This is a genomic window from Mesorhizobium sp. B2-6-4, from assembly GCF_006441495.1.
Taxonomy (GTDB): domain Bacteria; phylum Pseudomonadota; class Alphaproteobacteria; order Rhizobiales; family Rhizobiaceae; genus Mesorhizobium.
Genome location: NZ_VFUE01000006.1, coordinates 1 through 224,227, shown reverse-complemented (window position 1 = coordinate 224,227; position 224,227 = coordinate 1). Strand labels below are relative to the sequence as shown.

Below are 224,227 nucleotides of genomic sequence, written 5' to 3'. Positions count from 1 at the left end.
GCGACGAGCTGGTCGGTCAGCGGCACTTCCGCCACGCAGCGGTCGGGGAAGCAGACCACATATTCAAGCTTCTGCGTTTTGCCGGTATCGATCTGGAGGCCAATGCCGGCACCAACCAGACGACCGGTCGGAACCGTCACCTGGAAGACCTTGCGGTTCACCTTGCCTTTCAGCTCGATCAGGCTCACGCCGGTGACCAACTGGCCGTTGCCGGCGGTGGTGATGTTCTGCACGTTGCAGATGTCGACGTCTTCCTGCTTTGTGCAAGCCTTGAACCAGCCCTGCGGGATCTGTTGTTGCTGCTGTGCGGAAGCAACGGGAATTGCCGCGCCCAGAAAGCCGATCACGCCAGCGGCCATGACCGACAGGCGGTACGCATTGCTGTTCAGGCTCGTCATGTCGTGCACTTCCTCTCAAATGATCCCGGGGACCCGCTTCTTCGCGCCGTGTGGTCCAGCTACCTGTTGCCGAAATGAGGCAACAGAATGACTTCGGACGGCGTGTTACACTGCAAGCGGTGCCGAATCCAGCCCGCAATCTGCGATTCTTGGCAACGAACATTGGCGGTGCCCCATGCTAGTGTGCGCACCGAATCATCAAGCCGACCCGGTAAGGAGACGGTCATGGGCCGCGTTCTCGTTTGGCTGATCACCGCGACATCATTTTTCGCCCTTTCGCCCCTGCCGGCGGCGTCGGAACCCAGATATGCAATTGCCATGCAGGGTGAGCCGGCCCTGCCGCCCGACTATGCGCATTTCGACTACGTCAATCCCGACGCGCCGAAGGGCGGCAGCATTACCTATTGCGTCGTCGGCAGTTTCGACAATCTCAACCCCTTCATCCTGAAGAGCCTGCGCACCACGGCGCGCGGCATGATGGACACGATCTTCGGCAATCTGGTCTTCGAGCCGCTGATGCAGCGCAATGCCGACGAGGCCTTCACGCTCTATGGCTTGCTTGCCGAGTCGGCCGACATGGATTCCGAGCGCAAGAGCATCGAATTCCATCTCAACCCGAATGCCAAATGGTCGGACGGCCAGCCGGTGACGCCGGAGGACGTGCTGTTCACCTACGATGCCTATACGCAGAAAGGCCGTCCGCCCTACAGCGACCGCATGGCCAGGATTGCCAAGCTTGAGAAGACCGGCGACCACAGCGTGCGGTTCACCTTCAACGACAAGGCCGATCGCGAATTTCCGCTGATCATCGCGCTGACGCCGATCATCCCCAAGCACGCCTTCGACATCGAGACTTTCGACAGGACGACGCTGAAGCCGTTGATCGGCAGCGGCCCCTACAGGATCGCACAGGTGACGCCCGGCCAGCGCATCGTTTTCAAGCGCAACCCGGACTATTGGGGCAAGGATATTCCGGCCAAGCGCGGCTTCGACAATTACGACCAGATCACCATCGAATATTTCCTCAACGCCAATGCCAAGCTCGAGGCGTTCAAGAAAGGCCTTTGCGCCATCGACGACGACAGCGATCCGGTGAAGCGCGAACGCGATCTGGATTTTCCCGCTTTCCATAGGGGAGAGGTGGTTGCCGAAACTTTCGACACCGGTATTCCACCCGTCGTGACCGGTTTCCTGTTCAACACGAGGCTGCCGAAATTCTCGAACCCCGTGGTGCGTCAGGCGCTCGGCATGCTCTACGACTTCGAATGGGCCAACAAGAACCTGTTTGGCGGCAAATACGCGCGAACGATGAGCTACTGGCAGAATTCCGAGCTTTCGGCGCTCGGCCATCCGGCCGACGACAGGGAAAAAGCGTTGCTGGCGCCCTACCCCGGCCGCGTGCCGGCCGACGTCATGGACGGAACCTGGCGGCCGCCGGTGACCGATGGCTCGGGCCAGGACCGAAAGGTGCTGAAAGCGGCTTTCGATCTCCTGAAAAGCATCGGCTACCACCTGCAGGGCGGCACGATGCTCGACCCCGAGGGCAAGCCCTTCGGCTTCGAGATCCTGACCGCCTCGCAGGACGAGGAGCGTCTCGCCGGCATCTACCAGCGCACGCTGGAAAAGATCGGCATCGATGTCTCCATCCGCAGCCTCGACGGCGACCAGATACAGTCGCGCAAGCAGCGTTTCGATTTCGAGGTGCTGATCGGCTCGAGCGGCTTCAACAATTCGCTCTCGCCCGGCATCGAGCAGATCGGGCGTTGGTCATCCTCCGCCGCCAAGGCTGAAGGTTCGTTCAACCTCGCCGGCGTCGCCGATCCCGCGGTGGACGCTGCGATCGAGGCCATGTTGCGCGCCCGCACCAAGGAGGATTACGTCGCCGCCGTGCGCGTTCTCGACCGGTTGCTGATCTCCGGCAACTACATGGTGCCGATGCAGCACAACACGCAGCAATGGATTGCTTACTGGAATTATCTGGACCATCCGCAAAAGACGCCCATATTCGGTTACCAGTTGCCGACCTGGTGGCGAAAGCCGAACTGAGCATAGGCCCAGGAGTGGAAGCCCGGTAAGTGCACGGCGCCCGAACGTTCAGGAGATCGAGATGAGCCAAGCGAATACGATCACCATAGACGTGGTGTCCGACGTCGTGTGCCCATGGTGCTTCATCGGCCAGAAGCGGCTGGATAAGGCGGTCGCCGCCGCCGGCGAGGTGGATGTGCATATACGCTGGCGGCCGTTCCAGCTCGATCCGACCATTCCGCCGGAAGGCAAGGATCGCCGCGAGTATATGCTGGCCAAGTTCGGCAGCGACGAACACATTCGCCAGATCCACGCCCGTATCGAGCCGCTCGGTGAAGCCGAAGGCATTTCCTTCGCTTTCGGCGCCATCAAGGTCGCGCCCAACACGCTTGACGCCCATCGCGTCATTCGCTGGGCCGGTGCGGCTGGCGAAGACGTGCAGAACCGGCTGGTGCGCCGCCTGTTCCAGCTGAACTTCGAAGAAGGCGCCAACATCGGCGATCACGCCGTGCTGGTCGAGGCGGCGCGCGAGACCGGAATGGACGCATCCGTTGTCGAGACGCTCTTGCCGACCGATGCCGATGTCGAGGCGGTTCGCACCGAGATCGCCACCGCGTCGCGCATGGGCATATCAGGCGTGCCATGCTTCCTGGTGGAGGGCAAATATGCGGTGATGGGCGCGCAGGACGTCGACACGCTCGCCGACGCCATCCGCCAGGTAGCCGCCGCCAAGGCGCGTGGCGAACTGGAAAAAGTCGACTGAACCCGATCTTAAACGCAGGATTTTCAAGCAGCCCTCCCCGGGCGTGAGGCAACGCCTGGCCCCCGTGGGTTCCGCGATCATTGGCTTTGCCGACGTCGCGGCCTGCCTTGATGCCGCCGGTCCGGTCGATCGCTGGCTTGCACAGCGTCTCAGGTCATTTCCGGACTTCCGGCGGGGACATGCCGGCGAGGAATCAGGCGTCCAGGGCGACGTGTTTTCCGGAATTTTGATTAGCCTGCAATGAAAAGCCGGCTTGCCGGGCAGCCCAAGCGGGTCACAAATTCGTGCGAACGCCTTCCCTAGGGGAAGGTAGAAACGTCGCGCTCTGATGCCGCGTAATTACCTGACATCACTAGCTTAAACCGGCTTTTCGTCGGCTTTGGCGCGACGCTCGGGAAGCCGAACCTGTTGCCCTGCAGCCACGGCATCCACCTCAATCCCGCTGCCCCCCTATAAAAAATAATGGAAAATGATCAATTGGTGTTACCATCCGTAACAATACAAAAAAGGTTTGGGCGGGATTGTGATTCGGGTCGACAGACCACCGCAACTGTCAGGAACAGATGGACTACACAGCGATGCCGCAAGGCGGTCGCTTCTGACCCCGGTTTCCTCGATGCGCAGCTTCTGGGGCCTGATGCGCGCCTACTGGGTCTCGGACCGGTGGAAGGAGGCCTGGACGCTGACGCTGGTGATCGCGCTGCTCACCGCTCTGTCCAGCAAGGCCGGCGTCTGGTTCGCAGAAGCGTCCGGAGAACTGGTCAACTCGATCGCCTTCTTCCACGACGCCGCCAACACCACCCCTCTCCAGACGCTTTTGGCCAATGCCGGTATTTTGGTGCTGCTGGTCGTGCTCAAGGACGCCGGCTTCACGGGCATCCGCAATCTTGTCTCGGCAACCTTGCACCGCAAATGGCGCGGTTGGCTCGACAGCCGTTTCAACGAGGCGCTGCTGGACGGCAACCACACCCATTTCCACGCCCAGCATGCCTCGACCGGCAATGGCGCGCCGGCCCCCGACAACATCGATCAGCGCGTCCAGGAATCGATCAAGGACATGACCGGTGGCGCCATCGGCCTAGCCATGGGCGTGCTGGGTGTCGCCACCTCGCTTTATTTCGTCGGCCAGAAGCTGCTCGAGACCTCCGTCGAGGTAAAGGGGCTCGAATTCCTCGGCAGCTATGGCAGCGCCATCCTCGCCCTCCTTGCCGTCGCCATCTATGTGCCGCTCAACACTTGGATCGCGGTAAAGCTCGGTGGCATGCTCGAGCGTCTCAATGTCAGGATGCAGCAGGCCGAAGGCAGTTACCGTGGCGAGCTGACGACATTCCTGCGCCGCAGCTTCCATGTCGCGGCCTCGCGGGGCGAAAGCGTTCAGAGGACCATGCATGGCCGCCTCTATGGCGATATTGACGGCACATGGACGCGGCTCAACATCGTCAACACCGTCTACATGTCGTTCGAGCTGATCTACAATTTCATCGGCGCCCGCATTGTCGCCTATGGACCGGGCCTTGTGCCGTTCATCCACAACGGCTTCGACCTGAAGGGCTACATAACCGGCTCCGAACTGGTCAATTCGCTGATCGGCCAATGTTCGTGGTTCATCCATGTCATGCCCGCCATCGCCACCCTGCGCGCCAACAGCCAGCGTGTCACCGAGTTGGCCAATGCGATCGAGAACGTTCAGCACCCCCAGGAATTCTACAGCCAGAGCGGCCGTTCCGACTTCCGCTACGCCAGCCAGAACCCGGTTTTTGGCTTGACCATCCAGAAGCTCGAACTGGCGCATCAGGGTGAGGACGCAACGCCTTTCCTCGTAGCGGCGAACCTGCGCTTCCGGCGCGGCGAATGGACCTTCCTGAAAGGCGAATCCGGCTGCGGCAAGACCTCGCTGATCAAGGCCATCAACGGCCTGTGGCCCTACGGCCGCGGCACCATCGTCTTCCCCGAAGGGGTGAAGAGTTTCTATGCAGCCCAGGAGGTCAAGCTGCAGCAGGTGACCCTGAAGCAGCTGGTCTGCCTGCCGGGCTCCGAGCACGACCATGGCGACGCGCAGGTCGCGTCCGCGCTGCACAAGGCGGGTCTGGGCGACTTCATCGAGAATATGGGCGACGAAAGCCGCGAAGGCAAAAGCTGGGATCAGGTCCTGTCCGGCGGTCAGAAACAGAAGCTGGTGGTGGCCCGCATCGTGCTCCATCAACCCGGGCTGCTATTCCTGGACGAGGCGACCGGCGCACTCGATCCGGAGGGCAAGGTTGCCTTCCACCAGGCGATCAAGGACAACTGCCCGGATGTAACGGTGATCAGCGTCATGCATGAAGCGGTGGCGCCGCGATCGGTCACCGGCGCCGAGTTCTACCACTCGATCGTCGCGATCGCGGACGGCGTCGCCACCAAGAAGCCGCTGGTGCCGAGCCTGCCTCCCGAGCTCACCACCATTCTCGCACAGCCAGGGCCGGTGCCAAGGCCGGTCGACGACAAATGGCTGCGTTTTCCGCGCCGGCTGAAGCAGAAGTAGCCGGACTCGCCGCGGCATAGGCCGTCCAGCCATTTTACCGTTTCGGCGCGATACGCTTCAGCGATCACAGTCTCGCGACTGGGGCATGTTGCCCGCATTTTCCTCGATCACTTCGATTGACAGGGCAAGGCGAGCTCCTATGTTGCGCCCGCTCGCAGACATCAAACTCGAACCCGCGAGCGGAAAGGTCACCGCGCCATGCCTGGCGACAGTCACAGTCGAACGCAACCGCCGTCCGCCCTGACGTGACCTCGACGGTTCACGTCTTGCCGGACGGCAAGGAGTGAACCATGAACGATTTTTCCCCCGTAGCGGACGACGAGGCCGTCGCCATCGCCCGCATCCTTGCAAACGACCATGTCGCAGACGTGGTCGAAGCGCTCAACCGCGAGTCGCGCGAAACGGCGACCGAGCTGCTTTGCGAAGTGCCGTTCGAACGGCTGGTCGATATCTTCGACCAGCCGGAGCTCGAGGGCGCGCCAGAGCTGGCGGAGGCCTTGCCTCGCGCCAAGGCGGGCAAGCTGCTTACCGCCATGTCGGTCGATCGCGCTGCCGACATCCTGCGCGATCTTGACGAACCCGCCCGTTCCGAGCTGCTCGGCGTGCTGGCGCCCCCGCTGCGCGCAACCCTGCTCTCGATTCTCGGTTACCCCGAAGGCAGTGCCGCTTCGATCATGACGACGGAGTTCGTCAGCGTGCCCTCGGACTGGACCGTCGGCCGCACGCTCGACTACATCCGAAAGGTCGAGCGGACGCGCGAAACCGTCTACGCCATCTACATCGTCGATCCCGAGACGCATCTGCTCATGCGCTCGACCGGTCTGCGCCGGCTCATCACCGGCGAGCCTGACGATTCGATCCTGTCGGTGGCGCCGGACCGCGTGCCGGTGACCGTCACGCCTTTGACCGATCGCGAAACCCTGGCGCAGACGATCTCCAAATACGATTTGCTCGCCGTTCCCGTCGTCGATCACGGCAAGATCCTCGGCATCGTCACCATCGACGACATCATCGACACGATGATCGAGGAGACGACGGAGGACGTGCATCGCTTCGGCGGCATGGAGGCTCTGGACGAGCCCTACATGAAGATGAGCTTCCTCGCCATGATCCAGAAGCGTGCCGGCTGGCTGTGCGCGCTGTTCATCAGCGAGATGCTGACGGCCAACGCGATGCAAAGCTACGAGAGCGAGCTGGAAAAAGCGATCGTGCTGACGCTCTTCATTCCGCTGATCATGAGTTCCGGCGGCAATTCCGGCTCGCAGGCGACCTCGCTGGTCATACGCGCGCTGGCATTGCGCGAGATCGGCCTGCGCGACTGGTGGCGGGTGGCGTTGCGCGAATTGCCCACCGGCCTCCTGCTCGGGGCGATACTCGGCGTCGTCGGCATCTGCCGCATCGCGCTCTGGCAGTATTTCGACTTCTACGACTACGGCCCGCACTGGCCGTTGATCGCCGCGACGGTCGGAGCGGCATTGGTCGGCATCGTCACCTTCGGCTCGCTGTCGGGTTCGATGTTGCCGTTCGCCTTGAAACGCGTCGGCTTCGACCCGGCCAGCGCGTCGGCGCCGTTTGTCGCCACGCTGGTCGATGTCACCGGGCTTGTCATCTATTTCTCGGTGGCGCAGGTGATCCTGCGCGGCACGTTGCTGTAGCAGCTCTCCTAGCTGCGTCGCGGCAAGTACCTTGCCGCGGCGCGTTTGTCCGTCAGTCTACGCGCTCGCCATCCTTCACTCGGTAAGTCGGCTTGTACATGGTCACAAGCTCTTCCGCGGCCGTCGGATGCACGGCCATGGTGCGGTCGAAATCATCCTTGACCAGCCCGGCCTTCAGCGGAATGGCGAGAAGCTGCGCCATCTCGCCGGCATCCGGCCCCAATATGTGCGCGCCGAGTACCTTCTTAGACGCGCCATCGACCACCAGCTTCATCAGCATCTTTTCGTCGCGGCCGGACAAGGTGTGCCGCATCGGACGGAATGCCGCGCGATAGATCTCGATGTCGGGGAAGCGCTTGACCGCCTCGTCTTCCGACAGGCCGACCGTGCCGATCTCCGGCTGCGAGAACACGGCGGTGGCGATCGTGTCGTGGTCGGGCGCGGTCGGGTTGCCCTTGAAGGCGGTCTCGACGAAGCACATCGCCTCGTGGATCGCCACCGGCGTCAGTTGCACGCGATTGGTGACGTCGCCGATCGCCCAGATGTTTTCGACGTTGGTGCGGGAGTACGCGTCGACCTGGATCGCGCCGGTCGCGGTCATCTCGATGCCGATGCCTTCCAGTCCCATATTCTCGGTGTTGGGGATGCGGCCGATGGCGAGCATCACCTGGTCGACCGTCAGCGTCTGGCCGCCGGTGAGCAACGCGTCGAGCCGGCCGTCCGGCCGTTTGCGGATCCATTCCGAGACGGCATGGCAAAGGATCTTGATCCCCTTCTTCTCCATCGTTTCGTGCAGCATGCGCCGCAGGTCCATATCGAAGCGGCTGAGGATCTCCTTGCCGCGATAGACCAGCGTGGTGTCGACGCCCAGGCCATGGAAGATGTTGGCGAATTCGACCGCGATATAGCCGCCGCCTTCGATCATGATCGACTTGGGCAACTGCTTGAGGTCGAAGGCCTCGTTGGAGAAGATGCAGTGTTCGTGGCCGGGCAATGCCGGGTGCGGCGCCGGACGGCCGCCGGTGGCGATCAGGATCTGGTCGGCGGTGACGGTACGGTCCTGGTCCAGAAGATGCACCACATGCGGGTCGACGATCATGGCGCGCGTGTGAAAGGCCTCGCCGCCGGCGCCCTCGACGTTCCTCTTGTAGATCGCCTCCAGACGGCTGATCTCGCGGTCCTTGTTGGCGACCAGCGTGGGCCAGTCGAAACTGGCTTCCGGCACCGTCCAGCCATAGCCGGCGGCATCGGCGAAATGCTCGGGAAATTGCGAAGCATAGACATAGAGCTTCTTCGGTACGCAGCCTCTGATGACGCAGGTGCCGCCGAAGCGATATTCCTCGGCGATGCCGACGCGCTTGCCGAGCGCTGCGGCGACGCGCGCCGCCCTCACCCCGCCCGAACCGCCGCCGATAACGAAAAGATCGTAGTCGTAACCGGCCATTGCGCGGCTCCTTGAGCTTCGGAAAATGTGAGTGACAGGTAGGCCGCAAACCATCAAAAGAAAAGCCCGGACGAGCCGGGCTTCACAGATGGCCGCAGGGCCGTTTGGAATGGCAGGATCAGTTCTGCGTGTCGTCGGCAGGGGCCGATCCATCGGCAGGCGCGGCGCCATCGGCGGGCGCGGCCGCATTAGCAGGCGCTGCCGGCGCTTTCGCCTTGGCCGCCGCGGCCAGCGTTTCACCGACCTGCTGGGCGAGGTCACGAGCAAGCCCGTTCTGCCAGATATCGGCGGCCTTCACCAGGTCGCGCGTCACGGCCGGGCCGCTCTCGAGGAGCTTCTTGCCGGAGTCCGAATTGTAGAAGGTCGCGATGTCGTTGAGTTCCTGTTCGGAAAACACCTTCGCATAGGCAAGGGCCGCTTCCTTCTCCAGGTCGGCCCGGCGCGAGGCAAGCGCCAGCGCCTTCTCGCTGATCGTCTTGGCGATCAGCTCCTGCATGTCGGGGTTCTTTTGGATGAGCTGCGATTCGAGGGCGGCGGCGGCCTGCGGCAGGATGTTGTCGAACGGGTCGGTCGCATGGATCGCGGTGACCGCGGCGCGCGCCGCCTTCAGGTGTGCTTCCGTGACGTCCTGCGAGAACGCCGGCGAAGAGAAGGCGAAGACGGCCGATGCCGCCAGAAGGACGGACAAGCGGCGAACCCGGTTATGCAACATCATGGTCGATAGAACTCCCTGTTTTTCAGGCGGCATGGACGGTTTGGATGCCATCGCCCCCGGCGATGATGGCCGCTGACGCCAGCCCGATGAAAAGACCGTGCTCGACCACGCCGGGAATGGCGTGGAGAGCATTCGATAGCGCTCTTGTATCCGGAATGCGGCCAAAAGATGCATCGAGGATAAAGTGGCCGCCGTCTGTAACAAAAGCCTGGCCGCCCGTCATCCTCAATGTAACCGGACCGGAAAGGCCGAGCCTTGCAGCCGCCTTCCCGATCGCGATTTCGGTTGCGCGCAGGCCGAACGGGTTGACCTCGATGGGCAATGGAAAACGGCCGAGCGTCTCGACCATCTTGGAGCGATCGGCGATGACGATCATGCGAGCGGAAGCCGCCGCGACGATCTTCTCGCGCAGCAATGCGCCGCCGCCGCCCTTGATCAGCGTTAGTGCGGGGTCGACTTCGTCGGCGCCGTCCACGGTGAGATCGAGTTCCGGCGTGTCCTCCAGTGTCGACAGCGGCACCCCAAGCTCGCGGCACAGCGAGGCGGTGCGCTCGGACGTCGGCACGCCGATGATGGTCAGGCCGGTGGCCACCTTGTCGGCAAGCAGCCGCACGAACTCGTCGGCGGTGGTGCCGGTGCCGATGCCGAGCCGCATGCCGTCGGTGACATGGGCAAGGGCCGCCCGCGCGGCTTCGACCTTCAACTGTCTTGCATCCATGCCGCTTTTACCGCCCCGGAACCTGGTGTTTGCGGCTCCTACCATTTTTGCCGGTCCGGTCAAAGCCCTTGCAGCGGCGTAGGTTGATGACGGTCGGCCTCCCGTCAATGGTGTGCCCGCGCGGTCAGCGAGCGATGCGCGGGCAACGTTAATAGGAATTTTTTCTTATATGCCATTGACTGGGTGAAGGCAGTTATGCTACATATTTGCCTATGGTGCAGATTTGCGCCGGGACCCGCCGCACTGGCGGGTTTTTTCATGGCTGGCGGTTCGTCGCGAATGCCCGGTCCGGGGAGCTTGCTTGCCTGAACGAGCCTGCCCGGCGCTTGCCTTGACGCGCCGCAGCCTTTATCGCCTGCCCATTGCATAAACTACCCAGGATGGATCATGACCCGCCCGATCATCGTGTTTGACCTCGACGGTACGCTGATCGACACAGCGCCGGACCTGCTCGACAGCCTTAACCACAGCCTTGCCGCCAGCGCGCTCGCGGCCGTCGACGAAGCCGGCTTCAGGCGCTTCGTCGGCCATGGCGGCCGCGTCATGATCGAGCGGGCGCACGCCGCGCAGCAGCGGTCGCTCGATGTCGCCGAACACGACCGGCTGCTGAAACTGTTCCTCGACCACTACACCCTCAACATTCCCGGCAAGTCCCGCCCCTACCCCGGCGTCCTCGAGGCGATCGCCCGCTTCGAGAAGGCAGGCTATCTCCTGGCCGTCTGCACCAACAAATACGAGGCCAACTCGCTGGCGCTGATCGAGGCGCTCGGCCTGACCAAACACTTCGCGGCGATTGCCGGACAGGATACCTTCGCCTTCCGCAAACCCGACCCGCGTCACCTCACCGAAACCATCAAGCGCGCCGGCGGCGACCCGCACCGAGCTTTGATGGTCGGCGATTCGCAGACCGACATCGACACCGCGAAAGCCGCCGGCATCCCAGTGGTGGCCGTCGACTTCGGCTACACCGACCGCCACGTGCGCGAATTCGAGCCCTCGGCGGTAATCTCGCATTTCGACGCGCTGACGCTGGACCTGGCTGAGCGGCTGATCGCCGCGGCGCAACATTGAACGGATAGCGGGCGGCCGGGACAGGTTCAATGACAGTTTCCTGTTTGCGGCGGATGCCTCTAATGATCGAAGTCGGCGCCGCCCCTCATCGCCCTGCCGGGCATTTCTCCCCGCACAGAGACGGGGAGAAGGGTCTGGCCGGAACGCTGGCGCCTCCATTGCAACGTTAAAAATTGGCGAAAACGGCGACACAGCCCCCTCTCCCCGTCTATACGGGGAGAGGATGCCGGCAGGCAGGTGAGGGGCGGCGCCGGCGCTTGAAAGAGTATGACGAAACCTGAAGCGATTGCCCCTGTGAGAACGCCGGACACCGCCTTGACTTCCCGCACCGCCCTCCCTTATATCGCGGCTCGCTTGGCCTTCGGGCAACGAGCGGGCGATTAGCTCAGCGGGAGAGCACACCCTTCACACGGGTGGGGTCGCAGGTTCAATCCCTGCATCGCCCACCATCCAACTAAACTGATTTGTTGGATGACTAGGCCCCTCCACTTTGTCCAAAAAAGCTACTGGCGCGTAGGCCAAACAGCTTGGCGCCTCGCCCTTATTGATTTTGGGTTTCCGTCACCATCTGTCGGTTTGTTTGTATGCAAATCAGTTGGGCGACGCTATGGTAGCTTCCTCAACGTCAGATTCTCGGGGGAGAACATGGCAGAACACGCCGTTGAAATCGTCAGGGAAAAGTCGTGGTCGGTTCGCGTGACCGTCAATGGCGTCACCACCACCGTCCCATTCTCAGCCGAAAGTTATGCGCGCTCATACGCCGACGGTCAGGCGTTCCGGCTGGGTGTGCAGGTGGCAGAGCTTAAGCGGTCAGCCTGACGCGTGGGGGTTGAGAAGCCCTCCGAAAGATTGCAGGTAGGCGACGAAAGCCGGATCATGTGGGGCGACGGCGAGCGGGCTCGGCCCGTGCGGGCGAGCAGGTATTCGAGAATCGCGATCGATTCGACCATGATCATTCGCCGTCTTGTAGCGCCGGGACAAAGCCGGCGGGGTTGATTGCAAGAAAATCGGGAATTGCTCGAGGGCAGTCACAAAGCCGATGCATAGCCTGGCCATCCATCCCGCCTGGGGAACAAACCTCCCCATCACTGAGTTTCCCCCTGTCGAAACTTGAGGGAAAACCATGACCAGATTTCTCGTGGCGACAAGCGTCGCCGTTCTTCTCGGCTCCGGCCCGGTTCTGGCGGCCGACGAAAAACCGCTGCCGCCGCCCAATGCCAAGAAATTGTCGGACATCATCGCCAAGGTCGAGCAGCGCGATGGCTTCCGCTATGTCAAGGAGGTCGACTGGGATGATGGCGCCTATACCGTCACCTACTACACCGCCGACAAGGCGAAGGTCGAAATCACCTATGATCCGGTGACAGCCGAACCCAGATAGCTTCGTCAGGGGAAACCTGCGGGACGGGCAACCCGTTCTACGATCCCTCCCGGCAATGATCACCGGTCCCATCTGAAAATGCCGAGCCTGCGGCGTGAGATGTGCCCGCCCTTGCGCCAATGCACCTTTGATGGCTGATTACAGCGGAGCTTCACGGGGGGTATGCATGGCGACGGCCAGGCATGTGTTGAAACGTATCTTGATGGTGCTTGCCGGCTATCTCGTCGCCGTGCTGGTCGGACTGATTGCCATCGTCGCGATTTACGCTGCGCTGAGCTCCCTGCCCAATGCGCCCCGGTATTTCGACCTCATGGGCGTCTCGCCGATCGCGGCGCTGGTGGTGCCGCCGCTCGGCATGTTCATCTATTTCCTGACGATCGTGCTGACCGGGGCGCAGACCCTGATCTTCGCATTGATCGCCGAATTCTTCTCGTTGCGCGGCTTGCGGCTCCACATGCTCTTCGGCGGTGCGGCGGCGGTCGGCGGCTTTGCCCTGATCTGGCCGAGCGCGCTCGAGGACATGGCCTCGGAGCGCTGGGCCGACATCGGCATCATCGCCGCTGCAGGCCTGGTCGCCGGGCTTGTCTACTGGCTGATCGCAGGGCGCGACGCCGGTTTCCGGCGACCGCTCTCGGCCCGCTGAATTCTCAGCTCGACGGGGAGCGTGCCGCTTCGGTGGCGTCCAGGGCCTGCTTCAACCGCGTGTCCCGGTCGTAGACGTCGTTGAAGTATTCGACCTTGCCGGACATGTCTGGCCATGCGGTGAAATAGGCCACATAGACCGGGATTGTGCGCGTCACATTCTCGGTCGCGTGCCCGTGCTTCAGCTTCTCGGCGATGTAGTCGACCGACGTGCCCAGCACCGCAGCCGCCATGCCGCGCGGGTCCTGCAACCGCACGCAGCCGTGGCTGAGCGCACGCATATCGCGCTGGAAGAACGACTTCTGCGGCGTGTCGTGCATGTAGATGGCGTGCTTGTTGGGGAACAGGATCTTCAATTCGCCCAGCGCATTGGCCTCGCTCGGGAGTTGGCGCACGCTGTAGGGGATGTTCGCGCCATAGCCGCCCCAGTTGACCGCCGAGGACGGAATGCGCTTGCCGCGCGAATCGGTCACCTCATAGCCGGCGCGGTCGAGATAACCCGGATCGCCGCGCAATCTCGGCAGCATTTCGTTGACGATGATCGACTGCGGCACCCCCCAATAGGGATGGAAGTCGACCTGCTTGATCTGGTCGTAGAAGAAGGCGGTCTGGTTGGTGGTCCTGCCGATGACCGCACGGGTTTTCAGCTTTTCCTCGCCATTGTCGATGTAGCTCGCCGTGAAGGCTGGCTGGTTGATGAACACACGCGGGCTGCCGAGGTCGGATGGCAGCCAGCGCAGTTCTTCCAGCGCCACCTGTACCTTGAGCAACCGGTCGGCCTTGGACGTTCCGGCCAGCGACGCGACGGTGCGCGGTCCGATGACGCCGTCGCCCTTCATGCCTGCTTTTTGCTGCACCGCCTTGATGACCGGGACCAGCTCAGGGAGGTAGACGTCGCTGGTGGCGAGCCGCGACAGCACTTCGCCGTAGGCGCCGCCCATCTCGTCGTCGAGATCGCGCGCGATCAGGCTCAGCAGCTTGGGAAGCTCGGGACTGGTTTCGCCCGGCTTCAGCAACAGGTTGGGATCGACGACGATCTCGTTTTCGGCGCTCGCTTGCAGCGACTCCAGCTCGACGCGCAGCGCCTGGTACTCCGGGTTCTGCGGATGCCGCGATTCGAGATAGGTGCGCACTTCCTGGGTGTGCGCCAGCGTCTTCAAAACGCCTTCCATGTCGAGCGGCTTGGCGGGGAAATCATAGTAGCCGGTCATGCGGTTGGGTTCGACGCGGCCGCTTTGGGCATCATGGACATAGCGAAGCACGCGAGCCGACAGCGCCATTTCGAAGCGCACGAACTCCTTCAAACGTGCAGCGGCGTCACCAGTCGACGCAGCGGCGGTCGGCACGTCGACCGTGTAGTCGGACGGTGCCAGGCCGTAGCTCGCCGCCTCGCCAAGCACCCGCACCGCGTCCTGTGCGCGGCTGTTGGCGTTGGCTCCGGTCACCCAGATGAAATCCGGATTGGCCGAATAATAGGCGATCAGCGCCTTGGCGATATCCGGCTCCGCATAGAGCTCGTAGTCGCTCAGTCCGGCGATTGCCTCGCGAAAGGCGTTGCCGGTGGCTGAGGGCACGAAGGCGGCGTCCTGCGGCGTCGCCGGCTGCGGCGCTGCCGTAAGCGCCGAGAAGTCGACGCGCACGAGCTTGTCGGCTTTGTAGGTGTAGTAGGAAGGGCTGCTGATCTTCACGCTGCCGCCACCACCGCCGGCGGATACGTTGGGGTTCGGCTTGCGCCTTGGTGGCGGAGGAGGAAACTCACCTCGCGGCTCGTGCCTTACGCCGCCGCCGAAAAGCATGTCGAAAAGCCCCTGCGCGCCTGCTTGCGGCGTTCCCAGGGCCAGCGTCGCCACGAGCGCTGCAAGCGGCAACGCGGTAGCTTTGTTTCCCGGCAATTTCATGGTCACCCGCTCCAGCCGCAACCGGCTCCGTTCCGCACGCTCGTGCGTCTTGCCCACCGCATGGCGGATGTAAGACGCGACTATACCGATTCATACCGATTTCGTTAAGCTTTCATAAATTTTGGGGCGGCTGTGGCAGAACGGTTTCACAACATCGTGACGGCCGGAGCGGACACAATCCGCTCCGGCCGTCGAAGCAGGCGGGCGACGTCAGGCGTTGGCGCCGCCATCGATGGTCAGCGCGGCGCCGGTCACGAAGCGCCCCTCGGGACCGGCGAGCCAGGCGACCATGCCGGCGACCTCATCGGCGTCGCCGAAACGCGGTGTGGCCATTTTTTCCCGCTGATGCTCGGCATGCGGACCGCTTGCCGGATTCATGTCGGTGTCCGTCGAGCCCGGATGGACGATATTGGCGGTAATGCCGCGCGCACCGAGGTCGCGTGCCAGGGCTTTGGTTAGTCCGACCAGCGCCGCCTTGCTCGCGGAATAGGCACTGAGGCTTGTGTCGGTCACACGCTCCGCCAGATTGCTGCCGATGGAGATGATCCTGCCGCCCTCGCCCATATGTGCCACCGCGGCCTTGGAGGCGACGAACGGCGCTCTCAGGTTGACCTCCATGGTTTCATCGAAGTCGGCGAGCGACAGGGTGTCGATGGGCGCGGCGCGCCAGATGCCCGCGCTGTTGACCAATATGTCGAGCCGTCCGAAGGCAGAAGCAACATCGTCGACCGCCCTCGCGACCGCCGCGGCGTCGCGGTTGTCGGCCTTGATGGCGATGGCGCGTCCGCCATTGGCCTCGATCTCGCCGACCACCGCACGGGCCTGCTCCTCGCCATTGACATAGGTCAGTGCCACGCTGGCGCCGTCTGCCGCCAGCTTGCGAGCGATCGCTGCGCCGATGCCGCGGCTGCCGCCGGTGACGAGCGCGGCCTTGCCGCTCAGACGGTTCGATGACATTGCATTCTCCTTTTTGTAACGATCGATACATAAATAGATGTCAGGCTTGTCCGGCCCCGTCAACTGAATTATGTATCGATCAGCACAGAAAGAGCATGATGCCGGAACGAGGCCGCCCCCGCACCTTCGACAGAACCGCCGCCCTGCGGCGCGCGATGGAGGTGTTCTGGGTCAAGGGCTATGAAGGCACGTCGATAAGCGACCTGACCGGGGCGATGGGCATCAATTCGCCAAGTCTCTACGCCGCCTTCGGCAGCAAGGAAGCGCTCTTCCTCGAGGCGACCGAGTTTTACACGCAGGCCGAAGGCACGGACATCTGGACCGCGCTGGACGAGGCGCCAACGGCACGTGAGGCGATCGAGGCTTTCCTGCGTCAGACCGCCAAGGCCTATTCGCAGACCGACCGCCCGCAAGGATGCCTGGTCACGCTCGGCGCGTTGCATCAGGACAGCTCGCGCGGCGCCATCTGCAACGACCTGCGCCGTCGGCGCGCCGAAAACCACGCAGCCTTGCAGAGGCGGTTGGAGCGTGGCGTGGCCGAGGGCGAATTGCCGAGGAGTTTCGACTGCGAAGCCGCCGCGACCTTTTTCGCGACGGTTCAACACGGCATGTCGATCCAGGCGCGCGACGGTGCTTCGCATGCGGCCCTGCTGGCAACCGTGGAGGGGGCAATGGCCGCCTGGAAGATGATAGCCGGTACCGACGCGGGATGACAAACGCCGGGCGTTGTGCTCGAAATCCGAACGGACGGAGCGCCAGTCTAAACGGGCCGGGAGGATCGGACGGTGAAAAAGGGTTATCGCGAACTGCTGGATGAGGCGAATGCCGAGATCGAAGTGCTTTCGCCCGAGGAAGCGGCAGCCCTGATCGAGGACGAAGGCACCATCTTTGTCGACCTGCGAGATCCTCGCGAGATTGAACGCGACGGCAGGATTCCCGGCGCCAAACATGTCACCCGTGGCATGCTGGAATTCTGGATCGATCCCGAGAGCCCTTACCACAAGCCGTTCTTCGCTTCGGGAAAGAGCTTCGTCTTCTTCTGCGCCGGCGGCTGGCGTTCGGCGCTCGCCACCAAGACCGCGCAGGACATGGGGCTGTCGCCGGTCAAGCATATCCTTGGCGGCTACACCGCCTGGAAGGCGGCCGGACTGCCGGTGGAACCCGGCGAGAAGAAGAAACAGCCCTGATTGCGGTTCAATGGAGCAGCGACGGCTCCCGGTGCGCGGCCACGAAGCTGACGGCGCGTTCCACCACGCCCTTGTCCGCCAGGATGCGGCGATGGCCGAGCCCTTCGGCCCAGTGGAGCAACACATGGTCACCGGCGCCGGCATAACGCCAGGCATGATCGGCCGAGACTTCGCGATCGTCGGGTGCGTGGATGACCAACGTCGGCACCGGCGCCTGGGCAAGCTGCCGATCGCCGGTGAATTCGTGCAGCGGCCGGCCGGAAAGATATTCGACACGGTCCGCCATGGCGGCCTGCGAGCGCGGACCGACATTGAGCATGCGGCTGAAGTCGGCGAAGATGGCCGGCAATGAACTGGGCGCGGCGATCAGCACCAGGCGCCCGGCCGCCAGCGGCGCAATGTTCCTGATCGATCCGGCGATTGCATTGGCGGCGACGGCGCCGCCGAAGGAATGACCGACCACCGCCGCGAACGGGCCGAACCATTCGCCCGCGATTCGCACCGCATCCACGGCATTGACCATGTTCAACCGCCGGCCATGCGATTGACCGTGGCCGGGAAGGTCGAGCGAGACGACCCTGTAGCCGGCGGCGCGGTAGCCCTCGATCAGCATGCGCATATATTCGGTGCGCGAGCGCCACCCATGAACGACGAGAACCGTTCCGGCGGACGCCCTGCCCGGCTCCGGACGGAATTCATGCACCATGACGCAGCCGGATCCGGCTTTCAGCCGGTGATGCCGCGCTTCAGCCATGAAATCTGCCGCGCGGTCGACGGCACGGCGTTCGCCCTCGCTCAGCACCCTGGCGTTCGGCGTACGGCAGAACAGCTCGAATGCGGCGCGCCCAGTGAGGCGGGGGGCGACATGTTCGGCGACCCCGAATACACCCCGGATGACCTTCAGTCCGAATGATGCCATAGTGGGAATCCATCCATACGTTCAAGCATGAACATAATAGTTCAAAGATGAACAATAAACAAGAGCTGCCTTGGGACAACCCGCGGTTTCGCAACTGGGTCGCGGTTGCGCGCGCCTGCCATGTGCTGGAGCGCACGCTTGCCGTGAAGCTGGCGCCGCTCGATCTGAAGCCCGCGCAGCTCGATGTGTTGATGAATCTCTACCGCCATCCCGGCATGTCGCAGCACGATCTCGCTCGCAAGCTGCTCGTCGGCCGCTCCAACATCACCATGCTGTTGCCGCAGCTTGAGGCTCGCGGCCTGCTGCGCCGCGAAGGCGACGAGAAGGACAAGCGCATACTGCGGCTGGCCCTCACCGAAGCCGGCGAGGCGCTGCTGATGCAGGCGCTGAAGGTGCACATGGCGCTGATCGAGAAAGCGATGAGCCAGTCGACGCCGGAGCAGTGCGACATGATCGGCGAGCAGATGCGCAAGATCTACGAGGTGTTGAAGGACGCCTGACCGCCATTGCGGTCCGGCGGATCACCACATCGTCTTTTTTGCCCGCTCCGGCCATTCCTTGTCATAGGTTTCGCCGTCGATGTTCCTGCGGCTGGTGATCTCCAGGATCTTTCCTGGCGTCGGCAGGGATTTCGGATCGACATGCCTTTCCGGGTTCCACAGTTCCGACCGCACGATGGCGCGGGCGCATTGGAAATAGACCGTATCGACATCGATGACGCTCACCGAGCGTGCCGGCCTGCCGTCGACCGTGAACGACGCGCAGAGCGCGGCATCCGTGGTGATGCGCGCGCGGCCGTTGATGCGCAGCGTCGTTCCGGAGCCCGGCACCAGGAACAGCAGCCCGACGCGGGGATCGCGAATGATGTTTTTCAGCGAATCGGCGCGGTTGTTGCCGCGCCGGTCCGGCATCATCAGGGTTTTCGGATCGACGATGCGCACGAAGCCGGCGAGATCGCCGCGCGGCGAGCAATCCAGCCCTTCCGGCCCGCTGGTCGCCAGCGCGACGAAGGGCGAGGCCTCGATGAAGGCGGCGTATTCGGGAATGACGTGGTCGAGTTCCTTGACCACCGAGGCTTCGCCGGGCAGGCCATAGAGCGTTTCAAGCTGTTCGACTGTGGTTATGATGGACATTGTCTCGTCTTCCGATCCGCCGCCCCTACTCCCGCTCCATGACATCTTGACGACGCCCGCCGGCTAACGGTCGCGGCTGAGACCCTTTTGCGCAAGCTCGGCAAGGTAGGCGTTCCAGCGCGCGTCCTTCTCGTGGCCTAGCGTGTGCAGGTAATTCCAGGTGAAGATCCCGGTGTCGTGGAAATCGTCGAAGGTTATGCGGACCGCGTAGTTGCCGACCGGTTCAATTTTGAGGATGGCGACATCGCGTTTGCCGGGAACGGTCACCCGCTGGTCCGGCGAATGGCCCTGCACCTCGGCCGACGGCGAGGCGACGCGCAGCAGCTCGGCCGGCAGCTCGAATGGCTGGTGGCCGGGAAAGGTCACGGAGAGCAGTTTCCGGTCTTTGGAGACCCGCAGTTCCTTCGGCGCCGTCATGGTGTTTTTCCGTTTCGAACCGCCCTTCCCTACGCCGCTTCGCCGGATTGGAAAAGCCCGTACCAGGCAGCCGACATCCGGTGTCGGTCGGGGAATGTTACCAAAGATCGAGAGCGGCTATCTTGAACGACAGGCCGGATCGTATCACATAGCGATATATAACGCCGTCGTTCACAGCCACGGGAAACGCTTCACGCATGGACATGATCGATCCTTTCGGCCGCACGATCAGCTACCTGCGCGTGTCGGTCACCGACCGCTGCGATTTCCGCTGCACCTATTGCATGGCCGAGGACATGGCTTTCCTGCCCAAGAAGGACCTGCTGTCGCTCGAGGAACTCGACCGGCTGTGCAGCGTCTTCATCGCAAAAGGCGTGCGCAAATTGCGTCTCACCGGCGGCGAGCCGCTGGTGCGCAAGAACATCATGCACCTGGTCCGTCAGCTGTCGCGTCATCTCGAAAGCGGCGCGCTGGAAGAACTGACGCTGACCACCAACGGCTCGCAGCTTTCGCGTTTTGCTGCCGAGCTCGCCGATTGCGGCGTCAAGCGCATCAATGTTTCGCTCGACACGCTTGATGCCGACAAGTTCCACGCAATCACCCGCTGGGGCCATCTCGGCAAGGTCATGGCCGGCATCGATGCGGCGCAGGCGGCGGGGCTGAAGATAAAGCTCAACGCCGTGGCGCTGAAGGATTTCAACGACGCCGAATTGCCTGAGATGATGCGCTGGGCGCATGGCCGCGGCATGGACCTGACCGTCATCGAAACCATGCCGATGGGCGAGATCGACGCCGACCGCACCGACCAGTACCTGCCGCTGTCGCTGCTGCGCGCCTCGCTGGAGCGCCAGTTCACGCTGACTGACGTCCCGTTCAAGACCGGCGGTCCGGCCCGCTATGTCCATGTCGCGGAAACCGGTGGCCGGCTCGGCTTCATCACGCCGATGACCCATAATTTTTGCGAGAGCTGCAACCGCGTCCGGCTGACCTGCACCGGCACGCTCTTTATGTGCCTGGGCCAGGAGGATGCCGCCGATCTCAGGGAGCCGTTGCGTGCGTCCGAAGGCAACGATCTGGTCGGCGCGGCGATCGACGAGGCGATCGGGCGCAAGCCGAAAGGGCATGATTTCATCATCGACCGTCGCACCAGCCGCCCCTCCGTGTCGCGGCATATGAGCGTCACCGGCGGCTGATTTTCCCACGGATCTGGTGCAGGATCGCTTCCGGCTGACTGCTGGAGGAATGGAATGAAGTGCGCGCGCTCGGTACTGGCATTCGTTGCGGCGATCGCGGCAATCCCGTCGGCTGCCGCTCCTTTCACCTACACCAACGAGCGATTCGGCACGGTCTGCACCTTTCCCGATGATGTTTTCACCGACCGCCAGCCCGAACCGGACAATGGCGACGGCCAGCAATGGCTCGCGCCCGACGGCGCCAGCCTGATCTGTTCCGGCATCCTCAATATCGACAACGACACGCCGAAGAGCTTCGTTGCGGCCGAGAAGACAAGCACCCAGGCGGGTTACAAGGTCACCTACAGCAGGACGGGAAAGAACTGGGCCGTGCTTTCGGGGCTGAAGGCCGGGAACATCTTTTATGAGCGCCGCCTGTTCGGCAAGGACGGCGTCATCCGCACCGTCTGGATCGAATATCCGCCGGCCGTGAAGTCGAAATACGACCCGCTGGTCAGCGCCATCGCCGCCAGCCTCGAGGGACCGTGACTATTGCGGCCATGCCGCAATAAATCTCCGCCGGCGGATGCCCGCCTGATTTACCCCAGCCGTTTTCGCGCCTAGCCTTCCATCCGGTAGCGGCTTTCGCTCCGTGGGGAAAACATTATGCGCAAATTCATCTTTTCTGTTGCCTTGCTCGGCCTCGCCGCCATGCCGGCGGCGGCGCAATCCATCGGCGGCACTTACGATGTCGCCGGCACCAATTTCGATGGTTCGGCCTATGGCGGCGAAGCAACCATCACGCTGACAAGCGGCACGACCTGCACGATCCATTGGGAAACCGGCGGCTCGTCCTCGGACGGCATCTGCATGCGCAACGACAACGCCTTCTCGGCCGGCTATGTCCTGGGCAAGGAGATCGGCCTTGTCGTCTACAAGATGGATGACGACGGCTCGCTGCACGGCCTGTGGACGATCGCCGGCAAAGACGGCAGCGGCACCGAGGTGCTAACGCCGAAGAAGTAAGGCCGGTCATCCGCGGTTGAAATTCTGGGCCGCGATCAAGGCCGTGGCCCAGCCCTTTGTCGTTGCTGTTTCGGTCCCGGCTGCTACAGGCTTTTTTCAAAGCAGAACCGGTAGAGATCTTGCCCCTTTCTCCCAATCTTCGCGGTGCGTTGTTCATGGTGGTGGCGATGGCCGGCTTCACCCTCAATGACGCGATCACCAAATATTCGTCGCAGTCGATGAACATGGCGCAGGTCATGCTGATCAGAGGCGCATTTGCCTCGCTCTTCGTCGGCCTGCTTGCCTGGCAGCGCGGCGCGCTGGTCCGGCCGCGCTCGATGCTGCAGCCACTGGTGGCGCTGCGCGTCCTTGCCGAGGCCGGCGCGACGGTGACCTTCCTGGTCGCGCTTGCCCATTTGCCGATCGCCAGCGTCTCGGCCGTCCTGCAGGCACTGCCGCTGGCCGTGACAATGGGCGCGGCCCTTGTCTTCGGCGAGGCGGTCGGCTGGCGCCGCTGGCTGGCGATCGCCGTTGGATTTGCCGGCGTGCTGGTCGTGGTGCGCCCGGGCTTCGAGGGGTTCAGCATGTTTTCGCTCGTGGCGCTGGCCAGCGTCGCCTGCTGCGCAGTGCGCGACCTCGCCACCAAGCGGATTCCGCAGGCTATCCCCACGCTGCTGGTCTCCACCGCAACGGCATTGGCCATGACGGTGGTCGGCGCGCTGCTGCTGTCGCCGATGGGCGGCTGGACACCGATGACGGGAAAAGCCACTGCGCTGCTGGCGCTCGCAGCAGTGCTGGTGCTCATCGGCTATCAATTCATCATCATGGCGATGCGCTCGGGCGAGATTTCCTTCATAGCGCCGTTCCGCTATACGGCGCTGCTCTGGTCCATTGTGCTCGGCCTGCTGGTCTTCGGCGATGTCCCCGACATGACAATGATCATCGGCGCCAGCACAATCGTCGGCTCCGGCCTTTACGCGCTTTATCGTGAGCGCGTCGTCGGCCGGCGCAGGATCGTCGCGGAAAGCACTGGTCCTGCCATGGCCCCGGACGGCATATAAGAGGCTCGCGGGGAATTTTCGCGAAGGCGCACGGGCTCGATGATGGTGAGAGATATTGCGGGATTGATGCTGGCCGGCGTTCAATCCAGATGCAGGGGCGGCGGCGACAAGACCTTGCTGCGGCTCGAAAGCGGCTGGCCACGGCGGCCGATCAACATCAACATGCCCGACGATCTTGCCAAGGCGGCGCGGTTGCTGCAGAGCATCTGAGATGAACAAGCGCCTCTTCGGCATCACCGGCTGGAAGAACTCCGGCAAGACGACCCTGACTGAGAAACTGGTCGCGGAACTCGTTGGGCGCGGCTGGAGGGTTTCGACCGTCAAGCACGCCCATCATGATTTCGACATCGACAAGCCGGGCGCGGACAGCTTTCGCCACCGGCAGGCAGGAGCCATGGAAGTCGCCATCGTCTCCGCCAATCGCTGGGCGCTGATGCACGAATTGCGCGGCGAGGATGAGCCGGCGCTGGAAGCCATCCTGTCGCGGCTTGCGCCGTCCGACATCGTGCTGGTCGAAGGCTACAAGCGCGAAGCCCACCGCAAGATCGAAACCCGGCGCCTGGAGGCGAAGGACCGGACGCCGCTTTCGGCGGGTGACCCCGGGATCGTTGCCATTGCGGCCGACTTCGTCATCGAGGACAAAAGCCTGCCGGTGTTCGATCTCGACGACGTGAAATCGATAGCCGACTTCGTCGAGCGCGCGACCGGCCTCGTTCCTTGAGAAGTAACGTAACGGCAGAAGGACATTGCCGATTTTCGTGGTTTTGCAGTTGCTTTTTTCTTGGAAAGAGTGGGAGTATCGGGCCAGCGGGCGGTCAAAAGCACCGCCCCCACAGAGCCGTTTCGGAACGACGGCCGGGACCATAAAGAGAGGATCATTATGCGTATTGCACTGCGTATCGCGCTCGCCGCTTCGGCCGCGCTGCTGACGCTCGGCGTAGCCCAGGCCCAGGAAAAGACCCTGAGGATCGGCACCGAGGGCGCCTACCCGCCCTTCAACAACCTGACTTCCGATGGCAAGCTCGTCGGTTTCGACATCGACATCGCCCAGGCGCTCTGCGACGAGATGAAGGTCAAGTGCACCTTCGTTGCCCAGGATTGGGACGGCATCATCCCGGCGCTGCAGGCGGGCAAGTTCGACGCCATCGTGGCCTCGATGTCGATCACACCGGAGCGTGCCGAGAAGGTCGACTTCACTCACAAATACTACAACACGCCCTCGGCGCTCGCCGTGCCGAAGGATTCGACGCTGAAGGGCGTGACCAAGGAGGACCTCGCCGGCAAGAGTATCGGCGTGGCCACCACGACGACCCATTTCAACTATGCCTCGAAGACCTACACCGACAGCACGATCAAGGGTTATCCGAGCAGCCCCGAGGAACAGGCGGACCTGGCCAACGGCCGCCTCGACGCCATCGAGGATGATATCGTGGTGCTGCAGCAGTGGCTGGATTCGCCTGACGGTGCCTGCTGCAAGATCCTCGGCCAGCCCTCGCCGCAGCCGGTCGAGATTTTCGGACCTGGCGCCGGCATTGCCGTGCGCAAGGGCGAGACCGATCTGGTCAACAAGCTGAATTCCGCGATCGACGCCATCAGGGCCAACGGAAAATACAAGGAAATCAACGACAAGTACTTCAAGTTCGACGTCTACGGCGCCGAGTCCTGATAATCACCTCCAAGGGCGGCAGGGTCTCCCTGCCGCCTTACCCGATCTGGGAGCTCTGGAGATAACACCACTCGATGCCAGCCCAAAGCATATGGACACTTCTCAGTTGGGGACCCAATGGCTGGCTTGACGATATCGCCTATGGCGCGGTGGTCACCATCGCGCTGGCGCTCGCCACGCTTCCGATCGGCCTGACGATCGGCTTTTTCATTGCCTGGGCAAAGCAATCCGAAGAGCCTTCGCTGCGGCTGGCCGCGAACATTTACACCACCATGTTTCGCGGCCTTCCGGAGCTGGTGACGCTCTTCCTGTTCTTCTTCGGCATGCCCATCCTGCTGCAATACATAATCCGCTTCTTCAGGCCCGAGGCGACGATCGATGTCGACAGCTTCATCGCCGGCATGATCGTGCTCTCGCTGATCTTCTCTTCCTATGCCAGCGAGGTATTCCTTTCGGCCTTTCGCGCCATTCCGAAGGGCCAGTATGAGGGCGGCTATGCGATCGGTCTGTCGAAGTGGCTGACCATGCGCAAGGTGATCCTGCCTCAATTGCTGCGCATCGCCTTCCCCGGTCTCGAGAATTGCTGGCTCAGCCTGCTCAAGGACACAGCCCTGGTCTCGGTCGTCAACCTCGCCGAGACCTTGCGCAATGCGGGCGTCGCGGCGCGCGTCACCAAACATTCGTTCCTGTTCTACAGCGTCGCGGCGCTGGTCTTTCTCATCCTGGCAATCCTGTCTTCGATCGCCACCGGCTTCATCTTGCGGTCGCTCGGGCAGAAGGAAGCGCGATGAGCGTCACCGACACCATTGCCGTCGATCGGCCGCCGCCGCCGGCGCGCGGCTGGCCGCGTGCCCGTATCGTGGGATACGCACTCGTCGGCCTCTGGATCCTCTTCGGCTTCGGCATACTGGCCTATCTGGTCTCCGCGTGGAACGGCGAGTTCTTCGCACGATATGCGCCGGCCTATCTGCAGGGACTTGGAACCACCCTGTCGCTGGTGGCTGTGTCGATGGTGGCCGGCGCCATCCTGTCGCTGCCCGTCACCTATGGCCGCATGTCGAACAACCGGTTGCTGTCGTGGCCCGCCTATTGCTACGTCTATTTCTTCCGCGGCACGCCGCTGCTGGTCCAGGTCTATCTGGTCTATTACGGGGTCGGTTCTTTCCGCGTGCAGCTCGAATCGGTCGGGCTATGGTGGTTCTTCCGCGACGCCTTCAACTGCGGCGTGTTCGCCTTTGCGCTTAACACGGCCGCCTATCAGGCCGAAATCCTGCGCGGCGCCATTGAGAGCGTTCCAAGGGGCCAGTGGGAAGGCGCCGCTTCGCTCGGCCTGCACAAGCTGCAGACGCTGCGCAAGGTCATTCTGCCCCAGGCGATCATCGTGGCCTTGCGACCCTACGGCAATGAACTCGTTCTGATGATCAAGGCCTCCGCGATCGTCGCCATCATCACCGTCTACGACCTGATGGGCAATGCGAAACTCGCCTACGCCAAGTCCTTCGACTTCCAGGCCTATGTCTGGGTGGCGATCGTTTATCTGGTGATGGTCGAGATCCTGCGCCACGGCGTCGAATGGATCGAGCGCCGGATTACCATTCACCTGAAACGGTAAGCTTACCTGATCTGTGCCAGTCGATGGCTCGGCGCGCGCCTTGACGAATCCGCCGCATGGCCTAGACCTTCCGCAACTGCAATCTTTGCTCCCGTCGGAAGGAACAAGCCATGGCATCGGTGGCATTTCTCGGTCTTGGCGTCATGGGCTATCCCATGGCCGCGCATCTGAAGAACAAGGGCGGCCACGACGTCACCGTCTACAACCGCACCGGGGCAAAGGCCGAGCAATGGGTCGCCCAGCATGGCGGCGCTCTCGCCCTGACGCCGGCGCAGGCTGCCGAAGGCAAGGACTTTGTTTTCTCGTGCGTGGGCAATGATAACGATCTACGTTCGGTGACGACGGCAAAGGACGGTGCCTTTCAGGCCATGAAAAAGGGCGCCGTCTACATCGACAACACCACGGCATCGGCCGAGGTCGCGCGCGAATTGGCCGATGCCGCACAGGAGCGCGGCTTCTCGTTCCTCGACGCGCCGGTCTCCGGCGGCCAGGCCGGCGCCGAAAACGGCATTCTGACCGTCATGGTCGGCGGCGACCAGGCAGCCTTCGACAAAGCCAGGCCCGTCATCGACGCCTATGCCCGGATGGTCGGGCTTATGGGACCGGCAGGCGCCGGCCAGCTCACCAAGATGATCAACCAAATCTGCATCGCCGGGCTGGTGCAGGGACTGTCCGAAGGCATCCATTTCGGCAGGAAGGCCGGGCTCGACATCGAGAAGGTCATCGATGTGATCTCCAAGGGCGCAGCGGGCTCGTGGCAGATGGAGAACCGGCACAAGACGATGAATGCAGGCAAATACGACTTCGGCTTCGCGGTCGACTGGATGCGCAAGGATCTCGGCATCTGCCTTGATGAAGCCGACCGCAACGGGGCCAGACTGCCCGTGACGGCGCTCGTCGACCAGTTCTACAAGGACGTCCAGGCGATGGGCGGCAGGCGCTGGGACACATCCTCACTGCTGGCGAGGCTGGAAAAGTAGAACGCAGATGTCCCTGCCCTGCCCGAGCTGGAGCGCGGACGACATCGTCGCTCACCTGCGCTCGATCGGCACGCAGGAAAACCGCGCCGGCATGGCCCGGTTCGGCATCAACACCGCGACGGCGCTTGGTGTAGGCAATTCGGATTTGCGGCCGCTGGCGCGCAAGCTGAAGCGCAATCACGAGCGGGCGCTTGCCCTGTGGGACAGCGGTGTTCGCGAGGCGCGGCTGGTGGCGGCGTTCACCGGGGAGCCGAAAAGGATCACGGCCGAGCAGTGCCGCCGCTGGGCCGGCGATTTCGATTCATGGGAGATCGTAGACAGCGTTTCGGATCTCTTTGCTGAAACGCCGTTCCGGCGTGAGTTGATCGAGGAGTTTGCTGCCGACGAACGCGAGTTCGTGCGCCGGGCCGGCTTTGCCATGGTGGCGTGGAGCGCAGTGCATCTGAAGCAGGAGCCGGACGCGACGTTTCTCGCCTATCTGCCGTTGATCGAGGCGCATGCCGGCGATCCGCGCAATTTCGTCAGGAAGGCGGTCAGCTGGGCGCTGCGGCAGATTGGCAAACGCTCGGCGGCGCTGCATGCCCCTGCCCTTGCGCTCGCGCAAAAGTTGGCCGGATCATCCGACAAGACGGCGCGCTGGATCGGCCGGGACGCCGTGAAGGAGTTAACGGATGCCAAAAGGCTGGAACGGCTCACCTCCAGAAAAAGCTGATCTTGCCGATATCCGGTTCACGGAGGTGACGCCGGCAACACGCGGCGACTTCGAGATATTGTTCGAGCAGCCGGGTGCGCCAAAATATTGCTGGTGCATGGCGTGGCGGCAGTCCGTCCGCGAGCACATCCCGAATGATGAGAAAAAGCGCCAGATGATGGCACTTATCGATGCCGGCAGGCCGGTCGGCATCCTCGCCCAGATCGACGGCAAGACCGTTGCCTGGTGTTCGGTCGCGCCGCGCGAAACCTACCGAAGGCTTTCAAAGCGGCAGGACGACAGCGAGACAGGGGTATGGTCGATCGTCTGCTTTTATGTGCCAAGGGCTTTGCGCGGCCGCGGTTTTGCTTCCGCATTGCTCGATGCGGCCATTGACCACGCGTTCGCCAAGGGGGCGCATATCATTGAGGCCTATCCGGTGGGCGAGGCATCGCCGAGCTACCGTTTCATGGGGTTTCGCGACATGTTTGCGGCGCGCGGCTTTCACGACGCCGGCATGACCGGTTCTCGCCGGCATGTAATGCGGCTCGAGCGTTGACGTCGCCGGTGGCGGTGTCTTTACTCGAACGCAAAGGAAACGTCCCATGACCAAACGTCTGATAGCCATGGCAGCGTTCGCGGGCGCGATGTCGGCTTTTACAGCCGCCCTCGCTTCGGCCGAGACCACACACATATTCTGGAAGGATTTGCGCCCGGCGACCCAGGCGGTTGCCGAAGAAGCTGGCCTGCCGATGATCGCGGCAAAATTGCCCGATCGCGGCGAGACGTTATCCCTCGGCCTGCAGGACAAGACCATACAAATAGCCGGCTATGCGTTGCCGGTCGATCGCGAAGGCGATCTTGTCTATCAATTCCTACTGGTGCCGTGGACCGGCGCCTGCAGCCACATGCCGACACCACCACCCAACCAGATCGTCCTGGTCACCCCGGCTCAGCCCTACAAAATATCGCGGGCCTACCAGCCGGTTTCCGTAACCGGCGCGCTGAAACCAGGCATGGAGAAGAGCCAGCTTTTCATCCTGGACGGCGTCTCGGTCATCCAGTCGGGCTATACCGTGCGCAAGGCAGACGTGACCGGCGTCGACACCGTGCCGGACACAATAACCCTACCGGTCAACTCGCCTTGGACTTTCCTCAACAAAAAGAAGAACTAAGCAAGGCGAGCTTGCGTGACCTTGCATGCACCAAGGCCACGCGCGCTCAGGCCGCGTTCGCGCCCGATTCCTTGTCCAGCACCATGTAATCGAGCGGGATTTCGGTCGTGTACTTGATCTGCTCCATGGCGAAGGAGGACGAGACGTCGCGAATCTCGATCTTGGCGATCAGCCGCTTATAGAAGGCATCATAGGCTGCAATGTCGGGCACCACGACACGCAGGAGGTAGTCGACATCGCCGCTCATGCGGTAGAACTCGACCACCTCGGGGAATTCCTGGATGACTTCGGAAAAGCGCCGCAGCCATTCATGGCTGTGCGAATTGGTGCGGATCGAGACGAAGACGGTGACCCGCACATTGACCTTTTCATGATCGAGAATGGCGACACGCCGCTTGATGACGCCCTCTTCCTCGAGCTTCTGGATGCGCCGCCAGCAAGGGGTCGTCGACAGTCCCACTTTCTTGGCGACATCTGCGACCGCGAGCGTCGCGTCCTCCTGCAGGAGGCGGAGAATTTTTCGGTCAAGGCGGTCCATTGAAAGCTCCTGAAGGAATGGATTGGCTATAATCGGCGTTATTATAGCCTTTCACAAGAAAAAAATTCTGCTGATTGGCGGAAAAGCCGGTGGTTTCTTGCTGAATGTCTAACCGAGGCGATAGCGGATTTCCGACCTGAGGAAAGGCAGCAAATCCATTTCAAACCAGGGATTCCGCTTCAGCCAGCCGGTGTTGCGCCAGGACGGATGCGGCAGCGGCAGCACCTTCTGGCCAGCGGATTTCTCCCAGATGGAGCGCCAGTCCCTCACCGTTTCCGTCAGGGACGGGCGCCGCGCGGCACCCATGTGCCAGGACTGCGCGTAGATGCCGATCGTCAGCACCAAGTCGATCTGCGGCATGAGCCCCATCAACGGCGCGCGCCAGGCCGGCGCGCATTCACGCCTTGGCGGCAAGTCGCTGCCCTTGGCGTCCTGGCCGGGGAAACAGAAGCCCATCGGCACGATAGCGAACTTCTCGGTGTCGTAGAACTCCTCGCTGGTGACGCCGAGCCAGTCTCGCAGCCGGTCGCCCGAAGCATCGGTGAACGGCATGCCCGACAGATGCACCTTGGTTCCCGGCGCCTGGCTGGCAATCAGGATGCGGGCATTCGACGAGGGTCGCAGCACCGGGCGCGGTTCGTGCGGCAGTGGCCGGCCGATCGGATTGTCGACGCAGATGCGGCAGGCGCGAACCGTCGCGGCGAAGCTTTCGAGTTCCGCAGTCATCCTCAGGCCGCGGCACTCGGCCGGCTCGAAACCATCCGATACCAGCGCAACACATTGCTGCACTCGTCCGGCACCTTGATGCGCGCCGGTTTCATAAAATCGATGGCGATCATCCCGGTGATATCGGCGATCGAATAGGCGTCGCCGGCGGCGAATTCGCGGGTTCCCAGTTCGCCGTCGAGAAGTCGCAGGAATTCGATTGCCTTCGGTTTGTTGGCCTCGCCCCACTCGGGAATCTGCGGGATCTCCCATTCCTTCATGGCCGGATGGGTGTGGCGGAAAGCTTGCGCGACGCAGGTCAGCAGGTTGAATTCCATCCGCCTTTGCCACATCTCGACCTGCGCCTTGCCGAGCGCCCCGCGACCGAACAGTGCGGGCTCGGGATTGAGTTCCTCGAAATAGCGGCAGATGGCGACGGACTCGGTGATGACGGTGCCGTCGTCAAGCTCCAGCACCGGCAGTCGCCGCAGTGGATTGCGCGAGCTGACCGCCTGTTGCCTGTGTTCCAGCGCGCCCATGTCGACGGACACCAGCGGAACCGCGATTCCCTTCTCGGCCAGAAAAACGCGAACCCGTCTTGGGTTGGGCGCCCGGCCGCCGTCGAAAAGCTTCATTCGATCCTCCAGTTCTTGCCGGTGATGGCACGGTTCAGCTTCCGCCGGCTTACCAGAAGCGGAAAATCTCCCGCACGGCATCGCCGATCGAGGCGAGCGTGCCATGTTTTCTCTCGACGGACTCGCCATGGTGGCTGTCGCGCCAATCCTGCGGCTGGTCGAACGTACCTGCCCAGATGCCGGCCTTTGCCGCGCGCGCGATCGCTTCCTCGCTCTCGTAATCGCCGAAAGCGACCGCCCAGCCTGCCTCTACCTGTGCGCGGTTGAGATCGGTGTCCCCGGCCCTGCAATCGCCGAGCAGCCGGCCGTAACGATCGCGCTGCCAGCCGCTGCAGATGACGGGGCTGCCGGCGATCAGGCGCACCAGAGACTGGCGCGCAAGCGCGCCACAAGAATAGTCGGCGCCGTACTTGCGGCAGGTCTGGGTGTATTCCGGCGCGTCGATGCCGCGCATGCGGATGCGTTCGGCCCCGAGCGTGATCGAGTCGCCATCATTGATGATGGCGACGCCCTGTGTCTTTCGCGTCTCCACGCGATCGAGGCGCGCCGCAAGCACGATCAGCAACCCCAGAATAATGACGGTCAGCCCGTAGTCCAGCAATTTGCGCCACAGGCTCCGCGGACGCGGCGCAGCGTACCGCCGGCGCGGTCCTTGCGACCAGGAACGGCTCATATGGCAAACGGTTGGTTAATCATTCGAACGTAGCTTAACACCTTGAAATGCCGCCCGCATAATTGAAGTCTTCATGCCTTTGCAACGCTCGAACACAGCGGACAAATTCATTGTGGACCGCAGGAAACGCCATCGCAACAGCGATGTCGCGCGCGCGGTGCGCAAGACGCGCGACCGTCTTTCGCAACAGGCCGGCAATCCGGATTTCGATCGCGAACTATTGAAACTCCATGCGCGCGCGATGACCAGCGGGGCCATTGCCATTCCGCTGCTTGTCCTGGCGATCGCCGCGCTTGGCCGGCTGGCCGGCATCGGCAATGAGATCATTCTCTGGGCGCTGTTCACCCTGACCTGCTACACGATGTTGGCTTTCATGGCGCGCCGCGTCGAACGCGTGGAAGCGTCCGATCTTAACCCGTTGCAAACCCAGAGAGAATTCCTGTTCGCACATTTCCTGTGCGGCCTCGGCTGGGGCTGGTTCGTCTGGCTCGGCTGCGGTGCCTGCGCGGTCGACCAGTTTCAGGTGGTCAAGGCCGTGGTGCTGCTGCTTGCCATGGCCGGAACCGCTATCATGGCCTCATCCCTGCGCGGGGCGTTGCTGGCGACTTTCGCTGTTCCGGTGGCGCTTTACGCCTACGCCGAAATAAGGCTGCGGATGCCGGTCGGGGCGATCATGGCCGTACTGCTCGTCCTTTCGCTGCCTTTCTTTGCCTATATCGCGCGGAACCTCAACCGCTCCTCCCTGATGCTTTTGTCATTCCGCTCCGAAAAGGACGCGCTGATCGCCGAAGTCGAGACCGCGAAATCGATGTCGGACGAGGCGCGGCGGCGCGCGGAAGATGCCAATCTGGCCAAATCGCGCTTTCTTGCCTCGATGAGCCATGAATTGCGCACGCCGCTCAACGCAATTCTCGGTTTTTCCGAAGTGATGTCGAACGAAGTGCTGGGGCCGATGAGCAATCCCACTTATCGCGACTATGCCCATGACGTGCACGAATCCGGCCAGCATCTTCTCGACCTCATCAACGAGATCCTCGACCTGTCGCGCATCGAGGCCGGCCGGTACCAGCTCAATGAAGAGCCGGTGATGCTGCTCGGCATTGTCGAGGATTGCTGCCACATGATGGAGTTGAAGGCGCGCAACAAGGATATCCGCGTCATTCAGGATTTCGAACATGCCTTGCCGCGCCTGTTCGCCGACGAGCGCGCGGTGCGCCAGATCACCCTCAACCTCTTGTCCAACGCGATCAAGTTCACCGCTACCGGCGGCGAAATCCGCGTGCGCGTCGGCTGGACGGCCGGCGGCGGACAATACATCTCGGTCAGGGACAATGGCCCCGGCATACCGGAAGACGAGATCCCGGTGGTGCTTTCGGCCTTCGGCCAGGGTTCGATCGCCATCAAGAGCGCCGAACAGGGCACCGGACTTGGTCTGCCGATCGTGCAGGGCCTGCTCGCCATGCATGGCGGCGAATTCCAACTTCATTCCAAGCTGCGCGAAGGCACAGAGGCGATCGCCATCTTCCCGCTGAGCCGGGTGATGGAGGAACTGCCGGCCCTGCCGACCGCAGCAGTCGCGGCGCGTCGGCGTTGACGCGCCTCATGCGTGGAATGAGCGCGAATGCTCGGCCTAGCCGCGAACGGCCGCGGCCATGCCCGAACTGGTCAGTGCCGCTGCCTTGATTAGGCCGGCGGCAAGTGCCGCGCCTACTCCCTCGCCGTGGCCGACGCCGAGGTCAAGCAAGGGGCGAAGGCCAAGGCGCTCGGCGGCCTGCGCATGCGCGGGCTCCGGCGACAGGCCGGCGAGCAGGCAATGATCCAGTGTCGCAGGATTTGCGGCATGCAGCACCGCCGCCGCGGCCGTTGCCGCAACTCCGTCGAGCAGCACAGGGATTCTCTGCATCCGTGCCGCAAGGATGGCGCCGGCTATCGCCGCGAACTCACGGCCACCGAGCCGGCGCAGCACCTCCAACGGTTCATCGAGATGGCCGGCGTGGAAAGCCAGCGCCGCATCGACCACCTCCGCCTTGCGCGCCTGCATCGCCGCATCGGCGCCGGAGCCCGGGCCGACCCAATCGGTGCCCTTGCCGCCCAACACGGCCGCGAACAGGGCCGCGGCGACGGTGGAATTGCCGACGCCCAGATCGCCGAGGCAAAGCAGGTCGGCGCCGCCGGCGATCGCCTCCATGCCGAAGGCCATGGTCGCGGCGCAACCCCGCTCGTCGAGTGCGGCATCCTGCGTGATGTCGGCTGTCGGAATATGCAAGGCGAGATCGAAAACCTTCAGCCCGAGGTCGTTGGCGACGCAGACCTGGTTGATCGCTGCACCGCCGGCCGCACACAGTTCGACGGCGTTGGCGGTCGCCGCCACGACTCTCGGCGAAACGCCGTGCCTGACAACACCATGGTTGCCGGCAAAGACCGCGACCAGAGGCCGCGTCACTGCCGGCGGCGCACGGCCGCTCCATGCTGCCAGCCAGGCAGCGATATCCTCGATGCGACCAAGCGAGTTCCTTGGCTTGTCCGCCTTGGCGAACAGCGTTCGCACACGGGCCTCGGCTGTCGTGTCGGCCGCCGGCAGGTTGGCCAGCAGGTTACGGAAATCGTCGAAGGGCTGTGCTCTGGTCATGTCGTGGAAATCGTCCTTGCAGATGGCAGCGGCATAGCCGCCCTCGTGCGCCGGCACAACCTCCCGCGCCTGATGTAAAAGCGGCCGCGGGCGACGCATTCCCGAGGGCTTGCAAAGGCCATGCCGTTGCACCATGTGGAAGTCAGCCAAGGAAACATTCATGACGGCCATCGAATCCCCATGCATTCTGGTCTGTTCGATCGATATGAAGACCGGTTTCTGTTTCGGGTGCGGCCGCACCCGGGACGAGATCGGCGCCTGGATCGACATGACGGCGCAGGCGCGCCGTAACGTCATGGCCCAACTGCCTGCAAGGCTGGAGACGGTCGAGCGCCGGCCGCGCCGCGAAACCCGCCGCACCCGTATGGCACGGGAACGCGACGCGCTCTCGTGAACGGATTGCCGACATGAACCGCCTGTTCTGGATCCTGATGCTCGTCATCGGCGTCGGCGCGGTGCTGCTGATGTTCAACGATTCCGCCGGCAATACGCTCGGCGTCGAGAACGATGATTTCGGCCGGTTGATCTGGCTGGGCGCCTTCGGCGCGCTCATCGGCGCCGGCCTTCTAAGGTCGGGCCGCCCGCTCAGCGCCATGGCGCGCAATCTCGGCGCGTGGGCGGCGATCGCGCTCGCGCTGATCGCCGGCTATCAATATCGCTACGAATTGCAGGATTTCGCCAACCGGGTAACCGCTGGCCTTGTTCCCGGCAGCCCGCTGGCGCTGGGCATCGAGGACGGCCATGCCACCGTGACGCTCGACAAGGCCGACAATGGCCATTTCGAGGCGCGCATCTTGATCAACGGCGCGCCAGTGCGCACGGTGGTCGACACAGGAGCGACCAGCACCGTGTTGACGTCGCAGGACGCCCAGGCAGCCGGGATCAATCCCGCCGCTCTCGATTTCACCATACCGGTCTCGACCGCCAACGGCACGGCGCGCGCCGCGGCTGTGAAAACCAACGAACTGGCCATCGGCGGCATCGTGCGAAAGAATATGCCGGTGATGGTCGCGGCACCCGGTATGCTTGGCCAGAGCCTGCTCGGCATGAACTTCATCAGTTCGCTGTCCGGCTTCGACGTGCGCGGCGACCGGATGACCCTCCGGGATTGACGTTCGGCGAAAGCGGTTCAGGCGGCCTTGTCGACCGCCCCGCTGAGGTCGACCGCAGCGAACGCCGTCTTCAGCACCTGCGGCCCAGCGCCGGGGCGCGTTGCATCCGTGGAGAGGATCTGGCGGTAGCGGCGCGCACCGGGCAATCCATGGAACAACCCGACCATATGGCGGGTGACGTGGCCGAGCCGCCCGCCCTGTTCGACATGGCGTGCGGCGTAGCCGGCCATGACATCGATCAGCGCGGCGAAATCGAAGGGACCGGTCCGCTCTCCATAAAACATGGCATCGACGCCGGTCAGAATGCCTGGAGTATGGTAGGCGGCGCGGCCGAGCATGGCGCCGTCGAGGTGCTGGAGATGCGTCTGCGCCTCTTCAAGCGATTGAATACCGCCATTGATGCCGATGAATTCGCTCGTTTTTCTCGTCTTCAGCCGATAGACGCGACCGTAGTCGAGCGGCGGGATGTCGCGGTTTTCCTTGGGGCTCAGCCCCTCCAGCCATGCCTTGCGCGCATGCACCCAAAGGGCGTCGGCGCCGGCCGCGAAAACTCCGTCTGCAAGCGCATCCAGCGCCGGCTCGGGATCCTGCTCGTCGACGCCGATGCGGCATTTGACGGTTACGGGAATGGTCACGGCCGCCTTCATCGCCGCGACACAGTCGGCGACGAGGTCAGGCACCTTCATCAGGCAGGCGCCGAACGTACCGGACTGGACGCGGTCCGACGGGCAGCCGACATTGAGGTTGATTTCCTCATAGCCGAAAGCCTGGCCGATGCGCGCCGCCTCGGCCAGCTTCCCCGGATCGGAGCCGCCGAGCTGCAGCGCGACCGGATGTTCCGCCTCATCAAAACCAAGCAGGCGCTCGCGCGCGCCCTGGATGACCGCGTCCGCCACCACCATCTCGGTGTAGAGCAACGCACGGCGAGTCAGCTGGCGATGGAAGAACCGGCAATGGCGGTCCGTCCAATCCATCATCGGGGCGATTGCCACCTTATGCTCTTGGTATCTCGACATTTTTTGCGTCAATTGGTTGGTTGATGCGGGCGGTATGGCCACCAATCCTCATATCGGCGACATATGCGAAGTAGGCAAGCCCCTCGCTCGAGCAGTAAGTCTGAAGGCGGTCCTTCTGCGCCTGCCAAATCCTATGGCCTGAAGTGCTGTCTTCTCGTTTTTTCGAGTGCTGGGCGAAATCGCTCCAAGAAATCGGAAGCTTGCACCCCCTTGCTACACCGCAGGAGAGCGGCACGCCGTTTTGCGACCTGGTCGATAGTCTTTCAACTGCGGCGAACAAGACGGGGGACCGCCTTTCCAGGATTGGCTGCTTTCCGAAGTTGCCGACCACAAGCAGATGGTGGCCATCCTGGGCCGCGCCGCATTAGGCGTTCGCCGACGCCATGGCAAACGGACAAACAGTCGATCGGCGCCGGGGGTCGGCGCCGATTTTCGACTACAGCCGGTTCAGAACGTTACCGCCGCAGCGCGTACACGCGCCCAGCTGGCTCGCTGCCCACCGACAAGGCCATGTCGTCATCCAGAAGCCGCGTGATCCGGGCGAAGCCGGTGAACGCCTTCCTGGCTTCTTCAGCCGACATCTGCCCCGACAGGGCGGCCGCGCAGCAGTTCAGCGCGCATTGATAGACAGGGCCACGTCGCCCGGTCGGCCATTTACGCAAAAACATCATGGCCTCGGCAACACTGTCGATTTCCTCGATAGGGTGTCCCTGCCCGCGTGAAATCCGCACGGGCGAAAAAAAATGCAAATAGTCCATCATATCCTCCCGCTCGGTCGCGACGTGTTCGACCGAACCCCATCAAACGCGCCATCATCCACTTGGTTCCATAAAAAACGACGCTTGGCAAAAAAAGGGCAGGTTTGCCCGCCGCGGCTCCGATGTCGTCGCGCCGGCGCTTGAAAGCGCCACGAACCCGACTCGCCGATCAGAGGGCAAGCATCATGCCGCGCGACAATGGCGATCCCCATTGAATATCTTTAAGGCCAAAGCCGGCAAATCAGCCGATTGCCCCCTCCCTCGCGTCAGGCGTAACCTTGACGGTCAACGCGTGAGGGCGCGTGCTGCAAGAAGGGGACAATTGCAATGACGATACAAGGCGCATCGCCGGATCTATATAACGAAGATCTCGCACCGGCCAAGATACGAAACTGGGGACCATTCTCGATCTTCAACGTCTGGACGTCGGACGTGCACAGCCTCTGGGGTTACTATCTCGCCGCCAGCCTTTTCCTGTTCTGCGGCGGTTTCGTCAACTTCATCATCGCCATCGGCATCGGCTCGCTCGTCATCTACGCGCTGATGAACATGGTCGGTTATGCTGGCGTGAAGACCGGCGTGCCTTACCCAGTGCTCGCCCGCGCCTCGTTCGGCATATGGGGCGCCAACATACCGGCGCTGGTGCGCGCCATCGTCGCCTGCTTCTGGTACGGCGCACAGACGGCGGCCGCTTCCGGCGCCATTGTCGCGCTGCTGATCCGCTCGCAATGGTTCGCCGATTTCAACGCCAACACCCATTTCCTCGGCCACTCCGGGCTGGAAGTGATCTGCTTCGTGGTCATCTGGGCGCTGCAGCTGCTGATTATCCAGAACGGCATGGAGACGGTGCGCCGCTTCCAGGATTGGGCCGGGCCAGCCGTGTGGGTGATGATGCTGATCCTGGCCGTCTATCTCTGTGTCAAAGCCGGGACCTTCGCCTTCACCAGTGACATTCCGATGGAGGTGCTGCTCGAAAAGACCAAGGATGCGGGCGTGCCAGGTGCGCCGGGATCGTGGACGTCGCTGTTCGCCGTCGCCGCGATCTGGGTGACCTATTTTTCGGCCCTCTATCTCAACTTCTGCGATTTCGCCCGCTATGCACCGGACAAGGCATCGCTGCGCAAGGGCAATATCTGGGGCCTGCCGATCAATCTCATCCTGTTCTCGCTGGTCGCTGGCGTCACCACCATTGCCGCTTACGACGTCTATCACGAGGTGCTGCTGCACCCCGACCAGATATCGGCGAAATTCGGCAGCTGGTTCCTGGCCGCGCTCGCCGCCTTGACCTTCGCGGTGGCGACGCTCGGCATCAATGTCGTGGCCAACTTCGTCTCGCCGGCCTTCGACTTCTCTAACGTCTTCCCGCGCCAGATCGACTTCAAGAAGGGCGGCTACATCGCGGCACTGATCGCGCTCGTGCTCTATCCCTTCGCGCCTTGGGAAGGCAGCGCTGCGTCCTTCGTCAACATCATCGGTGCGACGATGGGGCCGATCTTCGGCGTCATGATGGTCGACTACTACCTGATCCGGAAGGGCGAGGTCGACGTCGAAGCGCTTTATCGCGAGGACGGCGAGTTCCGCTTCCAGGGCGGCTGGCATGTCAATGCCTTCATCGCTGCCGGCATTGGCGCCGTCTTCTCCTCGATCCTGCCGAACTTCACCAACTGGCTGCCATCCTGGTGGGGCGTCTATGGCTGGTTCTTCGGCGTCGGGATTGCCGGCATCATCTACTACGTGCTGCGCACCGCCGCCGTGGGTGCCGGCGCCAAGACGGCGAAGGCCTGAAATGGGGCAGTAGGCAGGAAAGGTAGGGAAAGCAGACGGCTTCCCCCTACTGCCTACTGCCTACTCCTACCATCTCGGCCAATCGGCGCACCGTGTTCCAGTTGCGCGACGTACCGACGCCCAGGCGTTTGTGATTGGCGGCCGCGAGCAGCCGTGAACTCGGTCGTGCCCGCGAAAAGACGACCCAGATGTCGCCGCCGCGTGACATCACCTTCTCATCGGCGGCGGCATAGGTCTCGAGCGCCGCCGCCGCATCATCGGGCACGGGCTTGCGCATTATCCGGACCGCCACCTGGTCACCGGTCTCGGCGGATTCAGCCGGAAACGGATTGCCGGCCGCGAGCCTCAGCCAATCTTCGGCAGCGCGCACGATGATATCGACATGGCGGCCGAAAGCTTTTTTGAAGGCGGCTTCCAGACGCTGCTCGAGACCGGCGACGTCCGTCGCCGGCGCCTCGAAGACAAGATTGCCCGTCGCCACGAGCGTACGGACATTCTTCAGCCCGAGGCCTTCCGCCATCGCCTTCAGGTCGGACATCACGACCCGGCGCCCTTCTCCCAGGACGATGCTGTAGAGAAGGGCGACGTAGGTCTGCATCGGATGCCGAACCCCGCCTGGCGCGCCTATACCAGGCGCGATTGTTCGACCGCCGCCTCGATGAAGCTGGCGAACAGCGGATGCGGGTCGAGCGGCCGGCTCTTCAGCTCGGGGTGGTATTGCACGCCGATGAACCAGGGATGGTCGGGGTATTCGACCGTTTCGGGCAGCACGCCGTCGGGCGACATGCCGGCAAACACCAGGCCGCAATCCTCCAGCCGCTGCTTATAGTCGATATTGACCTCGTAGCGGTGGCGGTGACGCTCGGAAATCTGCGTGTCGCCATAGATGTCGGCGATCTTGGAACCCTTGGCGAGCTCGGCCTGATAGGCGCCGAGCCGCATCGTGCCGCCGAGATCGCCGGTTGCCCGGCGCTTCTCCAGCATGTTGCCCTTCAGCCACTCCGTCATCAGGCCGACGACCGGCTCCTTGGTCGGGCCGAATTCGGTCGAGGAGGCCTCATCGACCCCGGCCAGCGACCGCGCCGCCTCGATACAGGCCATCTGCATGCCGAAGCAGATGCCGAAATACGGCACCTTGCGCTCACGCGCGAATTTCGCAGCCAGGATCTTGCCTTCCGAGCCGCGCTCGCCGAAACCGCCGGGCACCAGGATGCCATGCACCTTTTCCAGCCAGGGCGTCGGATCCTCCTTCTCGAAGATTTCCGATTCGATCCAGTCGAGCTTGACCTTGACGTGGTTGGCCAGACCGCCATGCGACAGCGCCTCGATCAGCGATTTGTAGGCGTCCTTGAGGCCGGTATATTTGCCGACGATGGCGATGGTCACCTCGCCTTCCGGATTGTGGATGCGGTTGGACACGGCCTGCCACGGCTCCATGCGCGGCTTCGGCGCGGGGTCGATGCCGAACGCGGCCAGCACTTCCGAATCGAGCCCTTCCTTGTGGTAAGCCATCGGCACGTCGTAGATGTGCGGCACGTCGAGCGCCTGGATGACCGCGCTTTCCCTGACATTGCAGAACAGCGACAGTTTTCTACGCTCTTCCTTGGGAATGGCCCGGTCGGCGCGGACGAGCAGGATGTCGGGCGCGATGCCGATGCCGCGCAGCTCCTTGACCGAATGCTGGGTCGGCTTGGTCTTCAATTCGCCCGCGGTCGGGATATAGGGCATCAGCGTCAGATGCACATAGACGGCGTTGTTGCGCGGCAGGTCGTTGCCGAGCTGGCGGATTGCCTCCAGGAACGGCATCGCCTCGATGTCGCCCACGGTGCCGCCGATTTCGCACAGCACGAAATCATAGTCGTCATTGCCGTCGAGGACGAAATTCTTGATCTCGTCGGTGACGTGCGGGATGACCTGCACGGTGGCGCCGAGGTAGTCGCCGCGCCGCTCGCGCTCGATGATGTTCTTGTAGATGCGGCCGGTGGTGATGTTGTCCTGCTGGTTGGCGGAACGGCCAGTGAACCGCTCGTAATGGCCAAGATCGAGATCGGTCTCCGCGCCGTCATCTGTGACGAACACCTCGCCATGCTGATACGGCGACATCGTGCCTGGATCGACATTGAGGTAGGGATCGAGTTTTTTTATGCGTGCGCGATAGCCCCGCGCCTGCAAGAGAGCCCCGAGGGCCGCTGCGGCAATGCCTTTTCCAAGTGAGGAAACCACGCCGCCTGTGATGAATACATATCGCGCCATGGGAGTCATCGCTTAACGCGGCCGGATTGATTCCGCCAGAGAAAAAACCGCCGCTAAGGCTTTTTCCCAACAAGGCGCTCGAACCGTGATCCGAAAATGGGATCCGGTTTTCGGATAGGCCCATGTCGAACGGGCTGGCCCGTTCCACTGGAACGCGACCGAGAGCGAGGCAAAACAAAAGGGCCGGCTGAACCGGCCCTTTTGGCAAGCTGCTGCAAACGTCAGATGATGACGACCTTGGTGCCGACCTTGACGCGGCTGTAGAGGTCCATGACGTGCTCGTTCATCATGCGGAAACAGCCATTGGAAGCGCTGGTTCCGATCGACTGCGGCGCGATGGTGCCGTGGATGCGCAGATGCGTGTCCTTCTTGCCGTCATAGAGGTAGATGGCGCGGGCGCCGAGCGGATTCTGGCCGCCGCCGGGCATGCCGTCCTTGTACTGGGCATAATGCTTGGGCTCGCGCTTCTGCATGTCCAGCGTCGGGATCCAGCGTGGCCACTCCTGCTTGTCGCCGACCGCCACGGTGCCCTTGAACTGCAATCCTTCGCGGCCGACCGCGATGGCGTAGCGGCGGGCGGTGGACGATGATTCCACCAGATAGAGCCGGCGGGCACTGGTATCGATGACGATCGTGCCGGCCTCGTAACCGGTGAATTCCACGTCCTGTGGCACGAACTCCGGCTTTACCTTGAACGGCTTCTTGGCGTTTTTCCTGGCGAGCGCCGAATCCAGCGCACGGGTCTCAGGCAGATAGTTGATCGAGGACGATGCCATCTGGCCGCCAAACAGTCCGGCGAACAGGCCGCCGCCGGTGCGCTGCTTCTGGCCAGGCAGCTCGCTGCGCAATTCGCCATTATTGCCGGTCAGCGCAACGTTCATCACCTCGGCCGATTCCGGTTCGGCCGAAGGAATCGGCTCGATCGGCGTCAACGGCTCGATGATCTTCGTGACATTCTTGGCGGGCTTGGCCGCGGCCACTTCGGTCGCCGGGGCAGTCTTGCCTCTCTTGGCCAGGAACGCCTGCCGTTCCGCCTCGGCCTTCGCTTTCGCCGCTTCGCGCATCGCCATCTTCCTGGCTTCCAGCGCCTTGGCCTTGGCGGCTTCCTTGTCGGCAACGATCTTGGCCTCGATCTTTTTGATCTGGGCGAGATCGTCCGGTGTCGGATTTTTCTTCTTCTTGAGAAGCCTCAACTGCGCCGCATCGCTCTTGGCTGCGACGTTGATGGCGTCGGTCTTGCCGACCGACTGATTGGCGGCCAAATTGGCTGGCACGCCGGCGAAAGCCGGGGAGCTCATGCCGAGTGCGGCGCAAAGTCCCAGGAAGATGAAGCTGCGAAGCTGCATGGCGAAGATCCGATCGTTCAATATTTGTTGCCCACGGCGTCGCCCGGCGTCCCCCAAGGACACCGAAAATGCCGCGCGCAATCTATAGTCGAATAAGCGCGGGCGCCTCAAGCGCGAGGCCGCTGCACTTCCCGTCGAATCTTCGTGATGCCGCCGCATTTGCCGCGACTGTGGTCAAACGACAACAGATCGGCTGAGTGTAAGAGATCAGAGCGGGCCGAGGGCCCGGCAGCGAGAGCCGGAACCGAGCGCAGTTCGGTTGTAACGACGCAGAATGCCGGCGTTCGCACGCCGGCGCTCCCTGTCAGATAGCCCTTGAACGAACCCGGATTACTGGTTCGGCACCTGCGGGGCCGCGGGCGCGGTGCTGACGCCGTTGGTCGCCGGCGACGTCGAGCCGGCGGCGGGCGGCGCGGCCGGAGCATTGGCTGGCGGCGTTGTCGCGGCTCCGTTGCCGGAAGGCGGCGTCGGCGCCGCGTTGCCTGAAGGCGGCGTCGGGGTGGTCGTGCCAGGCAATTGGTTGAGTACGCCCTTGCCGGCGCCGTCCGATGTTGCGGGAACGCGGTCGAGAATGTCGATCGGCTTCTCGCCGTAGCGGGCAATGATCGACAAGGTCAGCGACGTCACGAAGAAAGCGGCCGCCAGAATCGCCGTCGCCCGGGTCAGCGCATTGGCGGCGCCGCGCGCCGTCATGAAGCCGGATCCGCCACCAATGCCAAGGCCGCCGCCTTCGGAGCGCTGCAGCAGCACAACGCCGACAAGGGCCAGAACGACCATGAGATGGATGACGATCAGTACGGTTTGCATAGTTTATCCTGGCAATGCCCTGCCCGGCCGCGGACACGACCGGGGAATTGGAGGCGGCTCAATACAATGCTTTCACGGCATTTCCAAGCCCGTGGCCGGAATATGGGAAGCAAGGCGTCCTTTACAACGATTTCCCGTGCGCCGCGGCAGCTTCGGCGCCGCGCGAAGTCATCAGGAGATGCTGCGATAGGCGTCCGCGATACCCAGGAAGTCGGCCGCTTTCAGGCTGGCGCCGCCAACCAGCGCGCCGTCGACATTCCTGACCCCAAGCAGTTCCACTGCATTGGACGGCTTGACCGAACCGCCATAGAGAATGCGCATCTTGCCCGCGGCGGTGCCGAGCTTCTCCGACAGTTTTTCGCGAATATGCGCATGCGCTTCGGCTACATCGGCGACGGTCGGGGTCAGGCCGGTGCCGATCGCCCACACCGGCTCATAGGCAATGATCGTGTTGGACGCGGTAGCGCTTGCCGGCACCGAACCGGCAACCTGGCGTGACAACACGTCCAGCGTCGCCCCCGCTTCGCGCTCCTGCCGCGTCTCGCCGATGCAGACAATGGCTACAAGCCCGGCGCGCCAGGCTGCGGAGGCCTTGGCCTGAACTGTCGCATCATCCTCGCCGCGCTGTTCGCGGCATTCGGAATGGCCGACGATGACGTGGGTCGCGCCCGCATCCTTCAGCATCTCCGCGGAGATGCACCCGGTATAGGCGCCGCTCTCCTTGGCGTGGCAATCCTCACCGCCGGCATGAACCGGCGTACGCGACAGAATCTCGGCGGCATGGGCGAGTAAGGTCGCGGGAACGCAGACCAGCGCCTCGGTGTCTGCGTCGAGCCCGCTCATGAAACCGTTGCCGATCATCCTGAGTTCGTTGAGCGAGGCGCTGGTACCGTTCATTTTCCAGTTGCCTGCGACGAGCGGGCGAATTCCTGGCGTCATCGTTTGCTTCTCCGGGTGACATTCGGCTGGCGTTCTCACTACCAAAATCAAGCCACAAAGCAATCGACAGTGGACCGGAAGGGCGCTATTGCGCTTGTTTCAGACTCGGCGCATCCGAAAATGCGCATAAATCGGAAGTAACGATGCTTGGTATATTGAGAAGCGCGGCGGGCACCTGGGTCGCGAAGTTACTGCTTTCGCTGCTGGTGGTCAGTTTTGCGGTCTGGGGCGTATCGGGACGGCTGATGGGTGGCCTTGCCGGCCACGATTCCGTCATCACGGCCGGCGGCACCAAGGTGTCGATCAACGAATACCGCCTCGCCTATGACCGCCAGCTCGCCGTCATGTCGCAGCAGTTCGGTCAGCGCCTCACCCACGAACAGGCAAAGGCGCTCGGCGTCGACAACCAGGTGTTGGCGCAGCTTGTTTCGGGCGCGGTCCTCGACGAACAGGCTCGCAAGCTCGGCCTTGGCCTGTCCAAGGACCGGCTGGCGGAACTCACCCGCGAGGATCCGGCGTTCAAGGGCCCCGGCGGACAGTTCGACCGGAGAGCCTTCGAATACAGGCTGCGTGAGGTCGGCATGCGCCCGGAGGATTATTTGAAGAATCGTGCCCAGGTCGCGGTGCGCCAGCAGATCGTCGAGGCGGTTTCGGACGGCCTCAAGGCGCCTGACACCTTCTTCAAGGCGGTGGCCCTGTACCGTGGCGAGGATCGTACGGTCGACTATCTGACCTTGCCGAAGACGCTGGTCGAACCCATCGAGGCGCCGAGCGACAGCGCGCTGCAGGCCTATTTCGAGGCCAACAAGAAGACCTATGCCGCGCCCGAATACCGCAAGTTTTCCTATGTCAGGCTCGAGCCGCAGGACATCATGGACACGAGCTCGGTGACCGACGCCCAGGTCAGCGACGACTACAACAAGAACAAGGCGCGCTACACCACTCCCGAGATGCGCACCATAGAGCAGCTTGTGTTCAAGACGCCGGACGAGGCCAAGGCCGCGCTCGATTCGTTGAAGTCCGGCGCAACCTTCGACAAGCTCGTCACTGCGGAAGGCAAGACCCCGGCCGACACGCTGCTCGGAACGCTCGCCAAGGACAAGATCGCCGACAAGGCGGTCGCCGACGCTGCTTTTGCGCTCAACGTCAATGAGGTCAGCCCTGTCGTGCAGGGTGCCTTTGGTCCCGTGCTGCTGCGCGTCACCGAGATCAAGCCCGAAGTCGTGAAGCCGCTGGCCGAAGTGTCGGACCAGATCCGCAAGGACCTGGCGCTGGGCGAGGCAAACCGCATCCTTCTGGACGTGCATGATAATTACGAGGACAGTCGCGCCGCCGGCAGTTCGCTGGCCGACGCCGCCGCCAAGCTGAAGCTGAAGGTCGTCACTGTCGACGCGATCGATCGCAGTGGCCTGCGGCCCGATGGCTCCATCGTCAAGGATCTGCCGGAATCGCCGGCCCTGATCAAGGCTGCCTTCGATGCCGAACCGAATACTGAAAACGAGGCGCTGACCACGGCCGATAACGGCTTCATTTTCTATGAAGTGGCTTCGATCACGCCGGCCCGCGACCGCACGCTGGACGAAGTTCGCCAGAAGGTCGTTGCCGACTGGACCGCGGCCGAGACGGCCAAGCGGCTGACCGCCAAGGCGCAGGAGCTGGAAAAGCGGCTCAAGGCCGGCGCAACGCTCGACGTCATTGCCGGCGAGCTCAAGCTGGAAAAGCAGACCAAGCGTGGCCTGAAGCGCGAAGCCGACGACGCCGATTTCGGCAAGGAAGGTGCAGCGGTGATGTTCGGCGTCGGCGAAGGCGGCACCGGCTTGATCCCCTCTCCCACCAGCGACGCGCAAATCCTGTTCAAGGTCGCCGAGGTGTTCGAACCCGCCGGGGCCGATGCCAGTTCGGTGCCCGAGGACGCGCGCAAGTCCTTCACCTCCGGCATGTCGGACGATCTGCTCGACCAGTTGGTGGCGCAGTTGCAGACGCAGTACGGCGTCCGCGTCGACCAGGCTGCCGTTGCCCAAGCCTCGACAAGATGAGCGCGCTGAAAACCCATATCGCCAAGGTCGCGACCGGCACCGCCCTGTCCTTCGACGAGGCGCGCGAGGCCTTCGACATCATCATGTCGGGCGATGCTACGCCCGGCCAGATCGGCGGCTTTCTGATGGCGTTGCGTGTGCGCGGCGAGACGGTGGACGAGATTTCGGGCGCCGTCGCCACCATGCGCGCCAAGATGCTTCGCGTCGACGCACCTGTCGGCGCCATCGACATCGTTGGCACCGGCGGCGACAATTCGCACTCCGTCAACATCTCGACGGCATCCGCTTTCGTCATCGCCGCCAGCGGGGTTCCGGTCGCCAAGCATGGCAATCGCGGGTTGTCTTCGCTGACCGGTGCGGCCGACGTCCTGACCGCGCTCGGCGTCAAGATCGACCTCACGCCGCAGGCCATCGGCCGCTGCATCCACGAGGCTGGTGTCGGCTTCATGTTCGCGCCGGCACATCACCCGGCGATGAAGCATGTCGGCCCGACCCGCGTGGAGCTCGGCACCAGGACCATCTTCAACTTGCTCGGTCCGCTCTCCAACCCGGCCGACGTGCGCCGGCAAATGGTCGGCGTATTCATGCCGGAATGGATCATACCGGTGGCCCAGACGCTGAAGGCGCTGGGCACCGAGCATGCCTGGGTCGTTCATGGTGACGGCTACGACGAGATCACCACCACGGGTGAAACGCATGTCGCCGAACTGATCGGCGGCGAGATCCGCACCTTCACCTTGACGCCCGAAGCGGTTGGCCTGACCCGTCACACCAAGGAAGAACTGCGCGGCGGCGACGCTGCCTACAACGCCGAGGCGTTGCGCGCTATGCTGGGTGGCGCCGTGGGCGCTTTTCGCGACACCGTGCTGATGAACGCCGGCGGCGGCTTGGTGGTGGCGGGCAAGGCGACGACGCTCGCCGACGGCATGGCGACGGCAGTGCAAGCCATCGACAGCGGCCGGGCGCTGCAGGTGCTCGACCGGCTGGTCGAGATTTCGAACGGTTAGGCAGATGTCGGACATCCTGCGCAAGATCGAGGCCTACAAGCGCGACGAGATCGCGACGGCCAAGGCGCGCGTGCCGCTGGCCGAGATCAAGGCGCGGGCGAAAGACACTGACGCGCCGCGCGGCTTTCTCACAGCACTTGAGGCGAAGCGTAGATCCGGCGGCTTCGCTCTGATCGCCGAGATCAAGAAGGCAAGCCCGTCCAAGGGCTTGATCCGCGCCGACTTCGATCCGCCAGCGCTCGCGCGGGCCTATGCAAAAGGCGGCGCCGCCTGTCTTTCGGTGCTGACCGACGCACCGTCTTTCCAGGGCGCGCCGGAATTTCTCACCAAGGCAAGAGCCGCCGTCGCCCTGCCCGCGCTGCGCAAGGATTTTCTGTTCGATCCTTATCAGGTCCATGAAGCTCGCGCCTGGGGGGCGGACGCCATCCTGATCATCATGGCCAGCGTAGATGATGATTTGGCGAGCGAGCTTGAAGCGACGGCATTCGAACTCGGCATGGATGCGCTGATCGAGGTCCACGACGAGGCCGAGACGGAGCGCGCACTGAAGCTGTCGTCGCAATTAATCGGCATCAACAACCGTAATCTGCGGACATTCGAGACCCGTCTCGAAACCTCGGAACGACTGCGGGCGATGATTCCGGGCGGTTACTTGCTGGTCAGCGAAAGCGGCATCTTCTCTCATGACGACTGCCTCAGATTGCAAAAGAGCGACATCGGCACCTTCCTGGTCGGCGAAAGTTTGATGCGCCAGCAGGATGTGACCGCGGCAACGCGCGCGCTGCTCACCGGCAAGGCAGCGGCCGAGGCCGTCTGACGATGACGGCCGCCCTCACCCATCTCGGCCCGCAGGGCCAGGCCAACATGGTCGATGTCGGCGGCAAGGACGAAACGACGCGCACCGCTGTCGCCGAGGGTTTCGTCTCGATGCGGCCCGAGACGCTGAAGATGATCCTGGCCGGCAATGCCAAGAAAGGTGATGTGCTGGGCACCGCGCGCATAGCCGGTATCATGGCAGCGAAGAAGACGCATGAGCTGATCCCGCTCTGCCATCCCCTGCTCTTGACCAAGGTCTCCGTCGACATTGAGCCCGATCCTGCGCTGCCCGGACTGAAGATCATTGCGCTGGCGCGCGTCACCGGCAAGACCGGCGTCGAGATGGAAGCGCTCACCGCGGCTTCGGTTGCCTGCCTGACCATTTACGACATGGCCAAGGCGGTCGACCGTGCCATGATCATCACCGGCATCCGGTTGGTCGAAAAGACCGGCGGCAAGTCGGGCGACTACAAAGCCGCTGGCGAAGATGGGGCGGTCGCCTGATGGCGCTGCTTCCGGTCGCAGCAGCGCTCGAACGCCTGCTGGAGGGTGCTGCGCCGCTTGCGAGCGAAAGCGTTTCGCTCCTCGAGGCCGTGGATCGCGTTCTCGCGGAACCGGTGGTGGCGTTGCGCACCCAACCGCCCTTCAACGCCTCTGCCATGGACGGATACGCGGTCCGCGCTGTCGATGTCGCGTCCGTGCCGTCCCGGCTTTCGGTGATGGGCGTGGCGGCGGCCGGGCGCGGCTTTGACGGCGCCGTCGGCAAGGCGCAGGCCGTGCGCATCTTCACCGGTGCTCCGCTGCCGCAAGGCGCAGACACCATCGTCATCCAGGAAAACGTTCGTGACCTCGGCGGCGGCAGCATCGAGGTGGTCGAACCGACGGCCGAGGGGCGCAACATCCGCCGCTTCGGGCTCGATTTCTCCGAGGGCGACATCCTGCTGGAAAAAGGCCGCGTGCTCGATCCGGCAGCACTGTCGCTTGTCGCCTCGGCCAACCATCCCCGGGTGGGCGTCGTAAAGCGGCCGCTGGTTGCCATCATCGCCACCGGCGACGAGCTGCTGCCGCCCGGCAGCGAACTCGGCCCCGACCAGATCATTTCGTCAAACGCCTATGGCGTCGCCGCCGCCGCGCAATCGGTCGGCGCGCATGCGCTTGATCTCGGCATTGCCGCTGATCGCGAGGAAGCCATCGCGGCGCTGGTCAGGAAAGCGGTCGCGGCCGGCGCTGATGTCATCGTCACGCTTGGCGGCGCCTCGGTCGGCGACCACGATCTGATCCATGACGTGCTGACCGGCGAAGGCATGACGCTCGGTTTCTGGAAGATCGCCATGCGTCCCGGCAAGCCGCTGATGTTCGGCCGCCTCGGCGACATCAGGTGCATCGGCCTGCCCGGCAATCCGGTGGCGAGCCTCGTCTGCTCGCAACTGTTCCTGAAACCGCTCCTGGCACGCCTCGGCGGCCGCGATTTCCGGCAAGATATTCGTCAGGCAAGGCTGGGCGCCGCCATGCAGGCCAATGATCTGCGCCAGGACTATGTGCGGGCGGTGGTCAGGCAAGAGGCCGGCATGCTGGTGGCAACCCCTTTCAGCATCCAGGATTCCTCGATGCTGAGGATACTGGCCGACGCCAACGGACTGATCGTGCGCGAACCGTCTGCGTCCGCCGCGGCTGTAGGAAATGCCTGCAGCGTTATAATGCTGAGGTGAAGTTTCGCCGTTTTTCTACTCCGCAAGCAAAGTTCGTGTCAGCGGATGGACCGGATCAGCCAGGCCTTCGACAATGTCGTAATGATGTCGGTCCGGCTCGACCACCGCGCTCGTGACGGCACCAAGCCCTGTCCAGATATTGGCCAGCAAGGCGTTCTGGCGCAAGAACTCGGACCGCTCGCCGCCTCCGGCCCAGCACGTGACGCGAGCGCCATCCATGGGCCGCAGCAGCGCCGGGCTTTCCGTCAGCGCCTCGGCTTCATCGATTTTCAGCGCCGCGTTCATGCCGGTGCGCATAAGCGGACGCAGGTCATGCAGGCCCGCAATCGAAACGACGTGGCGTACGCGCCTTGCCACGCCGGCCGCCAGGGGCGTTGATGTCGTCGCCATGCGGCTGGCGAGATGGCCGCCGGCCGAATGCCCGGTCAGCATAAGCGGTCCCCCGACCATCGCTGCCGCCTTGCCGATCGCCGCGCCGATCTCGTGGGAGATGCCGGCGATGCGTATGGCGGGGCAGAGCGTATAGGACGGCATCGCCACGGCAAAGCCGCTGTCAACCGAGCCCTTGGCGAGATGCGACCAGCTATCCTTGTCGGACTCCAGCCAGTAGCCGCCATGGATGAACACGACGAGCCCTTTGGGCTTGGCGGCGGGAAGGAAGAGATCGAGCCGGTTGCGCGGCCTGTCGCCATAGGCGATGTCGAGCTGAGCCCTGCCCTTTGCCGCAAGCGCATCGCGAAATGCCTGCGCCGGTTCGACCCATGCAGCTGGCCAGCGATCGCTGCCGGCGATGTTGGCGCCGTTGGCGTAGGCATTGTCCCAATCGGCAATGCGATGTTCGAGCATCGGCACCCTCCCCCGGACGGCATCGTTTCAGCCGATAGCAATGGCGATCGACAGCGGCAACGTCAATGCTCCGGGGGCAAAACATTTTAGGCTTGAAACAAATTTCGACTGGTGCGATCCTGTGCCTTGTTCAGCGATAGGCGTGAGGCAGACAGGGGCAGCCGAAAATGCTTGGGCCATCAGCGCATATCGACACGTTCACGCGCGATAACCTGCCGCCGCCGGATCAATGGCCGGACTTCCTGCTCGACGGCTTCGACTATCCCGAACGGCTCAATGCCGGCGTCGAACTGACCGACAGGCTGGTCGAGAAAGGGTTGGGCGACCACACCGCGCTGATCGGCAACGGCCGCCGCCGTACCTACAAGGAATTATCCGACTGGACGAACAGGCTGGCGCATGCGCTGGTCGAGAATTACGGCGTCAAGCCAGGCAACCGGGTACTGATCCGGTCGGCCAACAACCCCGCAATGGTGGCCTGCTGGCTGGCCGCCACCAAGGTCGGCGCCGTCGTGGTCAACACGATGCCGATGCTGCGCGCCGGCGAACTCGCCAAGATCGTCGACAAGGCCGAAATCACGACAGCGCTGTGCGACACCAGGCTGATGGACGAGATGACCGCCTGCGCCAAGGACAGCGCGTTCCTCAAGCAGGTCATCGGTTTCGACGGCACCGCCAACCATGACGCCGAGCTCGATCGCGCCGCCCTCGACAAGCCCGTGACGTTTACCGCGGTGCAGACCGGGCGTGACGACGTCGCCCTGCTCGGCTTCACCTCAGGCACGACAGGCGTGCCGAAGGCGACGATGCATTTTCACCGCGACCTCCTGATCATCGCCGACGCCTACGCCCGCGAGATCCTGCAGGTGACGCCTGACGACATCTTCGTCGGCTCGCCGCCGCTGGCCTTCACCTTCGGCCTTGGCGGGCTCGCCATCTTTCCGCTGCGTTTCGGCGCCGCGGCGACGCTGCTGGAACAGGCCACGCCACCCAACATGGTCCACATCATCGAAACCTACAAAGCGACGATCTCCTTCACCGCGCCCACCGCCTATCGCGCAATGCTCAAGGCCATGGACGAAGGGGCCGATTTATCGTCGCTGCGCGTCGCCGTTTCGGCCGGCGAAACCTTGCCGGCGCCGGTGTTCGAGGAATGGACTGAGAAAACCGGAAAGCCGATCCTTGACGGCATCGGCGCCACGGAAATGCTGCATATTTTCATCTCCAACCGCTTCGATGACATGAAGCCTGCCTCCACCGGCAAGGCCGTTGGCGGCTATCAGGCGCGCGTCGTCGACGACGAAATGCGCGAAGTGCCGCGCGGCACCGCGGGCAGGCTCGCGGTGCGGGGACCGACCGGCTGCCGCTACATGGCCGATGCCAGGCAGAGCGACTATGTCCGCGACGGGTGGAACCTCACCGGCGACACGTTCTGGCAGGACGAGGACGGTTTTTTCCACTTCGCAGCGCGCTCCGACGACATGATCGTCAGTGCCGGCTACAACATCGCCGGCCCAGAGGTCGAAGCGGCGCTGCTGGCGCATGCCGATGTCGCCGAATGCGCGGTGGTCGGCGCCGAGGATGCCGAGCGCGGCCAGATCGTCGAGGCTCATGTGGTGCTCGTGCAAGGCGTGGCGCCAGACGCAATGACCGTCAAGCGTCTGCAGGATCACGTCAAGGCCACGATCGCGCCCTACAAATATCCGCGCTCGGTAAAATTCATCGCCGCTTTGCCCAAGACGCAGACCGGCAAGATCCAGCGCTTCCGGCTGCGCGCGGAGAAGATCAATTGAGCAAGCCCTACGACCCGTCCGCCGAGGGCGCGGAAATGTCGTTCAAGGAGCGCATGTCCTACAGCGACTATCTGCATCTGGAAAAGGTGCTCGAGGCGCAGGAGCCGCTTTCGTCAGCCCATGACGAGATGCTGTTCATCATCCAGCACCAGACATCGGAACTCTGGATGAAGCTCGCGCTGCACGAAATCGGCGCCGCAATCCGCTCCATCCGCGCCGACCGTCTCGAACCGAGCTTCAAGATGCTTTCGCGCGTCGCCCGCATCTTCGAGCAGCTCAACAATGCCTGGGACGTGCTGCGCACGATGACGCCCAGCGAATACACCGAGTTCCGCGACGCGCTTGGCCAGTCCTCGGGCTTCCAGTCGTGGCAGTACCGTGCCATCGAGTTCATGGCCGGCAACCGCAATCTCGCAATGCTCGGACCGCACAAGCACCGGCCGGACCTCAGCGAGAAACTGGAGGCGATCCTGGCGCAACCGTCGCTCTACGACGAGGCGCTGCTGCTGCTCGCCCGTAACGGCTTCGACATCGGTGCCGACGCAAGGCGTACGGACTGGCGCGAAACGCGGACCGAGAACGAAGAGGTCCTTGTCGCCTGGCAGATCATCTACCGCGACCCGCAGCGCTACTGGATGTTCTACGAACTCGCCGAGAAGCTGGTCGATTTCGAGGATTATTTCCGCCGTTGGCGCTTCAACCACGTCACCACGGTCGAGCGCATCATCGGTATGAAGCGCGGCACCGGCGGCACATCGGGCGCGTCCTACCTGAAGAAGATGCTGGAGGTGGAGTTGTTCCCGGAGCTGTGGAAGGTCCGCACCCGGCTCTGACGTAGCTTTGCCGACTGCATATCGTTATCCCGAACCCGCTGCGCTTTTCTGAGCGACAGGCTCTTAAGTCACCGCCGCCTTGACGGCGAAACGCGCCTCCTGCCACGCGTCCGTGCGCAAAATGTCTTCCAGCACCTCGACAGCCTGCCAGACATCGACATAGCCGACATAAAGCGGCGTAAAGCCGAAGCGAATCGTGGATGGCGCGCGGAAATCGCCGATCACGCCGCGCTCGATCAAGGCCCGCATCACCTGATAGCCATGCGGGTGGAGGAACGAAACCTGGCTGCCGCGCTCATTGCCATCGCGCGGGCTTTCGAGTTCGAGGCCGTAGGCGCCGCATTTTGCCTCGACCAGTTGGATGAACAGATCGGTCAACGCCATGCTCTTCCTGCGCACCTCTGCCATGTCGACGTCGTTCCAGACATCGAGCGCCCCTTTGAGCGCGCGCATCGACAGCACAGGCTGCGTGCCGCAGAGAAACCGGCGGATGCCTGTGCCGGCAGCAAAACCCTGTTCGAAGGCGAAAGGCCGCGCATGGCCCCACCAGCCGCTGAGCGGCTGGCGGACATCGCCATGGTGGCGCTCGGCCGCGTAGATGAAGGCCGGGGCACCTGGGCCTCCATTGAGATATTTGTAGGTGCAGCCGACGGCGAAATCGGCGTTCGAACGGTCGAGTTCGACCGGCAAGGCGCCGGCGGTATGGCAGAGATCCCAGACGATCAGCGCGCCGGCATCATGTGCCGTCCGCGTCAGCGCGGCCATGTCGCGCAACTGCCCGGATTTGTAGTTGACGTGGTTGACCAGGATGACCGCGACCCGCTCGTCGATCAGTTCTTCTATGGTCGGCGCATCGACACCCTCGAGCCGCAGCACCGTGCCCGGCCGCGTCGAGGCAACGCCTTCGGCCATATAGAGATCGGTCGGAAAGCTGTCCCCCTCGGCGACGATGACTGACCTGTCCGGCCGCATCCCGAGTGCCGCATGCAGCACCTTGTAGATGTTGATCGAGGTGGTATCGCAGACCACCGTCTGGCCGGCGGCGGCCCCGATCAGGCGCCCGAGTTGGTCGCCGAGTTCGACCGGCATGTCGAACCAGCCGGCGGTGTTCCAGGCGCGGATGAGATCCTGCGCCCACTCCTGCGTGGCGGCCTTCTGCAGCTCGCCGAACACGGCGGGCGAAGCGGCGCCCAGCGAATTGCCGTCGAGATAGATCACCCCCTGGGGCAAGGTGAAGCGGTCACGCATGGCACGCAGCGGATCCGCGGTGTCCATTGCCTTGATCGCTGCGAGATCGGGAATTTTGCTCATGGTCGCGATGTTCCTCGGTGAGAAGAGCGCCCTGGAAACGGGCCGGCTGTTTTGCCGCCCGGGCAAGGGCTGGCCGCATAGAGGCGCAAGAACAGGGTGAACGCCCGGTGCGATCTTTGCTCGATTTCCGCCCGAGGCAGTTCCTCGAGCACCCCAACGATCCGGCGAACCTGGAGATCGCCGATCAAAAGACTGATGTAGATGTCGGCGGCTTCGGCAGGATCGTCACAGGCGATCAGGCCGGCCCGACTTGCGGTTCGAAGCAGGTCGCCAACAAGCGGCATTATGGTATTGCGGCCGAATTGCGCGATCGATTGGCCAAGCGTGCCTGTATCGTTGACGTCGCCGGCCGCGGCGCGATTGAGCGCCACCGCCTTGTCGCCCGTCACGAGGGTCAGCAGGACTGGCCCGAGCAAGTTCAGGGTTTTGAGCGGATCGCGCGCCTGGTGAAGGGCGTCCTCCAGCAGCTTCCTTGCCTCTCCCGCATTGGCTTCGATCAAGGATCGAAACAGGGTCTGCTTGTTGCCGTACCAGTTGTAGAGGGTTTCGTTCGAGGCCGATGCCCGCTTGGCGATAGCAAGCAGGGAGGCGCTCTTGTAGCCGGTTTCCCGGAGCACCGCATAGGCGGCCTCCTCTATCCGTTCGCGTCGCGCGGCCTGCTTCGGCGTGGTCATTGGTGTTCCTCTTCGAAAACCGTACACTATTATACGGTTTCGTCAAGCGAACGAACGAACGTAGCCCGTCGCGACCAGTGGTGGTGTCTGGCCGTTTTCCGGCGGAAGTTGGCATTTTGGTTTCGTTTCGTTCACGAGCCGCAGGGGTTTCTAATCCGCCCAAACGCACCCCGCACCTGCCGGTCACCCAGCTTGCAGGCTTGTGCCAAGAGTGGAGACCGGTCGGGCCACAGGCCATTAACCAAAATAGTTTCAAAGGGCCCGGGAGCGCATTGACGACGGACCGCGCTGGCAGGATGCTGGCTGCGGGAGGGCATTTCGTTTCCGTCGCCTTAACAAATTCATTAAACTTTAAATGGTTGCGGAACACAACTGGAACAGATAGTGTTTGTTCTGGGTTTGTTTTCTGATTCTGGTTCCAGACCCTTCGTGCAATGCCTTTGGGGGCCGCCATGCTCACGCGCAAGCAACATGAACTCTTGATGTTCATCCATGAACGGCTGAAGGAAAGCGGCATTCCGCCGTCCTTCGACGAGATGAAGGAAGCGCTGGACCTCGCCTCCAAGTCGGGAATTCATCGGCTGATCACGGCGTTGGAGGAGCGCGGCTTCATTCGCCGCCTGCCCAACCGGGCGCGCGCGCTGGAGGTGCTGCGCCTGCCGGACTCGATCGCGCCGGGTCTTAACGCGGCAAAGAAGTTCTCCCCGAGCGTCATCCAGGGCAGCCTCGGACAGGGCAGCAGCCCTAGCCGGCAGATCAAACCGGCGACGTCTTCGCGTCTGCCCGCTGCCGGCAATGACGACGATGCGGTTTCAGCGGTGTCGATCCCGGTCATGGGTCGCATCGCAGCGGGTGTGCCGATCGACGCCATCCAGCATCAGACGCATTCCATTTCAGTGCCGCCTGACATGATCATGGGCGGCGAACACTATGCGCTGGAGGTCAAGGGCGATTCGATGATCGAGGCCGGCATTTTCGACGGCGACACGGTCATCATCCGCAATGCCGACACCGCAAGTCCCGGCGAGATCATCGTGGCCCTGGTGGACGAGGAGGAAGCAACGCTGAAGCGCTTCCGCCGAAAGGGTGCTTCGATTGCGCTCGAGGCTGCCAATCCGGCCTATGAAACACGTATTTTCGGACCGGACAGGGTCAAGGTGCAAGGCAAGCTGGTCGGCCTGATCAGGCGCTACTGAGCGGGGTCGGCGGTGGGCTTTTCGGGTTTACGGTAAGGCGGCAGTCCCCTTGCCTCGCGTGAGAATTTCCGCTGTTCGTGCCAAGGCCGATATGGCCTGTCGACGGCAAAACTGACCCGTGCCGGTGCCGTCGCCGATTGCTGGTCGAAGAAGACGGCGGCACTTCCCTTACGAGCGAGCTGCCGCTTGGTGATGACGAGAACCAGCGGATTGTGGCAGGGATCGTAGCCCGCGGGGTCGTTGATGACGATCAGATCCGCATAGGAGCAGGCCCTCCAGGCGTCCTTGCGATCCTCCACCTGCGCGATGATCGCCCCCGAGGTATGCCGGGCCATGCACAGGCCCGTGAAGCAATAGAAAGGCGCTCCCGCCGGAAGTTGCGCGGGATCGAAGATGTCGAACTGTCGGTCTCCGCTGTCGAACAGTTCCGGCGCAACGATGGTTTCGGACTTCAGCGCGCGTTTCCAATTATCGACGGTGAATTCGTTCGGGCGCGCCCGGTTGATCGCGAGCTCGCCGCCGCCGATCGGCAACGCCACCAGGCGGGCATCCTCCGAAATCAGCACGTCCGGCGTGCGCGTGTCCGAGACGGTCAACAGGCCGGCGAGCGCGAAGGGAAGTGCCGCCAGCCGCAGCCATGTCGTGGCCATCGTCGCGATGACCAGGGCGATCGCCACCAGAAGGACGGATTGCTGCGAAATCAACCCGACCGCGTCGACCGGCGAGCGTTGCGAGATCCATCCTGATATGGCGATCATCGCGGTCAGTCCCTTGCCCATCAGATAAAGGGATGGTCCATCGAACCCGAACGGCATCAGCAGCGCGCTGGCAACCGCAAGGAACATCACGACAGAAACGATCGGCATGACGGCAAGATTGGCGAACAGGCTGAGCGGCGACACGCGCTGGAAATGCCAGATGGCGAAAAGCGCCGTGGCGCTTCCCGCGATAATCGAGGTCATCGCCAGCCCACCTGTCGCCAGCAGCAATTTTCGCGTCAGCAGGCCAGGCAAGGTCCGTTGCGGCGGCGGGGTCCGCGCTTTGTCGGCTTTGCGATCCGACCAGCCGGCATAGGCGCCGACCAGGGCCGCGGTGGCGGCGAACGACATCTGGAAGCTCGGCCCTACCACCTCGTGCGGCGACACCACGATGACGGCGATCGCCGAAATAGCCAGATTGCGCATGGTGAGTGCCGCCCGATCGAACAGAACGGCGATCAGCATCACCGCCAGCATGATGAAGCTGCGTTCGGCGGCGACAACGACGCCCGAAATGACGAGGTAGGCGGCGATCGAGAAAAGTGCCGCCGCGGCCGCGTATTTCTTGACCGGCCGGCGGGAGGAAAAATTCGGGAACAGCGCGAAGCCGCCACGCAGCAGACCCATGACCGTGCCGGCGACCAGCGCCATGTGCAGCCCGGAAATTGAGATGATGTGGTAGATGCCGGTGCGTCGCATCGCTTCATTGATCTCGTCGGGAATCCCGGCGCGCACACCCACGATCAGCGCCGCGGCGATCTCGCCCTCGGCACCGCCGATGCTGCCCCTGATATGGTCGGCAATGCTTTCGCGAGCACTCTCGATGGCGGCTGAAAGGGCGGCCCACACCGGCCTGTCATCGGCTGAGACGATTTTGGGGTTGCCGAGAAAGAAGCCGCTGGCGCCTATGCCGGCGAAGTAGCTGTCGAAGGAAAAGTCGTAGCTGTCCGGCCGCACCGGTCCGGTCGGCGGCAACAGCCTGGCATAGCCGGTCACGAGCGAACCGGCCGTCACTTCAGCCGGCACCTTGCGTGCCGAAAGGCGAACGCGCTCCGGCGCGTAGAGTAGTTTCGGCCGCGCGGTCGATGTCACATCGATGGTCAGCCGGATGCGCCCGGTCTCCATCTGGTCGACCGAAACGACGCGGCCGGTGATTTGCGTGGAGATTTCCGAGCCCAGCATCCGCGTTCCCGCTCGCCACGTCTCGACTTTGCCGGCGAGCATGCCGAGCGCGCACAACAGCGCCGCCATGAAGCACAGATGCGTTTTCGGCCATGAGCGTGAAACGAGCGCGCACAGCGACATCAGGATCGCGACCGCGACAGGCTTGGCAAAGCCCGGCTCCGCCGCCAGCGAAAAATAGGCGATCGATCCGCATGCCAGGAACACCGGCACGAGCAGGAAGGCTATGCCCCGATCGAGTTCGAGCTCGGACGCTCTGGCCACGCCGTTGCGCAGACGAGGCCATGAAGCACGGCCGAACTCACGGCGCAGACGCACGGCCGCGCCGGCTGCGGGAATGCCGGGCGGCGTGGAAACATCCGCCGGCGGCGACTTGCCCGGCTGCTGTAGGGGCGGCAACGCCAGCGGCAATGAGGCGGGCGCGGGCATGGCAAAAAGAGCGCGTTCGCTGACGCCGGCAACGACGTCCTCGCCTTCCTCCGCGCCCCGGCCCGCTCCAGCCATCGGGTCTGCCCCTTGCGCCCTCGACACCCTATGCTACATGAACGCGCGACGCGCGAAAGTGCGTGTGATCCGCACCCCGCTCCAGACGTTTCCCGAGAGTTGTATGTCCGACAAGGTTGTCACCCGTTTTGCCCCCTCGCCCACCGGCTACCTGCACATCGGCGGCGCGCGTACGGCGCTCTTCAACTGGCTCTACGCCAAGCACACCGGCGGTACGATGCTGCTGCGCATCGAGGACACCGACCGCGAGCGCTCCACCGATGCGGCGACAGCAGCCATTCTCGAAGGACTGACTTGGCTCGGCCTCACCTGGGACGGCGACGCCGTCTCGCAGTTCGAGCGCGCGCCGCGCCATCGCGAGGTGGCCGAGGAGCTGGTGCGCATGGGCAAGGCTTACTACAGCTACGAGACCCCTGCCGAGCTTGAGGCAATGCGCGATGCGGCGCGGGTCAAGGGCCTGCCGCCGCGCTATGACGGAAGCTGGCGTGACCGCGACCCTTCGCAGGCGCCTCCTGGCGTCAAGGGCGCGATCCGCATCAAGGCGCCGACCAAAGGCGAGACGGTGGTGCATGACCATGTCCAGGGCGACGTGCGCTTTCCCAACAAGGATCTGGACGACTTCATCATCCTGCGCTCGGACGGCAATCCGACCTACATGCATGCCGTCGTCGTTGACGACCACGACATGGGCGTCACCCACATCATCCGTGGCGACGACCACCTGACCAATGCCGCCCGCCAGACCGTGATCTACAACGCCATGGGCTGGGATGTGCCTTCAATGTCGCACATACCGCTGATCCACGGCGCCGACGGCGCCAAGCTGTCGAAGCGGCACGGCGCGCTGGGCGTGGAGGCCTACCGCGCCATGGGCTACCTGCCCGAAGCGCTGTTGAACTATCTGGCTCGGCTCGGCTGGAGCCACGGCGACGACGAGATCATGTCGATCCAGGACATGATCGCCTGGTTCGATATCGGCGATGTGAACAAGGGCGCCGCCCGCTTCGATTTCGCCAAGCTGGAGGCGCTAAACGGCGTCCACATGCGCCGCATGGGCGATGCCGAGCTGTTCGACATCTTCATCGCCACCTTGCCCTATCTCGAGGGCGGCCCGGCAATGGCCGCACGCCTCGACGACCGGAACAGGGCACAGTTGCTGGCAGCGTTGCCGGGGCTGAAGGAGCGCGCCAAGACGCTGGTCGAGCTTGTCGATGGCGCCGCCTTCCTGTTTGCCGCGCGGCCACTGCCGATCGACGAGAAGGCAGCCCTGCTGCTCAATGACGATGCGCGCAAGGTCCTGCGTGGCGCTCACGACGCCCTCGAGGCGGTTTCAGGCGACTGGACGGCGGCCTCGGCTGAAGCCGCGATCCGCGACTATGCGACGGCCGGCGGCTACAAGCTCGGCGCCGTCGCCCAGCCCTTGCGCGCCGCCTTGACCGGCAAGAGCACCTCGCCCGGCGTCTTCGACGTTCTCGCCGTGCTTGGTCGCGAGGAGAGCTTGGCGCGCATCGCCGATCAAATCGATTAGGAGCAATCTGGCCCAAGAAGATTGGCATTGAAAGGCGCGTTTCGCAGTGCAACATTGAGCCTTGGCCCAATCTGGCACGCACTTCCTAAAATGCGGTCGCGAATACGCGCATTCGGTGACTTCGACGTGTCGCTTTGCAGAATTTGCCTTTGCCGGCATGAGGAAACAAGAAGGAGTTTGCAATGACCGAAGCTGCGACAAGACGGGAACTGGGCGGCAAGACCCAGGAAGCCACGGCAAAGCTGGAATTCGCCGGCAAGACGCACGAATTCAAGGTGCGAAGTGGTTCAGTCGGGCCTGACGTCATCGACATCGCCACGCTGTACAGCACCACCGGCGCCTTCACCTACGATCCCGGCTTCACCTCGACGGCAAGCTGCGAGTCCGAGATCACGTTCATCGATGGCGACGCCGGCATTCTCCTGCATCGCGGCTATCCGATCGACCAGTTGGCCGAACATGGCGACTTCCTGGAAGTCTGCTATCTCCTGCTCTACGGCGAACTGCCGACCAAGGCGCAGAAGGACGATTTCGATTACCGCGTGACGCGCCACACCATGGTGCATGAGCAGATGTCGCGCTTCTTCACCGGCTTCCGCCGCGACGCGCATCCGATGGCGGTGATGTGCGGCGTGGTCGGCGCGCTGTCGGCCTTCTATCACGACTCCACCGACATCTCGGATCCTTACCAGCGCATGGTGGCGTCGATGCGGTTGATCGCCAAGATGCCGACGATCGCGGCCATGGCCTACAAATACCATATCGGCCAGCCCTTCATTTACCCGAAGAACGAACTGAATTTCGCCGCCAACTTCCTACACATGTGCTTTGCCGTGCCGTGCGAGGAATACAAAATTAATCCGGTCCTGGCGCGCGCCATGGAGCGCATCTTCATCCTGCACGCCGACCACGAGCAGAACGCTTCGACCTCTACCGTGCGGCTCGCCGGCTCGTCTGGCGCCAATCCGTTCGCCTGCATCGCCGCCGGCATCGCCTGCCTGTGGGGCCCGGCGCATGGCGGCGCCAACGAAGCGGCGCTGAACATGCTGGGCGAGATCGGCCATGTCGATCACATTCCGGAATTCATCGCCCGCGCCAAGGACAAGGACGATCCGTTCCGGCTGATGGGCTTTGGCCACCGCGTCTACAAGAACTACGATCCGCGCGCCAAGATCATGCAGAAGACCGCGCATGAGGTGCTGGGCGAACTCGGCATCAAGGACGATCCGCTGCTCGACATCGCCATGGAACTGGAGAAGATCGCACTCACCGATCCCTATTTCATCGAGAAGAAGCTCTACCCCAATGTCGACTTCTATTCCGGCATCACGCTGAAGGCGCTGGGCTTCCCCACCACCATGTTCACCGTGCTGTTCGCCGTCGCCCGCACCGTCGGCTGGATCGCGCAGTGGAAGGAGATGATTGAGGATCCGCGCCAGAAGATCGGCCGCCCCCGCCAGCTCTACACCGGCGCGCCGGAGCGAGACTATGTGCCGATCGCGAAGCGGTAAAAAGGAAGAAGTGAATAAGTGAGTAGTCAGTAGTCAGTAGGGAAAGAGCGGTAATCCTACTCACTACTCACTACTCACTACTCACTACTCACTACTCACTCTCTTGATATACCCCATCACCACCTGCGCGGCGATGTCGCCTGACGGCTTGGCGGTTGTCATGCGCCGCGCGATCTCGGCGAACCCGTCCTTCTGCCATCTGCGCATGCCTGTGTCGGCGAACAGCGCTTCGAGTTGGCGGGCCAGATTGTTCGGCTTGACATACTCGTTGTAGAATTCCGGGATCAGCGCCCGATCCGATATCAGATTGGGTAGCAGCGCCGACCAGACCGAAACGAGATATGGCGCCACGATGCGCGCAACAGGGTCAAGCCGGTAGCAGGAGATCATCGGCACATCGGACAGCGCCAGTTCAAGCGAAACCGTGCCGGACGCGATCAGCGCCGCGTCAGCCTTGCCGAAGGCCTGCCACTTTCGCTCAGGGTCGAGGATGATCTCGGGCTTCTCGTCCCAGCGAGCGACCGCCGAGCGCACGACATCGGCGACATGCGGCACGGTCGGCAACATCAGCCGCAGGCGATGCCCGCGTGCCCGCAGCATCGAAACGGTCTCCCCAAACGGCTCGAGCAGCCGCCGCACTTCGCTGCGCCGCGAGCCGGGCAGCACAAGCAGCGTCTTCACGCGATCCGGCGAAAGATCCCGCGGCTGCGCCTGCGCCCTCGCCGCAGAGAGCACGCCCGCGTCATGGGTGAGGCGATGTCCGACATAGGTCCCTGGCGGTCCGCCGAGCCTGCCTAGCTCCTTCACCTCGAACGGCAGGATGCAGAGGATGTGGTCGACATAGGGCTTCATCGCCACCGCCCTGCCCGGCCGCCATGCCCAGACGCTGGGACAGACATAGTGGATAATCGGGATGGACGGGTTGGCCGCGCGCACTTTCCTGGCCACGCGCAGCGAAAAGTCGGGGCTGTCGATGGTGATGAGGCAGTCGGGCTTCGCATCCGCGACCGTGCTGGCCAGCTGGCCGATCCGCCGCATCAGCCGCGGCAGGTCACACAAGATGGCGCTGAAGCCCATGAGGGCGATCTCTCCGGCGTCGAACGGCGAAACCAGCCCGAGCGCCTGCAGATGGCGGCCGCCGAGACCGACGATCTGCACCTCGCGCCCCGTCGACTGCTTGATCGAGCGCACGATGTCGGCGCCAAGCAGGTCGCCGGATTCCTCGCCGGCCACGATTGCGATCTTCAGCGCCTTGTCAGCCATGCGCCGGCTCCGCCGCTGGCAGGCCGACGATGAACAGACCGAGCGCGTTCGCCCGCGACAGCGTTGCCGGCCCTTCCAGGATCAGCGAGCGCCCCGCTTCGACGGCAATGCCGGCAAGCCCCGCCGCATACGCTGCTTCCACCGTTTGCGGCCCTATCGACGGCAGGTCGGCCCGCAGCTCCTGGCCGGGTTTGGCGCATTTGACCAGCACTCCGCGGGTCTTTCCGGCAAGCCTGCCATGGCCGCGCAGCGCGCGCGCTCTTTCGAGCAGGCCGCTCGTGCCCTCAATGCCTTCCAGCGCGATGGCCCGGCCTCCGATCGCAATCGCCGCCTGCCCGATATCAAGCGCGCCGATGGCCTTGGCGGCCAGCCTGGCCGCCTCGATGTCGCGCCAGTCCGATTGCTTTGGTTTCGCAGCGGTCAGCGTGCCTTCGCCGGCGGCCAGTTCGGGAACGACCTCATGCGCGCCGACCACTTTGATGCCCCGCTTCTCCAGGCCGCGTGTCACCACCTTCAAAAGTCCATCATCGCCGCGCGCCAGCGCCATGATCACCGACGGCACGATCGCCAGCAAGCCAGGGCTCAGGCGGATGTCGGTCAGCCGGGGCCGGCGTCTGATTTCGCCGGCAAGGATCACATGAGTGATGCCGTGGCGCTTCAGCGTCGCCACCAGTGAACCGATCTGCTCGAGGGCAAGGCTGCCGTGCTCGTATCGCAGCAACTCCTGCCGGCGATCGGCCTCGCCTTCCATCAAGAGGATGAAGGGCGGGTAGCCATGCGCGGCCAGGCCTTGAGCGACTTCCACCGGCAGGCTGCCGCCACCGGCGATGATGCCGACCCTGGCCCCCGGCGAGAGAACGAAATCCGCTGCCGCCGCCTCAGTCTTCGTCATCGCCGTCATCGCCATCGCTCCCCTTGAGCGATGGCACAGCATAGTGCCGCTTGCCGCGACTGGAGATGAAATCGATGATCTTCATGGCGGTCGGTGACGTGGCGAATTCCGCCTTGGCGAATTCGATGTTCTCGCCAACGGTGCGCGAGCGGTCGAATATTGTCTTATAGACCCTGCGCAGCAGATAGATCTCGGATCTTGGCAGACCGGAGCGCTTGAGCCCGATGATGTTGAGGCCGCGCAGGCTGGCCCGATTTCCCGCCGCCATGGCATAGGGAATGACATCACCCACAAAAGCCGAGCACCCGCCAAGAAAAGCGTTGTCGCCTACCCGCACGAATTGATGAACGGCGCTGAGACCGCCGATATAGACGTTGTCGCCGATTTCGCAGTGTCCGCCCAGCGTCGCGCCGTTGGCGAAGGTGGCGTTCTTGCCGACGACGCAGTCATGGGCGATGTGGGCGTAGGCGAGAAAATTCCCATTGTCGCCGACCGTCGTTTCGCCGCGGCTGGTATCGGTGCCGACATGCATGGTGACGCCTTCGCGGATCGTGCAGTTCTCGCCGATGACGAGCGTGGTGCGGCCGCCCTTGTGCTTGGTGTTCTGCGGCGGCCCGCCCAGTATCGCCATCGGATAGACCTTGGTCGACGCGCCGATCGTCGTCGCGCCTATCACCGAGACATGGCTGACCAGTTCAACGCCGTCGCCAATCACGGCATCTGCGCCGACATAACAGAGCGGTCCTATGCGGACGCCTTGGCCGATTTGAGCGCCTTCCTCCACGACGGAGGAAGGATGGATGGATGTCTTGATTTTCATAAGCATTCGATTGTCAGTCGCCGGTGACCATCATGGCTGAGATCTCAGCCTCGGCGGCCTTGTTGCCGTCGACCAGGGCTTCACAGGCGAATTTGAGCAGGTTGCCGCGTTTCTTGATTTTCTTGACATGGATCTTCAACTGATCGCCGGGAACGACCGGTTTGCGGAACTTGGCGTTGTCGATGGTCAGGAAATAGACCAGCGACGGCTTTTCAGTGCGAAGACTGCGGATGCAGATGGCCCCGGCAGTCTGTGCCATCGCCTCGACGATGAGCACGCCCGGCATGACCGGCTGCTCGGGGAAGTGACCCTGAAAATGCGGCTCGTTTATGGTCACGTTCTTGATGCCGGTGGCGGATTCGTCGCCATCAATGTCGACGATGCGGTCGATCATCAGGAACGGATAGCGATGCGGCAGGAGCTTCATCAGCCCCAATATGTCGACTGCTTCCAGCGTCGTCCCGGTGATGTCAGCCATTGCTCCCCTCGCCCTGTTTGCGGGTCCTGGCGAGCTTGCGCAGCATGGCTATCTCGCGCATGGCTTCCGCCATCGGCTGTGCCGGATAGCCGCCCCAGATCTCGCCCGCGGGCACATTGCTCATGAATCCGCTTCTCGCGGCAAGCTTCGCGCCCGACCCTATGGTCAGGTGATCCGCAAGCCCGACGCCGCCGCCCATGGTGACATTGTCGCCCACGACGACGGAACCGGAGATACCCGAAAGTCCGGCCACGATGCAGTTGCGGCCGATGCGGACGTTATGCGCGATCTGCACGAGATTGTCGATCTTGGTGCCCTGGCCGATGATCGTATCGGACATGGCGCCGCGGTCGACCGTGGAATTGGAACCGATCTCGACGTCGTCCTGGATGATGACGCGGCCGATCTGCGGAACACGTTCCGGCCCCTTGGCGCCGGCAACGAAGCCAAAGCCGTCCTGGCCGATCCGGGCGCCGCCATGGATGATGACGCGGTTGCCGATCAAGGCATATTGGACGCTGGCGCCCGGGCCGATATAGCCGTCACGCCCGATCTGGCAGGAACGGCCGACGACGGCGTGAGGCGCGATGACGGTGCCGGCGCCTATGGACACCGCAGGACCGATCACCGCGCCGGCTTCGACGACGGCACCTTCCTCGACATGTGCGCTCGGATCGATATGGGCATGCGGCGAGATACCGGTTTCACCGGTCATTGGCCCCGGGGTCGCCGCCGTCGGAAACAGCAGTCGTCCGACCAGCGCGAATGCCTGTTGCGGACGGGGATGTACAAGGACGGCGATGGCGGCAGGCGCCTTGCCGGCGAACTCCGCCGGGCACAGCACAGCGGCAGCCCGCAGCGACGGCATCAGCACGGAATTGCGTTTGCCATCGACGAAAACGAGCGCATTCTCGCCGCCTTCGTTGGCAGGCGCCAGCGCGTCGATGAAAACGCCGGACTGGCCGGAATCGACAAGCACCGAGCCGGTCAGATTCGCGACTTCGCCCGCCGTATACCGGCGTGATGGCGCGAAGAACACCGGATCGGTCATTCCAGAAGCTATATCCAGCTAGATCGGAACATTTTCTCCCGGATCTCAACGACCCGGGAGCATCGTCATCCGCCGGTCAGAAGCGGGTCGATATGCCGAAGTTGAATTCCTGCACGTCGTCCCTCGCTTCCTTCTTGACCGGGATCGCATAGTCGATACGGATCGGACCGAACGGCGAAGCCCACATCAGGCCGACACCGACCGAGGCGCGCCATTTCATGCCCACGGATGATTGGTCAACCAAATCATTGGCAACCTTGCTGCCATAGAGTGTTGCCGCGTCTGCAAAGACCGCGCCGCGCAGACCGAAGCTTTCTGGAACGACCGGCAGCGGGAATTGAGCCTCTGCCGACGCGTTGAAATAAGTGGTGCCGCCAAGGTGGTCACCCGCACCGTCGCTGTCGACTGGGCCGATGCCGCCATAAGCGAAACCGCGGATCATGCGATCGGTGCTCTGGAAGTGATCGAAGATGCGCAGATCGCCGTCGCCGCCGTAGCCTTCGACATGGCCGGCGCCGCCCGAAATGAGGCCGACAAGATCGAACTGCTCGGACAGCGTCTGATAGACGCTGCCGCGTCCGGTGACCTTCACGAACTTGGCGTCGCCACCGAGGCCGGCCACTTCAACCGTGGAGGTGGCATAGATACCCTCATGCGGGTTCTTCATGTCGTCGATGGTGTTATAAACCAGTCCCAGACTGACCGACGACTTGATCCAAGGGCTTTGCTCGATGCCATCCAACACGGCTCTGGAAATGTCGCAGGTGCCGCTGGGATCTACATCGGTGGCATCGCAACCGTCGTCTACCTCATACTTCTCCCGGGAGATATTGTAGGCCAGCTGGGTCGAGATGCTGTCTGTGATCGGCAGGCCGAAGCGCACCGTCGCGCCCACAGTATCGCTGTCGTAGTCGTCGTATTCCCTGGTCCGCTTGTAGATGTCGAAGCCGGCGGCGATACGGCGCCCGAGGAAATAGGGCTCGGTGAACGAAAGGCTGTAATCGCGCGAGTTCTTGCCGCCACCCGCCGACACCTTGATGAACTGGCCGCGGCCGAGGAAGTTGCGCTCTGTGATCGATCCTTCGACGGACGGACCGGCGGTGTCGCCACCGGTCGAATAGCCGGCGCCGACAGAGAATTCACCGGTCGACTTTTCGACCACGTCGACCACCAGCACGACCTGGTCCGGCGCCGAACCGGGCACCGTCGAAACCTCGACTTTGTCAAAGTAATTGAGATCTTCCAGCCGCTTCTTCGCGCGCTGGATCAGCACTTGGTTGAACGCATCGCCTTCGCTGACGTCGAACTCGCGGCGGATGACATAGTCGCGCGTGCGGTCATTGCCGCGGATCTCGATGCGCTCGACATAGGCCTTGGTGCCCTGGTCGATGGTGTAGACCACCGAAATCGTATGATTCTCGAAATTGCGGTCGCCACGCGGCGTGACCTGCGCGAAGGCGTAGCCGGAGCCGGCCACCTTCTCAGTCAGGGCAATGATGGTGTCCTCGACGTTCTTGGCGTTGTAGACGTCGCCCTTGTGGGTCTCGACCACCGATTCCAGCGCCTTCGAGTCGACTTCCGGAATCGTGCTTTCGACGCTGATGTCGCCGAACGTATAACGCTCGCCTTCCTGGACGGTTATGGTGACCGTGTACTTGTTGGTCGCGTTGTCGAGTTCGCCGACAGCGGACACGACCTGGAAGTCGGCATAGCCGTGATTGTAGTAGAAGCGCCGCAGCAGCTCCTGGTCGGCGCGCAGCTTGTCGTCGTCATAGACGTCGTCGCGCAGGATGAACGAAACCCAGGACGAGCGCTTGGTCGTGATCACATCTGACAGGCGGCGGCTCGAATAAGCGCTGTTGCCGACGAAATTGATCGCCGCGATCTGCGTGCGATCACCTTCATTGACATGGAAGACCACGTTCACGCGGTTGTCGCCGAGCTGCATGACCTCGGTGGTCACGGCGGCATCGTCACGGCCGATACGCCTGTAGGCGGCCTTGACCGACTCTACATCGGCGTCGAGCGCCGCCTGCGAGAACGTGCCGCGCGGCTTCAACTGCACGGCAGCCGCAAGCGCGTTGTCCTTGAGCTTCTTGTTGCCCTGGAACAGCACCTGGTTGACGACCTGGTACTCGGAAACCTTGACCACCAACGTCGAACCGACCTGATTGATCTGCACATCCGAGAACAACCCGGTTCCGAAGAGCGCCTTGACCGCGCTGTCGATGTCGGAGCTGGAGAAGGATTTGCCCGGCTTGATGGTGATGTAATTGCGGATGGTATCGGCGTCGACACGTTGGTTGCCGCTCACCTCCACCCTGCTGACGACAGCGGCTTCGGCCGCCGATGTGGCAACGAACTGCACTGCGAGCGCACCTGGCACGACCAAAGCCGCGGACAGGGCTGCCGCGGAAGCGGCGCTCAAAAACTTGGATGCTGCCTTCATCGGGCTTAATAACCTTTTCTCGTAGTCCCCACGGCGAGAAAACCGGACGTGCGGTAATTTCTCGTACCGTATTAACCGGATTTTCCCTACACGCAAGGCTTCTGGTTAATTTGTATTTACTTAACCCTGGTGCGTGGCTTTCGCGTCACTCATATCCCCGTGCATGGTAAACGGCGTCTCAACATCGACCATCCCGAAGCCAAATTTCTTCATGATTTCAGCATCCAAACAGATCGTTCCAGAATACGAAACCCATGAAGCCCAAAACCAGAAGCAGACCGGCCCGATAGGCCATTTCCATCATCCGTTCCGACACCGGCCGGCGGATGACGGCCTCCACGCCGTAGAACAGGAGATGGCCGCCGTCGAGGGGGGGAATCGGCAAAAGATTGAGGATGCCGATGCCCACGGACAGCAGCGCAACGAGCTGCACGAGCCATTCGAAGCCGAGCTTCGCCGCCTTGCCGGCCATGTCCGCGATCTTCACCGGGCCGCCGAGCTGGCACTTGTCCTCGCGCCCGACGACGAAACGCTGCAGGAACTGGCCGGTGCGCTGGATGACGTGCCCGGTTTCCTCCACCGCCGCGGCCAACGCGCCGGCGGGGCTGTAGGTGATCAGCCTGGGCTGGCCGAGTTCCTGGTTGTTGACGACGCCGATCACGGCCACCTTGACCTTGTTGCCGAGCGCGTCCTGCTGCTCCATCAGCTGCGGCGTGGCGGTCACGGTCACTTCCTTGCCGTCGCGCAGCATGACGAAGGTGATGCTGTCGCCGGCCCGGCCCGAAACCAGGCGTTGGACGTCACCGAAGGTTTCGATCTTGCTGCCGTCGACGCTGACGAATCGGTCGCCGGGCAGGATGCCGGCTTTCGCCGCCGGGCTGCCGGCGGTCACCTCGGCCACCATGGGTTCCGCGACATAGCGGCCATAGGCTGAAAACAGCACCGAAAAGACGACGATCGTCAGCAGGAAATTGAACAGCGGCCCGGCCACCACCGTCGCCGCCCGCTTCCAGATCGGCTGGGTGTGAAAGGCGACCTTGCGTTCCTCGTCGGTCAGCGTTTCGATCTCTTCCGTCGACGGCTGGCTGGAGGTGGCGTTCATGTCGCCGACGAATTTGACATAGCCGCCAAGCGGTATGGCGCAGAGCTTCCAGCGCGTGCCGTGCCTGTCGTTGAAGCCGAAGAGTTCCGGGCCGAAACCGATCGAAAAGGCCCTGACGCCGATGCCGCACCAGCGGCCAACGAGATAGTGGCCCATCTCGTGGACGAACACGACCACGGTCAGCACGAACAGGAAGGGCACGAGCGTGCCGAGAAGGAAGCCTTCCATGCCGAAGATCGCGTGAAGAATCTCGTTCAACTCAAATCCTCAGTTCTTCCACGACACCGTTGCGCCGCGACTGTGACATCAATCCAGGCGAATCCAAGGCGCGCCCGCATCGATCGTGGAACGATGCCGTTCAAATGGGAAACAGCCCCTGTGCCGGCTGATCGGCGCCCGCCGAAATCCAGCCGATGACGTATAGGGCGAAAGCCGCCGCGACAAGCCCGTCGACACGGTCCATGACGCCGCCATGGCCCGGAATGAGCGCGCCCGAATCCTTGCGGCCGTGGCGGCGCTTGACCCAGGATTCCAGGAGGTCGCCAGCCTGGGAGACGATTGAAAGCGCGAGCGCGACGAGACCGAGCATTGGCAGGTTGCCCGCACCGGCGGCGACGGCCAGGATGAGCCCCGCAACGACCCCGCCCACGGCGCCGCCGAGCGCGCCACTTCGCGTCTTGCCGGGAGAGATGGACGGCGCCAGCCTCGGGCCACCGACGGCCCGGCCGACGAAATAGGCAAAGATGTCGGTCGCCCAGACCACCGCGAACAGGAACAGGATGGCGACGAGGCCGGAATGGTCGCCGTCACGCAGAAGCGCAAGGGAAAGACCCGAGACGGCTGCATAGGCAAGGCCGGAGGCATCCCACTGCCCGGCCCCGCGCAGTTGGGCGGCGATGGCCGTGACGGCGACCAGTGCAGCCACTAGAAGCAGCAGCCACAAGGCAGGCAGGCCGGTGATCAGGGCGCCGAGAAACACCAGCAGCAGCGCTTCCGGCAAAAAACCGAGCCCGGTCGTCCCGGAAGGGCGAGACATGCGCGTCCATTCGTAGAAGATCACCGCCGAAATCGCGGCTGAAAGCAGCCGGAACGGCAGGCCGCCGAACCAGGTCAGGCCAAGCGTCGCGATGGCAAGCACGACCGCCGAAAGAACGCGAAGCTGGAGATTGCTCATCCCGCGGCCGGCCGCGAAGCGGCATCTTGCGGATCCAGCCCGCCAAAACGGCGTTCGCGCCCGGCGAACTCGCGCAAGGCCTCGGCTAGATGCTCTCGGCTGAAATCGGGCCAATAGCAGGGCAGGAACACAAGCTCGCTATAGGCAGCCTGCCACAGAAGAAAATTGGAAAGGCGAAGCTCACCGCTGGTGCGTATGACCAGTTCGGGATCGGGAACGCCTTGCGTGTCGAGGCAGCCGGCAAAGGATTCGGCGGTGATCGCCTCGCTGTCGAGCTCGCCGCGCGCGACGGCCGAGGCAAGCTTGCGCGCCGTGCGCACGATCTCGTCGCGTCCGCCGTAGTTGAAGGCGATGATCAGCGTCAGCGCCTCGTTGGCCGACGTCAGCGCTTCGGCTTCTTCGAGCAGGAGCCTGATATCGGGCTGCAGCCCTGCCCTGTCGCCGATGATCCTGACGCGCACGCCGCTGCGGTGCAGTTCGGCGAGATCGCGGCGAATGAACAGCTTCAACAGGCCCATCAGGTCGCTGACTTCGGATTTCGGCCGCGACCAGTTTTCCGAAGAGAAGGCATAGACAGTCAGGTAGGAAATGCCGAGATCGGGCGCGGCGCGCACCGTCTTGCGCAGTGCTTCTACGCCCGCGCGATGGCCGGCGAGCCGCGGCATGCCGCGCGCCTTGGCCCAGCGTCCGTTTCCATCCATGATGATCGCGACATGCGCGGGCGTTGCCATGATCTCGCTTTCGGGCCAGCCGCCGGCCAGACCCTAAACCTGCATGATTTCAGCTTCCTTGTCGGAAAGCAGGTGGTCGATGGTGCTGATCGTTTCGTCGGTAAGCTTCTGGACTTGGTCGGAGCGCTTGCGCTGATCGTCCTCGCTGATAACGCCGTCCTTCTCCGCCTTCTTCAGGAAGTCCATGCCGTCGCGGCGCACATGGCGCGCGGCGACACGGGCGTTCTCGGCGTAGCCATGCGAGATCTTGACGAGTTCCTTGCGGCGCTGCTCGTTGAGTTCCGGAAGCGGAATCCTGAGATTGGTGCCGTCCACGATAGGGTTGAAGCCCAGATTGGATTCGCGGATGGCGCGATCGACCGCGCCCACCATCGACTTGTCCCAGACCGACACCGAAATCATGCGCGGCTCAGGCACCGTGACATTGGCCACCTGGTTGATCGGCATGCTGGTGCCATAGGCCTGCACCTGGATAGCGTCGAGCAGGTTGCTGGAAGCGCGACCGGTCCGCAGCGAAGCCAGGTCATGCTTGAACGCGGCGATTGCCCCATCCATGCGCCGCTTGAGATCGTCGTACTCACCACTCATCTTAGTCTCCTCGACCCGTCTGACGCGGGTTCACTGCTTTCGGGGCAAGGCCCCGTATTCGAGCCTGATTTCGAAACCGGTTTTCGCCTTTTCCGCGATCAGGCCCCGGATCAATCGTCCGCGACGACCGTGCAGCGGCCGCCGCCCCTTAGAATATCGCCGAAACCACCTTTTTCGTGGATCGAATAGACGATTATCGGAATGTTGTTTTCGCGCGCAAGTGCAATCGCTGCCGTATCCATGATGGAAAGGCCGCGATTTATCACTTCGGCATGGCTGATGCGCTCGAAACGCGTCGCGTTCGGGTCCTTCTTCGGGTCGGCAGAATAGACGCCGTCGACCTGTGTGCCCTTGAACAGCGCGTCGGCGCCGATTTCAGCGGCGCGAAGTGCCGCGGCCGAATCAGTGGTGAAGAACGGATTGCCGGTGCCGCCGGCAAAGATCACCACCTTGCCCTGGTTCATGTAGGCGGTTGCCTGGCGCTGCGAAAAGCTCTCGCAAAGCTCAGGCATGGCGATCGCGGAAAGAACCACCGCATCGACGCCGATCTTGTTCAGCGAGGTGCGCAGCGCCAGCGAATTGATGACGGTGGCGAGCATACCCATATGGTCGCCGGTGACGCGGTCGCCACCCTTGGAGGCAACCGCCACACCGCGAAAGATATTGCCGCCGCCGATGACGACGCCAACCTCGATGCCGAGCGCGCGGGCTTCGGCGATGTCGCCGGCGATGCGGTCGACGACCGAGACGTCGATGCCGAAATGCTGTTCGCCCATCAACGCTTCACCAGACGCTTTCAGCAAGACACGTCGGTAGAAGGGCTTCACCGTCATCTGGTCCTCGAAAATCTCGGCGCGGCAAATCAGGAGGCGAAACTGCCCCGCTTCGCCTGGCGGCGCTGGCATGATGGTTCGACCCGATACACGAAGGGCGCGGCGATGTCACGCCGCGCCCTTGCGCAAAATCCCAGGCTTTTTCGATCAGTTGCTGCTGATGCTGACCGCCTCGCCTTCCACCAGAACCTGCGGCGAATAGCCGGAGGGCTTGTCGCCGGTCACGACACCGCCGGCCACCCTGACCTGGATCTCGGGCCCGAAATAGGAATGCGGGAACGGCGCCGGCATGCTGCTCACCGAATCCAGCCGCTTGCGGAGTTCGGGGGCAATCGAAAAATCCAGCGCCGCGAGGTTGTCCTGCAGTTGCGCGAGCTTGGTCGCGCCCAGGATGACGGTTGCGACGCCGGGCTGCGTCGCCACCCAGTTGAGTGCCACCTGGGCCATGCTGCGGCCGAGTTCGGCGGCCACCTTTTCGAGCTCGGCCACGATCGCCCAATTGCGGTCGCTGAATTTCCGGAAGCTCGGATGCGTGGTGTTGCGGAAACCGTCGAGCCGGCCGGCATTGCCGGCTTGCGTCGGGCGATATTTGCCGCTGAGCAAGCCGCTGGCCAGCGGGCTCCAAACCATGACGCCGGCGCCATGATGCGTGGCGAAAGGCACGAACTCATGCTCGATCGAGCGTTCGGCCAGCGAATATTCGAGCTGCAGGGCCGAGATCGGCTCATAGCAGCGCAATTCTGCGATCGCCTGCGCCCGCCCCGCATACCAGGCCGGCACATCGGAAAGGCCGACGTGGCGCACCTTGCCCGCGCGCACCAGGTCGTCCAGCGTGCGCAGCACCTCCTCGGCCGGCGTCAGCCTGTCCCACACATGCATGAGATAGAGGTCGATATAGTCGGTTCCGAGCCGCTTCAGAGAGGCGTCCACGGCGCGCATTATGTTCTTGCGGCCATTGCCGCCGGCGTTCGGATTGCCCGGTTCTGAATTGAAGGTGAATTTAGTGGCGATCACCGCCTTGTCGCGCAATCCGCGCTCGGCGACGAATTCGCCGAGCCAGGTCTCGGCGGTGCCGCCGGTATAGAGATCGGCCGTGTCGAAGAAATTGCCGCCCGCCTCGACATATTCGTCGAAGATTGCGCGGGCTGTATCCCTATCAGTGCCCCAGCCTAATTCGGTGCCGAAGGTCATGGTGCCCAGCGCCAACCGGCTGACGCGCAAGCCGCTGTTGCCAAGCGTGTAGTAGTTCATGGTCATGATATTCTCCGATCGAGTTTGATGTTGGGTTATTGGCCGGGTGTCGTCTTGACCCAGGGATTGCCGCGCTCATGGGTCACGCGGAAGGTGAAGCCGTCGACCTTCCAACCCGCGCCGGAGCGGGTCAGGTGGTGCTCATATGTGCCCCAGACTTCCCAAAGCGGCTCGCCATTGCCTTCCATCCGGTTCCAGGCATAGCCGTTCGACAGGACGGTCGCCGTGTCCGCTTCGAGAACGACTTGGTGATTGGTGCGCAGATGCAGGCTGGTCTTGCCGCCCTTGAGGTTGCCGGCCCAGGCGCCGATCAGGTCGTCGGAGGCAATATTGGCCGCCGGCTGTCCGGACAGGCTGCTGAAATCAGCGGTAACCCGATCCGCGAAATAGCTGCGGACAAGCTTCCAGTCCTGCGCGTCGACGGCGCGGTCGATGGCATCGGCGATGCGGATGACCGCGCGCTCGTCGGCAAGCACCTGCCATCCGGCCGGTTCGGCGCCACCGGCATCGATCGGCGCCAGCGCCAATCCTGCGGCGAGGGTCATATGTCTCAAAGCACTCATGGTTCGTCTCCTGGAAGTCAGCCCGCCGCCGATGTATCGAGGACAATGTGGATCAATGCTCCGCCATCGATAAGATTGCATTGTTCGCAAAGACTATGCGATATCATTCATGAATGGACCGGGACCTGCTCACCCACCTGCCCGTCATCGTTGCCGTGGCGCGACGCGGCGGCTTCGCGCTTGCCGCGGCCGAGCTCGGCATGAGCCCGTCGGCGGTCAGCCATGCGGTGCGGCTGGTGGAAGAACGCATCGGCCAGCCGCTGTTTGCGCGCACGACACGTAGCGTCTCGCTGACAGAAGCCGGCAAGGCATTGGTGGAGACGGCGGGCCCTGCCCTTCAGGACATCGCGGAGCGGATGGACCGCATCCGCGGCGTCAAGGGACGGCCTTCCGGTCTGCTCAGGATCAATGCCTCCAACATCGCGATCCCTTTGGCGGTGACGCCTGTGATCGCAGCCATGGCCGATCGCTATCCGGATGTGACGGTCGAGGTTTTCGCCGATCAAGCCCTGGTCGATATCGTCGGGGAAGGTTTTGACGCCGGCATTAGGCTGGGCGAGATGATCGCGCAGGACATGACCGCCATACGGCTGACGCAGCCCTTCAAGGCCGCGCTCGTCGCCTCGCCGGACTATATCGGAAGGCACGGCCGTCCCTGCGACGTGGCCGACCTCGCGAACCATAATTGCATAGGCTACAGGCTTGTCCGCTCCGGCGCGTTCTATCGCTGGGATCTGAACGACAATGGCAAGGAGGTCGTCGTCGAGACGCGTGGCACGGCCGTCGTGACCGATTCGCTGGCGGCGATCGATCTTGCGCTTGCAGGGGTCGGGCTCGCCTATGTGTTCGAGCCGCTTGTACGCGCCGATCTTGCCGCAGGACGCCTCGTCCAGGTCCTGCCAAAGACGGCAATCGAGGAGCCCGGCCTTTTCCTTTACTTTCCGCGCCGGGCTTCGATGGCGCCGAAGCTGAGGGCCTTCATCGACGCCGCACAAGAAATCGGCCGGGCATCCATGCGGACACCCGGCCGAGTTGCCTGAGCCGTTTAGCCTTACTTGTTCTTCGGGCTATTTCTTGACCGCCGCCGCGACTTCCGCCGCGAAATCGGTCGCTTCCTTCTCGATGCCTTCGCCGAGCGCGAAACGCAGATAGGCCGAGATCTTGGCCGGAGCGCCGATCTCCTTCTCGGCATCCTTCAGCGCCTTCTCGACGGTAATGTCGGGATTGAGCACGAAGGCCTGCTTCAGAAGCACGACTTCCTCGTAGAACTTGCGCAGCCGACCCTCGACCATCTTCTCGATGATCGCCTCCGGCTTGCCGGACTGGCGCGCCTGGTCGGCGAAGATCGCCTTCTCGCGCTCGACTGCCGCGGGATCGAGTTCCTCGGTGGTCAGCGCCATCGGGTTGGTGGCGGCGACATGCATGGCGACCTGGCGGGCGAATGCATTGGCCGCGTGCTCGTTGCCCGTGGTCTCGATAGCGACCAGGACGCCCAGCTTGCCAAGGCCGTCGGCAACCGCGTTGTGAACATAGGTCGCGACGGCGCCGTGCGGAACGGTGAGCTTGGCCGAACGGCGGAAGCCCATGTTCTCGCCGATGGTACCGACGGCGTCCTTGATGGTGTCGGTGACCGACTTGTCCGAACCCGGGTACTTCGCGGCAGCCACGGCCTCGCTCGTGCCATAGGCCAGCGCCACCTTGGCGACGTTGGCGACGATCTCCTGGAAGGCGGCGTTGCGGGCTACGAAGTCGGTCTCGGAATTGACCTCGACGACCGCGGCCTCGCGCACGCCGGAATCGACGCCGATCAGGCCCTCGGCCGCGGTGCGGCCTGCCTTCTTGTCGGCCTTGGAGATACCCTTCTTGCGCAGCCAGTCGACGGCTTCTTCCATGTTGCCGTTGGTCTCGTTCAACGCCGCCTTGCAGTCCATCATGCCCGCGCCGGTCAAGTCGCGGAGTTCTTTGACCTGTGCAGCCGAAATGCTCATTGTCGCCTCTTTGTTCAAATGCGCCGACGCACCATCGAATCTCGACGGTGCGTCCGTTTAACGCGTCAAAATATTAGAAAGATGAAGGCCGTGACCGGCCCTCGCTATCACGCTTCCGGAGTTTCCGCCGCCGGAGTTTCGCCGAGCACCGGCTCGACCGGAGCTTCCACCGAAGCGCCGATGTCGACACCCAGCGCGCCCTGCTGGCGGGCGATGCCGTCGATGGCAGCCTTCGCGATGAGGTCGCAATAGAGCTGGATGGCGCGCGCGGCGTCGTCATTGCCGGGGATCGGGAAGTCGATCTTGTCCGGATCGCAGTTCGAGTCGATGATGGCGACGACCGGAATGCCAAGGCGCTTGGCCTCGAGGATGGCGATCGCTTCCTTGTTGGTGTCGATCACGAACATCAGGTCGGGCGTCGAGCCCATGTCCTTGATGCCGCCGAGAGCCTTGTCGAGCTTCTCGCGCTCGCGGTCGAGATTGAGACGCTCCTTCTTGGTCAACCCTTGCGCCTCGCCGGCCAGCATCTCGTCGAGCTTGCGCAGGCGCTGGATCGAGTTCGAGATCGTCTTCCAGTTGGTCAGCATGCCGCCCAGCCAACGCGAGTTGACATAGTACTGGGCCGAACGCTGCGCGGCATCGGCGACGATGTCGGACGCCTGGCGCTTGGTGCCGACGAACAGCACGCGGCCGCCCTTGGCGACGGTGTCGGAAACCTGCTTCAGCGCCTGGTGCAGCAACGGCACCGTTTGGCTGAGGTCGATGATGTGGATGTTGTTGCGGGCGCCGTAGATATAGGGCGCCATCTTCGGGTTCCAGCGGTGGGTCTGGTGGCCGAAGTGAATGCCAGCTTCCAAAAGCTGGCGCATGCTGAAATCAGGCAGAGCCATTCTCATTTTCCTTTCCGGTTAGCCTCCACGGACACAGGCATTTTCGGACGAAGTCCTCGATGCCACCGGAGGTTTCAGCCGGATTTCTCCCGGGCAGACACCAAAGTCCGTGTGTGGAATGAGCGCGCATATAGAGGGGAAGTGCTCCAAACGCAAGCGCAACGACGCATTGCGGCGCGCCTGCGGCGATCCGCGCGTGCCCTCAACGCTTTATCTTACCCTTTGGCACCCTCACCCGCCGGAAGATCGCGACGATCTCCTCGCGGCTGCACTCGACGGCGCCGAGCCGCACCGCGCGGTCGCGCTCGAAACCGGTTATGTCATAATGCGGCGCCGATGTCTTCGGCGGCCCCTGGTAGGATGAGCGCTTGATGCCGAGTTGCGCGGCGAAACGATGCAGTTCATCGGTGTCGTCGGCCATCAGATGGCACCAGCGATGGCCAACCCATTTCCAGATCGCCGCGTCGACATAGACCGCCATGAGGCTCGCCGCATTCCTTCTTCCGCCGACCGGTACCGGCGACGAGCGATGATAGAAGGGATTCGCACAGAAGATGAAGCGGCCGGCGGCCTCGAGAAGATGAGAAGCCGCCGCGACGCTTTCAAGCCGTGGACCGCGACGGCGCTGCGTCGAGGCAAATCGAAGTTTATTTCGTCGGGCAGGCCTTCGTCTGGTCGAAAAGCGACAGATTGACCAGCTTGCCGGTCATGGAGAAATCGCCATAGTCCATGGTTAGATCGCGGGTGATGCCGTTCTCGTGCAGCTTGAAGCTGATCCGGTATTCCGGCGTCTCTTCTCCGTTCTTGGCACTGTCGTCGAAATAGGCGATGTCGACCGGCCAGTATTTGTCGGTGGCAAGCTTGGCCAGCGCCGGCGCTTCCGGATCGGCCTTGTCGGCATCGGTCCTCTTGCCGACGACGACGGTGGTGGACATCACCTTGTTGGCGTCCTCGGAACCGTCGAACAGATTGGTTTGATAGAAGTTTTCACCCTTCTCGGCCTTGTCGATCAATTCGACCAGGTGCTGGGTCGGAAACTGGGTGGCGGCAAGTTCCAGGCTGTTCTTCTCGGGCTTGTCGATATCGACCTTCAGCCCTTTCGTTTCCTTCGTGGCGACGCCCTTGACCTCCTTGTCGAGGTTCTGATCGACGAAGGATTTGGTCACGAACGAGAAGGTCTTGCCTTCGGCGTCTTCGAAGGTCGTCGTCTGCTGATCGGTCAGCTTGGTGTTGTCGCTGGTGGCAATCTGAGTGACAAAGCGGAATTTCACCGTGTAGCCTTCGCAGGCCGAGCCGTTGAATTCATAGACCATGCGACCGGTAATGCCGGTGATGCCGGAGCGGTCGTCCGCCTTCTTGAGGGTAAGGTCGTAGACGGCGCGATGCGCCTGCAGCGCCGGCACGGCGAAAGCGGGACCTATCGAAAAGACCGCCGGCAACAGGACGGCATGGAATGCAAGGCGCGTTGCGCGCATGAGAGGCTCCGATCGTCGCGGCTGATGGCAGGCCGCAGGGAAAGATGGTCCAGCTTAAAAAAAGTCGTGGCGGAAGCGAGGCAAAAATAGCAATTTCGGCCCGGCTGACGCGGCGCCTTCCAGCAATAGGGAAAAGCAATGAGTGAAACAATCGAAAAGCGGCTAAACGACCTCGGGGTCACCATTCCCGCGGCCGCGGCGCCTGCCGCCAACTACGTGCCGCATTGCAGGACCGGAAACCTGCTTTTCACCGCCGGACAATTGCCGCTCAAGGACGGTAAGCTGCAGGCGAGCGGACTGCTTGGCCGCGACGTCGACACAGCAACCGGCAAGGAAGCGGCAAAATACTGCGCGATCAACATTCTGGCACAGGCCAAGGCGGCACTTGGCGATCTTGAGAAGATACGCCGGCTGGTCAAGATCACCGTCTTCGTCGCCTCGGCGCCGGATTTCGTCGAGCAGCATCTGGTCGCAAACGGCGCCTCCGATTTCCTGGTGGCGGCGCTCGGCGAGCGCGGCAAGCATGCCCGTTCCGCCGTCGGCACGGCTTCGCTGCCGCTTAATGCCGCGGTGGAAATCGAAGCGATCTTCGAAGTCGAGTGAGCGAGCCTGACATGACCGACCTTTCCTGGCTGATTGCCCGGCCTGTCGCCCATCGCGGCTTTCACGACATGAACAAGACGCGCTGGGAAAACACCCTCTCCGCCTTTGCCGCCGCGGCCGAACGCGGCTATGCCATCGAATGCGACGTGCACCTGTCGTCGGACGGAGTTCCCGTCATTATCCATGATGGCGACTTGCAGCGGCTGACTGGGCACGACGGTTTCGTCTGGCAGCGCACGGCGGCCGAACTGGCAGCGCTCAAGGTCGGCGGCACGTCTGATCATGTGCCGACGCTGCGCGAGGCGCTCGATCTGATCGACGGGCGGGTGCCGCTGGTGGTCGAACTGAAAGGCATGGCTGGATACGACAATGGCCTGGTGGCGAGCGTCGGTAGGCTGCTCAAGCGCTACAAGGGCAAGGTGGCGATCATGTCGTTCGACCACTGGCTGATCCGCGATTTCGCCAGGGATGCGCCGGGCATCCCGGCTGGATTGACCGCCTATGGCAAGGACGACAGGCTGATCGAAGCGCATTTCGCCATGCTGGCGCATCAGATCGCCTTCACCTCCTACGCAGCGGGCGACCTGCCGAATCCATTCGTCAGCTTTGTCCGTGAACGGCTCAAAATGCCGGTCATCACCTGGACGGTGCATGACCAGCCGGCGGTCGACCTTACATTCAAATATGCGGACCAGATGACGTTCGAAGGGTTCGAGCCCGATCTGGTCAAGGTCGCTTGATATGGGTGCCTAGAACGTGACTTGTAGCGGTCCGGATGGAGCTTAAATAAGCCTCATGGATCAGGGCGACGACGGCGACGGGCAAACGGTTGATGCGGAGTATGCGATCCGCATTGCGGCGGGCATCGGCGCCTTCACCTGCGAAGAGTGGGACGGTTTCGCCGGGACCACGCGCAGTGATGCCGAAAACGGTTATAACCCCCTCGTTTCATATGCTTTCCTGAGCGCACTCGAGGATTCCGGCTGCGCCGTGCGGCGCACTGGCTGGCAAGGTCATCATCTCAGGCTGGAGAATGGTCAAGGCACGCTGCTCGGCGCGGTCCCTTGCTATCTCAAGTCACACAGCCAGGGCGAATATGTGTTCGATCACGGCTGGTCGGATGCCTTCGAGCGCGCCGGCGGCCGTTATTATCCCAAGCTGCAATGCTCGGTACCGTTCACGCCGGTCACCGGCCCTCGCCTGCTGGTGAGCAGGGGCCAGCATTCCGGCACCGTCAAGGCCGGGCTCGCCGCGGGATTGAAGGCAGTGGCGGAAAAGCTCGGCGTCTCTTCCGCGCATGTCACCTTCGCGCAGGAGAGCGACGTGGACGTGCTGGAGGCGGCGGGCTTCCTGCATCGCACCGACCAGCAGTTCCACTTCGTCAACGAGGGCTTCTCGACCTATGACGATTTCCTCGCCACGCTCGCCTCCCGCAAGCGCAAGGCCATGAAGAAGGAGCGCCGCGAGGCGCTTGCCGACGGCATCTCCATCGACTGGCTTACCGGCAAGGACCTTACAGAACGGGCCTGGGACGATTTCTTCGCCTTCTACATGGACACCGGCAGCCGCAAATGGGGCCGGCCCTATCTGAACCGCGAATTCTTCTCGCTGATCGGCGAGCGCATGGCCGAGGACATCCTGCTGGTGATGGCCAGGCGCAACGGCCGCTACATTGCCGGCGCTATCAACTTCATCGGCTCGGATGCGCTCTACGGCCGCAACTGGGGCTGCATCGAGGATCATCCGTTCCTGCATTTCGAGGTCTGCTATCACCAGGCCATCGACTTCGCCATCGAACGCAAGCTGAAGGTGGTCGAGGCGGGCGCACAGGGCGAACACAAGCTGGCGCGAGGCTACCGGCCGGTGATCATGCATTCCGCGCATTACATCGCCCATCCCGGCCTGCGCAACGCCATCGCCGACTATCTCAGGCGCGAACGGCGCGAGGTGGAACGCATGAGCGAATATCTCGAAGAACACACGCCATTCCGCAAGGATCTGGAGGAGTAGGCCATCCTGCAGGGCAGGAGCATATGTCAGGTTCGGCATCCCTGGGTTGGCAGTGCACGCCTGTCGAGATCGGCTTCATCGATCTCGCCCGATCGTCTTGCCGCTCACGAGAGGCTTCGCTACACCAATTAGCGAGGCACAATCCGGAGCGTTCGCCATGGCCGAAACCGCCTATGACACCGACAACATCTTTGCCAAGATCCTGCGCGGTGAAATTCCCTCGCACCGCGTCTACGAGGACGAAGCGGTCGTTGCCTTCATGGATGTGATGCCACAGGGGCCAGGCCATACGCTGGTGGTGCCGAAGACGCCTTCGCGCAATCTGCTCGACGCCGATCCGGCAACGTTCGGCCCGCTTTTCACAGTCGTGCAGAAGGTGGCGCTCGCCGTCCGCGAGGCATTCAAGGCCGATGGCGTCACCGTGATGCAGTTCAACGAGCCGGCTTCCGGGCAGACCGTCTATCACCTTCACGTCCACGTCATTCCGCGCTTCGAAGGCATCGCGCTGAAGCCGCATACGGGCCAGATGGAGAAACCCGAGGTGCTGGCCGAGAATGCCGGCCGGATAAAGGCGGCCATGCCGCTATCCTGACGCCTGGCTTTCAGCTGCCCCCATTGCGGCCGTCTGGGGAAGTTGCGCATCGAAAACGATGAACCCGAGCCGCCAGCATATCAGCGTGATCGCCATTCCGCTGAACATCTACCAAATTGTGCCCGCCGTGGACGACGATCGCGCCGCGCGGCCGAGATTCCCCCATCGCCGGCTGAGAGCACGCGATCAGGATAGCTTTTCCCTGGAGAATGCCGACAGCCTCTCAAACGCCGTCGGAGGCTCTACATTTTGCCTGAGGCGCCCGCGGATCGCATCCGCACATTGTGCTGGCGTCAGCAGCGATGTGTCGACTTCCAGATCATACACGCCAGGCCGGTGTACCTCCTCCTGCCACAGGCGCAACGCCAACGGCACGGAGTCGTCGGGCGATCCCGTCACATATCCCCTCCCCGCCGGACTGTCGGCGCGCCTCTGCATGATGATTTCGATCGGGCAGCGGACACCGACAAACAGAACCGGCAGGCCTGCGAGGCGCTGGGCGCAATCGACAAGGCAATCAAGGGGTCGCGAATAGCTGTCGTGATGACCGAGATCGGCCACGACATTCAACCCCACTCGGCTGTGGGCGGCGATCGATTCGTAGAGCGCGGCGTAGAACCTCGGCACGAGACCCTCGATATCCGGGCGCTCGCCGCCGGGCCGCAAACCTATCCCCGGGCGACAGCGCAGCGGCGTGACCTGCTCATAGGTGTCGACCCCCAGGTTCATCCATGGGCCCTCGAAGCTCTCCTGAACTGCCTGGACGATGCTCGATTTCCCCGATCGCGGTGCGCCGTTGAGGATGATGATCTGGCCTGGTTCAGACATAAAATTCCCCATCTCATGGAGGCACTTGACCGGAACGGCATCCAACGCGCCGCCATGGTCTGGTCCCGCGGAGCGAACTCCTTCACCAACGAGGCCATGGTCTCCGAGATCGGCGATGCGTACAGTCTGGGCGCTACTTTCGGAAACGACTTTTCGCGCATGCTCGTTACCGGCAAGGCGCCGTCGGGATTGCATATCTCGATACCGTTGGGCCAACATATAAAATCGTTCCTCGGCGGTAAGCCGAAATACGCGGCCTGCGAGGCCTTCGGCCGGGCACCCGGCCTGTCCGGCATGGTCGGCGCCAAGGTGGGAGCACCGCCGTCCTGGACGGACAAATCAGCCAAAATCCGCCCGACGCCGCTTGCTGTCCAGGGGCCGCCGGCAACGCTTCAGTGATCGTCCCTTTGTGCCAACAAAAAAGCCCCGTTTCCGGGGCTTTTTCGAGGGAGTGACTATCAGCTCTTGCGCGGCAGTTGCGGCACCAGGCTGCGCTTGCCGCCGTCCTTGCCCTTGGGCTCGGGCTTCTGCGCGACGGCCTTCTTGACCGCCGGCTTCTTGGCCACTGCCTTGCGCTGCTTGGGGGTGTCTTCCGGTTCTTCCTTCTTGGGCTTCACCGGTGCCTCGTCGGCGAGCGATTCGAGCTTCAGGCCGGTCTCGCCGGTTTCCTTCTTCTCGACGCTGACGCGCACCGTGCCGCCCTTCTTGAGCTTGCCGAACAGCACTTCGTCTGCCAGCGGCTTCTTGATGTGCTCCTGGATGACGCGGCCGAGCGGACGCGCACCCATGCGCTCGTCATAGCCCTTGTCGGCGAGCCAGGCGATCGCATCCGGCGACAGGTCGAAGGTGACGCCACGCTCGGAGAGCTGGGCCTCTAGCTGCATGACGAACTTCTGCACCACCTGATGGATAACCGGCACCGGCAGCGAGCCGAACGGGATGATCGCATCGAGACGGTTGCGGAACTCCGGCGTGAACAGCCTGTTGATCGCCTCGACATCGTCGCCTTCGCGCTTGGTCGAACCGAAGCCGATCGCCGCGCGCTGGGCATCCGACGCGCCCGCATTGGTGGTCATGATTAGGATCACATTGCGGAAGTCGATTTGCTTGCCGTTGTGGTCGGTCAGCTTGCCATGGTCCATCACCTGCAACAGGATGTTGAACAGGTCCGGATGCGCCTTCTCGACCTCGTCCAGCAGCAGCACGCAATGCGGATGCTGGTCGACGCCATCGGTCAAAAGGCCGCCCTGATCGAAGCCGACATAGCCGGGAGGCGCGCCGATCAACCGAGAGACCGTGTGGCGTTCCATGTATTCCGACATGTCGAAACGGATCAGCTCGACGCCGAGCGACGCAGCCAATTGCTTGGCGACTTCGGTCTTGCCGACGCCGGTCGGACCCGAGAACAGATAGGAGCCGATCGGCTTCTCCGGTTCGCGCAGGCCGGCACGCGCCAGCTTGATCGCCGAGGTCAGCGCGGTGATCGCGGTGTCCTGGCCGTAGACGACGCGCTTCAGCTCGATGTCGAGACCCTGCAGCACCTTCTCGTCATCGGCCGAAACAGTCTTCGGCGGGATCCGCGCCATGGTGGCGATCGTCGCTTCGATCTCCTTGATGCCGATGGTCTTCTTGCGCTTGGCCTCCGGCACCAGCATCTGCGAGGCGCCGGTCTCGTCGATCACGTCGATCGCCTTGTCCGGCAGCTTGCGGTCGTTGATGTAGCGCGCCGACAGCTCAACCGAAGCCTTGATGGCTTCCGTCGTGTAGCGGACCTTGTGGAACTCCTCGAAATAGGGCTTCAGGCCCTTCATGATCTCGATGGCGTCCTCGATGGTCGGCTCGTTGACGTCGATCTTCTGGAAGCGACGTACGAGCGCGCGGTCCTTCTCAAAGAACTGGCGGAACTCCTTGTAGGTTGTCGAACCGATGCAGCGGATCGCACCCGAAGACAGTGCCGGCTTCAACAGGTTGGACGCATCCATGGCGCCGCCGGACGTCGCGCCGGCGCCAATGACGGTGTGGATCTCGTCGATGAACAGCACAGCGCCCGGATAATCCTCGAGCTCCTTGACGACCTGCTTCAGCCGCTCTTCGAAATCGCCGCGATAGCGCGTGCCGGCCAAAAGCGTGCCCATGTCGAGCGCGAAGATGGTGGCGTTGTGCAAGACTTCCGGAACATCACCCTCGACGATGCGCTTGGCGAGGCCCTCGGCGATCGCCGTCTTGCCGACGCCGGGATCGCCGACATAGAGCGGATTGTTCTTGGAACGGCGGCACAGTACCTGGATGGTGCGGTTGATCTCGGACTCGCGCCCGATCAACGGATCGATCTTGCCGGCCTTGGCCTTGTTGTTGAGATTGACGCAATAAGCGGTCAGCGCGTCCTGCTGCTGCTTCTTCTTGCCGCCTTCCTCTTGCGGCTCGGCGCCGTTCGCGCCACCCTGCTCGTCATCGGCGCCGCGCGGCGAACGCGTCTCCGACGCGCCCGGACGCTTGGCGATGCCGTGCGAGATGTAGTTGACCGCGTCGTAACGGGTCATCTGCTGTTCCTGCAGGAAATAGGCGGCATGGCTCTCGCGCTCGGCGAAGATGGCGACGAGCACGTTGGCGCCGGAGACCTCTTCGCGGCCGGACGACTGCACATGGATCACCGCACGCTGAATGACGCGCTGGAAGCCGGCGGTCGGCTTGGAATCCTCGTCATAGCCGGTAACCAGATTGTCGAGCTCGGTGTCGATATAGGTGAGAACAGTGTGCTTCAACTCGTCGAGATCGACATTGCAGGCGCGCATGACGGCGGCCGCCTCGGTGTCGTCGATCAGGGCGAGCAGCAGATGTTCAAGGGTTGCATATTCATGGTGCCGCTCGTTGGCGAGCGTCAGCGCTTGGTGAAGCGCCTTTTCCAGGCCTTGGGAGAAAGCCGGCATGTTACCTCACTTCTTCTCCATCACGCATTGCAGCGGATGCTGATTTTGTCGGGCGAAATCCATGACCTGGGACACTTTGGTCTCGGCCACCTCGAATGTATAGACCCCGCACTCGCCCACTCCATGATTGTGAACATGAAGCATGATGCGTGTGGCGGCTTCGCGGTCCTTCTGGAAAAAACGTTCCAGCACGTGAACCACGAACTCCATCGGTGTGTAGTCGTCGTTCAGGATGAGGACCCGATAGAGGCTGGGTTTCTTGGTCTTGGTCTTTGTGCGCGTGATGACCGCCGTGCCGCGGCCGGCCTCATTGCCGTCGCCGCTGCCGTTCTGCATCCGTGCCCTTGTGGCAGTCAAACCGATCGTCACGTAATCCTGCCTCTTTCGAATCCTCATGCGAGTTCGACATGTAGGTGTTCGATGGACGATTTTAAGCCCTTCTGGTTAGCTGACAATATGGCTAGGTGCCCAACTTGGCGGATTTTCGCAATCGTGAAGGCGAGCCAGGCCCCTGATCGGAAATTGACATGAAAAAACCCGGCCACGCTGGCGCGGCCGGGCTCTGTCTTGGCCCAATGGGCCCAGATCTCGTACTGCCGAACGAAATTACTTCGCCTTGGCAACGATCGATTCGAACGGCTTGTAGGCTTCCTTGGCGAGTTCGGCATAGAGGTCGCCGATCTTGGTGGCCTCGGCGACGAACGCCTCATAGGACTGCTTGGCATAGTCGGACTGGACCTCGATCGCCTTGTCGAGCGACTTGGCCGAAACAATCTTCTCGAAAGCGGCGCTGCCGGCTTCGAAGCTCTTCTTGGTGTATTCGCCGGCCTCGGCCGCAATTGCCTGCGCGCCCTTGGACAAAGAGGCGAAGCTCTTCAAGCCGGTGTCGGCGAACTCTTTGCCGTATTTGCTGAAGTCCTCATAGGTCTGCGTCATTTCAATTCTCCCTGGACGGTTGATGCGCCCTGCCCCGAGCGCCTTGTGCAATGCACTCGAATATATTGTGCGACGCACAAAAGTCAAGAAATCGCCAGCTTCCGTCCTAGCCGGTGTGGGCAATGGCTAAAATTCGAATAAACAGAGGCTCAAACCACCAGAAAATGGTGAACGCGGCGGTTACCATAAACGGATTGGTAACGCTGCCCCGATAGCTTGCCCGGAAGTGAGGCAGGATCCCTTTGCCGCCTCCAGCGCAACAAGAAATTCAAAGGAACTATCAGTGCGTCAGGCGTTGTCGGGCATCGTTTCCAAATCCGCGTCCCCTTTCAAAACGGTCATGATCATCGCCGTGGCGATGACCATCGTCGTTGCAAGTGCGGCCCCGTCGCTCGCCGCGAAGTCCGCGGCCATCGTGGTCGACGCCAAGACCGGCAAGGTGCTCTACTCCTCGGATGCCAACGCCCGGCGTTATCCCGCCTCGCTCACCAAGATGATGACGCTTTATTTGACTTTCGAGGCTCTGGCCAAGGGCAAGATCAGCCGGAACTCGCCGGTCGTCTTCTCGGCTCATGCCGCGGCAGAGCCGCCGACGAAGCTCGGCGTGAAGCCGGGCGGATCGGTGGCGGTCGAGACCGCCATCCTGTCGATGGTGACCAAATCGGCCAATGATTCGGCCACCGCGCTCGGCGAAATGCTCGGCGGCAACGAGACCAACTTCGCCCGCATGATGACTGCCAAGGCGCGGCAGCTCGGTATGAACGGCACCGTGTTCCGCAACGCCAACGGCTTGCCCGATCCCGGCCAGTTCACCACTGCGCGCGACATGGCAACGCTCGGCATCGCGCTGCGCGAACATTTCCCGCAATATTACGGCTATTTCTCGCAGCGCTCCTTCCTCTATGGCCGCCAGCGCATCAACGGCCACAACCGCCTGCTTGGACGCATCAAGGGCGTCGACGGCATCAAGACCGGCTACACCCGCGCTTCGGGCTTCAACCTGGTTTCGTCGGTTTCCGACGGCAACCGTCGCATTGTCGGCGTGGTCATGGGCGGCACCTCGGGCAGCAGCCGCGACAATCAGATGGCGGCCCTGATCAACACCTATCTGCCGCGGGCATCGACCCGAGGCGGCGGCGATCTGGTCGCCAAGGCCGATAGCGGCAACCCGGTGACGGCATTGGCCAAGGTGCTGTTGCCCAAGCACGACGCACCGACTCCGGATGAGAAGCCGATGGCGGTGGCCAGCGCCGATGACGCGGACGAGGCCGTTGCCGACGACGCGACGGTAGCCCAGGGCGACAGCGAGGACGCCGACGATAACGCAGCCGAAGAAACCAAAGTGGTTGTTCCGGCAAAGAAGGTGAAGACGGTTATCGTCTCCGCCCCCAAGGTCGCCACGGCACAGGTGGTGTCCGCTTATGCCGAGCCCGCGCCGGCCGTCGACCCGGTCAATACCGCGTCGGTGCCGTCGGGTTGGGCCATTCAGGTCGCCTCGTCGCCGAAACAGTCCGAAGCCCAGGCCTTCCTCGACAAGACCACCAAGCAGGCGCCCAAGGCGCTGGCAGATGCCTCCGGCTTCACCGTCGCCTTCGACAAGGACGGCGTCACGTACTACCGCGCCCGCTTCGGCGGCTTCGGTTCCAAGACCGCGGCCTGGAAGGCCTGCACCGCCCTCAAGAAGAAGAAAATCGAGTGCTACGCCGTCCAGCAGTAGGGACGGCGTAGAAGATATCTCCCGGAAAATTTCTGCGTCGAAGGAGACTAGTTGTGATTGGAGAGCAAGACGTCCTTGGCTTCGTTGATCCGCGCCGCCAGGAAAGACGTGCCGCCGATATCGGGGTGCAGGCGTTGCATCAGGCGGCGGTGCGCCTTGCGGACATCCGCCGCGGCGGCCCCCGCTTCAAGACCAAGGACCTTGTAGGCCTCCTCCTTAGTCATGGCGCCCGGACCTGGCGCAATACCCAGCCCTTCGCCACTGTGCGCCTCAGCGTTTTTGCGCCAGACGGGAAATCTGCCGTCAAGATACGTCTCTAGCAGTTGCCGGCTCTCCGGGTCACCGGAGAGTTCGCGAAACAGCTGCAGCAATTCGGCTTTGCCCATCGCACCAAGCATCTTGCCTTCATGGCGGCCTGCCAGGACAAGGCCTTCAAGGCCTCCTGTATCGTGATCGAGGTCCATTTCCAGCGCCGCTGTGCGTACGGTCGAGCGTCTCCGCGCCGGCATCACGGCTCGCCGGTTCAGCCGCATCGAGCCGTACCAGGCGATCGCTGCGAGCAGGATGATGCCGCCGAGACCGCCGCGCCCGACCAGCAGCACGGCGCCCCCGACCAACGCCAGCAAAACCGGCCCAACCTTCCTCATGTCGCCTGCAAGCCTGCTCGGGTCGGCCCGCACGAAAGCCGTTGCCAGGCCCATCAGCACCAGCAGCAATGCGACGACAGCGATGATCGCGCCTACCATATTCCACTGCCCCGTGAATGCCTGGCGATCGGCCGGTTTTCCAGACTATTCCTGAACACGAGCATGCCGCCACCGGGTGTTATTTCTGCGCCGCAATCATGACCTTGCGCGACACATGGTCCGCATCCCACCACGCCGCGGCGCGATGTGGTCGGCGCGAGTGCGTCAGATATCGAAACCGGATGGTTCCTATCGCTCATGATTTTCAAGATGTGGCGTTGTCGCGACGCTTGCAAGTCCAACGGACAGCAACATTGAGGGCCAGCAACCGCAGTCCGCCTATACGGGCCGACCATGCCGCCAGATTGCCCCGGAGCAAGCCAACTGGCTGCTCGGAGCAAGCCAATGGGCTGCTCGGAGCAAGCCGATAGTGATTTAGAGCAGGCCGAGATCGGCGAGCTCGCGCCGGAGTTTCGGCGGCATTTCGACCTGCCCCGGCTTGCCCTTGCCGAGATCGGCGGGTGCATCCGATGGCTTTAGATAGCGCCAGCCCTGAAAGGCGCGGCGCGGCTGCCAGTCGGTGCGCACCACTTGCGGATCCAGCATCAGATGGCAGCGGCCGATGCCCTCGTCATCGGTGAATGGCCGGATCTCGGTGATCAACTGCCGGCATTGCACACTTCCCTTGATCACCCAGTAGAGCGAGCCACCGTCGGTAACCTCATCGGCGCGCGTCGGCACCATGCGGGTGGTGTGCCAATGCTCGGCCGGTTCGCCGGCACGGCGCCGCTCGTCGAGGCGGAACGCGATCCATTCTTCGAGATCCTCGACGCTGTCGCAGCCGACGCAGAGCTTTAGGAGGTTGAGAGCCATTGCCCAAGATTTAATCCGTCGCACGGATGCGTCAACGGCCTGAGCAAGTTCTCCACAGTGCCAGCGGGCTGAAGCTGTGCCTGACGCTCCTGCCTATGGCCAGGATGGGAGTGAGTGTCATAGGCGCGCGGAGCTATTCAGCAGGGACGGATTGGGTCGCGTCTGTCACCAGTCGGATGAGGCCAAGCGTTTTCAGCCGATACTCCATCGCTAGCCGGGAAACATCAAAACGCAATGCTAAGTCGTGGATTGTCGTCACGCCTTCATTCAAAAGCCGTTCGATCGTAACCTTCGGCATGAGAAGGCTGGACGCAAACTGGTTGGCCTGAACCTCATGCTTGTAGTCGAGGGGGCGCTCTGGATTGCGGTTGGCCGCTTCGTCAAAAAGACGGTCCAGGTGCTTGTGCTTCTTGAGGAGATCTCGGTGCATCATGAAATGGCCGAGTTCGTGAGCGGCAGTGAAGCGCTTACGTTGTGGTCCGTCGTTGATGTTGACAGCAATCGTGCAATGCCACCCGTCATACTCGATGTAACCGGACTCGCCTGGCGGCATGTCGCGTTCAACGTAAGTAAGCCCGATCTCGCCGATTATGGCCTTTACATTCACCGGCGCCACTAGCGCGTATTTTTGAACGATCGCGTTAACATTTCCGTAATTGATCATGGCTCGTCTCCGTCGAGACTGTTCACAATAGCTTGAGCATCGTCAGTGACCCTACTTGTAGTTCCAAGAGAGTTTTTCAACGCCAACTGGTCTGCCATCTCGCGGCTTACCATTGCGGGCAGTTCCGATCTTACCAGATTCTCCGCGGTTTTGCGTGCAATTTCGCCGGACAACGAGTGGAGTGACTGATAGCCCCAAACGGCCAGCATAGCGATGAAAATGCCAAGCGCCGTCAGAAGCACACCCAAGGCGGCAAGGACGATCGTTACGACCTCAACCGACGTAAACCCCGACACTACATAATAGCCGCGCCCGATGAACAGGTACGCCAGACAAAAGAACATCGCGATGTTCATAACGAACATGATACCAAATATGAATCGGCGAGCGCCTCGCATACTTACCCCTCCCAGGCCATAAATCGGTGATGACACAGCGCGCTCTACCGAAAACATGCACCGCGAGGTGGTATATCATCAAAAGCAGATGCTGATGCCGAAGTTTGATCTAAGTTGCGGCGCCCAATGTGCGCCAGCCCTCAACACTCCACCACATTTACCGCCAGTCCGCCGAGGCTGGTCTCCTTGTACTTCTCGTTCATGTCGAGGCCGGTCTGGCGCATCGTCTCGATCGCCGCATCCAGCGGCACGAAATGGGTGCCGTCACCTTTGATGGCAAGCGAGGCGGCCGTCACCGCCTTGACCGCGCCCAGCGCGTTGCGCTCGATGCAAGGCACCTGCACCAGCCCGCCGACCGGATCGCAGGTCATGCCCAGATGGTGCTCCAGCGCGATCTCGGCGGCGTTCTCGACCTGTTCGGGCGTGCCGCCCATGACGGCGCACAGGCCGGCCGCTGCCATGGCCGAAGCCGAGCCGACTTCGCCCTGGCAGCCGACCTCGGCGCCGGAGATGGACGCATTGGACTTGATGATGCCGCCGACGGCGGCTGCCGTGAGCAGGAAATCGCGAATGCTGGGCTGGTCGGCCTCGGGATGGAAATGCAGCCAGTAGCGCAGCACCGCCGGCAAGGTGCCGGCCGCGCCGTTGGTCGGCGCGGTGACGACGCGCCCGCCGGCCGCATTCTCCTCGTTGACGGCCATGGCATAGATCGACAGCCAGTCATTGGCGAGCAGCGGATTGGGCCGGTTCTGCTGCCACTGCTCCTGCAGCTTGTCGTGCAATTGCCTGGCCCGGCGGCGCACCTTCAGCCCGCCCGGCATGATGCCGTCCTGCGACAGGCCGCGCTCGATGCAACTCTTCATGGCACCCCAGATGGCGTCGAGGCCGGCGTCGAGCTCATCGCGCGACATTTGTGTTTCCTCGTTGACCCGCTTCATCTCGGCAATGGAAAGGCCGCTCTTGCCAGCCATCTTCAGCATCTCGAGGGCGTTCTTGAAGGGATAAGGGACTTTTTTGCCTTCGGTCGTCACCGAACCCTTGGCTTTCATGCGCTGCAGCTCTTCTTCCGAAACCACGAAGCCGCCGCCGATCGAATAATAGATGCGCTTGAGCAGCAGGCGGTCGCCGGCATCATAGGCATAAAACGCCATGCCGTTGGCGTGGCCGGTGAGCGGCGTCTTGCGGTCGAGCACCAGGTCGCCGGCCGTATCGAAACGGTAGGAGGGGTGGCCGGGCGGTGAAACCAGCTTGTCGGCGGTGATACGAGCGACAATGCCGTCCGCCTGGTCAGGGTCGACCGTCTGCGGCGTCTGCCCGGCAAGGCCGAGAATGACGGCACGGTCACTGCCATGGCCGATGCCGGTATAGGCGAGCGAGCCGTGCAGGCTGGCGCCGATGCGAGCAACCTTGGCGCCGGCCGGACGCGGCCAGTCGTCTCCGGCGATCTCGTCGAGGAAACGGCGGGCGGCCGTCATCGGTCCCATCGTGTGCGAACTCGATGGTCCGATGCCGATCTTGAACAGGTCGAAAACCGAAAGGAACACGCGCCACAATCTCCCGAAGCCGCTCTGGGACTACATATAGGAACTCCTGCGATGTTTCCGCTGTTTTGAACGGCGCGGCGCAGCGCCTGCCGACCTTGTTTGCTCCGGCAGCGACATATCCGTCGCTGCCGCGGACGATCGAAGCAATCGCACTGGATGTGATAGGATTCGCCAATGGGCGATTCCCTCGATCTTTCGACAGCCGATCTCGCGGCGTTGGCGTTCTTCCTCATTGCGTGGGTTTTGCATACGCTCGCCTCGGACGGTGTGCTGGTCAGCCGCATGTCCCTGACAACGGCGATGAATGCGCAGCGGCAAGCCTGGATGCACCGGATGGCCGAGCGTGAGATCCGCATCGTCGACACAGCCATCATGGGTGGCCTGCAGCAAGGCACCGCCTTCTTCGCCTCCAGCTCCCTGATCGCGCTTGGCGGCTGCTTTGCCTTGCTCGGTGCCTCCGACCGCGTCCTCGAGGTGTTGAGCACCCTGCCTCTGGGCGGCGCCCCGTCGCGCCCGGCTTTTCAGATCAAGGTGCTGGGACTGGTGCTGATCCTGGCGTTTTCGTTCTTCAAGTTCGGCTGGGCCTACCGTCTGTTCAACTATTGCTCGATCCTGATCGGTGCTGTGCCGATCCCACATGGCGAAGCCTCGCGCAACCCGGTCACCGAAACGGCGGTGTGGAGGGCGGCGCAGATGAACATGCTGGCAGGCAAGCATTTCAACTCCGGCCTGCGCGGCGTGTTCTTTTCGATCGGCTATCTCGGCTGGTTCGTCGATCCGGTGGTGTTCGTGCTGTCGACGCTTCTGCTCCTGGCCGTTCTGGTGCGGCGCCAGTTCTTCTCGGCGGCGCGCCGCGCCGTGATCGGTCAGCCGCCAGGTGCGGAAAAAGGCCGATCGATGCGGCCGGACAGCCAATAGGCGAACAGCCCTATCCATTCGCGGATCGCCATGGTGGCCGCCTGCAGCGCATCGGCCGGATTGTCGCGGAACAGGCCAATGCCTTCGTCTCCCGACGTTCGATAGTCGACCGGCCAGGGGACGGTCGCGAAGCCGGCCTTGTCGAACAGCGCCTTGGCGCGCGGCATATGGTAGGCAGAGGTGACCAGCAGCCAGGTTTCGCCCGGCTTCGGCGCTATCAAGGCCTTGGTGAAGACGGCATTCTCATAGGTGTTGCGCGATTTGCCCTCGAGGATCAGGCGCTCCGGCGTCACGCCAAGCGCGCCAAGCAGGCGCGGCGCGGTGGCGGCATCGCCCTCGCCGTCGAGGAACAATTCGCCATTGCCGCCGGAGACGACCACCTTGGCGTCGGGAAAGCGCCGCGCCAGCACGGCCGTCTCGACCATCCGGTCGCCGCCGCTGTTCAGCTCATAACCGCCGCGCACCAGATTGATGCCGCCCTCGAAGCCGCCGCCGAGCACGACGATGCCATCGACTTTTTGCGGCAGCGGCGGGCGCGGAAAGCGTTCCTCCAGCGGGTTGAGCAGCAATGCGCCGAGCGAGGTCCAGGCCGAAAGCGCCAGAACCAAAAACGCCAGCACGCCGCCGGTGGCTGCCAGCCGCGGGCGGCCGAAAAATGCCGAGACCAGCCCCGCCAGCAGCAGGAAGATCGTCAGGTTGAGCGGCTGGATAAAGAACCAGAAGATTTTCGAAAGATAAAAGAACATCCCTCACCCCTTAGATGAGAAACGATCCTACCACCACTTCTCCGGCTGGAACGTTCCGGCCGCCTGCTCGATGACGGCAGCGGTCTGGAACAGCGTCTCTTCTTCGAACGGCCTGCCGATCAGTTGCAGGCCGAGCGGCAAGCCCTTGGGGTCTAGGCCGGCGGGCACCGCAATGCCCGGCAGGCCCGCCATGTTCACGGTGACGGTGAAGATGTCGTTCAGGTACATCTTCACCGGATCGGAAGCCATGTCCTCGTCTGCAATGCCGAAGGCGGCAGATGGCGTCGCCGGTGTCAGGATGACATCAACGCCGGCGGCAAAGACGTTCTCGAAGTCCCGCTTGATCAGATTGCGCACCTTCTGCGCCTGCAGATAGTAGGCGTCGTAATAGCCCGCCGACAGCACATAGGTGCCGATCATGATCCGGCGCTTGACCTCGCGGCCAAAGCCGGCGGCGCGGGTCTTCTCATACATCTCGACGATGTCCTTGCCCGGCACGCGAAGGCCGTAGCGGACGCCGTCATAGCGCGCAAGGTTGGACGAGGCTTCGGCGGGCGCCACGATGTAATAGGCCGGTAGCGCGTATTTGGTGTGCGGCAAGGAGATGTCGACGATCTCGGCGCCAGCATCCCTGAGCCAGGCAATGCCCTTCTGCCAAAGGGCCTCGATCTCCTCCGGCATGCCGTCGACGCGGTATTCCCGGGGAATCCCAACCTTCATGCCCTTGATCGGCTTGCCGATCGCCGCCTCGTAGTCCGGCACCGGCCGGTCCACCGAGGTCGTATCCTTCGGATCGACGGAGGCCATCGATCTGAGCAGGATCGCGGCATCGCGCACGTCGCGCGCGATCGGCCCGGCCTGGTCGAGCGACGAGGCGAAGGCGACGATACCCCAGCGCGAGCAGCGGCCATAGGTCGGCTTGATGCCGACCGTGCCGGTGAACGCGGCCGGCTGGCGGATCGAGCCGCCAGTGTCGGTGGCCGTGGCGCCCGCGCACAGGAAAGCCGAGACGGCGGAGGCCGAGCCGCCCGACGAGCCACCCGGCACCAGCTGCGCATTGTCCAGGGTGCGCGCGGTCCTGGTGCCGCCGGCCGAAACGAAGCCGCCATCGCCCTGATGCGTGGTCGGCATCACCATCGTATCGACGCGCGAACGCCGCCACGGGTTGACCACCGGCCCGTAATAGGACGTCTCGTTGGACGAGCCCATGGCGAACTCGTCCATGTTGAGCTTGCCCAGCATGACCGCCCCGTCAGCCCACAGATTGGAGGTGACGGTCGATTCGTAATGCGGCTTGAAACCGTCGAGCACATGGCTGCAGGCCTGGGTGTGCACGCCCTCGGTGCCGAACAGGTCCTTAATGCCGAGCGGAATGCCTTCCAGCGCACCGCCCTCGCCTTTGACCAGCCTGGCGTCGGAGGCCTTGGCCATGTCGCGCGCCTTGTCGCCGGTCACCACGACGTAGGCGTTGAGCGCCGGATTGGCGCGCTCGATCGCAGCAAGATAGGCGTCGGCGATCTCGGTCGCGGTGATTTCCTTGGCGCGCAGCTTGGCGCGGGCCTGCGAAATCGTCAGTCGGGTCAGGTCGCTCATCAGGCAAGGCTCTTTTCGTAAAACACCGACCACTCGGAATCGGGATAATCCAGCACCGGACCGCAACGCGAGAAGCCGGAACGTTCATAGACAGCCCAGGCGGCAGGATGGCGATCGCCCGTCTCCAGCACCAGACGCTTCAATCCTTCCTCGCGCGCCAGCGCTTCGACACGCTCCACGATCCTGGCGCCGATTTTCTGGCCGCGATGCGTGGGCCGCGTGTACATGCGCTTGACCTCGCCGACGGCGCCGTCATGGCGCTTCAGCGCCCCGCAACCGATTGCAAAACCGTCGTCGCGGACGACGAAGACCGTGGTGTCCGGGCCGGCCATCTGCTCGACGGTCAGGTGATAGCAGTGTTCCGGCGGCGTCAGTTCGAGCAGCGTCTCGTTGAGCTCCGCGACCAAGCCGCGCACATCGTCCTGCAGCGGCGTCTCGATGGCGATTTCGATGGCCATCGGCCTGTTACTCCACGACCTTCGGCACGAGGAAGAAGTTCTCTTCCGTGGCAGGCGCGTTGGCGACGATGTCGGCAGCCTTGTTGCCGTCGGTGACGACGTCCTGGCGCTTCTTCATCCCCATCGGAGTTACCGAAGTCATCGGCTCGACCCCGGAAACATCGACCTCGTTCAGCTGTTCGACGAAGCCCAGTATGGCATTCAGCTCGCCGGTCATGCGTTCGGCATCTTCCTCGCTCACCGCAATGCGGGCGAGACGCGCGACGCGCTTCACTGTCTTGACGTCAACGGACATGTTTGTGCCTCGGGAAAACCAGCCCCGGCCTATAGCGGCGCCGCGCGCGGCGCGCAACATGTGCATGCCCACAATCGGGCAAATGGCCTCACGGCGGGGCCATGCCCTCGCACAGATAGTAGCTGCCGCTGTTGCCGCTCGCCTCGCTCTCGTCTTCGATGGGCCGGACGGAGACGAGATCGATCTGCGTCGGGCTCATCTGCGTCACCGAGAGCACGTCGGGAAAGACGTAGCCCGGCTCCTGGCAAATGGCCGTCACCGCCCAGCTCGGCGAGCGTGTCGCCTTGCTGATCTGCAAGAACTCGCAATTGTATTCGACCCCCTGGAGGCCATGGGCCGACAGCACGATGTTGCCGGCATCGATCAGCGTCTGCAGCGTGTCTTTCCTGGCTTGTGCGCAGAGCTCCTCGGACTTGAGGTAGACCCCTTCGATGAAATCGTCCGCGGCAAACGCCGGCGAGGCAGCAAACAGCATCGAAACGCAAAGAGAGTTTCTCAAGCTCATGTTCTAATTCCGTTTTCAATTTATAGCGTGACCGCCTCGCCGATCCCAGGCACGACGACATTCACGCCCGAACCCTCCATTCCGGCGACGAATTTGTCGGGCGTCTGGTCGAGCAGGCCGAAAGTCGCATAGTGGCATGGCACGGCGACGTCGAACTTGAAATAGCGGCGGCAGGCGAGAGCCGCGACAGCGCCTCCCATGGTAAAGCGGTCGCCAACCGGCACCAGGCCGATCTTCGGCTCGTGCAGCTCGTTGACCAGCGCCATGTCCGAGAAGATGTCGGTATCGCCCATGTGATAGAGCGTCTTGTCGTCCTGGAAATGCAGGACCAGCCCGCACGGATTGCCCATGTAGATGCCGTCGCCATAGGACGAGGAATGCAATGCCTGGACAAAAGTGGTCGTGAACGGGCCGCAGTCCACCGTGCCACCGGTGTTGCCCTGGTTGATATTGTTCTGGTCGACGCCCTGGCCGCCGAGATAGCCGCAGACCTCGGGGTTGGCGACCAGCATCGCTCCGGTCTTCTTGAGGATCTCGAGCGCATCGCCGACATGGTCTCCGTGACCATGCGTCAAAAGCACGTGGGTGACACCCTCGGCTGGGCCTTCCCAACTTTTCTTCCAAAGCGGATTGCCGCTCAGGAACGGGTCCATCAGGATGCTTGCGCCCGCCACCTCGATCTTGAAGGCGGATTGTCCGTACCAAGTGAGTTTCATCAGCGAGTTCCTCGATTTTTGTTCCGTCGGAGGATAGAACGGCGTCAGCTCAAGAGCAAAGTGTTACGGCGTCCTCGCGTCTTCAAAACGCCGCGACGGCGCTGTCGGGTCAAAGGAAAACCGTTGGCTATCATTACCATCGAGGAATTGCCGGCACGGCTGGCCGGCGGCAGGACGCTTGCCGGGCTCGATCTCGGCGACAAGACCATCGGCGTCGCCGTTTCGGACCGTGGCTTTTCCTTCGCGCATCCGCGCCCGGTCATCATCCGACGGAAATTCTCGCTCGACGCGGCCGTGCTGCTGGATCTGCTGCAAAAGGAGAATGCCGGCGCGGTGGTGATTGGACTGCCGGTCAACATGGACGGCTCGGAAGGTCCGCGCGCGCAGAAATCGCGCGCCTTCGTACGCAACATGGCCGCCTTGAGCGACCTTCCCTTCCTGCCATGGGACGAGAGGCTGTCGACGGTAGCCGCCGAACGGACGCTGATCGAGATGGATTTTTCGCGCGCCAAGCGCGCCGGCAAGATCGATTCGGCCGCAGCCGCCTTTATTCTGCAGGGAGTTTTGGACCGGCTTCGCTCGCTCGGTGCAGCCGCTCGAACTGCACCGGAACCGCCGCCCGCCCCCTGATCCCGCCGATGATTTCACGCCGGCGGCGAAACGCCCAGATCGCCAGCAGCAGCAGGCCGTCGAATATGCAGGCTCTTCCCACCATGCCGGGAATGATTGTCGGGTCGATGCCGAGCATCTGGCCGTAGAGTTGGAAGACGAAATCATGCAACTGCCGGCTCAGCATCACGTAGCCGAAATTCATGTCGTTGAGCGACAGGTAGAACCAGCCCCAGAAAAGCGCCATCGGAGCCGCCCACAATGCGAAGATGTAACGCATCAGCGGCCTCCCTTCCGGGTCGGCTGGGGTCGGCCCGATATCAGCGAAAGCAGCGAATTGTGGGCTGCGGCCCTGGCCATGCTGTGCGCCGTGGCGTGGATTTCAACCTCATCCGATGCGGCCAGGGTGCGGCGCTCGGCAAGCATGGCGACATAGGAGGCCAGAAGTGCGGCCAATTGCACGGCGACGACCAGGAACAGCCCGTTGATGCCTTGCGCCGCGCCTCCGACCAGGATCAGCGACAGCACGCCGGAAGCGCTGATGAAGGCGATGCGGGCAACGCTGTCGGCGCCCGGATTGCTGGCATTGTTGATCAGCGCCTCGACAAAAGCCCAGAAGAACAGCACCGCCACGACAAGCAGGGCCGTTGCCAGAGGCGCAACCACGACGACATTTTCGAGATCGACGAAGCGGGCGCTCTCGATCGTCACGCCCAGCACCCCAAGCGCCCCGGCCACGCCGCGGTTTCCATCGATGCAGATGATCGCCAGCAGGGCGAAAACGATCGTCCAGTGCAAGGCGAGAAAAGAGGTCAATACCTGTCGCATCGTGATTCCTGCTTCGACAGGAATGACAGTGGGCTTTGCCGCCAGCCCTCGCAACGGAAACCATTTGTTAAGGTTAACGGCGCGGGGGAATGACCAAGGCGTGGTCCATGGCTGCTGCTCAGGTGGTTGGCGGATAGAGCGTGTCGATGATCATGCGCGCATCATGGCGCGAATCGAGCATGCCGTAGGTGTTGCGCCACTGGCCCGCCAGCCGCGTCTCGACGAAGGCATCGGCGATCCGCCCCGCCCCCAACCGGCGCAATTCCGCCGCCGCCGCCGACAGCGCCAGTTGCTCCGTCAGCAGGCGGGCCGAGCCTTCGTCGGTCGCGGCGACCTGCATCGCCGCCTTCAGCACACCGATGGTGCCGCGTCCGCCCGCGCCCAGGTCGCGATCGATGCCGGCAAGCACCTCCTCGAACAGGCCCGGCGCGCGGCCAAGCACGCGCAGCACATCCAGCGCCATGACATTGCCCGACCCTTCCCAGATAGCGTTGACCGGAGCTTCGCGATAGTATCGGGCGAGCGGCGCCTCCTCGACATAGCCGTTGCCGCCGAGGCATTCCATCGCCTCGTAGAGCAGCGGCGGCGCAATTTTGCAGACCCAATATTTGACGACCGGCGTCATGGCACGGGCAAAGGCCGCCTCGCCGCGATCGCTCGCCGCCTCGTCGAAGGAACGCGCCAGACGGAACGACAGCGCCGTGGCAGCGGCGACGTCGAGCGCCATGTCCGCCAGCACGCGCTGCATCAGCGGCTGCTCGATCAGGTTGGTGCCGAACACCTGGCGATGGCGGGCGTGATGAACGGCTTCGGCCAGACCCGCCCGCATGATCGCCGAAGACGCCACGGCGCAGTCGAGCCGGGTCAAAGTCACCATGTCCATGATCGTCTTCACGCCGGCGCCCGGCTCGCCGACCATCTCGCCGATCGCGTTGACGAACTCCACCTCGGAAGACGCATTCGACCGGTTGCCGAGCTTGTCCTTCAGGCGCTGGAAACGGAAGCCGTTGCCCGAGCCGTCGCCAAGGACGCGCGGCACGAGGAAGCACGACAATCCCTCCGGCGCCTGCGCCAGCACAAGGAAGGCATCCGACATCGGCGCCGACATGAACCATTTATGGCCGGTCAGGCGATAGAAGCCGCTGCCGACGCGCTCGGCCTTCGTCACATTGGCGCGCACATCCGTGCCGCCCTGTTTCTCGGTCATGCCCATGCCAAGCGTAAGCCCGGTCTTCTCGACCGGCGGCTTTTGGCTCTGGTCATATTTGCGCGTCGTCACGCGCGGCGCCCACTCGCGGAACAGTTTCGGGCTCGCCATCAGCGCCGCCAGCGAAGCGCTGGTCATGGTGATGGGACACAGATGTCCGGTCTCGAGTTCGGCCGTCAGGTAGAACCGGGCCGTGCGCACCTGATGGCGGCGGCCGATCTCGGCATCGCCGTTCTCCCAGACCGAGGAGTGCAGCCCGTTGGCTACGGAACGGCGCATCAAAGCGTGATAGGCGGGGTGAAACTCGACCAGATCGATGCGCCGGCCCTGGCGATCATGCGTCCTGAGCCTCGGCGATTCGACATTGGCGAGGCGGGCCAGTTCCTGGGCCTCCTGCGTCAGCACGAAGCGGCCGAGCCCGTCGAGATCCTTGCGCACCGGATCGGAAAAGCGCTCGGCAAGCTGGATCAGCAACGGATCGCCCCGCCAGGCGTTGCCGCCTGTCAGCGGCGGCGGCTGGTTCGTCACGTCGTCGGTCACGCTTCATCCTTACTGCCAGGCGGCTACGAATCCGGAGCCATCGGCTAGATATAGCCCATGGCGCGCGACGAAAATACCGGGGAGAACAGCCGCAATCCAAAGCTGGCGCTTGCAGCCATGGAACGTCCACCCTATAGCAGCCCCTTGAGATGACCGACGCTTCGTCCCTGCCACTCTATCCCCACCGCCATCTTCTGGGCATCCGCGATCTTTCCCCCGCCGACATCGAGCTTCTGCTCGACAGGGCGGACCGGGCTGTCGCGATCTCGCGGCAATCCGAGAAGAAAACCTCGACACTGCGCGGCCGCACCCAGATCAACCTGTTCTACGAGGCTTCCACGCGGACGCAGTCGTCGTTCGAGCTAGCCGGAAAGCGTCTCGGCGCCGACGTCATGAACATGTCGGTGGCGAGTTCCTCGGTGAAGAAGGGCGAGACGCTCATCGACACGGCCATGACGCTGAACGCCATGCGGCCCGACATATTGATCATCCGCCACCAGTCGGCGGGTGCGGCCGCCCTTCTGGCCCAGAAGGTCGGCTGCTCCGTGGTCAATGCCGGCGACGGCGCGCATGAGCACCCGACACAGGCACTGCTCGACGCGCTGACCATCCGCCGCGCCAAGGGTCCCCTGTCGAAACTGATCGTGGCGATCTGCGGCGACATCCTGCATTCGCGTGTCGCCCGTTCCAACATCATGCTGCTCAACGCGCTCGGCGCGCAGGTGCGCGTCGTCGCGCCCTCGACATTGCTTCCCTCGGGAATCGACAGGATGGGCGTGATCGTCACCGGCTCAATGGCCGAGGGCCTGAAAGATGCCGACGTGGTGATGATGCTGCGCCTGCAGCGCGAGCGAATGGAAGGCGCCTTCGTGCCTTCGGTGCGCGAATATTTCCGCTATTTCGGCCTTGACGCCGAGAAGCTGAAAGCGGCCAAGGACGACGCTCTGGTAATGCATCCGGGACCGATGAACCGTGGCGTCGAGATCGCCTCGGAGATCGCGGATGGGCCGCAGAGCGTCATCCAGGAACAGGTCGAGATGGGCGTTGCCGTGCGCATGGCGGTGATGGAAGCGCTGCTCGATCCGCGCCGCAACCATGAGGGCCGCGGCGCATGACCATCACGGTGTTCGAGCGCGCCCGCATCATCGACCCCTCGCGCGGCGTAGACGAGACCGGGACGGTCATCGTCGACGGGAAGAAGATAGCCGCCGCCGGCAAGGCTGCGCTGAACCAGGGGGCGCCCGAGGGCGCCACCATCGTCGACTGCGCCGGCAAGGCGGTGATTCCCGGCCTGATCGACGGCCGCGTCTTCATCGGCGAACCGGGCGGCGAACATCGCGAAACGATCGCGTCGGCAAGTGTCGCCGCGGCTGCCGGCGGCGTCACCTCGATCGTCATGATGCCTGATACCGATCCGGTCATCGACAATGTGGCCCTGGTCGAATTCGTGCTGCGCACCGCCAAGGACACGGCCATCGTGAATATTTTCCCGGCCGCCGCCATCACCAAGGGCCTCGACGGCCGCGAGATGACCGAATTCGGCCTGCTGCGAGAGGCCGGGGCTGCCGCCTTCACCGACGGCCGCCACACCATATCCAGCGCGCTGGTGATGCGCCGGGCGCTGACCTATGCCCGCGATTTCGGCGCAACCATCGTGCACGAAACCCAGGATGCCGACCTCGCGTCGTCGGGCGTGATGAACGAGGGACTCTACGCCAGCTGGCTAGGACTTTCCGGCATTCCGCGTGAAGCCGAAACCATCCCGCTGGAGCGCGACCTTGCCTTGGCGCGCCTGACGCGCGGCTCCTACCACGCGGCAAAGATATCGACGGCGATGGCGGCGGCATCGGTGGCGCGCGCGAAGGCCGACGGCGCGACCGTCACATCGGGCGTATCGATCCACAATCTGTCACTCAATGAAAACGACGTCGGCGAATATCGCACCTTCTTCCGGTTGACCCCGCCGCTGCGCGCCGAGGAAGACCGCCTGGCGATGATCGAAGCGATCAGGGACGGCACGATCGACATCATCGTCTCCTCGCACGATCCGCAGGACGTCGACACCAAGCGCCTGCCCTTCGCCGACGCGGCCGCCGGCGCCATCGGGCTCGAAACGTTGCTGGGCGCCGCCTTGCGGCTCTACCACAATGGCGACGTGCCGCTGCCGCGGCTGATCGAGACCTTGTCCACGGCGCCGGCACGGCTGTTCGGCCTGCCTGGCGGCACGCTCAAGCCCGGCGCTCTCGCGGACCTTGCGCTTGTCGATCTGGATGAACCCTGGATCGTCAGCGAAAGCGGCATCCGCTCGCGCTCGAAGAACACCTGTTTCGAAGGCGCGCGCCTGCAAGGCAAGGTCTTGCAAACGCTGGTGGCGGGCCGCACAGTGTTCTCGGTCTGAGCGGGCGGCGGCGCATCGCGCCGGATTCAGCCCGTCAGGGGGAAATGCGGGGGGAACAATGACTTACAACCTGATCCCGGCGCTGGTGCTCGGCTATTTCTTGGGCTCGATTCCGTTCGGGCTTCTGCTGACCCGTGCGGCAGGGCTTGGCGACGTGCGCCAGATCGGCTCCGGCAACATCGGCGCGACAAATGTGCTACGCACAGGCAACAAGGGCCTTGCCGCGGCCACGCTGCTGCTCGACGCGCTGAAGGGCACGGCCGCGGTGCTGATCGCGGGCCATTTCGCGCCCGAACTCGGCGCTTGGGCCGGCCTTGGCGCCTTCCTCGGCCATCTCTTCCCGATCTGGCTCGGATTCAAGGGAGGCAAGGGCGTGGCCACCTATCTCGGTGTGCTGATCGGCCTTGCCTGGCAGGTGGCGCTGATCTTCGCCATCGTCTGGCTGGCCATGGCATTCCTGTTCCGCTACTCCTCGCTTGCAGCGCTGACGGCCGCGGTCGCCGTGCCGATCGCCCTCTATTTCCTGAGCACACCGCAGATTGCCGCATTGTTCGTCGTGATGAGCCTGATCGTCTTCATCAAGCACCGGGCCAACATTTCACGCCTGCTTGCCGGCATCGAGGGCAAAATCGGGGCGAAGGAGTGAGCAAGCCGCTCGCCGGACCGCGCCTCAGCGACCGGCAGCGGTTGAGCTGGCTGCGGCTGATCCGCAGCCAGAATGTAGGTCCCGCCTCCTTTCGCGACCTGATCAACCGGTTCGGTTCGGCCGAGGTCGCGCTGGAAATGCTGCCGGAGCTGATGATTTCGGGCGGCGCCAGCAGGATCGCCCGCATTCCCTCGATCGCCGAGGCTGAAGCGGAACTGGAGGCCGCACGGCGGGCAGGCGCCCGTTTTGTCGGTATCGGCGAGCCGGACTATCCCGCCCTGTTGAAAAACATGGACCATCCGCCGCCGCTGCTGGCGGTGAAAGGCGAAGGCGCGGTGTTCCGGCTGCCCGCGGTAGCTATCGTCGGCGCCCGCAACGCCTCGCTCGCCGGCATCAAGATGGCGCGCATGCTGGCGACCGACCTTGGCCGCGACGGTTACGCCATCATCTCCGGCCTCGCGCGCGGCATCGACACTTCAGCACATCAGGGCAGCCTCTCGACCGGCACGATCGGCGTGCTGGCCGGAGGCCTCGATCTGCCCTACCCGCCTGAGAATGCCGGCCTATGCGACGAGATCGTCGAGCGCGGCGGCGCCATCATTTCGGAGATGCCGTTCGGCTGGCAGCCGCGTGCCCAGGATTTTCCGCGCCGCAACCGCCTCGTCGCGGGCGCGGCAGTCGGTCTGGTGGTGGTCGAGGCGGCGCAGCGTTCCGGGTCCCTGATCAGCGCCAGGCTCGCGGGCGAAATGGGCCGGCTGGTCTTCGCCGTACCCGGCTCGCCGCTTGATCCACGCGCCGCCGGCACCAATGGCCTGCTCAAGGACGGTGCCACCTTGGTCACCGAAGCCGCCGACATTCACAGGGCAATCGCGCCGCTGACCGGTTTGCGGGCCCCCGAACTGCCGCCCTTTGAAGATCCCCCCGATTTCTCGGCCACGCCGCCACCCGGCGAAAACGACCGCGCCAGGGTGACCGAAGCGCTCGGCCCGACGCCGGTGGCGATCGACGAGATCATCCGCCACACCGGCCTGCATCCGGCGCAGGTGTTCATGGTGCTCCTGGAGCTCGACCTCGCCGGCCGGCTCGAACGGCATGCCGGCGGCAATGTCTCGCTGGTCTTCGCGGAAGGCTGACAGCCTCCGTCAGTGGTGATCGCGCTTCTTCTGTTCGGTCTCGGTATAGTCGGGCGTGTTTGCGCCGAACAGGTCCCTCTCGACGGCCTTTCGCCAGACGGCATCGGCGTCTTCAGGACGCGAGGGATCGAAAGTTGTCTCGGTGTCCTGCATGCGCCGGCGCGAACGCCGCCGGAGCCACGCGGGCATGATCTCGTGGATGAGGCTGGTGAATTGGATCATTGATCAACTCCTGAAACCCGTTCTTCAAAGGCGCAAAATGCGTTTTGCGGCCTCAACTCTGCCGGACAGTGGGCTGGGCCGCCTCCTCAAACCGGCCAGTGCCCGATTGGTCGTGACATAGGGATTCAAGCCAGGCCAGGGTCTCGCCGACATCGGCCAGCGCGTGGCGCGCCACGGTTTTCCCTTGCGGTTTGATGCGGACCGAAATGCCATCCATTTCATTGACGGCTTCGAAGCCGTTCTCATCCGACGTGTCGTCTCCGAGGAATACGGGAATCCGCCCCCGGAAAGCCGGCAACTCGCAGAAACGCCTGATTGCCGCTCCCTTGGCCGCCTCGAGCGGCATCAGTTCCACCCCGGCATTGCCGGCAAGCACCCGATATCCCCGCGGAAGCCGCTCCAGTGCCTGTTCGACCAGTTGCGTCGCCCGTTGCAGCAACTGCGGCGCCGCACGCGTATGAATGGCCAGGATCGGGCCCTTGCGCTCGATATAGACATCCACATTGTCCAGTTCCGCCTCGATTTCCTCGGCAAGCGCGGCAATGTCGGCGGGCTCGTCGGCCGCCTCGACGGGCCCGTCACGGACAAGCCGGTGCTCCAGGCCGTATAGACCCGCAGCCGGCAGGCGCAACGGCTGGAAGAGCTGGTCGACGGCGGAAACGGATCTTCCTGTAATGAAAGCCAGAGCGCCAGCCAGACGCCCGTCCAGCCTTGTCAGCATGCTTCGCAACGCATCGCCGACGACCACGGCGTCGGGATGCGCGGCATGTTCCAGAAGCGTACCGTCAATGTCCAGGAAGAGTGCCCATCGGCCTTGCGGGACGGTCGGCACGGACAGATTTGCCGATCCCGACATCACAGCGCCGCGACCCGTTTGCGATCAAGCAGCGATATCACATTGGCCGCGGCAACAGAGCCCGGCCCGGCGGGGTCGATCGCGATTCGCTTGCGCAAGCGGGCGGCGTCGAGAAGCATGCTGCCCGCCCAGCGATAGACATTGTTGTCGCGGACGATCTCGCGCATGCGCTGCATGCGCTGGCGCTGCTCGGCGGGCACCATGGTCAATGCCTGCAGCAACGCCTCGGCCATCATCGTCGCGTCGTAAGGATTGACGATCAGCGCCTCGAGAAGCTCCTTGGAAGCGCCGGCAAACATGCTGAGCATCAGCACGCCCTGCTCGTCGTCGCGTGCGGCGACAAATTCCTTGGCGACCAGGTTCATTCCGTCGTGCAGGCTGGTCACCATGCAGACATCGGCGGCTCGGTAGATTTCGTAGACCTGCTCCTGGGAATGGTGTTCAGCCACCATCAAGACAGGCGTGTAGCCGTCCCGGCCATAACGCTCGTTGAGCTCCGCCGCGCAACGCAGGCATTCCTCGTGCAGTTGCTGGTAGGCCGGCAAGGTTCCACGGCTTGGCGCCGCGATCTGCAGGAAAGCCACCTTGCCGATCCACTCCGGGTGTTGCTTGAACAGTTCGTCCAATGCGTGAAACCGGTCAAGAATGCCTTTCGTATAATCGAGGCGCTCGACGCCGACACAGAGGCTGACATTGTCCGCCAGCCCGAATTTTTCGCGAATTCGCGCGCGGCACTGCGCGATAGCGGGCAATTTCCCGAGTTGAGCCGGCGGCCACTCTATCGAGATCGGATAGGCGTGGACCAGGCTCGTCTGGCCGCCATAGGAGATGGCCGAATCCTCGCGCTCGATCCTGCTTTCCAGGAAGCGGTCGACGCTCTCGATGAAGTTGTTGCAGTGGAACTGCGTATGAAAGCCGATGATCGAGCTCCCCAGCAGGCCGTCCAGGATTTTTTCCCGCCAGGGGCAGATGCTGAAGACTTCCGAATTCGGCCACGGAATGTGCCAGAAGGTGATGACGATCGCATCGGGCAGGCGTTCCCGGATCATTCGCGGCAGCAGCGCGAAATGATAATCCTGGACGAGGACGATCGGGCGTTCGTTCCGGGCTTCGGCAACGACGGTATCGGCGAATTTGCGATTGACGGCTTCGTATGTTTCCCAGTCGGACGTGCGGAAGACGGGCCGTGTAAAGGCTATGTGGCACAGCGGCCAGAGACCCTCATTGGCAAAACCCAGATAATAGCCTTGCTGTTCCTCTTCGGTCAGCCAGACACGGCGCAACGTGTAGGACGGGTTCTCAGGTGGGACCTCGATGCGGTCGTTCTGGTCGACGACGAGATGATCCGCCGAGCCGCCGCCATAGGCTATCCAGGTTCCCGCGCAGGCACGGGTGATCGGCTCCAGCGCCGAGACAAGTCCACTGGCCGGCACAACCAGGTCGACATTGTCATCCCTGAGATTGTGAATGTAGGGCTCGCGGTTGGAGACGACGATCACTTGCGCATCCGGCAGTTCCTTCGCCAGGATTTCGCGCAGTGTCGAGGGCGACCAGTTGACGAGCGCCGCGTCGGCGGAATGGCCATTCTTTTCGAACTCCCGCAATACGACACGAGCCGGTGGAGGCTCGACATTCGCCGGTTCCGGCGGGGTCCGGCGGGATCGCAGCGCGGAAATCACCAAGGCAACAAGGGAAACGCAGAGGCTGGCAAGAATGACGAACCATAGAGCGGAGGCAGAGTGGAGGAAGTCAAAATTGTTGTCTGGCATCGATGTGAATTGCTCCGGCCTAGGTCGCGCCTCTCCGCGGGGGAGATGGTGCAACGCACGTCGCCGATGATGGTTCCGGTTTTTAGCTGCGCACGATCAAAGGCGCCAACCCTTCATGGCGGTCGGCCAGGAACGCGCCCACACGGTCTCCTACCCGCTGGAACGTCAGGTCGACTGCCGTGCCCGCCACCGCGAGATGGCGGATCACCAGGCTGTCGATGCCGATTGGCAGGCGCGGCCTTGTGACATGGATTTCGCCGGCCCAGCCGTCGATATGGAGGCCCAGACAGGCCTGCATCAGCATGAAGGCGGAACCTGCCGACCAGGCCTGCGGCAGGCAAGCGACCGGATACGCGATCGGCGCCTCGCCCGGTGCGCGGGTGAAGCCGCAGAAGAGTTCGGGCAGGCGCATGTTGAAATGGACGGCGGATTCGAACGTCCCGCTCATCAGCCGCACCACATTGTCGCGAATGCCGTACCGCGCAAGGCCTGCCGCGCATATCGCCGTGTCGTGCGGCCAGATGGAGCCATTGTGATACGACATGGGATTGAAGAATATTGCGTCGTCGGCGAGCGTCCTCAATCCCCAGCCGGAGTGAAAAGAAGCCGACAGCAACTGATCGGCGACGATCCGCGCCCGATCAGGATTCGGAAGTCCGACATAGAGCAGATGTCCGGCATTGGATGTGCGCACCTCGCATGGCCGGCCGTCGCCATCGAGCGCCAGCGCGTAATAACCCAGCTCTTCGATCCAGAAATGACTTTCAACCCGCCGGCGGATCTCTTCGGCCCGCCTTTCCCAGCCTTCCGCCTTTTCTGTCTCGCCTCGCCGGCGAGCCAGTCTCGCCAGCCCCTGGAACGCCGCGAAGACGTAGCCCTGCACCTCGACCAGCGCGATCGGCCCCTTCGGGATACGACCGTCTGCATGAAAGACCGAATCAAAGCTGTCCTTCCATCCCTGGTTGGCGAGGCCTGACTCCGCCGCACGCCGGTAGGTGACGAATCCGGTCGAAGCGCTTGCCGCCTCGATCCATTCGGCGGCTGCACATAGCGACTGCCACAGGCCGTCGATAAAGACCATGTCGCCGGTGCGGTCCGCGTAAGCGCAGGCGAGATGAACGTAGAGCGGGGTGGTGTCGACCCCGCCATAGTAGCGGCCGAACGGCAACTCGCTCAGCGCCGTCATTTCACCCTTGCGCGTTTCATGCATGATCTTGCCGGGCTGAGAGTCGCTGAAGGGCGAGGTTTCGGTCGCCTGATGTTGCGCGAGAAAGGCAAGCACGCCGCGCGCCAAGCCGGGATTGAGCCAGAGCATCTGCAACGCCGAGATCACGCCGTCTCTGCCGAAGGCCGTCGAGAACCACGGAATGCCGGCATAGGGATAAGGGCCGGTCGCAAGTTCGGTGGTGAGCAGCGCCACATCGGCACGGGCGCGCTCCATCCAGTCGTTGAACACCCTGCCCGAACTGTGCAGCGTCGCGCCATGGCGGCGCTTGGCGCGCATGCCGAAACGCGCGCGCGCCGCCGCGGCGCGAAACCGGTCGCGGTCGGGCACATCGGCCATCTCGCTGCCGACCTCGACATACAGTGTCTTGCGGCTGCGTTTGGTGACTGCAATGAAGAAATCCGCCCGGTCGGAGGTCAATTCGTCCGGTTTCTGCGAAAACGATATCGTCGACGTACGCACCACCTTGTCCAGGCCTTCATAGCGAAGCAGAACCGAGTTCTGGTCCATCTCGGCGGTATGGGCGGTGCCTCGTTTGGCGCGTGTCGAGCCACGAACTTCGAACATGTCGCGGAAATCGGCGGCGAAGCGCAGCGAAAGCAGGACGGTCGAATGTTCCTGGCTGTAGTTGGAAAGGGTCAGGCGCTCATACAGGCGGTCCTCCCACAGCAGCCTGACACGCTCGATGTGGATCGCTCCTTGCGGGATGGGACGGCCGCCGGCACTCTCTATAGGCAGATTGGTCAGGTTGGAGGTGAACAGGACATTGTCCTGGCTCAGCGATGCGCCCAGCAACGACGTCGAACGACCGCCCACCGCGAGACGGAATTCGGAAAGCACGCGCGTGTCGTCGCGGAAGAAGCCGTCGCCCACACCGCGTATGTCGCCATAGGAATCGGCGACGGCGAAGCAGTCGCCATGCTTGAGTGCGAAGAGCCGGTGCGGTTCCCTCGGCGCGGTTTCGTCCAGGGAGGCCAGGGCTATTGCGGGATCAAGCTTGCGCTCGTCAAGTTGGGTGATGGTCAAGAAGACTGTCCCGTGCTTGTTTTTGAACGGGGCACTGTACTAGGAAGCCCTGATTTGTTGAGTGTCGATCGCCTGTGAATAGATGGCGACATAGTCGCGCGCCATGCGGTCGGCCGAGAACCGTCCTTCGAAAACGGCCCTTATCCGGCGCCTGTCGAGCTGAAGCAGGGCCGGCATGGTGGCGACGGCGTCCTCGATGGTTTCGACGACGAAGCCGGTCACACCGTGATCGATGATCTCGGGCATGGCGCCGCAGCTCCAAGCCATGACAGGGGTTCCGCAGGCCATGGCCTCGATTACCGCCAGGCCAAAAGGCTCGGGCCAGTCGATGGGAAACAGCAAGGCAGCGGCGTTGCCGAGAAACCTGCTCTTCTGGTCCTCGCTGATCTCGCCGACATATTCGACGCGATCGCCATCGATCAGCGGCTGGACGACCTCCTCGAAATAGGCCCGGTCACCGTCGCCCACCTTGGCCGCGAGCTTGAGCCTCAGGCCCGTGCGCCTGGCAATCTCGATCGCCCGGTCCGGCCGCTTGTCGCGCGACATCCTGCCGAGGAACGCCAGATATGTACCGTCGGAGCCGGCTTCAAAATCCGGCCCATAGAGATCGAGCGGCAGCCCATGATGGATGGTCGCCAACCAGTTGGCGGACGCGAGCCTCGTCCTCTGGCTGCGTGAAATGGAAATCATCGGAAAACGCGGGAACCGCTCATAGGCCTGTGCCAGATCCACATAGTCCAGCCTGCCATGCGGCGTCGTCACCGTGCGCTCCGGCATATGGCGGAAAAACGGGAAATGCAGGAAGTGGCTGAGATGGAAGTGAAGAATGTCGAAATCGTCGGCCTGTCTCCTGACTTCCTCGAGCATCGACAGATGCGCCGCGATCTCCGACTTCAACGGCCGGGGATCGAGGCGCAGCGCCCGTTCCCGGCACGCGACCAGCCGGGCGGAGGTCCTGGTATCGCCGCTGGCAAACAACGTTACATCGTGGCCGAGCCCGACCAGAGCTTCGGTGAGATAGGAGATGATGCGTTCGGTGCCTCCATAGAGCCTTGGCGGCACGGATTCATACAGCGGCGCGATATGGGCGATCTTCATTGGCCTGCGTTCCCTCAATAAGCTGGTCAAAGGCAAAAATGCATCAGCGGCGCGATCGTTCCTCCGGTATCGGCAGATGCGTCATTTCTCATGTTTGATGTTCTTCCGGGCGGCCCTATCTCTTTAGGTGCTGCTCCTGCGCGCCATGACGACCCGAGGAGGTTCCGATGCAGCAATCAAAGGACATTGCAGCCCGCCGGCTTGACATGATCATCGAACAATATGTCGAAGCTAGAAAACAGCGCTTCGGCTATGTTTCGACGGACCAGGCCGCCAGGGTGATTCACAGAATCCTGAAACCCACGCCTTCCGACCCCAGCTTTTCGGACCACGAACTCGACGACATGGTCGCGGCCCTCGCCGTCAAGAACGGGTTGGCCGTCGTCTTTGACCGCGGCATCAGAGGATCGGTCGGCGGCACCGAGGCGGAGCTGGACAGAAAGGATCCGACCATGAGAGCACCAGCGGAAGGCCCCGACGTTGCCGGCGCGGTGGACGCGATCCTGATTCAGCAAAAAACCGCCCCGCTTTCGATGAGCGCGATGATCTCCCTGCTGCGCCAACGCACCGGCACCACCCGATCGGACGCGGATCTGGAAGGACTGATCGCCAAAAAAGCCGCTGTCCTGAACGTGCATTTGTCACGGGACTGAGTGGTGAGCGCGTCGGGGTTCGAACCCGAGACCTACTGATTAAAAGTCAGTTGCTCTACCGGCTGAGCTACGCGCTCCCGTGGGCTGGAAACGGCGCCCTCGAAATTGCGCGGAACATAGGGAGAGTGCCTCGACCGGTCAACCGGAAAAAACGGGGCCACCAAGCCATGCGTTCCCGCCGTGCCGGCTCTCCCGGCCGGCCGTTTCGGCAAGGACATGCCGAACCTTTGCCAGCCAGGCGAAGACCCTGTGGCCTCCATCGATCCCAAACCGGAGAAACATTACAAATCAGCAACTTGCCTTTTTTTCCAGGAACAATTCGCGAGCGTGTCCGTTTCCTCCGCCACAAGGGACGTCAACCTCTCAAGGAGAAGATCATGAACAAAGTCCTGTCGGGTTTGCTGGCGACCACACTGTCAGCTTCGTTCGCAGTGGCGGCGGCCATGCCGGTCGAAGCCGCACCGGCCTATGTGCCGCAGCCTGCATCGGTCTCGTCCGATGTCCAGACCGTGCAGTACAGGCCCTGGGAGCGGCGCCGTAACTTCCGCGGCGAGTTTCGCGGCAACCGCAACTTCTACCGCGACAACCGCGGAGCCTACTGGAACGGCCATCGCGGCTACCGTGAATATCGCCCGGGCTATCGCCGTCACGGCGATTTCTGGTTCCCGCTTGCTGCTTTCGCCACTGGCGCACTGATAACCGGCGCGATCGCCAACAACCGGAACCGCGTCTATGAAGGCAATTCGCATGTGCAGTGGTGCTATGACCGTTACCGTTCGTACCGCGCATCCGACAACACGTTCCAGCCGTATAACGGCCCGCGCCAGCAGTGCATTTCACCCTACTGATGGGCGACAGTGTTCGTCAGAGGGATAGAAAGTCAAAGCCCGTGCCGGAAATGGCGCGGGCTTTCTGTCGTGCGAGGACGGTCCCCGGGCAGGCTGTGATCAGCTGGCCCAATTAATGGTCTTGAAGATATAATAAAGCGCGCCACCTTCACCACGGGGTGATCGGTACGCTCCGACGGCATCGCAAATTCGAACCGTGACCGCCGCCAATTCCCAACCCAGCACTTCCAGCTGATCCCCATCTATCACGTAAGCCTGAGCCAGTTCGTCAATGCCGTTCTTCTCGCCGAAGGACCGAACCAGCTTTGCGTCTCTGAGAAGACTATCGGGCAAATTTGAATTTCCCCACGCCCAGAGCCAGTTCTGTGCCTTGGCATTCGTGGAACCGGCGATCTGGATTTCGGTGATCACCTCGATCGCCCCGTCCTTGGAAAACAAGAGCTTTCCGTTGCTCAAGTCATAGCGCGACCAGTGGCCGATGCGGAATTCTTCCTCCAAGCGCTTATTCTTGGCCTTCAGTTGTTTGATAGCCTCGGCGCGCCAAGCAGAGTACCAGTTTGGCTTCATTTCCCCCTCGCCCGATCTGACTGTTGGTTATGGCACGCTCAGCGTCCTGCGAACAGCATCGCGCCACCCCGCCAGCTTGGCCGAGCGTACCGCTGGTTCCATGTCCGGTCTGAAGCGCCGGTCGAGCGCCCATGTCTTGGCGAATTCCCGCGCCTTCGGCCACACGCCCGCCTTCGAGCCGGCGAGCCAGGCGGCACCGAGCGCGGTCGTCTCCAGAATGGTCGGACGGTCGACCGGCGCGTCAAGAATGTCGGCCAGCCGTTGCATGGTCCAGTCGGATGCCACCATGCCGCCGTCGACCCGAAGCACCGTCTTGGCCGCCGTACCCTTCCAATCCTTGCGCATGGCATCGAGCAGGTCGCGCGTCTGGTAGGCGACGGATTCGAGCGCGGCGCGGGCAAACTCCGGCGGCCCCGAATTGCGGGTCAGGCCAAAGATCGCTCCCCGCGCCTCGGCATCCCAGTGGGGCGCGCCGAGCCCGACAAAGGCCGGCACCAGATACACGTCCTGGGTCGGATCGGCCTCGGCCGCCAGCTTGCCGCTCTGTTCGGCCTTGCCGATCACCTTGATGCCGTCGCGCAACCACTGCACGGCGGCGCCGGCGATGAAGATCGATCCTTCCAGCGCATAGGTGGTCTTGCCGTTCAGCCGATAGGCAATCGTGGTCAACAGCCGGTTCTTCGAGCGCACCAGATCGGCACCGGTGTTGAGCAGCGCGAAACAGCCGGTGCCGTAGGTCGATTTCATCATGCCGGGCTCGAAACAGGCCTGGCCGATGGTCGCGGCATGCTGATCGCCGGCAACGCCGAGGATCCTTATCTCGGCGCCAAAGAGATTTTTCTGCGTGATTCCAAAATCATCGGCGCAGTCCTTCACCTCGGGGAGCATCCTTGCCGGAATGTTCAGGATGGCCAGCAGCTCGTCGTCCCAGGCATTCTTCTCGATGTTGTAGACCAGCGTGCGGGAGGCGTTTGTGGCGTCGGTGGCATGCACCCTGCCGCCGGTCAGGCGCCAGATCAGGAAACTGTCGATGGTGCCGGCCAGCAATTCGCCTTTCTCGGCGCGTCTCCTGGCGCCTTTCACCTTGTCCAGCATCCAGGCTATCTTCGTGCCGGAGAAATACGGATCGAGCAGCAGGCCGGTCTTCCTGGTGAAGGTCTTTTCCAATCCCTGCTTCTTCAGCTTCCGGCATAGCGGCGCGGTGCGCCGGTCCTGCCAGACGATGGCGTTGTGGATCGGCTTGCCGGTCGTCCTGTCCCAGATAACGACCGTCTCGCGCTGGTTGGTGATGCCGAGCGCGGCGACGTCCGATGCCTCCCGCCCGGCATTCTTCAATGCGCCCTTCACGGTCGCCACGACGCTGGCCCAGATATCTTCCGGATCATGCTCGACCCAGCCGGAAGCAGGATAGTGCTGGGTGAATTCTTGCTGGCTGCTGCCGACGACCTTCATGTCGCCGTCGAACAGAATCGACCGGCTCGACGTCGTGCCTTGGTCGATTGCCAGGACAAAGCCATTCATTCGCACTTCCTCCGTCACGACACAAAGAAGGGAGACGGCAACGTGCCGCCTCCCTGAATTTTACACGGGCGCGAACGCCCGCATAGGTCAGTCCTACTTCTGCCAGCTCTTGACCAGTTCGTCATAGTTGATGGTCTGGGGCTTCTCCTTCTCGTTCTCGATCTTGAGCTGAGGAGCGAGATTGCCGGCCTTGACCGCGTCGGCATTCCAGTAGGCGAGATCATGTTCCTCGGCGAGCTTCGGCCCGATATCGCCCTGGACGCCGGACCTCTCGATGCGGCCCATGACCTTCTCCTGCTCGGCGCAAAGCGAATCCATCGCTTCCTGCGCACTCTTTGCGCCCGACGAGGCATCGCCGATCGCCTGCCACCACAGCTGTGCCAGCTTCGGATAGTCCGGCACGTTGGTGCCGGTCGGCGACCATTGCACGCGGGCCGGCGAGCGATAGAACTCGATCAGGCCGCCGAGCTTCGGCGCGCGCTCCGTGAAGCTCTTGTCGTGAATGGTGGAGTCGCGGATGAAGGTGAGGCCGACATGGCTCTTCTTCACGTCCACCGTCTTCGAGGTGACGAACTGGGCGTAGAGCCAGGCGGCCTTGGCACGGTCGGTCGGGGTCGACTTCATCAGCGTCCACGAACCGACATCCTGGTAGCCGAGCTTCATGCCGTCCTTCCAGTAGACACCGTGCGGCGACGGAGCCATGCGCCATTTCGGCGTGCCGTCGTCGTTCATGACGGGCAGGCCGGGCTTGACCATGTCGGCGGTGAAGGCCGTGTACCAGAAGATCTGCTGGGCAACATTGCCCTGCGCGGGAACCGGACCCGATTCCGAGAAGGTCATGCCCTGCGCTTCCTGCGGTGCGTAGGCCTTCAGCCAATCGAGATATTTCTGGATCGAGTAGACAGCGGCCGGGCCGTTGGTGTCGCCGCCCCGCGCCGTGCAGGAGCCGACCGGCTGCGATTTCTCGTTGACCTTGATGCCCCATTCGTCGACCGGCAGGCCGTTCGGGATACCCTTGTCGCCATTGCCGGCCATCGACAGCCAGGCATCGGTAAAGCGCCAGCCGAGCGACGGGTCCTTCTTGCCATAGTCCATATGGCCGTAGACCTTCTTGCCGTCGACGTCGCGGCCGGTGAAGAACTCGGCAATGTCCTCATAGGCCGACCAATTGACGGGAACGCCGAGATCGTAGCCGTACTTGGCCTTGAAGTCGGCCTTGTTCTTCTCGTCGTTGAACCAGTCGTAGCGGAACCAGTAGAGGTTGGCGAACTGCTGGTCGGGAAGCTGATAGAGCTTCTTGTCCGGAGCGGTGGTGAAGGAGGTGCCGATGAAATCCTTCACATCGAGGTTCGGATTGGTGACATCCTTGCCTTCGCCCGCCATCCAGTCGGTCAGGTTGCGCACCTGCTGGTAACGCCAGTGGGTGCCGATCAGGTCGGAATCGTTGACCCAGCCGTCATAGAGGTTCTGGCCAGTCTGCATCTGGGTCTGGATCTTTTCAACGACGTCGCCTTCCTGGATGACGTCGTGCGTGACCTTGATGCCGGTGATGGCGGTGAAGGCCGGAGCCAGAACCTGCGACTCGTATTGATGCGTCGTCAGCGTTTCCGACACGACCTTGATATCCATGCCGGCGAACGGCTTGGCGGCGTCGACGAACCACTGCATTTCCTTTTCCTGATCGGCGCGCGAAAGCGTCGACAGATCGCCTATCTCCTTGTCAAGAAAGGCTTTTGCCTCGTCCATGCCGGCATAGGCGTTGCCCACGCCGAGCAAGAGGACAAGGGCGGTCGTAGATGTCAATAATTGCCGTCGCATTGTGTTTCCTCCACGTTTGAAAAGACTTCAAGTGCGATCTGGAGAGGCCGCCAACAAGCGGCCGCTCCAACAGTTTCCCCCTCTATACGTAGCGGAAGACGCCGATGGCGTAGACCACGGAGAGAGCGAGAGCCCACCACAGGCTGGGTCCGACAAGACCCAGCCAAGCGAGATGGATGAAGGCGCTGCCAAGCAGCGAAACGAAGAGACGATCGCCGCGCGTCGTCTTGAAACGCAGCACGCCGATGCGCGGATCGCCGCCGGGCGAGGCATATTCCCAGACACCCATGCCGACCAGCAGCAGCGCTATGACGGCGAAGAAGGCGGCCGTCGGCCAGGTCCACGCCATCCAGGAGAAGTCGAGGTTCATGGTCACACCCTCCCCAGGGCGAAGCCCTTGGCGATGTAGTTGCGAACGAACCAGATGACGAGCGCCCCGGGGATCAGCGTCAGCACCCCGGCGGCTGCCAGCAGCCCCCAGTCCATTCCCGACGCCGACACGGTGCGGGTCATGGTAGCGGCGATCGGCTTGGCATCGGTGGTGGTCAGCGTGCGGGCGATGAGCAGTTCCACCCATGAGAACATGAAGCAGAAGAAGCAGGCGACGCCGATGCCGCTGGCGATCAGCGGCATGAATATCTTCACGAAGAAACGCGGAAACGAATAGCCGTCTATGTAGGCCGTTTCGTCGATCTCCTTCGGCACTCCGGACATGAAGCCCTCAAGGATCCACACCGCCAGCGGCACGTTGAACAGGCAGTGCGCCAGCGCCACCGCGATATGCGTATCGATGAGGCCGAATGCCGAATAAAGCTGGAAGAACGGCAGCGCGAACACCGCCGGCGGTGCCATGCGGTTGGTCAAAAGCCAGAAGAACAGATGCTTGTCGCCGAGGAACCGGTAGCGCGAAAAGGCGTAAGCCGCCGGAAGCGCCACGGCGACCGAGATCACCATGTTCATCACCACATAGGTGATCGAATTGATGTAGCCCGAATACCAGGACGCATCGGTGAAGATGATGGTGTAGTTGCGCAGCGTCGGCGCATGCGGATAGAGCGTCAGCGAATTGACGATCTCCGCATTGGTCTTGAAGCTCATATTGATGAGCCAGTAGATCGGCAGCAGCAGGACGATGATGTAGAGCGTCGGCACGATCCACCACCAGCGCGATTCCTCGCCACGGCGGCGCATGCGCCTGTCCAGCTCGCTCTGCGACAGCGAACTGGCGAGTCTTTCCGAAGCGGCGGTCCCGTTCACCAGGTTGCGCTCGGTACGTTCGTTGGCGCCGGCCATATCAGCGTTCCGCGTCGTAGTTGGTCATCACGGTGTAGAACACCCACGACAACAACAGGATGATCAGGAAGTAGACCAGCGACATCGCCGCCGCCGGACCGAGGTCGAACTGTCCGAGCGCGGTCTTGACGAGGTCGATCGACAGGAAGGTCGTCGAATTGCCCGGACCGCCGCCGGTGACGACGAAGGGCTCGGTGTAGATCATGAAACTGTCCATGAAACGCAGCAGCACCGCGATCAGAAGCACGCGCTTCATCTTCGGCAACTGGATGTAGCGGAACACCGCCCAGCGCGAGGCGCCATCGATCTTGGCCGCCTGGTAGAAGGCGTCGGGGATCGAGACCAGGCCGGCATAGCAGAGCAGCACGACGAGGCTGGTCCAGTGCCAGACGTCCATGATGATGACGGTGACCCAGGCGTCGAACGGATCCTGCACGTAATTGTAGTCGATGCCGAGCGCGTTGACGTAATAGCCGAGCAGGCCGATATCGTTGCGGCCGAACACCTGCCAGATCGTGCCGACGACATTCCACGGGATCAAGAGCGGCAGCGCCATCAGCACCAGGCAGACCGGCACGCCCCAGCCCTTTTTGGGCATGTTGAGGGCAATGAAGATGCCGAGCGGCACTTCGATCGCCAGGATGATGAAGGAGAAGATCAGGTTGCGCACCATGGCTTCCCAGAAGCGATCGGAATGCAGCAACTCTTCGAACCATTCGGTCCCCGCCCAGAAGAAGACGTTATTGCCGAACGTGTCCTGTACCGAGTAGTTGACGACGGTCATCAGCGGGATAACGGCCGAGAACGCCACCAGCACGAGCATCGGCAGCACGAGGAACCAGGCCTTGTTGTTCCAGGGCTTTTCCATTTACGCCCCCATCTCGACACGCCAGGAATCGGCATAGATGTTGATGCCGGCTGGGTCGAACCGCACTTTTGGATCGGCGGGAACGGTTTCGTCCTCGCCGATGACGGCCGCGATCTCGCGGCCTTCCAGACTGGCGCGCACGACCTTGTGGCGGCCCACATCCTCGACCTTGCTGACGTGGACGGCCATGCCATCGCGGCCGAGCCTGACATATTCGGGACGGATGCCGAGTTCGACGACGCCGCTTCCGGCCTTCGGCGCGCCTGGCAATTGGATGCGCTGGGAACCAAGCGTCGCTGTCTTGCCATCGATCGCTACTGGCATGACGTTCATGCCGGGCGAGCCGATGAAGTAGCCGACGAAGGTGTGGCGCGGCCGCTCGAACAGCTCGGCCGGCGTGCCGATCTGCACGATGCCGCCATCATACATGACCACCACCTGGTCGGCGAAGGTCAGCGCCTCTGTCTGGTCATGCGTAACATAGACCATGGTGTAGCCGAAGCGGCGGTGAAGCTGCTTCAACTGCGAGCGCAGCACCCACTTCATGTGCGGGTCGATGACGGTCAGCGGCTCGTCGAACAGGATCGCATTGACATCCGAGCGCACCAGTCCGCGGCCGAGCGAGATCTTCTGCTTCTGGTCGGCGGTCAGGCCCCTCGCCTTCTTCCTGGCCCAGTCTGCCAGGTCGATCATGTCGAGCGTCTCGCGCACCTTGCGGTCGACGTCGGCCTCCGGAACGCCGCGGTTGCGCAGCGGGAAAGCCAGGTTGTCGTAGACGGTCATCGTGTCGTAGATGACAGGGAACTGGAACACCTGCGCGATGTTGCGCTCCTGCGTCGACAGTCTCGTGACATCCCTGCCGTTGAACAGCAATTGGCCGTGCGAGGGGTGGAGCAGGCCGGAAATGATGTTGAGCAGCGTGGTCTTGCCGCAGCCGGATGGGCCTAGCAGCGCATAGGCGCCACCGTCCTCGAAAGTGTGGTGCACCTCCCGCAGCGCGAAATCCGCATCGGTACGCGGGTTCGGCAGATATGAGTGCCTGACATGGTTGACGTCGATGCGCGCCATCGTTTTCTCCTCAGGCCGCCAGCTTTGCCGCGGCCACGGCGACGCCGTGTTGGTCGAAAACCATGATGTGACGCGGGTCGATGAACACTTCGACCACTTCGTCGGTCTCGAAATCGCGGATGCCATGGGTCAGCATCACCCAGCGCGCGTCGGCGAAATCAAGATGGATGAAACTTTCCGAGCCGGTGATCTCGGTGATGGTGACCTTTGCCCGCACCGGCACGGCACTCGCATCCGGCCGCTCGAGCGACAGATGGTGCGGCTGGAAGCCGATCGTGTAATTGCCGTCGGCAATGCCGACAAGTTCCGGCGGCACCGGCAGCTTGACGCCGCCCTCCAGCAGGAAATCGGGTCCGTTCTTGGCCAGCACGATCGTGTTGAGCGGCGGATCGGCGAAGGTCCTGGCCGTCACCAGGTCGACCGGTTTGCGGAACACCTCGATGGTCGGGCCGAACTGGGTGATGCGGCCTTGCGACAGCGTCGCCGTATTGCCACCGAGCAGCAGCGCCTCGTGCGGTTCGGTCGTGGCATAGACGAAGATGGTGCCGGCGGCGGCGAAAATCCTCGGCAGTTCGGCGCGCAGTTCCTCGCGCAGCTTGTAGTCGAGATTGGCGAGCGGCTCGTCGAGCAGCACCAGGCTTGCGTTCTTGACGATGGCGCGCGCCAGTGCGGTGCGCTGTTGCTGGCCACCGGACAGGCTGAGCGGCGTGCGGTCGAGATAGGGCGTCAGCTTGAGCAGGGCAGCGGCTTCACGTACCTGGCTGTCGATCTTGGCCTTCTCGACTCCCGCCACCCGCAGTGGCGAAGCGATGTTTTCGTAGACGCTCATCGCGGGGTAGTTGATGAACTGCTGGTAGACCATGGCGATCTTGCGCTTTTGAACAGGCTGGCCGGTGACGTCCTTGCCGTCGAACCAGACCGAGCCGGAAGTCGGCGCGTCGAGGCCGGCCATCAGCCGCATCAGGCTGGTCTTGCCGGACAGCGTCGGCCCGAGCAGCACGTTCAGCGAGCCATGCTGGAGCGTCAGCGACACGTCGCGGATATGCTCCACCGCGCCGACCGTCTTGGTGACGTTTCTCAGTTCCAGCATGATGCCTCCTCCCAGGCCGTGTGCATCAGCAGCCCTTCATTCCGCGGCCGCGACGTGGCGGCGGCTTATGCCGCGCATGAATTCATCCAACGCCGCCGTCTGCTCGCGGCTGAAATGCAGGCCGCGCTTGGTCCGGCGCCACAGCACATCTTGCGATGTGACGGCCCATTCGTTCTCGACGAGGTAGCGCACCTCGGCCTCGTAAAGGTCGGCGCCGAAATTGCGGCCGAGATCGGCATTCGATTTGGCAAGGCCAAGCAACATCTGCGCGCGCGTGCCGTAGAGCCGCGTGAGCCGACGTGCCAAACGCTGGTCGAGAAAGGGATAGGCGCTCTTCAGCCTCGCCACTTGCGCATCAAAACCGGTCGCCGCGAAATCGCCGCCCGGCAGCGGCGCATTTGCCGTCCACGGCTTGCCGCGCCTGCCGAGAAAGCCTTCGATCTTCTCCAGCATAGATTCCGACAGCCGGCGATAAGTGGTGATCTTGCCGCCGAACGTGTTGACGATCGGGGCTGTGCCCTCGCCGCCATCGGCCTTCAGCACATAGTCGCGTGTCGCCTCCTGCGCCTTGGAAGCGCCATCGTCATAGAGCGGACGCACGGCCGAATAGGTCCAGACGATATCCGAGCGCTTGACGGGTTGGGCGAAATACTCGCTTGCCGCCGCGCAGAGATAGTCGATCTCGGTGTCGCTGATCTTCACGTCGTGCGGATCGCCGGGGTAGTCCTGGTCGGTGGTGCCGATCAGCGTGAACTCGTCCTCGTAAGGAATGGCGAAGATGATGCGGCCATCCTTGTTCTGGAAGAAATAGGCGCGTGGATCGTCGAATTTCTTCGCGATGACGATGTGACTGCCCTGCACGAGACGGACATTGTGCACATCGTTGAGGCCGACGACGCCGGAAAGCACATGATCGACCCAGGGGCCGGCGGCATTGACCAGCAGCCGCGCCTTGACCTCTTCGGTCTCGCCGGTCCGCAGATTTTCGATCCTGATCGTCCACAGCCCGCCTTCGCGGCGCGCCCCGACCACCTTGGTGCGGGTGCGGATGGTCGCGCCCCGGTCGGCGGCGTCACGCGCGTTCAGCGTCACCAGCCGCGCATCGTTGACCCAGCCGTCGGAATATTCGAAGGCCTTCTTGAACAATGGTTTCAATGGCTTGCCGGCAGGATCGGTGGCCATGTCCAGGGTCCTGGTCGCCGGCAGCAATTTGCGCCCGCCAATATGATCGTAAAGGAAAAGGCCGAGCCTGATCAGCCAGGCCGGACGCAGGCCCTTGGCATAGGGCAGCACGAAGCGCATCGGCCAGATGATGTGCGGCGCGTTCTTCCACAGTACCTCCCGTTCCATCAGCGCTTCGCGCACCAGGCGGAATTCGTAGAATTCGAGATAACGCAGGCCACCATGGATCAGCTTGGTCGAGCCTGAGGAGGTTCCGCTGGCGAGATCGTCCATCTCGGCCAGAAATACCGAAAACCCGCGGCCGGCGGCATCACGGGCAATGCCGCAGCCATTGATGCCACCGCCTATGACGAAAATGTCACGGATCGAAGATGCGTCCACCAATTCCTCCAGCGATTTCGCATTGCACCATTTGGCTCTTTTGCGAAACCGTGGCGGAATTATTTCGAACTCATAACGAATGTCAAACGAAATATCACAAGCTCGTGAAAGCGCTGCAACGTCCTCAATCGAGCGAGGTTTCGATCAGTTGAACCTCGGCCTCCTGGCAGATCTTGCGCACCGAGGGGATATCGCAGCGGTCGGTGATGAAGGTGTTGACCTGCGACAGATGGCCGATGCGAACCGGCGCCGTGCGCTCGAATTTGGTCCGGTCGGACACTAGGATGACGTGCCTGGCATTGGCGATAATGGCTTGCGCGACCTTGACCTCGCGGAAATCGAAATCGAGCAAGGCGCCGTCATGGTCGATCGCCGAGGCGCCGATGACGGCGTAGTCGACTTTGAACTGCCTGATGAAATCCACCGCCGCCTCGCCGACGACGCCGCCATCCGAGCCGCGAACCACCCCGCCCGCGATCACCACCTCGATCGAAGGATAGATGCGCATCCTGTTGGCAACATTGATGTTATTGGTGATGACCATGAGGCCGCTGTGATCCAGCAGCGCCTTGCTGACCGACTCCGTCGTGGTGCCGATATTGATGAACAACGAGGCGTTGTCCGGAATCAGCCTGGCGGCCGCGCTGCCGATCGCCTCCTTCTCCTCGGCGGCGATCTTGCGCCTGGCTTCGTATTCCATGTTCTCGATGCCGGAAGGAAACAAGGCGCCGCCATGGATGCGCGACAGCAACCGCTGGTCGCAAAGATCGTTGAGGTCCTTGCGGATGGTCTGCGGCGTGACGTTGAAGTGGGTGGCCAGATCGTCGACCAGAACGCGGCCGTGATCCTTGGCCATTTGGACGATTTCGGCATGGCGCGGCGACAGATACATCTGAAGACCTTTTGCTTTCGTTTTTCTTGATCATAGACGAAAACGAAAGCAATGAAAAGGCGTAAGCCGGCTAATGGAAACCGCATGATAGCAAAGGCAAACTTGGACGCAGTTCCGACTCAGCAGCCTCAGGTTAATCCGCGCGCGATTTCGGTGATGGCGGCAAAAGCCGAATCGACATCCGCCGCGGTCGCCTCGAACTGGCCGACATGGAAGCGGATGGCGACGCGCCCGTTCACCCTGGTCTGTGTCAGGTAGATGCGTCCGTCATCATTGATCGCATTGACAAGCCGGAGATTGTGCTCGTCGGCATCGGCTCCCTCCGCCTTGTGCCGGAACGAAAACAGCGACAGCATCGGCTCGGTGACGATCTCGAAATCCGACTCGTCGGCCAGGCGCGCTGCCAGGCCTTCGCTCCAGGCGACATGGTTGCGGATCATCGTGCGCAGGCCTTCCAGTCCATAGGCACGCAGCAGGAACCACAGTTTCAGCGCGCGGAAGCGGCGGCCGAGCGGCACCGACCATTCGGAATAGTTGATGATGCCGTCATGACCGTGCGTCTTCAGATAATCCGGCTTGATGGCAAGCGTCCTGACATGGCTTTCGGGGTCGCGCAGGAACTGGATCGAGCAGTCGAACTGCGCGCCCAGCCATTTATGCGGGTTGAAGACGATAGAATCCGCCTGCTCCACACCGGCCCAGAAATGCCGGTATTCCGGGCAGATCATCGCCGATCCCGCCCAGGCGGCATCCACGTGAAGATAGACCCCGTGGCGTTTGGCGATCGCGGCGACGCCGGCGATATCGTCAGTGCCACCGGTGCTGGTGCCGCCGACGCAGGCGACGATACCCGCCGACAGCAAGCCTGCCTTCTTGTCGGCGACGATCGCCGCCTCGAGGGCCGCTATGTCCATGGCGCGAAAGCGGCCGGCGACCGGAATGCGCACGAGATTGTCCTCACCGACACCGGCCACCCAGATCGCCCGGTCGATCGAAGTATGCACCTGATCCGACGAGTAGATGCGCAACCGCGCCTGCCCCGCCAGGCCCTTTTTGTTGCCCTGCCAGTCGAGCGCGCGTTCGCGCATCGTCAGTACCGCCGCCAGCGTCGCGGAGGAGGCAGAATCCTGGATGACCCCGGAAAAGCCTTCCGGCAGGCCGAGCGCCTGGCGCATCCAATCGACAGTCCGCGTTTCGAGCTCCGTCGCCGCCGGCGAGGTCTGCCACAGCATGCACTGCGCGGCCATTGCCGAGACCAGATACTCAGCCACCACAGAAACTGGTGCCGCGTTGGCCGGAAAATAGGCGAAGAAGCGAGGATGCTGCCAATGCGTCATGCCCGGCACGATCTTCTCCTCGAAGTCGGCGAAGATCCTGTCCATCGGCTCCGCGTCTTCGGGCGGCGACGCTTCTATGCTCCTGAATATGTCGCCGGACTCGATCCGCGGCCGTACCGGGCGCTGGCGCAGCGTTTCGCGGTAGTCGGCGCCCCAGTCAGCGGCCCGCCGCGACCATTGCCGGAAATCGTCACTGTTCATCCTGTCCTCCCGACATGATCGCTTCACCGGCGCCCTTCGCCCGGTTTTCAAAAACGACTGTTAAACATTTGCAACCACCGGAGAAATCCGGCGCGTCCTTATCCCGGAAAATCCGGCAGACTGGCAAACGCCGTCTTCAAGGCGCTCGACCATCCCTCGGAGATCGTGCGGTAGTACGGGTCGTCATGACCGATCCGTTTCTTCAACCCGACCTGGAAGGCATCCTTTTCCAGGAAAAGCAGATCCAGCGGCAGCCCGACCGACAGGTTCGACTTCAGCGTGGAATCGAACGATACCAGAAGCAGCTTCACGGTCTCCGCGAGACTCATCGACCGGTCATAAGCGCGAATGATGATCGGCTTGCCGTATTTGGTCTCGCCGATCTGGAAAAAGGGCGTGTCATCGGTCGATTCGATGAAATTGCCCTCGGGATAGATCATGAACAGGCGCGGGGCGCTGCCCTTTATCTGGCCGCCCAGGATGAAGGAGGCGTTGAAGTAGGAATCGGCCTTGTCGCCGGCGGGCGAGGAATGGGCGATGACGTCCTTGACGGTTTCGCCGACCAGTCGCACCGTCTGGTACATCGACGGCGTTTCGAGCACTGCCGCGTGCCGGTCGCCAACCGCCTTGGTGCGCTCGTCAAGCACGCTGATCACGGCTTGCGTCGTCGCCAGATTGCCGGCCGACATCAGCACGATGACGCGCTCACCGGGGTCTTCCCAGACATGCATCTTCTTGAAGATGGAGATCGAGTCCATGCCGGCATTGGTGCGCGTGTCCGACATGAACACGAGCCCGCGATCGATCTTGAGGCCGACGCAATAGGTCATGGTTTACTCTTCCGGCAGCGTCGCGTCGGAACGGATTCATTTGACGCGCTTAGTCTTTGTTTTCATGCATATCGTCACCCCAAACCAAGGTGGCGTTTTGGACGACATACATCGGGTGATTACTGCTCCACCGTGACGGTGACGGCAAGCCGCTCTTGCGCCTGTCCCAGCAAAATCCCCGAAACCGGCGACGCATCGCGATAGTCGCGCCCCGTCGCCACTCTCACATAGCGCTCATCAGGAGAGATACCGTTGGAGGGGTCGAAGGCAACCCAGCCGAGGCCCTGAACATGTGCTTCGGCCCAGGCATGGCTTGCCGCCTGCTCGATGGCCGCGTCCATCATCAGATAGCCGCTGACATAGCGTGCCGGGAAACCCATGGCGCGGGCGGTGGCGGCAAAGATATGGCTATGATCCTGGCAGACCCCGGTTTTCAGCGCGAGAGCCTCTTCAGCCGGGGTCGTCGCATTGGTGGTGCCCGGCGCATAGGCGACCCGCTCGGAGATGATAGTCATCAGACGGTGCAGTCTTTCGATATCGGTGCCCTTGCCGGCTGTCTCGGCGAGTGCGCGAATGCCATCGCCGATCATGGTCAAAGGCGTCTCCTGTGCGAACAGCCAGAGCGGCGCGAATCCCTGATGCGGCCCACAAACCCCCGATGTATCGCGCGTCACCACCTCGCCTGACGCCTCGACCGTAATGAAATCATGGTCACCCTCGACGCTCAACAATCGGGTGTCATTGCCGTAGTGGTCGGCAAATCGCACTTCCTCGCGCGCGCCTTCTACCTTCAGGGCCCAGGACAGCACGGTCTGCGTGCGCCCGCTCACCGGAAGCAGCCGCAGCCGCTGCAGCAGGTACTGCACCGGTGCGTCGTAACGGTATTCGGTCCGATGGGTGATCTTGAGCCGCATGGCCTCCTCAATAGAACCTGTAATCCTGCGCGATCTCGTCGCCGAGCCTGGTGTTGTCGCGAATGAAGCCGGCAAGGAATTCATGCAGGCCGGCGTCGAAAATATCCTTGATCGAGCCTGCCTGCAGCATGGCCTGGGTCTTTTCCGCCGTCGCATGGCAGGGATGGCGCCCGCCATAGTCGTCGCCGAGGAACTTCAGGTGCTCGGCCAGGAAGCGATAGCAGAAGGTCAGCGATCGCGGCATGCGCACATTGAGGATCAGATAGTCGGCGATGTTGGTCGGCTTGTAGTCGGCGTCGTAGACCCAGCGGTAGGAGCGGTGCGCCGATACCGAGCGCAGGATCGATTCCCACTGGTAATTGTCGAGCGTCGAGCCGACCCAGGAGATCGACGGCAAGAGCACGTAGTACTTCACGTCGAGGATGCGCGCCGTATTGTCGGCGCGCTCGACATAGGTGCCGAGCTGCGAGAAATCGAAGATCTCGTTGCGCAGCATGGTGCCGTAGAACGAGCCGCGGATCAGCGCCGTTTCGCGCTTGATCGCATCGAGCACGTTTGGCAGGTCACGCTCGTCGATCGGCCTTGCCAGCATGCGTTTCAGCGCCATCCAAGCCTCGTTGATGCTTTCCCAGGTCTCGCGCGTCAGCGCGGTGCGCACCATGCGGGCATTGTGGCGTGCCGTCTCGATCGACGACATCGTGCTCGACGGGTTCGACGTGTCGCGCAACAAGAAGTCGGCTACATCGGCCGCCGTATAGTCCTGATACTTCTGCGTGTAGGCGACGTCGGAGCCGGCGCTGAGCAGCACCGAATTCCACTCTTCCGACGCGCTCTGCGTGCGCGTCAGCGCCATGCGCAGGCCCGCATCGACCAGACGCGCCATGTTTTCCGCCCGCTCGATATAGCGGTTCATCCAGTAGAGCCCGTTGGCGGTGCGGCCGAGAAGCATGGAGTGGCCCTTCGGGCTAGTGAGCAGGGAATAGTGAGTAGCGAGTAGGGAATGTTCGAATTTCGATTGGATACGGCATCGTTCTGTCCCCTCTGATACCAATTACTGCCTACTGCCTACTGACTACTCATCTCAATCATCCAGCACCCAGGTATCCTTCGTGCCGCCGCCTTGCGAGGAATTGACCACCAGAGAGCCCTCCTTAAGCGCGACACGCGTGAGCCCGCCCGGCACGATCTGGATGCGGTCGGAGACCAGCACATAGGGTCTCAGATCGACATGGCGCGGCGACAGGCCCTTTTCGGTCAGGATCGGACAGGTCGAGAGCGCCAACGTCGGCTGGGCGATGTAATTGGACGGCTTGGCCTGCAGCTTCTTGGCGAAATCCTGGCATTCGTTCTTGGTCGCCGCCGGTCCGACCAGCATGCCATAGCCGCCTGAACCGTGCACTTCCTTGATCACCAGCTCATCGATGTGTTCGAGTACATATTTCAGGCTGTCCGGCTCCGAACAGCGCCAGGTCGGAATATTGCCGAGGATCGCCTTGCGGCCGGTGTAGAATTCGACGATCTCGGGCATGTAGGAATAGATCGCCTTGTCGTCGGCGATACCGGTTCCCGGCGCATTGGCGATCGTGATGTTGCCGGCCCGGTAGACATCCATGATGCCAGGCACGCCGAGCGCGGAGTCCGGCCGGAAAGTCAGCGGATCGAGGAAGGCATCGTCCACCCGGCGATAGAGCACGTCGATCTGCTTGTAGCCTTCGGTCGTGCGCATCGCGACATGACCGTCCACCACGCGCAAATCCTGCCCCTCGACCAGTTGCACCCCCATCTGATCGGCCAGGAAGGCATGTTCGAAATAGGCGGAGTTGTAGCTGCCGGGCGTCAGCACGGCGATGGTCGGCGTGCCCTTGGCGTTCTGCGGCCGCACCGCCGCCAGCGACTGGCGCAAAAGCTGCGGATAGTTCTCCACCGGCCGCACCTTGATTTGTTGGAACAACTCGGGGAAGAGCTGCATCATCGTCTCGCGGTTTTCCAGCATGTAGGAAACGCCCGATGGGGTGCGCGCATTGTCCTCCAGCACGTAGAACTCGTTTTCGCTGATGCGCACGATGTCGACGCCGATGATGTGGGTGTAGACGCCGGCGGGTGGCCTGACCCCGATCATCTCGGGCAGGAAGGCTTCGTTCCTGGCGATCAGGTCGCGGGGAACGCGTCCGGCCCGCAGGATTTCCTGGCGGTGATAGATGTCGTCGAGAAAGGCGTTCAGTGCCTGCACGCGCTGCTCGATGCCTTGCGTGAGGCGGCGCCACTCATTGCCAGAAATGATGCGCGGAACGATGTCGAAGGGGATAAGCCGCTCGGAGGCTTCCTGCTCGCCATAGACGGCGAAGGTGATGCCGGTTTTGCGGAAGACGCGTTCGGCGTCCTGCATTTTCTCGGTAAGCCTGGCCGGGTCCTGCTCTTTCAGCCAGCGATCGTAAACCGAATACGGTCTTCTAAGTCCGGAGACCTCCGGAAGCATTTCATCGAACGCTGCCAATCGCATACTCCCCTGTGACGCCATTTCACTGGCGCCGCTGGAGAAAATCAAGCGTAATCGGTGATTTGAGGGATGCGGACGATCAGTATGTCGCCCCTGCCTAAAATTGAGGCAGCTGAAATATGAGCTTGGTCAGGCTTTGCCTCATGCTCGGGCAATGGGTTCCGACGCTAGAAGGCGCGAAAAGTGACGACGGTGAACGTGTCCTTGATGCCGGGAAGAATCTGCACCTTCTCGTTGACGAAGTGGCCGACATCCTCCTCGTCGTCGACATAGAACTTGGCGAGCAGGTCGTAATTGCCGGCAGTGGAGTAGATTTCCGAGGCGATCTCGGCGTCGGCGAGCGCGCTGGCAACCTCATACGACTTGCCCAGCTCGCATTTGATCTGCACGAAAAACGCCTTCATGGCTCCGCCCTGCTAAACGTCCAATCCAAGCGGCCCTTCTGGCAGACTGGAGGCGGGCTTTCAAGCGCTGGAACGGTACTTAGCCAGTTCGGGCGTTGGCTGCGCCTCCCGCAATTCCGCCAAGGCTGCCTGGACTTCGTCGCGCGACAACACTGAATATTCGCCGCCGGTGAAACCCTGAAGCGCCACCAAACGTATGTTAGAATGCCTGCACGGGCAGGATCTTTCGAAAGGCAAGTTCTCGAAAGACAAGGGAAACAGGCTATGCGCCGCACGCTTTTCGCATTCGCATTCCTTCATCTCCTCCTGCCCTTGTCGGCGTTTGCCGGCGAAGCCGAGATCAAGGCGGCGCAAGCGGCCATTGACGGCCAGCTGAGAGCGTTCCTGGCCGATGACGGCGTCACGGCCTACAGCTTCGCCGCACCGAACGTGAAGCGGATCTTCCCGACCGTCGACACCTTCATGAACATGGTGACCAACGGCTACGCGCCGGTGCGCAACCCAAGGAGCTACTCGTTCGGCAAGGTCGAGGAGACGGGTCCGACCTCGATCATCCAGCAGGTGCTGATCGTCGGCCCTGACGGCAAGGACTACGAAGCTGTCTACACGGTGGAGCGACAGCCCGACGGCACGTTCCAAATCACCGGCTGCAGCCTGCGCGCGTCGAATTCGCTGAGCACCTGAACCGTCACAGCGCCGGGATATCGCCCCTCGCCCAGCCCTCGGTAATTTCGGCAGCGCGTGCCTCGAAAGTGCCGGTCTCTATCGCGGCGCGTATGTCCTGCATCAGCTTCTGATAATAGGACAGATTGTTCCAGGTCAGAAGCATCGCACCGAGTGCCTCTTGCGAGCGCACGAGATGGTGCAGATAGGCGCGGGAATAATCGCGTCCCGCCGGGCAGTCGCTTTCCTCATCGAGGGGTCGCGGATCGTCGGCATGGCGGGCATTGCGCAGATTGACCTTGCCGCGCCTTGTATAGGCAAGCCCATGCCGGCCGGCCCGCGTCGGCATCACGCAGTCGAACATGTCGATGCCGCGCGCCACCGATTTCAAGATATCGTCCGGCGTGCCGACCCCCATAAGATAGCGGGGTTTGTCATCAGGCAGTTCCGGGCAGGTGATGTCGAGCATGTCGAGCATGACCGCCTGCGGTTCACCGACGGCAAGACCGCCAACCGCATAGCCTTTCAGATCCATCGCGCTCAGCGCTTGCGCCGAACGCACGCGCAAATCCGCATTGTCGCCGCCTTGCACGATGCCGAACATCGCCTTGCCGGGCTGGTCGCCGAACGCCGTCTTGCAGCGCTCAGCCCAGCGCAGCGACAATTCCATGGCGCGCTCGATCTCCTTGAGCGCGGCCGGTAGTGCCGTGCATTCGTCGAGTTGCATCTGGATGTCTGAATCGAGCAGGCCCTGGATCTCGATCGAACGTTCCGGCGACATTTCGTATGCAGCGCCATCGATATGGGAGCGAAATGTGACGCCCTTCTCGGTCAATTTCCGAAGCTTTGACAGCGACATCACCTGGAAGCCACCGCTGTCGGTCAGGATCGGATGCGGCCAGCGGGCGAATTCGTGCAGGCCGCCAAGCTTCGCCACGCGTTCGGCGCCGGGCCGCAGCATCAAATGGTAGGTATTGCCCAGGATGATATCGGCGCCGACGCCGCGCACCTGATCCATGTACATCGTCTTGACCGTGCCGCCGGTGCCGACCGGCATGAAGGCCGGCGTGCGGATTTCGCCGCGCGGCATGCTGATCAAACCGCGCCGCGCCTTACCTTCGGTCGCCAGCACCTTGAAGGTGAACGTCTCAGCCATTGAATTCCTTGTCGTGTGCCGGTGCGCCCGGAGCCTGTTCGTCCAGCGACTGGCGATAATGGATGCATCCGCGCATGAATTTTGGCCAGGGCGGCACGGCGATTGCCGGATCGATCTTCTCGGGCAGCAGGTCCCACAAATCGGGATGATGCCAGCAAAGATCGTGCCCCGATGCATCGCGATGCTGGCGAATGCCGGCGCGCAATTTTTTGACTTCGGCGATCAAACTGCTCCGGTCCAGCCTGTCGAGGTCATCGTCCATCGCTCATCTCCGCTCGATACAGCAGGCTTGCATCTCCGTAGGAGTAAAATCTGTAATCGTGCTCAATGGCGTGTGCATAGGCGGCGCGCATCGTATCGAGGCCGCTGAAGGCCGAAACCAGCATGAACAGCGTCGAACGCGGCAGATGGAAATTGGTCATCAGCATGTCGGCGGTGCGAAAACGGTAGCCGGGCGTGATAAAGATGTCGGTCGGGCCGGACCATGCAGCCAGCACGCCATCCTCTCGCGCGGCGCTTTCCAGCAGGCGCAGCGAGGTCGTACCGACGGCAATGACGCGCCCGCCCCTCGCCTTTGCCGCATTCAACGCGTCGGCTGTTGCCTCGCTGACTGAGCCGATCTCCGCATGCATCTTGTGGTCGGCGGTGTCGTCCACCTTCACTGGCAGGAACGTGCCGGCGCCGACATGGAGCGTGACGAAGCGGCGTTCGATCCCCTTTGCGTCGAGTGCGGCAAACAGCTCCGGCGTGAAATGCAGACCGGCCGTCGGCGCCGCTACGGCACCTTCCTCCCGGGCATAGATGGTCTGATAATCGGCCCGATCGCGCTCGTCGTCATCCCGCTTCGAGGCGATGTAGGGCGGCAGTGGGATGTGGCCGACCGCATGCAGCGCCTCATCGAGGAAAGCGCCCGACAGGTCGAAGCCGAGCAGCGCCTCGCCCGCCTCGCCCTTTTCGATCACCGTGGCGTCAAGCTGGCCGAGGAAGCAGGAATTGCCGTCATGGCCGAAATGGATGCGGTCGCCGACGGCAACGCGCTTGCCCGGCCGCATGAAGGCCAGCCAACGGTCCGGCGCCATCCGCATGTGCAATGTGGCTTCGACCTGCGCCGCCGCCTCGCCGCGCCGCCTGATACCTTTGAGTTGCGCCGGGATAACCTTGGTGTCGTTGAAGACCAGCACGTCGCCGGCCTGGAGCAGGGAAGGCAGGTCGCTGACCGCCCGGTTCGAAACCCCCTCGCCGGGCCTGACCACCAGCATCTTTGCGCTGTCGCGCGGCTCTGCCGGGCGAAGCGCGATACGCTCTTCCGGCAGGTCGAAATCGAACAGATCGACACGCATCAGAAGAGCCTGATAAGCAGCGCCCCGGCCAGAAGCAGCACCGCGCCGGCCACGCGGCCGAGCGAGATTTCACGAACCGCGACGCCGAGGAACCCGACGCGGTCGATCAGCATGCCCGCCAGCAACTGGCCCGCCACCAGGAACGCCATCAGCGCGGCGGCGCCGATGCGTGGCGTCAGGATGGTGGACAGTGTGACGTAGAAGCCGCCCAGCATGCCGCCGGCGATGAACAGCCAGGGCGCGGGCGCCTTCCAGTCGAGCGAGATGCCTTGCAGCCTCACCACCGCGACGGCAATGATGCCGAGCACGATGGCGCCCGACAGGAACGAAAACGCAGCCACCGCGACCGGGAGCCCCAGGCCGCGCGCCAACTGCGAATTGATCGGCGCCTGAATGGCAATGAAGGCGCCGGACAGGATGCCGAGAAGCGACCAGACGACGCCCATCATTGTCCTGTCGCCTTACTTGACGTCGGCCGCGACCTTCAGCGACACGATCTTATCGGGATCCTGCACCGGCTCGCCGCGCTTGATCTTGTCGACATTGTCCATGCCTTCGATGACCTGGCCCCAGACCGTGTACTGGCGATTGAGGAAGGCTGCATCGTCGAAGCAGATGAAGAACTGCGAATTGGCGGAGTTCGGATTCTGCGAGCGCGCCATCGAGCAGGTGCCGCGGCTGTGGTTGGCATTGGAGAATTCGGCCTTGAGATCCGGCTTGTCGGAACCGCCCATGCCAGCGCGGGAAGGCGCGAAAGAGGGCTTGCTCGAATTGCCGAACTTGACGTCGCCGGTCTGCGCCATGAAGCCCTCGATGACGCGGTGGAAGACCACGCCGTCATAAGCGCCTTCGCGGGCCAGTTCCTTGATGCGGGCGACATGGCCGGGCGCCAGGTCGGGAAGCATTTCGATGACGACCTTGCCCTTGGTCGTTTCCATGATGAGCGCGTTTTCGCGATCCTTGATGTCGGCCATGTCTGATATCCTTTTCAAAAAACAGAACTATTTGTCGGCGGCGATGCGCACCTTGATCATCCGGTCGGGATCGGTGACCGTGCCGTTGTCGGCCTCGTCGCCCTTCTTGATGTGGTCCACCAGTTCCATGCCGCTGACGACATTGCCCACGATCGTGTACTGGCCGTCGAGCGGCGGCGCCGGCGCGAACATGATAAAGAACTGCGAGTTTGCCGAATTCGGATCCTGCGAGCGTGCCATGCCGACCACGCCGCGCTTGTAGTGCTCGGTCTGCGAGAATTCCGCTGGCAGGTCCGGCAGGTCGGAGCCGCCGGTACCGACAGCCTGGGCGTTGAAGCCCTTGTTCATGTTGCCGAATTTGACGTCGCCTGTCTGCGCCATGAAGCCGTCGATGACGCGGTGGAAGGCGACGTTGTCATAGGCATGCTCACGCACCAGCTTCTTGATCTGCGCGACATGCTTGGGCGCGAGATCGGGACGCAGCGCAATGGTCACGTCGCCGTCCTTCAACGTTATGATCATGGTGTTTTCCGGGTCGGCGGCATAGGCCGAGGCCGATGCTGTCACGAGACCGGCAAGCACGACGAGGAACGAGGCGAGCTTTTTCAGCTGCATGGTCTTCTCCGAGAAACCTATTTTGCGAATTTAGCGGTGAGCGCACCGGCAACGGCGGCCGGCACGAAAGGGCGGATGTCGCCGCCCATCGAGGCAATCTGGCGGACAAGTGTGGCGGTAATGGTTCTGACCGAGGGGCTGGCGGGCAGAAAAACCGTTTGCAGCTCAGGCGCCATCGTTTCGTTCATGCCGGCCATCTGCATCTCGTAGTCGAGATCGGTGCCGTCGCGCAGGCCGCGGATCATGATTGAGGCCCCCTGTTTCCTGGCCGCATCGATGACCAGCCCGTCGAAGGCGACCACCTTGATGCGTGTGCCGTCGCGGCCGAATTCGGCCTTGGTCGCGGCCTCGATCAGTTCGACCCGTTCCTCGAAGGAAAACAGCGGCTTCTTGCCGGGATGGATACCGATCGCCGCATAGACGATGTCCGCCACGGCCAGCGACGCCTTCAGCACGTCGAGATGGCCGTTGGTCAACGGGTCGAAGGAGCCGGCATAAAGGGCGATGCGCTCGGTCATGCCGGTGCTTCTAACGGGCGCGCGGACGGAACGCAAATCTCATTGATGCTATCCCCTTGAACCTTTTTGCAGGGATGAACGACAGATGAATGCGCCGATCACGAACGCTTCACGCAGCGTTCACTACCTTGCCCCTTTAAGAAGATGAAACCAAAGTCCCATGTAAGCGTTGTAGAGCGCAGGAGAACACGCACATGCTGATCTACATGCTCGCCACTGCAATGACCGTCGCTATGCTGATCGCCACTGTATTCGGGCTGCATCAGGAGGCCCAGCGCGTCCGCATTAAGACCAACGCCAAACGCTTCGAAGGGTTCGGCCCCCGCAAGCCTCACCGTCACTATTGAGTTAGCCTGAATTTGTTGCGACGCGCCGGCCGATTGGCCGGCGTTGCCATGTCTGTCCAAGCCAGACTTATTGCGCATCATCCGGGCCGGCATCGGCCGCCGGATCGATCTCGGCACCAACCTCGACGATTTCTTCCTCGTCCGATTGCGGCTCGGAAATCCGCTCGACCGAAACCACCTTCTCGCCTTCCGCCGTGTTGAAAATGGTCACGCCCTTGGTGGCGCGGCTGGCGAAGCGGATGCCATTGACCGGCACCCGGATAACGGTACCGCCGTCGGACACCAGCATGATCTGGTCGTCATTGCCGACCGGGAAGGTTGCCACCAGCCTGCCGATCTCGGCCGTCTTCGACACGTCGGTGGCCCGAATGCCCTTGCCGCCGCGTCCGGTCAGACGGAAATCATAGGACGATGAGCGCTTGCCGTAGCCGTATTCCGTCACCGTCAGCACGAACTGCTCATGCGCCTTGAGGAACTCGTAGCGCTCGTCCGACAGCTCCGCCTCCTCGCCGACCTCTTCGTTGGTCAAGGCGATCTCTTCCTCCTCGCCTGCCGGGATGCCGGCGGCCAGGCGCCGTTCGGCCACGACGCGCTTCAGATAGGCGGCGCGTTCGGCCGGCGGCGCATCGACATGCTCGATGACGGCCATAGAAATGACGCGGTCCGTTTCGGCCATGGCGATGCCGCGCACGCCGACCGAGTTGCGGCTCTGGAAGACGCGCACGTCGCCGACGGAAAAGCGGATGCACTGGCCGGAGCTGGCGGTCAGAAGCACGTCGTCATTGTCGGTGCAGGTCTCGACGCCGAGGATCTCGTCGCCCTCCTCCTCCAGCTTCATGGCGATCTTGCCATTACGGTTGACTTGGACGAAGTCAGAGAGCTTGTTGCGGCGCACCGTGCCGCGCGTGGTGGCGAACATCACGTCGAGCTCGCCCCAGCTCGTCTCATCTTCCGGCAACGGCATGATTGTGGTGATGCGCTCGCCCTGCTCCAGCGGCAGCATGTTGATCAGCGCCTTGCCGCGCGACTGCGGATTCCCGATCGGCAGTCGCCAGACCTTCTCCTTGTAGACGATGCCGCGCGAGGAGAAGAACAGCACCGGCGTGTGCGTATTGGCCACGAACAGGCGGGTGACGAAATCCTCTTCCTTGGTCGACATGCCCGAGCGACCCTTGCCGCCGCGGCGTTGCGCCCGGTAGAGCGACAATGGCACGCGCTTGATGTAGCCGGAATGGCTCACCGTCACGACCATGTCCTCGCGCTGGATCAGGTCCTCGTCTTCCATATCCGCGCCGCCCTCGCTCAGCTCGGTGCGGCGCGGCGTGCCGAATTCGTCGCGCACGGCCGCGAGCTCGTCCTTGACGATCTGCTGGACGCGGGCGCGGGACGACAGGATATCGAGATAGTCGACGATCTCGGCGCCGATCGTGTTCAACTCGTCGGCGATTTCGTCGCGGCCGAGAGCCGTCAGGCGCTGCAGGCGCAACTCCAGGATCGCGCGCGCCTGTTCCTCGGACAGATTGTAGGTGCCGTCCTCGTTGATGCGGTGGCGCGGGTCGTCGATCAGGAGGATCAGAGATTCGACGTCGCCGGACGGCCAGCGCCGCTCCATCAACTGCTCGCGCGCCGTCTGCGGGTCCGGCGCGGTGCGGATCAGCTTTATCACTTCATCGATGTTGGCGACGGCGATTGCGAGGCCGACCAGCACGTGGGCCCGGTCGCGCGCCTTGCGCAGCAGGAACTTCGTGCGCCGGGTGACCACCTCCTCGCGGAAGGACACGAATGCCCTCAGCATATCGGTCAGCGTCAGCAGTTCGGGCTTGCCGCCATTCAGCGCCACCATGTTGGCGCCGAAAGAGGTTTGCAGCGGCGTGAAGCGATAGAGCTGGTTGAGGATGACGTCGGCGACGGCGTCGCGCTTCAGCTCGACGACGACCCGATAGCCCTGGCGGTCGCTCTCGTCGCGAATGTCGGAAATGCCCTCGATGCGCTTGTCGCGTACCAGTTCGGCCATCTTCTCGATCATCGACGATTTGTTCACCTGGTAGGGAACCTCGGTGATGATGATCGATTCGCGGTCATTGCCGCGGGCCTCGATGTTGACCTTCCCGCGCATGACGATGGAGCCGCGGCCGGTCGAATAGGCGCTGTAGATGCCGGAGCGGCCGAGCACGATGCCGCCGGTCGGGAAATCCGGCCCCGGAATGATTTCCATCAGCGCCGGCAGGTCGATGGCCGGATTGTCGATGATCGCGATCGCGGCGTTGCAGACTTCCCCCAGATTGTGCGGCGGGATGTTGGTGGCCATGCCGACGGCGATGCCGCCCGAGCCATTGACCAGCAGATTGGGAAAGCGCGCCGGCAGAACCTTCGGCTCGCTGCCGGAAGCATCGTAAGTGTCCTGGAAATCGACCGTATCCTTGTCGATATCCTCCAGCAGTTCATGCGCGACCTTGGTCAGCCGCGACTCGGTGTAGCGCATGGCCGCCGGCGGATCGCCGTCGATCGAGCCGAAATTGCCTTGCCCATCGATGAGCGGCACGCGCAGTGACCAGTCCTGCGCCATGCGCACCAAGGCGTCATAGATCGAGGCGTCGCCATGCGGATGGTATTTACCCATCACGTCGGCGACCGGGCGCGCCGACTTCACATATTTGCGGTTCCAGTGATAACCGCTCTCATGCGCGGCGAAGAGAATGCGGCGATGCACCGGCTTCAGGCCGTCGCGCACGTCGGGCAGCGCGCGGCTGACGATCACGCTCATGGCGTAATCGAGATAGGATCGCTGCATCTCCTCGATGATCGAAATCGGCTCGATGCCGGTGGGGCCGCCGTCGGCGCCGCGCGGTGTTTTTTGGTCGGTCAAATCGGATCACAATCTAAACAGGAATCACTTGCCGTATATATAGGAAGCCGGGCCGAAACTCCAATGTCGACGGCACTTTTCCAGTGTCGATTTTGGCGGCGATTTCAAAAGGATACCGGTGATTGCGACGATATGGCCGAGATCTTTTCGGAGCCGTCGACGCAGAGGCCCGCCATCTCGTGTCAGCGGCGGCCCGCGCGGCGGGCGCGATAGCCACCGGGTGTCTCCCCCATTTCGCGCCGGAAGCGGCGATTGAAGGTCGAAAGGTCCCCGAAGCCGGCCTCGAAGGCGACGGTCGAGATAGCCTCGTCCGAAGCGCAAAGCCGCACCGCCGCCCGGTGCAGCCTGGTCCTCAGCAGAAACCGGTAAGGCGTCATGCCGGCAACCTGCCGGAATGTGCGCAGGAAATGATACGGACTGGTCGCCGTCTCCCGGGCCAGCACGGCCAGCGAAAGTGGCCGGTCGGCATCGATCTCGATACGCCGAACCGCCTCTGCGACCCGTTTCTGGTCGCGGCGGCTGGGTGTCCGCGCCACCTTGGTGGGCCCTGAGCTCGCGGCGACCACCGCCCCGGCAATGCGCAAGCCGAGTTCCTCGAAAGCAGCGGTTTCGCCCACATCGCGCGCGGCCTCCGCTTCGGCCAGCAGCGGCATCAGCGCCGGCATGGGCGGCAAGCGCGGCGTCTCGAACGCCAACGTCCTGGCGCCCGGTACGTCCTCCACGATCCGTTCCATATAGGCCGGAGCAAAATGGAAGGAGAGGCAGCGGTCGCCGGCGCCATGCTCGTGGCCGCATTCGTAGCATGTGCCGGGATTGCCGAGCAGCACCGCGCCTGGCGCAAGCATCGCGGTGCCCTGGCTGGCGCGGTAGCGGAAGGTGCCGTTGGTCACCGCGGCGATGCAGAATGTCCGGTGCTCTTCCTCGAACGGTCGGTCGCCGGCGCCCGCCGTGCACACCACGTCCGACACCTGCCAGCCTGGCCCCGAGGCAATGATCCTGTCGCTCGTCGTCATGGCCTGAAAGATAGCAATTTTTCCCAAGCGCAGAACCCTGTCCGGGCCTATCGCTTGCAGTCTCCTGACAGCATGAAGGCACCAGCCATGACCAACCAGCCCACTTTTACCGAAGCCCTTGATTGCGACGGGCCCGCCCCCGGCCTTGCCGAGAATTTGGATCTCTACGGCCGCTTCGTCGGCGCCTGGACTTTCGATGCCAGCCGTCATCTCGAGGACGGCACCGTGCTGACCGGACGCGGCGAGGTGCATTTCGGCTGGGTGCTGGAAGGCCGCGCGATCCAGGACGTCTGGATCCTGCCCGCGCGCGATGCCGGCCCCTCGCCTTCTCTCGGCAAATGGACCTTTTATGGCACGACCTTGCGCGTCTACGATCCCGGCGCAAACGCCTGGCATATCTTTTGGAGCGATCCCCGAAACCAATACTACAGCCGCCAACTCGGCCGCGCCGAGGGCGAAACGATTGTCCAAGTGGGCGCCGACGGCACCGGTTCCTCCGTACGTTGGAGCTTTTCACGGATCACGGAAAATTCCTTCCGCTGGCTCGGCGAGCGCTCGCACGACAATGGCGCGACATGGCGGCTCGAAGTGGAATTCCTGGCGCGGCGCTCTGACCGTACCTGATCAAGCAAGCCCGCGACGCAAATTCAAGCATTCCCTAGCTCTCCTTCGCGTCTCCCTCGGCCCAGCCCGGCTTTCGCAGGGTTCGCGAACCGTCTCCCCTCGGCCGGTTTCCTCCGCCCCTGCTTTGCTCTACCAATGTCGGGATGCGGGCTCAGCCCGGCGGGAGGGGTGAGAGATGCCGAGTTTCGACAGCCTGTTCAACGCCTTCGTCACCATTCTGGTGACCATCGACCCGCCGGGGCTGGCGCCGCTCTTTCTGGCGATAACGCGCGGCATGAACCGCGAGGAGCGCCAGCAGGTCTCGGTCCGCGCTTCGGTCATCGGCTTCCTTGTGATGGCGCTGTTCGCGGTTGCCGGCGCGTCGATCCTGTCGGTGTTCGGCATCACGCTGCCGGCCTTCCGGGTCGCCGGCGGCTTTTTGCTCTTCTTCATCGCTTTCGAAATGGTGTTCGAGCGCCGGCAGGACCGCAAGGAGAAGATCGGCGACGTCGCCATCACCAAGGACATGATCCACAACATCGCCGCCTTCCCGCTGGCGATCCCGCTGATCGCCGGCCCCGGCGCGATTTCGGCGACTGTGCTGCTCTCCGGCTCGTTTCAGGGCTTTGGCGCCCAGGCGGCACTGGTCGGCATCATCTTCGTCTGCCTCGCCATCACCTATCTCGTGTTCGTGCTGTCGGAGCGCATAGACCGCATCCTCGGCCAGACCGGCCGTTCGATCCTGACCCGCCTGCTCGGCGTTATCCTGGCGGCACTTGCCGTCCAGTTCGTGGCTGACGGCATCAAGGCGCTGATGGCCTCATAGGCCGCTTATTTTGCCGTCGTGTCGATAATTTCGAAATCGTGGGTAATGGCGGCGGTCTTGGACATCATGGCCGAAGCCGAACAGTATTTTTCGATCGAGAGATCGATCGCCCGCTTCACCTTGTCGGGCGACAGCGCCCTGCCCTTGACGATGAAATGCATATGAATGCGGGTGAACACCTTGGGATCGGTCTCGGCTCGGTCGGAATCGAGCTCGACCACACAGTCCTCGATCGCCTCGCGCCCCTTTTCGAGGATATGGACGACATCATAGGCCGAGCAGCCGCCGGTGCCGATCAGCACCAGTTCCATCGGGCTCGGCCCCGGCGTTCTCCCTTCAGGGCCGAACGCGGTCCCCAGTACGACCTTATGGCCTGTGCCGGACTCGCCGACGAAGGTGCGTTCCTCGACCCATTTGATGCGTGCTTTCAACTGATATTCCTTCCACTCGGGATCACGGTCTGGCTTGCGCGACGCCGAAGACCACGTCGTGCAAGATTCTGCCGGGCACCAGCGTAAAGACACCGGCACCCACCAGTGCAAAGATATACAACGCAATCATCGCCTTGCGGTGCTTGGCGACGCGGTGATTGCGTGCATGCCAGACCGCCAGCGGCACCGTGACCAGCACCAGGATCGACAAGAGATGGATCGGGCTGAAAGGGCCAATGAGCCGTATCTGCTGGATCCAGAAACTCGAGATGGCGACGGCCAGCATCAGCGCCGCCCAGAGATAGCCCATCGCGCGGTGGCGCAGCGTGCCTTTCGGCAGCGCCAGCTGCGCGCCGCCTATCGCCAGCGCGGCAAAGGCCGCGAACGCATGCCATGGGATCGGAGAACGTGCCGATAGGAGCGGTCCGAGCGACATCGTGCCCTCTCCTAAAATGCCCGTCACGCCGCGTCGATGCTCAGAACGGAATTTCGTCGTCCAGCTCGCGCGACGAACCGCCGCCGCCCTTGGGAGCACCGCCGCCACGATTGAAGCCTTCGTTCGGGCCGGACTGGCCGAAATCGGAACCACGGCTGCCGCCGCCGGAATAACCGCCGACCTGGCCGCCTTCGCCCTGGCCGCGCGCGTCGAGCATCTGCAGCTCGCCGCGGAATCTCTGCAGCACGACTTCCGTCGTGTATTTGTCGGCACCGGTCTGGTCTTGCCATTTGCGTGTCTGCAACTGGCCCTCGACATAAACCTTCATGCCCTTCTTCAGATACTGCTCGGCGACCTTGGCGATGCCCTCATTGAAGATGACGACATTATGCCACTCGGTCTTTTCCTTGCGCTCGCCGGAATTCTTGTCGCGCCAGCTTTCCGATGTTGCGATGCGGATGTTGACGACCGGCTCGCCAGAATTCAGGCGGCGGATCTCCGGGTCCGCTCCGAGATTGCCGACCAGAATGACCTTGTTGACGCTACCCGCCATGATACTTCTCCGCGCTCGCCCGAAACAAATTTTTGTCGCAGCACCTTACAGGTTGCGCACACCCGTTGCCTGCTGTGGCTGCCTTTTCCCACAAGGTTTTTGTTCTCTTTTCGTTCCTATATGCATCGCCGCTCATTGTCAAGGAATGGCAGCAATGCCGGAGCCGCCAGCTTCCCTTCATATGGGCCGTAAAACATCGCTTGCCAAATCGATAAGTATCGACTTATGCTTTCGCCATGATCGAAGCGGAAATTTTCCGGGCGCTGGCCGACCCCACCCGACGCGCCGTCTATGAACGCCTCGCCACCAGCGAGATGACGGTGTCGCAGCTGCGCACCGGCATGACGGTATCGCAGCCGGCTGTGTCGCAGCACCTGGCGGTGCTGCGCGGCGCAGGCCTGGTGGTCGAGCGGCGGGCGGGCCGCAACGCCTATTACCGCGCCGATCCGCAAGGGCTCGACCCGCTGCTTGGCTGGATCGAACGCTACCGGACGTTCTGGCCCGAGCGCATCGAAAAACTGAGGACGGTTCTCAAGGACATGGACCAATGACGCACGCACCAGTGACCGACGAAAGCCCTGCGCGGACCGCCCCCGACGCGATCGAGTTCGAGTGCGATCTCCCCGAGCCGCCGGAAAAGGTATGGCGGGCGCTGACCGTGCCCGAATTGCTTGCGGCCTGGATGATGCCCAACGACATCAATCCTGAGATCGGCAGCAATTTCGCCTTTGCCGGGCCGGATGCGCCGATCGAATGCGAGATCCTCGATGCCGAGCCCGGAAAAAGGCTTCGCTATTCCTGGCGGGAACAGCCGCGGCCCGACGAGGAACGGAACCCGCTCGACAGCATCGTCACCTTCACGCTCGCCCGCACCGTTTCGGGCGGCACGCATCTGCATATTATCCATGAAGGCTTTGCCCGTGCGGCGACATCCGCCGCCAGGCCCATGGTGACCATGGCAGGCGCCGGCTGCCGGCTTTCATTCGCTGCGCGTGCCTCCGGCCGCCGCCCCGCAGCCAATTCATTTTGCCTTCTGCAGCGCGCCGCTTGAGTGGCCGACACATGAAAAACGGAGAGAGACGATGACCGGTTTTGCCAATCTGGTGCCGATGGTGATCGAGCAGTCGAGCCGCGGCGAGCGCGCCTTCGACATTTTCTCGCGGCTGCTGCGCGAGCGCATCGTCTTTATCAACGGCGAGATCAACGACGGCATGTCGGCGCTGGTCTGCGCCCAGCTTCTGTCGCTGGAATCGGATAATCCCGACAAGGAGATCTCGCTTTACATCAACTCGCCTGGCGGCGTGGTGACCAGCGGCTTCGCCATCTACGACACGATGCAATATGTCAGCTGTCCGGTGTCGACGGTGTGCATGGGCTTTGCCGCCTCGATGGCTTCGTTCCTGCTGATGGCTGGCACGCCGGGACGGCGCATCGCGCTGCCCAACGCCAGCCTCGTCCTGCACCAGCCGCTGGGCGGCTTCCAGGGTCAGGCATCGGACATCCAGCGTCACGCCGAAGGCATTCTGCGCACCAAGCGGCAGATGACTGAGCTCTATGCGCGCCATTGCGGCCGCACCTATGAAGAGGTCGAGCGCACGCTCGACCGGGACTATTTCATGACCGCCGAGGAAGCGAAGGCATGGGGTCTCGTCGATCATGTCTACGACACCCGCAAAAAGGCGGCGTGACCGGCACAAGCACGATGAATTGCGACGGCCCCGCCGTCCGGCGATTTGATGACCGCCGGTCTGGCCACCTCGGCGGGGCGGCGCTATAACCGGCCGATGATCGACAGCCGCTTATTCCAACCTTGGCGTCTTGCCGTCACTATTTTCGCCGGTGCGCTCATGCTGGCCGGCGGCGCCTTTGCCAACGACAGCCAGAAAGGCAGCCTGCCCGGTGTGGCCGGCGATTATCGCATCGCCAAGCCGGCCCCGCAGCCCGAACCCGATGACGCCTTCCCCGCCAACGGCAACGGCCGGTTCAAGATCGGCGATACCGATGTCAGGATTTCCGGCAGCATCACGGTCGATGTCGGCGCCGGCGGGATCAAACCGCCGCGGTAGCTGACATGTCGGGGCCGTCATTACCTCCGCGTTCCCCCAAAAGAGCAGCCCCGCCGTGCTTTTAGCAAACGGACGGGGCTTTTCTGGATCTATAATCCAATCTTTCGCCGGGAATGTTTTACCGGCTTTCGATTTCGGATGCTTCGCGGCGTTCAGCCGACGATCCGACCAGTAGTCTCTGATTTTGGTGCATCCGGCAAGGTCACGTCGGAAGGCGCTCGCGTCTCCCTGGCATTCATGCCTGCCGCGGCTCCAGTTACTGCTGGAGCCTCAAGGGACTGTCCGGTGGCGTCATGCTCCACTCCTGTGTCCATTGCGACAATCGTCGTCAGAAGCACTGATCGCAATAGCCCGCGGCGTCTCGCAGGCCACCTTTGGGCGACGAGGCCATCGAAAGACAGCCGGCTTCATTGACGTGTGGAGTCTGCTCCCCTCGGCCGGGGACGTCAACCGCTCGATGTCCGATCGGAAAAAATGTGATCGAGCGACATATCCCCCGATGGGAACCACGCCGCCTGCTCCACCGCTTTTGTCAGGAGCGTGTTCGGTCTTTGTTCTTTCCGCTTGCCCGTTCGTGCGAAAGACGGTTAAACGACTTGGTCGAGAATTGTGGCGTCTCTCGACGCGGCGGCAAAAATACCTACATAGGGGACGGCCGGGGAAAACCCGCCGATCCCACAAATTCCAGATCTGAGGCGGCGACCGGCAATGGCCGACCATAAATATCTTTCCATTCGCGGGGCGCGCGAACACAATCTGAAGAATGTCGATCTCAACCTGCCGCGTGACAGCCTGATCGTCATGACGGGCCTGTCGGGCTCCGGCAAATCGTCGCTTGCCTTCGACACCATCTATGCCGAAGGCCAGCGCCGCTATGTCGAGAGCCTGTCGGCCTATGCGCGGCAATTCCTCGAAATGATGCAGAAGCCGGATGTCGACCAGATCGACGGCCTTTCGCCGGCCATCTCCATCGAGCAGAAGACCACTTCGAAGAACCCGCGCTCGACGGTCGGCACCGTCACCGAGATATACGACTACATGCGGCTTCTGTTCGCGCGTGTCGGCGTACCCTATTCGCCCGCCACCGGACTGCCGATCGAGAGCCAGACGGTGTCGCAGATGGTCGATCGCGTGCTGGCGGTCGAGGAAGGCACGCGCCTGTTCATCCTGGCGCCGATCGTGCGCGGCCGCAAAGGCGAGTACCGCAAGGAATTGCTCGAGCTGCAGAAAAAGGGATTTCAGCGCGTCAAGGTCGACGGCGTCTTCTATGAGATCGCTGATGTGCCGCCACTCGACAAGAAATACAAGCACGACATCGACGTGGTCGTGGACCGCATCGTCGTGCGTGGCGACCTCGCAACGCGCCTTGCCGATTCCATGGAGACCGCGCTGAAGCTCGCGGAGGGGCTGGCGGTGGCGGAGTTCGCCGATAAGCCGCTCGATGCCAGTCAGACGGGCGAGGATTCGGTCAACAAGTCGAAGAACGAGACGCATGAGCGCATCCTGTTCTCGGAAAAATTCGCCTGTCCGGTCTCCGGCTTCACCATTCCCGAGATCGAGCCCAGGCTGTTCTCGTTCAACAACCCGTTCGGCGCCTGCCCGACCTGCGACGGGCTGGGCAGCCAGCGCGCCATCGATCCCAATCTGGTCGTCCCCGACGAGAACGTCTCGCTGCGCGACGGCGCCGTCAGCCCATGGGCGAAATCGACTTCACCCTACTACGTGCAGACGCTGGAGGCTCTCGGCAAGGCTTACGGCTTCAAGCTCGGCGACAAGTTCAAGGATTTGACCGGGGAAGCCCAGGAAGCCATCCTGCGCGGCACAGGCGAGCGCGAGATCACCTTCCAGTATGATGACGGCCTGCGCTCCTACAAAACGACCAAGACCTTCGAGGGCGTCATCCCCAACCTCGAGCGGCGCTGGAAAGAGACCGAATCCGCCTGGATGCGCGAGGAAATCGAGCGCTTCATGTCGGCCACCCCCTGCCCGGCCTGTCGTGGCTACAGGCTGAAGCCGGAAGCGCTGGCGGTGAAGATCGCCGGCAAGCACATCGGCGAAGTGACCGAACAGTCGATCCGCAAGGCCGACCAGTGGTTCACCGACCTGCCGGCGCAGCTCAACGACAAGCAGAACGAGATCGCCGTGCGCGTGCTCAAGGAAATCCGCGAGCGGCTGCGCTTCCTCAACGACGTCGGCCTCGATTATCTCACTTTGTCGCGCAATTCCGGCACGCTGTCGGGCGGCGAGAGCCAGCGCATCCGGCTGGCATCGCAGATCGGCTCCGGCCTCACCGGCGTGCTCTACGTGCTGGACGAACCGTCGATCGGCCTGCACCAGCGCGATAATGCGCGCCTGCTCGACACGCTGAAGCACCTGCGCGACATCGGCAACACGGTCATCGTGGTCGAGCATGACGAGGACGCCATCCTGCATGCCGACTACGTCGTCGACATCGGCCCGGCCGCCGGCATCCATGGCGGCGAAATCATTGCCCAGGGCACGCCTCAGCAGGTGATGGCCAACCCGAATTCGATCACCGGCAAATACCTTTCGGGCGAGCTCGAAGTGGCGACACCAGCGGTTCGCCGCGAGGCGAAGAAGAACCGCCGCCTGAAAGTCGTCGGCGCGCGCGGCAACAATCTGAAGAACGTCACCGCCGAAATTCCGCTCGGCACCTTCACCGCCGTCACCGGCGTATCGGGCGGCGGCAAATCGACCTTCCTGATCGAAACGCTTTTCAAGGCGGCCTCGCGCCGCATCATGGGCTCGCGCGAGCATCCGGCCGAGCACGACCGCATCGAGGGCTTGGAGTTCCTCGACAAGGTCATCGACATCGATCAGTCGCCGATCGGACGGACCCCGCGCTCCAACCCCGCCACCTATACCGGCGCCTTCACGCCGATCCGCGATTGGTTCGCGGGCCTGCCCGAGGCCAAGGCGCGCGGCTACCAGCCGGGCCGCTTCTCCTTCAACGTCAAGGGCGGCCGCTGCGAGGCCTGCCAGGGCGACGGCGTTATCAAGATCGAGATGCACTTCCTGCCCGACGTCTACGTCACCTGCGACGTCTGCCACGGCAAGCGCTATAACAGAGAGACGCTCGACGTGCTGTTCAAGGGCAAGTCGATCGCCGACGTGCTCGACATGACGGTCGAGGAAGGCGTCGATTTTTTCGCCGCCGTGCCCGGCGTGCGCGACAAGCTCGACACGCTGAAGCAGGTCGGCCTCGGCTACATCCATATCGGCCAGCAGGCGACGACGCTGTCGGGCGGCGAGGCGCAGCGGATAAAACTCGCCAAGGAGCTGTCGCGCAAGGCGACCGGCAAGACGCTCTATATCCTGGACGAGCCGACCACTGGCCTGCACTTTCACGATGTCGCCAAGCTGCTGGAAGTGCTGCACGAACTGGTCGATCAGGGCAACACGGTGGTGGTGATCGAGCACAATCTCGAAGTGATCAAGACCGCCGACTGGGTGCTCGACCTCGGCCCCGAGGGTGGCGATGGCGGCGGCGAGCTGGTCGCCTCCGGCACGCCGGAAGCGATCGTGCGCGAAAAACGCAGCTACACCGGCCAATTCCTCAAGGAATTGCTGGAGCGACGCCCCGGAGGCAAGCGCGAAGCAGCGGAGTGATGGCGGGCTGGCGTTGGGAATCTCCGGAATGAAGATCAGGAAAGCCCTCGCCCCGGATGTCACCGCCGTCATGACTCTGACCACGGATGCCTACGCGCCCTACACCGCGCTGTTGGGCGCGCCGCCGATCCCGGTCACCGAAGACTATGCGCCGCGCATCGAACGCGGCGAGGCCTGGCTGCTGGAGAGTGGCGGCGACCTGGCCGGGCTGATCGTCCTGGAGCGGCACGAAGACCACGCGATGATCTTCTCCGTCGCGGTGGCGCCAGGATTTCAGGGCAAGGGCTTCGGCATCGCATTGTTGAAACATGCGGATCAGCAGGCGCGCCTGTGGGGCGTGCCGGAGGTGCGGCTCTACACCAATGCGAAAATGGAGCGCAACATCGCGCTCTATTTGGCCTACGGCTATCGCGAAACGGGTCGCCGGCCCAATCCCTACCGGCCAGGATGGGTGCTCGTCGACATGGCCAAGCCGGTCGACGAGGTCACGGCGGCCTGATTTTTCTGAACGCGGCCAGATTTCTGAAACGGGAGGACGACAATGAGCAAATCGGGAACAATCCGCGCCGGCATGGGCGGCTGGACCTTCGAGCCGTGGGACACGTCCTTCTACCCGGAAAAACTCCCCAAGGCCAAGCAGTTGCAATACGCCAGCCGGCAGGTACCGAGCATCGAGGTCAACGGCACCTACTATTCCAGCTTCAAGGAACCGACCTTCGTCAAATGGGCCAATGAGGCCCCCGACGGTTTCGTCTACTCGCTGAAGGGCAACCGCTTCGTCACCAACCGCCGCGTGCTGGGCGAAGCCGGTGAATCGATGATGCGTTTCCTTGGCTCCGGCGTCGCCGCGCTCGGCGATAAGCTTGGGCCGATCCTTTGGCAGTTCGCGCCGACAAAGAAATTCGATCCCGACGATTTCGAGGCGTTTCTGAAGTTGTTGCCGGAAAGCCAAGACGGTATCGCGTTGCGCCACGCGCTCGAAGTTCGCAACGACAGTTTCATCGTGCCGGAATTCCCGGCGCTCGCGCGCAAATACAAGGCGGCCATCGTCTATGCCGATCACGCAAAATATCCTGATATCGCCGATATCACCGGCGATTTCATCTATGCGCGGCTGCAGACCGGCTCGGATGACAATCCCGACTGCTACACGCCAAAAGGCCTCGATGAATGGGCGGCGCGGGCCAAGGTCTGGGCGGAAGGCAAGCAGCCGGCCGATTTGCGGCGCGCCGACCCTGCTACCGACGCGCCGGTGCAACCGCGCGACGTGTTCGTCTACTTCATCACCGAGGGCAAGGTGCGCGCGCCCTTCGGCGCCATGGCGCTGATGAAGCGAGTGACAGAAACCAGCTAAGCGGCGAGCCTCTGCGGCTATTTCCATTTGCATGAATTGCCGGCGTCAACAGCCTCTGTCGGAACCTCAAGGCGTCATCGTCGTTTTGCCTTGGTGGCGGGTTCCCGCGCGGGAAAACCAGCAGAAAAGCGAGGAAGGATGGCTGTCATCCTTATCGGTGCGTTTCTCATCGTCGCCGGCGTTGTGTATATGGCGGGCGCAGCTCTCAGGCGTGGACGGCTCAGCGATCCGGCACCTGCAGCTTCGGATCGACGGATGCCAAATCTCGCAACGCAGACCCCGACGCTTGAGCCACGCCGGCGCGGCCTCGGTTTCCTAGGCGTGTCACAGAATTGGCCGGGTCTGCTGATGATGGCGGTCGGTGCGGTTCTGCTCCTGTCGGCGGTAGTCCTCTGACGCCGTGCAAGCTTGGCTTTTTCCCCGCGATCGTAACCTTATCGACACTTCCTTGCGTCATGACTCCAGCAACGTCAGGCTGCAGGGTCGTCGCGGGCAAGGAACGAGGGGCATGTCGCTCGACTACAACTCACTTCTGCTGGCGGTCGGTTTCTCCGCTGCCTGCCTGAGCCTGACGCTGTTCGGCACATGGCTCACCGCCCGCACCGACAAGTTCCTGCTCACCTGGGCGCTCAGCGCCTTGCTGGTGGTGGGCGAGGTCTTCACCTATGACGCCTATATCGACGCGCCCAGGCGCGGCCTCGGCATCGCCACCTTCACCTTGCTGCTGGTCGGCTTCTCCATGATGCTGGGCGCCGCCTACCAATTCAGAAGCGGCGGCTCGCCGATCCCCAGAGTTTTAATCGGCAGCGGCATTTCGCTGGCGGTGGCGCTGCCGCCCATGGCTCTCGGCTATGACGGGCTCGGTTTCATGTTCGAGAACCTGTTCGCGGCCCTGCTCCTGTTCGCAACCGCCGCCGAATACTGGAAGGGCCGCGCCGAGGCCCCAGCGCTTACCATCGGCGCCGCCGCACTCTATTCAGCGACCGCCATGTCCTTCCTGCTCTGCGCGACGGTTTTGGCATGGGACGGCAAGCTGATCATGAGCCATGCGCCAAGGAACTGGGCCGAGGATCTCAGCCTCATCGTCGTCATCGCCAGCATGACCGGCATCGGCGCCTTGTCGCTGGCCCTCAACCAGGGGCGTCTGGCGGGGCATCACCGCCGCAACGCGCTGACGGATCAGCTGACCGGCCTGCTCAACCGCCGCGCGCTGTTCGACCTCTTTGGCGATTCTCCCGTCGGCGCCTTTACCGCCGTGGTCGTGTTCGACCTCGATAGCTTCAAGGCCATCAATGACGAGTTCGGCCACGCGACGGGCGATGAGGTGCTGAAAGTGTTCGCCAAGGAGCTTGCCGGCAACCTTCGCCCGACCGATGTCGCCGCGCGCATGGGCGGCGAGGAGTTCGCGGTGGTGCTAAAGCGGACTTTGCCCGAAACAGTGGAAAACACGGCCGAGGCGATACGGACCTCGTTCGCCGCGCGCCGCATCGACACCGAGAACGGTCCCCTGACGTGCACCGTCAGCGCCGGCTTTGCTTTCGGCACCAAAGAGGGCCTGAGCTTCGACAAGGTGCTTAGCGCCGCCGACAAGGCGCTCTATGCCGCCAAGCGCGGCGGCCGCAACCGCGTCACCGCCTCTCCATTCCGGCGCGCTAGCTGACCAAGCGCATCAATGCCGTGCCCATCATTGTTGAATGGCCGAATGCGGCTTTTACGCCGCCATGACAATTTCATTGAAGGCATCGAGGTCGACATAGAAGACCTTGGTGATCTCCTCGATCAGCTCGTCGTGGTCATAGCCCTGGGACTTCAGAATGTTGATGGCTGTGATGATGTCGACGCGCTCTGTGAGCCGCCGCTTCTGGTAGTCCTCGACGTAACGTTCCATGGCTGCCCCTTGGCCTGTATGCCCAAACGCGTTGAACGACAGAGATCGCAGGGACGATGCTAGGAACGCATGCTTGCGCGGAACTTGCCCGTCGCCCACCTCGATCTGCGACAAACCAGACTGATACGGAAGCGGCCGACTCACAAAGCCATCAGAAGACTAGCATGTAGTATTGAGCGTGCCAGCGGGTGTTGAAGAAAGGTTGAGCAATCTTTCATCAGGAGATGGATTTACACCGTCAGGAACTTCCTGACATCCGCCCGGTCGAGATCTTCCGCAGGACCAGTATGGACGATCTGGCCGCGGTCCATGATGTTGACCTCGTCGGCGAGTTCGCGGCAGAAGTCGAGATATTGCTCCACGAGAAGAACCGCAATTCCGACCTGGTCGCGCAAATAGCGGATGGCGCGGCCGATGTCCTTGATAACGGACGGCTGGATACCTTCCGTCGGCTCATCGAGCACCAGAAGCTTGGGCCGCATCACCAGCGCCCTGCCGATGGCGAGCTGCTGCTGCTGGCCGCCGGAGAGATCGCCGCCGCGGCGGCCAAGCATCTGCTTGAGCACCGGAAACAATTCGAAGACATGCGCCGGCACGTTGCGGTCGGCCCGTTTCAGGGGCGAGAATCCCGATTCAAGGTTTTCCCGCACGCTGAGCAGCGGAAAGATCTCCCTGCCCTGCGGCACGAATGCGATGCCCGACCGGGCGCGGTCATACGCCGCGCTCCGGTCGAGCGCCTTCCCCTCGAAGGCAACGCTTCCGCTCGTCAGCCTGTGGTGGCCGACGATCGATCTCATCAAACTGGTCTTGCCGACGCCATTGCGGCCGAGCACGCAAGTGATCTTGCCGGCGCCCGCCTTCAGCGACACGCCGCGCAGCGCCTGGGCGGCGCCGTAGTGGAGCGTGGCATCGGAAACTTCGAGCATGTCAGCGCCTTCTCCAGAACCGAAGGAAGGCAAGATCGAAGCGATGGAATTGCACCCGCCAAACCATGCTCATCTCCCCAGATAGACTTCGACGACGCGTTCATCGGCAGATACGAAATCGAGCGTGCCTTCTGAAAGCACCGAGCCCTCATGCAGGCAGGTGACCTTGACGCCGAGCTCGCGCACGAAATGCATGTCATGCTCGACGACGATCACTGAATGGTCGCGGGCGATCTCCTTGAGCAGGCGCGCGGTTTCCTCGGTTTCGGCGTCGGTCATGCCGGCGACCGGCTCGTCGACCAGCAGCAGCTTCGGGTCCTGCGCCAGGAGCATGCCGATCTCCAGCCACTGCTTCTGCCCATGGCTGAGATTGGCGGCGAACTCGTCGCGTTTGTCGCCGAGCCGGATGGTCCCGAGGATGTCATCGATCCGCCGCGTCTCGGCGGGCGAGCGTCGATGGAACAGCGCCGGGAAGATCGAGCGCGGCCCCTTCAGCGCCAGCATCAAATTTTCCTCGATCGTATGGCTTTCGAAAACCGTCGGCTTCTGGAATTTGCGGCCGATGCCCATCATGGCGATCTCGGCCTCGTCATGGCAGGTGAGATCGACCTGGCCGTCGAAGAACACCTCGCCCTCGTCGGGCCGTGTCTTGCCGGTGACGATGTCCATCATCGTGGTCTTGCCGGCGCCGTTGGGGCCGATGATGGCGCGCATCTCGCCTTTGTCGAGCACCAGCGACAGATTGTTGATGGCGCGAAAGCCGTCGAAGGAAACCGAGACGCCGTCGAGATAGAGAATGGTGTTCGACTTCGACATCGCTCGTTACTCCGCCGGCTGTGGTTCGAGGCTGGACGAGGACCATTCGCCGGGTGTTTTGGCCGCCGCCTGCACGACTTTGGACGGCGCGATTTCACCATCGGCGCCGGCCTCCTCGGCCAACGATGCCGCGCGCAGCGCCTTGGCGTTGCCGCGCCAGCTATCCCACATGCCGATGATGCCTTTCGGCAAGAGCAGCGTCACGGCGACGAACACGCCGCCGAGTGCGAACAGCCACAGTTCAGGCAGCACGCCGGTGAACCAGGATTTTCCGGCGTTGACCAGCAGCGCACCGATGATCGGCCCGATGATGGTGCCGCGCCCGCCGACCGCGGCCCAGATCACCACCTCGATCGAATTGGAGGGTTCGAATTCGCCCGGATTGATGATGCCGACCTGCGGCACGTAAAGCGCGCCCGCGACGCCGGCCATGACAGCTGAAACCGTGAAGGCGAACAACTTCACATTCTCAGCCCGCCAGCCGAGGAAGCGGGTGCGGCTTTCGGCATCGCGCACCGCCATCAGCAGCTTGCCGTATTTGGAGCCGACGATCGCCCAGGTGACGAAGACGCCGAGCGCAAGCATCACCGCGCTGGCCGCGAACAGCGCCGAGCGGGTCACGTCGGCCTGGACGTTGAAGCCCAGAATGTCCTTGAAATCGGTCAGGCCGTTGTTGCCGCCGAAGCCCATGTCGTTGCGGAAGAAGGCGAGCAGCAGCGCATAGGTCATCGCCTGTGTGATGATCGAGAGATAGACGCCTGTGACGCGGCTGCGGAAGGCGAACCAGCCGAAGACGAAGGCGAGCAGGCCGGGCACCGCGAGCACCATGAGGCCGGCGAACCAGAAATGGTCGAAGCCGGTCCAGAACCAGGGCAGCTCCTTGTAGTTCAGGAATACCATGAAATCAGGCAGGATCGGGTTGCCATAGACGCCGCGCGAGCCGATCTGGCGCATCAGATACATGCCCATCGCGTAGCCGCCGAGCGCGAAGAAGGCGCCGTGGCCGAGCGAAAGGATGCCGCAATAGCCCCAGACAAGATCGAGCGCCAAGGCAAGCAGCGCGTAGCAGAGATATTTGCCGGTCAGCGCCACGATATAGGGCGGGACGTAGAAGGCGCTCGTCGGTGACACAGCAAGATTGAGCAGAGGGCCGACGATCGCGGCCGCGAGCAGGATGAAAATGGTGATGGCGATGCGGCGGTCCGCGCCCGCGGCGAAGAAGCGTCCCGACATCATGCTTCCACCGCCCTGCCCTTGAGCGCGAACAGGCCGCGCGGGCGCTTCTGGATGAACAGGATGATCAGCACCAGCACGACGATCTTGCCGAGCACGGCGCCGGCATAGGGTTCCAGGAACTTGTTGACGATGCCCAGCGAAAAGGCGCCGACCAGCGTGCCCCACAGATTGCCGACGCCGCCGAAGACGACGACCATGAAACTGTCGATGATGTAGCCACGGCCGAGATTGGGCGAGACATTGTCGATCTGGCTGAGCGCCACGCCGGCAATGCCGGCAATGCCGGAGCCGAGCGCGAAGGTCAGCGCGTCGACCCATGGCGTCCTGATGCCCATGGAGGCGGCCATGCGGCGGTTGGCAGTGACGGCGCGCATCTGTAGGCCCCAGGGGGTGCGCTTCATCACATAGAGCAGCACGGCAAAGACGCTAAGCGCGAAGACCAGGATCCAGAGCCGGTTCCAGGTGATGGCAAGCTGGCCGACATCGAACGAACCCGACATCCAGGAGGGATTGCCGACCTCCTGGTTGGTCGGCCCGAAGATCGAGCGCACTGCCTGCTGCAGGATTAGCGAAACGCCCCATGTCGCCAGCAGCGTCTCCAGCGGCCGGCCGTAGAGGAAGCGGATAATGCCGCGCTCGATGGCGAGGCCGACAAGCCCCGCGACCAGGAAGGCGAGCGGCAGCGCGATCACCAGCGACCAGTCGAACAGGCCGGGAAAGGATGTACGGATCACCTGCTGGACAACGAAGGTCGTGTAGGCGCCGAGCATGACCATCTCGCCATGCGCCATGTTGATGACGCCCATGACGCCGAAGGTGATGGCAAGCCCGATCGCCGCCAGCAGCAGCACCGAGCCCAGCGAAATGCCGTACCAGATGTTCTGTCCGGCGTCCCACAGGGCCAGCGTCGAATTGATGTTGGCGATTGCCGCGGTCGCCGCTTCCTTCACTGCGCCCGAGGCTTTGGCCTCTGCCGAGGTGAGCAGCGATACCGCATCGCGGTCGCCGCGCGCGCCGATCAGGGCGATTGCCGCGAGCTTGTCGGCATCAGGCAGATCCGAGCTCAGAATCGACGCGGCACGAGCCTGTTCCAGCAAGGTCTTGACACTGGCGACCGTCTCATTGGCGATCGCAGCGTCGAGCGGCTCGATGTTTGCGGAATCGGGCGTCTTGAACATGGTGTCGGCGGCGGCGAGCCGCACGGCCGGATTCTTGGCGCCAAGCGTCAGCGTGCCCAGCGCATCGCGGATGGTGCGGCGCAGCGTGTTGTTGACCTTGATCTTGGTGATGTCGTCCTTGGCTGCTTCACCGGATGGCTCACCGCTCAGCGGGTCGAAAAGCTGGACCCGTTCGCCGCCTTCCTTGCCTACGAAGACCAGGGAATCGATCTTGCGGATGTAAAGATTGCCATCGGCGAGTGCCGCAAGAGGCCGCTCCACTGCCGGATCGCCGGTCGCCGCCAGGTGGTGAACGACAGCTCCCGTCTCCGAAAAACCCTTGGCGGCGGCGAACTTGGCGATGATGCCACGCAGATCGGCTTCGCCGGCGCCCGATGACGACAGCGTCGCCAGCAAGAACAGCAGTGTCAGGCCAAGTGCGCGGAAAAGGTTCATCGGCGTCAGGCGACTCTTCAGGGTTGAGTTGGACGTCCGGACGGCGAAGGAACCGTCCGGACGCTCGCGGTCATGGGCATGGACCTGAAGGTCCAGCCCGGGAGGATCAGTTTGTACCCTTGCCGCCGCATTTGCCGGTGGCGACATTGAAGTTGCCGCAGGACAGAGGCGCCCGCCAATCGGAGATCAAGTCCTTGGAGTCGGGCAGGTAATCCGACCACTCGTCGCCCATCACCAGCCCCGGCGTGCGCGAGACCGTCTCGAACTGGCCGTCGGCCTGGATTTCACCGATCAGCACCGGCTTGGTGATGTGATGGTTCGGCATCATCGTCGAGTAGCCGCCGGTCAGGTTCGGCACCGAGACGCCGACCATGGCGTCAATCACCTTGTCCGGATCGGTGGTGCCGGCCTTCTCGACCGCCTTCACCCACATGTTGAAGCCGATATAGTGGGCCTCCATCGGGTCGTTGGTGGTGCGCTTGTCGTTCTTGATGAACTTGTGCCAGTCGGCGATGAACTTCTTGTTCTCGGGCGTGTCGACGCTCTCGAAGTAGTTCCAGGCGGCGAGATGGCCGACCAGCGGCGCCGTGTCGAGACCGGCAAGCTCCTCCTCGCCGACCGAGAAGGCCATGACCGGGATGTCCTCGGCCTTGATGCCCTGGTTGCCCAGTTCCTTGTAGAACGGCACGTTGGCGTCGCCGTTGACGGTGGAGACGACGGCGGTCTTCTTGCCGGCCGAACCGAACTTCTTGATTGCCGAGACTTCGGTCTGCCAGTCCGAGAAACCGAACGGCGTGTAGTTGACCATGATGTCTTCCGCCGCGACGCCCTTGGCCTTCAAATAGGCCTCGAGGATCTTGTTGGTGGTGCGGGGATAGACATAGTCGGTGCCTTCCAGCACCCATCGCTTCACCGAGCCGCCATCCTCGCTCATCAGATAGTCGACGGCCGGAATGGCCTGCTGGTTCGGCGCCGCGCCCGTATAGAACACGTTGCGCTCGCTCTCCTCGCCCTCATACTGGACTGGATAGAACAGGATGTTGTCGAGTTCCGAGAACACCGGCAGCACCGATTTGCGCGACACCGAGGTCCAGCAGCCGAACACCGCCGCGACCTTGTCCTTGGAGATCAGCTCGCGCGCTTTCTCGGCGAAGAGCGGCCAGTTGGACGCCGGATCGACGACGACCGCTTCGAGCTTCTTGCCGAGCAGGCCGCCCTTGGCATTCTGCTCGTCGATGAGCATCAGCATGGCATCCTTCAGCGTCGTCTCCGAAATCGCCATCGTGCCGGACAGCGAATGGAGGATGCCGACCTTGATCGTGTCGTCGGCCGCCTTCGCGGGCGCCGACATCGACAGGCCGGCAGCGACCACGCCCGCCGAAAACATTTTTGTTATTGTCGAGAAATTACCCCTCATGCCTGACACTCCCAAGCTGATTGATTGCAACGCAACACTACGAAGCAACCCCCATGCCAATCGCCGAGGCGGTTTCGTGGAAGGAGTTAATGCTCAATGTTATCAGCGGCTTGATGTATCGTACTTAGAGAAATCGTGAGCGCCCGGTTAAAAATTGGTTGAGAGAAATTTGCGCAGCGCACACGGTTTTTGCCTAATTTTCGTCCAATTTCTCCAAATGCCTAGATTTTGATCTCCGGACGCGGGCCGCACGCGACAAATATTGCGGTACGGCACACAAATGGGGCAAGTTCGCCCCTCAACCGAGCGACGTCATGGCATCCGGAATTTCACGCATCTCTACCGGCCTATTGTTTCTGGCGGCGGCGACCGGGGCGGCGCGAGCCGACTTCAGCGACGGCAAGATGCCCGACGGCATTTATCATTGCGAGGTCTACCTGCTCGGCATGTTCCTCAACCTCGGCGACATCACCATCAAGGGAAACGTCTATACCGGCCCAGTCACCTTCGGGACCGCCCAGCAGGGCTACAATTACCAGATGGACGCAAATGGGGTGATCTCCTGGCTGGGACCGCTCGGCGGCTACACCGCCGGCGGCAACTCGTTGTCCCTCACTCAGGCAACTCTGGATGGTCAGGGCCCGCCCTCGTTCGACATCATCATGAGACAGCCCGACGGCGCCTTCACCGCCTCGACCTGCACCAAGGGCTGAAAGTCGAGAAAAATGGCGCGGAACCCCGGTCGGGGCTCCGCGCCAGCAGGCAGTCGGGAGGTGGAACTAGATGCTTCTCGCTGACATTTGGCTGGCGATGTAATCGGCCTGCCGGATCGCCAGCGAGACGATCGTCAGCGTCGGGTTCTCGGCCGCGCCTGTCGTGAACTGGCTGCCGTCGGAAACGAACAGGTTATTGATGTCGTGCGTCTGGCCGTGCTTGTTGACGACGCCTTCGGCCGCCTTCTCGCTCATCCGGTTTGTGCCGAGATTATGGGTGGAAGGATAAGGCGGCGTCGGGAAAGTACGCGTCGCTCCAACCGCATCGTAGAGCGCCGTGGCCTGTTTGTAGGCATGATCGCGCATCGCCGTATCGTTGGGATGATCGTCGAAATGCACATCGGCGATCGGCATGCCGTGCTCGTCCTTTTCGTCGGCATGCAGCGTGATGCGGTTTTCTTCGCGCGGCATGTCCTCGCCGACGATCCACAGCCCTGCCATGTGGTCGTAGTGGTCGAGCGCGGTGGTGAAGGAGCGGCCCCAAGCGCCGGGATCGAGGAAGGCCGCCATAAACGGCAGGCCGAGCGAAAGCGTCTCGAATTCGTAGCCGCCGACGAAACCGCGCGATGGATCATGCCGCGCCTCGTCGCGGATGATGCCGGCCATCGTGGTGCCGCGATACATGTGCACCGGTTTGTCGAAGATGGCATAGACCGAGCCGGTGGTGTGGCGCATGTAGTTCTTGCCCACCTGCCCCGATGAATTGGCGAGCCCGTCAGGGAACTTGCTCGAAGCCGAATTGAGCAGCAGGCGCGGGCTTTCAATCGAATTGCCGGCGACGGCGACGATGCGGGCCTTCTGCTCCTGCAGCTTGCCGTCCTTGTCGGCATAGACGACGCCGGTCACCTTTCCCGAGGCGTCATGGTTGATCTTGACGGCCATGGCGTTCGGCCTCACCTCGAGATGGCCTGTCGCTTCGCCTTTCGGGATCTCGGTGTAGAGCGTCGACCATTTGGCGCCCCATTTGCAGCCCTGGAAGCAGAAGCCGGTCTGCTGGCAGGACATCCGGTCGTCACGCTCGACCGAATTGATCGCCATGTTGCCGGTGTGACATTCCTTGTAGCCGAGCTTGTCGGCGCCAGCCTTCAACAGCTTGAAATTATTGTTGCCCGGCAGCCTCGGCCAGTCATTGGTGCCGGTGACGCCCATCTTGGCTTCGGCCTTGGCGTAGTAGGGCTCCATCTCGGCCAGTGTCACCGGCCAATCGAGCAGGTTCGCGCCCTCCACCTTGCCGTAGGTCGAGGCGGTCTTGAACTCATGCTCCTGGAAGCGCAGCGAAGCGCCGGCCCAGTGCGTGGTCGAGCCGCCGACCGATTTCACGATCCAGGCCGGCAGGTTCGGAAAATCCCTGGCTACGCGCCAGTCGCCCGAAGTCGTGCGCTTGTCTTTCCAGGCGAGTTGGGCAAAGGAGTCCCACTCGTCATTGATGAAGTCGTCGAATTCGTGGCGTGCGCCGGCCTCCAGGATGACGACGTCGATGCCCTTCTGGGCGAGTTCATTGCCGAGCGTGCCGCCGCCGGCCCCCGAGCCGATGATGACGACCAAATTGTCGTTCTTCAGATCAAATGCTGCTGCCATGGTTTCCTCCCATGATTTCGATTTTGCTGGGTGACGAGAGGAGCCGGCTCAGAGCCACTCGATGTCGTCGAAGCCGCGCGCGATATAGCCGCCCTTGGAATAGGATTCGCCCTCATAGCCAAAGACCGGCCAGACCTCCTTCTGGTTGTAGAGGCTGACGACGAGGCCGCCGCGCACCGCCTGGAAGAAAGGCGTGGCTTCGACCTGCTTCAGCACTGCGACACGCTGATCCTCCCAACCAAGGTTCCGGTAGCCGCCCTTGCCGGACCTCTTGTCGAGATCGGCGATGCCGTTCTCGATGAGATCCCTATGTGCGGCATCCTTGCGGGCCTCTTCGTCATGGCTCTTGACCGCGATGGCGTAATATTTGTCGGGAAGCTGATCGTGCGGGTAGACGTCCCGCCCCATTTGGATCAGCGTCGCCATCGTCTCCGGCTTCAGCGCCAACGTTTCGAGGCCCCAGGCATGTTCCGGGCTGATGACCGCGCTGCCGGAAATGACGAGCAAGGCTCCGACGCCGCCGCGCTTCAGAAGCTCGCGCCGCGAAAGCCCGGGCCTGCTTTCATAGATCGTGACCATATTTTCCTCCCTGCTTGCTGGTTGCATCCATGGGATGCCTTGGCTGGCGCCGCGCACACGCGGCCGCGATCTCTACTGGAACCTGCCTCCTCGTTGCAGAACCTCGATCCTGTAGCCGTCCGGATCCTCGATGAAGAAGAAGCGTGCGATCAGCGAACCGTCACGGTTGAATTCGACGATCTTCTTCGGGTTGAGGCCGAGCGCGCCGAGCCGGTCGTGCTCGCCGTCGAGATCGACGACCGAAACCGCGAGATGGCCGTAGCCATCGCCAAGCGCATAAGGCTCCTGCCGAGCCTTGTTCACGGTCAGTTCGACTTCGAATTGCGTCTCGGCATTGCTGAGGTAGATGAGCGTGAACGTGTCGAAATCCAGCCTTTCGGCGACATCGAGGCCGAAGGCATTTCTGTAGAAATCGACGGAGCGGGTCTCGTCGAGAACCCGGATCATGGTGTGGATTGCCTTCGCCAAATCAGTCCTCGCCACTCGATGCTTCGAAGATGATTATGCGCGGCGACGGCAAAAGATGGTGGCAGCCGGTTACCACGCTCCGAAGATCGACTCGCCTGACAATCGCAAGGACGAAAGTCCGATTGCTGTTCAGCCGATTTTGCCGGAGAATGCTGTCGGGGACAAAGGCCGCGTCGCCTCTGGCGGCAAAAGCATCTGTCCACCCAAAATCAACGCCAAAAATCAACGAACGTGGGAGGTTGTCGGATGTGCAGGGTATTTGCGGCCCAGGACCCCGAAGGTTATCGTCAGATCAACCGGTCGATCCGCATCGACGGATATTCGACCAGCATCCAGCTTGAGGCGACGTTTTGGGCACTGCTCGACGAAATCGCCGAAAGCCAGGACCTGACGACGCCGAAATTCATCTCGAAACTCTATGACGAGGCCATCGAGATCAATGGCGAGATTCCCAACTTCGCCTCCATGCTGCGCACCACCTGCGCGCTCTATCTGCGCAGCCACCGGCCGGGCATGGAAGACCAGATGCCGCCGAAATGGGAAGCCGCCTGAAGATCCAGAAAAGTGCCCCCCGGCTTTGTGTTCGGAATGCATCAGGAACTGGGGCGGCTCGGCGGGCCTATCACGCACCGGGCCGATCGGCGGCGGCGATTTCCAGCGCCAGCCGCGTCATGTCGGTAAAAAGATCCTGGCGTTCCGCATATTGGGTCTGTTCGCCGCTGTCGATATCGTCGACCACCGTGCAGATCGATAGCGCACGGGCCCCGAAATGCCTGGAAATGCGATAGAGCGCACTGGTCTCCATGTCCACGGCCAGCGCGCCGGCTGCCTGCGCATCGGCAAAACGGGCGCGTCCCTGCGGATGGTGGAAGACGTCGCTGCATGCCGTCAGCCCGGCACGATGGTCGATGCCGAGTTCGGCCGCCTTCGCCAATGCGCGAGCAAACAGCGCCGGGTCCGGCCCGGCTGCAGCGTCATAGAGGCCGAAAACCTGACCGCTTCGGGCGCTTTCGGGCCGCACCGATTGCGAGATGACGAGGCTGCGTAGTTTTACCTCAGCGGTCAGCCCGCCGCAGGTGCCGGTACGGATCAAAGTCCGCACACCGTAGCCGTCCAGCAGCTCATGCGCATAGATCAGAAAGGAGGATACGCCGATGCCGGTCGCCTGGATGCTGACCGGCTGACCACGAAACAGGCCAGTGAAGCCAAGGGCGCCGCGCCGGCGGTTGATGCAGCGTGGGGCCTCCAGGAATGTCATGGCCATCCATTCGGCGCGCTGGGGGTCGCCCGGCAACAGCACAATGTCGGCGTAGTCACCCTCGCTGGCTTCGATGTGTGGCGTCAACAGCTCGTCCCTGCCGTTTCATCCACAATCATGGCCTTGTCGCGGTATTGCGCAAGAGGCATTCGGGAACGCTAATACACGGAAACTTCGTTTCAGGACGACAATATCACGAAAACAAAGAGTTAAACCGGTCGGCGACTCTATCAAAGCTGAACTGTTCTAGACTCGTAAGCGCGGAGCCACAGCCGCATCGAGGCGAGCTGGACCATGGCGAGGAAGTTGGTGGCGAGCTTGTCGTAGCGGGTGGCGACAGGCCGGAAGTGCTTCAGCTCAGAGAAGAACCGCTCGATCAGGTTGCGCTCGCGATAGAGCCGCTCGCTGAAGCAAGGCTTCACTTGGTTGCTCTTCGGCGGGATGTTCGGCCGGCGGTCACAGGCCGAGCCGCCCCAATTGCAGGCTGATGAAGACGCGCGGCGCGTCTTCATCAGCCGACGCGCTCGAAGCGCTCATGATGCGAAGCTGGTTGAGCGCGAAAGTTCCTCCCACGCGCTGATTTCGCCCCGCATCGCGTCGAGCTTCTGGTCGACCAGCCCCAGCGCGTCGTCGCCCAGGAACAGCCGTACCGGCGGGTTCGCGGCATCGACCAGCACGAGCAACGCCTGCGCGGCCTTGGCCGGATCGCCCGGTTGGTTGCCGCTCTTGGCCTGTCGCGCGGCGCGGATCGGGTCCATGACCGCGTCATAGTCGGCAATGCTGCGCGGCGTGCGATCCATCGAGCGTCCGGCCCAATCCGTGCGGAATTGGCCGGGAGCGAGCGCCGTCACCCGAATTCCAAAGCCTGCTACTTCCTTGCCGAGCGCTTCGGAAATGCCTTCGAGCGCGAATTTGCTTCCGCAATAGAAGGTGATCCCGGGCATGGTGATGAAGCCGCCCATGGACGTGACGTTGATGATATGGCCGCGACGCCGCTCGCGCATGCCCGGCAGCACCGCCTTGATCATCGCGACGGGCCCGAAGACGTTGGCGGCGAACTGGCGCTGGAGATCGTCCATGGAGGACTCCTCCAGCACGCCCTCATGGCCGTAACCGGCGTTGTTCACCAGCACGTCGATTGGACCCGCCTGCCGTTCCGCCGCGGTGACAGCCGCCGGGACCGTCTCGAAATCGGTCACGTCCAGCAAGAGCGGGTGGGCGCGATCGGGCGCGAGCGCGGCGAAGATCTCGGCGTCGGCTTCCCGCCGCACGGTGCCGATCACCCGATGGCCCGCTTCAAGCGCGCCTCTTGCAAATGCTCGCCCCAGCCCGGAGCTGACACCGGTGATGAGGAATGTCTTAGGGGTGGAAGTCATGGTTCACTCCGGGCTATGATTGAAACTATATCATGATATAGATCACAGCATGACACCAAACAAGACCAAGGTTGCTCCGACCGCCACGCGGGGTGAGCCGCTTCGCCGGCGTGTGATCGATGCGGCGGAGCGACTGCTCCGACAGGGTAAGGCCGATTTCTCGATGCGCGACCTCGCCACCGAAGCCGGAGTCAGTTTCGCGACGCCGTTCAATCAGTTCGGGAGCAAGGCCGCGATCATGCATGCCCTTTCGCGGCGGCGGATCGATACGATGGCCCAGCGCTTTGCCGGGATGTCACCGCCTGCCGATGCCGCCGGCCGCGTGCTGTTGGCCATCGATACCGCGGTCGAGGTGATGCTGGAGGAGCCGGAGATAAACCGGGCCGTGATGGGATGGATCGGCACGGCCGGCCCGTCCCCCGGAAAGGTCCTAGCGCACTCCACAACCTTGTGGTCGCTGGCCCTTGGAGCGGGCGAAGGCTTGATCGCGGCCGGCAGGCAGGAGGCGCTGCGCAGTCTGCCGGAACAGCTCGCATTTGCCTTTCGTGGGGTCCTGTCATTCTGGACCGCCGGCGAACTGCCGGATGAGGCGCTTGCCTCGAAGGCGCGAGAGATCGCAAAAACCTTGCTGCTCGGATTTGCTGAACGGCCGCTATTCGGCGATTCCGCCTCCTAAGCTGCCCTCCGGGAACCACCAATCTCGGCCATTTCCCGATCTATGGGTTCACGGCCTAAGACTCCAGCATGTCCTTGACGATCGTTGCCAACTGCTTGAGCGAAAACGGTTTCGGCAGGAATCCGAAATGCGCGTCCGCCGGCAGGTTCCTGGCGAATGCATCCTCGGCATAGCCGGACACGAAGACGAACTTGATGTCCGGCTGGCGCTTGCGCAACTCGCCGAGCAGCGTCGGCCCGTCCATCTCCGGCATCACCACATCCGAAACCACAATGTCGACCTTGCCGCCGAGCGCTTCGAACACTTCCAGCGCCTCGACCCCGGAGGACGCCTCGTGCACGGTATAGCCGCGCGAGGTCAGAGCCCGCATGCCGCCCATGCGCACCGCATCCTCGTCCTCGACCAGCAGCACCGTGGCCGACCCGGACAAATCCTTGCCTGTCTCGGCCGACTTGGCAGGCACCGCTGCCGGTGCTTCCCCAGGTTCGCCTGCCTTCTTTGCCTCGGCAATGTGGCGCGGCAGGAAGATGCGGAAGACCGAACCCTTGCCGACCTCGGAATCGCAGAAGATAAAGCCGCCGGTCTGCTTGATGATGCCGTAGACCATGGACAGGCCAAGGCCGGTGCCCTTGCCGACCTCCTTGGTGGTGAAGAACGGTTCGAATATCTTCTTGAGCACGTCGGGCGCGATGCCGCTGCCGGTGTCCTCGACCTCGGCCACCACATAGTCCGCCGGGGTGAGTTCGCGGTAGGGGAAGGTCTTGCACTCCTCGGCGGTCACATTGCGGGTGCGCACCGTGAGGTCGCCGCCCGCCGGCATTGCATCGCGCGCGTTGACCGCCAGGTTGACCACCACCTGCTCGAACTGGCCGATATCGACCTTGACCGGCCAGAGATCGCGACCGTGGTCGATCTTCAGCTTGATGTCGTTGCCGACCAGACGGGCGAGCAACATCCTGAGATCGGCGAGCACGTCGGTAAGGTTCAGCACTTCCGGCCGCAGCGTCTGCTTGCGCGAAAAGGCCAGCAACTGCCGCACCAGCGAGGCTGCCCGGTTGGCATTCTGCTTGATGTTCATGATGTCGGGGAAGGATGGGTCCGACGGCCGATGATTGGTCAGAAGCAGGTCCGACGCCATGATGATGGCGGTCAGCACATTGTTGAAGTCGTGTGCGATGCCGCCGGCAAGCTGGCCGACGGCCTGCATCTTCTGGCTTTGCGCCATCTGCCCTTCGAGCGCCTTCTGCTCCGTCGTCTCGACGGCGTAGACGATGGCCGACTCCTCGGCCCCCTCGCCGCCTGTGCCGTCGGCGACCGCATTGACGTAAAAACGGATGTGGCGCTCCTCATTGCCGGGCAGGAGCGTGTCGATCGGCTCGATATCGGCCTGCCGCTGCCGTGCCTTTTCGAAGGCCGCGGCAAAGGCCGGGCGGTCACGTTCGTGGATGACCGTGTCGAGCCGCATGCGGCGGTCGACGGCGTCTCGGTCGACGACCGATGAAAACAGCGAAAGGAATGGCGCATTGGTGCGCAGTATGCGCCCGCTGGCGTCGACGCCGGCGATCGCCATCGGCGTCGAGTTGAAGAAGCGGGTGAACCGCACTTCCGAAGCGCGCAGGTCCGCCGAGGCGTCCTCGCCTTGCGTGCGGTTGAGCACGATCGTGCGCGTCGGACCGTTGAGGCCTTCGCGGCTGGCTGAAACGCGATGCATGAAGCGCACCGGCAGCGCCTCGCCCGTCATTGTCGTGAGGTCGAGATCGATGACCGCGTTGCGCGTCGTACCGGGGTCGGCCTTGACCGAGCGCACCAGCGCCATGCCGTCGCCGGCGACGATCTCCGGCAGGGAGACGGCGCCGGGCGTGAAGCTGGCAAGGTCGATGCCCAGCCATTCGGCGAGCGTGGCGTTGATATAGGTGACGCGGCCTTCCTGGTCGGCGGAAAAGAAGCCGGCGGGCGCGTGGTCGAGATGATCGATCGCCTTCTGCAGGTCCAGGAAGAAACGCTCCTGCTCGGCGCGTTCCTGCGAAATGTCGGCAAGTTGCCAGGCGAGCATCGGCGGCCGCTGGCCCGGCACGCTGAAAGCGCGGGCGCGGGCGCGATACCAGCGCGCGCCTGGCTCAGCGCCAGGCTTGATCGACTGCGCGAGCCGGAACTCGCCGTCGCCCGGCTGGCCGTCACGCAGGCCGGAGGCCAGTCGGTAGATGGTGACCGAAGCTTCCGGAACATCCGAAAGCAGCCCTTCGACCGTCTTCAGGTCGGCCGCGGAAGAGGCTCCGGTCATGTCGGCATAGGCGCGGTTGGCATAGACCACGCGGCCCTTGGTGTCCGTGACCAGAAGACCCTGCGACATCGAATCGACGAATGCCTTCGACAGTTCGTCGCCCGTCGAGCGTGGAGTGATCTGCACGAAGCCGATCGCCGTGGCGAACAGGAAGCCGACGCCGATCATCGCCAGCACGCCGAGCATGCCCAGCAGGAAAGGGTCGCCGAGCCGCTCGCGAAACAGGCCGAAAACGATCGCGGCCCCCGTCAGGACGGCAATGAAGATGACGAGCCGGGTAACGGCGCCCGGCCGCGTGTTCTGATCGACGATCGGTACCGGATAGAAATCGCCGCGCGTTTCCTTGGCCATGTGCCCCCTGCTCTTGAAGTCCGGTGTTCCGATACTCGCCGCAATGTGTGCCGACGCCCGCCCCTGTCGGGTTGAATCATATTCTCCTGGTCCCGAAAAGGCCCGGGCGGCAAATGTCAGATAAAAATGATGTCGGCCGGCCCTCCAGTGTTTCAAGCTGTTCATGAAGCGTGAAAGGCAACTTGCGGTAGCCCGCCGCAACGGTCTAGTGTCGCGTCACTTCCAAACCGATCAGGGGGAACCAATGCTGCAATGGCTGGATAGCGTAGCGGGCCCCGGCTATGTAGCGGCACTGCTGTGGACCTTCGCGGCGCTGGTCCTGCTGGTTATCGTCCTCATCATCGTCAAACTCGTTCGCAACCTGACCTTCGGCACCTTTGTCGCGGGCGGCCGGAACCGCAAGACGCGGCTTGCGGTCATGGACGCCACCGCCGTCGACAGCCATCGCCGCCTGGTGCTGGTGCGCCGCGACGACATCGAGCATCTGCTTTTGATCGGCGGCCCGACCGATGTCGTCGTCGAGCGTGACATCCGCCTTTCTGCGCCACGCCGTCCCGCGCTGACCGGAGATGGCGGTTCGCAGCAGCCTGTCGCGGTGGCAAAGCCGCGTCCGCCTCAGCCCACCCCGGCGCCGGCGAGACAGGCACCTGCTCCGCAGCCGGTGAGCGCAGCGCCCGCCCGCCAGCGCGCTCCGGAGCCGGTGCCGAAGCCGGCGGCGCAGGGTTATCAGCCGACCAATGTCACGCCGCTGCCTTCCTACGGCTCCGCAAACGTCAATGCCGTCCGGCATGCCCCGCCGCCGGCTTCACCACCGCCGGGGCAGGAAAGCATCGATGAAACGCTGATGAAGGAACTCGAGGTTTCGCTCGACCAGCCCCGCTCGAGCAGTCCGGCGACCAAGCCGGTGGCAAAAACACCGCCGTCGCTCGACGATGAGATGACCAGGCTTCTGGGCGAACTCTCCAGCCAGAAAAGGTGAGCAGCGCTTGCGCCCGGTCCGAAAAACCGATCGGGGTTATGCGCATCGCCCGGGTTCTGAAAAAAGAAACGGCCGGAAAACCGGCCATTTCGAGAGCGATATCGCTGAAATCTTCTTGAATGCAGACCGCAGGCTAATCGTCGCGATAGACCTTCTCGCGGCGCTCGTGGCGCTCTTGCGCTTCGATCGACAAGGTTGCGATCGGGCGGGCATCCAGCCGCTTCAGCGCGATCGGTTCGCCGGTCTCCTCGCAATAGCCGTAAGTGCCTTCCTCGATGCGCTGCAAGGCCGAATCGATCTTTGCGATGAGTTTCCGCTGGCGGTCGCGCGCCCTGAGTTCGATGGCGCGGTCGGTTTCCGAAGAGGCGCGGTCGGCTAGATCGGGATGATTGGCGTTTTCCTGCTGTAGGATTTCGAGGGTTTCGCGCGCTTCGCGCAATATGTCGTTCTTCCAGGTGACGAGCTTTGAGCGGAAGTAGGATTTCTGCCGCTCGTTCATGAACGGCTCGTCTTCGGAGGGTACGTAATCGGCGGTAACGGCATCGTTCATTCGACTCACCCAAACAGCCCCAAATTTGGCGCCTATATATTCGCGGTCAAACGCCTGCACAAGCGCAATCGATTACCGATTCACGCAATTGTTAATCTGCCTCGAGGAGCGCGATTGAGGTGATTCGGGCTGGTCTTAGGTACCGGATCCTTCGAACTGGCAGCCGCCGGCTGATGATTCGTCATGTCCGAAAAACGACTGCCATTGTGCGCCACGCCGTTCTTATGGCTAATCACGGCAAGGTTCGGGCTGTTGGCACGGTGGAGGTTGGGTGAGCAGGCTTTATCTGTTGAGGCACGCCAAAGCCGGATGGGCGCTGCCCGGCATGCGTGATTTCGATCGCCCGCTCGATGCGTCCGGCCGCGCTGATGCGGAGGCGATGGGCATCGCCATGCGGTCGCGCTCCTATGTGCCCGATCTGACGCTTTGCTCCACAGCCCGGCGCGCGAAGGAGACGCTGGAAGGCGTGGCCGGTCGGGCCGACACCGGCCGGGTTCTGTTCGTCGACGCGCTCTACAGCGAGGACGCGGCCGCGTACCTCAGCCTCATCCGGGACAATGGTGGGGTGGGTTCGATGCTGCTCGTCGGCCACAATCCGATGACGGAGGATCTCGCCATGGCGGTGTCCGGCGATGGCGAGGAAAGCGCCCGCGCCATGCTCAATCATGGTTTCCCGACCTCGGGCCTGGCGGTCGTGCGCTTCAGCGGCGATCTTGCCGGGGCCGCCCAGGGTGCCGGCTATCTCGAGGCATTCCTGACGCCGGCTGACCTCTGACGCCATTTCAAACCAGCACGGCAACGCCTATATCGGACCTGTCGCAGCATCGAGAGACAATTTTGGCGTCATCGCTGACCACTTTCACCGACGAGGCGAGAATTGCGCTCGACACGCTTTCGGGCCGCGCCAGCGGGCTATTTTCGCCGTCGCTGCGGCTGGGCGTCACGGGCCTTTCCAGGGCGGGCAAGACGGTTTTCATCTCGGCGCTGGTCCACAACCTTATTCATGGCGGGCGCCTGCCGCTGTTCGAGGCGCAGAAATCCGGGCGCATCGCGCGCGCTTTCCTCGAAGAGCAGCCCGACGACGCGGTGCCGCGATTCCAGTACGAGGACCATATCGCCGCCTTGGTGAACGACCGCGTCTGGCCCGATTCGACACGCGCCATCTCCGAATTGCGGCTGACCATCGAATATGAATCGGCTTCCGGCTGGAACAGGATTTTTTCCTCCGGAAAACTGTCGGTCGACATCGTCGACTATCCCGGCGAATGGCTGCTCGACCTGCCGCTGCTCGGAAAATCCTTCGCCGATTTTTCGCGCGAAGCCCTTGAAATGGCTGCGTTGCCGGTGCGCGAGGACCTGTCGCGGGCCTGGCGGGCGCTATCGGCCGAGATCGACCCGAACGCCGATGCCGAGGAGATGACGGCGCGCCGCCTGGCCGAGGATTTCGCCGCCTATCTCAAAGCCTGCAAGCTCGACGAGCGGGCGCTTTCGACTTTGCCGCCGGGCCGTTTCTTGATGCCTGGCGATCTCGAAGGCTCGCCCGCATTGACCTTCGCGCCTCTGGCCAGCCTGGGCGACAAGCGCCCGCGCAGCGGCTCGCTGCACGCGATGATGGAAAGGCGCTACGAGGCCTACAAGACCCATGTCGTCAAACCCTTCTTCCGCGAACACGTCACCCGGCTCGACCGCCAGATCGTGCTGATCGACGCCATGCAGGCGCTGAACGCCGGCCCCGGCGCCATGGCCGACCTGGAGCGCGCGGTGACCGAGATCCTCGCCTGTTTCCGTCCTGGACGCGGCAGCTTCCTCACCGATCTTTTCTCGCGGCGCATCGATCGTATCCTGATCGCCGCCACCAAGGCCGACCACCTGCATCACGACAGCCATGACCGCTTGCAGGCGATCGTGCGGCGGCTGGCAGACCGCGCCGTGGCGCGGGCGAATTTCACCGGCGCCGGCGTCGACGTCGTCGCCATGGCGGCGGTGCGCGCAACACGGGAAGGCACCGTCAAACAGGGCCGCGAGACATTGCCGGTCATCATCGGCACACCGCTCGCGGGCGAGACGATCAATGGCGACGCCTTTGACGGGAAAGCTGAAACAGCTATATTTCCCGGTGATTTACCGGAGAAAATTGATGCTGTCTTCGAAGCTCCCGGGGGAGCGCACAGGCAGGACAATACCGACCCGGCGATCCGCTTCGTGCGTTTTCGCCCGCCAAAACTCGAGCGCACGGCCGAGGGCGTCATGCTATCACTGCCGCATATCCGGCTCGACCGTGCCTTGCAGTTCCTGATCGGAGACCATCTGGCATGACCGCGCCCCGCAAGCCGGCGGCATTCCGCATCGAACCGGAGGCCACATCGCAGCAGGACGCGGCGCAGGCGCGCCGTGCCCAGGCCGGGGCGCCGGAGGCGCGCCGTGTCCAGACCGACACACAGCGCAAGCCCCGCGCGGTGAAGAGCGATGTCGCGCTGGTCATCCCGTCGGAGATCGACGTGTTCGACGATCCGGACATCGTCGCTGCCGAACCGCCGCCGGCGGTCGCTCGCAGGAAACGTTCATTGCTTGGCTCCATCTTCTTCGGCGCGTTCGGGGTGCTGGTTTCGCTGGCCATCGGCCTGTGGACCGATCAGCTCATTCGCGATCTGTTCGCGCGCGCCGAGTGGCTGGGTTGGCTGGCCGCCGGCATGGCTGCCGTCGCCGTGCTGGCGCTGGTGGTGATCCTGATTCGCGAGTTCCTGGCGATCGCCCGGCTTGCCGAGGTCGAAAAGCTGCAGAAACGTGCGCTCGATGCGATTGCACGCGACGATCCCAAGGCGGCGCGATTGGTGGTCGACGAGCTGTCGGCCTTCGTCGCGGCCAAACCCGAAACGGCCGCGGGCAGGCGCGCGCTGGCCGATCTGCGCGACGAGATCATCGATGGCGCCAATCTGGTGCGTCTCGCTGAGGCGGAGATCCTTGGCCCTCTCGACGCCAGGGCCAAGATCATGATCCTGGAAGCCGCCAAACGCGTGTCGCTGGTGACGGCCGTCAGTCCGCGTGCGCTCGTCGACGTAGCCTATGTCGTGTTCGAGGCCGGGCGCCTCATCCGGCGCCTTTCGGAACTCTATGGCGGGCGGCCGGGAACACTGGGTTTCTTTCGCCTGGCGCGCAGCGTGCTGGCGCATCTGGCGGTCACCGGTTCGATCGCCGTCGGCGACAGTTTCGTCCAGCAGATCGTCGGCCACGGCCTGGCTGCGCGCCTCTCCGCCAAGCTCGGCGAAGGCGTCGTCAACGGCATGATGACGGCGCGCATCGGCATCGCCGCGATGGAGACGGCGCGCCCCCTGCCCTTCAGTGCGGCAAAACGGCCGGGACTGGGTGATTTCCTCTCCGCGCTGACATCGTTCGCAAGCAGGAAGGAAAGCGAGAACACCCCGCCTGGCAAGTGAACGACGACCTTGGCAGTGACGAAGCATTAACCAATCTTGTTCATGGTCGCACTGGTTCCAAAACAGCCTCTTTGTTGCCGGGTGTCGTCGATGAAAAGCGTAATTCTGTCCAGCCTGTTGCCCCTGGCGGTTGCGATCACCACTGTCGCCGGCATTGCCGCACAGGCGTCCGCGGCGGAGCCGGACAAGCAGTTCTTCCGGTCCGCCGAAGGCAAGTGGGTGGGCCCGGGCGAGATCGTCGCCGGCAAATACAAGGGCACGAAGTTCAATTGCAGCTTCACCGGCTCGACGCCCGACGGCAAGATGGGCATGACGCTCGACGGCGGCTGCCGTGTGGGCATGTTCACCCAGCCGATGTCGGCCAAGATCGAGCGCAAGGGGCGCGATTACAAGGGCTCCTTCATGGGCGGCGCGGCCGGTGCCGGCCTCGATATCATCGGCGGCAATGTGGTCGATGCCCGCAAGGTGGTGTTCACCATCAACCGCAACCAGCTGCGCGGCGTCATGCAGGCACGCATCCCCGACGACAATTCGATGACGGTGACGGTTGCAGTGCGCGTCGCGGACCAGCTGGTGCCGGTGATCGGCATGAGCCTGAAGCGGGTCGACGCGATCGAAGTCGGCTCCATCGCGCCGAACTGAGCGCGTATCAACCGCCTGTAACCAAACACAAAAAGAGACGGCGGCCCATCGCCACCGCCTCCTTTTGAAGACGTCGATAGGAACGATCAGCCCTTGATCGCCGCCGTCACCTCATCATAGGCCTTGCAGGCGTCGGCCAGGGTCGTGGTGCCCTGATATTTGGTCGTCACCTCTTGCACCTTGGCCGTCAGATCGGCCGCCTTGGACGGATCCTTGGTAACCGCCTCCTGCAGCGCGGCGGCCATGTCCTGCGCCTTCTTGGTGGCGACCTCGGCCGTGCACTCAGGCGCCTTGGAGCAAGCCGAGCCGGCGAGCACCGCCAGGCCGACGGCAACGAGCAAAAACTTCTTCATGTCAGTCATCTCCTCAAAAAGGGCGCGGCTTGATCGCCACACCCTCCACTGGCCGAAGCCGAGCGTGCTTAACCTCCGATTGCAGCCAGACGCAACGCGGCCTCGCGCTCAACTTGTGTAACGTGCCTGCAACATTGCCCGCCGCAGGATTCGGGCTGTTACATGCCCGCCGAAGCCCCTATCCTTGGGGCGCTGGCGCCTGATCCGAGGCGTCTTGACCCGACCGCACAGGCTGCGGTCCTCAAACGAGCGGAATGGCGGGAATGGCGGCAGAGGCAGCGGGCAGCGAGCTTGTTCAGGTGGTGGCGCTGCTCGCCGCGGGTGTTGTCGCCGTTCCGATCTTCAAACGTATGGGCCTGGGTTCGATTCTCGGCTATCTGGCCGCGGGCGTGGTGATCGGCCCGTTCGGCATCGGTGTGTTTTCCGAATCGGGAGCCATCCTCCACGTCGCCGAGCTCGGCGTCGTGATGTTCCTGTTCATTATCGGGCTGGAGATGCAGCCGTCGCGGCTCTGGGGCTTGCGCCGCGAGATCTTCGGCCTGGGCGCGCTTCAGGTCGGGGTCTGCGCGGTCTTGCTGACCGGTGTGGGAATAGCCGGAGGCTTTTCCATCGCGCAATCCTTCGTCGCCGGAGCCGGCTTCGTGCTGACCTCGACGGCGATCGTCATGCAGCTTCTGGAAGAGCGCGGCGAAATCGCCTCGCCCAAGGGCCAGCGCATCGTCTCCATCCTGCTGCTGGAGGATCTGGCGATCGTGCCGCTGCTGGCCCTGATCGCGTTCCTGGCGCCAGGCGGCACCGACACCAGCCTGTCGGAGCGGCTGGCCGAGGTCGGTATCGGCCTTGCCGCGATCATCGGCCTGGTGCTGGCGGGACGTTTTCTGCTCAACCCTTTCTTCCGTATCCTGGCGGATGCCCGCGCTCGCGAGGTGATGACGGCGGCCGCCCTTCTGGTCGTTCTCGGATCCGCCCTTGCCATGCAGCTCAGCGGCCTGTCGATGGCGATGGGCGCGTTCCTGGCCGGCGTGCTGCTGTCCGAATCGACCTTCCGCCACCAGCTCGAAGCCGATATCGAACCGTTTCGCGGCATCCTGCTCGGCCTGTTCTTTCTCGCCGTGGGCATGTCGCTCGACCTGCATGTGGTGGTTCAGAACTGGCGGCTGATCGCCGTCTATGTCGTTGCCTACATGGTCATGAAGGCGCTCGGCATCTACATCGTCGCCCGCATCCTGAAGTCGGGCCATCGCGAGGCGCTGGAACGCGCCGTCTTCATGGCGCAAGGCGGCGAATTCGCCTTCGTCCTCTATTCGGCCGCCGCTTCCGTCGGCATCATCGACGGCCAGGCCAACGCGACGCTGACGGCCATCGTCATCATCTCCATGGTGCTGACGCCGCTGGCGATCGTCGCGTTGCGGTATCTGACGCCGCGCGACGAGCTGTCGCTGGATGGCGTCGACGTCGCCGAAGGGCTGACCGGCAGCGTGCTGATCATCGGATTCGGCCGCTTCGGCCAGATCGCCAGCCAGCCATTGCTGCTGCGCGGCATCGACGTGTCGATCATCGACAACGATGTCGAGATGATCCAGGCGGCGGCCGATTTCGGCTTCAAGGTCTACTACGGCGACGGCACGCGGCTGGACATCCTGCACGCTGCCGGTGCCGGGCGCGCACGCGCCGTGCTCATCTGCGTCGACAAACCCGATGCCGCCGTACGCATCGCCGAGCTCGTCAAAGCCGAGTTTCCCTTGCTCACCGTGCTGGCGCGCGCCTTCGACCGAGGCACCGCGCTACAGCTCATCCGCACAGGCGTCGACTATCAGCTGCGTGAAACATTCGAATCGGCGCTGGTTTTTGGCGGTTCGACGCTGGAGGCCCTGGGCGTCGACCCGGAAGACGTCGCCGAGGTGGTCGAAGACGTCCGCCGCCGCGACACCGCCCGTTTCGAGACGCAACTCGCCGAAGGCATCCGCTCCGGACAGCGCTTCCTGAAGGGCAATATCGGCACGCCGATCCCGACGCCGCTCTCCACGCCGCGCCGCCCCGGCCAGGCGCTCAACGAGGAAACGGCCGGCGTTCTGCACAAGTCCGAGCCGGCGGGCTGATAGGAGAAAAGCATGGATTTGGACAGCAGAGCCCTGTCGGTCACCAGATTCTGGCGTGATGCCGGAGCGGACGCATGGTTCGAAAAGAGCGATGTTTTCGACGGCGATTTCCGCAACCGCTTTCTTGAGCTGCACTACGCGGCCGCACGGCGCGAATGCGACGGCTGGTCGGAGCATGCCGAAGGCTCGCTGGCGCTGATGATCCTGCTCGACCAGTTTCCGCGCAACTGCTTTCGCGGCACCGGCCACATGTACGCCACGGACCCGCTGGCGAAGCATTTTGCCCAAAAAGCCGTAACGTCAGGCCAGGATCTGGCGCTCGAACCGGAATTGCGGGTGTTCCTGTATCTGCCGTTCGAACATTCGGAATTGCTCGCCGACCAGGAACGGTCGGTCGAGCTCACCGCGGCCAACGCGCCGGACTACCTCAAATACGCCGAAGAACACCTCGACATCATCCGGCGCTTCGGCCGTTTTCCGCATCGCAACAAGATGCTCGGTCGTGAGACCACGCCGGAGGAAAAAGTCTTTCTGGACGATGGCGGGTTCTCAGGCTGACCCTGGTCTATCCAGCCACCAGTCGCGGCCCGACGGCAGGCGTTCGATACCGGCCGCATCGACGGCGGCCAGCCGCTCCGAGACGCTTCGCCCGCTTACCGCAAGATCGGGCGCGATCTCGGCCAGCGGCGCCAGCACGAAGGCACGTTCAAGCATGCGCGGATGCGGCACTTCCAAGCCGGTTTCGTGGATGACGCGGTCGCCGAAAACCAGGATGTCGATATCGATCAGGCGCGGCCCCCAGCGCTCCTCGCGCACGCGCTTCAGCTTGCGCTCTGCATCGAGGCACAGGTCGAGCAATGCCCGCGGCGAGAGCCGTGTCGAGAGTTCCGCGGCGGCGTTCAGGAAGTCGGGCTGGTCGAGCTTGCCCCAGGGCGGCGTGCGGTAGAGCGAGGACACCGCGGCCACGCGAGTGGCGGCATCGGCGTCGAGCAGGCGCAGCGCCGCCGCCATCGAACTCGCCGGATCGCCGAGATTGCCGCCAAGGCTGAGATAGACGGTGTTACTGCGGCCAGACAACGGTCACCTCGACGTAATCGAGCACGCCGGGCACCGGCGCATTCGGCTTGCGGACCGTGATTTCGGCTTTCCTGATCTGCGGGAAGCGTTCCGTCAGGGCTTTTGCGACTTCCAGGGCCAGCGCCTCGATCAGGAAGCGCCTGTGTCCGGTGATGATCTCCTCGATCACCGTGAAGGCAACACCGTAATTGACGGTTTCCCCGATGGCATCGTCGACCAGCGCGCGCCCGGGCTCCACGGTGAGCGAGGCGTCGACATAGAAGCGCTGGCCGAGCGCCTCCTCCTCGTCCAGCACCCCGTGCCGGGCAAAGAAGGCGCAATTCTTCAGGCGGATGACATACATGGTTCAGCGTTCCGAAACTGCGGTTTCGCGCGCCAGCATAGCATCCGCCACGGCCAGCGCGTCCACGTTGATTGCGACATCGTGGACACGAAACAGGTCGGCGCCCTTCAATCTCAGTATGACGCTCGTCGCCGCAGTCCCAGCCCCTCTTTCGGCGGCATCGCGGCCCGTGACGGTGCCGATGAAGCGTTTTCGCGAGGTTCCGGCCATCAGCGGAAATCCGAGGGCGTTGAGCTCGGAAAACCGCGCCATCAGGTCGAGGTTATCCTCGGCCGTCTCCTTGGCGAAGCCGAAGCCGGCATCGAGAACGATATGATCGTCGGCGATGCCGTGTCGGCGGGCGATTTCCAGTGATTTTTCGAGGAACGCGAACTGGTCGGCGATGACGTCGGGCAGTTTCCGGCGATCCCGCCCGGTATGCATGATGATGAGCCCCGCCCCGGTTTCGGCTGCGATACGCGCAATGTCCGGCTCGCGCTGCAAGCCCCAGACGTCGTTGACGATATGCGCCCCGGCCGCGACGGCAAGCCGCGCGGTCTCGGCGCGATAGGTGTCGACCGAAATCAGCACCTCGCCGGAACCCGCCAGCGCCTCGATCACCGGCAGGATGCGCGCCTGCTCCTCGCCGGCCGTGATCGCTGACGCGCCCGGCCTGGTCGATTCACCGCCGACATCGACGACCAGGGCGCCTTCGCCCAGCATGCGGCGCGCCTGGACCAGCGCGGTCTCGGCGGCATCGAACAGACCGCCGTCGGAAAAACTGTCGGGCGTGACATTGAGAATGCCGACCACCACGGCCTTGTCGCCAAGGTCGAGATGGCGTCCGTGCGCCAACTGCCATCGCCTCGCCGTCATTGCTCATCAACCATGGGGCTCATCAACCATGTGTGATCCGCACCAGATCAATTCCGTTGCGCCGGCAGTGGCCGTAAAGCAAGGTAGGGCGAGAGGCAACCTGATGAAACGAACCCTGCTTTGCGCATTGCTGCTTGCCGCCACCGCCGTTCCGGCGGGCGCGGCCAATCTCGTCAAGACATATAGCTACTTCGCCGTCGGCGGCAGGACGCTAGAAGACATCGAGGCACAGCTTTCCAAACGTGGTCCGCAGGTGAAGAGCACGGGCTCGCGGCATCCCGGCGCCACACAGATGGCCTTCACCACGCGCATCAGCTATGCCGGGCAGTCCGGCTCCTGCCGGATCGCCGATGCCGCGGTGACCGTCAAGGTCAAGGTTATCCTTCCCGAATGGCGCCGTCCACGCAAGGCCGACGCGGATGTGCGGCTGTTCTGGGACACGCTGTCGGCCGACATCAAGCGCCATGAGGAACGCCATGTCGAGATCGCCAAGAATCACGCCCGCGAACTGGAAGACGCGCTGAAAGCCGCTTACCCGCAGAAGGACTGCGATGCGGCGAAGGCCAAGGCCGCCCAGATCACCGCCGCCATTCTCGCCAGACACGACCGTGCCCAGGTGCAGTTCGATCGTGTCGAAAGCGTCAATTTCGAAAGCCGCATCCTGCGGCTCCTGCGCTATCGCGTCGAGCGCATCGGCAACGGCCGGTTGCCGCCGACCTGAATGTCCTGATGCATGTCGCCTAAAGGGGCGGCGGTGCGAGCCAACCGGGCCGAAGCGTAGTGCCAGCTTCGAAAAATTTTCGGGCAACGGTCGAAATCGGCCTATACGGGACGACATATCAGGGGTTGGCAAGGGCACGACCTTTCAAACACGAGCATCACGACCGATCGCGCCGCGGATGCAACCCGGCTAGCCCAGCCGACGCAGCGGACGGCGCGCGCAAGCATATGGACGAAAGACTATGGACCAGGCTGTCGACAAGCAGGCCGTGGCGGCCGCGAGCGCGCCGCTGACGGAAAGCGAGAAGAACGCCATTATCGGCGGCGTTCTCCTGTCGATGCTGCTGGCAGCACTTGACCAGACCATTGTGGCGCCGGCCATGCCGACCATCGCGCGAGCGCTCGGCCACGCCGAGTACCTGCCCTGGATAGTGACCGGATATCTCCTGACCGCAACCGCCATGGCGCCGCTCTACGGCAAGATCTCCGACGTCTACGGCCGCCGGCCGACCGTCTATGGCGCGATCCTCATCTTCCTCGCCGGCTCGCTGGTCAGTGCGATGGCGCCCAACATGTTCGTGCTGGTGATCGGCCGCGCGATCCAGGGCGCCGGCGGCGGCGGGCTTTTCGCCCTGGCGCAGACCGTCATCGGCGACCTCGTGCCGCCACGCGAGCGGGCACGCTATGCGGCCTGGATCTCGGGCACATGGGCAGTCGCCAGCATCGCGGGGCCGTTGCTCGGCGGCACGTTCGCTGAACATCTCCATTGGTCGCTGATCTTCTGGATCAACATTCCGCTCGGCATCCTGGCCATGGCCATCATCAACAAGCCGCTGCGCAAGCTGCCAGTCGCGGCAAGACGGCATCGCATCGACGGGCTCGGCGCGCTGCTTCTCGTCGCCGCCACGGCCCTGCTGCTTCTGGCGCTGAACTGGGGTGGCAGCGAATACCCCTGGCTATCGACGGAGATCCTCGGGCTCGTCGCCAGTTCCTTGGTCCTGTGGGGCGCCTTTGCGCTGCGGCTGCTGCGCGCAACCGAGCCGCTGATTTCGCTCGAGGTACTGAGCAACCCGATCGTCCTTGCCGGCACGCTCTCCATGTTCCTTCTGCAGGCGGCCAATATCGGCCTGTCTGTCTACTTGCCGGTCTATCTCCAGTCGGTCATCGGCCTGTCGGCAAGCGAATCCGGCACCGCCCTCCTGGGGCTGATGCTTGGCACGGTGGCCGGCGCGACATTCAGCGGGCGCACCATTCCGCGTTTCGTCCATTACAAGCGGATCGCCATCTTCGGATTGGCCTTCGCCGTTCTATGCCTCGGCGTCCTCAGCCTGGTGGCGGGGCACGCTTCGCTGCTGGTTGTCGAGATCCTGACGACGTGCGTCGGGCTCGGCAGCGGAACCACCTTTCCGGTGGCCACGGTGTCTGTCCAGAACGCCGTCGACCCCAGGCACCTTGGCGTCGCCACCGGCGTGCTGACGTTCCTGCGCTCGCTGGGCAGTGCGCTCGGCGTTGCTATCCTCGGTGCGGTCGCCCTGGGCAACGGGCTGCCGCTGGCGGGCGAAGGCGCGCAGGCGACCGGCACCGGTGCTGAAGCTGCCGCCTTCGGGCTGATCTTCGTCGCCGCCGTGGTGATGTTGATCATGGCGCTGCTGACGCTAAGCCTGATGCCGGAAAAACCGCTGCGCGGCCATCCCGAGGCCCCCATACTGGCCGACTGAAGCGACACGCGTCAGGAGGCATCCACCACACCGAGCTTCTTCTGCAGGCTGGAGGAGGAGGTCGTGTATTGGAAGACGATGCGTTCGCCCGGGCTGACGATGCGCTTGGCGGCCTGGGCCATCAGCGCGACCTCGTGAAAGCCCGACAGGATGAGCTTCAGCTTGCCGGGATACCAATTGATGTCGCCGACCGCGAAGATGCCCGGGACCGACGTCTGGAACTTCTCGGTGTCGACCGGAATCAGGTTCTCGTGAAGGTTGATCCCCCATTCCGCGATCGGTCCGAGCTTCATGGTCAGACCGAAGAAGGGCAGCATCCGCGTGCAAGGGACTTCGATGTCGCCGTCCTGCCCCTTGATCAGGGCGGATGTCAGTTGGCCCTCGGCGCCGGTCAAGCCGGTCACTTGCCCGACCTGGAAGTCCAGCTGCTTCATCTCCTGCATGGCGTACATCTTGTTGACGCTGTCGGGCGCGGCGCGGAACTCCGGGCGCCGGTGGACCAGCGTCACGCTTTTTGCCACCGGCTGCAAATTGAGCGTCCAGTCCAGCGCTGAATCGCCGCCGCCAACGATAACGAGGTCGTGGCCGCGAAAATCTTCCATTCGGCGCACCGAATAGAAGACGCTCTTGCCCTCATAGGGTTCGATGCCCGGGATGGGCGGGCGTTTTGGCTGGAAGGAGCCGCCGCCGGCGGCGATCACCACCACCTTGGCCTCGAACACCTCGTTCTCGTCGGTGGTGACGCGAAAGCCGCCGTCCTCCAGTCTCTCGAGACTGGAGACCATGCGATTGTAGGTGAAATCAGGCTTGAACGGCGCGATCTGCTCGAGCAGCTTGTCGACCAGGCCTTGCGCCGAGATCGACGGCCAGCCGGGAATGTCATAGATCGGCTTTTCCGGATAGAGTTCCGCGCATTGGCCGCCGGGCCGATCGAGGATGTCGATCAGGTGGCACTTCATGTCGAACAGGCCGAGCTCGAACACGGCGAACAGGCCGACCGGCCCTGCCCCGACAATGAGTACGTCTGTCCTGGTGATGCCGGTCATGGTGCGCGCCTCGCTGCTGGATTGGCGTGAGACTGCATGACCACCGGCTTGCTGCCAAGCGGTGGCGACAAAAATCAGAGCTGCGAACCGGATTAAGAAAGGCTGGACGACCGCCAGTCCGGCTGCGCCGGCAATTTTTTATGGCCGGCATCTCCCAAGATAGGAATTTTTTCTTGACGGGGTGCCCGCAACTATGGTAGATATTTGGTTATGGTGCTGAGTTGCGCCGGAGGCCCGCCGCACAGGCGGGTTTTCCATTCAAGGCGACGTCAACAGCCGGCCCCCAAGGAACCCCCTGCCCGGATTCATTGCCTCGGGCAAAAATCGGCTTTTAGCCTTGGCGCTCGGGCACCCGCACCACCAGTCCGTCGAGCGCGTCGCGCACCTTGATCTGGCACGATAGCCGCGAATTCGGCTGGACGTCGTAGGCAAAGTCCAGCATGTCCTCTTCCATTGCTTCCGGCTCGCCGACTTCCGCCGTCCAGGCCTCGTCGACATAGACGTGGCAGGTTGCACAGGCGCAGGCGCCGCCGCACTCCGCTTCGATACCCGGCACGGCATTGCGGATGGCGTTCTCCATGACCGTCGAGCCGTTCTCGGCATCCACGTCGAAATGTGTGCCGTCATGGGCAATGAAGGTCAGTTTGGTCATTTGTCACCTGAGGGAGTTTCCGCCGAGATAATCACTCGGGCACACAAGTCAACTGCGGCGAGAAAGCGCCGCTCGGTGACGTTTTTCCACAAACCGGCCTAGCGGTTGATTGCGGCGATGAAATCGCGCACTTCGTCGATCAGTTTGCCGAGCCGCGTAAGCGTCTGGCTGTCTTCCGGCTGCCGTTCTATCTCGGTGGCGCAATCGGCAATGGCAAAGGCCCCGACACCACGCGCCGAACCCTTCAGGCCGTGCGCCAGGAGCAGCCGGTCCTTGATGTCCGCATCGACTATCCTGTCGCGCACCGACAGCGCCTGTTGTACAAAGAGCGCCAGCACCTCCTGTTCGAGGCCGCGGTCGCCCATCGTCTGCCGCGCAAGGTGTGCCAAATCGACCGGTCGGGACCGCCTCGTTCCCGATACATCGCCCCCGGGCATTGAGAAGGCAATGCCGCTTTCGCCACGCATGAACTCGAACTCCGCTTCTTCGGCCGCCTGAAAAACTAGGCGAATCCAATGGACAACGGGTTAATGGATGGCCGGAAAAAATGTTGCGAAAGCGGCGCCGGAATCACGCTTCCGTTAACCTTATATTTAAAGTTTTACGTATCCCGCGGAATGCATGTTTTCTTTACCCCCCTGTGTCATTACGATACGAGGGGTCCATTTTCAGCCTCCTGCGCGTGGGTGCGACAACCAAAATCATAAGCCCGCGGCAGCTAGTACAGGGTAGCGAAGGCATGGCGAAGAAAACAACGACGACCAGATCTCTGGACAACGATGTGGCCAGGGAACTCGAGAAGGCACTCGATCTCGACCTCAGCGGCGACACCGGCAGCGGCGACCTCGATATAGCGGCCTCGATGGAAGATCTGGAAGCGCAGATATCCCAGGCCGCCGACGAATTGGCGCGCGAGGGACGCAATCAGACGCAGGCACCCGTCGTCAACCAAGCCCAGGCCGCGAATCCCGCGCCAAAGACCAGACCCGCCGAACTGCGCCCCGTCGAAACACGCAATGGCGGTCAGCCCGCCGGCTTCTCGCCGGCCAATGACGATCGTCAGAAGGATTACAAGACGCTTCTGCACAGCCTCAACCGGCGCGCCTCGAACACGATCTACTGGGTTATCGCCTTCGTTTCGCTGGCCTGGATCGCCGGCGCGGGCGGATTGGCCAACCTCCTCTTCGGGCCGAGCATCTGGAGGATCCGCACGCTCGACCAGTTCTTCGCCCGTCCCGAACTGATCGGCCTTGCTGTCGCGGCCATCGTGCCGGTCATCCTGTTCTGGGCCTTCGCCGCCATGATTCGCCGCGCGCAGGACATGCGCATCGCCGCCCAGTCGATGACGGAAGTGGCCTTCCGCCTCACCGAGCCGGAAAACATGGCCCAGGATCGCGTCATGATGATCGGCCAAGCCGTCCGCCGCGAGGTGGCCGCCATGGGCGAAGGCATCGAACGCACGCTGGCCCGCGCCGTCGAACTGGAAACGCTGGTCCACAGCGAGGTCAACCAGATCGAGCGCTCCTATTCGGAAAACGAAACCCGCATCCGCTCGCTCGTCGACGGGCTCGGCAGCGAGCGCGAGGCGGTCGTCAGCCATGCGGAGCGGGTTCGCGCTTCGATCGCCGGCGCGCACGACACCCTCAAGGACGAAATCGGCGCTGCCAGCGACCTCATCCGCGACAGCATTCTCAATGCATCGACCAAACTGTCGATGACCATCACCAATTCCGGCGACACGCTTATCGACCGCATCAACGAAAGTTCGCTGTCGATCTTCGATTCGGTGGAAGGACGGCTCGACACCATAACCGACAAGCTTTCGACCTCCGGCGAGGCTTTCGCCAGCCTGCTCGACACGCGCATCGCCAAGCTGACGGACACGACCGACGGCCTGACCCGGTCGTTGACCGACCTGCTCGACGATCGCACCAACGGCATGGTGTCGCTCCTAGGCGGCGCCGCGCGCACACTCAATTCGGAATTCGAGGCCAGCCTCAACGGCATCGAGCGCACGCTCGCCGAGCGCGGCCAGGCGCTGATCAGCGAGTTCCAGACCCGCGCCGAGGCCCTCGATACCGGCACGCAGAAGCTCAACGCAGCACTCGAAGCCCGCGCCCGGCAGATCAACGAAACGCTGGTCGAACGCGCGCGCGAAATCGCCCACACCTTCGCCGAGAGCAAGGACACGCTGACGGCGATGATCGACCAGGGCAAGACCCAGATCGGCGCCGACATGGCCGATATCGTCACGTCGACCTCGTCCATGCTCGAAGCGCGCGCCAGCGATTTCGCCGGACGCATGGAAGCGGCGCGCCACGTCGTCTCGCGCTCGTTCGATGCCGATATCCAGCGGCTTGCCGATGCCCGCGTGGGCATAGAGGAAGCGGTCGAAAATCACAGCCGCAGCCTTTCCGAGAGCCGCGAGCGCATGGCGGCCGCGATGCAGGCCGATCTGGCCAAGTTCGCCGAGAGCCGTGCCGGCATCGATGCCGCGGTAACCGACCAGGTGCAGAAGCTGGCCGAAGGCCGCAGCCTGATCGCGCGCGCTCTCGAAGAAGATCTGCGCAAGGTCAACGAATCGCGCGCTGCCATCGACGCTTCGCTCGGCAGCCACCTCGAAAGGCTGGAAGAAGGCCGCAACCGGCTCTCCCAGGCTCTCAACGAAGACTCCGGAAAGCTGGTGCAAGCCCGTACAATCATTGACGAAATGGTTGCTGGACATGTTGGCAAGCTGGCCGAGGGCCGCAACATTCTCTCGCGCGCGCTCGAAACCGACCTCGGCAAGCTCGTGGACACGCGCGCCGACATTGATGGCCTTGTCGCCGGTCAGGTCGAGAAGATCGCCGAGGGCCGCGCGGTACTCGCCAAGGCGCTGGAGAACGACATCGCCGGCATCAAGGACCTCATCGAGGCGCATTCGGCCAAACTGGCGGAAGACCGCTCGCAGCTCGGCCGTTCGCTGGAGGACGATCTGTCCAGCATACGCGGGCTGATCGAAGACCATTCGGGCCGCCTGGCCGAAGATCGCAGCCTGCTGTCGCAGACCCTTGAAGCCGACCTTGCCAAGCTCGCCGAGAGCCGCTCGAGCATCGACGGCCTGGTCGCCGGTCAGGTCGAGAAACTGGCCGAAGGCCGCGATATTCTCAGGCGGGCGCTGGAATCCGACCTCAACGCGATCAAGGGCGTCATATCGAGCCAGTCCGAGAGGCTGGCCGAGGACCGCGGGCAGCTGTCGCGGGTTCTCGAGGCGGACTTGCAGAACGTGAACAGCGTCATTGCCGACCACATGAACAAGCTGGTCCAGGACCGTTCGACCTTGTCGAAAGCGCTTGAGGAGGATCTCGCCAAGCTGGCCGAGAGCCGCTCGAGCATCGACGGGCTGGTGGCCGGCCAGGTCGAGAAGCTGGCCGAAGGCCGCGACATCCTGCGCCGTGCGCTGGAAGCCGATCTCAATACGATCAAGAACACCGTCGCCGACCAGTCCCAGAAACTGGTCGAAGATCGGGGACAATTCGCCCGGGCGCTCGAAGCCGACCTCGAAAACGTCAACACTCTCGTCAACAGCCACTCCGAAAGGCTTGTCCAGGATCGTTCGGCGCTGTCGAAGGCACTCGAAGACGATCTGGAAAACGTCAACGGACTGGTCAATAGCCACTCCGAGCGGCTTGTCCAGGAGCGTTCGGTGCTGTCGAAGGCACTCGAGGACGATCTCGCCAAGCTGGCCGAAAGCCGCTCGAGCATCGACGGCCTTGTCGCCGGCCAGGTCGAGAAGCTGGCCGAAGGCCGCGACATCCTCAAGCGCGCGCTGGAGGCCGATTTGCAGAGGCTGTCGGAGAGCCGTGGCGATCTCGACGGCATCATCGCCGGACATGTCGGCAAGCTGGCCGAAGGCCGCGACGTGCTGAGCCGCGCGCTGGAAGACGATCTCGGCAGGCTCGCCGAGACCCGCAAGGATATCGATCGTTCACTGTCGGGTCACATCGACCAGATCGCGGCCAGGAGCACCGACATCTCCGCTGCGATCGCCGCCGACGTGGACAAGATCGAGCAGGCGTTCAGTCGCCAGACCGGCATCATCGAGGAGCGTGCGGGCACCATGGAGCGTGCGCTGTCGACAGGCGTCGACAATGTGCGCAACGTGCTCGAGAAGAGCGCCGTCTTCGTGGCCGGCGCCTTGCGCGAGAAGGTCCTGGAAGTCACCAGCGTCCTGCATGAGCAGGCGGGCCAAGCCTTCTCCGATGCGGATCGCAAGATCGCCGAGCGCGCCGAGCAGACCTCGGCCGCCCTGCTGGCCCGGGCCGAAGACATCGCCCGCACCTTCGAGGAGGCGGATCGCCGTCTCCACGCCCGTGCGGAAGACACGTCGAGCGCCTTGCTTGCCCGCGCGGACGATGCGTCCAGTTCCTTGCTGGCGCGAGCCCATGAAACCGCCGATCAGCTTGCCGCCCGTGCGAGCGAAATCGCCGGCACGTTCGACGCGGCCGACCAGAAGCTGGCCGCCCGCGCCCAGGAGACCGCCGACCAGTTGGCGGCTCGGGTGAGCGAGATTGCCGGCACCTTCGACGCGGCCGACCAGAAGCTGGTTGCCCGGGCCGTCGAAACGGCACAGTCGCTGGCCGCGCGCGCCGGCGATATCCTGCGCAATTTCGAAGGCGCCGATCAGCGGCTCGGCATGCGCATCGGCGAATCGGCCGAAGCTCTTGCCGCGCGTGCAGCGGATCTCGGCCGCATCTTCGACGCCGCCGACCAGCACCTGGTCTCGCGCATCGCCGAAGGTTCGGAAGCGCTGTCAGGCCGCGCCTCCGAAATCGCCCGCATCTTCGATGATGCGGACAACCGACTGGTTTCCCGCATCGCCGCCAGCACCTCGACCATCGGCGAACATGCGCAGAGCATCGTTGGCGCCTTCACCAGCACGGAGCAGAGGGTCGCCGACCGTGCGCGCCAGACCGGCCAGGAACTGGCCGCGCATGCCCGTGAAATCGAGCAGGCGCTCGCCGGCGCCGACGAGCGGCTCGCATCGACCGCGGCAACGGCTGCTGCCCGCGTCGAAGAGCAGATCGCCAGCGTCGAGAACCGGCTAGCCCATACCGCCGAGACGATGGGCCAGAAGCTCAACGAGCAGGTGTCGAGCGCCGAAGCGCAACTCGTGTCGCGCGCCAATGTCATCGCGGAGACCTTCACCGCGGTCGGCCAGCATATCGGCCAGAGCACCAACGACGCCGCCAAGACGATCGGCGCCAACACCCGCGAGCTCAACACCATGCTCGCGGCACGGTCGGCGGAGATGTCGAAGATCCTCGACGAGACCGCGCGGCCGCTGGTCGAGCGTTTCGCCCAGGGCGGCTCGGAACTGCAAAAGAGCATGGAAGAGGTCACCGAACGTGCCGCCGAGAAGCTGCGCAGCGAAAACGCAGCCCTCGTCAACGCGCTCGCCAGCCGCACCGCCGAGACCCTTTCGGCGGTCGAAGGTGCCCGCTCGTCGCTATCCGACAGTGTCGCCGACCTGATCGGCCGAATGACCACGTCGAGCGCGCAGCTCGGTCAGCTGATCGAACAGGCCGCGGCCAATCTCGGCCAGGTCGACGAACGCCTGACCGGCAGCACGCAAAGCTTCGCGGCAACCACCGAGAAAGCGGCGCAGACCTTCGCCAGCTCGGCAAGGCTGGTCGATTCGAACACGACAAGGCTGACGGAACTGTCGTCGTCGACCTTGCGCGAGGTCGCGTCGATCGCCACCAAGTTCGATGAACACAGCCGCCTGCTCGCCGGTGCTTCGGACCTCCTGAGCTCGGCCCAGAGCAACCTCGAACACACGCTAGAAAGGCAGTCTTCACTCGAGGATCTCGCTGTCGGCCTGGTCAAGAAGTCGGAGGATCTCGAAAGGGTCATGCGCTCGTTCGAGAATCTGGTCGGCCAGACGCTGCAAAATGCGGAAGGCAGGACGCTGGAATCGGCCGACAAGATCCGCAACGCCATCACCGACGTCGTCGATTCGGCAACCAAGCGCTTCTCCGACGCGACCGAGGAGATGCGCCGCACCGCCGGCGCCATCAAGAGCGAGCTCGACCTCACCCGCGCCGAGCTCAAGAAAGGCGTCATCGAGATGCCGGAAGAGGCCAAGGAATCGACATCGGCCATCCGCCGCGCGGTTTCCGAGCAGATCAACGCCCTGAAGGAGCTTTCGGACATCGTTGCGAAGTCCGGCCGCAGTGGTGGAGAGCCCTTGGAATCGCGCAATCTGCGCCCGGCGCCGCAAGCCCCGGCAGCGTCCCGCGCGGCAGAGCCGCCGCGCCGCGCTCCCGCGCCACAGCCGGAACTTCGCGCGCCGCAGGCGCCGTCGGGCGGCACGGCGCTACGCGGCACGCTTGACCTGGAGCGCCCCGCCGACACGGCGCCGCGCCAGCGTCCCGACGCCGGCGCCCGCACGCAACAGGGCGGCTGGGTGCGCGATCTCCTGAGCGGGGCGTCACGCGAGGACGAAGCCAAGCCGGCAACACCCGCCGACGCGCCGCGCGCCGCCCCTGCCCAGCGCTCGCCGCTTCATGTCGTGGAATCACTGAACTCGCTGTCCGTCGACATCGCACGGGCCATCGATCACGATGCGTCGATCGAACTGTGGAACCGGTACCGGCGCGGCGAGCGTGACGTGTTCACGCGGCGGCTCTATACGCTGAAGGGGCAGCAGACGTTCGACGAGATCCGTCGCAAGTACCAGACGGAGGCAGAGTTCCGCGCCGCCGTCGACCGCTATTGCGATGATTTCGAGAAGCTGCTGAAGGACGTGTCGCGCAACGACCGCGACAACATCATGGCGCAGACCTACCTGACCTCGGATACAGGCAAGGTCTACACCATGCTGGCCCACGCCAGCGGCCGCCTGCACTAGGCAGCGGCAGACAGCCAATGAAAAAAGGCGGGGGACTTGTCTCCCGCCTTTTGGCTTGGAAGGGTGGACGTCGCATCCGGAACTGGATCTCTGACTTGTGAAGACGGCGATCATACTCGACTGCGAGTTTCTTTGTCTTGAGGGCTCGCAACGTCGATTCTGGTGCGCGGCTCACGATCCGGATCCGGTCATCGCGCAGATCGGCGCGGTCAGGCTTGGGCTCGAAGACGACTTTCCCGTCCTGGGCACGCACAAGGCCTATGTCAGACCGATCGACCGGTTTGGCAGGAGATACGCGCTCGACCCTTTCTTCACCGAACTGACTGGCATCACAGAAGAAAAGCTGGAGATCGAGGGGGTCGCGCTAGGAGAAGCCCTTGTTGACGTCGATCGTTTCTCCAATGGGGCGCGATTTTGGTCCTGGGGCAAGGACGAACTGAACATGATAGCCATCAGCTGCTATATCGCAGGCATCCCCGCTTCCATCCCGGCGGCCCGCTTTGACAATGCCGTAAAGCTGCTGATCTCGGCCGGGATGCCGATCGAGGACCTGGCAAGGACGCCGAGCAACAAGCTTGCCGACTATTATGGCGTTCAACACCCGCCATTGCAGGGACACGATGCGCTCGATGACGCGCTGTCCGTAGCCTACACCCTGCAGCACCTGATGAAGACCGGAAAGCTGCGGCCGGACGCCTTCGACCGCTTGTAGCCTGGTGGCTGGCGCCCACCCGGCATCGCCGCTCAGATCGCCGAATCAGTCCAGCGCACGATCTGTTTGGCCGCGTCGCCGAAGGCAGCATCGAGCGCGCCGACATAGCCTTGGTTGCCGCTGCCCGAGACGGGCGCGGTCGCCGTAAAGCTCTTGGACGCACGCACCTCGCCATTGCGGTCGTTGAGGATGCGCACGAACAGGTCGACCTCGGCATGATCGCCGCCGTCGACGCGGACTTCGAACGAACGGATCTCGACAATGACCTGGTAGTCGATCGCCAGCCCCTCGCCCGGCTTGCCCACGCCGGCGAAGCTGCCAGAGCGCTGGAACGTCTCCGCCAGCCGTGCCTGCACGATCAGCGGCAGCCGGTCCGCCCATTGCGCGCCCTTGAGGTACTGGATCGAGCGCGGGGACGGTTTTATGACGATGTTCTGGCTGTCCAGCGCCTTGAGCGCGGACGGCTGGGCGATCAGGATCTGGCGGCGGCTATGGCCATGCGCCTCGACCGACGGCGCCGACAGCTCGAATGTGTCAAGCGGCGCAGGCCCGCCGCCCGGCAGCGCGGCACAACCGGCAAGGGTCAAGGCAAGCAAGGCCACGCCCGATCTGAACACAATCGTCGACTTCACGCGCGATCCCTGCTGTCCCCGGCCTCACTATCCCTGGATTGTAATAACAACCCGCGGATGCAGACACTGTTTCTGCGGCGAGCCGAGACCGAAGTCAACGCCGCGCCCTGCCATCGTACTGCCGAACCTCGCCCTCGCCGCCCGACAGGATGCGCTGCGGATTGCGGCTGAGGTCGGTAACCGCCTCCTCGATGCGGCTGATCGAACGGCGGCTGTCCTGAACCAGCGCTTCGACATTCGAAAGGCCCTGGCCGGAGAACCGGGCTATATTGTCGGTGATGACGCCAAGCCGCGAATTCAGCGTATCGGCAACCTGCTTGAACGACCTCAGCGTGTCCCTGGCGTCCGCCATCACGCCGTCCGCCTGCCCCGAACCGAGCAGCTTGTCGACTTTGGCCAGGATGCCGTCGACGCGCACCGAGGCGTCGTTGAGCCGCTGCGCGAGCTGCCTCGCATCCTTGATCGTCTCGTCTATGTCGTCCGCCCTGTTCGCGAATTTGCCGGTCACCTTGGCGATGTCCGAGGCCGCCTTGTCGGCGCTTTCGCTTGCCTTCTGGATGTTGGCCAGAGCCGTGCGCACTTGCGCCGGATCGATGCCGTCGAGCACGCCGTCGACCTTGGCCAGCGTACCTTGTGTCTGCTTGGCGAAATCATTGACCGATCCCACGGCCGTATCGACATTCCTGATCACGCCATCGAGCTGTTTGGACGTTTCCTTGAGGTTGCCGGTCACCGTATCGACATTGGCGACGATGCTCTTGATCTTGTCCTTGTCGACGGCATTGAGCAGCCCTTCGGCCGCCTTCAGCGTGCCGTCGAGCTTGCCCGAGACACCCTTCAGCTCATCGGACAGCGCGCTGACCGCGGACAGGAACTTGTCGACGCCGTCGGAATTCCTGGCCAGCGCGTCGGAGAACGTCTGCACATTCTGCACGGTCTGCGTCAGCGGCCCGCGCACATCCTTGGTGAACCCCTCCAGCTGCGTCAGTACCGTGTCGGCGCGCGTGAAGATGTTCTGCGCCGTCTGCAAAAGATTGGTCACCGCCGACGGGTTGGCCACGATCTCGGCGACCTTGCCTTCCTTTTCGGCCTGGTCGAGAAGTTTTACTTCCTTGGGGTCGGCGCCTTTGAGTTCGATATTGGCCTGTCCGGTCAGTCCGGCCAGGCCGATATCGGCCTGCGTCGATTTGGTGATCGGCGTCATGCGGTCGATCTCGGTGTCGGCGATGGCGACCGTCGGATTGTCGACATCGATATAGACGCGCCTGACGTCGCCGACCTTGACGCCGTTGAACAGCACGAAGCTGCCGCGGCCAAGTCCGGAAGCCGAGCCAGGGATGCGCACGCGCAACAATGTGGTCTCGCCTTTGTCGCCGATCGCCGCCGTCCAATAGACGAAGCCGAACGCCGCGAGGATCGCCACCAGCGTGAAGATGCCGACAATAACGTAGTTGGCTCTGGTTTCCATTGCTTCACTTATGGCTATGCGCGCGCGGCAAGATCAAGTTGCCGGGCTCGTTTTCCGCGGAAATACGATTTTACCCACGGTTCTTCACTCTTCAGCATGTCGTCGATGGTGCCTTCGACCAGCACTTTCTTCTTGCCGAGCACGGCGACGCGGTCGCAGGCGGTGAAAAGCGTGTCGAGATCGTGGGTCACCATGTAGACGGTCAGGTCCATCGTATCGCGCAGCTTGACCACCAGCTCGTCGAATTCCGCCGCGCTGATCGGATCGAGGCCCGAGGTCGGCTCGTCGAGGAAGACGATGTCGGGATCGAGCGCCAGCGCGCGAGCCAGTGCCGCGCGCTTGATCATGCCGCCCGACAGCTCGGACGGGAATTTCTGCGCCGCGTCCGGCGGCAGCCCGACCAGTTCGACCTTGAGCATCGCCAGTTCGTCCATCAACTTGCGCGGCAGGTCGAGATATTCGCGCATCGGCACCTGGACGTTTTCCAGCACCGTCAGCGCCGAGAACAGCGCGCCGTGCTGGAACAGCACCCCAAGGCGCATGTCGATGCGCAGCCGTTCGGCATCGTCGGCCTTTTCGATATCCACGCCGAACAGCTTGATCGTGCCGGACTGCTTGCGCGTCAAACCAAGGATGGTGCGCAGCAGAACTGATTTGCCGGCGCCCGAAGCGCCGACGAAACCGAGGATCTCGCCGCGCCAGATATCGAGCGACAGTTTGTCGAGGATCAGGTTGTCGCCGAAGGAAACGGTGATGTCATGCGCCGAAAGCACGACCTCGCTGTCATCCGCGCCCTCCTTGGCCCTGGTCTCGATGCCGTTTCCCATCGCCATTTCAGAACTCGATCGCTGCATAGAACATGGCGAAAAGCCCGTCGAGGATGATGACGACGAAGATCGATTTCACCACCGAGGCGGTCACGTGCTGACCAAGCGATTCGGCGCTGCCGCCGACCTTCATGCCCTCGACCGAGGCGATGGTGCCGATGATCATGGCCATGAACGGCGCCTTGATCAGGCCGGCGAAAATGGTGCTGAGGTCGATGGCGACGCGCAGCCGATCGATGAAGGCGGCGGGTGCGATGTCGGAATAGAGCCAAGCCGCGAGGATACCGCCGCCGAGTGCGGCAAAATTGGCGATGATGGTCAGGCAAGGCAGGGCGATCACCAGCGCCACCAGGCGCGGAAAGACCAGCACGCCGATGGGGTTAAGCCCGATGACCTTCAGCGCATCCACTTCCTCGCGCATCTTCATCGAGCCGATTTCGGCGGTGATGGCGCTGCCCGAGCGGCCGGCGATCATGATTGCCGTCATCAGCACGCCGAGTTCGCGCAGGATCAGCACGCCGACGAGGTCGACGACGAAGATGTCGGCGCCGAAATAGCTGAGCTGGTAGGCGCCCTGCTGGGCAACGATGGCGCCGACGATCGCCGACATCAGCACCACCACCGGAATGGCTCCGACGCCCATGCGGTCGATCTGGTTGAAGATCGCCGCCGGATTGACGGCATGGCCGCGGCCGAGCTTCATCTGCGCGCCACGGATCGTGGCGCCCAGTATGTTCATCGAGGCGAGAAAATCGTCGCGCATTTCGTAGACGCGGCGGCCGACCGCCTCCAGCGTGCGAATGACGATGTTGGGCGGCCCGACCGGCCCCGATTCGGGCTCGCGCCGCACCGCATCGCCGACCGCGCCGAGCAGGATCGAGGCAACGTCGCTCTGGCCCTGCAACCTGACCTCGACGCCCTTCTTCTCGAAAGCGCTGACCAGGCGGTCGATCAGCCAGGCGCCGGCGGTATCGATCTTCTCGATATGCGAAAGATCGAGCGCCAAGGTATTGAAACCGCTCCGTTTCTCGATTTTGCGCATCTCTGCGTCCATCGCGGCCACGGTGCGCGTCGTCCAGATTCCCGAGAAGGCGCAGCCGAGAACGCCTGCTTCCTCACCGACCGACACGCGCGGTTCGTGGTCAGCCTCCGAGGCGGTCTTGCCGCTTGCGTCGCGCTTGCCGATGGTCAACATGGCGTCCTGTTTAGCCTGACGGGTCCGGCCTTGTCGATTTGCCGACGACCCTTCTCGCACAGCCGGAGCAGAAAATTATGGCGCGTGTCATTTCGGTCGAGGCCGAGCGTTTTCCAATCGCCGGCACCTTCACCATTTCGCGTGGTTCGAAGACCGAAGCCGAAGTGATCACCTGCACGATCAGCGAAGGCGATTACACGGGCCGTGGCGAATGCGTGCCGTACAAACGCTATGGCGAGACCATGGACGGGGTTCGCGCCGCGATAGAGGCCATGCGCGGGCAAATCTCTGCTGGCATGGACCGGACAGCCCTGCTCGGCGCCATGCCGGCAGGCGCGGCGCGCAACGCCATCGATTGCGCCTTGTGGGACCTGGAAGCCAAGATCAGCGGCAAGGCGGTGGCGGACGTAGTCTGGCCGGCTCCTTTGCATCAGCTCGAGACGGCCTACACGCTGTCGCTGGGCGAACCCGAGGCGATGGCGGCGCAGGCCCGTGCCAACGCGGCGCGCCCGCTGCTCAAAGTCAAGATCGGCGGCGACAACGACATTGCGCGCATCCGCGCGGTCCGGCAGGCCGCGCCCGGCAGCCGCATCATCCTCGACGCCAACGAGGGCTGGAACGACGACACCATCGCCGCGAACCTCGCCTTTGCCGCCGAGCAAGGCATCGCGCTTATCGAACAGCCGCTGCCGGCGGGCCATGACGGCATCCTGCGCCACATCGCGCATCCGGTGCCGATCTGCGCGGACGAGAGCGTGCATGAGGCGGGGGATCTGGCCGCGCTCGCCGGTCTCTACGATGCCGTCAACATCAAGCTCGACAAGTCGGGCGGGCTGACGGCGGCGCTCGTGCTGCGCGACCGCGCCCGCGAACTGGGTTTCGGCGTCATGGTCGGCTGCATGGTCGGCACGTCGCTGGCGATGGCGCCGGCGGTGCTGCTCGCCCAGGACGCCGATTTCGTCGACCTCGACGGACCGCTGCTGCTTGCGCGGGATCGTGTGCCCGGCCTCGCCTATGAGGGATCCTTGGTTTCACCGCCCGATCCGGCGCTTTGGGGCTGAGCGCGCCGCGAGTCCGACCAGCACCAGGCCGATGATCGCGATCGGGATCATGGCCAGGAAGCCGTCGACCCCGAAACGGTCGTAGAGCGGGCCGGAGGCGAGCGTCACGGCGGCCATGAAGAAGCCGTTGAAGAAATAGGCGACGCCCTGTGCGGCACCGGTGCGCTCTTCCGAGACCGTTTCGCCGATCATTTTCTGCAGGCCGATCAGCACCATGGCCACCGACACCGAATGCAGGGTCTGGACGCCGAAAAACCCGGCGACGCCGAGGCCAAGCGGCCAGATCAGCGGAAAGGCGATCCAGCGCACGACCGCGCCGATGCCGGCAATCACCATCACCCTGACGACCGACACGGAGGCGAATATGCGGTTGAAAAACACGAACATGCAGACTTCGGCCACCACGCCCCACGCCCACAGAAGCCCGACGACGGTGTCGCCGATGCCGATCGACTTCCAGTAGATCGACACGAAGCCGTAAAGGAAGGCGTGGCTGGCGGTGAGGATGCCGACACCCAGGGTGAAATAGACGAAATAGGCATTGAAGAGACTTGGTGCCGAGTGCTGGATCTCCGCGGCCGAAAGCGGTGAGGCAAGGCGCGGCCGGCCAAGACGCGGCGCAAGCAGCGCGGCAAAGAGCGCGGCACCCAGTGCCGCGAAAATGATCGCCGGGACGGCTTGCGCCCCTGCCGCGGTCAGGATGAAACCACCGGCCACGTTGGCGCAGAGATACGAGATCGAACCCCACTTGCGCATGCTGGTGTAGTTGGAGCCGAAGCGGCGCACGCCCGAAAGCGCGAGCGAATCGGCCATCGGCGAATGCGGTGTCCATACGATCGTCAGCGCCAGCGACACCGCAAGCACGACGGCGTAGGAGGCCGGCAGAAAATAGCCGGCGGAAATGATCATCGATGCCGCGACGAGCGCGATATAGACGTCGGCGCGGTCCCTCGCCCGGTCCGCGAGCGCGGTGAGCAGCGGCGTCGTCACGACGCGCAGGAACATCGGAGCCGCCAGGATGACGGCGATCTGCTCGGCGTGAAAACCTTTCGCCTGCAGCCACAGCGGGAAGTAGGGCAGATGCGTGCCCTGCGACACGAACAATGTCGCGAAGATCAGGCTCATGCGCAGTTCGAAATGGCGAGGCTTGACGAGCTGTTCGGGTGAAAGCGGCGGCAGCGGCATGAATCGATCCAATAACGCTGCCGTCCACGAACGGCGAGCAGTGTGGATTGACCCTTAACATGAGGAAAAACCGGACGAAACCGATTGGCCTAATCGATTAACACCGGAATCTGTGCCTGGCACCCGCAGTCAGGCGGCCTGCACCACCCGGTCCTCGATCAGCATCGGGATGAATGGTTCGTCCGGCGCCTCGGGCAAGACATGCGCCCAGGTCAGGATTTCCATCCGGCCGTCGAAATGTTCGACCACCGCCGTGCAGCTTTCCACCCAGTCGCCGGTGTTGATGTACTGAACGTCGCCATAGCTTTCGATCGCGGCATGATGGATATGGCCGCATATGACGCCGTCGACATGCGAGCGCCGCGCCTCGTCGCTGAGTACCGTCTGGAACGAGCCGATGAAATTCACCGCCTTCTTGACCTTGACCTTGGCCCAGGACGAAAACGACCAGTAAGGCAGGCCGAGCAGCTGGCGCAGCCGGGTGATCACACGGTTGACCTGCATGGCGGCGTCGTAGGCATGGTCGCCGAGATAGGCGAGCCAGCGCTGATTGTGCACGACCGTGTCGAACTGGTCGCCATGAATAACGAGCAGCCGCCTGCCGTCGGCGGTTTCGTGAATGGCGCGGTCGGCTACGACGATGCCGCCGAAATGCACGCCCTGGAACTGGCGAGCGAATTCGTCGTGGTTGCCGGCGATGTAGGTGATGGTGGCGCCCTTGCGCGCCTTGCGCAGCAATTTCTGCACGACGTCATTGTGGCTCTGCGGCCAGTGCCAACTGCGCCTCAGGCGCCAGCCATCGACGATATCGCCGACGAGATAAATGATGTCGGCATCGTGATGTCTAAGGAAATCGATCAGGAAATCGGCCTTTGCCGCCTTCGACCCGAGATGGACGTCGGAGATGAACATGCTGCGGAACGTGCGGGGCTCTTGGCCGGACATCGCGAATTCACCGTTGCTTTCGCGAGCCTATGCCCCGATTCATGCAACAACCGTATGACGGTTGCGATTGGTCCAGCCCAAGAGCTAGCCTGCCGGCGAATCACAGGAGAAATCGTCATGGATCTCGGCATCCGCGGAAAGAAGGCCATCGTCTGCGCTTCGAGCAAGGGGCTCGGAAAAGGCTGCGCCATGGCGCTGGCCGAGGCTGGTTGCGACGTCGTCGTCAACGGGCGCAACGCCGAGCTGGTGGCCAAAACCGCTGCGGAGCTGCGCGAGCGTTACGGCGTGACCGTCACGGAAGTCGTCGGCGACGTATCGAAGCCCGAGGTGCAGAAGGCGCTTCTCGCCGCTTGCCCCGAACCCGACATACTGGTCAACAATAATGGCGGCCCGCCGCTGCGCGATTTCCGCGAGCTCGATCGTGCCAAGATGCTCGAAGGCGTGACCCAGAACATGGTGACGCCGATCGAGCTGGTGCAGGCAGTGATCGACGGCATGGCCGTGCGCGGTTTTGGCCGCATCGTCAACATCACTTCGCTATCGGTCTATGTCCCCATCCCCGGCCTTGATCTGTCGTCCGGCGCGCGCGCCGGCCTGACCTCCTTTCTTGCCGGCGTGGCGCGCACGGTGGTCGACCGCAACGTGACCATCAATAGCCTGCTGCCCGGCAAGCTGGATACCGACCGGCTGCGCGGTCCGCACGAGGCCGGCAGCGTTGAAGACCCGGCCGCGGCAGCCGCCCGCAAGGCGCGCATCAGTGCCGACGTGCCGGCCAAGCGGCTCGGCACGCCGGAGGAATTCGGCCAGATCTGTGCCTTCCTGTGCTCGGTCCATGCCGGCTACCTGACCGGCCAGAACATACCGGTGGACGGCGGCCTCTATGTCAGCGCCTTCTGAGACCCGGTAGCGCCGGCGTCGAAGGAATTCCGCCAAGCTGTTGAAACAGATTGATTATCCCTGCTTCGTCAACGTGAATGGCGATTGCGTCATTTGGCGTCGCGAAAAACCTTGGCCGCATGCTAAGAAGGCGGCACGCAGGATCGCAGGGAGGCCCGGAATGAACGGCGAGAGCAAGAAAACGGCACGTTCGGACCTCGACGAAGCCGCGCTCTACTTCCACAAGCACCCGACGCCGGGCAAGCTCGAAATCCAGGCCACCAAGCCGCTCGGCAACCAGCGCGACCTGGCGCTCGCCTATTCGCCGGGCGTGGCGGCCCCTTGCCTCGAAATCCGCGACGATCCGGCGACCGCGGCCGACTACACGGCGCGCGCCAATCTGGTCGGCGTCGTTTCCAACGGCTCGGCCGTGCTCGGCCTGGGCAATATCGGCCCGCTCGCTTCGAAGCCGGTCATGGAAGGCAAGGCGGTCCTGTTCAAGAAATTCGCCGGCATCGACGTCTTCGACATCGAGATCGACGCGCCCGAGATCGAGCGCATGGTCGAAACGGTGGCGGCGCTGGAACCGACCTTCGGCGGCATCAACCTCGAGGACATTAAGGCGCCGGAATGCTTCGAGGTCGAAGAGCGACTGAAGGCCCGGATGGGCATACCGGTTTTCCATGACGACCAGCACGGCACCGCCATCATCGTCGCCGCCGCAGTGCTCAACGGCCTGGAATTCGCCGGCAAAACCATTGCCGACATCAAGATCGTCACTTCGGGCGCCGGCGCGGCGGCATTGGCCTGCCTCAACCTGCTGGTCTCGCTCGGCGCCAAGGTCGAGAACATCTGGGTCACCGACCGGTTCGGCGTTGCCTACAAGGGCCGCACCGACGAGATGGACCGCTGGAAAGATCCTTATGTGAAGGACACGGAGGCACGCACGCTGGCCGACGTCATATCGGGCGCCGACGTGTTCCTCGGGCTTTCGGCCGCCGGCGTGCTGAAACCGGAATTGCTCCAGCACATGGCGCCGAAGCCTTTGATCCTGGCGCTGGCCAATCCCAATCCGGAAATCATGCCGGAAGTGGCGCGGGCGGCGCGCCCCGACGCGATGATCTGCACGGGCCGGTCCGATTTTCCAAATCAGGTCAACAACGTACTGTGTTTTCCTTACATCTTCCGCGGCGCGCTGGACTGTGGCGCCAGCGCCATCAATGAGGAGATGAAGATGGCCGCGGTGCGGGCCATCGCCGCCCTTGCCCGCGAAGAACCTTCGGATGTCGCCGCGCGCGCCTATTCCGGCGAGACGCCGGTGTTCGGACCCGAATTCCTGATCCCCTCGCCCTTCGATCCGCGGCTCATCCTGCGCATCGCCCCGGCCGTCGCCAAGGCGGCCTGCGACACCGGTGTCGCGACAAGGCCGATCAGCGACTTCTCCGCCTATATCGACAAGCTCAACCGCTTCGTCTTCCGCTCCGGCCTGGTGATGAAGCCGGTGTTCTCGTCGGCCAAGGCGTCGAGCGCCAAGCGCGTCATCTATGCCGACGGCGAGGACGAGCGCGTGCTGCGCGCCGCGCAGGTGGTTTTGGAGGAAGGCATCGCCGAGCCGATCCTGATCGGCCGTCCGCACGTCATCGAGGTGCGATTGAAGCGCTACGGACTGCGCATCAAGCCCGGCGTCGACTTCGGCCTGATCAACCCGGAGGACGATCCGCGCTACCGCCATTACGTCGACCTCCTGATCGAGCTGGCCGGCCGGCGCGGCGTGACGACGGAGGCCGCGCGCACCATGGTGCGCACCGACAACACGGTGATCGCGGCCCTCGCATTGAAGCGCGGCGACGCCGACGCCATGGTCTGCGGCCTCGAAGGGCGTTTCGAGCGGCACCTGCGCAACGTCACGCTGATCATCGGGCCACGAACCGGCATCAAGGACCGGGATCTGTCGACGCTGTCCATGCTGATCTCGCAACGCGGCATCATCTTCCTGACCGACACCCATGTTTCTGTCGACCCCACCGCCGACGAGATCGCCGAAATGACCGTGCTGGCGGCCGAGGAGATCCAGCGCTTCGGCATCGAGCCCAAGGCGGCGCTGCTGTCGCATTCGGATTTCGGCTCGCGCGATTCGCCGAGTGCGCTCAAGATGCGGCAGGCGGCGGCGATCCTGGCGCGCATCGCGCCCGAGCTGCAATGCGACGGCGAGATGCATGCCGATTCCGCGCTGTCGGAACATCTGCGCCAGCGCGTCTATCCGCATTCGCGTCTGAAGGGCGAAGCCAATCTCCTGGTGTTCCCCAACCTCGATTCCGCCAACATCACGCTGACAGCGCTCAGGACCATGATGGATGCCCTGCATGTCGGCCCGATCCTGCTCGGCACCGACAAGCCGGCGCATATCCTGACGCCCTCGGTGACTTCGCGCGGCGTCGTCAACATGACAGCGCTGGCGGTGGTCGAGGCCGCCCACAAGGCGCAAGCTGTCGTCGATCTGGGCTGAACACCAATTCGGGGGTAAACTGCGGTTTAACCACGAGCACGTAGCGTGCGGCGAACAACCAAGCAGGGTTTCGGCGGATGATGGGCAAAGGGTGGAAGCAGGCGCATCTCGCCGTGCTGCTTGGCCTGCTGCTTTCGGGCGCCGCCGTCTCCGAGCCGCAGGCCGCCTCGCGTGTCTGCCGCCAGCTCGAGACCGATCTTGCCGCGACCTCGCGCGGCAGTGGCGGTCCGGCCCTGATCCGGAAATATGACGCCGCGATCGACCGGCAACGCGAGCAGATTTCAAAGGCGCGCGGCCAGTCCAGCAGCGCCGGCTGCGGCTTCTCTCTATTCAGCCGCAATGTCAGCCAATGCGCTGGGTTCAACGCCACCATCGAGCGCATGAACGCCAATCTCGATAGCTTGCAGGCCAAGCGCGCCCGCCTCGCCGGCGGCGGTTCGCGGCGCGATCGCGCACGCATCCTGGCCGCGCTCGACACCAATGGCTGCCGCGAGGACGCGGTGGCGCCCCGCCGCGAACTCTTGCGCGAAGCGAAACGGGAACAAGGCAACGGCAATCTGTTCGACCAGCTGTTCGGCGGCGACACACGCCGGCTCGATACGCTCGACCAGTCTGACGATCCCGACGAGGAGCGCAATATCCGCCGCGTGCCGGGCCGGTCCGGCATACCGGATTTTCCGGGCGTCGGCGGCGAGTTCCGTACCACCTGCGTGCGCACCTGCGACGGCTACTTCTTTCCGATGTCGAATGCCGCCTCGGTCGGCGATTTCGAGCGCGACCAGAAGAACTGCGAATCGAGCTGTCCCGGCACCGAGATCCAGGTCTTCTATTCGCGCGGCATGGGCGACGATTCAGCCGACATGACATCGTCGGTCACCGGCCGACCCTACAGCGAACTGCCGACGGCCTATCTTTACAAGCAGCCCAACCTGTCGCGGCCGCCGGCCTGCGGCTGCAACGCCGCGCAGAACTTCCAGATCATCGGCGGCAATCCGCCAAGCCAGCAACAGTCGCGGCCGCAAACGGAGGGCGCCCCGTTCATTCCGGTGCCTGCCTCCAAACCCGATCCAGGTGCCGATCCCGAGACGCTGGCAAACGCCGCAGGCGGGCTGGACCGCGACGCCATCAAGCGGCTTGCGGTCAAACCGGTCACATCGCCGGTCTCGACGCTGCCGCCGGAACAGCGGAAGGTCAGGGTCGTCGGGCCAACGTTCCTTCCCGACCCATCAGCGGCAATAGATCTGCAAGCTCCGGTCCCGAAGTCAGTCCGGTAAGGGCGAGCCTCAGCGGCATGAACAGCGCCTTGCCCTTGCGGCCGGTCGCTTCCCTGATCTTGGCCGTCCAGTCCTTCCAGACGGTCCCGTTCCAAGGCTCCTCGGGCAGCAGATCGATGGCCTGGTGAAGAAAATCTCGATCGGCGTCGGAAAATTCCGGCTTCTCCTGCGGCCCTTCGCGCAGGATGCGCCACCAGCCGACAGCATCGGCCAGCCTGTCGAGATTACCGCGCACAGCCAGCCAGAACGGTTCCGCCTGCTCGCCCGATATGCCGAGCACCACCAGCCGATTCTGCGCTTCGGAGAACGGCATTTGGTGCAGCAGCGTCCGGTTGAGCACGAAAAGCTCGTCCGGGTCGAACTTTGCCGCCGACTTCGAAGTCGCAGCCGGGTCGAAACGGCTGGCGAGTTCGGCCAGGTCGTGCGCGGCGGCGACATTCTCCGACGTGCCGACGAGCACGGCCAGCGATGCGACCGCCATCGGCTCGATGCCGTCCTCGCGCAGGCTTTCGATGGAGAGTGCGCCGGTGCGCTTCGACAGCCCCTCGCCCGAAACGGTGGTCAGCAGATTGTGGTGGCCGAATTCCGGCGGCTCGGCACCCAGCGCCCGGAACAGCGCGATCTGCACGCCGGTGTTGGTGACGTGGTCGTCGCCGCGGATGACATGGCTGACGCCCATCTCGATATCGTCGACGACGGATGGCAGCGTATAGAGATAGGTGCCGTCCTCGCGCACCAGCACCGGGTCCGACAGCGAGGCGAGATCGACGGTTTCCTGCCCGCGCACCAGGTCGTTCCAATGGATTTCGGTGCGCTCCGGCTGCTGCGGATCGCCGGTGAAATTGGGCAGCAGGAAGCGCCAGTGCGGCCGGCGGCCATCGGCCTGATATTCGGCGATCTGTTCCGACGTCAGCGTCAGCGCTTCGCGGCCATAGACCGGCGGCAGGCCGCGCGTACGGCGCACCTTGCGCCTGAGGTCGAGCTCCTCCGGTGTTTCATAGCAGGCATAGAGAACGCCCGCCGCCTTCAGCCGCTCGACCGCCGCGTCATAGATCTCGAAGCGACGCGACTGGTATTCGGTGGTGTCGGGAAAGATGCCAAGCCAATGCAGGTCGTAAAGGATGGCGTCGGAAAATTCCTGCTTCGAGCGCGCGACATCGGTGTCGTCGAAGCGCTGGATGAAGCGCCCCTTATGGTTCATGGCGAACAGCCAGTTGAACAGGGCGGTGCGCGCATTGCCGATATGGATGCGGCCTGTCGGTGAAGGGGCGAAACGAACGGTAACTGTCATGAGCGGGGCGTACCGGATGCTTTTGTGATTGACAAGACGCGCCCCCGTGCCGTGCCGCAGACATAGAACATGGCGCAAGCAATGAAAAGACTTGGCGGACGCGGCTCCGCCCGCGATCACATGTCCCGCGCCGCCCGCCCGTCAAGCCGCCGGCGCCTGATGGGATGGCCTCCGGGCCAGAGCCGGAGGCCATCCCCGATCAGGTGACAAGTCCCTTGGTCAATTCGAGCGCCTGGCGCTCGAACAGGCGGCGGTAGATGCCGCCCGGCAGCCGGATCAGCGCGTCATGCGAGCCTTCCTCGGCGATCTTGCCGCGATCGAAGACCAACAGCCTGTCGAGCGCCCGCACCGTCGAAAGCCGGTGCGCGATGACCAGCGTGGTGCGGCCGACCATCAGCCGCTCCATCGCCTGCTGGATCAGCACCTCCGATTCTGAATCGAGGCTCGACGTCGCCTCGTCCAGGATCAGGATGCGCGCATCGGCGAGGAACGCGCGCGCGATCGCCACGCGCTGGCGCTCGCCGCCCGACAGCTTCACGCCGCGCTCGCCGACGAGCGTGCCGTAGCCCTTCGGCAGGTTGGCGATGAAGTCGTGCGCGCTCGCCAGCTTCGCGGCGTGCTCGATCTCGGCCTGCGTGGCGCCAGGCCGGGCATAGGCGATGTTTTCGGCCAGCGAGCGGTGGAACAGGATCGGCTCCTGCTGCACGATGGCGATCTGCGCGCGCAGCGACGCCTGCGTCACCTCCGAAATGTCCTGGCCGTCGATCAGGATCCGGCCGGCGTTCACGTCATAGAGCCTCTGGATCAGCTTGACGAAAGTCGTCTTGCCCGACCCGGAATGGCCGACCAGCCCGACCCGCTCGCCCGGCGCGATATCGACCGAGAAATCGCGATAGAGCGGCGAACGGTGACTGCCATAATGGAAGGTGACGTCGTCGAAGGCGATGCCCCCTTGCGTGATGCGGATCGGTCCGGCGCCGGGCCGATCCTCGATGCCGAGCGGTTCGGACTGGAAATCGACCAGTTCCTCCATGTCGTTGATCGAGCGCTGCAGGTTGCGGATATGCGTTCCGATATCCCTGAGATAGCCTTGCAGGACGAAGAAAGAAGTCAGCACGAAGGCGACGTCGCCGGCCGTTGCCTGCCCCCACGACCACAGCATCAGCGCCAGGCCGATGACCGCCGCTCTCATCACCAGCAGCAGCACCCCTTGCGTGGTACCGTTGATGGTGCCGCGCACCCAGGTGCGCCGCGTGCGGGCACGCCATTTGGCGACGACCTTCGCAAGCCGGTTCTCCTCGCGCTCCTCGGCGCCAAACCCCTTGACCACGGCGTTGCAGCTCACCGCGTCGGCCAGCGAGCCGCCAAGGCGCGTGTCCCAGGTGTTGGCGAGCCTGGCCGCCGGCGCGACATAACCAAGCGACAGCATCGCCGTGACAGCGATGAACAGCACCGAGCCGGCGGCGACAACCGCTCCCATCAGCGGCCAGAACCAGCCCAGCAGCAGCGTCGAGCCGACGAGCATGACGATCGACGGCAGCAGCGCGATCAGGATCGTGTCGTTGAGCAGGTCCAACGCCCACATGCCGCGCGTCACCTTGCGCACGGTCGATCCGGCGAAGCTGTTGGCGTGCCAGTCGGTGGAAAAGCGCTGGACACGGTGGAAGGCGGCGGCGGCGATGTCGGCCATCATCTTCAGCGTCAGTTCGACGATCCCCATGAAGGCCAAATTGCGCAGGACGACACCCGCCAGCGCCAACGCCATCAGCATGGAAAACGCGGTCATCGCGGCATTCCAGGCGATCTCGTCGGCGCCGGCGCTGCTGGCGACGGCATCGACCAGCCGGCCGGAATAGAGCGGCGTCAGCACATCGGCCAGCGTCGACAGCAGGAAACCAGCCATGATCAGCGAAAGCCGCCAGGGCTGGCGCCGCCAGTGGGTGAAAGTAAAGCCAAGAACGCTGCGAAAGGCGCTTGCGCGCAAATCGATTCGAAAACGAGCCATGATGTCATTCGGGCGCAAAAAGCCCGATCCCGGTAAGGTCGAAAATTGAAAAAACCGCGCAAGGGGCTCAATGCCCGGGAATGCGGAGGTTCGGTTATGAATGGCCACTTGCCCGAAGGCGGCGACCGGCATCGGCAAAGGCCTGTTCTCGATCCGGCTCCGTTCCGAGGGTGAAAACCCTGCGGCGCGCCGGTCGGGACCTAGGCTTCGCGGCCTCGCATAACGATGTCAAATCCTGGCATTCGGTCCTCCCTAAAGGGAATCGCGGAGAGGCCCTTATAGAGATGCCTCATCGCATCGCCAAGGCTGGCGGTCACCAAAAACGGCATCTGGTCCAAGCACTGGGATAAATTTGCAACAACGGCAAAGGCGCTTGGTCAGCGGATCGGCTTACGATCGAGGCGCATGTACCGGCCATCGGTCGATGCCTTGAATCCCAGTCTTTCATAAACCCCATGCGCGTCGCTGGTCGATAGGCTCCAGTGCGAAACGGTGCGGAGCTCGGGGTGATCGATCAGTGCCTGCACCAGCCGCGAGCCGATGCCCTGCCCGCGATGCTGCGGCCAGACGATGATATCGGCCAGATAGGCGAACACCGTGCGGTCGGTGATCGCCCGGCCGAAGCCGACCTGTTTGCCTTCGACATAAGCGCCGACGCAGAGCGAATTCGCGAAGGCGCGGCGGTGGGTCTCGTCACTGCGCCCGCCGCCCCAATAGCTTGCCATCAACAGGTCGGATGTCGCCCTGAAGTCGATCCGTGACAGGTCGAAGCTGATTTCACACTCGGGCATCGCTACCCCTCGCCTGCGGCATGACGCGAATTTTCGGTCGGTACGGTGTCTAGCCGCGATCCCTGAACCGGTTGGTGATGGGATAGCGACGGTCGCGGCCGAAATTCTTCCTGGTGATCTTCACGCCGGGCGCCGCCTGCCGGCGCTTGTATTCGGCGACGTAGAGCAGGTGCTCGATGCGCGTCACCGTCGCCCGGTCATGGCCGCGCGCGACGATGTCGTCGACGCCCATCTCGTTCTCGACCAGGCATTCGAGGATGTCGTCCAGCACCGGATAGGGCGGCAGCGAATCCTGATCGGTCTGGTTCTCGCGCAGTTCCGCCGACGGCGCCTTGTCGATGATGTTCTTCGGGATCACCTCGCCCGACGGTCCGAGCGCGCCCGGCGGCACGTGGCTGTTGCGCCAGCGCGACAGTGCATAGACCTGCATCTTGTACAGGTCCTTGATCGGATTGAAGCCCCCATTCATGTCGCCATAGAGCGTGGCATAGCCGACCGACATCTCGCTCTTATTGCCTGTCGTAACCACCATCGAGCCGAATTTGTTGGAAATCGCCATCAGGATGGTGCCGCGCGCGCGGCTCTGCAAGTTCTCCTCGGTGATGCCTTCCTTGGTGCCTTCGAAAAGCTGCGTCAGCGCATGAAGGAAACCTTCGACCGGCTCGAAGATCGGCACGATGTCATAGCGGCAGCCGAGTGCGCGGGCACAGTCTTCAGCATCCTTAAGCGAATCCTTCGACGTATAGCGGTAAGGCATCATCACCGCGCGCAGCCGCTCCTCGCCCAGCGCATCGACGGCAAGGGCCGCGCAGATGGCCGAATCGATGCCGCCCGACAGGCCGAGCACGACGTTCTTGAAACCGTTCTTGTTGACGTAGTCGCGCAAGCCCAGCATGCAGGCGCGGTAGTCGGCCTCCTCCCGTTCGGGGATCTTCGACATCGGTCCTTCCGAACAGACCCAGTTTTCGCCTTGTCTCCTCCAGGTGGTGATGTCGACCGCCTCCTCGAACTGGCTCATCTGGAAAGCAAGCCGCTTGTCGGCACCTATGGCAAACGACGCGCCGTCGAAGATCAGCTCGTCCTGGCCGCCGAGCTGGTTTGCATAGATCATCGGCAGCCCGCATTCGATAACCTGGCGGATGACGACCTGGTGGCGCACATCGATCTTGGCGCGGTAATAGGGCGAGCCGTTCGGCACCAGCAGGATTTCCGCGCCGCTCTCGGCCAGCGTCTCGCAGACGCCGATGTCGCCCCAGATGTCCTCGCAGATCGGGATTCCCAGACGCACGCCGCGGAAATTGACGGGCCCCTGGATCTCCGGTCCGGCCTGGAAGACGCGCTTCTCGTCGAACTCGCCATAATTCGGCAGATCGACCTTATAGCGCTCGGTGATGATCTTGCCGCCATCGGCGAAGACGATCGAGTTGTGGGTGCCGGTCTTGCGCTTCAGCGGCGTGCCGATGATGACGCCGGGACCGCCATCGGCGGTGTCGGCGGCAATCTCCTGCGCGGCCCGCTCGCAGGCCTTCAGGAAGGCCGGCTTCAGCACCAGATCCTCAGGCGGATAGCCGGCGAGGAAAAGCTCGGTGTAGAGCACGAGATCGGCGCCTTGACGCGCGGCATCCGCCCTCGCCTCGCGGGCCTTGGCGAGATTGCCGGCAACGTCGCCGACTGTCGGATTGAGCTGGGCAACGGCGATGCGCAGTATGTCGGGCTTCTTGGTCATGCTGCTGACTTAGCGCGGCAAAATTCGCCCCGCAATGGCGTTTGCTTGGGCCAATTTCGACATCAGTCGTTGCCCATATAGTCGCGCAGCGCCTGCGGCGAATGGTTCTCCCCGATCGACATCGCCAGGATGCGCGAAATGTGCCGGCGCGGCAGGCCGGTATCCGCAACCCAACGGTTGACCTGGGCCTGGATCTTGTCGAGATCCTTCTTCGACGTCGGGCTTTCGGCGATATCGAGCCCGGCATCGCGAAGGGCGGCCGCCATGTCGGCCGAAATGACGAAGGCGTCCCAACCCAGCCAGCGCAGGAAATACTGGCCGGTATTGCCGCCGAGCCGGCTGCCATGCTTGCCGAGATAGGCCATCAGCCCGACCTGGTCGTCGGCGGGCCACTCGGCGAGGAATGTGCCGAAGCCGCCATGCTCTTTTGACACGCGCTCGACGAAGGCAGCGTTGTCGCGAACGGATTTGATCTTCTGCGGATTGCGCACGATGCGCTGGTCGGATGCCAGTTCATGCCAGAAATCGTCAGGCTGGAACAGCAACCGCTTCGGCTCGAAGCGCAGGAACGCCTCTTCGAATCCGGGCCATTTCTGCTCGATGACGCGCCAGACGAAACCGGCGGCGAAGACGCGCTCGGCCATCGTCGACAGGATACGGTCATCGCCGATGTCGGCCACGGCGGCGTTGTCGGGAATCGGCCCGAGCAGCGAGACCAGTTCCTCCTCGCCGCCCTTGCGCTTTGCGGCGCGAGCGCGAATTTTCATGAAGTCGACCATAAGTCCCTCCGGTTCCCATCAAATCTAGCACTTCCCGCGCGGGCCGGCAGCCTCTACGTCTATCGCCAGCCAAGCCCTTGGAGACGGCCATGAACAAGACAATCGACGATCTGGCGAACCGCTGGCTGAGACGAAAGCCGGACGGTCTCAGCGCCCTGGAGAACCGGGTGCTGCAGTCGACGCTCGAGCGCACAACGATCTCCAGGGACACCAACAAGGCCGTCGCCTTCCACCAGACCTTTGGCGACCGCCTTGCCGATAGCATCGCCCGCATTGGCGGTTCCTGGTCGTTCATCCTTGGCTTCATTGCCTTCCTGATCGTCTGGACATCAGCCAATGCCTGGCTTCTGGCGCGCGACGCCTTCGACCCCTACCCGTTCATCTTCCTCAATCTCGTCCTGTCCATGGTCGCGGCGCTGCAGGCGCCGGTGATCATGATGGCGCAGAACCGCCAGACCGAGCGCGACCGCATCGATGCCGCCCACGACTACGAGGTCAATCTGAAGGCCGAGATCGAGATCATGGCGCTGCATGAAAAGCTGGACGAAATGCGCCACGGCCAGATCATCGGCATGCGCGACGAGATCGTGCGGCTGACCGAACTGGTCAAGCGGATCGACGAGAGGCTGTCGCAGCAATCGCCGTCATGAGCGACGCGATCCATCATTTCATCGAACAATACGGGCTGATCGCCGTTTTTCTGGGCTGTGTCGCCGAGGGCGAGAGTGCCGCCATACTCGGCGGCTTCTTCGCCCATCAGCATATCTTCGTCCTCTGGCAGACTGTCGTCGTGGCAGCGCTTGGGGCCTTCGCCGGCGACACCTGCTTCTTCATCCTGGGGAGAAGTTTCGCGGACCATCGCTATGTCGTCGGGTTGCGCAAGCGGCCCGGCTTCCGCCGCGCCTATCGTCTGCTCAACACCCATCCCAACATCTTCGTGCTGTCGAACCGCTACGTCTATGGCATGCGCCTGGTCGGTGGCATCGCGGCCGGCCTGTCGAACATCGCAGCACCCCGCTTCATCGTCTTGAACGCCATTTCCTCGGCGGTCTGGGCGGTGCTGTTCAGCACCATCGGCTATGTCTTCGGGTTGGGCGCCGAGCATTTCATCGGCCAGGCGCTGCTTCGCCATGAGCGGATATTGGTGGGCCTGGCTATCGGCCTGGCCGTGGCCGTACTCGCCTGGCTCATCGCCCGCCATTTCGCCCGAAAGGAACGTGCCAGGGAAAACTGACCGCCGGCCGGCGGTCGAAAGCTCAGATCGGCAGCCCGACGATACGCTCGATGATCGCGATGCCCCAGACGCCGGCGACGATCGCCACGGAGATCAGTACCGCCAGCGAACCGCAGTCCTTGGCCAGCTGGATGTCGACATTGAATTCGCGGCTAAAGGCATCGCAGGCCGCTTCGATGCCGGTGTTCAGCACCTCGACCATGATCAGGAGCAGCACCGCGCCGATCAGCAGCGCGTAGCCGCGCCACGACACCGAAACGAACCAGCCGATCGGAAGGGCAAGGGCGAGCAGCGCCAGCTCCTGCTGGAAAGCTTTTTCAGTTGCAGCCAGCTTGCGGAACGCCCGCAGCGAGTTGAAATAAGCGTCGATCAGCCGCTGCATGCCAAACCCCTTTGCGAATCACCGGCACGGGATAAAGCAATGGCCCGATCAATGGAATAAGCTGGCTCGCCCAAAATTCATTCGTCGGCGACCTTCACCGATGGGGTCGACTTCTCGAATTGAGGCAGCGCGTCGTCGATCGAATAATAATCGCCCTTGTCACCCACGAATATGTGGCATTGGCCCTTGAGGCCTGTCGGTTCATCGAACGATCCCGCCAGAACCGAAACATAGGCGTCGTCCCGCGGTTTCCAGAAAAGCAGCGATCCGCATGTCTTGCAAAAACCGCGCCCGGCGAAGGCGGACGCCTCATACCAGGTGATGTTGTCGGCGCCGTCGATATCGATATTGGCGTCCGGGACATTGGTTGCGGCATAGAAATGTCCACTCTGCTTGCGACATTGCGAGCAATGGCAATAGATGACGCCGCGCAACGGCCCTCGTGTCCTGAAGCGAACCGCTCCGCAGAGACACGATCCCGTATGATTTTCACTCATCGCACCATCCCAAAAGAAATCGCTGCTGACAGGATCCCAGCTTTTCGGTGGCTGCGCGCAAGAAAATGCGACATGCATTTGGCGCGCTCGGGAATTGTTTGTTCACGGATGAAGGCGTGTAAAGCCGGAATCAGCGAAAAACAGGCCGGATTCAGCGGATTAAGGAAACTTTAGCGCTGCTGCATCTATGATCCTCGCAAGCGAAAGTCGTGAGTGGGGACGCGCCTTCTTCGCAAGATGGACTGGAATGGCCAGCGTTCCCCAGGTCGGCGACATTGGATGCCTGCGAATGCCGCAGCGTGTTCCCGGGGAAGAGTGAACAGAACATGCAGCCGGCAGCCGCCCAGAGCGAACGAAGCACCGATATTGCGAGCACTGTCCTGGCCACAATGCGCCAGCTCGGCGTGCTCGGCCTGCCACGCAATTACGAGATCTTCTACGAGGCCTTGAGCGGATCCAATCGCGAGCTCAGCCTTGCCGTCGTGTCGCTGAGCGGCCGACCGACACAGGACGACCTCGACCGGATCGGACGCGCCTTCTTTGCCCAGAACCATGGCTCCGGCATCGTCGAGCACGCCAGGGAAGTCATCGCCAATGAACTTGAGGACATCGCTTCGCTGCTGAGGAGCGAGCGCAGCCACATCGAGAAATACGGCAGGATCCTCAACGAAACGTCGAGCGGACTCGGCAGAAACAGCCTGCTGTCGCCGGATGTTCTGCAGAAGATCGTCAACGCCATGGCGGTCGCCACCAATTCGACGATCGATCATGGCCGGCAAGTTGCCTCGACGCTCAGCGACAAGACCGCGGAACTGGAAAGCGTCAAGTCGAAGCTCGAGGAATACAAGCGCCTGGCCGACACCGACCCCCTCACGCAAATCTGGAACCGTCGCGCCTTCGACAAGGAAATCACCAGGATCTACAACAGCAACAAAGGCATCCTGTTCAACGCATTGATCCTCGCCGACATCGATCGGTTCAAGGACATCAACGACAGGTACGGCCATCCCGTCGGCGACAAGATCCTCCAGATCATCGCCGATATATTCCAGACCAGCATTCGCGCCGACATGTTCGTCGCCCGCACCGGCGGCGAGGAATTCGCGCTGATCGTCGAGGGCGCAAGCGAGGACGCCACCTACGAAATCGCCGAACGCATTCGCGCGCTGATCGAGCAGTCGCCTTTCACCAGCAGCCAGACCGGCATGAATTACGGCACCGTCACCGTCTCGATGGGCATCTGCATGGCATCCGAAGCCGAGGGCCCTGAAGACCTCTACAGCAAGGCAGACCGGGCGCTTTACCGCTCAAAGGTCAGCGGACGTAACCGCGTGACCAGGCATTCGACGATGGCGGGCCGCGCCGGCAAGAGCTGGCTGCTCTACAAGCAAGACTGATTTTTCGGCAGGAAGCGCTTTTCCTGTGAACTGCTTTGGACGGGGGTCAGCCGTTGGCGACCTGCTTGTGTTGCACCGGGTGGCTTTTCTTGAGCAGGTCCGACACCAGGAACGCCAGTTCGATGGCCTGGTCGGCATTGAGGCGCGGGTCGCAATGGGTGTGATAGCGGTCCTGCAATTCCTCGGCGGTGATGGCGCGGGCACCGCCAGTGCATTCAGTCACGTTCTTGCCGGTCATCTCGACATGGATGCCGCCCGGATGCGTGCCTTCGGCGCGGTGCACCTCGAAGAACGTCTGCACCTCCTTCAGGATGCGGTCGAACGGCCGCGTCTTGTAGCCGGCCGCCTCGATCGTGTTGCCATGCATCGGGTCTGACGACCAGACGACGCTACGGCCTTCCTTCTGCACCGCCCGCACCAGCTTCGGCAGATGCTCGGCGACCTTGTCGGAACCGAAGCGCGCGATCAGCGTCAGCCTGCCTGGCTCGTTCTCGGGGTTGAGCAGGTCGATCAGTTCCAGCAAGCCGTCCGGCGTCAGCGACGGGCCGCATTTCAGGCCGAGCGGGTTCTTGATGCCGCGGCAATATTCGACATGCGCATGGTCGGGCTGGCGGGTGCGGTCACCGATCCAGATCATGTGGCCAGACGTCGCGTACCAGTCGCCGGAGGTCGAATCGACACGCGTCAGCGCTTCCTCATAGCCGAGCAGCAGCGCCTCGTGGCTGGTATAGAAATCAGTCTCGCGCAGCGCGAAATTGGTTTCGGAGGTGATGCCGACCGCGCGCATGAAATCCATCGTCTCGGTGATGCGGTTGGCAAGCGACTCGTATTTTTCGGCCTGCGGGCTGTCGGAGACGAAGCCGAGCATCCAGCGATGCACATTCTCCAGGCTGGCGTAGCCGCCCTGCGCGAAGGCGCGCAAAAGATTGAGCGTTGCCGCCGACTGACGGTACGCCATTTCCTGGCGGGCAGGATCGGGAATGCGCGACTTGAGGTCGAATTCGATGCCATTGATGATGTCGCCGCGATAGCTCGGCAGCGTCACCTCGCCCTTGGTCTCGTTGTCGGACGAGCGTGGCTTGGCGAACTGGCCCGCAACGCGGCCGATCTTCACCACCGGCTGCGCACCGGCGAAGGTCAGCACCACCGACATTTGCAGGAAGACGCGGAAGAAGTCGCGGATGTTGTCCGCGCCATGTTCGGCAAAGCTCTCGGCGCAGTCGCCGCCCTGGAGCAGGAACGCCTCGCCGGCGGCAACGCTGGCCAGTTGCTTCTTCAGCTTGCGCGCCTCGCCGGCAAAAACCAGCGGCGGAAAGGTGGCGAGCTGGGCCTCCGTGTTCTTCAGCGCGGCAAGGTCCGGATAAGCAGGGACCTGCTTGATCGGCTTTGCCCTCCACGAATTCGGCGACCATTTCGTCATCGCTGCACCCAACGCTCTTTCCGGCGAGCACCCTCGCCCGCCATTTCCAGCCCCCTATGTGGGGTGGCGGCTCCATACACGAAGCCGATTTCCTATTCTAGACCGGAATTTCAGCGCTGGCGAATGGTGCGGACCGGCTACGCCGCCTTCTCCACCAGCCGCGCCAGTTGCGTCATGACGACAGCCGATCCGGCCAAACGCTTTTCCGCCGTTGGCCAGTCGCGGGTGAAGACGACGCTTTGGTCGGGTCGGATCTTGGCCAGCGAGCCCTGCTCGCCGATGAACTTGACCAATCCGACCGGGTTGGGGAATTCGCGCTTGCGGAAATGGATGACGACGCCCTTCGGCCCGGCGTCGAGCTTCTCGACATTGGCCTTGCGGCAGAGCGCCTTGATGAAGACGATCTTGAGGAGATGCTTCACCTCCTCCGGCATCGGGCCGAAACGGTCGATCAGCTCGGCGCCGAAAGCATCGATTTCCTCGGTGCTCTCGAGGTCGCCGAGACGCCGATAGAGCGCCAGCCTGAGCTGCAGGTCCGGCACATAGCTCTCCGGGATCATCACCGCCGTGCCGACGGCGATCTGCGGCGACCAGCCGCCATCCAGCACCTCGCCGGAATCCTTCACCTCCGCGACCGCCTCCTCCAGCATCTGCTGGTAGAGCTCGAAGCCGACTTCCTTGATGTGGCCGGACTGCTCTTCGCCGAGCAGATTGCCTGCGCCTCTGATATCGAGATCGTGGCTGGCGAGCTGGAAGCCGGCGCCCAGCGTGTCGAGCGACTGCAGCACTTTCAGTCGACGTTCGGCGGTGTCGGTCAGCTTGCGGTTGGCCGGCAGTGTGAACAGTGCGTAGGCGCGCACCTTCGAGCGCCCGACACGGCCGCGCAACTGATAGAGCTGCGACAGGCCGAACATGTCGGCGCGATGAACGATCAGCGTGTTGGCGGTCGGGATGTCGAGGCCGGATTCGACGATGGTGGTCGACAAGAGAACGTCGTACTGGCCGTCGTAGAAGGCGTTCATGATGTCGTCGAGTTCGCCCGGCGGCATCTGGCCATGGGCCACCGCCACCTTCAGTTCCGGCACGGATTGGTTCAGGAAATCATGGATTTCCGCCAGATCGCTGATGCGCGGCACGACATAGAAGGAATGGCCGCCGCGATAACGCTCGCGCAACAACGTCTCGCGAATGACCAGCGGATCGAAGGGCGAGATGAAGGTGCGCACCGCCATGCGGTCGACCGGCGGCGTGGCGATCAGCGACAGTTCGCGCACGCCGGTCAATGCCAGTTGCAGCGTGCGCGGGATAGGCGTCGCCGACAGCGTCAGCACGTGGACGTCGGTCTTCAGGTCCTTCAGCCGTTCCTTGTGCTTGACGCCAAAATGCTGCTCTTCATCGATGATCAGGAGGCCGAGATTCTTGAACGAGATCGCGCTGCCGAGCAGCGCGTGGGTGCCGACCACGATATCCACCGTCCCTTCGGCAATGCCCTTCTTGGTCTCTGCCAGATCCTTTGCGCCGACCAGCCGCGATGCCTGGGCGACGCGGATCGGCAGGCCGGAAAAGCGCTGCGAGAAGGTCTTGAAATGCTGGCGGGACAACAGGGTTGTCGGCACGACGACCGCCACCTGGAACCCTTCCATCGCCGCGATGAAGGCGGCGCGCAGCGCCACCTCGGTCTTGCCGAAACCGACATCGCCGCAGATCAGCCGGTCCATCGGCTTGCCGGCCGCCAGATCGTCCCTGACGGAATCGATCGCCGTCTGCTGGTCATCGGTCTCCTCATAGGGGAAGCGCGCGGCGAACTCGCCATAGAGGCCTTCCGCCGGCACCAGCGGGGGTGCAGCGCGCATCTGCCGTTCGGCGGCGATGCGGATCAACTGCCCGGCCATGTCGAGCAGGCGTTTCTTCAGCCGCGCCTTGCGCGATTGCCAGGCGCCGCCGCCGAGTTTGTCTAGTGTCGCCTCGGCTGTATCGGAGCCGTAGCGCGACAGGAGCTCGATGTTTTCCACCGGCAGGAACAGCCGGTCGTCGCCGGCATAGTGGATTTCCAGGCAATCATGCGGCGCCCCGACGGCTTCGATTGTGCGCAGGCCGATGAAGCGGCCAATGCCGTGGTCGGCATGGACGACGATGTCGCCAGCCGACAGGGCCGAGGCTTCGGCAATGAAGTCGGACGCGCGCTTCTTGCGCTTGGAGCGCCGGATCAGCCGGTCGCCCAAAATGTCCTGTTCGGCGACGACGACCAGTCTTTCGGTCTCGAAACCGGATTCCAGCGGCAGCACGGCCAACGCCGCCTGCCCCGGCTCGAGTTTCTCCGCCTCCGCCAAGGTCGCCACCGGCGCAAGATTGCCCAGACGATGTTCGGCGAGAATTTGGCCGAGCCGGTCGAGCGAGCCCTCGGTCCAGCCGGCGACAATGACGCGGCGGCGTGCCGCGCGTTCGTCGGCGATGTGCTTCACCGCCACGTCGAAGACATTGACGTTGGGGTCGGCGCGCTCTTCCGCGAAGCTGCGGCCATGGCGCGAGCCGGCGTGGAAGACCTTTCTCGCTCCCGCATCCGGTGCGTCGAAGGCGGTGAAGTCGATCGCTTCGCGCGGTCCGAGAGAAGCGACGAGATTTTCCGGCGAGAGGTAAAGCAGGTCCGGCGCCACCGGCTTGTAGGGCACCGCGTCCTTCAGCGCACCTTCGGCCTGCTTTTTGCGCGCCTCGTAGTGATCGAGGATCAGCGTGTGGCGTTCGGCAAGCGCTTCATGCGCCAGATGGTCGAAAACGACAGGCGTGTCCGGCAGATAGTCGAACACGGTCTCCAACCGCTCGTAGAAGAACGGCAGCCAATGTTCCATGCCCGCGAAGCGCCGACCTTCGCTGACCGCGGCGTAAAGCCCATCGTCACGCGACGGCGCGCCGAACGCTTCGATATAGGCGCGGCGGAAGCGGCTGATCGTCTCCGGCGTCAGCGCCACCTCGCTCATCGCCTGGAGCGCCATGGACTTGCGCTGCCCGGTGGTGCGCTGCGTGGCCACGTCGAAGACGCGGATCGATTCCAGCGTATCGCCGAAGAAATCCAGCCTCAGCGCCTCGGCCCAGCCGGGTGCGAAAAGGTCGAGGATGCCGCCGCGCACGGCGAACTCGCCGATGCCGCGCACCGTCGGCACCCGCTCGAAGCCCGATGTCTCCAGCCGCGACACCAGCGCGTTCATATCGACCTGGTTGCCAGGTTTGGCGTGGAAGGTCTGCGCCTCGATGAGATCCGCGGGCGGAATGCGCTGGAGCAGCGCATTGGCGGTGGTGAGAATGACGGCGCGATGCGGCTTCCTCGCCAGCGCGATCATGGCGGCGAGCGCGTCGAGCCGCCGGGCGGCCGCATCCGAGCCGGGCGAGACGCGGTCATAGGGCAGGCAGTCCCAGGCGGGCAGTTCCAGCACGGGCAGGCCGGGAGCGGCAAAGGCCAGCGCCTCTGTGATTGCCGGCAGGCGCTGCCCGTCGCGCGCCACGAACAGCACCGGCTTGTCGGGCGCGATCTCGTGCGCCGCCTGCACCAGCGCGAAGGCTTCATAGCCGTCGGCGACGCCGTCGACGATGAACTGGCCGGCACGGCCTTTCGGCAAGCCGATGGTGGGAATGAGGCTCATGGAAGCGTTCTTCAAAAGGTCATTGTCCGGCGTGAAGCCATGATTTTTTGCAGGACCGCACAATCAATTTCGGCGGAAACAGGACGTTCGCCGGTGATCAAGGGCAGGAACTCGGTGTCGGGAATATCGAGGAGCTTTTCATATTGGTCGATTTCATCGCCGGTCAAGGCGCCGATCTCAGCATCGGCGAAGGTGCCGAGGATAAGGTCCATCTCGCGCATGCCGCGGTGCCAGGAGCGGAACAAGAGCTTGCGGCGGCGGGCGTCGAGCCCCTCGCTTGATCGTTTCGTTCCCGTCATTGTGCCGCATCCTCGCTTGCTGCGGCGCATATAGCGTGGATAGAAGGGGCTGTCAGCCTTGCGCTGCAGCCGTCGCGACATAAGCTGACATCATGCGTCCTTCCATCCTTGACCCGCTTTTCGTCCCGATCACGTCGCTCGCCGGTGTCGGGCCGAAGGTCGGCGCGCTGATCGAAAAAGTCGTCGCGGCCGATCTCGGCGACCGAGCGGCGCGCGCCGGCGATCTTCTGTTCGTGCTGCCGCATACCGTCATCGACCGCCGCAACCGGCCGGGCATTGCCGGCTCGGCCGAAGGCGCCATCGTCACGCTCGACCTGCGCATCGACCGCCACCAGCCGCCGCCGCGCGGCAACAGGTCGGTGCCTTACCGGGTCTACGCCCATGACGATACCGGCGAAGTGGCGCTGACCTTCTTCCACGCCCATGCTGCCTATCTGGAAAAATCGATGCCTGTGGGCGAGCATGTCGTGGTCTCCGGACGCATGGAATGGTTCAACGGGCGCCCGACCATGGTCCACCCGGATCATATCGCCTTGGCCGGCGACGCCGAAAACCTGCCGCTGGTCGAGCCGGTCTATCCGCTCACGGCGGGGCTGTCCGCCAAGGTGCTGCGCCGCGCCATCGGCCAGGCGCTCGGCCGTCTGCCGGAACTGCCTGAGTGGCAGGATGGCGCTTTCATGCGCCGCCAGAGTTTCCCGTCTTTCGGTGACGCGCTGGCCCGCATCCATCATCCCGCGGACCCGATCGATGTCGCCATCGAAGGCGCCGCATGGCGGCGCCTTGCCTATGACGAGTTGCTGGCGGGCCAGGTGTCGCTCGCCCTGGTCCGGTCGAGGGTCCGCAGGCTGTCCGGCCGGCCGCTCACCGGCGACAGCCAGATCGTCGACAAGCTGCGCGCGGCCCTGCCCTACACATTGACCGCGTCCCAGGAATTCGCGCTCGCCGAAATCAATGCAGACCTCGCCGACCCCGAGCGCATGCTGCGCCTCCTGCAAGGCGACGTCGGCTCCGGCAAGACGGTCGTTGCGCTCCTGGCCATGGCGCGTGCCGTCGAGGCTGGCGGCCAGGCTGCCCTGATGGCGCCGACAGAGATCCTGGCGCGCCAGCACCTGGCGACGATCGCCCCTTTGGCGGAACGGGCAGGCATGCGCACGGCCATCCTCACCGGTCGCGAAAAGGGCCGCGAACGCACCGAAACGCTGGCGGGACTGGCCGGCGGCGAGATCGACATCGTCATCGGCACGCACGCGCTGTTCCAGGAAACGGTGGCGTTCCACGATCTTGTCCTTGCCGTCGTGGACGAGCAGCATCGCTTCGGCGTTCACCAGCGGCTTGCCATCACCGCCAAGGGCGACGCGCCAGACATGCTGGTGATGACGGCAACCCCCATTCCGCGCACGCTGGTGCTGACCGCCTTCGGCGACATGGACGTCTCCAAGCTGACGGAAAAGCCGGCCGGCCGGCAGCCGATCCGCACCGTCACGCTGCCGCTTGAGCGGCTGGACGAACTCGTCGATCGCATGGTGGAAGCGGTGGCCGGCGGCCAGAAAATCTACTGGATATGCCCGCTTGTGGAAGAATCCGAAGAGATAAAGCTGATGTCGGCCGAGGACCGCTTTGCTTCCCTGAAGCCGCTGTTCGGCGACCGGATCGGCCTCGTCCATGGCCGCATGAAGGGCGCCGAGAAGGACGAAGCGATGCGCGCCTTCAAGCAGGGCGAGACACGTATCCTGATTGCCACAACCGTCATCGAGGTCGGCGTCGACGTGCCGGACGCGACCATCATGGTCGTCGAACACGCCGAACGTTTCGGCCTCGCCCAGCTGCACCAGTTGCGCGGCCGCGTCGGGCGCGGCGACAAGCCTTCGTCCTGTGTATTGCTCTACAAGGATCCGCTCGGCGAAACGGCCAAGCGGCGCCTGTCGGTGATGCGCGAGACCGAGGATGGCTTCGTGATCGCCGAGGAGGACCTGAAGCTGCGCGGCGAAGGCGAATTGCTTGGCACCCGTCAGTCCGGCACGCCGGGCTTCCAGGTCGCGCGCATCGAGGCGCATGCGGACCTGCTCGAAGCGGCCCGCGATGACGCAAGACTGATCCTGTCGCGTGATCCGGACCTGCAGACCGAGCGCGGCGAAGCGCTGCGCCTGCTGCTCTACTTGTTCGGCCGCGACGAGGCGGTGCGGCTCCTGCGGGCGGGATAAGGCCCGAGCGGCGGATTGGCCAGGGTGCCCGTGATCGGCTCGCCATTCAGCATCACCAGCTTCGTTTTCACCTCCGGCGCCACCAGCCCGGCCGAGACGATCAGCTTGGCGCCATCCTCGATCGTCATGTCGAGCAGCACGATGTCCGATTTCGGCACATACATCAGGAAGCCCGTCGTCGGATTGGGCGTACAAGGCATGAAGACAGCGGTCAGCGGATCGCCTTCCTGGTCAAGCTTCTGGTTGATCTCGGTTTCCTTCTCGCTGGCCACGAACACCAGCGACCACACCCCCTTGCGCGGATATTCGACCAAGCCGACCTGGCGGAACATGTCACCTTTGTTCGACAGCACGGTTTCGAAAATCTGCTTCAGCGAGCGATAGATGCCCCGCACCAGCGGCATTCGGCCAAGCAGGCGCTCGCCGAAATTGACGATGGCGCGGCCGACGATATTGGCGGTCATGAACCCGATCAGCGTGATCAGGACAAGCGCCACGATCAGCCCGAACCCCGGAACCGGGAACGGCAGATAGGTATCGGGACTGTAGCGTGCCGGAATATAGGGTTTGACCCAGGAATCCACCCAACCGATGAAGGACCACGCGATATAGGCGGTGATCGCCAGCGGCGCGCAGACGACGAAGCCTGTGAGGAAATAGTTCCTCAGCCGGGTCATGCCGGAGGTCTTGAGAGCATCTGACATGGTTCACCGGGGCGCGAGTTGCAGCGCAAACATTAGTGAACCGGAAGGCGCTTTGGAACTGCGAAGTTTTTAAAGCACCTGTTTAAAAAACGCCTACTCCACCGTCACCGATTTCGCCAGATTGCGCGGCTGGTCGACGTCGGTGCCCATGAAAACGGCGGCGAAATAGGCCAGCATCTGGATCGGCAGCGCGTAGATGATCGGCGAGATGATTTCCGGCACGTCCGGAAGGATGATCGTCTCCATCGTCTTCACGCTCGCCTGCGCGGCGCCCTTGGCGTCGGTGATCAGGATGATCTTGCCGCCGCGCGCCGCCACTTCCTGCATGTTGGACACCGTCTTCTCGAAGATGCGGTCATGCGGTGCGATGACGATGACCGGCATGTTCTCGTCGATAAGCGCGATCGGGCCATGCTTCAACTCGCCCGCGGCATAGCCCTCGGCGTGGATGTAGGAGATCTCCTTGAGCTTCAGCGCGCCTTCCATGGCGAGCGGGAAATTGGTGTCGCGTCCGAGATAGAGCACGTCCTTGTAGCGCGACAGGTCCCGCGCGATCCGTTCGATCTGCTCTTCGAGTTTGAGCACCTGGTTGGCATAGCGCGGCGCCTCGGAAAGCGCCCGCACCAGCGACTTTTCCTCGTCCCGCGAAATCGTGCCGCGCGCCACGCCCGCCCGGACGGCTAGCGAGGCCAGCACCGACAACTGGCAGGTGAAGGCCTTGGTCGAGGCGACACCGATCTCCGGCCCGGCCAGCGTCGGCAAGATGACGTCGGATTCGCGCGCCATGGTCGATTCCCGCACGTTGACGACGGCGCCGATCTTCATGCCGGCCTTGCGGCAATAGCGCAGCGAGGCCAGCGTGTCGGCGGTCTCGCCCGATTGCGAGATGAAGAAGGCGGCGTCGTTCTTCGACAGCGGCATTTCGCGGTAGCGAAATTCGGAGGCGACATCGATGTCGACCGGGAGCCGAGCGTAGCGCTCGAACCAGTATTTGCTGATCAGTCCGGCGAGATAGGCGGTACCGCAGGCCGAAATCGCCAGCCGGTTAATCGTAGCAAAGTCGAACGGCAGGTCGAGCGGCTTGGAGACGCCGGAAACAAAATCGACATAATGCGCCAGCGTGTGCGAGATCACCTCCGGCTGCTCATGGATTTCCTTCTCCATGAAGTGGCGGCGATTGCCCTTGTCGACCATGAAGCTGGTCGAGAGCGACTGCTGGCGCTTGCGGTCGACCTTTTCGCCGTCAATGTCGAAGATGGCGACACCGCTGCGGCGCACCACCGCCCAGTCGCCGTCTTCCAGATAGGTGATCGAATTGGTGAACGGGGCAAGCGCGATGGCGTCGGAGCCCAGGAACATCTCGCCGTCGCCATGGCCGACCGCCAGCGGCGGGCCGTTGCGGGCGCCGACGATGAGGTCCTCGTCGCCCGTGAACATGATCGCCAGCGCAAAGGCGCCTTCCAGCCGCTTGAGCGCCTTGTGCGCGGCATCGACCGGCTTCAAGCCTTTGGCGACTTCCCGCGCCACCAGATGCGCGACGACCTCGGTGTCGGTCTGCGACGAGAAGGAATAGCCGTCGCGGATCAGTTCGTCGCGCAGCTCGGCGAAATTTTCGATGATGCCGTTGTGGACGATGGCGACGCCATTGGAAAAATGCGGATGCGCGTTGGTCTCGTTCGGCACGCCATGCGTGGCCCAGCGGGTGTGACCGATGCCGATCGTGCCGTCGAGCGGCTCGTCCTTCAGCCTGCGCTCGAGATTGACCAGCTTGCCTTCGGCGCGGCGGCGGCCAAGCGCCCCCTTCTCTATGGTGGCGACGCCGGCCGAATCGTAGCCTCGATATTCAAGCCGCTTCAGCGCATCGACGATGAGCGGCGCAACCTGCGAATGGCCGACAATTCCAACGATACCGCACATGCAGACAGTCCCCAATCCCCGGCAGAACCCGGCGCTATCTACGGATTGCCGGGCTCTCGCGAAAGTTACTTTGCGTTTCGTTCCGTGTAATGGGAACAGTCTCGTACGCATGCATCATGACACAGCGCACTTGCAATCCAGTTACTGCAATCGTTCAGTTTTTGAAGACCGGTTTTACCTCTTTTTGGCAACCGCGGCCGACGCGAAGCGCTCGCGCAATTCCTTGCCTTTGCCGGGGATCGTCTTCTGGCGGGCACGCCCGAAGGCCAGCGCATCGTCGGGCACGCTTTCGGTGATGACGCTGCCCGAGGCGATATAGCCGCCCTTGCCAATGGTGACCGGCGCGACAAGCGAGGAATTCGATCCGACAAAGGCGCCCTCGCCGATATCGGTGAAGTGCTTCAGATAGCCGTCATAATTGCAGGTGATCGTGCCGGCGCCGATGTTGGCCCCGGCGCCCACCCGCGCGTCGCCGATATAGGTCAAATGGTTGACCTTGGCGCCCTCCTCGATGACGGCCTGCTTGACCTCGCAGAAATTGCCGACCTTGGCTTTCTGTTTGAGATCGGCGCCCGGCCGCAGCCGCGCGAAGGGGCCGACATCGCAATGAGCGGCGACGATGGCGCCTTCGATATGGCTGAAGGCGTGAATCCTGGCGCCGCTTGCAATCTTCACACCCGGCCCGAACCAGACGTTCGGCTCGACAATAGTATCGGCGCCGATCTCGGTGTCGTGCGAGAAATACACCGTTTCTGGTGCGATCAGCGTCACGCCCGAAAGCATCGCTTCCTGCCGGCGGCGTGCCTGCCAGATGCCTTCGGCCTGCGCCAGCTCGGCGCGGTTGTTGATGCCGAGCGCATTCTCGAAGCTGGCTTCGGTGGCGACGACATCGAGGCCCTGGTTGCTGGCAAGCTCGACGATATCGGTGAGATAGTATTCGCCCTTGGCGTTCCTGTTGCCGACGGCGTCGAGCAGTTTCATCGCCTGGCTGCCGGCAATCGCCATCAGCCCGCCATTGCAGAAGGTGATCTTCTTCTCCTCGTCGGAGCAGTCCTTTTCCTCGCGGATGGCGACGAGCTTGCCACCTTTTTCGATCAGGCGGCCATAGCCGGTGGGGTTCGCCGTGCGGAAGCCGATGACCACGACGGCAGCACCTTGCGCCAGCTTCAGGCGCGCGGCCGTGAGGGCGTCCGGATCGATCAGCGGCGTATCGCCGAACATGACGAGGATATCGTCGTAACCTTTTGATATAGCAGCGCGCGCGGCAAGCACCGCATGCGCAGTGCCGAGGCGCTTTTCCTGCACGAAAGCCTCTACCTCCGGCGCGAATTTCTGCGCCGCCTTGCGCATCTCCTCGGCGCCGTGGCCGATCACCAGCGCAAGGTCGCCGGCGCCCGCTGCCTCGGCCGCCTTGACCACATGCGCGACCATCGGCAGCCCGGCGATCTGGTGCAGCACCTTGGGCAGCGCGCTCTTCATGCGCGTGCCTTCGCCGGCGGCGAGGATGACGGATAGGCATGTTCTCTGGTTCATGGAAGGACAACCATAGGAAAAGCGTTGGGAATCAAATCATGCTAGCAGTGGGCGCCATGCTGCACCAATGCGGTTAAATTCCGGTGAGATGGTGAGCAGCCGACTCTTAATCAGCGGGTCACAGGTTCAATCTTGTGCGCACCCGATACCGACAGCCTTATCCCAGCCGGCCCAGCAGCGGAAAATTCTCCAGCAGCCAATACGACACGGCCTGCACCCCGCCGGTGAGGAAAAACACGCCGGCGACGACCAGCAATGCGCCGATCGCCTTCTCGACGCGGCCGAGATGGACGCGGAATTTGCCGAGGAAACGCATGAAGGCGCCGGAAAACAGTGCCGCGATCAGGAATGGGATACCGAGGCCGAGCGAATAGGCGGCGAGTAGCAATGCGCCTTCGCCCACTGTCTCGCGGCCGCCGGCCAGCGTCAGGATCGGCCCCAGCACCGGGCCGATGCACGGCGTCCAGCCGAAGGCGAAGGCCAGTCCCATGACATAGGCCGCAACCGCGCTTGCCGGTTTGCCCTGCGACTGGAAACGCGCCTCGCGCGACAAAAGCGGAATACGCAGGATACCGAGGAAATTCAGCCCCATCAGGATGATCAGCACGCCGGCGCCCATTGCCAGCGGCTCCTGCCAGACGCGCAGAAGGCGGCCGATGGTCGAGGCGCCGGCGCCCAGCGCGACGAACACGGTCGAGAAGCCGAGCACGAATGCAATCGAGGAATAAAGCAGCGCGGTGCGGGCGCCGGCTTTGGCTGCCGCTCCGGCATTACCGCGAAAATCGTCGACCGACACGCCGGCCATGTAGCAGAGATAGGGCGGCACGAGCGGCAGCACGCAAGGCGACAGGAACGAGATCGCCCCTGCCCCGACCGCGCTGACATAGCCTATATCGAGTGCCATTCCAGAACTCCGACTTTACGGCGCCGATATAGCGACGCCCGGGGCCCTCTGCCAATCACCATTGTGTTGGCATGCCCGGGAATAAACGTCGGTGCCTGCGCGTTGATCGAGCGAGGCCGCGATTGCCGCGCATCCTCGGATCAGCAGGGAGATTTCGATGAAAACCGCGACACTAGGGTTGGCCGCGCTTTTGCTCAGCACCGCCGCGTCTTTCGCAGCAGAGGCCTGGAAGGAGGCCGAGGTCGACGGCACCAAGATCT

Annotated in this window: 221 protein-coding genes, 2 tRNA genes and 3 pseudogenes (1 of these 226 cut by a window edge); 91 read left to right on the top strand and 135 right to left on the bottom strand. The window is 63.2% G+C overall.

Features of this window, described 5'->3' with window-relative positions; all coding sequences use genetic code 11:
- Positions 1-398: the 5' portion of an invasion associated locus B family protein gene (locus FJ426_RS10805; protein WP_140498608.1), read on the bottom strand. The gene continues 232 nt to the left of window position 1, outside the view; only the first 398 of its 630 coding nucleotides appear in the window; it begins with the start codon at positions 396-398; the stop codon falls past the left edge of the window.
- 225 nt (positions 399-623) lie between these two features.
- On the opposite strand from FJ426_RS10805, the gene FJ426_RS10800 reads away from it, so the two are divergent.
- The 5 genes from FJ426_RS10800 (at position 624) to mgtE (ending at position 7,362) form a co-directional block, all read left to right on the top strand.
- Complete coding sequence (locus FJ426_RS10800; protein ID WP_140515397.1) at positions 624-2,444, top strand: extracellular solute-binding protein; 1,821 nt, start codon at positions 624-626, stop codon at positions 2,442-2,444.
- A 61-nt stretch (positions 2,445-2,505) separates the two neighbouring features.
- Complete coding sequence (locus FJ426_RS10795) at positions 2,506-3,186, top strand: DsbA family protein (protein WP_140561206.1); 681 nt, start codon at positions 2,506-2,508, stop codon at positions 3,184-3,186.
- Positions 3,161-3,430, top strand: a complete 270-nt coding sequence (locus tag FJ426_RS10790) for a hypothetical protein (protein ID WP_140632767.1) — start codon at positions 3,161-3,163, stop codon at positions 3,428-3,430. The genes FJ426_RS10795 and FJ426_RS10790 overlap by 26 nt, the downstream gene beginning before the upstream one ends.
- A gap of 372 nt (positions 3,431-3,802) precedes the next feature.
- On the top strand, positions 3,803-5,707 hold the full coding sequence (locus FJ426_RS10785) for an ABC transporter ATP-binding protein/permease (protein ID WP_181165342.1): 1,905 nt from the start codon (positions 3,803-3,805) through the stop codon (positions 5,705-5,707).
- Between the two features lie 290 nt (positions 5,708-5,997).
- Positions 5,998-7,362, top strand: coding sequence for a magnesium transporter (gene mgtE / locus FJ426_RS10780; protein WP_140825206.1), 1,365 nt, complete (start codon positions 5,998-6,000; stop codon positions 7,360-7,362).
- A 52-nt stretch (positions 7,363-7,414) separates the two neighbouring features.
- On the opposite strand, the gene gor is transcribed toward mgtE, so the two are convergent.
- From gor to rpiA, 3 genes are all read right to left on the bottom strand, one after another.
- Positions 7,415-8,806, bottom strand: a complete 1,392-nt coding sequence (gene gor, locus FJ426_RS10775) for a glutathione-disulfide reductase (protein ID WP_140825205.1) — start codon at positions 8,804-8,806, stop codon at positions 7,415-7,417.
- A gap of 118 nt (positions 8,807-8,924) precedes the next feature.
- The gene (locus tag FJ426_RS10770; RefSeq protein WP_140515392.1) at positions 8,925-9,521 is read right to left on the bottom strand and encodes a DUF2059 domain-containing protein; all 597 of its coding nucleotides are present in this window, start codon (positions 9,519-9,521) and stop codon (positions 8,925-8,927) included.
- 22 nt (positions 9,522-9,543) lie between these two features.
- Positions 9,544-10,239, bottom strand: a complete 696-nt coding sequence (rpiA, locus tag FJ426_RS10765; RefSeq protein ID WP_140515391.1) for a ribose-5-phosphate isomerase RpiA — start codon at positions 10,237-10,239, stop codon at positions 9,544-9,546.
- Positions 10,240-10,626: 387 nt separating this feature from the next.
- Between rpiA and FJ426_RS10760 the strand changes: the two genes are divergently transcribed.
- The 5 genes from FJ426_RS10760 to FJ426_RS10740 all read left to right on the top strand — a co-directional run bounded on the left by FJ426_RS10760 (position 10,627) and on the right by FJ426_RS10740 (position 13,334).
- Positions 10,627-11,310 (top strand): phosphoglycolate phosphatase, encoded by a 684-nt coding sequence (locus tag FJ426_RS10760; RefSeq protein ID WP_140498617.1) that lies wholly within the window; start codon positions 10,627-10,629, stop codon positions 11,308-11,310.
- Between the two features lie 374 nt (positions 11,311-11,684).
- Positions 11,685-11,759 (top strand) — tRNA-Val (locus FJ426_RS10755).
- Positions 11,760-11,955: 196 nt separating this feature from the next.
- The gene (locus FJ426_RS31320) at positions 11,956-12,129 is read left to right on the top strand and encodes a hypothetical protein (protein WP_181165341.1); all 174 of its coding nucleotides are present in this window, start codon (positions 11,956-11,958) and stop codon (positions 12,127-12,129) included.
- A 304-nt stretch (positions 12,130-12,433) separates the two neighbouring features.
- Positions 12,434-12,691: a PepSY domain-containing protein gene (locus tag FJ426_RS10745; protein WP_140525200.1), complete on the top strand. Its 258-nt coding sequence runs from the start codon at positions 12,434-12,436 to the stop codon at positions 12,689-12,691.
- 166 nt (positions 12,692-12,857) lie between these two features.
- A complete protein-coding gene (locus tag FJ426_RS10740) occupies positions 12,858-13,334 on the top strand; it encodes a hypothetical protein (RefSeq protein WP_140674673.1) in 477 nt (158 codons plus the stop codon).
- 4 nt (positions 13,335-13,338) lie between these two features.
- Here the strand turns inward: FJ426_RS10740 and FJ426_RS10735 are convergent, their stop codons facing one another.
- Both FJ426_RS10735 and FJ426_RS10730 read right to left on the bottom strand, forming a co-directional pair.
- A complete protein-coding gene (locus tag FJ426_RS10735; protein WP_140825204.1) occupies positions 13,339-15,231 on the bottom strand; it encodes a murein L,D-transpeptidase in 1,893 nt (630 codons plus the stop codon).
- Positions 15,232-15,441: 210 nt separating this feature from the next.
- The gene (locus FJ426_RS10730) at positions 15,442-16,188 is read right to left on the bottom strand and encodes an SDR family oxidoreductase (protein ID WP_140825203.1); all 747 of its coding nucleotides are present in this window, start codon (positions 16,186-16,188) and stop codon (positions 15,442-15,444) included.
- 98 nt (positions 16,189-16,286) lie between these two features.
- Between FJ426_RS10730 and FJ426_RS10725 the strand changes: the two genes are divergently transcribed.
- The gene (locus FJ426_RS10725; protein WP_140825208.1) at positions 16,287-16,901 is read left to right on the top strand and encodes a TetR/AcrR family transcriptional regulator; all 615 of its coding nucleotides are present in this window, start codon (positions 16,287-16,289) and stop codon (positions 16,899-16,901) included.
- Positions 16,902-16,973: 72 nt separating this feature from the next.
- Complete coding sequence (locus tag FJ426_RS10720; RefSeq protein WP_140548470.1) at positions 16,974-17,375, top strand: rhodanese-like domain-containing protein; 402 nt, start codon at positions 16,974-16,976, stop codon at positions 17,373-17,375.
- 7 nt (positions 17,376-17,382) lie between these two features.
- Here FJ426_RS10720 and FJ426_RS10715 read toward each other — a convergent pair whose 3' ends face one another.
- Positions 17,383-18,294, bottom strand: a complete 912-nt coding sequence (locus tag FJ426_RS10715; RefSeq protein WP_140825202.1) for an alpha/beta fold hydrolase — start codon at positions 18,292-18,294, stop codon at positions 17,383-17,385.
- Between the two features lie 47 nt (positions 18,295-18,341).
- On the opposite strand from FJ426_RS10715, the gene FJ426_RS10710 reads away from it, so the two are divergent.
- Positions 18,342-18,794 carry a MarR family transcriptional regulator gene (locus FJ426_RS10710; protein ID WP_140548466.1) on the top strand — a complete coding sequence of 151 codons (453 nt, stop codon included), beginning with the start codon at positions 18,342-18,344 and terminating at the stop codon, positions 18,792-18,794.
- Positions 18,795-18,815: 21 nt separating this feature from the next.
- On the opposite strand, the gene FJ426_RS10705 is transcribed toward FJ426_RS10710, so the two are convergent.
- Together FJ426_RS10705 and FJ426_RS10700 are read right to left on the bottom strand one after the other, a co-directional pair.
- On the bottom strand, positions 18,816-19,427 hold the full coding sequence (locus tag FJ426_RS10705) for a pyridoxamine 5'-phosphate oxidase family protein (RefSeq protein ID WP_140584423.1): 612 nt from the start codon (positions 19,425-19,427) through the stop codon (positions 18,816-18,818).
- 63 nt (positions 19,428-19,490) lie between these two features.
- Positions 19,491-19,844, bottom strand: coding sequence for a DUF971 domain-containing protein (locus FJ426_RS10700; protein WP_140498625.1), 354 nt, complete (start codon positions 19,842-19,844; stop codon positions 19,491-19,493).
- A gap of 197 nt (positions 19,845-20,041) precedes the next feature.
- On the opposite strand from FJ426_RS10700, the gene moaA reads away from it, so the two are divergent.
- The 13 genes and pseudogenes from moaA to FJ426_RS10635 all read left to right on the top strand — a co-directional run bounded on the left by moaA (position 20,042) and on the right by FJ426_RS10635 (position 29,206).
- Positions 20,042-21,037: a GTP 3',8-cyclase MoaA gene (gene moaA / locus FJ426_RS10695; protein WP_140762039.1), complete on the top strand. Its 996-nt coding sequence runs from the start codon at positions 20,042-20,044 to the stop codon at positions 21,035-21,037.
- A 54-nt stretch (positions 21,038-21,091) separates the two neighbouring features.
- On the top strand, positions 21,092-21,565 hold the full coding sequence (locus FJ426_RS10690) for a hypothetical protein (RefSeq protein ID WP_140561226.1): 474 nt from the start codon (positions 21,092-21,094) through the stop codon (positions 21,563-21,565).
- A 117-nt stretch (positions 21,566-21,682) separates the two neighbouring features.
- Positions 21,683-22,042, top strand: a complete 360-nt coding sequence (locus FJ426_RS10685) for a hypothetical protein (RefSeq protein WP_140498628.1) — start codon at positions 21,683-21,685, stop codon at positions 22,040-22,042.
- A 119-nt stretch (positions 22,043-22,161) separates the two neighbouring features.
- Positions 22,162-23,082: a DMT family transporter gene (locus tag FJ426_RS10680; RefSeq protein WP_140557186.1), complete on the top strand. Its 921-nt coding sequence runs from the start codon at positions 22,162-22,164 to the stop codon at positions 23,080-23,082.
- A 42-nt stretch (positions 23,083-23,124) separates the two neighbouring features.
- A pseudogene (locus tag FJ426_RS32165) lies at positions 23,125-23,217 on the top strand (molybdenum cofactor guanylyltransferase MobA); the annotation flags it as partial.
- Positions 23,218-23,293: 76 nt separating this feature from the next.
- Complete coding sequence (gene mobB / locus FJ426_RS10670; protein ID WP_140561227.1) at positions 23,294-23,803, top strand: molybdopterin-guanine dinucleotide biosynthesis protein B; 510 nt, start codon at positions 23,294-23,296, stop codon at positions 23,801-23,803.
- Between the two features lie 159 nt (positions 23,804-23,962).
- Positions 23,963-24,748, top strand: coding sequence for an ABC transporter substrate-binding protein (locus FJ426_RS10665; RefSeq protein ID WP_140498631.1), 786 nt, complete (start codon positions 23,963-23,965; stop codon positions 24,746-24,748).
- Between the two features lie 74 nt (positions 24,749-24,822).
- Positions 24,823-25,539: an ABC transporter permease gene (locus FJ426_RS10660; RefSeq protein ID WP_140498632.1), complete on the top strand. Its 717-nt coding sequence runs from the start codon at positions 24,823-24,825 to the stop codon at positions 25,537-25,539.
- Positions 25,536-26,360: an ABC transporter permease gene (locus tag FJ426_RS10655; RefSeq protein WP_140498633.1), complete on the top strand. Its 825-nt coding sequence runs from the start codon at positions 25,536-25,538 to the stop codon at positions 26,358-26,360. The genes FJ426_RS10660 and FJ426_RS10655 overlap by 4 nt, the downstream gene beginning before the upstream one ends.
- Positions 26,361-26,470: 110 nt before the next feature.
- Complete coding sequence (locus FJ426_RS10650) at positions 26,471-27,340, top strand: NAD(P)-dependent oxidoreductase (RefSeq protein WP_140561229.1); 870 nt, start codon at positions 26,471-26,473, stop codon at positions 27,338-27,340.
- A gap of 7 nt (positions 27,341-27,347) precedes the next feature.
- On the top strand, positions 27,348-28,052 hold the full coding sequence (locus FJ426_RS10645) for a DNA alkylation repair protein (RefSeq protein WP_140525213.1): 705 nt from the start codon (positions 27,348-27,350) through the stop codon (positions 28,050-28,052).
- Positions 28,012-28,590, top strand: a complete 579-nt coding sequence (locus FJ426_RS10640; protein WP_140525214.1) for a GNAT family N-acetyltransferase — start codon at positions 28,012-28,014, stop codon at positions 28,588-28,590. The genes FJ426_RS10645 and FJ426_RS10640 overlap by 41 nt, the downstream gene beginning before the upstream one ends.
- A 46-nt stretch (positions 28,591-28,636) precedes the next feature.
- Positions 28,637-29,206, top strand: a complete 570-nt coding sequence (locus tag FJ426_RS10635) for a DUF3299 domain-containing protein (RefSeq protein WP_140498637.1) — start codon at positions 28,637-28,639, stop codon at positions 29,204-29,206.
- Between the two features lie 46 nt (positions 29,207-29,252).
- Here the strand turns inward: FJ426_RS10635 and FJ426_RS10630 are convergent, their stop codons facing one another.
- The 4 genes from FJ426_RS10630 to FJ426_RS10615 all read right to left on the bottom strand — a co-directional run bounded on the left by FJ426_RS10630 (position 29,253) and on the right by FJ426_RS10615 (position 31,757).
- Positions 29,253-29,744, bottom strand: a complete 492-nt coding sequence (locus FJ426_RS10630) for an Lrp/AsnC family transcriptional regulator (protein WP_006205209.1) — start codon at positions 29,742-29,744, stop codon at positions 29,253-29,255.
- Positions 29,745-29,852: 108 nt separating this feature from the next.
- Positions 29,853-30,470 (bottom strand): uracil-DNA glycosylase family protein, encoded by a 618-nt coding sequence (locus FJ426_RS10625; protein WP_224518976.1) that lies wholly within the window; start codon positions 30,468-30,470, stop codon positions 29,853-29,855.
- A gap of 2 nt (positions 30,471-30,472) precedes the next feature.
- A complete protein-coding gene (locus FJ426_RS10620; RefSeq protein ID WP_140498639.1) occupies positions 30,473-31,084 on the bottom strand; it encodes a glutathione S-transferase in 612 nt (203 codons plus the stop codon).
- Between the two features lie 49 nt (positions 31,085-31,133).
- Positions 31,134-31,757 carry a thermonuclease family protein gene (locus FJ426_RS10615; protein ID WP_140825201.1) on the bottom strand — a complete coding sequence of 208 codons (624 nt, stop codon included), beginning with the start codon at positions 31,755-31,757 and terminating at the stop codon, positions 31,134-31,136.
- A 73-nt stretch (positions 31,758-31,830) separates the two neighbouring features.
- Here FJ426_RS10615 and FJ426_RS10610 point away from each other — a divergent pair, with 73 nt between their 5' ends.
- The gene (locus tag FJ426_RS10610) at positions 31,831-33,351 is read left to right on the top strand and encodes a HAMP domain-containing sensor histidine kinase (protein WP_140625123.1); all 1,521 of its coding nucleotides are present in this window, start codon (positions 31,831-31,833) and stop codon (positions 33,349-33,351) included.
- Positions 33,352-33,387: 36 nt separating this feature from the next.
- Here FJ426_RS10610 and FJ426_RS10605 read toward each other — a convergent pair whose 3' ends face one another.
- A complete protein-coding gene (locus tag FJ426_RS10605) occupies positions 33,388-34,386 on the bottom strand; it encodes a nicotinate-nucleotide--dimethylbenzimidazole phosphoribosyltransferase (protein WP_140498984.1) in 999 nt (332 codons plus the stop codon).
- Between the two features lie 160 nt (positions 34,387-34,546).
- Between FJ426_RS10605 and FJ426_RS10600 the strand changes: the two genes are divergently transcribed.
- Together FJ426_RS10600 and FJ426_RS10595 are read left to right on the top strand one after the other, a co-directional pair.
- Positions 34,547-34,780 (top strand): DUF1289 domain-containing protein, encoded by a 234-nt coding sequence (locus tag FJ426_RS10600; RefSeq protein ID WP_140498642.1) that lies wholly within the window; start codon positions 34,547-34,549, stop codon positions 34,778-34,780.
- A gap of 13 nt (positions 34,781-34,793) precedes the next feature.
- A complete protein-coding gene (locus FJ426_RS10595) occupies positions 34,794-35,498 on the top strand; it encodes a TIGR02281 family clan AA aspartic protease (protein ID WP_140498643.1) in 705 nt (234 codons plus the stop codon).
- A gap of 17 nt (positions 35,499-35,515) precedes the next feature.
- On the opposite strand, the gene dusA is transcribed toward FJ426_RS10595, so the two are convergent.
- Together dusA and FJ426_RS10585 are read right to left on the bottom strand one after the other, a co-directional pair.
- Positions 35,516-36,514 carry a tRNA dihydrouridine(20/20a) synthase DusA gene (gene dusA / locus FJ426_RS10590; RefSeq protein ID WP_140825200.1) on the bottom strand — a complete coding sequence of 333 codons (999 nt, stop codon included), beginning with the start codon at positions 36,512-36,514 and terminating at the stop codon, positions 35,516-35,518.
- Between the two features lie 455 nt (positions 36,515-36,969).
- Positions 36,970-37,272 carry a DUF982 domain-containing protein gene (locus tag FJ426_RS10585; RefSeq protein ID WP_140498645.1) on the bottom strand — a complete coding sequence of 101 codons (303 nt, stop codon included), beginning with the start codon at positions 37,270-37,272 and terminating at the stop codon, positions 36,970-36,972.
- 327 nt (positions 37,273-37,599) lie between these two features.
- Here FJ426_RS10585 and FJ426_RS10580 point away from each other — a divergent pair, with 327 nt between their 5' ends.
- A complete protein-coding gene (locus FJ426_RS10580; protein ID WP_140560958.1) occupies positions 37,600-39,057 on the top strand; it encodes an NCS1 family nucleobase:cation symporter-1 in 1,458 nt (485 codons plus the stop codon).
- A gap of 46 nt (positions 39,058-39,103) precedes the next feature.
- Here FJ426_RS10580 and FJ426_RS10575 read toward each other — a convergent pair whose 3' ends face one another.
- The 5 genes from FJ426_RS10575 to tpiA form a co-directional block, all read right to left on the bottom strand.
- Complete coding sequence (locus tag FJ426_RS10575) at positions 39,104-39,655, bottom strand: DUF1697 domain-containing protein (RefSeq protein WP_140825199.1); 552 nt, start codon at positions 39,653-39,655, stop codon at positions 39,104-39,106.
- Between the two features lie 26 nt (positions 39,656-39,681).
- The gene (locus FJ426_RS10570) at positions 39,682-41,319 is read right to left on the bottom strand and encodes a CTP synthase (RefSeq protein WP_140498648.1); all 1,638 of its coding nucleotides are present in this window, start codon (positions 41,317-41,319) and stop codon (positions 39,682-39,684) included.
- A 212-nt stretch (positions 41,320-41,531) separates the two neighbouring features.
- Positions 41,532-42,656: a L,D-transpeptidase gene (locus FJ426_RS10565; RefSeq protein WP_140560957.1), complete on the bottom strand. Its 1,125-nt coding sequence runs from the start codon at positions 42,654-42,656 to the stop codon at positions 41,532-41,534.
- 330 nt (positions 42,657-42,986) lie between these two features.
- On the bottom strand, positions 42,987-43,463 hold the full coding sequence (secG, locus tag FJ426_RS10560; RefSeq protein WP_140658184.1) for a preprotein translocase subunit SecG: 477 nt from the start codon (positions 43,461-43,463) through the stop codon (positions 42,987-42,989).
- Positions 43,464-43,634: 171 nt separating this feature from the next.
- Positions 43,635-44,402 carry a triose-phosphate isomerase gene (gene tpiA / locus FJ426_RS10555; protein ID WP_140557173.1) on the bottom strand — a complete coding sequence of 256 codons (768 nt, stop codon included), beginning with the start codon at positions 44,400-44,402 and terminating at the stop codon, positions 43,635-43,637.
- A gap of 143 nt (positions 44,403-44,545) precedes the next feature.
- Here tpiA and FJ426_RS10550 point away from each other — a divergent pair, with 143 nt between their 5' ends.
- The 5 genes from FJ426_RS10550 to glp are packed head-to-tail and all read left to right on the top strand — an operon-like array spanning position 44,546 to position 49,970.
- On the top strand, positions 44,546-46,438 hold the full coding sequence (locus FJ426_RS10550; RefSeq protein ID WP_140658182.1) for a SurA N-terminal domain-containing protein: 1,893 nt from the start codon (positions 44,546-44,548) through the stop codon (positions 46,436-46,438).
- Entirely contained in the window at positions 46,435-47,445 is a 1,011-nt protein-coding gene (gene trpD, locus FJ426_RS10545; RefSeq protein WP_140515367.1) for an anthranilate phosphoribosyltransferase, read from the top strand. Before FJ426_RS10550 ends, trpD begins: the two co-directional genes overlap by 4 nt.
- Positions 47,446-47,449: 4 nt before the next feature.
- On the top strand, positions 47,450-48,262 hold the full coding sequence (gene trpC / locus FJ426_RS10540) for an indole-3-glycerol phosphate synthase TrpC (protein WP_140825198.1): 813 nt from the start codon (positions 47,450-47,452) through the stop codon (positions 48,260-48,262).
- A gap of 2 nt (positions 48,263-48,264) precedes the next feature.
- Positions 48,265-48,765: a cyclic pyranopterin monophosphate synthase MoaC gene (moaC, locus tag FJ426_RS10535; RefSeq protein ID WP_140525225.1), complete on the top strand. Its 501-nt coding sequence runs from the start codon at positions 48,265-48,267 to the stop codon at positions 48,763-48,765.
- Complete coding sequence (gene glp, locus FJ426_RS10530; protein ID WP_140515365.1) at positions 48,765-49,970, top strand: gephyrin-like molybdotransferase Glp; 1,206 nt, start codon at positions 48,765-48,767, stop codon at positions 49,968-49,970. Before moaC ends, glp begins: the two co-directional genes overlap by 1 nt.
- Before the next feature lie 15 nt (positions 49,971-49,985).
- Here the strand turns inward: glp and FJ426_RS10525 are convergent, their stop codons facing one another.
- Positions 49,986-50,816: an alpha/beta hydrolase gene (locus FJ426_RS10525; protein ID WP_140825197.1), complete on the bottom strand. Its 831-nt coding sequence runs from the start codon at positions 50,814-50,816 to the stop codon at positions 49,986-49,988.
- A 167-nt stretch (positions 50,817-50,983) separates the two neighbouring features.
- Between FJ426_RS10525 and FJ426_RS10520 the strand changes: the two genes are divergently transcribed.
- On the top strand, positions 50,984-52,609 hold the full coding sequence (locus FJ426_RS10520) for an AMP-binding protein (protein WP_140515363.1): 1,626 nt from the start codon (positions 50,984-50,986) through the stop codon (positions 52,607-52,609).
- On the top strand, positions 52,606-53,442 hold the full coding sequence (gene kynA / locus FJ426_RS10515; protein ID WP_140498668.1) for a tryptophan 2,3-dioxygenase: 837 nt from the start codon (positions 52,606-52,608) through the stop codon (positions 53,440-53,442). Before FJ426_RS10520 ends, kynA begins: the two co-directional genes overlap by 4 nt.
- 63 nt (positions 53,443-53,505) lie before the next feature.
- Here the strand turns inward: kynA and kynU are convergent, their stop codons facing one another.
- On the bottom strand, positions 53,506-54,753 hold the full coding sequence (gene kynU, locus FJ426_RS10510; protein ID WP_140825196.1) for a kynureninase: 1,248 nt from the start codon (positions 54,751-54,753) through the stop codon (positions 53,506-53,508).
- Positions 54,750-55,427: a TetR/AcrR family transcriptional regulator C-terminal domain-containing protein gene (locus FJ426_RS10505; RefSeq protein WP_140560952.1), complete on the bottom strand. Its 678-nt coding sequence runs from the start codon at positions 55,425-55,427 to the stop codon at positions 54,750-54,752. The genes kynU and FJ426_RS10505 overlap by 4 nt, the downstream gene beginning before the upstream one ends.
- 452 nt (positions 55,428-55,879) lie before the next feature.
- Here FJ426_RS10505 and lexA point away from each other — a divergent pair, with 452 nt between their 5' ends.
- A complete protein-coding gene (gene lexA / locus FJ426_RS10500; RefSeq protein WP_140498674.1) occupies positions 55,880-56,623 on the top strand; it encodes a transcriptional repressor LexA in 744 nt (247 codons plus the stop codon).
- Here lexA and FJ426_RS10495 read toward each other — a convergent pair.
- Positions 56,617-59,067 (bottom strand): ComEC/Rec2 family competence protein, encoded by a 2,451-nt coding sequence (locus tag FJ426_RS10495; RefSeq protein ID WP_140560951.1) that lies wholly within the window; start codon positions 59,065-59,067, stop codon positions 56,617-56,619. The genes lexA and FJ426_RS10495 overlap by 7 nt on opposite strands.
- Positions 59,068-59,170: 103 nt before the next feature.
- Here FJ426_RS10495 and gltX (FJ426_RS10490) point away from each other — a divergent pair, with 103 nt between their 5' ends.
- Positions 59,171-60,595, top strand: coding sequence for a glutamate--tRNA ligase (gene gltX / locus FJ426_RS10490; RefSeq protein WP_140560950.1), 1,425 nt, complete (start codon positions 59,171-59,173; stop codon positions 60,593-60,595).
- Positions 60,596-60,777: 182 nt separating this feature from the next.
- Positions 60,778-62,106 (top strand): citrate synthase, encoded by a 1,329-nt coding sequence (gene gltA / locus FJ426_RS10485; RefSeq protein WP_140498678.1) that lies wholly within the window; start codon positions 60,778-60,780, stop codon positions 62,104-62,106.
- An 84-nt stretch (positions 62,107-62,190) separates the two neighbouring features.
- Here gltA and lpxB read toward each other — a convergent pair whose 3' ends face one another.
- The 13 genes from lpxB to FJ426_RS10420 form a co-directional block, all read right to left on the bottom strand.
- On the bottom strand, positions 62,191-63,369 hold the full coding sequence (gene lpxB, locus FJ426_RS10480) for a lipid-A-disaccharide synthase (protein WP_140560949.1): 1,179 nt from the start codon (positions 63,367-63,369) through the stop codon (positions 62,191-62,193).
- Positions 63,362-64,276, bottom strand: coding sequence for an LpxI family protein (locus FJ426_RS10475; RefSeq protein WP_140560948.1), 915 nt, complete (start codon positions 64,274-64,276; stop codon positions 63,362-63,364). The genes lpxB and FJ426_RS10475 overlap by 8 nt, the downstream gene beginning before the upstream one ends.
- The gene (lpxA, locus tag FJ426_RS10470) at positions 64,248-65,081 is read right to left on the bottom strand and encodes an acyl-ACP--UDP-N-acetylglucosamine O-acyltransferase (protein ID WP_140498684.1); all 834 of its coding nucleotides are present in this window, start codon (positions 65,079-65,081) and stop codon (positions 64,248-64,250) included. The genes FJ426_RS10475 and lpxA overlap by 29 nt, the downstream gene beginning before the upstream one ends.
- A gap of 13 nt (positions 65,082-65,094) precedes the next feature.
- On the bottom strand, positions 65,095-65,559 hold the full coding sequence (gene fabZ / locus FJ426_RS10465; protein WP_140498686.1) for a 3-hydroxyacyl-ACP dehydratase FabZ: 465 nt from the start codon (positions 65,557-65,559) through the stop codon (positions 65,095-65,097).
- Positions 65,552-66,610 (bottom strand): UDP-3-O-(3-hydroxymyristoyl)glucosamine N-acyltransferase, encoded by a 1,059-nt coding sequence (gene lpxD, locus FJ426_RS10460; RefSeq protein WP_140498688.1) that lies wholly within the window; start codon positions 66,608-66,610, stop codon positions 65,552-65,554. The genes fabZ and lpxD overlap by 8 nt, the downstream gene beginning before the upstream one ends.
- A gap of 76 nt (positions 66,611-66,686) precedes the next feature.
- Complete coding sequence (gene bamA, locus FJ426_RS10455; RefSeq protein WP_140560947.1) at positions 66,687-69,059, bottom strand: outer membrane protein assembly factor BamA; 2,373 nt, start codon at positions 69,057-69,059, stop codon at positions 66,687-66,689.
- 217 nt (positions 69,060-69,276) lie between these two features.
- Positions 69,277-70,419: an RIP metalloprotease RseP gene (gene rseP, locus FJ426_RS10450; protein ID WP_140498692.1), complete on the bottom strand. Its 1,143-nt coding sequence runs from the start codon at positions 70,417-70,419 to the stop codon at positions 69,277-69,279.
- A 100-nt stretch (positions 70,420-70,519) separates the two neighbouring features.
- The gene (locus FJ426_RS10445) at positions 70,520-71,335 is read right to left on the bottom strand and encodes a phosphatidate cytidylyltransferase (RefSeq protein ID WP_140498694.1); all 816 of its coding nucleotides are present in this window, start codon (positions 71,333-71,335) and stop codon (positions 70,520-70,522) included.
- Positions 71,332-72,066, bottom strand: a complete 735-nt coding sequence (locus FJ426_RS10440) for an isoprenyl transferase (protein WP_140560946.1) — start codon at positions 72,064-72,066, stop codon at positions 71,332-71,334. The genes FJ426_RS10445 and FJ426_RS10440 overlap by 4 nt, the downstream gene beginning before the upstream one ends.
- A gap of 33 nt (positions 72,067-72,099) precedes the next feature.
- Complete coding sequence (frr, locus tag FJ426_RS10435) at positions 72,100-72,654, bottom strand: ribosome recycling factor (RefSeq protein ID WP_140498698.1); 555 nt, start codon at positions 72,652-72,654, stop codon at positions 72,100-72,102.
- 110 nt (positions 72,655-72,764) lie between these two features.
- Positions 72,765-73,487, bottom strand: a complete 723-nt coding sequence (pyrH, locus tag FJ426_RS10430; protein ID WP_140560967.1) for a UMP kinase — start codon at positions 73,485-73,487, stop codon at positions 72,765-72,767.
- A 147-nt stretch (positions 73,488-73,634) separates the two neighbouring features.
- Positions 73,635-74,744: an aldo/keto reductase gene (locus tag FJ426_RS10425; protein WP_140498700.1), complete on the bottom strand. Its 1,110-nt coding sequence runs from the start codon at positions 74,742-74,744 to the stop codon at positions 73,635-73,637.
- A 29-nt stretch (positions 74,745-74,773) separates the two neighbouring features.
- Positions 74,774-75,301 carry a nuclear transport factor 2 family protein gene (locus tag FJ426_RS10420; RefSeq protein ID WP_140560945.1) on the bottom strand — a complete coding sequence of 176 codons (528 nt, stop codon included), beginning with the start codon at positions 75,299-75,301 and terminating at the stop codon, positions 74,774-74,776.
- Positions 75,302-75,414: 113 nt separating this feature from the next.
- On the opposite strand from FJ426_RS10420, the gene FJ426_RS10415 reads away from it, so the two are divergent.
- The gene (locus FJ426_RS10415; protein WP_140560944.1) at positions 75,415-76,341 is read left to right on the top strand and encodes a LysR family transcriptional regulator; all 927 of its coding nucleotides are present in this window, start codon (positions 75,415-75,417) and stop codon (positions 76,339-76,341) included.
- 27 nt (positions 76,342-76,368) lie between these two features.
- Here the strand turns inward: FJ426_RS10415 and tsf are convergent, their stop codons facing one another.
- From tsf to FJ426_RS10395, 4 genes are all read right to left on the bottom strand, one after another.
- Positions 76,369-77,289 (bottom strand): translation elongation factor Ts, encoded by a 921-nt coding sequence (tsf, locus tag FJ426_RS10410; protein WP_140498706.1) that lies wholly within the window; start codon positions 77,287-77,289, stop codon positions 76,369-76,371.
- A gap of 107 nt (positions 77,290-77,396) precedes the next feature.
- Positions 77,397-78,179, bottom strand: a complete 783-nt coding sequence (gene rpsB, locus FJ426_RS10405) for a 30S ribosomal protein S2 (protein WP_140498708.1) — start codon at positions 78,177-78,179, stop codon at positions 77,397-77,399.
- A 202-nt stretch (positions 78,180-78,381) separates the two neighbouring features.
- Positions 78,382-78,660 carry a DUF4031 domain-containing protein gene (locus FJ426_RS10400; RefSeq protein ID WP_140498710.1) on the bottom strand — a complete coding sequence of 93 codons (279 nt, stop codon included), beginning with the start codon at positions 78,658-78,660 and terminating at the stop codon, positions 78,382-78,384.
- 166 nt (positions 78,661-78,826) lie between these two features.
- Entirely contained in the window at positions 78,827-79,654 is an 828-nt protein-coding gene (locus FJ426_RS10395; RefSeq protein WP_140525242.1) for a cell envelope integrity EipB family protein, read from the bottom strand.
- Positions 79,655-79,792: 138 nt separating this feature from the next.
- Between FJ426_RS10395 and FJ426_RS10390 the strand changes: the two genes are divergently transcribed.
- The 4 genes from FJ426_RS10390 (at position 79,793) to FJ426_RS10375 (ending at position 82,859) form a co-directional block, all read left to right on the top strand.
- Complete coding sequence (locus FJ426_RS10390) at positions 79,793-80,257, top strand: RidA family protein (protein WP_140498713.1); 465 nt, start codon at positions 79,793-79,795, stop codon at positions 80,255-80,257.
- 11 nt (positions 80,258-80,268) lie between these two features.
- Entirely contained in the window at positions 80,269-80,997 is a 729-nt protein-coding gene (locus tag FJ426_RS10385) for a glycerophosphodiester phosphodiesterase (RefSeq protein ID WP_140498715.1), read from the top strand.
- A gap of 55 nt (positions 80,998-81,052) precedes the next feature.
- Entirely contained in the window at positions 81,053-82,267 is a 1,215-nt protein-coding gene (locus FJ426_RS10380) for a GNAT family N-acetyltransferase (RefSeq protein ID WP_140560943.1), read from the top strand.
- 157 nt (positions 82,268-82,424) lie between these two features.
- Positions 82,425-82,859 (top strand): HIT family protein, encoded by a 435-nt coding sequence (locus FJ426_RS10375; RefSeq protein WP_140560942.1) that lies wholly within the window; start codon positions 82,425-82,427, stop codon positions 82,857-82,859.
- A gap of 186 nt (positions 82,860-83,045) precedes the next feature.
- Here the strand turns inward: FJ426_RS10375 and FJ426_RS10370 are convergent, their stop codons facing one another.
- Positions 83,046-83,687 carry a chloramphenicol phosphotransferase gene (locus FJ426_RS10370; RefSeq protein ID WP_140560966.1) on the bottom strand — a complete coding sequence of 214 codons (642 nt, stop codon included), beginning with the start codon at positions 83,685-83,687 and terminating at the stop codon, positions 83,046-83,048.
- Between the two features lie 18 nt (positions 83,688-83,705).
- On the opposite strand from FJ426_RS10370, the pseudogene FJ426_RS10365 reads away from it, so the two are divergent.
- Positions 83,706-84,086 (top strand): annotated as a pseudogene (locus tag FJ426_RS10365) (hypothetical protein); the annotation flags it as partial.
- 59 nt (positions 84,087-84,145) lie between these two features.
- On the opposite strand, the gene clpA reads toward FJ426_RS10365, so the two are convergent.
- The 3 genes from clpA to FJ426_RS10350 form a co-directional block, all read right to left on the bottom strand.
- Positions 84,146-86,614 (bottom strand): ATP-dependent Clp protease ATP-binding subunit ClpA, encoded by a 2,469-nt coding sequence (gene clpA / locus FJ426_RS10360; RefSeq protein WP_140515345.1) that lies wholly within the window; start codon positions 86,612-86,614, stop codon positions 84,146-84,148.
- A 6-nt stretch (positions 86,615-86,620) separates the two neighbouring features.
- Positions 86,621-86,950 carry an ATP-dependent Clp protease adapter ClpS gene (clpS, locus tag FJ426_RS10355; protein ID WP_027051901.1) on the bottom strand — a complete coding sequence of 110 codons (330 nt, stop codon included), beginning with the start codon at positions 86,948-86,950 and terminating at the stop codon, positions 86,621-86,623.
- A 270-nt stretch (positions 86,951-87,220) separates the two neighbouring features.
- Positions 87,221-87,550, bottom strand: a complete 330-nt coding sequence (locus FJ426_RS10350) for a phasin family protein (RefSeq protein ID WP_140498728.1) — start codon at positions 87,548-87,550, stop codon at positions 87,221-87,223.
- Between the two features lie 283 nt (positions 87,551-87,833).
- Between FJ426_RS10350 and FJ426_RS10345 the strand changes: the two genes are divergently transcribed.
- The gene (locus tag FJ426_RS10345) at positions 87,834-89,267 is read left to right on the top strand and encodes a D-alanyl-D-alanine carboxypeptidase (RefSeq protein ID WP_140525248.1); all 1,434 of its coding nucleotides are present in this window, start codon (positions 87,834-87,836) and stop codon (positions 89,265-89,267) included.
- A 47-nt stretch (positions 89,268-89,314) separates the two neighbouring features.
- On the opposite strand, the gene FJ426_RS10340 is transcribed toward FJ426_RS10345, so the two are convergent.
- From FJ426_RS10340 to FJ426_RS10320, 5 genes are all read right to left on the bottom strand, one after another.
- Positions 89,315-90,013, bottom strand: coding sequence for a DnaJ domain-containing protein (locus FJ426_RS10340; protein WP_140498732.1), 699 nt, complete (start codon positions 90,011-90,013; stop codon positions 89,315-89,317).
- Positions 90,014-90,388: 375 nt separating this feature from the next.
- On the bottom strand, positions 90,389-90,826 hold the full coding sequence (locus FJ426_RS10335; protein ID WP_140498734.1) for a DUF1489 family protein: 438 nt from the start codon (positions 90,824-90,826) through the stop codon (positions 90,389-90,391).
- Between the two features lie 133 nt (positions 90,827-90,959).
- A complete protein-coding gene (locus FJ426_RS10330; protein WP_140560940.1) occupies positions 90,960-91,490 on the bottom strand; it encodes an ImmA/IrrE family metallo-endopeptidase in 531 nt (176 codons plus the stop codon).
- Positions 91,487-91,846 carry a hypothetical protein gene (locus FJ426_RS10325; RefSeq protein ID WP_140560939.1) on the bottom strand — a complete coding sequence of 120 codons (360 nt, stop codon included), beginning with the start codon at positions 91,844-91,846 and terminating at the stop codon, positions 91,487-91,489. The genes FJ426_RS10330 and FJ426_RS10325 overlap by 4 nt, the downstream gene beginning before the upstream one ends.
- A gap of 182 nt (positions 91,847-92,028) precedes the next feature.
- On the bottom strand, positions 92,029-93,432 hold the full coding sequence (locus FJ426_RS10320) for an L-serine ammonia-lyase (RefSeq protein WP_140525249.1): 1,404 nt from the start codon (positions 93,430-93,432) through the stop codon (positions 92,029-92,031).
- A 174-nt stretch (positions 93,433-93,606) separates the two neighbouring features.
- Here FJ426_RS10320 and FJ426_RS10315 point away from each other — a divergent pair, with 174 nt between their 5' ends.
- Positions 93,607-94,350: a DUF599 domain-containing protein gene (locus FJ426_RS10315; protein WP_140525250.1), complete on the top strand. Its 744-nt coding sequence runs from the start codon at positions 93,607-93,609 to the stop codon at positions 94,348-94,350.
- On the opposite strand, the gene FJ426_RS10310 is transcribed toward FJ426_RS10315, so the two are convergent.
- The 6 genes from FJ426_RS10310 to FJ426_RS10285 form a co-directional block, all read right to left on the bottom strand.
- Positions 94,299-95,096: a YdcF family protein gene (locus FJ426_RS10310; protein WP_140525251.1), complete on the bottom strand. Its 798-nt coding sequence runs from the start codon at positions 95,094-95,096 to the stop codon at positions 94,299-94,301. The genes FJ426_RS10315 and FJ426_RS10310 overlap by 52 nt on opposite strands.
- Before the next feature lie 27 nt (positions 95,097-95,123).
- The gene (locus FJ426_RS10305) at positions 95,124-96,689 is read right to left on the bottom strand and encodes an amidase family protein (protein WP_140525252.1); all 1,566 of its coding nucleotides are present in this window, start codon (positions 96,687-96,689) and stop codon (positions 95,124-95,126) included.
- The gene (locus FJ426_RS10300; RefSeq protein ID WP_140525253.1) at positions 96,689-97,147 is read right to left on the bottom strand and encodes a GNAT family N-acetyltransferase; all 459 of its coding nucleotides are present in this window, start codon (positions 97,145-97,147) and stop codon (positions 96,689-96,691) included. The genes FJ426_RS10305 and FJ426_RS10300 overlap by 1 nt, the downstream gene beginning before the upstream one ends.
- Positions 97,148-97,154: 7 nt before the next feature.
- Positions 97,155-97,442 carry an Asp-tRNA(Asn)/Glu-tRNA(Gln) amidotransferase subunit GatC gene (gatC, locus tag FJ426_RS10295; protein WP_140498745.1) on the bottom strand — a complete coding sequence of 96 codons (288 nt, stop codon included), beginning with the start codon at positions 97,440-97,442 and terminating at the stop codon, positions 97,155-97,157.
- Positions 97,443-97,530: 88 nt separating this feature from the next.
- Entirely contained in the window at positions 97,531-97,947 is a 417-nt protein-coding gene (locus tag FJ426_RS10290) for a hypothetical protein (RefSeq protein ID WP_140560938.1), read from the bottom strand.
- 20 nt (positions 97,948-97,967) lie between these two features.
- Positions 97,968-98,663 (bottom strand): metal-dependent hydrolase, encoded by a 696-nt coding sequence (locus tag FJ426_RS10285; protein WP_140498750.1) that lies wholly within the window; start codon positions 98,661-98,663, stop codon positions 97,968-97,970.
- A gap of 123 nt (positions 98,664-98,786) precedes the next feature.
- Between FJ426_RS10285 and ruvX the strand changes: the two genes are divergently transcribed.
- On the top strand, positions 98,787-99,293 hold the full coding sequence (gene ruvX, locus FJ426_RS10280) for a Holliday junction resolvase RuvX (RefSeq protein WP_140560937.1): 507 nt from the start codon (positions 98,787-98,789) through the stop codon (positions 99,291-99,293).
- On the opposite strand, the gene FJ426_RS10275 is transcribed toward ruvX, so the two are convergent.
- From FJ426_RS10275 to FJ426_RS10265, 3 genes are all read right to left on the bottom strand, one after another.
- Positions 99,211-99,552, bottom strand: a complete 342-nt coding sequence (locus FJ426_RS10275) for a DUF6105 family protein (protein WP_140560936.1) — start codon at positions 99,550-99,552, stop codon at positions 99,211-99,213. The genes ruvX and FJ426_RS10275 overlap by 83 nt on opposite strands.
- Positions 99,552-100,100 (bottom strand): hypothetical protein, encoded by a 549-nt coding sequence (locus FJ426_RS10270; protein ID WP_140560935.1) that lies wholly within the window; start codon positions 100,098-100,100, stop codon positions 99,552-99,554. Before FJ426_RS10270 ends, FJ426_RS10275 begins: the two co-directional genes overlap by 1 nt.
- 118 nt (positions 100,101-100,218) lie before the next feature.
- Complete coding sequence (locus FJ426_RS10265) at positions 100,219-101,847, bottom strand: DNA alkylation response protein (protein ID WP_140560934.1); 1,629 nt, start codon at positions 101,845-101,847, stop codon at positions 100,219-100,221.
- A 149-nt stretch (positions 101,848-101,996) separates the two neighbouring features.
- Here FJ426_RS10265 and FJ426_RS10260 point away from each other — a divergent pair, with 149 nt between their 5' ends.
- Genes FJ426_RS10260 through dprA form a run of 4 tightly spaced genes read left to right on the top strand, consistent with a single transcriptional unit; the run spans position 101,997 to position 106,024 of the window.
- Positions 101,997-102,962, top strand: coding sequence for an aspartate carbamoyltransferase catalytic subunit (locus FJ426_RS10260; RefSeq protein WP_140515333.1), 966 nt, complete (start codon positions 101,997-101,999; stop codon positions 102,960-102,962).
- Complete coding sequence (locus tag FJ426_RS10255; protein WP_140560933.1) at positions 102,959-104,245, top strand: dihydroorotase; 1,287 nt, start codon at positions 102,959-102,961, stop codon at positions 104,243-104,245. The genes FJ426_RS10260 and FJ426_RS10255 overlap by 4 nt, the downstream gene beginning before the upstream one ends.
- 58 nt (positions 104,246-104,303) lie before the next feature.
- On the top strand, positions 104,304-104,891 hold the full coding sequence (gene plsY / locus FJ426_RS10250) for a glycerol-3-phosphate 1-O-acyltransferase PlsY (RefSeq protein WP_140498764.1): 588 nt from the start codon (positions 104,304-104,306) through the stop codon (positions 104,889-104,891).
- Complete coding sequence (dprA, locus tag FJ426_RS10245) at positions 104,888-106,024, top strand: DNA-processing protein DprA (protein WP_140515330.1); 1,137 nt, start codon at positions 104,888-104,890, stop codon at positions 106,022-106,024. The genes plsY and dprA overlap by 4 nt, the downstream gene beginning before the upstream one ends.
- 9 nt (positions 106,025-106,033) lie before the next feature.
- Here dprA and FJ426_RS10240 read toward each other — a convergent pair whose 3' ends face one another.
- The 5 genes from FJ426_RS10240 to FJ426_RS10220 form a co-directional block, all read right to left on the bottom strand.
- Entirely contained in the window at positions 106,034-106,246 is a 213-nt protein-coding gene (locus tag FJ426_RS10240) for a hypothetical protein (RefSeq protein ID WP_140498769.1), read from the bottom strand.
- Positions 106,247-106,298: 52 nt separating this feature from the next.
- Positions 106,299-107,102: a trehalose-phosphatase gene (gene otsB, locus FJ426_RS10235; RefSeq protein ID WP_140825195.1), complete on the bottom strand. Its 804-nt coding sequence runs from the start codon at positions 107,100-107,102 to the stop codon at positions 106,299-106,301.
- The gene (locus tag FJ426_RS10230; protein ID WP_140515328.1) at positions 107,102-108,871 is read right to left on the bottom strand and encodes a trehalose-6-phosphate synthase; all 1,770 of its coding nucleotides are present in this window, start codon (positions 108,869-108,871) and stop codon (positions 107,102-107,104) included. Before FJ426_RS10230 ends, otsB begins: the two co-directional genes overlap by 1 nt.
- A gap of 82 nt (positions 108,872-108,953) precedes the next feature.
- On the bottom strand, positions 108,954-111,116 hold the full coding sequence (locus tag FJ426_RS10225) for an amylo-alpha-1,6-glucosidase (RefSeq protein WP_140584627.1): 2,163 nt from the start codon (positions 111,114-111,116) through the stop codon (positions 108,954-108,956).
- A 45-nt stretch (positions 111,117-111,161) separates the two neighbouring features.
- Positions 111,162-112,220 carry a glycosyltransferase family 4 protein gene (locus FJ426_RS10220; protein WP_140825194.1) on the bottom strand — a complete coding sequence of 353 codons (1,059 nt, stop codon included), beginning with the start codon at positions 112,218-112,220 and terminating at the stop codon, positions 111,162-111,164.
- A gap of 206 nt (positions 112,221-112,426) precedes the next feature.
- Between FJ426_RS10220 and FJ426_RS10215 the strand changes: the two genes are divergently transcribed.
- Positions 112,427-112,873, top strand: a complete 447-nt coding sequence (locus FJ426_RS10215; RefSeq protein WP_246675530.1) for a hypothetical protein — start codon at positions 112,427-112,429, stop codon at positions 112,871-112,873.
- Between the two features lies 1 nt (position 112,874).
- Here the strand turns inward: FJ426_RS10215 and FJ426_RS10210 are convergent.
- Positions 112,875-112,950, bottom strand: a tRNA-Lys gene (locus FJ426_RS10210).
- 300 nt (positions 112,951-113,250) lie between these two features.
- On the opposite strand from FJ426_RS10210, the gene FJ426_RS10205 reads away from it, so the two are divergent.
- A complete protein-coding gene (locus FJ426_RS10205) occupies positions 113,251-113,721 on the top strand; it encodes a BA14K family protein (protein WP_140669967.1) in 471 nt (156 codons plus the stop codon).
- 99 nt (positions 113,722-113,820) lie between these two features.
- Here FJ426_RS10205 and FJ426_RS10200 read toward each other — a convergent pair whose 3' ends face one another.
- From FJ426_RS10200 to FJ426_RS10125, 16 genes are all read right to left on the bottom strand, one after another.
- Positions 113,821-114,288, bottom strand: a complete 468-nt coding sequence (locus FJ426_RS10200; protein WP_140825193.1) for a DUF6882 domain-containing protein — start codon at positions 114,286-114,288, stop codon at positions 113,821-113,823.
- A gap of 27 nt (positions 114,289-114,315) precedes the next feature.
- Positions 114,316-115,809, bottom strand: coding sequence for a glycerol kinase GlpK (glpK, locus tag FJ426_RS10195; RefSeq protein WP_140825192.1), 1,494 nt, complete (start codon positions 115,807-115,809; stop codon positions 114,316-114,318).
- Positions 115,810-115,902: 93 nt separating this feature from the next.
- A complete protein-coding gene (locus tag FJ426_RS10190) occupies positions 115,903-117,627 on the bottom strand; it encodes an ABC transporter substrate-binding protein (protein ID WP_140498786.1) in 1,725 nt (574 codons plus the stop codon).
- A gap of 82 nt (positions 117,628-117,709) precedes the next feature.
- Positions 117,710-117,997, bottom strand: a complete 288-nt coding sequence (locus tag FJ426_RS10185; RefSeq protein ID WP_140498788.1) for a DUF2160 domain-containing protein — start codon at positions 117,995-117,997, stop codon at positions 117,710-117,712.
- Between the two features lie 2 nt (positions 117,998-117,999).
- Positions 118,000-118,920: a carbohydrate ABC transporter permease gene (locus FJ426_RS10180; RefSeq protein WP_140498790.1), complete on the bottom strand. Its 921-nt coding sequence runs from the start codon at positions 118,918-118,920 to the stop codon at positions 118,000-118,002.
- A gap of 1 nt (position 118,921) precedes the next feature.
- Positions 118,922-119,788 (bottom strand): sugar ABC transporter permease, encoded by an 867-nt coding sequence (locus tag FJ426_RS10175; protein WP_140498792.1) that lies wholly within the window; start codon positions 119,786-119,788, stop codon positions 118,922-118,924.
- The gene (locus FJ426_RS10170; RefSeq protein WP_140498794.1) at positions 119,789-120,856 is read right to left on the bottom strand and encodes an ABC transporter ATP-binding protein; all 1,068 of its coding nucleotides are present in this window, start codon (positions 120,854-120,856) and stop codon (positions 119,789-119,791) included.
- 10 nt (positions 120,857-120,866) lie between these two features.
- Positions 120,867-121,946 (bottom strand): ABC transporter ATP-binding protein, encoded by a 1,080-nt coding sequence (locus FJ426_RS10165; RefSeq protein ID WP_140515321.1) that lies wholly within the window; start codon positions 121,944-121,946, stop codon positions 120,867-120,869.
- A gap of 36 nt (positions 121,947-121,982) precedes the next feature.
- The gene (gene glpD / locus FJ426_RS10160) at positions 121,983-123,509 is read right to left on the bottom strand and encodes a glycerol-3-phosphate dehydrogenase (protein WP_140498798.1); all 1,527 of its coding nucleotides are present in this window, start codon (positions 123,507-123,509) and stop codon (positions 121,983-121,985) included.
- A 124-nt stretch (positions 123,510-123,633) separates the two neighbouring features.
- On the bottom strand, positions 123,634-124,401 hold the full coding sequence (locus FJ426_RS10155) for a DeoR/GlpR family DNA-binding transcription regulator (protein WP_140515319.1): 768 nt from the start codon (positions 124,399-124,401) through the stop codon (positions 123,634-123,636).
- 128 nt (positions 124,402-124,529) lie between these two features.
- Entirely contained in the window at positions 124,530-125,939 is a 1,410-nt protein-coding gene (locus FJ426_RS10150) for an aspartate aminotransferase family protein (RefSeq protein WP_140560929.1), read from the bottom strand.
- A gap of 98 nt (positions 125,940-126,037) precedes the next feature.
- Complete coding sequence (locus FJ426_RS10145; protein WP_140560928.1) at positions 126,038-126,769, bottom strand: peptidase; 732 nt, start codon at positions 126,767-126,769, stop codon at positions 126,038-126,040.
- Positions 126,770-126,888: 119 nt separating this feature from the next.
- Positions 126,889-127,683, bottom strand: a complete 795-nt coding sequence (locus tag FJ426_RS10140; RefSeq protein WP_140560927.1) for a transglutaminase family protein — start codon at positions 127,681-127,683, stop codon at positions 126,889-126,891.
- A 7-nt stretch (positions 127,684-127,690) separates the two neighbouring features.
- Positions 127,691-128,632, bottom strand: coding sequence for an alpha-E domain-containing protein (locus FJ426_RS10135; protein ID WP_140525347.1), 942 nt, complete (start codon positions 128,630-128,632; stop codon positions 127,691-127,693).
- 132 nt (positions 128,633-128,764) lie between these two features.
- Positions 128,765-130,177: a circularly permuted type 2 ATP-grasp protein gene (locus tag FJ426_RS10130; protein WP_181172773.1), complete on the bottom strand. Its 1,413-nt coding sequence runs from the start codon at positions 130,175-130,177 to the stop codon at positions 128,765-128,767.
- Between the two features lie 170 nt (positions 130,178-130,347).
- A complete protein-coding gene (locus FJ426_RS10125; protein WP_010909609.1) occupies positions 130,348-130,584 on the bottom strand; it encodes an Lrp/AsnC family transcriptional regulator in 237 nt (78 codons plus the stop codon).
- A gap of 264 nt (positions 130,585-130,848) precedes the next feature.
- On the opposite strand from FJ426_RS10125, the gene FJ426_RS10120 reads away from it, so the two are divergent.
- Positions 130,849-131,268 carry a DUF4864 domain-containing protein gene (locus FJ426_RS10120; RefSeq protein WP_140825191.1) on the top strand — a complete coding sequence of 140 codons (420 nt, stop codon included), beginning with the start codon at positions 130,849-130,851 and terminating at the stop codon, positions 131,266-131,268.
- A 4-nt stretch (positions 131,269-131,272) separates the two neighbouring features.
- On the opposite strand, the gene tgt is transcribed toward FJ426_RS10120, so the two are convergent.
- From tgt to coaD, 7 genes are all read right to left on the bottom strand, one after another.
- On the bottom strand, positions 131,273-132,403 hold the full coding sequence (tgt, locus tag FJ426_RS10115) for a tRNA guanosine(34) transglycosylase Tgt (protein WP_140560924.1): 1,131 nt from the start codon (positions 132,401-132,403) through the stop codon (positions 131,273-131,275).
- Complete coding sequence (locus FJ426_RS10110; RefSeq protein ID WP_140498815.1) at positions 132,396-132,665, bottom strand: hypothetical protein; 270 nt, start codon at positions 132,663-132,665, stop codon at positions 132,396-132,398. Before FJ426_RS10110 ends, tgt begins: the two co-directional genes overlap by 8 nt.
- The gene (gene queA / locus FJ426_RS10105) at positions 132,655-133,743 is read right to left on the bottom strand and encodes a tRNA preQ1(34) S-adenosylmethionine ribosyltransferase-isomerase QueA (RefSeq protein ID WP_140560923.1); all 1,089 of its coding nucleotides are present in this window, start codon (positions 133,741-133,743) and stop codon (positions 132,655-132,657) included. Before queA ends, FJ426_RS10110 begins: the two co-directional genes overlap by 11 nt.
- A complete protein-coding gene (locus tag FJ426_RS10100; RefSeq protein ID WP_140560922.1) occupies positions 133,743-134,192 on the bottom strand; it encodes a DMT family transporter in 450 nt (149 codons plus the stop codon). The genes queA and FJ426_RS10100 overlap by 1 nt, the downstream gene beginning before the upstream one ends.
- Before the next feature lie 12 nt (positions 134,193-134,204).
- The gene (locus FJ426_RS10095) at positions 134,205-134,717 is read right to left on the bottom strand and encodes a peptidylprolyl isomerase (protein ID WP_140498821.1); all 513 of its coding nucleotides are present in this window, start codon (positions 134,715-134,717) and stop codon (positions 134,205-134,207) included.
- A 27-nt stretch (positions 134,718-134,744) separates the two neighbouring features.
- Positions 134,745-135,239 carry a peptidylprolyl isomerase gene (locus tag FJ426_RS10090; RefSeq protein WP_224518951.1) on the bottom strand — a complete coding sequence of 165 codons (495 nt, stop codon included), beginning with the start codon at positions 135,237-135,239 and terminating at the stop codon, positions 134,745-134,747.
- 110 nt (positions 135,240-135,349) lie between these two features.
- Positions 135,350-135,850, bottom strand: coding sequence for a pantetheine-phosphate adenylyltransferase (gene coaD, locus FJ426_RS10085; protein ID WP_140498825.1), 501 nt, complete (start codon positions 135,848-135,850; stop codon positions 135,350-135,352).
- Between the two features lie 194 nt (positions 135,851-136,044).
- Here coaD and FJ426_RS10080 point away from each other — a divergent pair, with 194 nt between their 5' ends.
- Positions 136,045-136,197 carry a hypothetical protein gene (locus FJ426_RS10080; protein WP_140498827.1) on the top strand — a complete coding sequence of 51 codons (153 nt, stop codon included), beginning with the start codon at positions 136,045-136,047 and terminating at the stop codon, positions 136,195-136,197.
- A 67-nt stretch (positions 136,198-136,264) separates the two neighbouring features.
- On the opposite strand, the gene gyrA is transcribed toward FJ426_RS10080, so the two are convergent.
- Positions 136,265-139,063 (bottom strand): DNA gyrase subunit A, encoded by a 2,799-nt coding sequence (gene gyrA, locus FJ426_RS10075; RefSeq protein WP_140498829.1) that lies wholly within the window; start codon positions 139,061-139,063, stop codon positions 136,265-136,267.
- A 182-nt stretch (positions 139,064-139,245) separates the two neighbouring features.
- Positions 139,246-140,076, bottom strand: a complete 831-nt coding sequence (locus FJ426_RS10070) for an AraC family transcriptional regulator (RefSeq protein ID WP_140560964.1) — start codon at positions 140,074-140,076, stop codon at positions 139,246-139,248.
- Positions 140,077-140,163: 87 nt separating this feature from the next.
- On the opposite strand from FJ426_RS10070, the gene FJ426_RS10065 reads away from it, so the two are divergent.
- Entirely contained in the window at positions 140,164-140,700 is a 537-nt protein-coding gene (locus tag FJ426_RS10065; protein WP_140560921.1) for a hypothetical protein, read from the top strand.
- Positions 140,701-140,875: 175 nt separating this feature from the next.
- The gene (locus FJ426_RS10060) at positions 140,876-141,505 is read left to right on the top strand and encodes a MarC family protein (RefSeq protein WP_140498833.1); all 630 of its coding nucleotides are present in this window, start codon (positions 140,876-140,878) and stop codon (positions 141,503-141,505) included.
- A 5-nt stretch (positions 141,506-141,510) separates the two neighbouring features.
- Here the strand turns inward: FJ426_RS10060 and FJ426_RS10055 are convergent, their stop codons facing one another.
- Genes FJ426_RS10055 through FJ426_RS10045 form a run of 3 tightly spaced genes read right to left on the bottom strand, consistent with a single transcriptional unit; the run spans position 141,511 to position 142,925 of the window.
- A complete protein-coding gene (locus tag FJ426_RS10055; RefSeq protein WP_140498836.1) occupies positions 141,511-141,936 on the bottom strand; it encodes an OsmC family protein in 426 nt (141 codons plus the stop codon).
- Positions 141,937-141,958: 22 nt separating this feature from the next.
- Positions 141,959-142,372, bottom strand: coding sequence for a DUF2306 domain-containing protein (locus FJ426_RS10050; RefSeq protein ID WP_140560920.1), 414 nt, complete (start codon positions 142,370-142,372; stop codon positions 141,959-141,961).
- Between the two features lie 40 nt (positions 142,373-142,412).
- Positions 142,413-142,925: a single-stranded DNA-binding protein gene (locus FJ426_RS10045; RefSeq protein ID WP_140498840.1), complete on the bottom strand. Its 513-nt coding sequence runs from the start codon at positions 142,923-142,925 to the stop codon at positions 142,413-142,415.
- A 236-nt stretch (positions 142,926-143,161) separates the two neighbouring features.
- Here FJ426_RS10045 and FJ426_RS10040 point away from each other — a divergent pair, with 236 nt between their 5' ends.
- The 9 genes from FJ426_RS10040 (at position 143,162) to FJ426_RS10000 (ending at position 151,635) form a co-directional block, all read left to right on the top strand.
- On the top strand, positions 143,162-143,476 hold the full coding sequence (locus FJ426_RS10040; RefSeq protein WP_140515307.1) for a metalloregulator ArsR/SmtB family transcription factor: 315 nt from the start codon (positions 143,162-143,164) through the stop codon (positions 143,474-143,476).
- Complete coding sequence (locus FJ426_RS10035) at positions 143,473-143,976, top strand: SRPBCC domain-containing protein (protein ID WP_140515306.1); 504 nt, start codon at positions 143,473-143,475, stop codon at positions 143,974-143,976. Before FJ426_RS10040 ends, FJ426_RS10035 begins: the two co-directional genes overlap by 4 nt.
- A gap of 31 nt (positions 143,977-144,007) precedes the next feature.
- Complete coding sequence (locus FJ426_RS10030) at positions 144,008-144,613, top strand: ATP-dependent Clp protease proteolytic subunit (RefSeq protein ID WP_140498846.1); 606 nt, start codon at positions 144,008-144,010, stop codon at positions 144,611-144,613.
- 96 nt (positions 144,614-144,709) lie between these two features.
- Positions 144,710-144,991: a hypothetical protein gene (locus FJ426_RS10025; protein ID WP_140560963.1), complete on the top strand. Its 282-nt coding sequence runs from the start codon at positions 144,710-144,712 to the stop codon at positions 144,989-144,991.
- Positions 144,992-145,699: 708 nt separating this feature from the next.
- Complete coding sequence (uvrA, locus tag FJ426_RS10020; protein WP_140560919.1) at positions 145,700-148,621, top strand: excinuclease ABC subunit UvrA; 2,922 nt, start codon at positions 145,700-145,702, stop codon at positions 148,619-148,621.
- Between the two features lie 28 nt (positions 148,622-148,649).
- Positions 148,650-149,120 carry a GNAT family N-acetyltransferase gene (locus FJ426_RS10015; RefSeq protein ID WP_140498852.1) on the top strand — a complete coding sequence of 157 codons (471 nt, stop codon included), beginning with the start codon at positions 148,650-148,652 and terminating at the stop codon, positions 149,118-149,120.
- Between the two features lie 42 nt (positions 149,121-149,162).
- Entirely contained in the window at positions 149,163-149,975 is an 813-nt protein-coding gene (locus tag FJ426_RS10010; protein WP_140525358.1) for a DUF72 domain-containing protein, read from the top strand.
- Positions 149,976-150,113: 138 nt separating this feature from the next.
- Entirely contained in the window at positions 150,114-150,371 is a 258-nt protein-coding gene (locus FJ426_RS31790) for a hypothetical protein (protein ID WP_140515302.1), read from the top strand.
- A gap of 112 nt (positions 150,372-150,483) precedes the next feature.
- Positions 150,484-151,635 carry a GGDEF domain-containing protein gene (locus FJ426_RS10000; RefSeq protein ID WP_140560918.1) on the top strand — a complete coding sequence of 384 codons (1,152 nt, stop codon included), beginning with the start codon at positions 150,484-150,486 and terminating at the stop codon, positions 151,633-151,635.
- A gap of 51 nt (positions 151,636-151,686) precedes the next feature.
- Here the strand turns inward: FJ426_RS10000 and FJ426_RS09995 are convergent, their stop codons facing one another.
- The 6 genes from FJ426_RS09995 to urtA form a co-directional block, all read right to left on the bottom strand.
- Positions 151,687-151,863, bottom strand: coding sequence for a hypothetical protein (locus tag FJ426_RS09995; RefSeq protein ID WP_140498860.1), 177 nt, complete (start codon positions 151,861-151,863; stop codon positions 151,687-151,689).
- Positions 151,864-152,093: 230 nt separating this feature from the next.
- Positions 152,094-152,789, bottom strand: coding sequence for an urea ABC transporter ATP-binding subunit UrtE (gene urtE, locus FJ426_RS09990; RefSeq protein ID WP_140525360.1), 696 nt, complete (start codon positions 152,787-152,789; stop codon positions 152,094-152,096).
- Between the two features lie 69 nt (positions 152,790-152,858).
- A complete protein-coding gene (gene urtD / locus FJ426_RS09985) occupies positions 152,859-153,605 on the bottom strand; it encodes an urea ABC transporter ATP-binding protein UrtD (RefSeq protein ID WP_140525361.1) in 747 nt (248 codons plus the stop codon).
- Positions 153,606-153,611: 6 nt separating this feature from the next.
- On the bottom strand, positions 153,612-154,841 hold the full coding sequence (urtC, locus tag FJ426_RS09980) for an urea ABC transporter permease subunit UrtC (protein WP_140525362.1): 1,230 nt from the start codon (positions 154,839-154,841) through the stop codon (positions 153,612-153,614).
- A complete protein-coding gene (gene urtB / locus FJ426_RS09975) occupies positions 154,838-156,454 on the bottom strand; it encodes an urea ABC transporter permease subunit UrtB (protein ID WP_140560917.1) in 1,617 nt (538 codons plus the stop codon). The genes urtC and urtB overlap by 4 nt, the downstream gene beginning before the upstream one ends.
- Positions 156,455-156,560: 106 nt before the next feature.
- On the bottom strand, positions 156,561-157,871 hold the full coding sequence (gene urtA / locus FJ426_RS09970) for an urea ABC transporter substrate-binding protein (protein ID WP_140498870.1): 1,311 nt from the start codon (positions 157,869-157,871) through the stop codon (positions 156,561-156,563).
- 314 nt (positions 157,872-158,185) lie between these two features.
- Here urtA and FJ426_RS09965 point away from each other — a divergent pair, with 314 nt between their 5' ends.
- Positions 158,186-158,584, top strand: coding sequence for a hypothetical protein (locus FJ426_RS09965; protein WP_140498872.1), 399 nt, complete (start codon positions 158,186-158,188; stop codon positions 158,582-158,584).
- 66 nt (positions 158,585-158,650) lie between these two features.
- On the opposite strand, the gene FJ426_RS09960 is transcribed toward FJ426_RS09965, so the two are convergent.
- From FJ426_RS09960 to FJ426_RS09950, 3 genes are all read right to left on the bottom strand, one after another.
- Entirely contained in the window at positions 158,651-160,222 is a 1,572-nt protein-coding gene (locus FJ426_RS09960; protein WP_140498874.1) for a GMC family oxidoreductase, read from the bottom strand.
- A gap of 48 nt (positions 160,223-160,270) precedes the next feature.
- Entirely contained in the window at positions 160,271-160,801 is a 531-nt protein-coding gene (locus FJ426_RS09955; protein WP_140525364.1) for a gluconate 2-dehydrogenase subunit 3 family protein, read from the bottom strand.
- A 72-nt stretch (positions 160,802-160,873) separates the two neighbouring features.
- Positions 160,874-161,269, bottom strand: coding sequence for a VOC family protein (locus FJ426_RS09950; RefSeq protein WP_140525365.1), 396 nt, complete (start codon positions 161,267-161,269; stop codon positions 160,874-160,876).
- 246 nt (positions 161,270-161,515) lie between these two features.
- On the opposite strand from FJ426_RS09950, the gene FJ426_RS09945 reads away from it, so the two are divergent.
- Positions 161,516-161,821 (top strand): ribbon-helix-helix domain-containing protein, encoded by a 306-nt coding sequence (locus FJ426_RS09945; protein WP_140498878.1) that lies wholly within the window; start codon positions 161,516-161,518, stop codon positions 161,819-161,821.
- A 70-nt stretch (positions 161,822-161,891) separates the two neighbouring features.
- Here FJ426_RS09945 and FJ426_RS09940 read toward each other — a convergent pair whose 3' ends face one another.
- The 3 genes and pseudogenes from FJ426_RS09940 to FJ426_RS09930 form a co-directional block, all read right to left on the bottom strand.
- Positions 161,892-162,614 (bottom strand): DeoD-type purine-nucleoside phosphorylase, encoded by a 723-nt coding sequence (locus FJ426_RS09940; protein WP_140525366.1) that lies wholly within the window; start codon positions 162,612-162,614, stop codon positions 161,892-161,894.
- A gap of 143 nt (positions 162,615-162,757) precedes the next feature.
- Positions 162,758-162,976 (bottom strand): annotated as a pseudogene (locus FJ426_RS09935) (transposase); the annotation flags it as partial.
- A gap of 84 nt (positions 162,977-163,060) precedes the next feature.
- Positions 163,061-163,903 carry an oxidoreductase gene (locus tag FJ426_RS09930; RefSeq protein ID WP_140560916.1) on the bottom strand — a complete coding sequence of 281 codons (843 nt, stop codon included), beginning with the start codon at positions 163,901-163,903 and terminating at the stop codon, positions 163,061-163,063.
- 49 nt (positions 163,904-163,952) lie between these two features.
- On the opposite strand from FJ426_RS09930, the gene FJ426_RS09925 reads away from it, so the two are divergent.
- Complete coding sequence (locus FJ426_RS09925) at positions 163,953-164,579, top strand: TetR/AcrR family transcriptional regulator (protein ID WP_140498884.1); 627 nt, start codon at positions 163,953-163,955, stop codon at positions 164,577-164,579.
- Between the two features lie 55 nt (positions 164,580-164,634).
- On the opposite strand, the gene FJ426_RS09920 is transcribed toward FJ426_RS09925, so the two are convergent.
- The gene (locus FJ426_RS09920; RefSeq protein WP_140515292.1) at positions 164,635-167,211 is read right to left on the bottom strand and encodes a response regulator; all 2,577 of its coding nucleotides are present in this window, start codon (positions 167,209-167,211) and stop codon (positions 164,635-164,637) included.
- A gap of 244 nt (positions 167,212-167,455) precedes the next feature.
- On the opposite strand from FJ426_RS09920, the gene FJ426_RS09915 reads away from it, so the two are divergent.
- Positions 167,456-168,190 (top strand): flagellar biosynthetic protein FliO, encoded by a 735-nt coding sequence (locus FJ426_RS09915; protein WP_181168436.1) that lies wholly within the window; start codon positions 167,456-167,458, stop codon positions 168,188-168,190.
- Between the two features lie 133 nt (positions 168,191-168,323).
- Here FJ426_RS09915 and dksA read toward each other — a convergent pair whose 3' ends face one another.
- Positions 168,324-168,740: an RNA polymerase-binding protein DksA gene (gene dksA, locus FJ426_RS09910; RefSeq protein WP_140498888.1), complete on the bottom strand. Its 417-nt coding sequence runs from the start codon at positions 168,738-168,740 to the stop codon at positions 168,324-168,326.
- Positions 168,741-169,011: 271 nt separating this feature from the next.
- Here dksA and FJ426_RS09905 point away from each other — a divergent pair, with 271 nt between their 5' ends.
- The 4 genes from FJ426_RS09905 (at position 169,012) to FJ426_RS09890 (ending at position 172,816) form a co-directional block, all read left to right on the top strand.
- On the top strand, positions 169,012-169,515 hold the full coding sequence (locus FJ426_RS09905; RefSeq protein WP_140498890.1) for a histidine phosphatase family protein: 504 nt from the start codon (positions 169,012-169,014) through the stop codon (positions 169,513-169,515).
- 62 nt (positions 169,516-169,577) lie between these two features.
- Positions 169,578-171,056, top strand: coding sequence for a YcjX family protein (locus FJ426_RS09900; protein WP_140560915.1), 1,479 nt, complete (start codon positions 169,578-169,580; stop codon positions 171,054-171,056).
- Positions 171,053-172,174: a TIGR01620 family protein gene (locus tag FJ426_RS09895; RefSeq protein ID WP_140560914.1), complete on the top strand. Its 1,122-nt coding sequence runs from the start codon at positions 171,053-171,055 to the stop codon at positions 172,172-172,174. The genes FJ426_RS09900 and FJ426_RS09895 overlap by 4 nt, the downstream gene beginning before the upstream one ends.
- A gap of 90 nt (positions 172,175-172,264) precedes the next feature.
- Positions 172,265-172,816: a hypothetical protein gene (locus FJ426_RS09890; protein WP_140498896.1), complete on the top strand. Its 552-nt coding sequence runs from the start codon at positions 172,265-172,267 to the stop codon at positions 172,814-172,816.
- A gap of 86 nt (positions 172,817-172,902) precedes the next feature.
- Here FJ426_RS09890 and FJ426_RS09885 read toward each other — a convergent pair whose 3' ends face one another.
- Positions 172,903-173,169, bottom strand: a complete 267-nt coding sequence (locus FJ426_RS09885; protein ID WP_140547541.1) for a hypothetical protein — start codon at positions 173,167-173,169, stop codon at positions 172,903-172,905.
- 263 nt (positions 173,170-173,432) lie between these two features.
- On the opposite strand from FJ426_RS09885, the gene FJ426_RS09880 reads away from it, so the two are divergent.
- Positions 173,433-175,268: a monovalent cation:proton antiporter-2 (CPA2) family protein gene (locus tag FJ426_RS09880; protein ID WP_140525371.1), complete on the top strand. Its 1,836-nt coding sequence runs from the start codon at positions 173,433-173,435 to the stop codon at positions 175,266-175,268.
- Positions 175,269-175,280: 12 nt separating this feature from the next.
- A complete protein-coding gene (locus FJ426_RS09875; protein ID WP_140560913.1) occupies positions 175,281-175,826 on the top strand; it encodes a DUF924 family protein in 546 nt (181 codons plus the stop codon).
- Here FJ426_RS09875 and folK read toward each other — a convergent pair.
- The 3 genes from folK to folP are packed head-to-tail and all read right to left on the bottom strand — an operon-like array spanning position 175,818 to position 177,543.
- Positions 175,818-176,345, bottom strand: a complete 528-nt coding sequence (gene folK, locus FJ426_RS09870) for a 2-amino-4-hydroxy-6-hydroxymethyldihydropteridine diphosphokinase (RefSeq protein WP_140560912.1) — start codon at positions 176,343-176,345, stop codon at positions 175,818-175,820. The genes FJ426_RS09875 and folK overlap by 9 nt on opposite strands.
- Positions 176,329-176,688, bottom strand: coding sequence for a dihydroneopterin aldolase (gene folB / locus FJ426_RS09865; protein WP_140498905.1), 360 nt, complete (start codon positions 176,686-176,688; stop codon positions 176,329-176,331). Before folB ends, folK begins: the two co-directional genes overlap by 17 nt.
- A 3-nt stretch (positions 176,689-176,691) precedes the next feature.
- A complete protein-coding gene (gene folP, locus FJ426_RS09860; protein WP_140560911.1) occupies positions 176,692-177,543 on the bottom strand; it encodes a dihydropteroate synthase in 852 nt (283 codons plus the stop codon).
- A gap of 103 nt (positions 177,544-177,646) precedes the next feature.
- On the opposite strand from folP, the gene FJ426_RS09855 reads away from it, so the two are divergent.
- On the top strand, positions 177,647-178,264 hold the full coding sequence (locus FJ426_RS09855; protein WP_181168435.1) for a DUF922 domain-containing protein: 618 nt from the start codon (positions 177,647-177,649) through the stop codon (positions 178,262-178,264).
- A 241-nt stretch (positions 178,265-178,505) separates the two neighbouring features.
- Complete coding sequence (locus FJ426_RS09850; protein ID WP_140560910.1) at positions 178,506-179,981, top strand: MDR family MFS transporter; 1,476 nt, start codon at positions 178,506-178,508, stop codon at positions 179,979-179,981.
- A gap of 11 nt (positions 179,982-179,992) precedes the next feature.
- Here FJ426_RS09850 and FJ426_RS09845 read toward each other — a convergent pair whose 3' ends face one another.
- From FJ426_RS09845 to FJ426_RS09835, 3 genes are all read right to left on the bottom strand, one after another.
- Entirely contained in the window at positions 179,993-181,027 is a 1,035-nt protein-coding gene (locus FJ426_RS09845) for an NAD(P)/FAD-dependent oxidoreductase (RefSeq protein ID WP_140560909.1), read from the bottom strand.
- 331 nt (positions 181,028-181,358) lie between these two features.
- Complete coding sequence (locus tag FJ426_RS09840) at positions 181,359-181,679, bottom strand: 2Fe-2S iron-sulfur cluster-binding protein (protein ID WP_137931040.1); 321 nt, start codon at positions 181,677-181,679, stop codon at positions 181,359-181,361.
- Between the two features lie 98 nt (positions 181,680-181,777).
- Entirely contained in the window at positions 181,778-182,146 is a 369-nt protein-coding gene (locus FJ426_RS09835; protein ID WP_140525377.1) for an Hpt domain-containing protein, read from the bottom strand.
- Between the two features lie 272 nt (positions 182,147-182,418).
- Here FJ426_RS09835 and FJ426_RS09830 point away from each other — a divergent pair, with 272 nt between their 5' ends.
- Positions 182,419-188,571: a kinesin gene (locus FJ426_RS09830; RefSeq protein WP_140560908.1), complete on the top strand. Its 6,153-nt coding sequence runs from the start codon at positions 182,419-182,421 to the stop codon at positions 188,569-188,571.
- Positions 188,572-188,668: 97 nt separating this feature from the next.
- Positions 188,669-189,283, top strand: coding sequence for a 3'-5' exonuclease (locus tag FJ426_RS09825; RefSeq protein ID WP_140498918.1), 615 nt, complete (start codon positions 188,669-188,671; stop codon positions 189,281-189,283).
- Between the two features lie 32 nt (positions 189,284-189,315).
- Here the strand turns inward: FJ426_RS09825 and FJ426_RS09820 are convergent, their stop codons facing one another.
- The 4 genes from FJ426_RS09820 to FJ426_RS09805 form a co-directional block, all read right to left on the bottom strand.
- Positions 189,316-189,915 (bottom strand): ABC-type transport auxiliary lipoprotein family protein, encoded by a 600-nt coding sequence (locus FJ426_RS09820; RefSeq protein ID WP_224518948.1) that lies wholly within the window; start codon positions 189,913-189,915, stop codon positions 189,316-189,318.
- 94 nt (positions 189,916-190,009) lie between these two features.
- The gene (locus tag FJ426_RS09815) at positions 190,010-191,383 is read right to left on the bottom strand and encodes an MlaD family protein (RefSeq protein ID WP_140498920.1); all 1,374 of its coding nucleotides are present in this window, start codon (positions 191,381-191,383) and stop codon (positions 190,010-190,012) included.
- 14 nt (positions 191,384-191,397) lie between these two features.
- Positions 191,398-192,216, bottom strand: a complete 819-nt coding sequence (locus FJ426_RS09810) for an ABC transporter ATP-binding protein (protein WP_140498922.1) — start codon at positions 192,214-192,216, stop codon at positions 191,398-191,400.
- A gap of 1 nt (position 192,217) precedes the next feature.
- Positions 192,218-193,405: an ABC transporter permease gene (locus FJ426_RS09805; RefSeq protein ID WP_140825190.1), complete on the bottom strand. Its 1,188-nt coding sequence runs from the start codon at positions 193,403-193,405 to the stop codon at positions 192,218-192,220.
- A 77-nt stretch (positions 193,406-193,482) separates the two neighbouring features.
- On the opposite strand from FJ426_RS09805, the gene dgcA reads away from it, so the two are divergent.
- Positions 193,483-194,466: an N-acetyl-D-Glu racemase DgcA gene (gene dgcA, locus FJ426_RS09800; RefSeq protein ID WP_140498926.1), complete on the top strand. Its 984-nt coding sequence runs from the start codon at positions 193,483-193,485 to the stop codon at positions 194,464-194,466.
- On the opposite strand, the gene FJ426_RS09795 is transcribed toward dgcA, so the two are convergent.
- Positions 194,437-195,651, bottom strand: a complete 1,215-nt coding sequence (locus tag FJ426_RS09795; protein WP_140498927.1) for an MFS transporter — start codon at positions 195,649-195,651, stop codon at positions 194,437-194,439. The two genes, dgcA and FJ426_RS09795, sit on opposite strands and share 30 nt — an antisense overlap.
- A gap of 129 nt (positions 195,652-195,780) precedes the next feature.
- Positions 195,781-196,596, bottom strand: coding sequence for a UDP-2,3-diacylglucosamine diphosphatase (locus FJ426_RS09790; RefSeq protein ID WP_140498929.1), 816 nt, complete (start codon positions 196,594-196,596; stop codon positions 195,781-195,783).
- 117 nt (positions 196,597-196,713) lie between these two features.
- Between FJ426_RS09790 and FJ426_RS09785 the strand changes: the two genes are divergently transcribed.
- The 3 genes from FJ426_RS09785 to FJ426_RS09775 all read left to right on the top strand — a co-directional run bounded on the left by FJ426_RS09785 (position 196,714) and on the right by FJ426_RS09775 (position 201,252).
- Positions 196,714-197,493: an SDR family oxidoreductase gene (locus tag FJ426_RS09785; protein WP_140560907.1), complete on the top strand. Its 780-nt coding sequence runs from the start codon at positions 196,714-196,716 to the stop codon at positions 197,491-197,493.
- A gap of 160 nt (positions 197,494-197,653) precedes the next feature.
- On the top strand, positions 197,654-199,978 hold the full coding sequence (locus FJ426_RS09780; protein ID WP_140498933.1) for an NADP-dependent malic enzyme: 2,325 nt from the start codon (positions 197,654-197,656) through the stop codon (positions 199,976-199,978).
- A gap of 77 nt (positions 199,979-200,055) precedes the next feature.
- Positions 200,056-201,252: a DUF2865 domain-containing protein gene (locus tag FJ426_RS09775; RefSeq protein ID WP_140560906.1), complete on the top strand. Its 1,197-nt coding sequence runs from the start codon at positions 200,056-200,058 to the stop codon at positions 201,250-201,252.
- Here FJ426_RS09775 and gltX (FJ426_RS09770) read toward each other — a convergent pair.
- Positions 201,170-202,543: a glutamate--tRNA ligase gene (gene gltX / locus FJ426_RS09770; RefSeq protein ID WP_140525387.1), complete on the bottom strand. Its 1,374-nt coding sequence runs from the start codon at positions 202,541-202,543 to the stop codon at positions 201,170-201,172. The genes FJ426_RS09775 and gltX (FJ426_RS09770) overlap by 83 nt on opposite strands.
- 199 nt (positions 202,544-202,742) lie before the next feature.
- On the bottom strand, positions 202,743-204,446 hold the full coding sequence (locus FJ426_RS09765; protein ID WP_224518947.1) for an ABC transporter ATP-binding protein: 1,704 nt from the start codon (positions 204,444-204,446) through the stop codon (positions 202,743-202,745).
- Here FJ426_RS09765 and FJ426_RS31785 point away from each other — a divergent pair.
- Positions 204,445-204,597 carry a hypothetical protein gene (locus FJ426_RS31785; RefSeq protein ID WP_224518946.1) on the top strand — a complete coding sequence of 51 codons (153 nt, stop codon included), beginning with the start codon at positions 204,445-204,447 and terminating at the stop codon, positions 204,595-204,597. The two genes, FJ426_RS09765 and FJ426_RS31785, sit on opposite strands and share 2 nt — an antisense overlap.
- A gap of 328 nt (positions 204,598-204,925) precedes the next feature.
- Here the strand turns inward: FJ426_RS31785 and FJ426_RS09760 are convergent, their stop codons facing one another.
- The 3 genes from FJ426_RS09760 to FJ426_RS09750 form a co-directional block, all read right to left on the bottom strand.
- Positions 204,926-205,339 carry a GNAT family N-acetyltransferase gene (locus tag FJ426_RS09760; RefSeq protein ID WP_140525389.1) on the bottom strand — a complete coding sequence of 138 codons (414 nt, stop codon included), beginning with the start codon at positions 205,337-205,339 and terminating at the stop codon, positions 204,926-204,928.
- Between the two features lie 49 nt (positions 205,340-205,388).
- The gene (locus FJ426_RS09755; RefSeq protein WP_140525390.1) at positions 205,389-207,065 is read right to left on the bottom strand and encodes an NAD+ synthase; all 1,677 of its coding nucleotides are present in this window, start codon (positions 207,063-207,065) and stop codon (positions 205,389-205,391) included.
- Between the two features lie 62 nt (positions 207,066-207,127).
- Complete coding sequence (locus tag FJ426_RS09750) at positions 207,128-207,844, bottom strand: DNA-3-methyladenine glycosylase I (protein WP_140560905.1); 717 nt, start codon at positions 207,842-207,844, stop codon at positions 207,128-207,130.
- Between the two features lie 89 nt (positions 207,845-207,933).
- Here FJ426_RS09750 and FJ426_RS09745 point away from each other — a divergent pair, with 89 nt between their 5' ends.
- Positions 207,934-208,494, top strand: coding sequence for a DUF1003 domain-containing protein (locus FJ426_RS09745; protein WP_140498947.1), 561 nt, complete (start codon positions 207,934-207,936; stop codon positions 208,492-208,494).
- Positions 208,491-209,078, top strand: a complete 588-nt coding sequence (locus FJ426_RS09740) for a DedA family protein (RefSeq protein WP_140498949.1) — start codon at positions 208,491-208,493, stop codon at positions 209,076-209,078. The genes FJ426_RS09745 and FJ426_RS09740 overlap by 4 nt, the downstream gene beginning before the upstream one ends.
- Positions 209,079-209,100: 22 nt before the next feature.
- On the opposite strand, the gene FJ426_RS09735 is transcribed toward FJ426_RS09740, so the two are convergent.
- Together FJ426_RS09735 and FJ426_RS09730 are read right to left on the bottom strand one after the other, a co-directional pair.
- The gene (locus FJ426_RS09735) at positions 209,101-209,460 is read right to left on the bottom strand and encodes a diacylglycerol kinase (RefSeq protein WP_140557810.1); all 360 of its coding nucleotides are present in this window, start codon (positions 209,458-209,460) and stop codon (positions 209,101-209,103) included.
- A 77-nt stretch (positions 209,461-209,537) separates the two neighbouring features.
- Positions 209,538-209,957: a GFA family protein gene (locus FJ426_RS09730; protein WP_140560904.1), complete on the bottom strand. Its 420-nt coding sequence runs from the start codon at positions 209,955-209,957 to the stop codon at positions 209,538-209,540.
- Between the two features lie 326 nt (positions 209,958-210,283).
- Here FJ426_RS09730 and FJ426_RS09725 point away from each other — a divergent pair, with 326 nt between their 5' ends.
- Positions 210,284-211,354, top strand: a complete 1,071-nt coding sequence (locus tag FJ426_RS09725) for a diguanylate cyclase (RefSeq protein ID WP_140560903.1) — start codon at positions 210,284-210,286, stop codon at positions 211,352-211,354.
- Between the two features lie 46 nt (positions 211,355-211,400).
- Here FJ426_RS09725 and FJ426_RS09720 read toward each other — a convergent pair whose 3' ends face one another.
- The 3 genes from FJ426_RS09720 to FJ426_RS09710 all read right to left on the bottom strand — a co-directional run bounded on the left by FJ426_RS09720 (position 211,401) and on the right by FJ426_RS09710 (position 216,708).
- Entirely contained in the window at positions 211,401-212,774 is a 1,374-nt protein-coding gene (locus FJ426_RS09720) for a 3-deoxy-7-phosphoheptulonate synthase class II (RefSeq protein ID WP_140515265.1), read from the bottom strand.
- Positions 212,775-212,911: 137 nt separating this feature from the next.
- Complete coding sequence (mfd, locus tag FJ426_RS09715; RefSeq protein ID WP_140560902.1) at positions 212,912-216,409, bottom strand: transcription-repair coupling factor; 3,498 nt, start codon at positions 216,407-216,409, stop codon at positions 212,912-212,914.
- Positions 216,410-216,420: 11 nt separating this feature from the next.
- On the bottom strand, positions 216,421-216,708 hold the full coding sequence (locus FJ426_RS09710) for a succinate dehydrogenase assembly factor 2 (protein ID WP_140560962.1): 288 nt from the start codon (positions 216,706-216,708) through the stop codon (positions 216,421-216,423).
- A gap of 92 nt (positions 216,709-216,800) precedes the next feature.
- On the opposite strand from FJ426_RS09710, the gene recG reads away from it, so the two are divergent.
- Positions 216,801-218,909, top strand: a complete 2,109-nt coding sequence (recG, locus tag FJ426_RS09705; RefSeq protein WP_140560901.1) for an ATP-dependent DNA helicase RecG — start codon at positions 216,801-216,803, stop codon at positions 218,907-218,909.
- Here the strand turns inward: recG and FJ426_RS09700 are convergent.
- The 4 genes from FJ426_RS09700 to FJ426_RS09685 form a co-directional block, all read right to left on the bottom strand.
- On the bottom strand, positions 218,861-219,613 hold the full coding sequence (locus tag FJ426_RS09700; protein ID WP_140557815.1) for a DUF502 domain-containing protein: 753 nt from the start codon (positions 219,611-219,613) through the stop codon (positions 218,861-218,863). The two genes, recG and FJ426_RS09700, sit on opposite strands and share 49 nt — an antisense overlap.
- 93 nt (positions 219,614-219,706) lie before the next feature.
- Positions 219,707-221,530 (bottom strand): glutamine--fructose-6-phosphate transaminase (isomerizing), encoded by a 1,824-nt coding sequence (gene glmS / locus FJ426_RS09695; protein WP_140560900.1) that lies wholly within the window; start codon positions 221,528-221,530, stop codon positions 219,707-219,709.
- Between the two features lie 174 nt (positions 221,531-221,704).
- Entirely contained in the window at positions 221,705-223,063 is a 1,359-nt protein-coding gene (glmU, locus tag FJ426_RS09690; RefSeq protein ID WP_140674514.1) for a bifunctional UDP-N-acetylglucosamine diphosphorylase/glucosamine-1-phosphate N-acetyltransferase GlmU, read from the bottom strand.
- A gap of 157 nt (positions 223,064-223,220) precedes the next feature.
- Positions 223,221-223,967, bottom strand: a complete 747-nt coding sequence (locus tag FJ426_RS09685) for a cytochrome c biogenesis CcdA family protein (protein WP_140625060.1) — start codon at positions 223,965-223,967, stop codon at positions 223,221-223,223.
- Positions 223,968-224,227: the final 260 nt, after the last annotated feature.

Excerpts from the sequence above, each read along its gene's own strand:
- FJ426_RS10800 (WP_140515397.1), top strand. The coding sequence starts at position 624 with ATGGGCCGCGTTCTCGTTTGGCTGATCACCGCGACATCATTTTTCGCC.
- FJ426_RS10795 (WP_140561206.1), top strand. The coding sequence starts at position 2,506 with ATGAGCCAAGCGAATACGATCACCATAGACGTGGTGTCCGACGTCGTG.
- FJ426_RS10785 (WP_181165342.1), top strand. The coding sequence starts at position 3,803 with ATGCGCAGCTTCTGGGGCCTGATGCGCGCCTACTGGGTCTCGGACCGG.
- mgtE (WP_140825206.1), top strand. The coding sequence starts at position 5,998 with ATGAACGATTTTTCCCCCGTAGCGGACGACGAGGCCGTCGCCATCGCC.
- gor (WP_140825205.1), bottom strand. The coding sequence starts at position 8,806 with ATGGCCGGTTACGACTACGATCTTTTCGTTATCGGCGGCGGTTCGGGC.
- FJ426_RS10770 (WP_140515392.1), bottom strand. The coding sequence starts at position 9,521 with ATGATGTTGCATAACCGGGTTCGCCGCTTGTCCGTCCTTCTGGCGGCA.
- rpiA (WP_140515391.1), bottom strand. The coding sequence starts at position 10,239 with ATGGATGCAAGACAGTTGAAGGTCGAAGCCGCGCGGGCGGCCCTTGCC.
- FJ426_RS10760 (WP_140498617.1), top strand. The coding sequence starts at position 10,627 with ATGACCCGCCCGATCATCGTGTTTGACCTCGACGGTACGCTGATCGAC.
- FJ426_RS31320 (WP_181165341.1), top strand. The coding sequence starts at position 11,956 with ATGGCAGAACACGCCGTTGAAATCGTCAGGGAAAAGTCGTGGTCGGTT.
- FJ426_RS10745 (WP_140525200.1), top strand. The coding sequence starts at position 12,434 with ATGACCAGATTTCTCGTGGCGACAAGCGTCGCCGTTCTTCTCGGCTCC.
- FJ426_RS10740 (WP_140674673.1), top strand. The coding sequence starts at position 12,858 with ATGGCGACGGCCAGGCATGTGTTGAAACGTATCTTGATGGTGCTTGCC.
- FJ426_RS10735 (WP_140825204.1), bottom strand. The coding sequence starts at position 15,231 with ATGAAATTGCCGGGAAACAAAGCTACCGCGTTGCCGCTTGCAGCGCTC.
- FJ426_RS10730 (WP_140825203.1), bottom strand. The coding sequence starts at position 16,188 with ATGTCATCGAACCGTCTGAGCGGCAAGGCCGCGCTCGTCACCGGCGGC.
- FJ426_RS10725 (WP_140825208.1), top strand. The coding sequence starts at position 16,287 with ATGCCGGAACGAGGCCGCCCCCGCACCTTCGACAGAACCGCCGCCCTG.
- FJ426_RS10715 (WP_140825202.1), bottom strand. The coding sequence starts at position 18,294 with ATGGCATCATTCGGACTGAAGGTCATCCGGGGTGTATTCGGGGTCGCC.
- FJ426_RS10710 (WP_140548466.1), top strand. The coding sequence starts at position 18,342 with ATGAACAATAAACAAGAGCTGCCTTGGGACAACCCGCGGTTTCGCAAC.
- FJ426_RS10705 (WP_140584423.1), bottom strand. The coding sequence starts at position 19,427 with ATGTCCATCATAACCACAGTCGAACAGCTTGAAACGCTCTATGGCCTG.
- FJ426_RS10700 (WP_140498625.1), bottom strand. The coding sequence starts at position 19,844 with ATGACGGCGCCGAAGGAACTGCGGGTCTCCAAAGACCGGAAACTGCTC.
- moaA (WP_140762039.1), top strand. The coding sequence starts at position 20,042 with ATGGACATGATCGATCCTTTCGGCCGCACGATCAGCTACCTGCGCGTG.
- FJ426_RS10690 (WP_140561226.1), top strand. The coding sequence starts at position 21,092 with ATGAAGTGCGCGCGCTCGGTACTGGCATTCGTTGCGGCGATCGCGGCA.
- FJ426_RS10685 (WP_140498628.1), top strand. The coding sequence starts at position 21,683 with ATGCGCAAATTCATCTTTTCTGTTGCCTTGCTCGGCCTCGCCGCCATG.
- mobB (WP_140561227.1), top strand. The coding sequence starts at position 23,294 with ATGAACAAGCGCCTCTTCGGCATCACCGGCTGGAAGAACTCCGGCAAG.
- FJ426_RS10665 (WP_140498631.1), top strand. The coding sequence starts at position 23,963 with ATGCGTATTGCACTGCGTATCGCGCTCGCCGCTTCGGCCGCGCTGCTG.
- FJ426_RS10660 (WP_140498632.1), top strand. The coding sequence starts at position 24,823 with ATGCCAGCCCAAAGCATATGGACACTTCTCAGTTGGGGACCCAATGGC.
- FJ426_RS10655 (WP_140498633.1), top strand. The coding sequence starts at position 25,536 with ATGAGCGTCACCGACACCATTGCCGTCGATCGGCCGCCGCCGCCGGCG.
- FJ426_RS10650 (WP_140561229.1), top strand. The coding sequence starts at position 26,471 with ATGGCATCGGTGGCATTTCTCGGTCTTGGCGTCATGGGCTATCCCATG.
- FJ426_RS10645 (WP_140525213.1), top strand. The coding sequence starts at position 27,348 with ATGTCCCTGCCCTGCCCGAGCTGGAGCGCGGACGACATCGTCGCTCAC.
- FJ426_RS10640 (WP_140525214.1), top strand. The coding sequence starts at position 28,012 with ATGCCAAAAGGCTGGAACGGCTCACCTCCAGAAAAAGCTGATCTTGCC.
- FJ426_RS10635 (WP_140498637.1), top strand. The coding sequence starts at position 28,637 with ATGACCAAACGTCTGATAGCCATGGCAGCGTTCGCGGGCGCGATGTCG.
- FJ426_RS10630 (WP_006205209.1), bottom strand. The coding sequence starts at position 29,744 with ATGGACCGCCTTGACCGAAAAATTCTCCGCCTCCTGCAGGAGGACGCG.
- FJ426_RS10625 (WP_224518976.1), bottom strand. The coding sequence starts at position 30,470 with ATGACTGCGGAACTCGAAAGCTTCGCCGCGACGGTTCGCGCCTGCCGC.
- FJ426_RS10620 (WP_140498639.1), bottom strand. The coding sequence starts at position 31,084 with ATGAAGCTTTTCGACGGCGGCCGGGCGCCCAACCCAAGACGGGTTCGC.
- FJ426_RS10615 (WP_140825201.1), bottom strand. The coding sequence starts at position 31,757 with ATGAGCCGTTCCTGGTCGCAAGGACCGCGCCGGCGGTACGCTGCGCCG.
- FJ426_RS10610 (WP_140625123.1), top strand. The coding sequence starts at position 31,831 with ATGCCTTTGCAACGCTCGAACACAGCGGACAAATTCATTGTGGACCGC.
- FJ426_RS10605 (WP_140498984.1), bottom strand. The coding sequence starts at position 34,386 with ATGACCAGAGCACAGCCCTTCGACGATTTCCGTAACCTGCTGGCCAAC.
- FJ426_RS10600 (WP_140498642.1), top strand. The coding sequence starts at position 34,547 with ATGACGGCCATCGAATCCCCATGCATTCTGGTCTGTTCGATCGATATG.
- FJ426_RS10595 (WP_140498643.1), top strand. The coding sequence starts at position 34,794 with ATGAACCGCCTGTTCTGGATCCTGATGCTCGTCATCGGCGTCGGCGCG.
- dusA (WP_140825200.1), bottom strand. The coding sequence starts at position 36,514 with ATGTCGAGATACCAAGAGCATAAGGTGGCAATCGCCCCGATGATGGAT.
- FJ426_RS10585 (WP_140498645.1), bottom strand. The coding sequence starts at position 37,272 with ATGGACTATTTGCATTTTTTTTCGCCCGTGCGGATTTCACGCGGGCAG.
- FJ426_RS10580 (WP_140560958.1), top strand. The coding sequence starts at position 37,600 with ATGACGATACAAGGCGCATCGCCGGATCTATATAACGAAGATCTCGCA.
- FJ426_RS10575 (WP_140825199.1), bottom strand. The coding sequence starts at position 39,655 with ATGCAGACCTACGTCGCCCTTCTCTACAGCATCGTCCTGGGAGAAGGG.
- FJ426_RS10570 (WP_140498648.1), bottom strand. The coding sequence starts at position 41,319 with ATGACTCCCATGGCGCGATATGTATTCATCACAGGCGGCGTGGTTTCC.
- FJ426_RS10565 (WP_140560957.1), bottom strand. The coding sequence starts at position 42,656 with ATGCAGCTTCGCAGCTTCATCTTCCTGGGACTTTGCGCCGCACTCGGC.
- secG (WP_140658184.1), bottom strand. The coding sequence starts at position 43,463 with ATGCAAACCGTACTGATCGTCATCCATCTCATGGTCGTTCTGGCCCTT.
- tpiA (WP_140557173.1), bottom strand. The coding sequence starts at position 44,402 with ATGACGCCAGGAATTCGCCCGCTCGTCGCAGGCAACTGGAAAATGAAC.
- FJ426_RS10550 (WP_140658182.1), top strand. The coding sequence starts at position 44,546 with ATGCTTGGTATATTGAGAAGCGCGGCGGGCACCTGGGTCGCGAAGTTA.
- trpD (WP_140515367.1), top strand. The coding sequence starts at position 46,435 with ATGAGCGCGCTGAAAACCCATATCGCCAAGGTCGCGACCGGCACCGCC.
- trpC (WP_140825198.1), top strand. The coding sequence starts at position 47,450 with ATGTCGGACATCCTGCGCAAGATCGAGGCCTACAAGCGCGACGAGATC.
- moaC (WP_140525225.1), top strand. The coding sequence starts at position 48,265 with ATGACGGCCGCCCTCACCCATCTCGGCCCGCAGGGCCAGGCCAACATG.
- glp (WP_140515365.1), top strand. The coding sequence starts at position 48,765 with ATGGCGCTGCTTCCGGTCGCAGCAGCGCTCGAACGCCTGCTGGAGGGT.
- FJ426_RS10525 (WP_140825197.1), bottom strand. The coding sequence starts at position 50,816 with ATGCTCGAACATCGCATTGCCGATTGGGACAATGCCTACGCCAACGGC.
- FJ426_RS10520 (WP_140515363.1), top strand. The coding sequence starts at position 50,984 with ATGCTTGGGCCATCAGCGCATATCGACACGTTCACGCGCGATAACCTG.
- kynU (WP_140825196.1), bottom strand. The coding sequence starts at position 54,753 with ATGAGCAAAATTCCCGATCTCGCAGCGATCAAGGCAATGGACACCGCG.
- FJ426_RS10505 (WP_140560952.1), bottom strand. The coding sequence starts at position 55,427 with ATGACCACGCCGAAGCAGGCCGCGCGACGCGAACGGATAGAGGAGGCC.
- lexA (WP_140498674.1), top strand. The coding sequence starts at position 55,880 with ATGCTCACGCGCAAGCAACATGAACTCTTGATGTTCATCCATGAACGG.
- FJ426_RS10495 (WP_140560951.1), bottom strand. The coding sequence starts at position 59,067 with ATGGCTGGAGCGGGCCGGGGCGCGGAGGAAGGCGAGGACGTCGTTGCC.
- gltX (WP_140560950.1), top strand. The coding sequence starts at position 59,171 with ATGTCCGACAAGGTTGTCACCCGTTTTGCCCCCTCGCCCACCGGCTAC.
- gltA (WP_140498678.1), top strand. The coding sequence starts at position 60,778 with ATGACCGAAGCTGCGACAAGACGGGAACTGGGCGGCAAGACCCAGGAA.
- lpxB (WP_140560949.1), bottom strand. The coding sequence starts at position 63,369 with ATGGCTGACAAGGCGCTGAAGATCGCAATCGTGGCCGGCGAGGAATCC.
- FJ426_RS10475 (WP_140560948.1), bottom strand. The coding sequence starts at position 64,276 with ATGGCGATGACGGCGATGACGAAGACTGAGGCGGCGGCAGCGGATTTC.
- lpxA (WP_140498684.1), bottom strand. The coding sequence starts at position 65,081 with ATGAAAATCAAGACATCCATCCATCCTTCCTCCGTCGTGGAGGAAGGC.
- fabZ (WP_140498686.1), bottom strand. The coding sequence starts at position 65,559 with ATGGCTGACATCACCGGGACGACGCTGGAAGCAGTCGACATATTGGGG.
- lpxD (WP_140498688.1), bottom strand. The coding sequence starts at position 66,610 with ATGACCGATCCGGTGTTCTTCGCGCCATCACGCCGGTATACGGCGGGC.
- bamA (WP_140560947.1), bottom strand. The coding sequence starts at position 69,059 with ATGAAGGCAGCATCCAAGTTTTTGAGCGCCGCTTCCGCGGCAGCCCTG.
- FJ426_RS10445 (WP_140498694.1), bottom strand. The coding sequence starts at position 71,335 with ATGAGCAATCTCCAGCTTCGCGTTCTTTCGGCGGTCGTGCTTGCCATC.
- FJ426_RS10440 (WP_140560946.1), bottom strand. The coding sequence starts at position 72,066 with ATGGCAACGCCCGCGCATGTCGCGATCATCATGGATGGAAACGGACGC.
- frr (WP_140498698.1), bottom strand. The coding sequence starts at position 72,654 with ATGAGTGGTGAGTACGACGATCTCAAGCGGCGCATGGATGGGGCAATC.
- pyrH (WP_140560967.1), bottom strand. The coding sequence starts at position 73,487 with ATGACGGTGAAGCCCTTCTACCGACGTGTCTTGCTGAAAGCGTCTGGT.
- FJ426_RS10425 (WP_140498700.1), bottom strand. The coding sequence starts at position 74,744 with ATGACCATGAACTACTACACGCTTGGCAACAGCGGCTTGCGCGTCAGC.
- FJ426_RS10420 (WP_140560945.1), bottom strand. The coding sequence starts at position 75,301 with ATGAGTGCTTTGAGACATATGACCCTCGCCGCAGGATTGGCGCTGGCG.
- FJ426_RS10415 (WP_140560944.1), top strand. The coding sequence starts at position 75,415 with ATGGACCGGGACCTGCTCACCCACCTGCCCGTCATCGTTGCCGTGGCG.
- tsf (WP_140498706.1), bottom strand. The coding sequence starts at position 77,289 with ATGAGCATTTCGGCTGCACAGGTCAAAGAACTCCGCGACTTGACCGGC.
- rpsB (WP_140498708.1), bottom strand. The coding sequence starts at position 78,179 with ATGGCTCTGCCTGATTTCAGCATGCGCCAGCTTTTGGAAGCTGGCATT.
- FJ426_RS10400 (WP_140498710.1), bottom strand. The coding sequence starts at position 78,660 with ATGGCGGTCTATGTCGACGCGGCGATCTGGAAATGGGTTGGCCATCGC.
- FJ426_RS10395 (WP_140525242.1), bottom strand. The coding sequence starts at position 79,654 with ATGCGCGCAACGCGCCTTGCATTCCATGCCGTCCTGTTGCCGGCGGTC.
- FJ426_RS10390 (WP_140498713.1), top strand. The coding sequence starts at position 79,793 with ATGAGTGAAACAATCGAAAAGCGGCTAAACGACCTCGGGGTCACCATT.
- FJ426_RS10385 (WP_140498715.1), top strand. The coding sequence starts at position 80,269 with ATGACCGACCTTTCCTGGCTGATTGCCCGGCCTGTCGCCCATCGCGGC.
- FJ426_RS10380 (WP_140560943.1), top strand. The coding sequence starts at position 81,053 with ATGGATCAGGGCGACGACGGCGACGGGCAAACGGTTGATGCGGAGTAT.
- FJ426_RS10375 (WP_140560942.1), top strand. The coding sequence starts at position 82,425 with ATGGCCGAAACCGCCTATGACACCGACAACATCTTTGCCAAGATCCTG.
- FJ426_RS10370 (WP_140560966.1), bottom strand. The coding sequence starts at position 83,687 with ATGTCTGAACCAGGCCAGATCATCATCCTCAACGGCGCACCGCGATCG.
- clpA (WP_140515345.1), bottom strand. The coding sequence starts at position 86,614 with ATGCCGGCTTTCTCCCAAGGCCTGGAAAAGGCGCTTCACCAAGCGCTG.
- clpS (WP_027051901.1), bottom strand. The coding sequence starts at position 86,950 with ATGCAGAACGGCAGCGGCGACGGCAATGAGGCCGGCCGCGGCACGGCG.
- FJ426_RS10350 (WP_140498728.1), bottom strand. The coding sequence starts at position 87,550 with ATGACGCAGACCTATGAGGACTTCAGCAAATACGGCAAAGAGTTCGCC.
- FJ426_RS10340 (WP_140498732.1), bottom strand. The coding sequence starts at position 90,013 with ATGGTAGGCGCGATCATCGCTGTCGTCGCATTGCTGCTGGTGCTGATG.
- FJ426_RS10335 (WP_140498734.1), bottom strand. The coding sequence starts at position 90,826 with ATGGCTCTCAACCTCCTAAAGCTCTGCGTCGGCTGCGACAGCGTCGAG.
- FJ426_RS10330 (WP_140560940.1), bottom strand. The coding sequence starts at position 91,490 with ATGATCAATTACGGAAATGTTAACGCGATCGTTCAAAAATACGCGCTA.
- FJ426_RS10325 (WP_140560939.1), bottom strand. The coding sequence starts at position 91,846 with ATGAACATCGCGATGTTCTTTTGTCTGGCGTACCTGTTCATCGGGCGC.
- FJ426_RS10315 (WP_140525250.1), top strand. The coding sequence starts at position 93,607 with ATGGGCGATTCCCTCGATCTTTCGACAGCCGATCTCGCGGCGTTGGCG.
- FJ426_RS10310 (WP_140525251.1), bottom strand. The coding sequence starts at position 95,096 with ATGTTCTTTTATCTTTCGAAAATCTTCTGGTTCTTTATCCAGCCGCTC.
- FJ426_RS10305 (WP_140525252.1), bottom strand. The coding sequence starts at position 96,689 with ATGAGCGACCTGACCCGACTGACGATTTCGCAGGCCCGCGCCAAGCTG.
- FJ426_RS10300 (WP_140525253.1), bottom strand. The coding sequence starts at position 97,147 with ATGGCCATCGAAATCGCCATCGAGACGCCGCTGCAGGACGATGTGCGC.
- gatC (WP_140498745.1), bottom strand. The coding sequence starts at position 97,442 with ATGTCCGTTGACGTCAAGACAGTGAAGCGCGTCGCGCGTCTCGCCCGC.
- FJ426_RS10290 (WP_140560938.1), bottom strand. The coding sequence starts at position 97,947 with ATGAGCTTGAGAAACTCTCTTTGCGTTTCGATGCTGTTTGCTGCCTCG.
- FJ426_RS10285 (WP_140498750.1), bottom strand. The coding sequence starts at position 98,663 with ATGAAACTCACTTGGTACGGACAATCCGCCTTCAAGATCGAGGTGGCG.
- FJ426_RS10275 (WP_140560936.1), bottom strand. The coding sequence starts at position 99,552 with ATGCGTTACATCTTCGCATTGTGGGCGGCTCCGATGGCGCTTTTCTGG.
- FJ426_RS10270 (WP_140560935.1), bottom strand. The coding sequence starts at position 100,100 with ATGCGACAGGTATTGACCTCTTTTCTCGCCTTGCACTGGACGATCGTT.
- FJ426_RS10260 (WP_140515333.1), top strand. The coding sequence starts at position 101,997 with ATGACCGACGCTTCGTCCCTGCCACTCTATCCCCACCGCCATCTTCTG.
- FJ426_RS10255 (WP_140560933.1), top strand. The coding sequence starts at position 102,959 with ATGACCATCACGGTGTTCGAGCGCGCCCGCATCATCGACCCCTCGCGC.
- plsY (WP_140498764.1), top strand. The coding sequence starts at position 104,304 with ATGACTTACAACCTGATCCCGGCGCTGGTGCTCGGCTATTTCTTGGGC.
- FJ426_RS10240 (WP_140498769.1), bottom strand. The coding sequence starts at position 106,246 with ATGATCCAATTCACCAGCCTCATCCACGAGATCATGCCCGCGTGGCTC.
- otsB (WP_140825195.1), bottom strand. The coding sequence starts at position 107,102 with ATGTCGGGATCGGCAAATCTGTCCGTGCCGACCGTCCCGCAAGGCCGA.
- FJ426_RS10230 (WP_140515328.1), bottom strand. The coding sequence starts at position 108,871 with ATGCCAGACAACAATTTTGACTTCCTCCACTCTGCCTCCGCTCTATGG.
- FJ426_RS10220 (WP_140825194.1), bottom strand. The coding sequence starts at position 112,220 with ATGAAGATCGCCCATATCGCGCCGCTGTATGAATCCGTGCCGCCAAGG.
- FJ426_RS10215 (WP_246675530.1), top strand. The coding sequence starts at position 112,427 with ATGATCATCGAACAATATGTCGAAGCTAGAAAACAGCGCTTCGGCTAT.
- FJ426_RS10205 (WP_140669967.1), top strand. The coding sequence starts at position 113,251 with ATGAACAAAGTCCTGTCGGGTTTGCTGGCGACCACACTGTCAGCTTCG.
- FJ426_RS10200 (WP_140825193.1), bottom strand. The coding sequence starts at position 114,288 with ATGAAGCCAAACTGGTACTCTGCTTGGCGCGCCGAGGCTATCAAACAA.
- glpK (WP_140825192.1), bottom strand. The coding sequence starts at position 115,809 with ATGAATGGCTTTGTCCTGGCAATCGACCAAGGCACGACGTCGAGCCGG.
- FJ426_RS10190 (WP_140498786.1), bottom strand. The coding sequence starts at position 117,627 with ATGCGACGGCAATTATTGACATCTACGACCGCCCTTGTCCTCTTGCTC.
- FJ426_RS10185 (WP_140498788.1), bottom strand. The coding sequence starts at position 117,997 with ATGAACCTCGACTTCTCCTGGATGGCGTGGACCTGGCCGACGGCCGCC.
- FJ426_RS10180 (WP_140498790.1), bottom strand. The coding sequence starts at position 118,920 with ATGGCCGGCGCCAACGAACGTACCGAGCGCAACCTGGTGAACGGGACC.
- FJ426_RS10175 (WP_140498792.1), bottom strand. The coding sequence starts at position 119,788 with ATGGAAAAGCCCTGGAACAACAAGGCCTGGTTCCTCGTGCTGCCGATG.
- FJ426_RS10170 (WP_140498794.1), bottom strand. The coding sequence starts at position 120,856 with ATGGCGCGCATCGACGTCAACCATGTCAGGCACTCATATCTGCCGAAC.
- FJ426_RS10165 (WP_140515321.1), bottom strand. The coding sequence starts at position 121,946 with ATGCTGGAACTGAGAAACGTCACCAAGACGGTCGGCGCGGTGGAGCAT.
- FJ426_RS10155 (WP_140515319.1), bottom strand. The coding sequence starts at position 124,401 with ATGTATCTGTCGCCGCGCCATGCCGAAATCGTCCAAATGGCCAAGGAT.
- FJ426_RS10150 (WP_140560929.1), bottom strand. The coding sequence starts at position 125,939 with ATGAACAGTGACGATTTCCGGCAATGGTCGCGGCGGGCCGCTGACTGG.
- FJ426_RS10145 (WP_140560928.1), bottom strand. The coding sequence starts at position 126,769 with ATGACCTATTGCGTCGGCCTCAAGATCGATCGCGGGCTCGTGTTCATG.
- FJ426_RS10140 (WP_140560927.1), bottom strand. The coding sequence starts at position 127,683 with ATGCGGCTCAAGATCACCCATCGGACCGAATACCGTTACGACGCACCG.
- FJ426_RS10135 (WP_140525347.1), bottom strand. The coding sequence starts at position 128,632 with ATGCTTCTCGGCCGCACCGCCAACGGGCTCTACTGGATGAACCGCTAT.
- FJ426_RS10125 (WP_010909609.1), bottom strand. The coding sequence starts at position 130,584 with ATGAAGGCGTTTTTCGTGCAGATCAAATGCGAGCTGGGCAAGTCGTAT.
- FJ426_RS10120 (WP_140825191.1), top strand. The coding sequence starts at position 130,849 with ATGCGCCGCACGCTTTTCGCATTCGCATTCCTTCATCTCCTCCTGCCC.
- tgt (WP_140560924.1), bottom strand. The coding sequence starts at position 132,403 with ATGGCTGAGACGTTCACCTTCAAGGTGCTGGCGACCGAAGGTAAGGCG.
- FJ426_RS10110 (WP_140498815.1), bottom strand. The coding sequence starts at position 132,665 with ATGGACGATGACCTCGACAGGCTGGACCGGAGCAGTTTGATCGCCGAA.
- queA (WP_140560923.1), bottom strand. The coding sequence starts at position 133,743 with ATGCGTGTCGATCTGTTCGATTTCGACCTGCCGGAAGAGCGTATCGCG.
- FJ426_RS10100 (WP_140560922.1), bottom strand. The coding sequence starts at position 134,192 with ATGATGGGCGTCGTCTGGTCGCTTCTCGGCATCCTGTCCGGCGCCTTC.
- FJ426_RS10095 (WP_140498821.1), bottom strand. The coding sequence starts at position 134,717 with ATGGCCGACATCAAGGATCGCGAAAACGCGCTCATCATGGAAACGACC.
- FJ426_RS10090 (WP_224518951.1), bottom strand. The coding sequence starts at position 135,239 with ATGATCATAACGTTGAAGGACGGCGACGTGACCATTGCGCTGCGTCCC.
- coaD (WP_140498825.1), bottom strand. The coding sequence starts at position 135,850 with ATGACCGAGCGCATCGCCCTTTATGCCGGCTCCTTCGACCCGTTGACC.
- FJ426_RS10080 (WP_140498827.1), top strand. The coding sequence starts at position 136,045 with ATGCTGATCTACATGCTCGCCACTGCAATGACCGTCGCTATGCTGATC.
- FJ426_RS10070 (WP_140560964.1), bottom strand. The coding sequence starts at position 140,076 with ATGACGACGAGCGACAGGATCATTGCCTCGGGGCCAGGCTGGCAGGTG.
- FJ426_RS10065 (WP_140560921.1), top strand. The coding sequence starts at position 140,164 with ATGACCAACCAGCCCACTTTTACCGAAGCCCTTGATTGCGACGGGCCC.
- FJ426_RS10060 (WP_140498833.1), top strand. The coding sequence starts at position 140,876 with ATGCCGAGTTTCGACAGCCTGTTCAACGCCTTCGTCACCATTCTGGTG.
- FJ426_RS10050 (WP_140560920.1), bottom strand. The coding sequence starts at position 142,372 with ATGTCGCTCGGACCGCTCCTATCGGCACGTTCTCCGATCCCATGGCAT.
- FJ426_RS10045 (WP_140498840.1), bottom strand. The coding sequence starts at position 142,925 with ATGGCGGGTAGCGTCAACAAGGTCATTCTGGTCGGCAATCTCGGAGCG.
- FJ426_RS10040 (WP_140515307.1), top strand. The coding sequence starts at position 143,162 with ATGATCGAAGCGGAAATTTTCCGGGCGCTGGCCGACCCCACCCGACGC.
- FJ426_RS10035 (WP_140515306.1), top strand. The coding sequence starts at position 143,473 with ATGACGCACGCACCAGTGACCGACGAAAGCCCTGCGCGGACCGCCCCC.
- FJ426_RS10030 (WP_140498846.1), top strand. The coding sequence starts at position 144,008 with ATGACCGGTTTTGCCAATCTGGTGCCGATGGTGATCGAGCAGTCGAGC.
- FJ426_RS10025 (WP_140560963.1), top strand. The coding sequence starts at position 144,710 with ATGATCGACAGCCGCTTATTCCAACCTTGGCGTCTTGCCGTCACTATT.
- uvrA (WP_140560919.1), top strand. The coding sequence starts at position 145,700 with ATGGCCGACCATAAATATCTTTCCATTCGCGGGGCGCGCGAACACAAT.
- FJ426_RS10015 (WP_140498852.1), top strand. The coding sequence starts at position 148,650 with ATGAAGATCAGGAAAGCCCTCGCCCCGGATGTCACCGCCGTCATGACT.
- FJ426_RS10010 (WP_140525358.1), top strand. The coding sequence starts at position 149,163 with ATGAGCAAATCGGGAACAATCCGCGCCGGCATGGGCGGCTGGACCTTC.
- FJ426_RS31790 (WP_140515302.1), top strand. The coding sequence starts at position 150,114 with ATGGCTGTCATCCTTATCGGTGCGTTTCTCATCGTCGCCGGCGTTGTG.
- FJ426_RS10000 (WP_140560918.1), top strand. The coding sequence starts at position 150,484 with ATGTCGCTCGACTACAACTCACTTCTGCTGGCGGTCGGTTTCTCCGCT.
- FJ426_RS09995 (WP_140498860.1), bottom strand. The coding sequence starts at position 151,863 with ATGGAACGTTACGTCGAGGACTACCAGAAGCGGCGGCTCACAGAGCGC.
- urtE (WP_140525360.1), bottom strand. The coding sequence starts at position 152,789 with ATGCTCGAAGTTTCCGATGCCACGCTCCACTACGGCGCCGCCCAGGCG.
- urtD (WP_140525361.1), bottom strand. The coding sequence starts at position 153,605 with ATGTCGAAGTCGAACACCATTCTCTATCTCGACGGCGTCTCGGTTTCC.
- urtC (WP_140525362.1), bottom strand. The coding sequence starts at position 154,841 with ATGATGTCGGGACGCTTCTTCGCCGCGGGCGCGGACCGCCGCATCGCC.
- urtB (WP_140560917.1), bottom strand. The coding sequence starts at position 156,454 with ATGAACCTTTTCCGCGCACTTGGCCTGACACTGCTGTTCTTGCTGGCG.
- urtA (WP_140498870.1), bottom strand. The coding sequence starts at position 157,871 with ATGAGGGGTAATTTCTCGACAATAACAAAAATGTTTTCGGCGGGCGTG.
- FJ426_RS09965 (WP_140498872.1), top strand. The coding sequence starts at position 158,186 with ATGGCATCCGGAATTTCACGCATCTCTACCGGCCTATTGTTTCTGGCG.
- FJ426_RS09960 (WP_140498874.1), bottom strand. The coding sequence starts at position 160,222 with ATGGCAGCAGCATTTGATCTGAAGAACGACAATTTGGTCGTCATCATC.
- FJ426_RS09955 (WP_140525364.1), bottom strand. The coding sequence starts at position 160,801 with ATGGTCACGATCTATGAAAGCAGGCCCGGGCTTTCGCGGCGCGAGCTT.
- FJ426_RS09945 (WP_140498878.1), top strand. The coding sequence starts at position 161,516 with ATGTGCAGGGTATTTGCGGCCCAGGACCCCGAAGGTTATCGTCAGATC.
- FJ426_RS09930 (WP_140560916.1), bottom strand. The coding sequence starts at position 163,903 with ATGACTTCCACCCCTAAGACATTCCTCATCACCGGTGTCAGCTCCGGG.
- FJ426_RS09925 (WP_140498884.1), top strand. The coding sequence starts at position 163,953 with ATGACACCAAACAAGACCAAGGTTGCTCCGACCGCCACGCGGGGTGAG.
- FJ426_RS09920 (WP_140515292.1), bottom strand. The coding sequence starts at position 167,211 with ATGGCCAAGGAAACGCGCGGCGATTTCTATCCGGTACCGATCGTCGAT.
- FJ426_RS09915 (WP_181168436.1), top strand. The coding sequence starts at position 167,456 with ATGCTGCAATGGCTGGATAGCGTAGCGGGCCCCGGCTATGTAGCGGCA.
- dksA (WP_140498888.1), bottom strand. The coding sequence starts at position 168,740 with ATGAACGATGCCGTTACCGCCGATTACGTACCCTCCGAAGACGAGCCG.
- FJ426_RS09895 (WP_140560914.1), top strand. The coding sequence starts at position 171,053 with ATGACCGCGCCCCGCAAGCCGGCGGCATTCCGCATCGAACCGGAGGCC.
- FJ426_RS09890 (WP_140498896.1), top strand. The coding sequence starts at position 172,265 with ATGAAAAGCGTAATTCTGTCCAGCCTGTTGCCCCTGGCGGTTGCGATC.
- FJ426_RS09885 (WP_140547541.1), bottom strand. The coding sequence starts at position 173,169 with ATGAAGAAGTTTTTGCTCGTTGCCGTCGGCCTGGCGGTGCTCGCCGGC.
- FJ426_RS09880 (WP_140525371.1), top strand. The coding sequence starts at position 173,433 with ATGGCGGCAGAGGCAGCGGGCAGCGAGCTTGTTCAGGTGGTGGCGCTG.
- FJ426_RS09875 (WP_140560913.1), top strand. The coding sequence starts at position 175,281 with ATGGATTTGGACAGCAGAGCCCTGTCGGTCACCAGATTCTGGCGTGAT.
- folB (WP_140498905.1), bottom strand. The coding sequence starts at position 176,688 with ATGTATGTCATCCGCCTGAAGAATTGCGCCTTCTTTGCCCGGCACGGG.
- folP (WP_140560911.1), bottom strand. The coding sequence starts at position 177,543 with ATGACGGCGAGGCGATGGCAGTTGGCGCACGGACGCCATCTCGACCTT.
- FJ426_RS09855 (WP_181168435.1), top strand. The coding sequence starts at position 177,647 with ATGAAACGAACCCTGCTTTGCGCATTGCTGCTTGCCGCCACCGCCGTT.
- FJ426_RS09850 (WP_140560910.1), top strand. The coding sequence starts at position 178,506 with ATGGACCAGGCTGTCGACAAGCAGGCCGTGGCGGCCGCGAGCGCGCCG.
- FJ426_RS09845 (WP_140560909.1), bottom strand. The coding sequence starts at position 181,027 with ATGACCGGCATCACCAGGACAGACGTACTCATTGTCGGGGCAGGGCCG.
- FJ426_RS09840 (WP_137931040.1), bottom strand. The coding sequence starts at position 181,679 with ATGACCAAACTGACCTTCATTGCCCATGACGGCACACATTTCGACGTG.
- FJ426_RS09835 (WP_140525377.1), bottom strand. The coding sequence starts at position 182,146 with ATGCGTGGCGAAAGCGGCATTGCCTTCTCAATGCCCGGGGGCGATGTA.
- FJ426_RS09830 (WP_140560908.1), top strand. The coding sequence starts at position 182,419 with ATGGCGAAGAAAACAACGACGACCAGATCTCTGGACAACGATGTGGCC.
- FJ426_RS09815 (WP_140498920.1), bottom strand. The coding sequence starts at position 191,383 with ATGGAAACCAGAGCCAACTACGTTATTGTCGGCATCTTCACGCTGGTG.
- FJ426_RS09810 (WP_140498922.1), bottom strand. The coding sequence starts at position 192,216 with ATGGCGATGGGAAACGGCATCGAGACCAGGGCCAAGGAGGGCGCGGAT.
- FJ426_RS09805 (WP_140825190.1), bottom strand. The coding sequence starts at position 193,405 with ATGTTGACCATCGGCAAGCGCGACGCAAGCGGCAAGACCGCCTCGGAG.
- dgcA (WP_140498926.1), top strand. The coding sequence starts at position 193,483 with ATGGCGCGTGTCATTTCGGTCGAGGCCGAGCGTTTTCCAATCGCCGGC.
- FJ426_RS09795 (WP_140498927.1), bottom strand. The coding sequence starts at position 195,651 with ATGCCGCTGCCGCCGCTTTCACCCGAACAGCTCGTCAAGCCTCGCCAT.
- FJ426_RS09790 (WP_140498929.1), bottom strand. The coding sequence starts at position 196,596 with ATGTCCGGCCAAGAGCCCCGCACGTTCCGCAGCATGTTCATCTCCGAC.
- FJ426_RS09785 (WP_140560907.1), top strand. The coding sequence starts at position 196,714 with ATGGATCTCGGCATCCGCGGAAAGAAGGCCATCGTCTGCGCTTCGAGC.
- FJ426_RS09780 (WP_140498933.1), top strand. The coding sequence starts at position 197,654 with ATGAACGGCGAGAGCAAGAAAACGGCACGTTCGGACCTCGACGAAGCC.
- FJ426_RS09775 (WP_140560906.1), top strand. The coding sequence starts at position 200,056 with ATGATGGGCAAAGGGTGGAAGCAGGCGCATCTCGCCGTGCTGCTTGGC.
- gltX (WP_140525387.1), bottom strand. The coding sequence starts at position 202,543 with ATGACAGTTACCGTTCGTTTCGCCCCTTCACCGACAGGCCGCATCCAT.
- FJ426_RS31785 (WP_224518946.1), top strand. The coding sequence starts at position 204,445 with ATGATCAGCGAAAGCCGCCAGGGCTGGCGCCGCCAGTGGGTGAAAGTA.
- FJ426_RS09765 (WP_224518947.1), bottom strand. The coding sequence starts at position 204,446 with ATGGCTGGTTTCCTGCTGTCGACGCTGGCCGATGTGCTGACGCCGCTC.
- FJ426_RS09760 (WP_140525389.1), bottom strand. The coding sequence starts at position 205,339 with ATGCCCGAGTGTGAAATCAGCTTCGACCTGTCACGGATCGACTTCAGG.
- FJ426_RS09755 (WP_140525390.1), bottom strand. The coding sequence starts at position 207,065 with ATGACCAAGAAGCCCGACATACTGCGCATCGCCGTTGCCCAGCTCAAT.
- FJ426_RS09750 (WP_140560905.1), bottom strand. The coding sequence starts at position 207,844 with ATGGTCGACTTCATGAAAATTCGCGCTCGCGCCGCAAAGCGCAAGGGC.
- FJ426_RS09745 (WP_140498947.1), top strand. The coding sequence starts at position 207,934 with ATGAACAAGACAATCGACGATCTGGCGAACCGCTGGCTGAGACGAAAG.
- FJ426_RS09740 (WP_140498949.1), top strand. The coding sequence starts at position 208,491 with ATGAGCGACGCGATCCATCATTTCATCGAACAATACGGGCTGATCGCC.
- FJ426_RS09735 (WP_140557810.1), bottom strand. The coding sequence starts at position 209,460 with ATGCAGCGGCTGATCGACGCTTATTTCAACTCGCTGCGGGCGTTCCGC.
- FJ426_RS09730 (WP_140560904.1), bottom strand. The coding sequence starts at position 209,957 with ATGAGTGAAAATCATACGGGATCGTGTCTCTGCGGAGCGGTTCGCTTC.
- FJ426_RS09725 (WP_140560903.1), top strand. The coding sequence starts at position 210,284 with ATGCAGCCGGCAGCCGCCCAGAGCGAACGAAGCACCGATATTGCGAGC.
- FJ426_RS09720 (WP_140515265.1), bottom strand. The coding sequence starts at position 212,774 with ATGACGAAATGGTCGCCGAATTCGTGGAGGGCAAAGCCGATCAAGCAG.
- mfd (WP_140560902.1), bottom strand. The coding sequence starts at position 216,409 with ATGAGCCTCATTCCCACCATCGGCTTGCCGAAAGGCCGTGCCGGCCAG.
- FJ426_RS09710 (WP_140560962.1), bottom strand. The coding sequence starts at position 216,708 with ATGACGGGAACGAAACGATCAAGCGAGGGGCTCGACGCCCGCCGCCGC.
- recG (WP_140560901.1), top strand. The coding sequence starts at position 216,801 with ATGCGTCCTTCCATCCTTGACCCGCTTTTCGTCCCGATCACGTCGCTC.
- FJ426_RS09700 (WP_140557815.1), bottom strand. The coding sequence starts at position 219,613 with ATGTCAGATGCTCTCAAGACCTCCGGCATGACCCGGCTGAGGAACTAT.
- glmS (WP_140560900.1), bottom strand. The coding sequence starts at position 221,530 with ATGTGCGGTATCGTTGGAATTGTCGGCCATTCGCAGGTTGCGCCGCTC.
- glmU (WP_140674514.1), bottom strand. The coding sequence starts at position 223,063 with ATGAACCAGAGAACATGCCTATCCGTCATCCTCGCCGCCGGCGAAGGC.
- FJ426_RS09685 (WP_140625060.1), bottom strand. The coding sequence starts at position 223,967 with ATGGCACTCGATATAGGCTATGTCAGCGCGGTCGGGGCAGGGGCGATC.